Origin of the sequence: Mesorhizobium sp. B2-1-8, assembly GCF_006442545.2 — a bacterium.
Lineage (GTDB): Bacteria > Pseudomonadota > Alphaproteobacteria > Rhizobiales > Rhizobiaceae > Mesorhizobium.
This window is the reverse complement of record NZ_CP083952.1, coordinates 4,798,336-5,021,802: the sequence shown is the minus strand read 5'-3', so window position 1 is coordinate 5,021,802 and position 223,467 is coordinate 4,798,336. Positions and strand designations below refer to the sequence as shown.

The 223,467-nt window shown below is 62.9% G+C and carries 219 protein-coding genes, 1 tRNA gene and 3 pseudogenes (2 of these 223 cut by a window edge); 115 read left to right on the top strand and 108 right to left on the bottom strand.

What is annotated here, in order from left to right; translation table 11 throughout:
* Window positions 1–547: the 5' portion of an NmrA/HSCARG family protein gene (locus tag FJ970_RS24740; protein ID WP_140762821.1), read on the bottom strand. The gene continues 341 nt to the left of window position 1, outside the view; the window shows 547 of its 888 coding nt (coding positions 1–547); its start codon is at window positions 545–547; the stop codon falls past the left edge of the window.
* Window positions 548–660: 113 nt separating this feature from the next.
* Here FJ970_RS24740 and FJ970_RS24735 point away from each other — a divergent pair, with 113 nt between their 5' ends.
* Together FJ970_RS24735 and FJ970_RS24730 are read left to right on the top strand one after the other, a co-directional pair.
* Complete coding sequence (locus tag FJ970_RS24735; RefSeq protein ID WP_140762824.1) at window positions 661–1,560, top strand: LysR family transcriptional regulator; 900 nt, start codon at window positions 661–663, stop codon at window positions 1,558–1,560.
* A 51-nt stretch (window positions 1,561–1,611) separates the two neighbouring features.
* Window positions 1,612–3,846, top strand: a complete 2,235-nt coding sequence (locus FJ970_RS24730; protein ID WP_140762827.1) for a mannose-1-phosphate guanylyltransferase/mannose-6-phosphate isomerase — start codon at window positions 1,612–1,614, stop codon at window positions 3,844–3,846.
* Between the two features lie 6 nt (window positions 3,847–3,852).
* Here FJ970_RS24730 and betB read toward each other — a convergent pair whose 3' ends face one another.
* From betB to betI, 5 genes are all read right to left on the bottom strand, one after another.
* Window positions 3,853–5,316 carry a betaine-aldehyde dehydrogenase gene (gene betB / locus FJ970_RS24725; protein WP_140762830.1) on the bottom strand — a complete coding sequence of 488 codons (1,464 nt, stop codon included), beginning with the start codon at window positions 5,314–5,316 and terminating at the stop codon, window positions 3,853–3,855.
* Window positions 5,317–5,387: 71 nt separating this feature from the next.
* Complete coding sequence (betA, locus tag FJ970_RS24720; RefSeq protein ID WP_140762832.1) at window positions 5,388–7,040, bottom strand: choline dehydrogenase; 1,653 nt, start codon at window positions 7,038–7,040, stop codon at window positions 5,388–5,390.
* A 3-nt stretch (window positions 7,041–7,043) separates the two neighbouring features.
* Window positions 7,044–8,054 (bottom strand): threonine/serine dehydratase, encoded by a 1,011-nt coding sequence (locus tag FJ970_RS24715; protein ID WP_181178755.1) that lies wholly within the window; start codon window positions 8,052–8,054, stop codon window positions 7,044–7,046.
* Window positions 8,051–9,580, bottom strand: coding sequence for a choline-sulfatase (gene betC, locus FJ970_RS24710; RefSeq protein ID WP_140762839.1), 1,530 nt, complete (start codon window positions 9,578–9,580; stop codon window positions 8,051–8,053). Before betC ends, FJ970_RS24715 begins: the two co-directional genes overlap by 4 nt.
* On the bottom strand, window positions 9,577–10,167 hold the full coding sequence (gene betI / locus FJ970_RS24705) for a choline-responsive transcriptional repressor BetI (RefSeq protein WP_140762842.1): 591 nt from the start codon (window positions 10,165–10,167) through the stop codon (window positions 9,577–9,579). Before betI ends, betC begins: the two co-directional genes overlap by 4 nt.
* Window positions 10,168–10,365: 198 nt before the next feature.
* Here betI and FJ970_RS24700 point away from each other — a divergent pair, with 198 nt between their 5' ends.
* Both FJ970_RS24700 and FJ970_RS24695 read left to right on the top strand, forming a co-directional pair.
* A complete protein-coding gene (locus FJ970_RS24700; RefSeq protein ID WP_140762845.1) occupies window positions 10,366–11,532 on the top strand; it encodes an acetyl-CoA acetyltransferase in 1,167 nt (388 codons plus the stop codon).
* Between the two features lie 76 nt (window positions 11,533–11,608).
* Window positions 11,609–12,613 carry an asparaginase gene (locus FJ970_RS24695; protein ID WP_140762848.1) on the top strand — a complete coding sequence of 335 codons (1,005 nt, stop codon included), beginning with the start codon at window positions 11,609–11,611 and terminating at the stop codon, window positions 12,611–12,613.
* 9 nt (window positions 12,614–12,622) lie between these two features.
* Here the strand turns inward: FJ970_RS24695 and FJ970_RS24690 are convergent, their stop codons facing one another.
* Complete coding sequence (locus FJ970_RS24690) at window positions 12,623–13,999, bottom strand: TIGR03808 family TAT-translocated repetitive protein (RefSeq protein WP_140762851.1); 1,377 nt, start codon at window positions 13,997–13,999, stop codon at window positions 12,623–12,625.
* Window positions 14,000–14,116: 117 nt separating this feature from the next.
* Here FJ970_RS24690 and greA point away from each other — a divergent pair, with 117 nt between their 5' ends.
* The gene (greA, locus tag FJ970_RS24685) at window positions 14,117–14,590 is read left to right on the top strand and encodes a transcription elongation factor GreA (RefSeq protein WP_140762856.1); all 474 of its coding nucleotides are present in this window, start codon (window positions 14,117–14,119) and stop codon (window positions 14,588–14,590) included.
* Between the two features lie 16 nt (window positions 14,591–14,606).
* On the opposite strand, the gene FJ970_RS24680 is transcribed toward greA, so the two are convergent.
* From FJ970_RS24680 to FJ970_RS24670, 3 genes are all read right to left on the bottom strand, one after another.
* Window positions 14,607–14,831, bottom strand: a complete 225-nt coding sequence (locus FJ970_RS24680) for an AbrB/MazE/SpoVT family DNA-binding domain-containing protein (RefSeq protein WP_140762859.1) — start codon at window positions 14,829–14,831, stop codon at window positions 14,607–14,609.
* A 63-nt stretch (window positions 14,832–14,894) separates the two neighbouring features.
* The gene (gene scpA, locus FJ970_RS24675) at window positions 14,895–17,015 is read right to left on the bottom strand and encodes a methylmalonyl-CoA mutase (protein ID WP_140762863.1); all 2,121 of its coding nucleotides are present in this window, start codon (window positions 17,013–17,015) and stop codon (window positions 14,895–14,897) included.
* Entirely contained in the window at window positions 17,012–18,454 is a 1,443-nt protein-coding gene (locus FJ970_RS24670; RefSeq protein ID WP_140762866.1) for a methylmalonyl-CoA mutase subunit beta, read from the bottom strand. The genes scpA and FJ970_RS24670 overlap by 4 nt, the downstream gene beginning before the upstream one ends.
* Before the next feature lie 339 nt (window positions 18,455–18,793).
* Between FJ970_RS24670 and FJ970_RS24665 the strand changes: the two genes are divergently transcribed.
* Window positions 18,794–20,341 carry a helicase HerA-like C-terminal domain-containing protein gene (locus FJ970_RS24665; RefSeq protein WP_140762869.1) on the top strand — a complete coding sequence of 516 codons (1,548 nt, stop codon included), beginning with the start codon at window positions 18,794–18,796 and terminating at the stop codon, window positions 20,339–20,341.
* Window positions 20,342–20,430: 89 nt separating this feature from the next.
* Here the strand turns inward: FJ970_RS24665 and FJ970_RS24660 are convergent, their stop codons facing one another.
* Window positions 20,431–21,357, bottom strand: coding sequence for a LysR family transcriptional regulator (locus tag FJ970_RS24660; protein WP_140762872.1), 927 nt, complete (start codon window positions 21,355–21,357; stop codon window positions 20,431–20,433).
* 191 nt (window positions 21,358–21,548) lie between these two features.
* On the opposite strand from FJ970_RS24660, the gene FJ970_RS24655 reads away from it, so the two are divergent.
* Together FJ970_RS24655 and FJ970_RS24650 are read left to right on the top strand one after the other, a co-directional pair.
* Window positions 21,549–23,246 (top strand): GMC family oxidoreductase, encoded by a 1,698-nt coding sequence (locus tag FJ970_RS24655; protein ID WP_140762875.1) that lies wholly within the window; start codon window positions 21,549–21,551, stop codon window positions 23,244–23,246.
* Window positions 23,247–23,262: 16 nt separating this feature from the next.
* Window positions 23,263–25,776 carry a CoA transferase gene (locus tag FJ970_RS24650; protein ID WP_140762878.1) on the top strand — a complete coding sequence of 838 codons (2,514 nt, stop codon included), beginning with the start codon at window positions 23,263–23,265 and terminating at the stop codon, window positions 25,774–25,776.
* 63 nt (window positions 25,777–25,839) lie between these two features.
* On the opposite strand, the gene FJ970_RS24645 is transcribed toward FJ970_RS24650, so the two are convergent.
* Window positions 25,840–26,664: a L,D-transpeptidase gene (locus FJ970_RS24645; protein WP_140506114.1), complete on the bottom strand. Its 825-nt coding sequence runs from the start codon at window positions 26,662–26,664 to the stop codon at window positions 25,840–25,842.
* A gap of 171 nt (window positions 26,665–26,835) precedes the next feature.
* On the bottom strand, window positions 26,836–27,498 hold the full coding sequence (locus tag FJ970_RS24640) for a haloacid dehalogenase type II (RefSeq protein WP_140762882.1): 663 nt from the start codon (window positions 27,496–27,498) through the stop codon (window positions 26,836–26,838).
* 155 nt (window positions 27,499–27,653) lie between these two features.
* Between FJ970_RS24640 and FJ970_RS24635 the strand changes: the two genes are divergently transcribed.
* From FJ970_RS24635 to FJ970_RS24620, 4 genes are all read left to right on the top strand, one after another.
* Entirely contained in the window at window positions 27,654–28,532 is an 879-nt protein-coding gene (locus tag FJ970_RS24635) for a branched-chain amino acid aminotransferase (protein ID WP_140762886.1), read from the top strand.
* A gap of 177 nt (window positions 28,533–28,709) precedes the next feature.
* Window positions 28,710–29,312, top strand: coding sequence for a superoxide dismutase (locus FJ970_RS24630; RefSeq protein WP_140762889.1), 603 nt, complete (start codon window positions 28,710–28,712; stop codon window positions 29,310–29,312).
* A gap of 262 nt (window positions 29,313–29,574) precedes the next feature.
* A complete protein-coding gene (locus FJ970_RS24625) occupies window positions 29,575–30,012 on the top strand; it encodes a c-type cytochrome (protein WP_140762892.1) in 438 nt (145 codons plus the stop codon).
* A gap of 33 nt (window positions 30,013–30,045) precedes the next feature.
* The gene (locus tag FJ970_RS24620) at window positions 30,046–30,996 is read left to right on the top strand and encodes a cytochrome c (protein WP_140762961.1); all 951 of its coding nucleotides are present in this window, start codon (window positions 30,046–30,048) and stop codon (window positions 30,994–30,996) included.
* On the opposite strand, the gene FJ970_RS24615 is transcribed toward FJ970_RS24620, so the two are convergent.
* The 3 genes from FJ970_RS24615 to FJ970_RS24605 form a co-directional block, all read right to left on the bottom strand.
* Window positions 30,993–31,394, bottom strand: a complete 402-nt coding sequence (locus FJ970_RS24615; protein ID WP_140762894.1) for an SET domain-containing protein — start codon at window positions 31,392–31,394, stop codon at window positions 30,993–30,995. The two genes, FJ970_RS24620 and FJ970_RS24615, sit on opposite strands and share 4 nt — an antisense overlap.
* A 151-nt stretch (window positions 31,395–31,545) precedes the next feature.
* The gene (locus FJ970_RS24610) at window positions 31,546–32,172 is read right to left on the bottom strand and encodes a LysE family translocator (protein ID WP_140762897.1); all 627 of its coding nucleotides are present in this window, start codon (window positions 32,170–32,172) and stop codon (window positions 31,546–31,548) included.
* 19 nt (window positions 32,173–32,191) lie between these two features.
* Window positions 32,192–34,291, bottom strand: coding sequence for a S9 family peptidase (locus FJ970_RS24605; RefSeq protein ID WP_140762900.1), 2,100 nt, complete (start codon window positions 34,289–34,291; stop codon window positions 32,192–32,194).
* Between the two features lie 609 nt (window positions 34,292–34,900).
* Between FJ970_RS24605 and FJ970_RS24600 the strand changes: the two genes are divergently transcribed.
* The gene (locus FJ970_RS24600) at window positions 34,901–35,326 is read left to right on the top strand and encodes a MucR family transcriptional regulator (RefSeq protein WP_027143963.1); all 426 of its coding nucleotides are present in this window, start codon (window positions 34,901–34,903) and stop codon (window positions 35,324–35,326) included.
* A 272-nt stretch (window positions 35,327–35,598) separates the two neighbouring features.
* Here FJ970_RS24600 and FJ970_RS24595 read toward each other — a convergent pair whose 3' ends face one another.
* Both FJ970_RS24595 and FJ970_RS24590 read right to left on the bottom strand, forming a co-directional pair.
* On the bottom strand, window positions 35,599–36,027 hold the full coding sequence (locus tag FJ970_RS24595; protein ID WP_140762903.1) for a SufE family protein: 429 nt from the start codon (window positions 36,025–36,027) through the stop codon (window positions 35,599–35,601).
* A 100-nt stretch (window positions 36,028–36,127) separates the two neighbouring features.
* Window positions 36,128–36,478: a DUF5330 domain-containing protein gene (locus FJ970_RS24590; RefSeq protein WP_140762906.1), complete on the bottom strand. Its 351-nt coding sequence runs from the start codon at window positions 36,476–36,478 to the stop codon at window positions 36,128–36,130.
* 30 nt (window positions 36,479–36,508) lie between these two features.
* Between FJ970_RS24590 and FJ970_RS24585 the strand changes: the two genes are divergently transcribed.
* The 4 genes from FJ970_RS24585 (at window position 36,509) to FJ970_RS24570 (ending at window position 39,939) form a co-directional block, all read left to right on the top strand.
* Window positions 36,509–36,766: a hypothetical protein gene (locus FJ970_RS24585; protein WP_140762910.1), complete on the top strand. Its 258-nt coding sequence runs from the start codon at window positions 36,509–36,511 to the stop codon at window positions 36,764–36,766.
* 246 nt (window positions 36,767–37,012) lie between these two features.
* Window positions 37,013–38,764 (top strand): sensor histidine kinase, encoded by a 1,752-nt coding sequence (locus FJ970_RS24580; protein WP_140762914.1) that lies wholly within the window; start codon window positions 37,013–37,015, stop codon window positions 38,762–38,764.
* Complete coding sequence (locus FJ970_RS24575) at window positions 38,739–39,521, top strand: peptidoglycan-binding protein (RefSeq protein ID WP_140762917.1); 783 nt, start codon at window positions 38,739–38,741, stop codon at window positions 39,519–39,521. Before FJ970_RS24580 ends, FJ970_RS24575 begins: the two co-directional genes overlap by 26 nt.
* 70 nt (window positions 39,522–39,591) lie before the next feature.
* The gene (locus FJ970_RS24570) at window positions 39,592–39,939 is read left to right on the top strand and encodes a DUF1491 family protein (RefSeq protein WP_127871331.1); all 348 of its coding nucleotides are present in this window, start codon (window positions 39,592–39,594) and stop codon (window positions 39,937–39,939) included.
* Here the strand turns inward: FJ970_RS24570 and FJ970_RS24565 are convergent.
* From FJ970_RS24565 to FJ970_RS24540, 6 genes are all read right to left on the bottom strand, one after another.
* On the bottom strand, window positions 39,917–40,939 hold the full coding sequence (locus FJ970_RS24565) for a hypothetical protein (RefSeq protein WP_140762920.1): 1,023 nt from the start codon (window positions 40,937–40,939) through the stop codon (window positions 39,917–39,919). The genes FJ970_RS24570 and FJ970_RS24565 overlap by 23 nt on opposite strands.
* A gap of 446 nt (window positions 40,940–41,385) precedes the next feature.
* A complete protein-coding gene (locus tag FJ970_RS24560) occupies window positions 41,386–41,955 on the bottom strand; it encodes a DUF1254 domain-containing protein (protein WP_140762926.1) in 570 nt (189 codons plus the stop codon).
* Window positions 41,948–42,532 (bottom strand): DUF1214 domain-containing protein, encoded by a 585-nt coding sequence (locus FJ970_RS24555; protein WP_140762929.1) that lies wholly within the window; start codon window positions 42,530–42,532, stop codon window positions 41,948–41,950. Before FJ970_RS24555 ends, FJ970_RS24560 begins: the two co-directional genes overlap by 8 nt.
* 109 nt (window positions 42,533–42,641) lie before the next feature.
* Window positions 42,642–44,795: a transglycosylase domain-containing protein gene (locus FJ970_RS24550; RefSeq protein WP_140762932.1), complete on the bottom strand. Its 2,154-nt coding sequence runs from the start codon at window positions 44,793–44,795 to the stop codon at window positions 42,642–42,644.
* A gap of 223 nt (window positions 44,796–45,018) precedes the next feature.
* Window positions 45,019–45,951, bottom strand: coding sequence for a dimethylarginine dimethylaminohydrolase family protein (locus FJ970_RS24545; protein ID WP_140762935.1), 933 nt, complete (start codon window positions 45,949–45,951; stop codon window positions 45,019–45,021).
* 38 nt (window positions 45,952–45,989) lie between these two features.
* Window positions 45,990–47,579: an amidohydrolase gene (locus FJ970_RS24540; protein ID WP_181178756.1), complete on the bottom strand. Its 1,590-nt coding sequence runs from the start codon at window positions 47,577–47,579 to the stop codon at window positions 45,990–45,992.
* Window positions 47,580–47,655: 76 nt separating this feature from the next.
* On the opposite strand from FJ970_RS24540, the gene FJ970_RS24535 reads away from it, so the two are divergent.
* The 5 genes from FJ970_RS24535 (at window position 47,656) to FJ970_RS24515 (ending at window position 52,664) form a co-directional block, all read left to right on the top strand.
* Window positions 47,656–48,552: a LysR substrate-binding domain-containing protein gene (locus FJ970_RS24535; RefSeq protein WP_140762940.1), complete on the top strand. Its 897-nt coding sequence runs from the start codon at window positions 47,656–47,658 to the stop codon at window positions 48,550–48,552.
* A gap of 164 nt (window positions 48,553–48,716) precedes the next feature.
* Window positions 48,717–49,811, top strand: coding sequence for an ABC transporter ATP-binding protein (locus FJ970_RS24530; RefSeq protein WP_140762943.1), 1,095 nt, complete (start codon window positions 48,717–48,719; stop codon window positions 49,809–49,811).
* Window positions 49,812–49,880: 69 nt separating this feature from the next.
* Window positions 49,881–50,993, top strand: coding sequence for an ABC transporter substrate-binding protein (locus tag FJ970_RS24525; RefSeq protein ID WP_140762946.1), 1,113 nt, complete (start codon window positions 49,881–49,883; stop codon window positions 50,991–50,993).
* A gap of 22 nt (window positions 50,994–51,015) precedes the next feature.
* Window positions 51,016–51,849, top strand: a complete 834-nt coding sequence (locus FJ970_RS24520; RefSeq protein WP_140762949.1) for an ABC transporter permease — start codon at window positions 51,016–51,018, stop codon at window positions 51,847–51,849.
* On the top strand, window positions 51,849–52,664 hold the full coding sequence (locus tag FJ970_RS24515) for an ABC transporter permease (RefSeq protein ID WP_140762952.1): 816 nt from the start codon (window positions 51,849–51,851) through the stop codon (window positions 52,662–52,664). Before FJ970_RS24520 ends, FJ970_RS24515 begins: the two co-directional genes overlap by 1 nt.
* Here the strand turns inward: FJ970_RS24515 and FJ970_RS24510 are convergent.
* From FJ970_RS24510 to FJ970_RS24490, 5 genes are all read right to left on the bottom strand, one after another.
* Complete coding sequence (locus tag FJ970_RS24510; RefSeq protein WP_140762955.1) at window positions 52,661–53,449, bottom strand: 2-keto-4-pentenoate hydratase; 789 nt, start codon at window positions 53,447–53,449, stop codon at window positions 52,661–52,663. The two genes, FJ970_RS24515 and FJ970_RS24510, sit on opposite strands and share 4 nt — an antisense overlap.
* A gap of 152 nt (window positions 53,450–53,601) precedes the next feature.
* On the bottom strand, window positions 53,602–54,225 hold the full coding sequence (locus FJ970_RS24505) for an HD domain-containing protein (RefSeq protein WP_140762958.1): 624 nt from the start codon (window positions 54,223–54,225) through the stop codon (window positions 53,602–53,604).
* Window positions 54,226–54,252: 27 nt separating this feature from the next.
* Window positions 54,253–55,196 (bottom strand): IS630 family transposase gene (locus tag FJ970_RS24500; RefSeq protein ID WP_227791897.1). Its coding sequence is split into 2 segments (ribosomal slippage): window positions 54,253–54,860 and window positions 54,860–55,196, totalling 945 coding nucleotides; the frame shifts between segments, so codons are not numbered across the junction.
* A 139-nt stretch (window positions 55,197–55,335) separates the two neighbouring features.
* Window positions 55,336–55,713: a Rieske (2Fe-2S) protein gene (locus FJ970_RS24495; protein ID WP_140759161.1), complete on the bottom strand. Its 378-nt coding sequence runs from the start codon at window positions 55,711–55,713 to the stop codon at window positions 55,336–55,338.
* Entirely contained in the window at window positions 55,710–56,795 is a 1,086-nt protein-coding gene (locus FJ970_RS24490; protein ID WP_140759163.1) for an amidohydrolase family protein, read from the bottom strand. Before FJ970_RS24490 ends, FJ970_RS24495 begins: the two co-directional genes overlap by 4 nt.
* Window positions 56,796–56,964: 169 nt before the next feature.
* Here FJ970_RS24490 and FJ970_RS24485 point away from each other — a divergent pair, with 169 nt between their 5' ends.
* Complete coding sequence (locus FJ970_RS24485; protein ID WP_140759165.1) at window positions 56,965–57,810, top strand: LysR family transcriptional regulator; 846 nt, start codon at window positions 56,965–56,967, stop codon at window positions 57,808–57,810.
* Between the two features lie 18 nt (window positions 57,811–57,828).
* On the opposite strand, the gene FJ970_RS24480 is transcribed toward FJ970_RS24485, so the two are convergent.
* Both FJ970_RS24480 and FJ970_RS24475 read right to left on the bottom strand, forming a co-directional pair.
* Window positions 57,829–58,467, bottom strand: a complete 639-nt coding sequence (locus tag FJ970_RS24480; RefSeq protein WP_265336237.1) for a 2Fe-2S iron-sulfur cluster-binding protein — start codon at window positions 58,465–58,467, stop codon at window positions 57,829–57,831.
* An 88-nt stretch (window positions 58,468–58,555) separates the two neighbouring features.
* Window positions 58,556–58,882 carry a hypothetical protein gene (locus tag FJ970_RS24475; protein WP_227792224.1) on the bottom strand — a complete coding sequence of 109 codons (327 nt, stop codon included), beginning with the start codon at window positions 58,880–58,882 and terminating at the stop codon, window positions 58,556–58,558.
* 234 nt (window positions 58,883–59,116) lie between these two features.
* On the opposite strand from FJ970_RS24475, the gene FJ970_RS24470 reads away from it, so the two are divergent.
* From FJ970_RS24470 to FJ970_RS24425, 10 genes are all read left to right on the top strand, one after another.
* Window positions 59,117–59,524: a DUF3168 domain-containing protein gene (locus tag FJ970_RS24470; RefSeq protein WP_140759167.1), complete on the top strand. Its 408-nt coding sequence runs from the start codon at window positions 59,117–59,119 to the stop codon at window positions 59,522–59,524.
* Between the two features lie 171 nt (window positions 59,525–59,695).
* Window positions 59,696–59,995, top strand: coding sequence for a hypothetical protein (locus FJ970_RS24465; RefSeq protein ID WP_140759169.1), 300 nt, complete (start codon window positions 59,696–59,698; stop codon window positions 59,993–59,995).
* Window positions 59,996–60,086: 91 nt separating this feature from the next.
* A complete protein-coding gene (locus tag FJ970_RS24460) occupies window positions 60,087–60,752 on the top strand; it encodes a response regulator transcription factor (RefSeq protein ID WP_140759171.1) in 666 nt (221 codons plus the stop codon).
* A gap of 28 nt (window positions 60,753–60,780) precedes the next feature.
* Window positions 60,781–62,169, top strand: coding sequence for an ATP-binding protein (locus FJ970_RS24455; protein ID WP_227791896.1), 1,389 nt, complete (start codon window positions 60,781–60,783; stop codon window positions 62,167–62,169).
* A gap of 184 nt (window positions 62,170–62,353) precedes the next feature.
* On the top strand, window positions 62,354–62,794 hold the full coding sequence (locus FJ970_RS24450; RefSeq protein ID WP_140759175.1) for a hypothetical protein: 441 nt from the start codon (window positions 62,354–62,356) through the stop codon (window positions 62,792–62,794).
* A 124-nt stretch (window positions 62,795–62,918) separates the two neighbouring features.
* On the top strand, window positions 62,919–64,058 hold the full coding sequence (gene ccmI, locus FJ970_RS24445; protein ID WP_140759177.1) for a c-type cytochrome biogenesis protein CcmI: 1,140 nt from the start codon (window positions 62,919–62,921) through the stop codon (window positions 64,056–64,058).
* Window positions 64,059–64,066: 8 nt separating this feature from the next.
* Window positions 64,067–64,510 carry a cytochrome c maturation protein CcmE gene (ccmE, locus tag FJ970_RS24440; RefSeq protein ID WP_140759179.1) on the top strand — a complete coding sequence of 148 codons (444 nt, stop codon included), beginning with the start codon at window positions 64,067–64,069 and terminating at the stop codon, window positions 64,508–64,510.
* A 32-nt stretch (window positions 64,511–64,542) separates the two neighbouring features.
* Window positions 64,543–66,528 carry a heme lyase CcmF/NrfE family subunit gene (locus FJ970_RS24435; protein WP_140759181.1) on the top strand — a complete coding sequence of 662 codons (1,986 nt, stop codon included), beginning with the start codon at window positions 64,543–64,545 and terminating at the stop codon, window positions 66,526–66,528.
* Window positions 66,525–66,992 carry a cytochrome c-type biogenesis protein gene (locus tag FJ970_RS24430; RefSeq protein ID WP_140759183.1) on the top strand — a complete coding sequence of 156 codons (468 nt, stop codon included), beginning with the start codon at window positions 66,525–66,527 and terminating at the stop codon, window positions 66,990–66,992. Before FJ970_RS24435 ends, FJ970_RS24430 begins: the two co-directional genes overlap by 4 nt.
* 131 nt (window positions 66,993–67,123) lie before the next feature.
* A complete protein-coding gene (locus tag FJ970_RS24425; RefSeq protein WP_140759185.1) occupies window positions 67,124–68,677 on the top strand; it encodes a Do family serine endopeptidase in 1,554 nt (517 codons plus the stop codon).
* Between the two features lie 74 nt (window positions 68,678–68,751).
* On the opposite strand, the gene FJ970_RS24420 is transcribed toward FJ970_RS24425, so the two are convergent.
* A complete protein-coding gene (locus FJ970_RS24420) occupies window positions 68,752–68,949 on the bottom strand; it encodes a hypothetical protein (RefSeq protein ID WP_140759187.1) in 198 nt (65 codons plus the stop codon).
* An 83-nt stretch (window positions 68,950–69,032) separates the two neighbouring features.
* Between FJ970_RS24420 and FJ970_RS24415 the strand changes: the two genes are divergently transcribed.
* From FJ970_RS24415 to FJ970_RS24400, 4 genes are read left to right on the top strand one after another with little or no spacing between them, the layout of a single operon-like run.
* Window positions 69,033–69,707, top strand: coding sequence for a response regulator transcription factor (locus FJ970_RS24415; RefSeq protein WP_023771592.1), 675 nt, complete (start codon window positions 69,033–69,035; stop codon window positions 69,705–69,707).
* 8 nt (window positions 69,708–69,715) lie between these two features.
* Window positions 69,716–71,191, top strand: coding sequence for an ATP-binding protein (locus tag FJ970_RS24410; RefSeq protein WP_140759189.1), 1,476 nt, complete (start codon window positions 69,716–69,718; stop codon window positions 71,189–71,191).
* Window positions 71,191–74,151 (top strand): bifunctional [glutamine synthetase] adenylyltransferase/[glutamine synthetase]-adenylyl-L-tyrosine phosphorylase, encoded by a 2,961-nt coding sequence (locus FJ970_RS24405; protein ID WP_140759191.1) that lies wholly within the window; start codon window positions 71,191–71,193, stop codon window positions 74,149–74,151. The genes FJ970_RS24410 and FJ970_RS24405 overlap by 1 nt, the downstream gene beginning before the upstream one ends.
* 50 nt (window positions 74,152–74,201) lie before the next feature.
* Window positions 74,202–74,675: a hypothetical protein gene (locus FJ970_RS24400; protein ID WP_140759193.1), complete on the top strand. Its 474-nt coding sequence runs from the start codon at window positions 74,202–74,204 to the stop codon at window positions 74,673–74,675.
* A gap of 45 nt (window positions 74,676–74,720) precedes the next feature.
* Here the strand turns inward: FJ970_RS24400 and FJ970_RS24395 are convergent, their stop codons facing one another.
* Entirely contained in the window at window positions 74,721–77,042 is a 2,322-nt protein-coding gene (locus FJ970_RS24395; RefSeq protein ID WP_140759195.1) for a PAS domain-containing sensor histidine kinase, read from the bottom strand.
* A gap of 203 nt (window positions 77,043–77,245) precedes the next feature.
* Window positions 77,246–79,891: an aminopeptidase N gene (gene pepN / locus FJ970_RS24390; protein WP_140759197.1), complete on the bottom strand. Its 2,646-nt coding sequence runs from the start codon at window positions 79,889–79,891 to the stop codon at window positions 77,246–77,248.
* A gap of 149 nt (window positions 79,892–80,040) precedes the next feature.
* On the opposite strand from pepN, the gene FJ970_RS33690 reads away from it, so the two are divergent.
* Both FJ970_RS33690 and FJ970_RS24385 read left to right on the top strand, forming a co-directional pair.
* Window positions 80,041–80,166: a hypothetical protein gene (locus tag FJ970_RS33690; protein ID WP_265336194.1), complete on the top strand. Its 126-nt coding sequence runs from the start codon at window positions 80,041–80,043 to the stop codon at window positions 80,164–80,166.
* Window positions 80,163–81,128, top strand: a complete 966-nt coding sequence (locus tag FJ970_RS24385; RefSeq protein ID WP_140759199.1) for a DMT family transporter — start codon at window positions 80,163–80,165, stop codon at window positions 81,126–81,128. The genes FJ970_RS33690 and FJ970_RS24385 overlap by 4 nt, the downstream gene beginning before the upstream one ends.
* On the opposite strand, the gene FJ970_RS24380 is transcribed toward FJ970_RS24385, so the two are convergent.
* From FJ970_RS24380 to FJ970_RS24370, 3 genes are all read right to left on the bottom strand, one after another.
* Entirely contained in the window at window positions 81,129–81,941 is an 813-nt protein-coding gene (locus FJ970_RS24380; protein WP_140759201.1) for a helix-turn-helix domain-containing protein, read from the bottom strand.
* A 54-nt stretch (window positions 81,942–81,995) separates the two neighbouring features.
* Complete coding sequence (locus tag FJ970_RS24375) at window positions 81,996–82,865, bottom strand: uracil-DNA glycosylase (protein WP_140759203.1); 870 nt, start codon at window positions 82,863–82,865, stop codon at window positions 81,996–81,998.
* A gap of 80 nt (window positions 82,866–82,945) precedes the next feature.
* Window positions 82,946–83,590, bottom strand: coding sequence for a hypothetical protein (locus FJ970_RS24370; RefSeq protein ID WP_140759205.1), 645 nt, complete (start codon window positions 83,588–83,590; stop codon window positions 82,946–82,948).
* Window positions 83,591–83,811: 221 nt separating this feature from the next.
* On the opposite strand from FJ970_RS24370, the gene FJ970_RS24365 reads away from it, so the two are divergent.
* Window positions 83,812–85,491 (top strand): electron transfer flavoprotein-ubiquinone oxidoreductase, encoded by a 1,680-nt coding sequence (locus tag FJ970_RS24365; protein WP_140759207.1) that lies wholly within the window; start codon window positions 83,812–83,814, stop codon window positions 85,489–85,491.
* A gap of 163 nt (window positions 85,492–85,654) precedes the next feature.
* Window positions 85,655–86,248, top strand: coding sequence for a DUF922 domain-containing protein (locus tag FJ970_RS24360; RefSeq protein ID WP_140759209.1), 594 nt, complete (start codon window positions 85,655–85,657; stop codon window positions 86,246–86,248).
* Window positions 86,249–86,283: 35 nt separating this feature from the next.
* On the opposite strand, the gene FJ970_RS24355 is transcribed toward FJ970_RS24360, so the two are convergent.
* The 5 genes from FJ970_RS24355 to FJ970_RS24335 form a co-directional block, all read right to left on the bottom strand.
* Window positions 86,284–87,294, bottom strand: a complete 1,011-nt coding sequence (locus tag FJ970_RS24355) for an endonuclease/exonuclease/phosphatase family protein (protein ID WP_181178642.1) — start codon at window positions 87,292–87,294, stop codon at window positions 86,284–86,286.
* A gap of 147 nt (window positions 87,295–87,441) precedes the next feature.
* Window positions 87,442–88,902, bottom strand: a complete 1,461-nt coding sequence (locus FJ970_RS24350; RefSeq protein WP_224590567.1) for an AMP nucleosidase — start codon at window positions 88,900–88,902, stop codon at window positions 87,442–87,444.
* Window positions 88,903–89,019: 117 nt separating this feature from the next.
* The gene (locus tag FJ970_RS24345; protein WP_140759215.1) at window positions 89,020–89,214 is read right to left on the bottom strand and encodes a hypothetical protein; all 195 of its coding nucleotides are present in this window, start codon (window positions 89,212–89,214) and stop codon (window positions 89,020–89,022) included.
* 34 nt (window positions 89,215–89,248) lie between these two features.
* Window positions 89,249–89,404: a hypothetical protein gene (locus tag FJ970_RS24340; protein ID WP_181178630.1), complete on the bottom strand. Its 156-nt coding sequence runs from the start codon at window positions 89,402–89,404 to the stop codon at window positions 89,249–89,251.
* Window positions 89,405–89,616: 212 nt separating this feature from the next.
* A complete protein-coding gene (locus FJ970_RS24335; RefSeq protein WP_140759217.1) occupies window positions 89,617–89,958 on the bottom strand; it encodes a DUF2147 domain-containing protein in 342 nt (113 codons plus the stop codon).
* 438 nt (window positions 89,959–90,396) lie between these two features.
* On the opposite strand from FJ970_RS24335, the gene FJ970_RS24330 reads away from it, so the two are divergent.
* Both FJ970_RS24330 and FJ970_RS24325 read left to right on the top strand, forming a co-directional pair.
* The gene (locus tag FJ970_RS24330; RefSeq protein WP_010915070.1) at window positions 90,397–90,663 is read left to right on the top strand and encodes a sel1 repeat family protein; all 267 of its coding nucleotides are present in this window, start codon (window positions 90,397–90,399) and stop codon (window positions 90,661–90,663) included.
* A 432-nt stretch (window positions 90,664–91,095) separates the two neighbouring features.
* The gene (locus FJ970_RS24325) at window positions 91,096–92,217 is read left to right on the top strand and encodes a branched-chain amino acid ABC transporter substrate-binding protein (protein WP_140759218.1); all 1,122 of its coding nucleotides are present in this window, start codon (window positions 91,096–91,098) and stop codon (window positions 92,215–92,217) included.
* An 86-nt stretch (window positions 92,218–92,303) separates the two neighbouring features.
* On the opposite strand, the gene FJ970_RS24320 is transcribed toward FJ970_RS24325, so the two are convergent.
* From FJ970_RS24320 to FJ970_RS24275, 10 genes and pseudogenes are all read right to left on the bottom strand, one after another.
* The gene (locus FJ970_RS24320; RefSeq protein ID WP_140759219.1) at window positions 92,304–94,289 is read right to left on the bottom strand and encodes an acetyl/propionyl/methylcrotonyl-CoA carboxylase subunit alpha; all 1,986 of its coding nucleotides are present in this window, start codon (window positions 94,287–94,289) and stop codon (window positions 92,304–92,306) included.
* A gap of 49 nt (window positions 94,290–94,338) precedes the next feature.
* Window positions 94,339–94,659 carry a hypothetical protein gene (locus FJ970_RS24315; protein WP_227791894.1) on the bottom strand — a complete coding sequence of 107 codons (321 nt, stop codon included), beginning with the start codon at window positions 94,657–94,659 and terminating at the stop codon, window positions 94,339–94,341.
* A 93-nt stretch (window positions 94,660–94,752) separates the two neighbouring features.
* A complete protein-coding gene (locus tag FJ970_RS24310) occupies window positions 94,753–95,130 on the bottom strand; it encodes a hypothetical protein (RefSeq protein WP_140759221.1) in 378 nt (125 codons plus the stop codon).
* Window positions 95,131–95,169: 39 nt separating this feature from the next.
* Window positions 95,170–95,469 (bottom strand): hypothetical protein, encoded by a 300-nt coding sequence (locus FJ970_RS24305; protein ID WP_227791892.1) that lies wholly within the window; start codon window positions 95,467–95,469, stop codon window positions 95,170–95,172.
* 199 nt (window positions 95,470–95,668) lie between these two features.
* Window positions 95,669–96,190 (bottom strand): annotated as a pseudogene (locus FJ970_RS24300) (O-acetyl-ADP-ribose deacetylase); the annotation flags it as partial.
* Window positions 96,191–96,192: 2 nt separating this feature from the next.
* Window positions 96,193–97,800, bottom strand: a complete 1,608-nt coding sequence (locus FJ970_RS24295; RefSeq protein ID WP_140759225.1) for a carboxyl transferase domain-containing protein — start codon at window positions 97,798–97,800, stop codon at window positions 96,193–96,195.
* Window positions 97,801–97,802: 2 nt separating this feature from the next.
* On the bottom strand, window positions 97,803–98,966 hold the full coding sequence (locus FJ970_RS24290) for an isovaleryl-CoA dehydrogenase (RefSeq protein ID WP_140759227.1): 1,164 nt from the start codon (window positions 98,964–98,966) through the stop codon (window positions 97,803–97,805).
* Entirely contained in the window at window positions 98,935–99,585 is a 651-nt protein-coding gene (locus tag FJ970_RS24285; protein ID WP_140759229.1) for a TetR/AcrR family transcriptional regulator, read from the bottom strand. The genes FJ970_RS24290 and FJ970_RS24285 overlap by 32 nt, the downstream gene beginning before the upstream one ends.
* A gap of 66 nt (window positions 99,586–99,651) precedes the next feature.
* Window positions 99,652–99,936 (bottom strand): acylphosphatase, encoded by a 285-nt coding sequence (locus tag FJ970_RS24280; RefSeq protein ID WP_140759231.1) that lies wholly within the window; start codon window positions 99,934–99,936, stop codon window positions 99,652–99,654.
* Window positions 99,937–100,231: 295 nt separating this feature from the next.
* On the bottom strand, window positions 100,232–101,344 hold the full coding sequence (locus FJ970_RS24275) for a pyridoxal phosphate-dependent aminotransferase (protein WP_140759233.1): 1,113 nt from the start codon (window positions 101,342–101,344) through the stop codon (window positions 100,232–100,234).
* Window positions 101,345–101,791: 447 nt separating this feature from the next.
* Between FJ970_RS24275 and FJ970_RS24270 the strand changes: the two genes are divergently transcribed.
* A tRNA-Ser gene (locus FJ970_RS24270) sits at window positions 101,792–101,882 on the top strand.
* A gap of 117 nt (window positions 101,883–101,999) precedes the next feature.
* Here the strand turns inward: FJ970_RS24270 and FJ970_RS24265 are convergent.
* A complete protein-coding gene (locus FJ970_RS24265) occupies window positions 102,000–102,899 on the bottom strand; it encodes an alpha/beta fold hydrolase (protein WP_140759237.1) in 900 nt (299 codons plus the stop codon).
* Window positions 102,900–102,999: 100 nt separating this feature from the next.
* Window positions 103,000–105,030, bottom strand: a complete 2,031-nt coding sequence (locus tag FJ970_RS24260; protein ID WP_140759239.1) for a lytic transglycosylase domain-containing protein — start codon at window positions 105,028–105,030, stop codon at window positions 103,000–103,002.
* Between the two features lie 290 nt (window positions 105,031–105,320).
* Here FJ970_RS24260 and dapA point away from each other — a divergent pair, with 290 nt between their 5' ends.
* From dapA to FJ970_RS24245, 3 genes are all read left to right on the top strand, one after another.
* Window positions 105,321–106,202: a 4-hydroxy-tetrahydrodipicolinate synthase gene (dapA, locus tag FJ970_RS24255; RefSeq protein ID WP_140759348.1), complete on the top strand. Its 882-nt coding sequence runs from the start codon at window positions 105,321–105,323 to the stop codon at window positions 106,200–106,202.
* Between the two features lie 243 nt (window positions 106,203–106,445).
* A complete protein-coding gene (gene smpB, locus FJ970_RS24250; protein ID WP_027144197.1) occupies window positions 106,446–106,925 on the top strand; it encodes an SsrA-binding protein SmpB in 480 nt (159 codons plus the stop codon).
* A 75-nt stretch (window positions 106,926–107,000) separates the two neighbouring features.
* Window positions 107,001–107,711 carry a GH25 family lysozyme gene (locus FJ970_RS24245; protein WP_140759241.1) on the top strand — a complete coding sequence of 237 codons (711 nt, stop codon included), beginning with the start codon at window positions 107,001–107,003 and terminating at the stop codon, window positions 107,709–107,711.
* Between the two features lie 63 nt (window positions 107,712–107,774).
* Here the strand turns inward: FJ970_RS24245 and FJ970_RS24240 are convergent, their stop codons facing one another.
* Entirely contained in the window at window positions 107,775–108,698 is a 924-nt protein-coding gene (locus FJ970_RS24240; protein ID WP_140759243.1) for a DMT family transporter, read from the bottom strand.
* 146 nt (window positions 108,699–108,844) lie between these two features.
* On the opposite strand from FJ970_RS24240, the gene FJ970_RS24235 reads away from it, so the two are divergent.
* Window positions 108,845–109,318 carry an Lrp/AsnC family transcriptional regulator gene (locus FJ970_RS24235; RefSeq protein WP_140759246.1) on the top strand — a complete coding sequence of 158 codons (474 nt, stop codon included), beginning with the start codon at window positions 108,845–108,847 and terminating at the stop codon, window positions 109,316–109,318.
* A gap of 16 nt (window positions 109,319–109,334) precedes the next feature.
* Here the strand turns inward: FJ970_RS24235 and FJ970_RS24230 are convergent, their stop codons facing one another.
* A complete protein-coding gene (locus tag FJ970_RS24230; protein WP_140759248.1) occupies window positions 109,335–109,991 on the bottom strand; it encodes a uracil-DNA glycosylase in 657 nt (218 codons plus the stop codon).
* 11 nt (window positions 109,992–110,002) lie between these two features.
* Window positions 110,003–110,584: an NYN domain-containing protein gene (locus FJ970_RS24225; RefSeq protein WP_027144193.1), complete on the bottom strand. Its 582-nt coding sequence runs from the start codon at window positions 110,582–110,584 to the stop codon at window positions 110,003–110,005.
* A gap of 284 nt (window positions 110,585–110,868) precedes the next feature.
* Here FJ970_RS24225 and rpoZ point away from each other — a divergent pair, with 284 nt between their 5' ends.
* From rpoZ to era, 9 genes and pseudogenes are all read left to right on the top strand, one after another.
* Window positions 110,869–111,270: a DNA-directed RNA polymerase subunit omega gene (rpoZ, locus tag FJ970_RS24220; protein ID WP_127871379.1), complete on the top strand. Its 402-nt coding sequence runs from the start codon at window positions 110,869–110,871 to the stop codon at window positions 111,268–111,270.
* Window positions 111,271–111,499: 229 nt separating this feature from the next.
* On the top strand, window positions 111,500–113,728 hold the full coding sequence (locus FJ970_RS24215) for a RelA/SpoT family protein (protein WP_140759250.1): 2,229 nt from the start codon (window positions 111,500–111,502) through the stop codon (window positions 113,726–113,728).
* Window positions 113,729–113,752: 24 nt separating this feature from the next.
* Window positions 113,753–114,331 (top strand): orotate phosphoribosyltransferase, encoded by a 579-nt coding sequence (pyrE, locus tag FJ970_RS24210; protein ID WP_140759252.1) that lies wholly within the window; start codon window positions 113,753–113,755, stop codon window positions 114,329–114,331.
* Between the two features lie 81 nt (window positions 114,332–114,412).
* Window positions 114,413–114,575 (top strand): annotated as a pseudogene (locus tag FJ970_RS24205) (VOC family protein); the annotation flags it as partial.
* Between the two features lie 254 nt (window positions 114,576–114,829).
* Complete coding sequence (locus FJ970_RS24200) at window positions 114,830–115,429, top strand: DUF2062 domain-containing protein (RefSeq protein ID WP_140759254.1); 600 nt, start codon at window positions 114,830–114,832, stop codon at window positions 115,427–115,429.
* Window positions 115,426–115,839 carry a holo-ACP synthase gene (gene acpS, locus FJ970_RS24195; RefSeq protein WP_140759256.1) on the top strand — a complete coding sequence of 138 codons (414 nt, stop codon included), beginning with the start codon at window positions 115,426–115,428 and terminating at the stop codon, window positions 115,837–115,839. The genes FJ970_RS24200 and acpS overlap by 4 nt, the downstream gene beginning before the upstream one ends.
* Window positions 115,840–115,917: 78 nt before the next feature.
* Window positions 115,918–116,667 (top strand): signal peptidase I, encoded by a 750-nt coding sequence (gene lepB / locus FJ970_RS24190; protein ID WP_027144187.1) that lies wholly within the window; start codon window positions 115,918–115,920, stop codon window positions 116,665–116,667.
* A gap of 4 nt (window positions 116,668–116,671) precedes the next feature.
* Window positions 116,672–117,397, top strand: a complete 726-nt coding sequence (gene rnc, locus FJ970_RS24185; protein ID WP_140759258.1) for a ribonuclease III — start codon at window positions 116,672–116,674, stop codon at window positions 117,395–117,397.
* The gene (era, locus tag FJ970_RS24180) at window positions 117,394–118,314 is read left to right on the top strand and encodes a GTPase Era (RefSeq protein ID WP_140759260.1); all 921 of its coding nucleotides are present in this window, start codon (window positions 117,394–117,396) and stop codon (window positions 118,312–118,314) included. Before rnc ends, era begins: the two co-directional genes overlap by 4 nt.
* 182 nt (window positions 118,315–118,496) lie before the next feature.
* On the opposite strand, the gene FJ970_RS24175 is transcribed toward era, so the two are convergent.
* Window positions 118,497–119,147, bottom strand: a complete 651-nt coding sequence (locus tag FJ970_RS24175) for a hypothetical protein (protein ID WP_140759262.1) — start codon at window positions 119,145–119,147, stop codon at window positions 118,497–118,499.
* 941 nt (window positions 119,148–120,088) lie between these two features.
* Between FJ970_RS24175 and FJ970_RS24170 the strand changes: the two genes are divergently transcribed.
* The 9 genes from FJ970_RS24170 (at window position 120,089) to FJ970_RS24130 (ending at window position 130,043) form a co-directional block, all read left to right on the top strand.
* Window positions 120,089–121,258, top strand: a complete 1,170-nt coding sequence (locus FJ970_RS24170) for a porin (RefSeq protein ID WP_140759264.1) — start codon at window positions 120,089–120,091, stop codon at window positions 121,256–121,258.
* 134 nt (window positions 121,259–121,392) lie between these two features.
* Window positions 121,393–122,169 (top strand): DNA repair protein RecO, encoded by a 777-nt coding sequence (recO, locus tag FJ970_RS24165; RefSeq protein WP_140759266.1) that lies wholly within the window; start codon window positions 121,393–121,395, stop codon window positions 122,167–122,169.
* Window positions 122,166–122,684 (top strand): PaaI family thioesterase, encoded by a 519-nt coding sequence (locus FJ970_RS24160; RefSeq protein WP_140759268.1) that lies wholly within the window; start codon window positions 122,166–122,168, stop codon window positions 122,682–122,684. The genes recO and FJ970_RS24160 overlap by 4 nt, the downstream gene beginning before the upstream one ends.
* 82 nt (window positions 122,685–122,766) lie before the next feature.
* Window positions 122,767–125,505 (top strand): DUF2339 domain-containing protein, encoded by a 2,739-nt coding sequence (locus tag FJ970_RS24155; protein ID WP_140759270.1) that lies wholly within the window; start codon window positions 122,767–122,769, stop codon window positions 125,503–125,505.
* Window positions 125,506–125,679: 174 nt separating this feature from the next.
* On the top strand, window positions 125,680–126,198 hold the full coding sequence (locus FJ970_RS24150; protein WP_140759272.1) for an RNA polymerase sigma factor: 519 nt from the start codon (window positions 125,680–125,682) through the stop codon (window positions 126,196–126,198).
* On the top strand, window positions 126,195–126,986 hold the full coding sequence (locus tag FJ970_RS24145) for an anti-sigma factor family protein (protein WP_140759274.1): 792 nt from the start codon (window positions 126,195–126,197) through the stop codon (window positions 126,984–126,986). The genes FJ970_RS24150 and FJ970_RS24145 overlap by 4 nt, the downstream gene beginning before the upstream one ends.
* A gap of 206 nt (window positions 126,987–127,192) precedes the next feature.
* On the top strand, window positions 127,193–128,290 hold the full coding sequence (locus tag FJ970_RS24140) for a peptidase C39 family protein (RefSeq protein ID WP_140759350.1): 1,098 nt from the start codon (window positions 127,193–127,195) through the stop codon (window positions 128,288–128,290).
* On the top strand, window positions 128,290–129,753 hold the full coding sequence (locus tag FJ970_RS24135; RefSeq protein WP_140759276.1) for a RimK family protein: 1,464 nt from the start codon (window positions 128,290–128,292) through the stop codon (window positions 129,751–129,753). The genes FJ970_RS24140 and FJ970_RS24135 overlap by 1 nt, the downstream gene beginning before the upstream one ends.
* Window positions 129,754–129,770: 17 nt before the next feature.
* Entirely contained in the window at window positions 129,771–130,043 is a 273-nt protein-coding gene (locus tag FJ970_RS24130; RefSeq protein WP_140759278.1) for a DUF3303 domain-containing protein, read from the top strand.
* Between the two features lie 16 nt (window positions 130,044–130,059).
* Here the strand turns inward: FJ970_RS24130 and FJ970_RS24125 are convergent, their stop codons facing one another.
* The gene (locus tag FJ970_RS24125) at window positions 130,060–130,977 is read right to left on the bottom strand and encodes a LysR substrate-binding domain-containing protein (protein WP_140759280.1); all 918 of its coding nucleotides are present in this window, start codon (window positions 130,975–130,977) and stop codon (window positions 130,060–130,062) included.
* A 113-nt stretch (window positions 130,978–131,090) separates the two neighbouring features.
* Here FJ970_RS24125 and FJ970_RS24120 point away from each other — a divergent pair, with 113 nt between their 5' ends.
* Entirely contained in the window at window positions 131,091–131,981 is an 891-nt protein-coding gene (locus FJ970_RS24120; RefSeq protein WP_140759282.1) for a fatty acid desaturase family protein, read from the top strand.
* 16 nt (window positions 131,982–131,997) lie between these two features.
* Here the strand turns inward: FJ970_RS24120 and FJ970_RS24115 are convergent, their stop codons facing one another.
* From FJ970_RS24115 to FJ970_RS24105, 3 genes are read right to left on the bottom strand one after another with little or no spacing between them, the layout of a single operon-like run.
* On the bottom strand, window positions 131,998–134,133 hold the full coding sequence (locus FJ970_RS24115; protein WP_140759284.1) for a putative bifunctional diguanylate cyclase/phosphodiesterase: 2,136 nt from the start codon (window positions 134,131–134,133) through the stop codon (window positions 131,998–132,000).
* Window positions 134,134–134,183: 50 nt separating this feature from the next.
* Window positions 134,184–134,834 carry an HD family hydrolase gene (locus FJ970_RS24110; RefSeq protein WP_140759286.1) on the bottom strand — a complete coding sequence of 217 codons (651 nt, stop codon included), beginning with the start codon at window positions 134,832–134,834 and terminating at the stop codon, window positions 134,184–134,186.
* Window positions 134,834–135,694 (bottom strand): YgfZ/GcvT domain-containing protein, encoded by an 861-nt coding sequence (locus FJ970_RS24105; RefSeq protein ID WP_140759288.1) that lies wholly within the window; start codon window positions 135,692–135,694, stop codon window positions 134,834–134,836. The genes FJ970_RS24110 and FJ970_RS24105 overlap by 1 nt, the downstream gene beginning before the upstream one ends.
* Before the next feature lie 81 nt (window positions 135,695–135,775).
* On the opposite strand from FJ970_RS24105, the gene FJ970_RS24100 reads away from it, so the two are divergent.
* The 3 genes from FJ970_RS24100 (at window position 135,776) to FJ970_RS24090 (ending at window position 138,189) form a co-directional block, all read left to right on the top strand.
* Window positions 135,776–137,101 (top strand): dihydroorotase, encoded by a 1,326-nt coding sequence (locus tag FJ970_RS24100; protein WP_140759290.1) that lies wholly within the window; start codon window positions 135,776–135,778, stop codon window positions 137,099–137,101.
* 63 nt (window positions 137,102–137,164) lie between these two features.
* Window positions 137,165–137,392, top strand: a complete 228-nt coding sequence (locus FJ970_RS24095; protein WP_140759292.1) for a hypothetical protein — start codon at window positions 137,165–137,167, stop codon at window positions 137,390–137,392.
* A gap of 59 nt (window positions 137,393–137,451) precedes the next feature.
* Window positions 137,452–138,189: a nucleotidyl transferase AbiEii/AbiGii toxin family protein gene (locus tag FJ970_RS24090; RefSeq protein WP_140759294.1), complete on the top strand. Its 738-nt coding sequence runs from the start codon at window positions 137,452–137,454 to the stop codon at window positions 138,187–138,189.
* Window positions 138,190–138,239: 50 nt separating this feature from the next.
* Here the strand turns inward: FJ970_RS24090 and FJ970_RS24085 are convergent, their stop codons facing one another.
* From FJ970_RS24085 to FJ970_RS24070, 4 genes are all read right to left on the bottom strand, one after another.
* Window positions 138,240–139,028 (bottom strand): hypothetical protein, encoded by a 789-nt coding sequence (locus FJ970_RS24085; protein WP_181178634.1) that lies wholly within the window; start codon window positions 139,026–139,028, stop codon window positions 138,240–138,242.
* Between the two features lie 69 nt (window positions 139,029–139,097).
* A complete protein-coding gene (locus tag FJ970_RS24080; RefSeq protein ID WP_140759296.1) occupies window positions 139,098–139,355 on the bottom strand; it encodes a hypothetical protein in 258 nt (85 codons plus the stop codon).
* Between the two features lie 352 nt (window positions 139,356–139,707).
* Window positions 139,708–140,085, bottom strand: coding sequence for a TIGR02301 family protein (locus FJ970_RS24075; protein ID WP_140759298.1), 378 nt, complete (start codon window positions 140,083–140,085; stop codon window positions 139,708–139,710).
* Between the two features lie 111 nt (window positions 140,086–140,196).
* A complete protein-coding gene (locus FJ970_RS24070; protein WP_140759299.1) occupies window positions 140,197–140,619 on the bottom strand; it encodes an NUDIX hydrolase in 423 nt (140 codons plus the stop codon).
* A gap of 119 nt (window positions 140,620–140,738) precedes the next feature.
* Between FJ970_RS24070 and FJ970_RS24065 the strand changes: the two genes are divergently transcribed.
* Entirely contained in the window at window positions 140,739–141,500 is a 762-nt protein-coding gene (locus tag FJ970_RS24065; protein ID WP_140759300.1) for an SOS response-associated peptidase, read from the top strand.
* 80 nt (window positions 141,501–141,580) lie between these two features.
* Here the strand turns inward: FJ970_RS24065 and FJ970_RS24060 are convergent, their stop codons facing one another.
* Window positions 141,581–141,736, bottom strand: a complete 156-nt coding sequence (locus FJ970_RS24060; protein WP_015318552.1) for a hypothetical protein — start codon at window positions 141,734–141,736, stop codon at window positions 141,581–141,583.
* A 415-nt stretch (window positions 141,737–142,151) separates the two neighbouring features.
* On the opposite strand from FJ970_RS24060, the gene cysS reads away from it, so the two are divergent.
* From cysS to rarD, 8 genes are all read left to right on the top strand, one after another.
* Entirely contained in the window at window positions 142,152–143,609 is a 1,458-nt protein-coding gene (cysS, locus tag FJ970_RS24055) for a cysteine--tRNA ligase (protein WP_140759302.1), read from the top strand.
* A 259-nt stretch (window positions 143,610–143,868) separates the two neighbouring features.
* Window positions 143,869–144,219 carry an endonuclease domain-containing protein gene (locus tag FJ970_RS24050; RefSeq protein WP_265336193.1) on the top strand — a complete coding sequence of 117 codons (351 nt, stop codon included), beginning with the start codon at window positions 143,869–143,871 and terminating at the stop codon, window positions 144,217–144,219.
* Window positions 144,216–144,602, top strand: coding sequence for a VOC family protein (locus FJ970_RS24045; RefSeq protein WP_140759304.1), 387 nt, complete (start codon window positions 144,216–144,218; stop codon window positions 144,600–144,602). The genes FJ970_RS24050 and FJ970_RS24045 overlap by 4 nt, the downstream gene beginning before the upstream one ends.
* 6 nt (window positions 144,603–144,608) lie before the next feature.
* Entirely contained in the window at window positions 144,609–145,100 is a 492-nt protein-coding gene (locus tag FJ970_RS24040) for a GFA family protein (RefSeq protein WP_140759306.1), read from the top strand.
* Window positions 145,097–145,573, top strand: coding sequence for a GFA family protein (locus tag FJ970_RS24035; protein ID WP_140759309.1), 477 nt, complete (start codon window positions 145,097–145,099; stop codon window positions 145,571–145,573). Before FJ970_RS24040 ends, FJ970_RS24035 begins: the two co-directional genes overlap by 4 nt.
* Window positions 145,570–146,520 (top strand): prolyl aminopeptidase, encoded by a 951-nt coding sequence (gene pip, locus FJ970_RS24030; protein WP_140759311.1) that lies wholly within the window; start codon window positions 145,570–145,572, stop codon window positions 146,518–146,520. Before FJ970_RS24035 ends, pip begins: the two co-directional genes overlap by 4 nt.
* Window positions 146,517–148,139: a citramalate synthase gene (gene cimA / locus FJ970_RS24025; RefSeq protein ID WP_181178636.1), complete on the top strand. Its 1,623-nt coding sequence runs from the start codon at window positions 146,517–146,519 to the stop codon at window positions 148,137–148,139. Before pip ends, cimA begins: the two co-directional genes overlap by 4 nt.
* A gap of 83 nt (window positions 148,140–148,222) precedes the next feature.
* Complete coding sequence (gene rarD, locus FJ970_RS24020) at window positions 148,223–149,149, top strand: EamA family transporter RarD (protein ID WP_140759315.1); 927 nt, start codon at window positions 148,223–148,225, stop codon at window positions 149,147–149,149.
* Here rarD and FJ970_RS24015 read toward each other — a convergent pair.
* The 3 genes and pseudogenes from FJ970_RS24015 to FJ970_RS24005 form a co-directional block, all read right to left on the bottom strand.
* Window positions 149,127–150,123: pseudogene (locus FJ970_RS24015) on the bottom strand (transporter). The gene rarD and the pseudogene FJ970_RS24015 sit on opposite strands and share 23 nt — an antisense overlap.
* Window positions 150,124–150,231: 108 nt before the next feature.
* Window positions 150,232–151,014: a glucose 1-dehydrogenase gene (locus tag FJ970_RS24010; RefSeq protein WP_140759317.1), complete on the bottom strand. Its 783-nt coding sequence runs from the start codon at window positions 151,012–151,014 to the stop codon at window positions 150,232–150,234.
* A 129-nt stretch (window positions 151,015–151,143) separates the two neighbouring features.
* Window positions 151,144–151,434, bottom strand: a complete 291-nt coding sequence (locus FJ970_RS24005; protein WP_140759319.1) for a muconolactone Delta-isomerase family protein — start codon at window positions 151,432–151,434, stop codon at window positions 151,144–151,146.
* Window positions 151,435–151,550: 116 nt separating this feature from the next.
* On the opposite strand from FJ970_RS24005, the gene FJ970_RS24000 reads away from it, so the two are divergent.
* The gene (locus tag FJ970_RS24000) at window positions 151,551–152,450 is read left to right on the top strand and encodes a LysR substrate-binding domain-containing protein (RefSeq protein WP_140759321.1); all 900 of its coding nucleotides are present in this window, start codon (window positions 151,551–151,553) and stop codon (window positions 152,448–152,450) included.
* 61 nt (window positions 152,451–152,511) lie between these two features.
* On the opposite strand, the gene FJ970_RS23995 is transcribed toward FJ970_RS24000, so the two are convergent.
* Window positions 152,512–153,123 carry a TIGR00730 family Rossman fold protein gene (locus FJ970_RS23995; RefSeq protein WP_140759323.1) on the bottom strand — a complete coding sequence of 204 codons (612 nt, stop codon included), beginning with the start codon at window positions 153,121–153,123 and terminating at the stop codon, window positions 152,512–152,514.
* A gap of 128 nt (window positions 153,124–153,251) precedes the next feature.
* Between FJ970_RS23995 and FJ970_RS23990 the strand changes: the two genes are divergently transcribed.
* From FJ970_RS23990 to FJ970_RS23975, 4 genes are all read left to right on the top strand, one after another.
* On the top strand, window positions 153,252–154,667 hold the full coding sequence (locus FJ970_RS23990) for a LysM peptidoglycan-binding domain-containing protein (protein ID WP_140759325.1): 1,416 nt from the start codon (window positions 153,252–153,254) through the stop codon (window positions 154,665–154,667).
* Between the two features lie 79 nt (window positions 154,668–154,746).
* Entirely contained in the window at window positions 154,747–155,094 is a 348-nt protein-coding gene (locus tag FJ970_RS23985; protein WP_181178638.1) for an ArsR/SmtB family transcription factor, read from the top strand.
* Window positions 155,095–155,119: 25 nt separating this feature from the next.
* The gene (locus FJ970_RS23980; RefSeq protein WP_140759327.1) at window positions 155,120–157,003 is read left to right on the top strand and encodes an ABCB family ABC transporter ATP-binding protein/permease; all 1,884 of its coding nucleotides are present in this window, start codon (window positions 155,120–155,122) and stop codon (window positions 157,001–157,003) included.
* A gap of 89 nt (window positions 157,004–157,092) precedes the next feature.
* The gene (locus FJ970_RS23975) at window positions 157,093–157,446 is read left to right on the top strand and encodes an antibiotic biosynthesis monooxygenase (RefSeq protein ID WP_181178640.1); all 354 of its coding nucleotides are present in this window, start codon (window positions 157,093–157,095) and stop codon (window positions 157,444–157,446) included.
* Window positions 157,447–157,568: 122 nt separating this feature from the next.
* On the opposite strand, the gene FJ970_RS23970 is transcribed toward FJ970_RS23975, so the two are convergent.
* The gene (locus FJ970_RS23970; protein WP_140759329.1) at window positions 157,569–158,435 is read right to left on the bottom strand and encodes an SMP-30/gluconolactonase/LRE family protein; all 867 of its coding nucleotides are present in this window, start codon (window positions 158,433–158,435) and stop codon (window positions 157,569–157,571) included.
* 292 nt (window positions 158,436–158,727) lie between these two features.
* Between FJ970_RS23970 and FJ970_RS23965 the strand changes: the two genes are divergently transcribed.
* Window positions 158,728–159,426: a phosphatidylserine decarboxylase gene (locus FJ970_RS23965; RefSeq protein ID WP_140759331.1), complete on the top strand. Its 699-nt coding sequence runs from the start codon at window positions 158,728–158,730 to the stop codon at window positions 159,424–159,426.
* A 2-nt stretch (window positions 159,427–159,428) separates the two neighbouring features.
* Window positions 159,429–160,247, top strand: coding sequence for a CDP-alcohol phosphatidyltransferase family protein (locus FJ970_RS23960; protein ID WP_140759333.1), 819 nt, complete (start codon window positions 159,429–159,431; stop codon window positions 160,245–160,247).
* Here FJ970_RS23960 and FJ970_RS23955 read toward each other — a convergent pair.
* The 4 genes from FJ970_RS23955 to FJ970_RS23940 form a co-directional block, all read right to left on the bottom strand.
* Window positions 160,244–160,837 (bottom strand): TetR/AcrR family transcriptional regulator, encoded by a 594-nt coding sequence (locus FJ970_RS23955; RefSeq protein WP_140759335.1) that lies wholly within the window; start codon window positions 160,835–160,837, stop codon window positions 160,244–160,246. The genes FJ970_RS23960 and FJ970_RS23955 overlap by 4 nt on opposite strands.
* Window positions 160,838–160,917: 80 nt before the next feature.
* Complete coding sequence (locus tag FJ970_RS23950; protein ID WP_140759337.1) at window positions 160,918–161,718, bottom strand: SDR family oxidoreductase; 801 nt, start codon at window positions 161,716–161,718, stop codon at window positions 160,918–160,920.
* Window positions 161,719–161,913: 195 nt separating this feature from the next.
* Window positions 161,914–164,136, bottom strand: coding sequence for an AMP-binding protein (locus FJ970_RS23945; protein ID WP_140759339.1), 2,223 nt, complete (start codon window positions 164,134–164,136; stop codon window positions 161,914–161,916).
* 104 nt (window positions 164,137–164,240) lie between these two features.
* Window positions 164,241–164,648, bottom strand: a complete 408-nt coding sequence (locus FJ970_RS23940; protein ID WP_140759341.1) for a tautomerase family protein — start codon at window positions 164,646–164,648, stop codon at window positions 164,241–164,243.
* A 112-nt stretch (window positions 164,649–164,760) separates the two neighbouring features.
* Here FJ970_RS23940 and FJ970_RS23935 point away from each other — a divergent pair, with 112 nt between their 5' ends.
* Window positions 164,761–165,624, top strand: coding sequence for a LysR substrate-binding domain-containing protein (locus tag FJ970_RS23935; protein WP_140759343.1), 864 nt, complete (start codon window positions 164,761–164,763; stop codon window positions 165,622–165,624).
* Window positions 165,625–165,825: 201 nt separating this feature from the next.
* Here FJ970_RS23935 and FJ970_RS23930 read toward each other — a convergent pair whose 3' ends face one another.
* Together FJ970_RS23930 and FJ970_RS23925 are read right to left on the bottom strand one after the other, a co-directional pair.
* Window positions 165,826–166,734 carry a DMT family transporter gene (locus tag FJ970_RS23930; RefSeq protein WP_140765465.1) on the bottom strand — a complete coding sequence of 303 codons (909 nt, stop codon included), beginning with the start codon at window positions 166,732–166,734 and terminating at the stop codon, window positions 165,826–165,828.
* A 54-nt stretch (window positions 166,735–166,788) separates the two neighbouring features.
* A complete protein-coding gene (locus tag FJ970_RS23925) occupies window positions 166,789–167,676 on the bottom strand; it encodes a DMT family transporter (RefSeq protein WP_140765463.1) in 888 nt (295 codons plus the stop codon).
* Between the two features lie 338 nt (window positions 167,677–168,014).
* Between FJ970_RS23925 and FJ970_RS23920 the strand changes: the two genes are divergently transcribed.
* From FJ970_RS23920 to FJ970_RS23910, 3 genes are all read left to right on the top strand, one after another.
* A complete protein-coding gene (locus tag FJ970_RS23920) occupies window positions 168,015–168,596 on the top strand; it encodes a VOC family protein (protein ID WP_140765461.1) in 582 nt (193 codons plus the stop codon).
* A gap of 27 nt (window positions 168,597–168,623) precedes the next feature.
* Window positions 168,624–169,484, top strand: coding sequence for a glutathione S-transferase family protein (locus FJ970_RS23915; RefSeq protein ID WP_140765459.1), 861 nt, complete (start codon window positions 168,624–168,626; stop codon window positions 169,482–169,484).
* Window positions 169,485–169,648: 164 nt separating this feature from the next.
* Window positions 169,649–170,356: a response regulator transcription factor gene (locus FJ970_RS23910; protein WP_227791890.1), complete on the top strand. Its 708-nt coding sequence runs from the start codon at window positions 169,649–169,651 to the stop codon at window positions 170,354–170,356.
* Between the two features lie 13 nt (window positions 170,357–170,369).
* On the opposite strand, the gene FJ970_RS23905 is transcribed toward FJ970_RS23910, so the two are convergent.
* From FJ970_RS23905 to FJ970_RS23895, 3 genes are all read right to left on the bottom strand, one after another.
* Entirely contained in the window at window positions 170,370–171,473 is a 1,104-nt protein-coding gene (locus FJ970_RS23905; protein WP_140765455.1) for a polyamine ABC transporter substrate-binding protein, read from the bottom strand.
* A gap of 62 nt (window positions 171,474–171,535) precedes the next feature.
* Window positions 171,536–172,642, bottom strand: a complete 1,107-nt coding sequence (aguA, locus tag FJ970_RS23900; RefSeq protein WP_140765453.1) for an agmatine deiminase — start codon at window positions 172,640–172,642, stop codon at window positions 171,536–171,538.
* Window positions 172,643–172,823: 181 nt separating this feature from the next.
* The gene (locus FJ970_RS23895; protein ID WP_140765451.1) at window positions 172,824–174,341 is read right to left on the bottom strand and encodes a S10 family peptidase; all 1,518 of its coding nucleotides are present in this window, start codon (window positions 174,339–174,341) and stop codon (window positions 172,824–172,826) included.
* A 191-nt stretch (window positions 174,342–174,532) separates the two neighbouring features.
* On the opposite strand from FJ970_RS23895, the gene FJ970_RS23890 reads away from it, so the two are divergent.
* The gene (locus FJ970_RS23890; protein ID WP_140765449.1) at window positions 174,533–175,036 is read left to right on the top strand and encodes an OsmC family protein; all 504 of its coding nucleotides are present in this window, start codon (window positions 174,533–174,535) and stop codon (window positions 175,034–175,036) included.
* A gap of 50 nt (window positions 175,037–175,086) precedes the next feature.
* Here FJ970_RS23890 and FJ970_RS23885 read toward each other — a convergent pair whose 3' ends face one another.
* From FJ970_RS23885 to rpsF, 12 genes are all read right to left on the bottom strand, one after another.
* Complete coding sequence (locus FJ970_RS23885; protein WP_140765447.1) at window positions 175,087–175,305, bottom strand: hypothetical protein; 219 nt, start codon at window positions 175,303–175,305, stop codon at window positions 175,087–175,089.
* A gap of 248 nt (window positions 175,306–175,553) precedes the next feature.
* Window positions 175,554–176,294: an SDR family NAD(P)-dependent oxidoreductase gene (locus FJ970_RS23880; protein ID WP_140765445.1), complete on the bottom strand. Its 741-nt coding sequence runs from the start codon at window positions 176,292–176,294 to the stop codon at window positions 175,554–175,556.
* A gap of 48 nt (window positions 176,295–176,342) precedes the next feature.
* Window positions 176,343–177,812, bottom strand: coding sequence for an amidophosphoribosyltransferase (gene purF, locus FJ970_RS23875; RefSeq protein WP_140765443.1), 1,470 nt, complete (start codon window positions 177,810–177,812; stop codon window positions 176,343–176,345).
* A gap of 105 nt (window positions 177,813–177,917) precedes the next feature.
* Complete coding sequence (locus FJ970_RS23870; protein ID WP_140765441.1) at window positions 177,918–178,580, bottom strand: CvpA family protein; 663 nt, start codon at window positions 178,578–178,580, stop codon at window positions 177,918–177,920.
* A gap of 47 nt (window positions 178,581–178,627) precedes the next feature.
* A complete protein-coding gene (radA, locus tag FJ970_RS23865) occupies window positions 178,628–180,031 on the bottom strand; it encodes a DNA repair protein RadA (protein WP_140765439.1) in 1,404 nt (467 codons plus the stop codon).
* Between the two features lie 95 nt (window positions 180,032–180,126).
* Window positions 180,127–181,617 carry a replicative DNA helicase gene (locus tag FJ970_RS23860; protein WP_140765437.1) on the bottom strand — a complete coding sequence of 497 codons (1,491 nt, stop codon included), beginning with the start codon at window positions 181,615–181,617 and terminating at the stop codon, window positions 180,127–180,129.
* A 246-nt stretch (window positions 181,618–181,863) separates the two neighbouring features.
* Window positions 181,864–182,829 (bottom strand): small ribosomal subunit Rsm22 family protein, encoded by a 966-nt coding sequence (locus FJ970_RS23855; protein ID WP_140765435.1) that lies wholly within the window; start codon window positions 182,827–182,829, stop codon window positions 181,864–181,866.
* Between the two features lie 3 nt (window positions 182,830–182,832).
* A complete protein-coding gene (locus tag FJ970_RS23850) occupies window positions 182,833–183,156 on the bottom strand; it encodes a YnfA family protein (protein WP_140765433.1) in 324 nt (107 codons plus the stop codon).
* Window positions 183,157–183,246: 90 nt separating this feature from the next.
* Window positions 183,247–184,557 carry an SAM-dependent methyltransferase gene (locus FJ970_RS23845; protein ID WP_140765431.1) on the bottom strand — a complete coding sequence of 437 codons (1,311 nt, stop codon included), beginning with the start codon at window positions 184,555–184,557 and terminating at the stop codon, window positions 183,247–183,249.
* 152 nt (window positions 184,558–184,709) lie between these two features.
* Window positions 184,710–185,294: a 50S ribosomal protein L9 gene (gene rplI, locus FJ970_RS23840; protein WP_140765429.1), complete on the bottom strand. Its 585-nt coding sequence runs from the start codon at window positions 185,292–185,294 to the stop codon at window positions 184,710–184,712.
* 215 nt (window positions 185,295–185,509) lie between these two features.
* On the bottom strand, window positions 185,510–185,758 hold the full coding sequence (rpsR, locus tag FJ970_RS23835; RefSeq protein WP_006203718.1) for a 30S ribosomal protein S18: 249 nt from the start codon (window positions 185,756–185,758) through the stop codon (window positions 185,510–185,512).
* Window positions 185,758–186,246, bottom strand: a complete 489-nt coding sequence (rpsF, locus tag FJ970_RS23830; RefSeq protein ID WP_015318508.1) for a 30S ribosomal protein S6 — start codon at window positions 186,244–186,246, stop codon at window positions 185,758–185,760. The genes rpsR and rpsF overlap by 1 nt, the downstream gene beginning before the upstream one ends.
* A gap of 465 nt (window positions 186,247–186,711) precedes the next feature.
* Between rpsF and FJ970_RS23825 the strand changes: the two genes are divergently transcribed.
* Window positions 186,712–188,310 carry a pilus assembly protein gene (locus FJ970_RS23825; RefSeq protein WP_140765427.1) on the top strand — a complete coding sequence of 533 codons (1,599 nt, stop codon included), beginning with the start codon at window positions 186,712–186,714 and terminating at the stop codon, window positions 188,308–188,310.
* Window positions 188,311–188,459: 149 nt separating this feature from the next.
* Window positions 188,460–189,806 carry an IS5 family transposase gene (locus FJ970_RS23820; protein ID WP_227791889.1) on the top strand — a complete coding sequence of 449 codons (1,347 nt, stop codon included), beginning with the start codon at window positions 188,460–188,462 and terminating at the stop codon, window positions 189,804–189,806.
* A 151-nt stretch (window positions 189,807–189,957) separates the two neighbouring features.
* Here the strand turns inward: FJ970_RS23820 and FJ970_RS23815 are convergent, their stop codons facing one another.
* Window positions 189,958–191,919, bottom strand: coding sequence for an LTA synthase family protein (locus FJ970_RS23815; protein WP_140762064.1), 1,962 nt, complete (start codon window positions 191,917–191,919; stop codon window positions 189,958–189,960).
* Between the two features lie 243 nt (window positions 191,920–192,162).
* Between FJ970_RS23815 and fabD the strand changes: the two genes are divergently transcribed.
* The 4 genes from fabD (at window position 192,163) to fabF (ending at window position 195,644) form a co-directional block, all read left to right on the top strand.
* A complete protein-coding gene (fabD, locus tag FJ970_RS23810) occupies window positions 192,163–193,104 on the top strand; it encodes an ACP S-malonyltransferase (RefSeq protein WP_140762061.1) in 942 nt (313 codons plus the stop codon).
* Between the two features lie 57 nt (window positions 193,105–193,161).
* Window positions 193,162–193,899 carry a 3-oxoacyl-[acyl-carrier-protein] reductase gene (gene fabG / locus FJ970_RS23805; RefSeq protein WP_140762058.1) on the top strand — a complete coding sequence of 246 codons (738 nt, stop codon included), beginning with the start codon at window positions 193,162–193,164 and terminating at the stop codon, window positions 193,897–193,899.
* Window positions 193,900–194,110: 211 nt separating this feature from the next.
* Window positions 194,111–194,347 carry an acyl carrier protein gene (locus FJ970_RS23800; protein ID WP_006203723.1) on the top strand — a complete coding sequence of 79 codons (237 nt, stop codon included), beginning with the start codon at window positions 194,111–194,113 and terminating at the stop codon, window positions 194,345–194,347.
* A gap of 34 nt (window positions 194,348–194,381) precedes the next feature.
* Window positions 194,382–195,644: a beta-ketoacyl-ACP synthase II gene (gene fabF / locus FJ970_RS23795; RefSeq protein ID WP_140762056.1), complete on the top strand. Its 1,263-nt coding sequence runs from the start codon at window positions 194,382–194,384 to the stop codon at window positions 195,642–195,644.
* A 62-nt stretch (window positions 195,645–195,706) separates the two neighbouring features.
* Here fabF and FJ970_RS23790 read toward each other — a convergent pair whose 3' ends face one another.
* The gene (locus FJ970_RS23790; RefSeq protein WP_227791888.1) at window positions 195,707–195,901 is read right to left on the bottom strand and encodes a hypothetical protein; all 195 of its coding nucleotides are present in this window, start codon (window positions 195,899–195,901) and stop codon (window positions 195,707–195,709) included.
* On the opposite strand from FJ970_RS23790, the gene mltG reads away from it, so the two are divergent.
* From mltG to gmk, 3 genes are all read left to right on the top strand, one after another.
* Entirely contained in the window at window positions 195,900–197,015 is a 1,116-nt protein-coding gene (mltG, locus tag FJ970_RS23785) for an endolytic transglycosylase MltG (protein ID WP_224612030.1), read from the top strand. The two genes, FJ970_RS23790 and mltG, sit on opposite strands and share 2 nt — an antisense overlap.
* Window positions 197,016–197,170: 155 nt before the next feature.
* Window positions 197,171–198,061, top strand: a complete 891-nt coding sequence (locus tag FJ970_RS23780; RefSeq protein ID WP_140762051.1) for a YicC/YloC family endoribonuclease — start codon at window positions 197,171–197,173, stop codon at window positions 198,059–198,061.
* Between the two features lie 21 nt (window positions 198,062–198,082).
* Window positions 198,083–198,739: a guanylate kinase gene (gene gmk / locus FJ970_RS23775; protein ID WP_140762087.1), complete on the top strand. Its 657-nt coding sequence runs from the start codon at window positions 198,083–198,085 to the stop codon at window positions 198,737–198,739.
* A gap of 6 nt (window positions 198,740–198,745) precedes the next feature.
* On the opposite strand, the gene FJ970_RS23770 is transcribed toward gmk, so the two are convergent.
* The 7 genes from FJ970_RS23770 to lptF all read right to left on the bottom strand — a co-directional run bounded on the left by FJ970_RS23770 (window position 198,746) and on the right by lptF (window position 206,727).
* On the bottom strand, window positions 198,746–199,039 hold the full coding sequence (locus FJ970_RS23770; RefSeq protein ID WP_140762048.1) for a DUF1330 domain-containing protein: 294 nt from the start codon (window positions 199,037–199,039) through the stop codon (window positions 198,746–198,748).
* 68 nt (window positions 199,040–199,107) lie between these two features.
* Window positions 199,108–199,968: a 16S rRNA (adenine(1518)-N(6)/adenine(1519)-N(6))-dimethyltransferase RsmA gene (rsmA, locus tag FJ970_RS23765; protein WP_140762045.1), complete on the bottom strand. Its 861-nt coding sequence runs from the start codon at window positions 199,966–199,968 to the stop codon at window positions 199,108–199,110.
* Window positions 199,965–200,993, bottom strand: coding sequence for a 4-hydroxythreonine-4-phosphate dehydrogenase PdxA (pdxA, locus tag FJ970_RS23760; protein ID WP_140762042.1), 1,029 nt, complete (start codon window positions 200,991–200,993; stop codon window positions 199,965–199,967). The genes rsmA and pdxA overlap by 4 nt, the downstream gene beginning before the upstream one ends.
* A 1-nt stretch (window position 200,994) precedes the next feature.
* Window positions 200,995–201,927 (bottom strand): peptidylprolyl isomerase, encoded by a 933-nt coding sequence (locus FJ970_RS23755; protein WP_181178728.1) that lies wholly within the window; start codon window positions 201,925–201,927, stop codon window positions 200,995–200,997.
* An 89-nt stretch (window positions 201,928–202,016) separates the two neighbouring features.
* Window positions 202,017–204,443, bottom strand: coding sequence for an LPS-assembly protein LptD (locus FJ970_RS23750; RefSeq protein WP_181178727.1), 2,427 nt, complete (start codon window positions 204,441–204,443; stop codon window positions 202,017–202,019).
* Complete coding sequence (gene lptG, locus FJ970_RS23745) at window positions 204,443–205,528, bottom strand: LPS export ABC transporter permease LptG (protein ID WP_181178731.1); 1,086 nt, start codon at window positions 205,526–205,528, stop codon at window positions 204,443–204,445. The genes FJ970_RS23750 and lptG overlap by 1 nt, the downstream gene beginning before the upstream one ends.
* Window positions 205,525–206,727: an LPS export ABC transporter permease LptF gene (lptF, locus tag FJ970_RS23740; protein WP_140762032.1), complete on the bottom strand. Its 1,203-nt coding sequence runs from the start codon at window positions 206,725–206,727 to the stop codon at window positions 205,525–205,527. The genes lptG and lptF overlap by 4 nt, the downstream gene beginning before the upstream one ends.
* Before the next feature lie 362 nt (window positions 206,728–207,089).
* Between lptF and FJ970_RS23735 the strand changes: the two genes are divergently transcribed.
* On the top strand, window positions 207,090–208,610 hold the full coding sequence (locus FJ970_RS23735; RefSeq protein ID WP_140762084.1) for a leucyl aminopeptidase: 1,521 nt from the start codon (window positions 207,090–207,092) through the stop codon (window positions 208,608–208,610).
* A gap of 9 nt (window positions 208,611–208,619) precedes the next feature.
* Window positions 208,620–209,069: a DNA polymerase III subunit chi gene (locus FJ970_RS23730; protein ID WP_140762029.1), complete on the top strand. Its 450-nt coding sequence runs from the start codon at window positions 208,620–208,622 to the stop codon at window positions 209,067–209,069.
* A 72-nt stretch (window positions 209,070–209,141) separates the two neighbouring features.
* Here the strand turns inward: FJ970_RS23730 and FJ970_RS23725 are convergent, their stop codons facing one another.
* Window positions 209,142–209,612, bottom strand: a complete 471-nt coding sequence (locus FJ970_RS23725) for a carboxymuconolactone decarboxylase family protein (RefSeq protein ID WP_140762026.1) — start codon at window positions 209,610–209,612, stop codon at window positions 209,142–209,144.
* Window positions 209,613–209,748: 136 nt separating this feature from the next.
* Here FJ970_RS23725 and FJ970_RS23720 point away from each other — a divergent pair, with 136 nt between their 5' ends.
* The 4 genes from FJ970_RS23720 to FJ970_RS23705 all read left to right on the top strand — a co-directional run bounded on the left by FJ970_RS23720 (window position 209,749) and on the right by FJ970_RS23705 (window position 212,521).
* The gene (locus FJ970_RS23720) at window positions 209,749–210,390 is read left to right on the top strand and encodes a TetR/AcrR family transcriptional regulator (protein ID WP_227791887.1); all 642 of its coding nucleotides are present in this window, start codon (window positions 209,749–209,751) and stop codon (window positions 210,388–210,390) included.
* A gap of 19 nt (window positions 210,391–210,409) precedes the next feature.
* Window positions 210,410–211,021 carry a hypothetical protein gene (locus FJ970_RS23715; RefSeq protein ID WP_140762022.1) on the top strand — a complete coding sequence of 204 codons (612 nt, stop codon included), beginning with the start codon at window positions 210,410–210,412 and terminating at the stop codon, window positions 211,019–211,021.
* Entirely contained in the window at window positions 211,018–211,884 is an 867-nt protein-coding gene (locus tag FJ970_RS23710; protein WP_140762019.1) for a 23S rRNA (adenine(2030)-N(6))-methyltransferase RlmJ, read from the top strand. Before FJ970_RS23715 ends, FJ970_RS23710 begins: the two co-directional genes overlap by 4 nt.
* 184 nt (window positions 211,885–212,068) lie before the next feature.
* Window positions 212,069–212,521, top strand: coding sequence for a hypothetical protein (locus tag FJ970_RS23705; RefSeq protein WP_140762016.1), 453 nt, complete (start codon window positions 212,069–212,071; stop codon window positions 212,519–212,521).
* 94 nt (window positions 212,522–212,615) lie between these two features.
* On the opposite strand, the gene FJ970_RS23700 is transcribed toward FJ970_RS23705, so the two are convergent.
* Complete coding sequence (locus tag FJ970_RS23700; protein WP_140762013.1) at window positions 212,616–212,927, bottom strand: transcriptional regulator; 312 nt, start codon at window positions 212,925–212,927, stop codon at window positions 212,616–212,618.
* A gap of 635 nt (window positions 212,928–213,562) precedes the next feature.
* Here FJ970_RS23700 and FJ970_RS23695 point away from each other — a divergent pair.
* The gene (locus tag FJ970_RS23695; protein WP_227791885.1) at window positions 213,563–213,961 is read left to right on the top strand and encodes a hypothetical protein; all 399 of its coding nucleotides are present in this window, start codon (window positions 213,563–213,565) and stop codon (window positions 213,959–213,961) included.
* A 436-nt stretch (window positions 213,962–214,397) separates the two neighbouring features.
* Window positions 214,398–214,994 (top strand): glutathione S-transferase, encoded by a 597-nt coding sequence (locus FJ970_RS23690; RefSeq protein WP_140762007.1) that lies wholly within the window; start codon window positions 214,398–214,400, stop codon window positions 214,992–214,994.
* 89 nt (window positions 214,995–215,083) lie between these two features.
* Here the strand turns inward: FJ970_RS23690 and FJ970_RS23685 are convergent, their stop codons facing one another.
* Entirely contained in the window at window positions 215,084–215,740 is a 657-nt protein-coding gene (locus tag FJ970_RS23685) for an outer membrane protein (RefSeq protein WP_140762004.1), read from the bottom strand.
* A 413-nt stretch (window positions 215,741–216,153) separates the two neighbouring features.
* Here FJ970_RS23685 and FJ970_RS23680 point away from each other — a divergent pair, with 413 nt between their 5' ends.
* The 6 genes from FJ970_RS23680 to FJ970_RS23655 all read left to right on the top strand — a co-directional run bounded on the left by FJ970_RS23680 (window position 216,154) and on the right by FJ970_RS23655 (window position 221,283).
* Window positions 216,154–216,918, top strand: coding sequence for an SDR family oxidoreductase (locus FJ970_RS23680; protein ID WP_140762001.1), 765 nt, complete (start codon window positions 216,154–216,156; stop codon window positions 216,916–216,918).
* Window positions 216,915–218,999: an excinuclease ABC subunit UvrC gene (gene uvrC / locus FJ970_RS23675; RefSeq protein WP_140761999.1), complete on the top strand. Its 2,085-nt coding sequence runs from the start codon at window positions 216,915–216,917 to the stop codon at window positions 218,997–218,999. The genes FJ970_RS23680 and uvrC overlap by 4 nt, the downstream gene beginning before the upstream one ends.
* A gap of 97 nt (window positions 219,000–219,096) precedes the next feature.
* Complete coding sequence (pgsA, locus tag FJ970_RS23670; protein WP_140761997.1) at window positions 219,097–219,693, top strand: CDP-diacylglycerol--glycerol-3-phosphate 3-phosphatidyltransferase; 597 nt, start codon at window positions 219,097–219,099, stop codon at window positions 219,691–219,693.
* A 1-nt stretch (window position 219,694) separates the two neighbouring features.
* The gene (gene moaD / locus FJ970_RS23665) at window positions 219,695–219,952 is read left to right on the top strand and encodes a molybdopterin converting factor subunit 1 (protein WP_140761995.1); all 258 of its coding nucleotides are present in this window, start codon (window positions 219,695–219,697) and stop codon (window positions 219,950–219,952) included.
* 5 nt (window positions 219,953–219,957) lie between these two features.
* Window positions 219,958–220,440, top strand: coding sequence for a molybdenum cofactor biosynthesis protein MoaE (locus FJ970_RS23660; RefSeq protein ID WP_140761993.1), 483 nt, complete (start codon window positions 219,958–219,960; stop codon window positions 220,438–220,440).
* Window positions 220,441–220,518: 78 nt separating this feature from the next.
* Entirely contained in the window at window positions 220,519–221,283 is a 765-nt protein-coding gene (locus tag FJ970_RS23655; RefSeq protein WP_140761990.1) for a YbaY family lipoprotein, read from the top strand.
* A gap of 45 nt (window positions 221,284–221,328) precedes the next feature.
* Here FJ970_RS23655 and FJ970_RS23650 read toward each other — a convergent pair whose 3' ends face one another.
* Both FJ970_RS23650 and ndk read right to left on the bottom strand, forming a co-directional pair.
* On the bottom strand, window positions 221,329–221,955 hold the full coding sequence (locus tag FJ970_RS23650) for a class I SAM-dependent methyltransferase (protein ID WP_140761987.1): 627 nt from the start codon (window positions 221,953–221,955) through the stop codon (window positions 221,329–221,331).
* A gap of 180 nt (window positions 221,956–222,135) precedes the next feature.
* Window positions 222,136–222,558, bottom strand: coding sequence for a nucleoside-diphosphate kinase (gene ndk, locus FJ970_RS23645; RefSeq protein WP_140761984.1), 423 nt, complete (start codon window positions 222,556–222,558; stop codon window positions 222,136–222,138).
* A 294-nt stretch (window positions 222,559–222,852) separates the two neighbouring features.
* Here ndk and FJ970_RS23640 point away from each other — a divergent pair, with 294 nt between their 5' ends.
* Window positions 222,853–223,110 (top strand): DUF2934 domain-containing protein, encoded by a 258-nt coding sequence (locus FJ970_RS23640; RefSeq protein ID WP_140761981.1) that lies wholly within the window; start codon window positions 222,853–222,855, stop codon window positions 223,108–223,110.
* 81 nt (window positions 223,111–223,191) lie between these two features.
* Here FJ970_RS23640 and FJ970_RS23635 read toward each other — a convergent pair whose 3' ends face one another.
* Window positions 223,192–223,467 carry the 3' portion of a glutathione S-transferase family protein gene (locus FJ970_RS23635; protein WP_140761978.1) on the bottom strand. It continues 417 nt past the right edge of the window, so the window shows 276 of its 693 coding nt (coding positions 418–693); the start codon falls outside the window, past its right edge; its stop codon occupies window positions 223,192–223,194.

The window sequence follows — 223,467 nt, the reverse complement described above, 5'->3', positions numbered from 1 at the left end:
CCAGGGCGACCAGTTGAAGCACCCGCTTGGGCGGCATCGCGAAGGCATGGATGCCTTGGTTGAGCGCACCGATCGACCACGGCGCAACGGCATTCTCCATGAAGGCCACCGGCGCGCTGATCGAATAGGGAACGCCGAGCTGCTCGATATACCGCTCGACCAGATATTTGCTTTCGAAATGCGGGATGCCTGTCTTCTTGTCGGCGTCGGCAACGGAGGAATAGATCAGGTGTCCGACGCCGGCGGTCTTCGCAGCATCGGCGGCAAGGATCCCCAGACGGGTCTCCTCCTCGAGGCCGGCTTCATAGCTGTTGCCCATCAGGAACATGGTGTCGACGCCTTTTGCGGCGCTCACGACCGAGCCCGCGTCAGCGAGATCGCCGGCCACCATCTCGGCGCCGGCCGACGCCAGTTGCCGCGCGCCCTCGCTGTCCGGCCTGCGCGTCAGTCCCTTGACGCGATGGCCCCGGGCCAACAGCGCACGCGCAACCGCGCCACCTTGCTGGCCCGTGGCGCCGGTCACAAGAACGCTACGTTTGCTGGTCATTTCGTCTGCTCCTTCTTCTCTGTCTGACTTGTTTGTCCGGAGCAAAATTACGCCCTGTCCGATTGATGCATAATTGCCTATAATTGGAAAACGTTGTTCCACTTGTGAGCACAATGGTTGATCTCAATGATGTCGTCGTGTTTGCTCGCGTCGTCGAAGCCGGCAGCTTCACCGCCGCAGCACGCCTGCTCGCCATGCCGAAGACGACGGTCAGCCGCCGTGTCGCCGCGCTGGAACGCGAGGTCGGCGTGCGCCTGCTGCAGCGCACGACACGCAGCCTCAACCTGACGGATGCCGGGCGGTCCTATTATGAGCAGAGCAGCCAAGGGTTGCGGGCGATAGAGGAGGCGAATCTGCGTCTCGCGGAGGCGAGGGCAGAACCGTCGGGCACCATCCGCGTTTCGGCCCCAGTAGGTTTTGGCAGCTACTTCCTCATCCGCGCCGTGGTCGACTTTCTGGAGTTGTATCCAAAGACCAATGTCGAGCTTCGCCTCACCGACGACAAGCTCAACCTGGTCGAGGACGGCATCGACCTTGCCTTCCGCACCGGCACCCTCCAGGATTCGACGCTGATCGCCCGCAAGCTCGGCGCCACGCGCAGGCTGCTCTGCGCCAGCCCCGACTATCTCACACGATACGGAATGCCGGAAAGTCCGGCGGATCTAGCGCGCCATCGATGCGTCATCGCGGGTCCATCGGCGTCAGTTGCCCACTGGGTGCTGGATGGACCACAAGGCCAGGAGACGGCCGTGGTTGCGGGGCGCTTCGCCGCCAATGAAATGCAGGCGGTGGTTGCGGCCGCGCTCGCGGGCTTCGGCATCGCACAATTGCCCCAGGCGATGGCCGAAGGGTTGATCGATCAGGGGCGCCTGCAGCGCGTTCTCGATGACTACACGACACCGGCCGGCGGACTGCATGTCCTCTATCCGAGCAGCCGCCACCTTTCGCCCTTGGTCAAGGCCTTTATCGAACTGGCGGCCGAGCGGATTTCCAATCGGGCAAATACCGCTTAAAGGGCGTCTGTGCTACCCAATCGACCTCCAATTCCCGAGCGCGAGACCTGAATGACCGAGCGGATCGTCAGTTTTGTCATGAGCGGCGGCGTCGGTTCCCGGCTATGGCCGCTGTCGCGTGAGGACAATCCCAAGCAGTTCCACGATCTGTCGGGCGATGGCTCCATGCTGGCCAAGACCTTGCGCCGCCTGACGGCGAGAGCGGCTGGCGAGACGCCGATCTTCCTGATCGCTTCGGAGCGTCACGCCGATCGTGTCCATGCCGACTTGGCCGGTCTCGATCTTGCCGGTGGCGGTCCCCTGTTCGAGCCGGCGGGACGCAACACCGCCGCCGCCGTCGCGCTGGCGACCTTGCGCACTTTGTCGGAATTCGGAGACAGCCTGGTGCTGGTGGTGCCCTCGGACCATGAAATAGCGACGGCAGGGCAATTCTGGCAAAGTATCGAAGCGGGATCTGAGGCGGCGCGCGCCGGCCGCCTGGTGGTGTTCGGCATCAAGCCGACCCAGCCGGAAACCGGTTATGGCTATATTGAGGTATCGGCCGAGAAGGGCGGTGTGTTCGACGTTTCGCGTTTCGTCGAGAAGCCCGACCTTGCGACGGCCAATGACTATCTCAAGGCGGGAAATTTTTACTGGAACACCGGCATCTTCCTGTTTCGGGCAGGTGCCATGCGCGACGCCTTCGAGGCCTTCCAGCCCGATATCTGGCACGCCACCGAAGCGGCCTACAGGGCGGCGACATCGGACCTGTCCGGCCTCTATATGCCGCTGGAGCTCTACACGGCCATCCCATCGAACTCGATCGACTATGCCATCATGGAGCGGGCAAAAGACATTGCCATGGTGCCGGCCGGCTTTCGCTGGAACGATCTCGGCTCCTGGCAATCGCTCCTCGATGTCGGTCCCGCCGACGGCCAGGGCAATGTCATCGTCGGTGATGTCGTCGCCATCGATTGCGAGAATTCCTATATCCGCAGCGACGGCCGCCTGCTGTCGGCGATCGGCATGAAGGACGTTGCCATCGTCTCGACCTCGGATGCCACTTTCGTCGCCCCGGTCAGTCACAGCCAGCACGTCAAGAAGATCGTCGAACAACTCGAAAAATCGGGACGGCTGGAAACCAGATTCACGCCGGCGCATGACCGCGTCATCGAAAGCGGCGCCTGGCGGCGGCGCGTGCATCACTGGCTGTTTCAGGAGACCTTGCCTCTATGGTCGACATCAGGCGTCGACGAGCGCCACGGCGGCTTCCATGAGGCGCTTGGCTTCGACGGCTCCCCGCTGTTGAAGCCGAAGCGCATGCGTACCCAGGCCAGGCAGGTTTATGCTTTCGCGGTGGCCAAGGGCCACGGCTGGACCGGCCCGGCCGACCGGCTGATCGCGCATGGCATCGACTTCATGGCGGGGCAGGGCCGCACCGAACGAGGCGGTTGGGTGCGCACACTGAATGTCGATGGCTCCGTCGCCGACCCGGTCGAGGACGCCTACGATCATGCCTGCATCCTGCTGGCATTGGCGCATGCGCATATGTCGGGCAATGCCGATGCCTTGCGGCTCGGCGAAGAAACCTTCGCCTTCCTCGATGCGCATCTGGAGGACAGCCGCATGACCGGCTTCCTCGAGACATCGAGCGGGGCTGGCGAGCGGCGCTCCAACCCGCACATGCATCTGCTCGAAGCTTTCCTGGCCTGGTACCAGGCGACCGGCGAGCGCGCGCATCTGCGCCGTGCGGCGCGCATCATCGACCTCTTCCGCAGCCATTTCTTCGACCCTGAGAGCTGGACGCTCGGCGAGTATTTCGATGCCGAATGGAAACCGGTCTTGGGAGAGAAGGGGACCTGGACCGAACCTGGCCACCACTTCGAATGGGCATCGCTGCTGGTCGATTTCGCCGACCGCAGCGGCCAGGCCGAACTGAGTGTCTTTGCCCGAAAACTCTATGCCTCGGCGATCGCCAACGGCCTCAACCGTGCCACCGGCCTTGCCTATGGGGCAGTCTCGCGGCAGGGCCTGCCGCTCGACCTGATATCGCGCAGCTGGCCGCAGGCCGAGGCGCTCAAGGCGGCGATCGCACTGGATGGCTCGGGCGGCCCTGATCTGAAGCCGGAGATCGAGGCGCGCGTCGGCCGGCTGTTCCGCTGGCACATCGACCCGGCGCCGCTCGGTCTGTGGATCGACCGCATCGACGAGCGCGGCCGCTCGCTGGCATCGGACGTGCCGGCGAGCATTTTCTATCACCTGGTCTGTGCGCTGACCCAGTATCTGGATGGCACGACGGAGAAGTAGGCGGGATCAGTACGGACTGGCGACGTCCCCGGTCTCGACATAGATCGACTTCAGCTGCGAATAGAGCGCCAGTGCCGCCAGGGAGTTCTCGCGGCCGATGCCGGATTGCTTGACGCCGCCGAAGGGGATTTCCACCGGCGTCAGATTGTAGGCGTTGATCCAGCAGGTCCCAGCCTGCAACTCGGCGATGACGCGGTGGGCGCGCGGCAGGTCGCGTGTGAAGACGCCGGCGGCAAGGCCGAACTCGGTGTCGTTGGCGCGCTCGATCACCTCGTCCTCGCCATCGAATTTCAGCACGCTCATGACCGGGCCGAAAATCTCCTCGCGGGCGATCCGCATCGTGTCGGTGACGCCGGTGAACACCGTCGGCTCGACGAAGAAGCCGCCCTGGAAGCCCTGCAGCGACGGCACATTGCCGCCACAGGCCAGCGTCGCCCCATCCTGCTTGCCGGCCGCGATATAGCCGACGACCTTCTCGTGCTGTGACTTGGAGACCAATGGCCCCATCTGCGTTTCCGGATCGAGCGGATCGCCAATGCGGATTTTCTTGGTCCGTTCGACCAGCCGCTCGACAAAGCGGTCGTGAATCCCGCTCTGGACGAAGACGCGCGTGCCGTTGGAACAGATCTGGCCGGCCGAATAGAAGTTGCCGAGCATGGCGCCGCCAATGGCATTTTCGAGATCGGCATCGTCGAAGACGATCAGCGGCGACTTGCCGCCGAGTTCCATCGTCGCGTGCTTCATCTTGGACCCCGCCAGCGACAGCACCTTGCGCCCGGTCGGCACCGAGCCGGTCACCGAGACCTTGGCGACGACATCATGGCCGACAAGCCCGGCGCCGACATCGCCATAGCCTTGCACGACGTTGAACAGTCCGTCGGGCAGGCCGGCTTCCGAGTAGATCTCGGCCAGCGCCAGCGCCGAAAGCGGCGTGTTCTCCGATGGCTTGAAGACCATGGCGTTGCCCATGGCGAGCGCCGGCGCCGATTTCCAGCCGGCGATCTGGATCGGATAATTCCACGCGCCGATGCCGACGCAGACGCCAAGCGCCTCGCGGCGCGTGTAGGCGAAGGGCCCGCCGAGGTCGACAGCTTCGCCGTTGAAGACGGCGACCGCGCCGGCGAAATATTCGAGGCAATCGGCTGCCGAAGGGGCGTCCGCCACCAGCGTCTCCTGGATCGCCTTGCCGGTGTCGAGCGTCTCGATGCGGGCAAGATCGGCGTTGCGGGCGCGCAAGATGTCTGCGGCACGGCGTAGGACGCGGCCGCGCTCGACCGGTTTAAGTCGCGCCCAGGCCGGCTGTGCGGCGCGTGCGGCCTCGATGGCGAGTTCCAGCACGTTCGGCGTCGCCGAACGCAACATGGCGATGGTCTCGCCCGTGGCGGGATAGATGACCGGTAGCGGCGCGCCGCCTTCGTCCTCGATATAGCGTCCGTTGACATAGTGCGAAGCCGTGGGCTGGGCGCGCATGGGAAATCTCCAAATCATTTCGCCCCCACGCATCGGCTGTCGGGCGGCTCACTCTATCGGCGGATCATGGCCTATCTGTCAGACGCCTGCCAGCGCGGATTGATCCACGGTTCCTGGTTGGACGGCGCGAGCGGTGTGCGGCCAAGGATGTGATCGGATGCCTTCTCGCCGGTCATGATCGACGGCGCGTTGAGGTTGCCGTTGGTCACGCGCGGGAAGATCGAGGAGTCGGCGACCCGCAATCCGTCGACCCCGATGACCCGGCATTCCGGATCGACCACGCTCGATTGATCATCGGCGCGGCCCATTCGGCAGGTGCCGCAGGGGTGGTAGGCGCTTTCGGCATGGTCGCGAATGAACACATCGAGATCGTCGTCCGACTGGACATGGCTGCCCGGCGAGAGTTCCTGTCCGCGATAGGCATCGAAGGCCGACTGGCCGAAGATTTCGCGGGTCAGGCGGATGCAGTGGCGGAACTCCGCCCAGTCGTCCGGATGCGACATGTAGTTGAAGCGGATGACCGGCTTCGCTTTCGGATCGGGCGAGCGCAGCGTCACCGAGCCGCGCGACTTCGAGCGCATCGGCCCGACATGCGCCTGGAAGCCGTGCGACTTCGCCGCCGCCTTGCCGTCGTAGCGAACCGCCGCCGGGATGAAGTGGTACTGAATGTCGGGATAGTCGACGCCTGCCTGCGAGCGCACGAAGGCGGCGGCCTCGAAATGATTGGTGGCGCCAAGGCCCGATTTGAAGAACAGCCATTGCGCCCCGATCATCGCCTTGGAGAACGGGTTCAGCACTGAATTCAGCGTGATCGGTTTGGTCGCTTCCTGCTGGATGTAGAGCTCCAGATGATCCTGCAGGTTGCCGCCGACGCCGGGCCGGTCGGCCACGACGGCGATGCCGTTTTCGCGCAAATGCCCGCCCGGCCCGATACCGGACAGCATCAGGATCTTTGGCGAATTGATCGACGATGCCGCGACGATCACTTCACGTCGCGCCTTAACGACCTGAATCTGTTTGTGAGCTTCGATCTCGACGCCGATGGCGCGTTGATTCTCGATGATCACCCGGCGCGCAAAGCCTTTGACGAGACTCACGTTTTTGCGCCTGAGCGCCGGCTTCAGATAGGCTGATGCCGCCGACCAGCGGCGGCCACCCAGAATGGTCTGCTCCATCGGGCCGAAGCCTTCCTGCTTGGCGCCATTGTAGTCGTCGGTCAGTTCAAACCCTGCCTGGCGGCCCGCTTCGACGAAGGCGCCATAGAGCGGATTGCGGCGCGAGCCTCGCTGCACATGCAGCGGGCCGCCGTGCCCGCGCCAGCCATCCTCGCCGCCGTTCGAATCCTCCATGCGCTTGAAGTAGGGCAGCACGTCGGCGAAGGCCCAGCCGGCGGCGCCCTGTTCTGCCCAATGGTCGAAGTCGCGGGCGTGGCCGCGCACATAGACCATGCCGTTGATCGAGGATGAGCCGCCGATCACCTTGCCGCGCGGCGTCGCCAGCACGCGGCCGCCCAGATGCGGCTCCGGCTCGCTGGCGAAGCCCCAGTCGTAGAGGCTCATGTTGAGCGGGATCGACAGTGCCGACGGCATCTGGATCAGAGGTCCGAGATCGGTGCCGCCGAATTCGACGACGATGACCGAATGCTTGCCGTCTTCAGACAGGCGATAGGCCATGGCCGAGCCGGCGGAGCCGGAGCCGATGATGACGAAATCCGCTTCAAGCATGGTTCAAATGCGCCCATCGTTCATATGCGTGATGAAATCGGCGAGCGAAACGTTGCCGCCGGTTGCAACCACAAGGACGGTCTTGCCCTTCACATCGACCTTGCCGCCGAGCAGTGCCGCGAGTGATGCCGCGCCAGACGGCTCAAGCACCAGCTTCATCCGCTCGAAGGCGATCCGCATGGCGCCGCGCACCCACTGGTCGTCGACGGTGATGCCGCGAACGCCCGCGGTCTTGACCGCCGCGAACGGCGCGTCGCCCGGCCGTCGTGACATCAGCCCGTCGCAGATCGATTTCGGGCCGATCGGCATGGTCTCGATGCTGCCATGCGCCAGCGAGGAACCCATGCCGTTGAAGCCTTCGGGCTCGACGCCGATGATCTCGGTCGCCGGCGACAGATAATGGAAGGCGAGCGAAACGCCGCCGATCAGCCCACCGCCGCCGACCGAGCAAAACAAAAGATCAGCGCTGGCGTCCTTGGCGGACAATTGATCGAGCGCTTCGAGGCCGGCGCCCGCCTGGCCGGCGACGATCTCCGGATCGTCGAAAGGATGCAGCAGGGCCAGGCCTTCGGTCTCCGCGATCCCGCGCGCCTTGGCGGCGGCGACTTCCTCGCGGGCCCGATCGCCGTGATCGGTCAGCACGACGCGCGCGCCGTAGCCTGCGGTGGCGTCACGCTTGGCGGCCGGCGCATCGATTGGCATGACGATGGTCACCGGAATGCCGAGCGCCTGGCCGGCCGCGGCCAGCCCTTGCGCGAAATTGCCGGAGGAATAGGCGACGACGCCCTTCTTCGCCTCGTCGGGCGAAAGCCGCTTCAGCCGCCAATAGGCGCCGCGAACCTTGAACGATCCGGCCCATTGCAGCGATTCCGGCTTGATGAAGACGCGGGCCGCACCGGTTTCCTTGGCGAGCGCCGCCGATTCCAGCAATGGCGTGACCTGCGTCGCCTGGGAGGTGACGGCATAGGCCTTTCTGAGATGATCGAGGGAAGGGACGAGAAGGTCTGCCATCATTCGCCTCGCGGATACCTTTTGCTCTCTTCGAGATTGTCGAGGTTCATGTGATTGCGCATGTAGCGCTCGGACGCCTTCTGCAGCGGCTGGAAATCCCAGGGATAATAGGCGCCGTTGCGCAGCGCCGGATAGACGACCCAGCGGCGTGCCTGGCTCTCGCGCACGGCGGCGTCGAAGCCGGCCATGTCCCAACGCGACCGCACCTTTTCCATGAATGCCGCCACCAGGCTCGCATTGGCAGGGTCGTCGGCGAGATCGTCCCGCTCGAGCGGATCGGCCTCGAGATCGAACAATTGCGGCGGATCGAGTTCGCAATGGACGAATTTGTATCTGCCGTCACGGATTGCCACCAAGGGTGCATAGGAGCCTTCCGCGGCGTACTCGATCAATACCGGTGCCGTGCGCTGTCCGCCCTGGGTGAGCGGCAGCAGCGACTGGCCGTCGGTCCATGGCGCGATCGCCTCGATATCGATGCCGGCGAGGTCACAAAGCGTTGGTGCCACGTCGAGATTTGAGACCGGCGCCTCGATCAGCCCGGCACGAATGCCCTTGCCGGCAATCATCAACGGCACCCGCGCCGAGCCTTCGAAGAAGCTCATCTTGAACCACAGGCCCCGCTCGCCGAGCATGTCGCCGTGATCCGAACAGAACAGGATTATCGTGTCGTCGAGCATGCGCGTTCGCGTGAGGACGTCCAGGAGTTCGCCGACCTTGTCGTCGACATAGGAGATGTTGGCGAAATAGCCGCGCCGCGAACGACGCACCTGCTGGGGCGTGATGTCGAAAGAGGGATAGTCGCTGGCGTGGTACAGCCGCTGGGAATGGGTGTCCTGATCGTCATGCGCGATGAACCCGGTTTCCGGGTCCAGCGCTTGGCAATGCTCATAGAGATCCCAATACTGCTTTCGCGCGACATAGGGATCGTGCGGATGCGACAGCGAGACGGTAAGGCACCAGGGCCGATGGCTCGCATCATCCTGTTCGCGCGAAAGCTGATAGAGCTTCTGCGACGCGAGGAACACGACTTCGTCGTCATACTCCATCTGGTTGGTGGTTTCGGCGACGCCGGCGCCGGTCACCGAACCCAGATTGTGATACCACCACTCGATGCGCTCGCCGGGTTTGCGGTAGTCCGGCGTCCAGCCGAAATCCGCCGGATAGATGTCGGTGGTCAGCCGCTCCTCGAACCCATGCAACTGATCCGGTCCGACGAAATGCATTTTGCCCGACAGGCATGTGTAGTAGCCGGCGGCACGCAGATGATGGGCGAAGGTCGGGATCGACGAGGTGAATTCCGCCGCATTGTCATAGACACCGGTGCGTGACGGCAACTGGCCGCTCATGAACGAGGCACGGCCCGGTGCGCAGAGGGGCGAGGCGGTGTAGTTGTTGGCGAAGCGCGCCGAACGCGCGGCCAGCGCTTTCAGATGCGGTGTGTGCAGAAATTCCGCCGGGCCGTCCGGGAAAAAGGTCCCGTTGAGCTGGTCGACCATGATAATCAGGAAATTGGGTCGCTTCGCTGTCACTGTTTGTGCCGTCCGCCAAGTTTGGTTTCGAGATAATCCTCGACCAGCGCGATCGCGGTCGCGGCGTCGGGCACGCCATCCTTCAGCGCGCGCCTGATGTAGAGCCCGTCGATCATCGCCGCCGTCGCTTCCGCGGCGCGGTCGGCTTCGGTCCTGGGCAGGATGCCGGTCAATCCGCTCATCAGGTTCGAATGCAGCCGCCTTGCGTAGATTCTGAGCAGCCGGCGCAGCGAGGACGACTGCTGCGCCTCGACATAGAAGGCGAGCCATGCGGCGATGGTCTCCGCCTGGAACTGGATGTCGGAAAAGTTGACGGCGACCACGGCCGAGACGCGCTTGCGCGGGGAAGTGGCGGATTGAAGCGCGCGGCGCATGTCGGTGGTCAGTTCAGCCAGGATGTGCCGCATCGTCGCGAACAGCAGCTCATCCTTGGCGCCGAAATAGTGATGGGCAAGAGCTGAAGACACACCGGCGCGCCCGGCAATCTCGGACATGGTCACGTCAAGCGAGCCACGCTCGCCGATCGCCGAGATCGTCGCGTCGATGAGCGCCTTGCGGCGCAATGGCTCCATTCCGACTTTTGGCATGCTGTTTCCGATTTTGCGGGGAGATTATTTTTTATTGACGCGTCAATCAATAAAAAAATCGACGCTCGCGCGACCTCCACCAAGCGATTGTTGCATTGCGGCCCTTCACGGTCCGGGCAAGAATGTTTATATTTGAACAATAAAGGCGAAGCACGCCACGAGCCACGGGCGAGGCTGGCGCCAAGGATGGAGACCGCCATGACCGCATGCATCGTTGGCTGGGCGCATTCGCGCTTCGGCAAGCTCGAGGGTGAAACGCTCGAAAACCTGATCGTCAAGGTCGCGACGGACGCGCTCGATCATGCCGGCATCGGTCCGGACGAGGTCGACGAGATCGTGCTTGGCCATTTCAACGCCGGCTTTTCGCCGCAGGATTTCACGGCAAGTCTGGTGCTCCAGGCGGACGACCGGTTGCGCTTCAAGCCGGCCACGCGCGTCGAGAACGCCTGCGCCACCGGTTCGGCCGCCGTCCGGCAGGGCATTCGCGCCATCGACGCAAACGCCGCCCGGATCGTGCTGGTGGTCGGAGCCGAGCAGATGACGACGACGCCCGGGCCGGAAATCGGCAAGAACCTGCTCAAGGCGTCCTATCTGCCCGAGGACGGCGAGACGCCGGCCGGCTTTGCCGGCGTCTTCGGCAAGATCGCGCAGGCTTATTTTCAACGCTATGGCGACCAGTCGGATGCGCTCGCCATGATTGCCGCCAAGAACCACAAGAATGGCGTCGACAATCCCTATGCGCAGATGCGCAAGGATTTCGGCTATGAATTCTGCAGGCAGGAGAGCGAAAAGAACCCCTTCGTCGCCGGTCCGCTGAAGCGCACCGACTGCTCGCTGGTTTCCGACGGTGCCGCAGCCCTTATCCTTGCCGACACGGCAACGGCGCTGAAGATGCGCCGTGCCGTCGCCTTCCGCGCCAACGAGCATGTGCAGGATTTCCTGCCGATGTCGAAGCGCGACATCCTGACCTTCGAAGGTTGCGAACAGGCCTGGACCCGCGCGCTGAAGAATGCCGGCGTGACGCTCGATGATCTCTCCTTCGTCGAAACGCATGACTGCTTCACCATCGCCGAATTGATCGAATATGAGGCGATGGGGTTGGCGAAGCCCGGTGAGGGCGCCAAATTGGCGCTGGATGGCACGACGGCAAAGGACGGCCGCCTGCCGGTCAATCCCTCCGGTGGCCTGAAGGCCAAGGGCCATCCGATCGGCGCCACCGGCGTCTCCATGCATGTCTTGACCGCCATGCAGCTTGTCGGCGAAGCCGGCGGCATCCAGGTGCCGGGAGCGAAACTCGGCGGCATCTTCAACATGGGCGGTGCGGCTGTCGCCAACTACGTTTCCATTCTGGACCGGATCAGATAGACCGCCCGCATTACAGCGCCGCGCGCCGTTGGGCGGGCGAAGGACGCTGTAACATTTTGATTTTGCGGGAGGTGACATGACAAATCCGGTTCTGATCGAGGTTTTGCGCGGCGCCATTGTCGAGAGCGCCCATCGCGGTGCCGTCGCCGTCTTCGATGCCGACGGCAAGCCGGTCCTGGAGATCGGCGACACTTCGAAGCCGGTCTTTCCCCGTTCCGCCGTCAAGGCGATCCAGGCCCTGCCGCTTGTCGAAACGGGTGCTGCCGATGCGTACGGCTTCGGCAACCGCGAACTGGCGCTGGCCTGTGCCTCCCATTCCGGCGAGCCTGCGCATGTCGAACTGGCGCGGTCCATGCTGGCCAGGGCTGGGTTGGACGGGTCGGCACTCGAATGCGGGACCCACTGGCCCTCGAACCATGGCGCGGAGATTGCGCTCGCGCGTGCCGGCGGTTCGCCAAATGCGCTGCATAACAATTGTTCCGGCAAGCATTCCGGATTCTTATGCACCTGCGTCCATTCAGGCATCGCGCATCGCGGTTATGTGAGACCGGATCACGCTCTGCAGGAAATGGTGCGCGACGCCATGCAGGCAGTCACCGGCGCTGTCCACGGTGCCGACGAACGCGCGATCGACGGCTGCTCGATCCCGACCTATGCGGTGCCGCTGAGGAGTTTCGCGCTCGGCTTTGCCCGCATGGCCACGGCACAGGGCTTTGGCCCGGAGCGGGCAAAGGCTGCGAAGCGCCTGCTCTCCGCCTGTATGGCGGAGCCGTTCTTCGTCGCCGGCACCGGCCGTGCCGATCTTGCCTTGATGGAGGCAGCACCTGGCCGAATCTTTGCGAAAGGCGGAGCCGAGGGCGTCCATTGTGCCGCAATTCCGGAACTCGGCCTCGGTATCGCCGTCAAATGCGATGACGGTGCCGGGCGCGCCGGCGACGCCATCGCCGCCGCCGTGCTCGCCAGGCTGCTGCGGGCGGACGAGGCCTTGGCGGCGAAGCTGCTCGAACTGGCGAACGCGCCGATCGAAAGCCGGATTGGCGCCAAGGTCGGGGCACTGAGGCCGACGCCGGCCTTGAATTGAAAGCAGCGATCAGCTGACGCGGTTGCGCTCGACGGACAGATGCGCATAACCGCTGCTGCTGGTCTGGGTGAGGTCAGCTGTTACCGGCTCCGCCCAGCGCTGCCCGACGACGGCCCCGTTCAGCGCACCATCGATGACATTGTCGGAAATGACGGCAGTGCCGGCACCCTCGACCACGCTGACGACGATGCCGGTGCCTGCCTTGCGGATGATGTTGCCGGTGGCCACGACATTGCGCAGATACGGCCCCCAGCCGATCGACATGCCATAGAGCGGCGCGTTCTCGATGACGTTGTTGGAAGCGATGGTGTCGGCTTCGACGGCAATGCCGACACCGAACCCTGGCGGGTCCGCTGTGTAGGGGACGCTGGTCGACAAATTGCGCACGATGTTGCCGGAGCAGACACCCATGCGGCCGCCTTCGTTGAAGTTGACGATCGAGATGCCGTTGGCCGCACCATCGACGATATTGTTGCTGATGACGGCGCCCTCGAACGAGAATTCGGAATAGACCGCGGTCTCGCCCGAGCGTGAGCAGGTGTTGCCCGATATCTGCAAATTGCTGGAACTGTTGGCCCGGATCGCCGAAAAAGCGCAGTCCGAAACCACATTGCCCGAGATGACGACATTTCCGGCGCGGAAGGCATTGATGCCGTTGCCGTTCTGGCCGGTACCCCCGCTGCGCGCGCCAATGTGTTCGACGCGGTTGCCGGTGACCATGGTGCCGTCTTCCGCCGCTTGCCAGCGATGCACCAGGATGCCGCCATTGGCGCAATCGGAGACGGTGTTGCCTGAAATTGCCAGGCCTCCGGCTTCGACTGAATAGATGCCGGCATCGGCGGCCCCGGATATGTCCGAGCGCTCGATCCGGCCCACCGCATGTTCCAGCGCCAGCCCGTTCTTGCCGCTGCCTGTGATCTGGCAGTTATCCACCATCAGGTGCGCGACCCGGCGCAAATCGAGCAGCCCCTGTGCGTAGTCGCCCATCGAGCGGTTCGAGCCGTCGAAGACCAGCCCGCTGAGTTCGATATGGTCGGCCTGTTCGGTCATGAACAGATGGCCGTCGCCGCCGTAGACGATCCGCGTGGCACCCGGCACGCCGGAAAGACGCACGCGGCCGGGCAGCGAGAGATTGGACACCACATAGGTGCCGGGCGGCAGGAAGACCGGCATGTCGCGGCCGTTCGCGTCGCGCAGCAGCTTGGCGAAGGCCTTGCTCTGGTCGTCAAACGTACCCGGCTGCACGCCAAGTTCGGTGGCGTTGATCGAGCCGCGCATCGAGGCTTTCTCGATGCCCGTCAGGCTGGCGGCTGTCGCCTTGCCGAGCGCAAGGCCCATGACGGCAAAGCCGGCGGTTTGCGTCAGCAACGTTCGTCTGTTCAACATCGGCACAGAATCCCAGTGTTCAGCCCCGACACCGCAGGAATCATGCCAGACGTCCGGCGCGCCTCTTCTCAGCGGCAATGGCTTGCCGAGCAGCTACTCGGCGCCTAAGTTCAGGGAATGAGCAGAGCTTTTACCCGCGAAGAAGACAGCGAGAATGCCATCGCCGGCGTTGGCGAGCGGCCGATCAGCACGCACCGTAACCTTGTGACGGAGCGCGGCCTGGCGCAGATCGAGGACAATCTGGCCGATCTGCGCGATATCATGGCGAAAGCGGAGCGGAAAGCCGACCGCGAGCGCATCGCGGTCGTGTCGCGCGATCTTCGCTATTGGACCGCGCGGCGCGAGAGTGCCGAGCTTTCCGTGCCTGAGCCCGGCAGCGATGTCGTCCGCTTCGGCATGGGAGTCACGCTGGAAAGTGATGATGGCAAGAAGGTGCACTGGAAGATCGTCGGCGAGGACGAAGCCAATCCAGCCAAGGGCAGCATTTCGCATGTCTCGCCGATGGCGGTCGCGCTGTTTGGCAAGAAGCTCGGCGACGTCGCCAGCGTCAACGGCAAGGAGTGGGAGATCGTCAAGCTCTCGGAGAGTTGACGCAAGCTAGGTCCGTCTACTTGGCCATACTTTGCAATGCGGCCTCATACTGGTCCATGACATCACGAGCAGCGCGCATCTGCCGTTCGACGTCACTTCTCACCGGTCTTAGAATGCCGCAGTCATCGGTTTCGATGATCTGGAATTGATCGCCTACTCGCATGTTCAGGTTGTCCAGCATTTCCTGCGGCAAGATCACGACACCTGATCCGTCGTCGAGCTTGCGGACAATAGTCTTCACGGCTGTTACCCTTGGTTGCATTCGTCATTGTGACACAACCTTTCCAGCGCTACAATGTTTCGCTCAACGCGCCAGCAGCCGATCCAGCAGCCGATCCGCCGCTTCCGGAATGACCGTGCCCGGCGGGAAGATTTCCGCAGCACCCGCTCGTAGCACCGCATCGTAGTCCTGCGGCGGGATAACGCCGCCGGCCACGATCAGCATGTCGCCTCGGCCGAGCTTCTTCAGCGTGTCGCGCAATTCGGGGATCAGCGTCAGGTGGCCGGCTGCCAGTGATGAGGCGCCGATGATGTGGACGTCATGCTGGACAGCCAGCCTGGCGATCTCTTCCGGCGTCTGGAACATGGCGCCGACGGTGACGTCGAAGCCGAGATCGGCGAAGGCGGTGGCGATCACCTTCTGCCCGCGGTCGTGGCCGTCCTGTCCCATCTTGGCGACGAGAATGCGCGGCTTGCCGCCGTTTTTCTTTTCGAAGGCATCAAGCTTGTCCTGCAGCCGATCGACCACAGGATTGTCGCCAAGCGCCTTGCGGTAGACACCGGAAATGGTCTGCACCGTGGCCACATGGCGCCCATAGGCTCTTTCCAAGGCGAACGAGATTTCGCCGACAGTGGCATTGGCGCGCGCGGCGCGGATGGCGAACTCCAGGAGGTTGTCCTGGCCTTGTGCGGCACGGGTCAGCGCATCCAGCGCGCTTTCGACGGAGGCGACGTCGCGCGTGCCTTTCAGCCGTTGCAGCTTCGAGAGTTGCCTGGCCCTGACCTCGGCATTGTCGATCTTCAGAACGTCGACTTCGATATCGGTTCCGGGGCGATGCGCATTGACGCCGACCAGCATCTGCTCGCCGGAATCGATGCGCGCCTGCGTGCGGGCCGCGGCTTCCTCGATGCGCAGCTTGGGTATGCCCTTTTCGATCGCCGCCGCCATGCCGCCGAGAGCCTCGACCTCCTCGATATGGGCAAGCGCACGCGCCGCCAGATCGTGCGTCAGCCGCTCGAGATAGGCCGAACCGCCCCACGGATCGATGATGCGCGTGGTACCGGATTCCTTCTGCAGGATGAGTTGCGTGTTGCGGGCGATGCGCGCCGAATGGTCGGTCGGCAGCGCCATTGCTTCGTCGAAGGAATTGGTGTGCAGCGACTGTGTATGCCCCTGGGTCGCGGCCATCGCCTCGATCATGGTGCGGATGATGTTGTTGTAGGGATCCTGCGCCGTCAGCGACCAGCCGGAGGTCTGGCAATGGGTACGCAGGGACAGCGACCGCTCGTCCTTCGGCGCGAAGTTCTTTTTCATCAGCGTCGCCCACAATAGGCGTGCGGCCCTGAGCTTTGCCACTTCCATGAAGAAGTTCATGCCGATCGCCCAGAAGAAGGACAGGCGCGGCGCGAAGCGGTCGATATCGAGCCCTGCCGCGACGCCGGCGCGGGCATATTCGATGCCGTCGGCGATCGTATAGGCGAGTTCCAGGTCGGCGGTCGCGCCTGCCTCCTGCATGTGATAGCCGGAGATCGATATCGAATTGAACTTCGGCATGTTCTTCGAGGTGTAGGAGAAGATGTCGGAGACGATCCGCATCGAGGGCTTCGGCGGATAGATGTAGGTGTTGCGGACCATGAACTCCTTCAGAATGTCGTTCTGAATGGTCCCCGCCAAATCCTTCTGCGCGACGCCTTGTTCTTCGGCCGCCACGATGTAGAGCGCCATGATCGGCAGAACCGCGCCGTTCATAGTCATCGACACGGTCATGTCGCCGAGCGGAATGCCGTCGAACAACTGCCGCATGTCGAGGATGGAATCGATGGCCACGCCCGCCATGCCGACATCGCCGGCGACACGCGGATGGTCTGAATCATAGCCGCGATGCGTGGCGAGATCGAAGGCAACCGAAAGACCTTTCTGGCCGGCGGCAAGGTTGCGCCGGTAAAAGGCGTTGGACTCCTCGGCGGTCGAAAAACCTGCATATTGCCGGATCGTCCAGGGCTGCTGGACATACATGGTCGGGTAGGGGCCGCGCACGAAGGGCGCCAGGCCCGGATAGGTGTCGAGATGCGGCAACCCCTTGAGGTCGCCCTGGCTGTACAACTGCTTGACGACAAGACCTTCCGGCGTCGTCCGCTGTCCCTTGACCTCGACCGGTGCGCGGCGGGGTGGCACCCAGCCGATCTGACTGAAATCCGGAATCAAGAAGCGGCCCCGATGGATTGATCGATGCGGACCGGCGACAGCGCTTCGCACAGGACGACACCCTCGGTGAAGGCAGGTCGCCGCTCTGCGTTCAGCGTCTCGATCGGACGCTCGCTCTTCAAGGGGTGAAGCGTGGCGCCGATGATGGCCCGCTCGCCTGACTTGAAGGCAATGCCGCGCTGGGCGGCGGCAGTGCGGACGCGCTGCTGGATATGTCCGTCCCGAAGGCTGGACAACACGCCCCCCTCTGCCTCGATCGTCTGCAATTCCGCCCACGCTGCTTCGCAAAGGTCTGACGTAACCGCTTCGACGGCGCCGGAGCCATAGGCGGGATCGGCGACATGATCGACATGGCTTTCATTGGCCATGATCAGCTGCGCGTTGCGCGCGACGCGGCGGGCAAAAGCAGCCGGCAGGCCATGCGCGATCGTATGCGGCAGGATGGAGATCGAATCGGCGCCTCCCGCCGCTGCGGCGAAGCAGCCGATCGTCGTGCGCAGGATGTTGTTTTCGGGGTCCAATGCCGTCATCATGCGAAATGATGTCTCGGCATGGATGTTGGCCGTGGAATTGGGGATCGAGCAGGCCTCCTGGGCTCGTGCCCACAGCCTGCGCAAGGCCCTAACCTTGGCCATTGACAGGAACTGGTCCTGGTCGACGCTGAGCGCGAAACCGATATGAGGCGCGGCATAGACGAGCGGCTGCCGCGCCTTCTCGAACATTCTGAGATACGAGACCGCCGAAGCCAGCATGATGCCGAGTTCCTGCGCTTCCGTGGCGCCGGCATTGTGAAAGACGCGACCGTCCGCCTCCAGAAGCACACCGGGGACGCCCATCGAGAAGAAATGCGCCAGCGATTGCGGCATCGATTCCTGCAGCGCCTCGATCGACATGCGCAGCCGGCCGGTGCCGGCGAGGATGGCCGCCGGATCGATGCCGAAGGAAAGGTTGAGCTTTGCCGGATCGGAGCGGCGCTTGCTCAGGAACGCCACCAGCCAGTCGGCCATGGGGCGGCTCCAGGGGTGGGTGTCGATGCGGATCTGGATCCTGTTGAGGGGCACGCCCTCCAGCACCGTTTCCAGTGCCTGCGCCGTCCTCGGCAGGCCGTAGCCGAACGCGTTCGGGGCACCCTCGAAGACAAGCGACAGTCCCGTCGCGCCCTGCGCGATGTCTTCCAGGGCCTGGCCCTTGGCGCGATCGACATTGGGGTCGTCGACACGCTGGCTGACGATCCAGGGCGATTGAGGATTGGCGCGCACGATCGGTTCGGCTCCGGTCGCGCGGTCATAGAGCGGCTCGACGCGGATGTTGTCGTCGGTATGCGAGACCAGCTTTGCCTCGAAGGATGCGCCGGCCAACGCCTTTTCCGCCAAGGCCAGCCATCGCTGACGCTGCGCATCCGTTGGCTCAACATCCCTGGTCAAGGCTCCGGCGCCCATTCATCGTCCTCGTTCTATGTGGCCGCACCAGCCCGGGCAGCCCAGTCTACGGTCCCCGGTCGGTTATCGCAATGCGCGTCCAAGGCCCTTATCCCACTCACCTGATATTCGATCCACCTGATATAGGGCGGCTTGCGTAGGCGGACCATGAACGATTGCCAAACACCATCGAAATTCGCAAGTTCCAAAATCCGCTCCTGGCGATTACCCCATTGGACGATTACCCGATTGGATGATTGGCCCGCGTTGGACAATTGTCATTGTCGCTGTGCAACGGCCTCACTATACGTTTCGGGCAAAGGCTGGCTTTAGACACATCAGTTTGCGGAGACCGGACATATGGCTGACGATACCAGTATTTTCATCGGCGCCAGCCGCAAGCCCGACGACAGTTATCAGCGCGCCGAAAATCTGCTGCTGCAATATGGCAACCGCCACGGTCTGGTGACCGGCGCCACCGGTACCGGCAAGACCGTCACCTTGCAGATCCTGGCTGAAGGTTTTTCCAACGCCGGCGTGCCGGTCTTCTGCGCCGACATCAAGGGCGACCTTTCCGGTATCGCCATGATGGGCGCCGCCCAGGATTTCCTGGTCAAGCGGGCACAACAGGTCAAACTCGACCCTTATGATTTTCAGGAATTCCCGGTCATCTTCTGGGACCTGTTCGGTGAGCAGGGCCACCCCATCCGCGCGACCATTTCGGAAATGGGACCGCTGCTCCTGTCGCGGCTGATGAACCTGACGGACGCACAGGAAGGCATCATGAACATTGCCTTCCGCATTGCCGATGAAGAGGGCCTGCTTCTCCTCGACCTCAAGGACCTGCAGGCGCTTCTCGCCAACATTGCGGAGCGCGCCGAAGAGATCAGCGCCCGCTATGGCAATGTAACGAAACCCTCTGTCGGCGCCATTCAGCGCACGCTGCTGGTGCTGGAGCAGCAGGGCGCGGCGAACTTCTTCGGTGAGCCGGCCTTGCGGATTTCCGACATCATGCGCACGACCCGTGACGGTCGCGGTGCCATCAGCGTGCTGGCCGCCGACAAGTTGATGATGAATCCGCGCCTCTACGCGACGTTCCTGCTCTGGCTGATGTCGGAGCTGTTCGAGGAACTGCCCGAAGTCGGCGACCCCGACAAGCCGAAGCTGGTGTTCTTCTTCGACGAGGCGCACCTCTTGTTCGACGAGGCGCCGAAGGTGCTGATCGACCGGGTCGAGCAAGTGGTCCGCCTGATCCGCTCCAAGGGCGTCGGCGTCTATTTCGTCACTCAGAATCCTCTGGATATTCCCGAAAAGGTCCTAGCCCAACTTGGCAACCGCGTGCAGCACGCGCTGCGCGCCTACACGCCGCGCGAGCAGCAGGCGGTGAGGACGGCGGCCGAAACCTTCCGGCCCAATCCCGACTTCGACTGCGCCACCGCCATCACCCAGCTCGCCACCGGCGAGGCGCTGGTCTCGACGCTGGAGGCCAAGGGCATTCCGTCGATGGTCCAGCGCACGCTGATCCGTCCGCCGTCATCGAGGCTTGGACCCATCACTCCCGCCGAGCGGCAGAAGCTGATCGGGGAAAGCCCAGTCACCGGCCAGTATGACCAGGTCATCGACCGCGAATCGGCCTTCGAGATGCTGCAGAAAAAAGCCAAGGAGACGCAGGACGCAGAGGCGCAGGCGCAGCAGGCAGGCACTGGCGGCTCGCGCTGGACCATTCCAGGCTTCGGCAATGACGATCCAGCGCCGCAGTCCGGCGGCCGGCGCGCGCCGGCCCCGCGCCCTTCCAACCGCCAGACGGTGGCGGAAGCCGCGATCAAGTCGGTGGTACGCTCGGTTGGCTCGTCGGTCGGACGTGCGATCGTGCGCGGGATTCTGGGGAGCCTTTCGCGGGGACGTTAAGCCGCTCCGGACCGTGGATGCCTTCGCAGGCGACCTTGACCGACGGCTTCAAAGCCCTCGGCAGCTTCGGAGCCGAGCTGAAGGTGTGTCTAATGTTCACCGCGCCAGATTCGCTCGATGACGTCGAAGGCCAGAGAGACATTTGGATCGGATCGCCGCGCGAACAGGCAGGCAAAACCCAGGCTGGTCTCCAGCTTGACCCTGTCCGCGATAACCAGGCCGTTTGCCTGTCGTTCATTGAGCGCGATCGATTCCCGGCAGAGGCTTAGCCCGAGGCCGGTACGAACCATCGCCAGCATCGAGGTTTCCTGGTCGACCAGGGCGACGATGTTCTGCTTGAGGCCGCCAAATTGCCTCGCAAGCAGCCTGTTATGGACCGATTCCGATGGAGTGCCGATCCAGGGAAGCTCGGCAAGCTCCTTCCAGTCCCGCCCTGCCACCATGCCGGCAAAGCCAGGCGGCGCCACGACGCGATAGGTCATGCGTGACAATGGCTTGATGAAGAACTGGGCCTCGGATTGCGTGTCGGCGGCATCGGTGCTGGTGCCGAAATCGTCGAGATCGCCGAGAAAAAAGCCGACATCCAGTTCGTTGCGCTTCAGCCGGATGGCGACCTCGCCACTCATGCCTTGCCGAAGTTCCGTGTCCATGCCCGGGCCACTTTCGGCGAGGGCCTGCAGAAATGCGCCCAGGCGGGTGAATTCAGGGTCGATGATCGTACCGATCCTGAGTTTGCCGCGCAGCTTCGTGCTGAGATGCCTGGCGGTCTGTCTGAACTCCGCCGCCTGGGCCAGCACCTGCTGGCCTTTGGCCGCAAGCAGCGCGCCGTCGCGCGTCAATTCAAGTCCGCCGGCGGTCCGATGGAACAATGTCACTCCGACGTCCTGGGAGAGCCGTTTGAGCTGAAGGCTGACGGCAGGCTGGGTGAGATTCAGCAATTCGGCCGCCTTGGTGACGTTGCCTTCCTGCGCCACGGTAACGAACGCCTTCACCAACCTGAAATCCAGATGGTCCATATAAATTTCCGTTATAATCGTTTCTTCAATTTATCATTGGATTCAGCAAGCGGATAGCCGCATTGTGGCATGGGAGGCATGTCGATGATGGTCGCGGGCGATGGGAATTATAAGAAACACCCGGCTTGCAGTGCCCTTGTGAACGCGGCGCGGCGCTGCTGTTCATCGCATTTCGCGGAGGATTGACGGGAATGAAGGCGCGGGGCGTTCGCTCGGATATTGACGTTTTCGATTACATAGTGGTCGGCGCCGGGTCGGCGGGTTGCCTGCTTGCCAGCCGTCTCAGCAGCGATCCCGCCAGGCGGGTTCTGTTGATCGAGGCTGGCCGGAACGACAGCTACCCCTGGATTCACATTCCCGTGGGTTATCTTTACTGCATCGGCAATTCGCGCACCGACTGGCTTTACAACACCGAGCCCGAGGCGGGTCTAAACGGCCGCTCCCTGCGTTATCCCCGGGGCAAGGTCCTGGGTGGCTGCTCCTCGATCAATGGCATGATCTACATGCGCGGCCAGTCTCGCGACTACGATCAATGGGCGGCAGTCACCGGCGATGGCGAGTGGTCATGGGAAAAATCGCTGCCGGACTTCATGGCGCATGAGGATCACTATCGCCTCGACAACGGCGCCGACCCCGCCACCGGCGGCAACAGCCGGTTCTCGGACATGCATGGACACGGCGGCGAGTGGCGCATCGAAAAGCAGCGTCTCAAATGGGACATTCTCGAATCCTTCACCGACGCCGCTGTTCAGGCGGGCATCCCCCGATCATCCGATTTCAACGGCGGCGACAACGAAGGTGTCGGCTACTTCGAGGTCAACCAGAAATCCGGCTGGCGGTGGAACACGTCGAAAGCCTTTCTGCGGCCGATCCGCCATCGCCGCAACCTGGTGATCTGGACCGAGGCCGAAGTCGACAGGCTGTGCATCGAAACCGCGCCGGATGGGCGCAAGCGGTGCACGGGGCTGTTCCTCCACAGGCGCAACCAGCAGGTGTCGGCCCAGGCGAAATGTGAGGTCATTCTGTCGGCCGGGGCGATTGGCTCTCCGCACGTACTGCAGCTCTCGGGCATCGGCCCGGCGGCGCTTCTCAAGGGGGCCGGCATCGACGTCGAGCTTGATCTCCCGGGCGTTGGAGAAAATTTGCAGGATCATTTGCAGATCCGCGCCGTCTTCAAGGTCACCAATGCCAGGACACTCAACACGCTTGCCAACAGTCTTGTCGGCAAGGCAATGATCGGACTGGAATACGCTTTGAAGCGCTCCGGGCCGATGAGCATGTCGCCATCGCAGCTCGGCGCGTTCACACGCTCCGATCCAGGCCAGGCGCATGCCAATCTCGAATATCATGTGCAGCCGCTTAGTCTCGACGCGTTCGGCGAACCTCTGCACACCATCCCGGCCTTCACCGCCAGTGTCTGCAACCTCAATCCGACCAGTCGCGGCAGTGTGCGGGTCCGCTCCGCTCAGCGCGGGGAAGCGCCCGCCATAGCCCCCAATTATTTGAGCACCGAGGAAGATCGCAAGATTGCCGCCGACAGCATCAGGCAGATTAGGTCGATCGTCGGCCAGCCGGCGCTTGCAAGATATAATCCCGTCGAATGGAAGCCCGGCGTGGAATTCCAGAGCGATGAAGATCTCGCGAAACTCGCGGGCGACATAGCAAACACCATCTTCCATCCCGTGGGAACCGTCAGGATGGGGCACAACGACGACGGGATGGCCGTTCTCGACAGTCGGCTGCGTGTCCGCGGCATCGAGGGATTGCGGGTTGTCGACGCCAGCGTGATGCCGACGATCACCAGCGGCAACACCAGTGCTCCCACGATGATGATCGCCGAAAAGGCGGCGCGCTGGATCATCGACGACGCGCAGCGACACGGACACTGAGCAAGAGATCACCGCCATGACATCGATTTCGCGTTCGGCACTGCCGCTGTCCGGCATCAAGATCATCGATTTCGGGCAGTACATCGCCGGTCCTGCGGTGGCGATGATCCTCGGCGATCTCGGCGCGAGCGTCGTTCACGTCGATCCCCCCTCGGGTCCGCTCTGGGACAATCCGGCCAATGCAATTCTCAACCGCAACAAGTTGAGCGTCACGATCGACCTGAAAACCGCAGCAGGCTTGAACGAGGCGAACGCGCTGGTCGCCCAAGCCGACATCGTCATCGAGAATTTCAGGCCCAAAGTCTTGGCCCGGCTCGGCATCGACTTCGAAGCGCTGCGAAAAGTCCGTCCCGAGTTGATCACGGTATCGATCCCCGGCTTCGCCTCGAACGATCAACTGCGCAGCGACTGGCGCGCCTTCGAGACCGTTATCGCGGCCTCGTCCGGCGTCTTCACGGACATGGGGCTCAACCGGGTGCTGATGGGGATCAATCCGTCCTTTTCGCCGCTGCCCCTGGCCTCCGCCTATGGCACCATGCTCGCTGCTTCCGCAACCGTTCTGGCTCTTCAAAGTCGCCAGCGGACCGGACACGGTGATCATATCGAAGTGCCGCTCGCCAGCGCGGTGATGGAGGGCTTGTCCTACAACTCCATCAGGATCGAAGACTATCCGCTTCGCTATCGGACGCAGCGCGAGCGGGAGATCGAACGGCGCCGCAAGGAAGGCCTGCCGATGGACATGTCCTATGGCGACTTGCAGGAATTCCTCGATCCCTTCTATCGCAGCTACATGTGCGGCGACGGTCGGATGTTCTACGTCGTCTGCCCAAGCCACAAGAACCACGCCAAACGTTGCCTGCAGACGCTGGGCCTTTACGATGAACTCGTGAGTGAAGGGCTCCGCGAGGAAGACGACACCTATCTTCCCGTCTCGGAATGGTCGTCGGACGCGTCGCTCGGCGTCTATCCCTTGCCGAAATTCTGGGCCGACAAGATTGCCGCAAGGATGAAAGCGGTTTTCCTGACCCGCACTGCGGCGCAATGGGAGCGCATTTTCGGCGAGGGGCTGTTTCCGGGAGCACCGCAGCGTTGGCTGCAGGAATGGATCGCCGACGATCATGCCAGGGCAACTGGCCTGATGATCGAGGTCGACGATCCCATACTGGGCCGCATGATCCAGCCGGGGCCGATGGTATGGCTGCAGGAAAGTGCGCAAGCCATGCTGAACCCGGTGCCGCGTAGCTGGGTAACCGTGGCCGAGGCCCAGGCAAGGCTGGCTGAAGTGAAACGGCAGCTCCCGCCTGTTCCAACCGCCAATGCTTCGGTCGGCTGGCTCGACGGCATCAAGATACTCGACCTCTGCAACGTCATCGCGGGCCCGCACTCGGTCGCGTACCTCGCCCGCTTCGGCGCGGAGGTGATCAAGATCGATCCGGCAAAACCGTTCTACGACTGCTGGAACACGGTGATTTTTGGCATGTCCCACATGCGCGGCAAAAAATCCGCGCTGCTGGATATCGCAACCGTTGACGGGCGCGAGGCATTCGAGAGATTGGTCAAGTCCGTGGATGTCGTCGTCTGGAACGCCACCGACCGTCAGGTCGAAGTCATGGGACTCGACCTCGAAGGGATGAGAGCCCTCAACCCCGACGCAATTTTCTGTCAGCTCGATTGCTTCAGTGGCGTCCGCGTCGGACCGCGCACCAACTATCTTGGCTATGACGATCTGGTTCAGGCGGCGACCGGCATCATGCTTCGGTTTGGGGGATCGATGCAGACGCCGGAAGAACATGCCCATGTCGGCACCATCGACGTCATGTGCGGCTTTGGCGCCGCTGTCGGCGTGGCTGCCGCGCTTTTCCAGAAATCCACAACCGGCGTTGTCGGCCGGCCACGCACGTCGCTGTCGGCGCTGACAGGGCTGGCGCAGATCCCCTTCTGCTACGACTATGAGGGCCGCCGACCATTCGACGAACCGGCGGGCCGCGAGACAAAAGGGTTCGACCCATTGTCCCGGCTTTATGAAACGGCGTCCGGTGATTCGATCCTGCTATGTGCGTCGGACGCCGACTTACCACGCTTCGAGACAGTAGAGGGATTGACAGGGCTGGCTTCGATACCGGAGCCCGACCGGGAGACCCATCTGGCCAAGATATTCATGACCGAACCGGCCGAGATTTGGCAACAGCGCCTTGTCGAGGCTGATATCGGTGCATCGCCTTGCGAGAACATCGAGACGATCCGGGGCCGGAACGCAAGGATGGCGGACGGCAGGCCTGGTACCGAATATGGCAGTTACTCATTCTCCGTCTTCCCGGATCACCCGAGCGGCCACATGGTGACCCAACTTGATCCTTTCGCCGTCCGGCCCAGCGAGGGAAAGGTCTATGCTCTTGCGTCGGCAGAGAAATACGGCGCCTCGACACGCACCGTTCTCGCCGCCGTCGGCTATGACGATGCTGAAATCGACAGAATGCTGAAGTCGGGTGCCGCCAGTGTTTCCTGGAGCAGCGCCTATTTGCCAGGCTGAGAACAGACACCAATGGCTCAAACTCCAAGGCGGCGTGGTTCGCCGCCTTGGATATCGATCAACTCAGAAAATCGCGTCCGTCACCGCTTTGACCGGTCCGAGCAGGACCGATCCGTCCGGCACGCCGGCGTCGATCGGGATGGCCTTGTGATTGGCCGTCGCCACCATCGGTTGGCGAGCGTCGCTGGTGACGATGACCGGCGTTTTCGACGGCACGCGATCATAAAGGTCGATGATGTCCTGGTTCATCAGGCGCACGCAGCCCGACGACACCGATTTGCCGATCGAACGCCATTCCGGCGAGCCGTGCAGGCGATAGAGCGTGTCCACATTGCCCTGGAAGAGATAGAGCGCGCGCGCCCCGAGCGGGTTCTTCAAGCCTCCGGGCATGCCGCCATTGTCGGCACTGTACTGCTTCAATTCCGGCTGGCGAGCGACCATCTCGTCCGGCGGCGTCCATTTCGGCCATTTCTGCTTCCACTGGACGACCGCGTCGCCCGACCATTCGAAGCCAGCGCGCCCGAGGCCGACGCCATAGCGGATGGCCTGGCCGCCCGGGCGAACCAGATAGAGGAAATGGCCCGTCGTATCGACGACGATGGTCCCCGGCTTCTGTCCGGTCGGATCGGGCACAATCTGGCGCAGGAACTGCGGATCGATCCTGTCGACGGGGATGGCCGGCAGATCGAAGCCGCCATCGCTGACAGCCGCGTACATCGACGCATAGTCGGCGAGCGGAGGCTCGACATAGGTTGGCGGCGGCGGCTCGGCTGGCCCCGGTCCCGTGGTGGCGCATGCCGAAACCGCGATCGAGGCGGCGCCCAGGGCTGCGGCGTTGAGAAAGCCGCGACGGCTCAGGCGATAAGATTCGATTTCGGTTATGGACATGGCTGCCTTCTTTAAGACTCAGATCGCAACAAAGCGTCAACACGTCGACGTCCGCTACGGGTGCCTGACAACACCTGAGGCGATAGACGGTTCCGATTCTGGCTCGAACGTGGACAAACAAAGGCGAAGCTGTGACTGCGCCGCCCCTGTGGCGTTGGAGCCACAGGTCTATCAGGCGCCGGATACGAGTGCCTCCAGTGACGGCAGGATCAGGGCCGGCGGCAAGTCCCGATATTCCTCCGGCTGGTTGGAGCGGTTGATCCAAACCGTGCGGAAGCCGAATTTGGTGGCGCCCGCGATGTCCCAGCGATTGGAGGACTGGAAGGAGATCGCGCCGGGATAAAGCCGCCAGCCGGTGGCGACCATGTCGTAGACCGCTGGATCGGTCTTGAAACGACGCACCGCATCGACCGAATAGATGTCGTCCAGGACCTGGTCGAGTGCCGCGGACTTGACCGCCGCCTCCAGCATTTCGGGCGAGCCATTGGAGAGGATCGCCAGCCTGGCGCCCGAAGCCTTGAGCGCTTTCAGCACGGCCGGCACTTCGGGGTAACAGTCCAGCCTCCAATAGGCTTCCAGCAGTTTCGCCTTGAGGCTCGGATCGGCCGAAGGGACCTTGCGCAAGGCGAAGTCCAGCGCCTGTTCCGTCAACTGCCAGAAATCGGCATAGGCGCTCATCAGCGTGCGCACCCAGGAGTATTCGAGTTGCTTGGCGCGCCAGACTTCGGACAGGAGCTGGCCGTCCGGTCCGATCGCGTCTGCATGGCGGCGCACGGCCGCGTGTACGTCGAACAGCGTGCCATAGGCGTCGAAAACATAGGCGGCGTATTGCATGGCAACAGTTTTGAGGCGAGGCGGGACAAGGTGCAAGCCCTGATTGCCTCGCACCCGTCGCTGGCCTCAACAAAACTCCCCGATGCTGGTTGACGGCAGCGACCAAAGCATCATCCAATGTTGTCACACAAGATTGACCGGAACAGGAAAACGCGATGACACTGGCTGCGGCGGCGCAATCCGCGACATGGACTTTCGTCGATGGCGATTGGTATGAAGGCAATGTCGCCATTCTGGGACCGCGCAGCCACGCCATGTGGCTCGGCACCAGCGTGTTCGACGGAGCTCGCTGGTTCGAGGGCGTCGCGCCCGATCTCGAACTTCATGCCGCACGCGTCAATGCCTCGGCGACCGCGCTCGGCCTGGCGCCGAACATGACGCCCGAGCGGATCGTCGGGCTGACCTGGGACGGATTGAAGAAGTTCGACGGCAAGACGGCGGTCTACATCAGGCCGATGTACTGGGCCGAGCATGGCGGCTACATGGGCGTGCCGGCCGATCCCGCCTCGACCCGTTTCTGCCTGTGCCTCTATGAATCGCCGATGATTTCGCCGACAGGCTTTTCCGTGACCGTGTCGCCGTTTCGGCGCCCGACCATCGAAACCATGCCGACCAACGCCAAAGCCGGCTGCCTCTATCCCAACAACGGCCGCGCCATCCTTGAGGCCAAGGCGCGCGGCTTCGACAATGCGCTTGTGCTCGACATGCTGGGCAATGTCGCGGAGACCGGAAGTTCGAACATCTTCCTGGTCAAGGACGGCCATGTGCTGACGCCGGCGCCCAACGGAACCTTCCTGTCCGGCATCACCCGCTCGCGCACGATGGCGCTGCTCGGCGATTATGGGTTCAGGACCACCGAAAAGACGCTGTCGGTGCGGGATTTCCTCGAAGCGGACGAAATCTTCTCGACCGGCAATCACTCCAAGGTGGTGCCGATCACCCGCATCGAGGACCGCGACCTGCAACCTGGCCCGGTGGCCAAGAAGGCACGCGAACTCTATTGGGATTGGGCGCATTCGACCTCGGCTGGCTGAGGCGCCCAGTCCGGCCTTTTTGTCGCTGCGCGGTTGGCCGCGGGAAAAGCGTGTGACAGTTCTCGGGAACCCGCTTAGAAAGGGAACCGACGCTCCACTTCCGGAGTTGTTCCAGCTCAACCCCGACCTATCTTACTCCGGTATCCACACCGGATTTTCCACGAGGGAGTACTACCCATGGCTTTCGAATTGCCCGCTCTGCCCTACGACTATGAGGCCCTGCAGCCCTATATGTCGAAAGAGACGCTGGAGTATCACCACGACAAGCATCACAAGGCCTATGTCGACAACGGCAACAAGCTCGCCGCCGAAGCCGGCCTTGGCGATCTTTCCGTCGAAGAAGTGGTCAAGCAGTCGTTCGGCAAGAATGCCGGTCTCTTCAACAATGCCGCGCAGCACTACAACCACATCCATTTCTGGAAGTGGATGAAGAAGGGCGGCGGCGGCAACAAGCTGCCTGGCGCGCTGCAGAAGGCTTTCGACAGCGATCTCGGCGGCTACGACAAGTTCAAGGCTGATTTCATCGCCGCCGGCACGACGCAGTTCGGTTCGGGCTGGGCCTGGGTTTCGGTCAAGGACGGCAAGCTGGCGATCTCGAAGACGCCGAACGGCGAAAACCCGCTCGTTCACGGCGCCTCGCCGATCCTCGGCGTCGACGTCTGGGAGCACTCCTATTACATCGACTACCGCAACGCTCGCCCGAAATATCTCGAGGCCTTCGTAGACAGCCTGATCAACTGGGATCACGTGCTCGAACTCTACCAAAAGGCAAATGCCTGATCGATCTTCCGAAAGGCCCGGCACCCCCGGGCCTTTTCTTCTATGTCGAAGCCCCACCGCAGCTAATGCATGTCGCCCGGAAGTGTCGTCGGTTCCGGGACAACGACATGCATAAAATCAGAAGCTTACAGCAGGTCGTGCGAATCCTATTCGCCGCGACATGCTGTAGGGTCGTCCAAATCCATGCGGAGAGAAGGGAATATTCCTCCTCCTGCATCCGTTAACGACCTGTCCTGAAATACCTTCTCACGGAGCCAAATGAATGAGAAAGCTTGTCATCGCCATCTCCATGCTCGCGCTCGCCGCGTCGGCCGCCTTTGCCGATCCGATCCTCGACCGGCAGGCTCTGATGAAGGAACGCGGAAAGATCGTCGGCGGCCTGTCGAAAGTGGCCAAAGGCGAGGAGCCCTTCGATGCCGCCGCGGTGCTGACGCAGTTGCAGGCGTTGCAGGTAAATGCCGAGAAATTCGACGTAGAGGCCTTGTTCCCGAAGGGCAGCGATGCCGGCGACACCACGGCGGCGCCAAAGATCTGGGAAGACATGGCCGGCTTCAAGGCGACCGAGGATAGGTATCTCGCCAACGTCAAGGCCACGGTCGCAACCGCTCCGGCCGACGTCGACGCGCTGAAGACGCAGATCGGAACCATCGGCTCGGACTGTGGCACCTGCCATCAGGGCTACAGGGTTAAGAAGGGCTGATCGCCTGACATGGCATGGCTTAAATCGCCAGCCATGGCATGGCTGAGGAAGCTCGTCGGCGCAGCCCTCGTTCTTGGCATCGCCGGCGCGGCCGCCGGGTGGCTGCTGTCGGCGCCGGTCAGGCTGGAAGCAACGGCCCTGGCCCAACTCGGCCCCGGCGATGTTGCCCGCGGCAAGCGCATCTTCTATGCTGGCGGCTGCACCTCCTGCCACGCGAAACCCGGGTCGCAGGGCGATGCACGGCTTCAACTCGTGGGCGGGCTTGAACTCAAGACGCCGTTCGGCACCTTTGTTCCGCCCAACATTTCGCAAGATCCCAAGGATGGCATCGGCGCATGGTCGGTCGAGGATCTCGCCAATGCCATGCTGAAGGGTGTTTCGCCCACGGGTGAGCATTTCTATCCGGCATTCCCCTATGCCTCTTACGCGCGCATGAAACCATCTGATGTCGCCGACCTCTACGCTTTCCTGAAGACGCTTCCCGCCGTCGCCGGCAAGGCGCCGGGCAATTCGTTGGCGTTCCCGTTCAACATCCGGCGAGGCATCGGCCTGTGGAAGCGCCTCTATCTCAGCGACCAGCCTGTCATTCCCCTGCCTGATGGCACGCCGGAACCCGTGATGGCAGGCCGCTACCTGGTCGAAGGGCCGGGTCATTGCGGCGAATGCCATACGCCGCGCGACTTGGCTGGCGGCATCAGGAAGGGCCAATGGCTGGCCGGTGCCGTGGCCGCCGAGGGCTCGGGCGTCGTGGCGAACGTCACTTCGGGCGAGGGGGGTATCGGCAGCTGGTCCGCGTCCGACATCGCAAACTACCTCGAAACCGGGTTCACGCCAGATTTCGATTCCGTCGGCGGAGCCATGGTCGACGTGCAGCGCAACATGGCCGAACTGACGGCGGACGACCGTGCGGCGATTGCCGCCTATCTCAAAGCGGTGCCGCCGCACCCCAACGGCTATCCGGCCCGCAAGAAAAGCACGAACTAATCTTCGGATTCCAGGTGGCGATCGCCGAGGAAATCGAAGCCCGTTTCGAAGAAATGGTGGTAGTTGCAGGTCAATTCCTCACCCGGGGTGATGTCGCGCAAGGCGTAGGTTTCCTCGGGCGACGAGACATCGCAATTCGGCTCGTCGTCATGGTTCATGTAGCGGGCGTCGTCGGCTTCGAAGACGATATAGGCCGGATCGCGCCGGTCGGGGTAGGAATAGCGGTCGAGATAGTTCTTCACCGGCCCGGTCTCGCTCTCATAGGTCTCGACGTCGATGATCCGGTCGAACCGGGGGTCGAGCCTCCAGACCAGCGTGCCCTTGGCAATGTGGTTCTTGGCAAACACGCCGATGCCCTGGATCGGCGATTTGTCGAGATAGACGTCGACGAGCAGCATAATGGACCCTTGTGCGAGTTCGGGCTTCGTTGCCCGGGAAAATCGTGCTTTGGGTAGCGCGCGACCGTCGCAATTGCGAGCGAAAATCAGCCGGGCGGAACTCAAAAAATCATGATCATCATGCCTGCCGGCAAACCTGGGCCGCCTGGCCTCAGCGCTGTTGCAAGGCCAGGCGGACACCCAAGGCGCAATAGATGCCGCCGACAACCTTGCCCTGCCATTTCAGCATCGTCGGATTTCGGCGCAGGAAACTGCCGAGCCGCCCTGCGCTCACGGCAAACACCACTGTGCTGAATAGACCCAGCACGACGAAGATGATCCCCAATGCGGCCAACTGAACCATCGCCGATCCGTTTTCGGGCCGCACGAACTGAGGCAGGAACGCTAGGAAGAAAAGCGCGGTCTTGGGGTTGAGCACCTCGGTCAGGACGGCCTGTCGAAACGCCTTGCCGGCGGAGATTGCAAGCGCGCCGGCGGTCGGATTGGTCGGCGCTTTCTCGATGATGGCGCGAATGCCGAGGTAAACGAGGTAGGCCGCGCCGATATACTTTACGATGCTGAACAGCGTCGCCGATGTGGCGATGATCGCCGAGATGCCGACCATCGCCATGACGGTATGAAACACGTCGCCGGCCGCGATCCCGGCGCCGGTGGCGATCCCGACCCTCGTTCCCGAACTTGTCGCGCGCGCGATCGTCAACAGCGTGGCAGGACCCGGAATGAAGACAAAGCCGAACACAACCGCGATGTAGGCTATCAATGTGGACAGATCGATCACCGCGGCGTTCCTCCGTAAGCTATGCCTTGTCCGTCACCTTCAGCGTGAAGGCATAAGTATAGGCGATCTCCTCCAGCCGGGAAAAGCGGCCGGACGCACCGGCATGGCCGGAATCCATGTTGATCTTGAACAGCACCGGATTGTCGCCGCTCTTGCGGTCACGCAGCCGCGCCACCCACTTGGCCGGCTCCCAATAGGTGACGCGTGGATCGGTCAAACCGGCGAGCGCCAGGATCGGCGGATAGTCGAGCGCGGCGACGTTGTCGTAGGGCGAATAGGCGGCGATCGTCCGGTAATCATCGGCCGACGCGATCGGATTGCCCCATTCCGGCCATTCCGGCGGGGTCAGCGGCAGCGTCGCGTCGAGCATGGTGGTAAGCACATCGACGAACGGAACCTCGGCCACGATGCCCCCGAAGCAATCCGGCGCCATATTGGCGACGGCGCCCATCAGCATGCCGCCGGCCGAGCCGCCTTGCGCGACGATGCGGTCATGCGTGGTATAGCGTTCGGCAACGAGGTGGCGGGCGCAGGCGATGAAATCGGTGAAGGTGTTCATCTTGTGCGCCCGCTTGCCGTCATCGTACCAGCCATAACCCTTGTCCTTGCCGCCGCGGACATGGGCAATGGCAAATACCACGCCGAGGTCGACCAGCGAGAACCAGTTGGTATTGAAGGCGGCCGGCACGGCAATGCCGTAGGAGCCGTAGCCGTAGAGCAGGCAAGGCGCGGAGCCGTCCAGCGGCGTGTCGCGGTGATGCAAAAGCGAGATCGGCACCAGTTCGCCATCGGGCGCGGGCGCCATCAGCCGCCTCGTGACGTAGTGATGGGGGTCGTGGCCGGACGGCACTTCCTGGGTCTTGAGCAGAACGCGCTCACGGGTACGCATGTTGTAGTCGAACATCTGCGACGGCGTCGTCATCGACGAGTAGGAGAAGCACATCATCTCGGTGTCGTATTCCAGGGACCCTGAAAGGCCGAGCGAGAAGGCTTCCTCATCGAAGAAAATCAGATGCTCTTCGCCGCTGGCACGGTCACGCACGACGATACGCGGCAGGCCTTCCTTGCGCTCGAGCCGGACCATGTGGTCCTTGAAGCCGATCACCGACAGGATCAGCCGGCCCGGTTCATGTGGCACCAGTTCCTGCCAGTTGGCGCGGACCGGATCGCTCGCCGGCGCCGTCATGATCTTGAAGTCCTTGGCACCGTCCGCATTGGTCAGGACGAAGAAGATGTCGCCGCCTTCCTCCAGCTCATATTGAAGGCCGGTCTCGCGCGCCGAAACCAGCTTAGGCTCGGCAAACGGATCGCTGGCGCTCAGCAGGCGGTATTCCGAAGTCTCATGGTCATTGATGCCGATCATGATCCATTGATTGTTGCGGGTCCCGTCGACGTTCATGAAGAAGCCGGGGTCGGTTTCCTCGTAGATCAGGCGGTCGTTTTCAGGGGCCCGCCCCAGTGCGTGGAACAGCACCTTCGACGGCCGGTGGTTTGGATCGAGACGCGTATAGAAGAACCCGTCATTGCCCGCGTCCCACACGCCCGAACCGCCGGTGGCGGGAATCTGGTCCGCCAGTTCCTTGCCATCGGCAAGGTCGCGCACACGCAGCGTGTAGAATTCGGAACCCTTGTCATCGAAGGCCCACAGGAGCTTGCGATGATCGGCCGAATGTTCGACGCCGCCGAGCCGGAAATAGGCCTTGCCCTCGGCCTCGGCGTCGCCGTCGAGCAGAATCTGCTCGGGTCCGCCATCGCGCGGCATGCGGAAATAGCGCGGCTGCTCGCCGCCAAGCTTGAAGGAAGACCCGTAGGCGTAAGGCCCGTCCTTCATGGGAACGGAAGAATCGTCTTCCTTGATGCGGCCCTTCATTTCCTTGAAAAGCTGCTTTTGCAGATCCGATGTGTCGGCCATCAGCGTCGATTGGTAGGCATTCTCGGCTTCGAGTTCGGCGCGGATCCCAGGATCGAGCAACGATGGATCCCTGAACATCTCCTGCCAATTATCCGCCCTGAGCCAGGCATATTCGTCAGTTCGCGTGATGCCGTGATGTGTGTCGGAGACCGGCCTTTTTTCGGGGGCAGGCGGGTTGACGATTGGAAATCGGGAAGTCCTGGTCATTGAGTCTCGCTCTGGAAATATCTTGAACGACGAATGAACACGCCGATCAGGGCGGTTCAAGAGCCGTGGCGTAGAGGTGGTGACGGCCCATGAGATGGCCGGGAGGAGAGAAGATGACCATTCGGTCTCGTATTACTGCGGCCTTCGCCGTTGTTTTGCTAACTCTGGTCTTTGCCGGCCAGTCTCATGCGACCGTATTCGCGGCTTGGCAAGTGGCCAGTGCGCAATGGGTTGGCAACCTGTGGTTTTGTGAACAGATATGAACAACCAAGCTTGTCGGTTTGGCCGCCAAGAAAACCGGAGCATTGAAACTTGCTTTGTGAGTTATCGCGAATGTAACGGTTAGCTGACCCAACGTCAGCCTTTGTCGGTTTGGCGACCGAAATATCGAAAAATTACATGGCGCACGAAAGATTGAAGCTGATCCCGGAATAGTTGATCATCATTCCTAAATATAATGCGCGGAGCGAATTGACTTACTTGACGTGTGGTCGCATTGATGTCCCCGTGACACGAATCGTCGCAGCTCTATCTGCGCAAAATTCGTGCAATGCCCTGATTGTAAAAAAGGGCACAGACCGACGTAACTCTTGTTGGGGCCTGAAGACCATGGATATTGTCGAAACACCTTCCCGAAACAATGATGCGCTGATCGAGCTAACCGCCGATGTGGTGGCTGCCTATGTCAGCAACAATCCCGTGCCGGTCGGCGAACTGCCGAACCTGATATCCGATGTCCATGCCGCTCTCGGGCGTGTGGGCGGAACCGTCGAACAGCCGCCTGCCGACAAGCAGAAGCCGGCTGTCAACCCGAAGCGCTCGGTTCATGACGACTACATTGTCTGTCTTGAGGACGGCAAGAAGTTCAAGTCGCTCAAGCGTCACCTGATGACCCACTACGATTTGACGCCCGATCAGTATCGCGAAAAGTGGAACCTGGACCCAAGCTATCCGATGGTTGCCCCGAACTACGCGGCGGCCCGTTCGCAGCTTGCCAAGAAGATGGGCCTTGGCCGCAAGCGCAAGGCGCGGTAGTCGCGGCTTGCCGGATTAGAACTGAAATCAAACGGCGCCTTCGGGCGCCGTTTGATTTTGCGGGCGAGAGTAATTCCATGAAAGTGTGAACCGGTTTTCCCGGGCAAAGCGCGTTGCGCTTTCCCTAATGCATGTCGCCCAAAAGTGACCTCGGTTTTGGGAAGACGACATGCACAAAAACAAAGACCAAAAGCGCGTCGCCTGAATCCGTTTCGACGCGAAACGCTTTTGGAATTGCGTCAAAACAAAGAAGATCGCAGGCAGAAAGCCTGTCAGGCAGTCTGCGCGAGCGCCATCTCGGCGTCGCGTTTGATGCGCTTGACCATCGAGCGAAGGCCATTGGCGCGCTGGGGTGACAGGTGCTCGTCGAGGCCGAGTGCCTTCAGCGTCGTTTCAGCATCGGTTTTCTGGATTTCGCTGGCCGACTTTCCGGAAAACAGCGCCAGCATGATCGCTACCAGTCCGCGCACGATATGGGCGTCCGAATCGCCTGTAAAGGTGATGACGGGATCGGCGCCCGGACCCCGTTCGGTGGTAAGCCAGACCTGGCTGACGCAACCTGGCACCTTGTTGACGGCGTTACGCTCCGCATCGGGGAAGGGAGGCAGCGCTTCGCCAAGCTCGATGACGTAACGATAGCGGTCCTCCCATTCCTCGAGGAATGAGAAGTCGTCTCGGATCGTCTGGATCGTGGTCGTCATGACCCGGATATAGTGACGCGACGGCGCCGCGTCACGGAAAAAACAAGGACACCGCGGGCGTCGAGAGGGCCGACGGTCCGCGGTGCGCCGTCGAGACGGCTTAATTCTCTATCGGCAGATTGACCGTTTCGGGCAGGACGATTTCTTCCGGCACGCTGCCCGTCATTGTCGATGTGTCGGGGCCGGCGGACTTGTCGTCCAGCATGGCGGCCGCGATCTTGGCGGTCTCCTTGGCTCGTGCGGTGATGGTGTGCATCGCCGATTTGCCCGTCTCGCAGACTTCGGGCTTGCGTTCGCATATCCCGGCGATGTCGCCGACAGCGTCGCGCGCCGCGAACAGGGCCTGGATGGGCCCGACGCTTTCCTGGCCCGTTTCATCGGACCCGACACCCAGCGGCAGCGCCAGCAGCACCAGTGAAAACCAGAAAGCCATTCTTATCAGGAAGAACATGCCTCGCCTCTCGTCGTGACCGGATCATGCATGACATGGCATGACCTCTTTTATGGGCAGGATGTTGGCACGCAGGCACGAAGGACGGCTTGCACGATCGCCGAGAATTTTCCTCAAATTTTAGGCAAACTCGAAACGAAGCGTTTTTGCTGTCGATTTGTTTCGTATCGGAACGATTCTCGTTACCATCCGATAACCATCTATGTAATTGTTTATACGATATTTTTCGCAAACGACGGCGATCCCGTTCCTGCTTCTGGGCCGCTGATGGCGGGCGTTCGCGAATAACCCTCCGTTTACTATGGCTGCATTTGCCCGGGTTTTTGGCCGCCGTCATCCCGATATTTGCCGCAGGGCCGGCCTTGGTCGGCCCTGCCTTATCCATTCCTTAAACGCTGAATGCGAGTTTCAAAGCCAACCAAGACAATCTGCGAAAGCAGAGCTGTTCACGACGAGTGCGAGTGCGTTGAGTTGATGCCGATCGAGGCCAGATACGCTGAATTGCCTGGCGCAATGGCGGCCGGTTGTGAACGCATGGTTCATCCCGGCGTTCTCGGGCGGAGCGACCGCGAGCGCCAGCGCCGTTTCATCGGCGTCATGCTGGCCGCGCCATTCTTTGCAGCGGGTGCCGCGGTCACGCTGGTTACATCGGGCATGGGGGCGGCCGTGACCATGGCCGCCATTTTCGCGGCCTTTGGACTGTGCTGGTTCGTCGCGCTGCTGCTAGCAGCGACCGGCAAGATGGCCGCCGCGGGACCCATCGCCCTGGCGATGGCGGCGATTGCCCTTGGCGGTCTTATCGGTGCCGCCGGCGGATTGAGTTCACCTGTCGCCATGCTTGCGCTTGCGCTGCCATTCGAAGCCTGGTGGATCGGCGCCTCGCGGCGTGCGGCATTGTGGGGAGGCGCCTCGGCCGTCATCGCCATCGCCCTTCAGTCCCTGTCGGCCGCCTTCCTTCCATTCGCGGACGCGCACATCGCCGCCTGGCACTGGCTGGTGCCGTTGGCCTGGGCGCTGACCCTCATCCCGCGCATATCGGCGTTTCGCGGCGCCGCCGGCGCGGCCGATACGGTCGATGCCGGTGACCGACTGGAAGACATCATCGACGCGGTGGTCTTGCGGGTTGCCCGCCACGGCGAAGTCATGGATGTGTCCGCCAAAGCGCGCACGCTTCTGAAATTGCCGCCTGAGCTGTTGTCCGGAACGGGCCTCTTCGATCGCGTCCACCTGTCGGACCGTGTCTCCTATCTCAGCGCCCTGGCCGACATGCGTGACGGCGCACTGTCGCGCCGCCTCGAATTGCGCATCAGGCTGCCCCAGACTGGCAACGGCGCTCACGCCGGAAATGGTTTTGTGGCTGACAACTATCAGCCATTCGCGCTCGAACTGCTGCGCGGCGAGGAACAAAGCGACGTCTTCACGCTTGTCCTGCGCGAGAATGACGAGACAGCGCGCCTGCGTGAAGAACTGGCGCAAGCCAATGAGGCGGCGGCCGCCGCCGAAGTGGCCAAGGGCCGCTTCCTTGCAGTGGTGAGCCATGAACTGCGCACGCCCTTGAATGCCATTATCGGCTTCTCCGACATGCTGCTGCACGAGATGTTCGGCGCCTTCAAGGACCCGCGCCAGAAGGAATATGTCGGCCTCGTGCGCGATTCGGGCCAGCATTTGCTGGCGGTCGTGACATCCATACTCGACGTATCGAGGATCGAATCGGGCGCCTATGCCACCGAACCGGAGCCGTTCCGGTTCATGGAAGCCGTCGACATGTGCCAGTCGATGATGCGGCTGCAGGCGCAGGCCAAGAACATCGACCTGCAGACTCAGATCGCCCCCGACGCAGGCGATATCAATGCGGATCGCCGCGCAGTACAGCAGATGCTCATCAACCTCGTTTCCAACGCGATCAAGTTCACGCCCGACGGCGGCGATGTCGTCGTCGGCGCCAAGCGGATCGGCTCACGTCTGCATTTCTGGGTCAGGGACACCGGCATCGGCATTGCCGAGGAGGATTTCGCCAATCTCGGCAAACCCTTTATGCAGATCCAGAACGACTATACCCGCCGTTTCGAGGGGACGGGTCTTGGCCTTTCCCTGGTGAAGGGGCTGGTGGCCTTGCACGAAGGGACCATGTCGATCGAAAGCATGCCGGGCGAGGGTACCACGGTGACCATCAGCCTGCCGGTCAGCGGGCCGAAGGGACGCCCCGCCAACCCGACCGGAGTGCTGACGATGCCGGTGACGAGGGCGAAAGGGGACGCAAATGGCTCGCTCCGCAAAACAGGCTAAGGCGGTCAAACGCCGCAGCAACGCCTTTCAGGACGGCGCCATCGCCGTCGGCGGCATGATTTCGCGCAATCCCGTCCTGGTGGGAGGATCGACCGCATTCCTGGTGACGCTGTTCTACGTCTCGGCGAACGCGCTGTGGTATCAGCCTTTCCCGCACGCCGGGGCGTTTTTCGCCACGCGTCATTTCCAGGGCTTTCCGCACGCCGCCGCCGACGAGCCGGAGACGACGATCAACATCGTGCGGTCCAATGCCGCGCCCGCCCCGATCAAGGGCGATCCCGTGGTCGAGCAGGTGCAAGGCATTTTGAAGGATCTCGATTTCTATTCCGGCACCGTCGACGGCATTTCCGGCCCCAACACGCGCAAGGCCATACAGGCCTATCAGCAGAAGGTCGGATTGAACGCCTCGGGCGAGATCGACGCGCTGCTGCTGGACCAGCTGGGCGCAACGCCTAAGACCGCCGCCGTGCCCAAGCCGCGGCCTCGTCCCGATGTGGCGCCGGCCGCCGTTCCCGTCTCCTTGCAGACGAATGAGGCACAGACGAATACCGCTTCGCAGGGGCCTGATCCCCGCATCGTCAAGATCCAGGCCGGGCTCAAGGCCTTCGGCAATGACGACATGCAACTGGATGGTGTCGTCGGTGCGCGCACCAAGGCGGCGATCAAGGAATTCCAGTCGCTGTTCGGGTTGCCGCAGACCGGCGAGCCCGACGAGATCGTCTATGTCAAGATGCGCGAGATCGGCTTGACCAACTGACCGCCGAAACGACGGCTCGCTCTGCTTACGAAATTTCGATAGAGAGCCCGCATGTCGTCGGGAGTCTTCCATGCGCGTAACCGCTGATCTGTGGGTTTCGGCCCTGTTGCGCCGGGTTTTCGGCGCCGGCGGATTTGCCGCCGTGGTCAATCGCGGTGCGACCGAGGCCGGGGCTGTCTTCATCCTGGCCCGGGGCAGGATGGGTGAAACGGCTCTCTACGGGCCGGCGCCGCAGACAAGCTACGATTCGGCCAAGCCAGAGGACCGTTTTTTCAGCCTTCTCGCCACCGGCGATGATGCCGCCGTGCTGGACGCCAGACTTGAGCGCGAGAAAAAATTCGATCCCGACATCTGGGTGGTCGAGATAGAGGCCGGGAGCGTTCCCGTCGAGGAGCTTATTTCCGTGAAGACGCCCTGAGGCCGGGAGCGTCGGCTTCGTCGCTGTTGGAGGCCTTGCGGCTGTCGACGTTTGTCGGCGAAGCGTCGCGAGCCGTCCTGGAAAGGGTTTCGGCTTTCCATCCCCGCACTTTGTCCAGGGCCGTATCGCGGTGCAGCAGGCGGTAACGGTCGAGATAGGTCCGGATGGCCTGCGGATGCGGGAACAGGCCGGGATAGACGGCAACCGTGATCAGGAATGCCCGGTCCTCGCTGAAGTCGAGCGAACGCAGCGCCGCAAGCAGCGGCGCATAATTCTGGTTGGCGGTCAGCGATTGCGCGACCGAGAAATCAATGTCGAGGGCGTCCGCTAGCGCGGTCTGGAAGAACGCGGCGTTTCCCGTCAGTGCGGTCTCGCGCAGTTTGACGTAGGTATCCGCACCTGGGAACGCATCGACCTTCGCCGCCAAGGTTTCGTCGCCGGTGTGCATCATGGAGCGCAGCCTGCGCCGTGCGTTCTCGGCGGCAACGCCGGGCGTCTGCTGAGTTTCCGCGCTGTTCGCCGTCGCTTGCGTCTTCACAAGGCTTTGCGCCGGGGCCGCTTCCGGATCCCGCACCCGCACCAGGGTCGGTCGTTCGAGCGCCCTGATCAGATCGGCGATGGTCGGGTTCAGGTCCTTGCGCCGCGATATGGCGCGTGCATGCGGCAGCCCGTGCCGGCCAATCAGCGCGATCAGGTCGATATCGCTGACCGCGCGTGAGCGGATGAGCAGCGGAGCGGCAATGTCGACCGGTTCCTCGCAGAGGCGCCGCACCAGGGCCGCGGGCGCATATTCGCATTCGGAAAGGGCGGCTGCCACGTAGCGCCGCGATTCGACGGGCACATCGTCGAACAGCGGCAGCGTCAGGTCTTCGAGCTGCCCGATCTCGCGGCGCGACGGGCGGGTCAGCGAGCAGAATGCCGATACGGCGGCGCGGAACAACCTTTCGGCTTTTCCCGATTCCGTCCTTATCGCGATTTGCCTGAAATCCGAGGATGACACGAAGGATACGCCTGACAACAGATACACACTTGGCCTCGCGCCACCGGGACCGTGTCGGTTTCGCGATTGCCTCGGTCAGAACGTTCTGACCTGGGAACAAAGATCAAGTTAGCGACGATCCGTTAGCGGTCCGTTAACCCTCTGCCGGCCTTAATGATATTTGGAGGCGTTGCGTTGTGCTCCGGGGAAACCGAGAGGAATGCGCGAACCATGGGCATGGTACTGTCTTTCGTGCCGCGTGCGGCACCGACCAATCGAGCCAAGCAAACCACCGAAATACCGGCGGCCGTGATCATATTTCCCGGCATCCGCTATGAGCGGTCCAACACCGGCGAAGTGCGGCCTGCGGGGCCAGACAAGCCGGGATCGCCACGGACGCCCGTGCCTCACCACTGAGCCTTGGCCTTGTCCGTCCGGCCTTCGACTCCGGACCTCCGGTCAGCGGGTTAGAAATCCTGCAGTTCGCAGGAACTCTGATCGAGAAAGCGCGACACGATCGGCTTCCAGCTCTCGTCCGGCACGAAGCTGCGGATGACGAAGATACCCTCGTCGATGGGCGCCTCGACGAAAATCGCTCCCTGCAGGTCTTCGGGCAGGTCCTTGCGCACGTCGATCATCTGCGCCGGCGTCAGCACGACCGCATCCAGCTTGCCGCCCGTCGCCGTGTGGTCGTTGAAGGAATAGATGTTGTGACCGCTGCGGTCATAGACCGACACCGACCAGAAGGGGACGTCTCCCGGCGCCCTGATCCGGACCATTCCTTCCTCGAGGTCGAAGCGGCAGGCCGTGGCATAGAACAGCGGGTCGACCGATTTCACCACCGGCGCGCCGCCGGCTTCGGCATCCAGCCGGTTCATCCTGTAGAGATCCGAGGCCATGGAGAGACGCGACCAGGCGTCACGTTCCGAAAATTCCGGCACCAGAAGCAGGACGATAATGTGGACGATGCCGGCGCCGACGAGGCCGAGCAGGATGGCATGCAGAAGCCTGCGCAAGGCGGCTCGCAAACTACGCATCGCAGCCCGCCCTCACGATCCTGGGCAGCGAAACGTCCGACAGGCCGGTGCTGCTGGCGATTGGCGTGTCGTAGAAAGTCAGGACGAAATACATTCTCCCGGAACCGTCGGTCAGAAGCCAGTTGCCCGGCATCGGGTGATGGCCGACGGAGATGATCACGGAATTGTCCGGTTGGCGCAGCACGGCGTAGGACTGAAGTGCTGCAAGCCGCGATTTGCCGGTCTCGACGACGCCGAGCGATTGATCGGCCGCATAAAGCGTCCAGAACCGGGCTGTGGGAAATCCACCCTCGATCCTGTAGGTGCATTCCCGCTTGAGTTGGTCGCCGGCGGCATCGTTTTCCGCCACGAAGGACAGGCCTTCGGCGCGGCCGAGCGCCAGCACGCCCTCACGCGCCACTCGCGCCTTGGAATAGGGATCTGCCGCCGGTGTGCCGATATCGGGGAAGGCGGTCCACTGGCCGATCCTGATCGCGCCGACGCCGTCCTGGATCTTCAGCGCGTACCAGACGCTGGCGCCGCCCCCGCCAACGGCTATGGCAAGCGAAATCAGCATCAGGAAGGCGTTCTTGAGCATGAAGGGCCGGGTGCGCGAAGGATTGCCGTTCGGGGATATCGCGGCGCGGGGCCTTGTGGCAAGCCGGTGTGATGGTTTTGCCTGTCGGTCTTGTCTTACCCGGCGGATGTCACAGGGCCGAAAGCGTCTCGGGTGGAGTGGGGGCGTCGAGTTTGGGCGCCGTCTGGAACAGTTGGCTCATGTCCCGCAGCGTCTGCGTGGTTCGGCTGGACAGCACCGGCGGCCGTTCGGCGGCGGCGTCGGCTGCGGCCTGCTCCTCGGTCTTCTTCTGCGCCTCCGCGGCCTTGGCCGCGATCTCCTCGTCGACGAAGGGCTTGTCGATGCCGGGGATCGGCTTGAGATCGATGTTCTGGTGCGCGTAGACCATCAGTCGCTGCCACACCATCGCCGGCAGCGAGCCGCCCGTCATGTTCTTGGTCGGCGAGAAATCGTCATTGCCCATCCAAACGGCAGCCGTGTAGTTGCCGGTGAAGCCGACGAACCAGGCATCGCGGTAGGATTGTGTCGTGCCGGTCTTGCCGGCGACGACGATGTTGGGAATTTGCGCCCGCCGCGCCGTGCCCATCACCGGTACTGCCGTCAGCATGGTGTTCATCGACTTCAGCGCCTGCTCGGACAGCACGCGATGCGGCGGCGGCGCATCCTTGGTCCAGTCATAAACCACGTCGCCGGTGCGTGTGACCAGCTGGGTGATGCCGTGCCGGGAGCCGACGAAGCCGTTTTGGGCAAAGACGCTGTAGCCCGTCGCCTGGTCCATCACGGTCATGCCCGAGGTGCCGAGCACCATCGTCTTGTGCCCTTCGAGCGGCGATTCCACGCCAAACGATTCCGCCAATGCCTTGATCGGCGCGATTCCGAGATGATCCTTGGCCAGCCGCACCGGCACGGTGTTGATCGACTTGGCCATCGCCATGATCAGCGTGACATTGCCCGCCGACTCGCCGCTGTAATTGTGTGGCGACCAGTTGCCCCAACTGATCGGCCCGCCTGATATGATCGAATTCGGCGTGAAGCCGTGTTCCATCGCCGTGGCATAGACATAGGGCTTGAACGACGAGCCGGTCTGGCGCAGCGCCTTGGTGGCGCGATTGAACTGGCTGGCGCCATAGTCGCGGCCGCCGACGATCGCCCGCACCGCGCCATTGGTCTCGATGACCACCACGGCACCTTCGGCGACGTTGTACTCCTTGCCGAACTGACGCAGATGGAACTCGAGGGACTCCTCCGCAGCCTTCTGGATGTTGGCGTCGAATGTGGTGTGGGCAACCAGGGAGTGCTGGCCGGGCTTGGCGATCTTCTTGACCTCGTCGAAGGCCCAGTCGAGGAAATAATCCGGGCTTTTCTGCTCGCCGCGATCGACGACGTCGGCCGGATGCAGCCTTGCCTGCAGCACCTGGCCTTCGGTCATGAAGCCGGAATCGACGAGGTTGGACAGCACTACGTTGGCACGTGCGCGCGCCGCCGGCAGGTTGATGTGCGGCGCGTACTTCGTCGGCGCCTTGAACAGGCCGGCCAGCATCGCCGCCTCGGCAAGGTTCAGGTCCTTGACGCTCTTGCCGAAATAGAAGTCCGCCGCCGCCTCGATGCCGAACGTGCCGCCGCCCATATAGGCGCGGTCGAGATAGAGCTGCAGGATTTCCTTCTTCGACAGATTGGCCTCCAGCCACAGCGACAGGAAGGCTTCCTTGATCTTACGCTCGAACGTGCGCTCGTTGGTCAGGAACAGGTTCTTGGCCAGCTGCTGGGTGATGCTGGAACCGCCTTGGACGACCGAGTTTGCCCGCACATTCTCGAAGATCGCGCGCGACAGGCCGAGCACGTCGATGCCGTAATGCTCGAAGAAACGCCGATCCTCGGTGGCAAGCACCGCCTTGATGACGTGGTCCGGCATCTCGTCGACCGGCACGGAATCGCGCTGGATGATGCCGCGCTGGCCGATCTCGTTGCCGTAACGGTCGAGGAAGGTGACGGCGAAGTCGCCTTGGGCGCGCCAGTCGCCGGTAGTGTCCTGGAAAGCGGGTATCGCCAGCGCCAGCATCACCACAATGCCGCCGGCGCCGAGTGTAAACCCTTCGCTCAATAGTTCGATGACGCCACGGCGCCAGCCCTTGAGGCGGAAGCGCCGCGAGAAGATCGTCGCCGCTTCCCAGAACTGACGCGCCTTGAAGCCGATCTCATAGAGCGAGGAATCGAGCCACGCGTCCAGCGCCAGAAGGCGGGAGGCGATCGGACCTCTTCTCTTGCGCGGTTCAGGGCTGACCATTCAAAAACCCGGCTCGGCTCTGGCGCGACCTGAAAAACCGCAAGCGGGCAATTTCAGGGCGGCGCCCTGTTCCGACTATTCATCCATTTTGCCGGCACCCACAAGGGCGGCGAGGACACAGCCGCAAGGTTTGTCGATGGAAGAGCCAGGTAGCCGGCGGGCCGGTTCCTCGCCCGCCAGATTCTGGGTCTGGCGGGCGAGGGGGATTTGCCTCCCCGAACTATCAGGCCGCTTCGCGCTTCAGCGCCTGCGCCATGCAATGGATACCGCCGCCGGTCTTGGAGATTTCGCTCATGTCGACGGCCGCGACCTCGAAGCCGCGCGCCTTGAGCTTTTCGATCAGCGTCTTGCTGGAAGTCGGCGCGATCACCCGGTCCTTGCCCAGCGACATGAAGTTGCAGCCGAGCGCCATCGTGTCCTGGAAGGGAACGTCGATGATTTCGTGACCCTTGCCCTTCAGCCAGTCGACGATGCCGGGCTCGGTGCAGGCGAGGCAGACGGCGGTGAGCTTTTCGGCGATCGGCACCACCATCAGGTCGATATGGACGTAATATTCGTCGATGAAGGCGATACGTGTTTCCCAGCCTTCTTTCTCGAACCATGCCTGCACCTGGCGGGCGCCTTCCTCCTGCGTGCGGGCGCCGCCGCAGCCGATCAGCACCACGCCGTCCTCGATGACATTGAAGTCACCGCCCTCGAAGGTGCCAGCCGTGACCATGTCGTAGATCGGGATGCCGAGCTTTTCATAGGTGCGAATGGCCGCGTAATTCTCGCCGCGCCGCCACCAGTTGGCCATGGCGGTGATAACAGCGCCATAAGGCGTCATGACGCTGGAATCACGGGAATAGACCTGCATCGGCAGTTCCGGCGTCGGCTCGTGCCAATGGATGTTGACGCCGAAATGCTCGTAGGCCGCGACAAGATCCTTGTGCTGCGCCTGCGCGATCTGGACGTTGCAGGGTGCCTCGCGCAGATGTTTTCGCGAGAGCGAGCTGGTCGAGAGGTGACGCAGGAAGTTCGGCGATCCGAGCAGCACGTCCGTCAAGACGTCGGTCTCGTTGGCGAAGCCCCAGACGGTCAGCGGCTTGGTGCCGCCGGCCGGGTTGCGGCGCTGCAGCGAAAACGGCTCGGCGATGATGCGGTCATGAACGGTCATGCGGTTCTCCTCGTAGCTTGTTCTCAAGGGTTGGTCGGTCATGCGTTGCTTGGGATCCACCAGTCGCGCCCGCGCGCGGTGGTGGCATATTCCGGCCAGCGGAAATTGATCGGCGGCTCGTAGTCGCAGAGCGGCGCGATCCAGGTGGAGCCGCCGATGCCGCCGCCGGTACGGGCGATGAACTCGTTCATCGCCTCCTCACGGGCGGTTTTGTCCTCGAGCAGGCGCAGCGCCGCCAGCGCTACCGTCTTGGCGGCGCAGATGACCATCGGGTCGATCGTCGCGGGAATGCCGCCCAGCGCATTCATCACCCAGGAGGGATAGGCACTGCCATTCGCCGAACGGAGCGCCGGGCGGGCGACATAGAAGCGCGCGGTCGGCGCGTGCCAGCTCATGTCGGTGTAGTCGTCGGAAGTCGAATTGACCTGGGAGGGCGGCAGGTCGAGGCGCAGGATCGCCTCGGCCTCTTGTGGGGCAATCAGCCGCTCCAGCTCGTCGATAAAGGGGTTGTCGGTCGCGGTGCCGCCGGCATTGACCTGGATTTCGCGCGCGACCGTCCTGGCGGCCTCGTCCCAGTGCGGCGGTCCGACCGTCGACAGGGCTTCGTAGGCAATCCCGGCCATGGCGTGGTTGGCCAGCCCCGGCCGCGACTTCGACACCCAGTGCCGCTCGTAGCGGCAGCCGCTGATCGCGGCCGCGGCCGCGGCGTTGCGGTCGAGCACCGCCGTCACCTGCTTGGCCATACCAATGGTCGGCACGCGGATCATGTACTGGATCTCGGCCAGGCCCGCCGGCAGATTGTCGGCCGTGGCCTGGCCCGCCGTCAGGATCGCCTCGCTGATCGACCAGCCGCCCTGATGCGGCAGCATGGAATCGCGCAACGCCTTGGAGGCCATGTACATGGTCATCAGCGCATCGTTGGCTCCCGGTGCCCTGACCGCCGAATGCGCCTGCGGGATCGGTGCGCCGTCGCCCGCCGCCCGCGTCCAATTTTCGGGTTCGTCGCAGACGAACCGGTAGATCATCGCGTAGGCCGCACCGCAATGCGTGTCCCAGCGCGCGGTGTTGCAGAGCGGCAGCATGTAGAAGGGATGGAAGGAGATCATGCCGGCAAGACCGTCATAATAGCCTTTTGCCGCATGGATCGGCTTCGAACCGCGCACCTTTTCGGCCGGCTCGCCGGTGAAGCGCAGCGTGCCTTGAATGCCGTCGCGCTGCATGGCGGCCTTGGTCGCGAGCAGGCCGCCGAGGCTCGCTATGCCGAGCCCCGAATGCGGATCGGTATGCCCGCCGGCCTCGACGCCAAGGCCAGGGCGCGGCTGTCTCACCGTCACTGCCTCCTGGCAATTGCCGGGCACGGCATCATATTCGGCATACATGCCGACGGTCGGTCCGGCGCCATTCGTCCAGTGGGCGCAGAAGGCGGTCGGCATGCCGCCCGAGCCTTCCTCGACCGTAAATCCCTCGCGCGTGAGCCGATCAACATACCAGGCGGCCGATTGGTACTCGCGCCACGCGGTCTCGCCGAACTCGAAGATGGTGCGTGTCCAGGCCGACAGCAGGGGCTGAATGCCGTCGAGGCAGGCAAGCGCTGTCTCTTGCGCCGATGTCGTCACCGGTTTGTCCATGCTCTAGAAGAAAGCAGTGAAGCGGCTCGCCAAAAAGTGATATGTTTTCCCGGTTCGTGCAAATTCGGTTCACCTCTTGAGAATTCCATCCACACAGGCGCTACGAGCCCTCGACAGTTTCGCCAGGCATGGCAGCGTCTGGCGCGCCGCCGACGAACTGCACCTGACCCGCAGCGCGGTGAGCCATCAGTTGCGCTTGCTGGAGCGCGACCTCGGCTTCGATCTCCTGCAACGCATCGGCAAGGGCGTGGCGTTGACGCCGCGCGGCCAGCGCTACGCGGCCAATGTCAGGAAAGCGCTGACGGTGCTCGGCGACGCGGGAACGCACAACAGTGGTGCCGGGGTTGGCGGCTCCTTCGCCGTCTCCTGCCCGCCGGGCTTCGCCTCGATGTTCCTGTGCACCCATATCGGCGAGTTCCAGCAGATGTATCCGGATGTGGCGCTCTCGGTGCTTACGCCGCGGCGGCTCGACGATGTCAGCAATCCGGAGGCCGACGCCTTTATCGCCTTTGGCGTCGGCAACTGGCCTAACCGCGCGGTGGAGTTGCTCTGTGAGGTCTCGTTCACGCCGCTTTGCAGCCCGACACTGCTCAACAAGGTCGGTGGATTTTCCAAACCCGCCGACGTTCTGCGCGCCAATCTGCTCCATCTTGGCGACACCGAGGACTGGGCACGCTGGCTGGCGCTGTCCAAGGTGGAAAATCCTGACACCGAGGGCGGTATCTTCTTTTCCGACATGAACCTCGTCTTTTCGGCGGCGGTCGCCGGGCAGGGGATTGCGATGGGCGACGAACTGACCGGCCGCCGGGCGCTGAGCGAAGGCCGTCTCGTCAAGCCGTTCGAGGCGTCGGTCCCCTCGCCACGCTCGTATTTCCTGGTTTTCGAGCATGCAAAGGCGGGGCATCCGGTGCTCAATGCCTTCAGCGGTTGGTTGAGAGCGAAGCTGTTGGAAAACAGGCTGGCGACGTATTGAGGTCGGCCGATCCCGCCACGAGCGAAATTTGACGGCTCCGCCGTCCCGCTATCTCGTAAAACCCGCCAGACGTGAATCAAATTTGCCGATCAGGCGAAAACTATTCGGTTGCGGTGAGCTTCGGCCCTGCCTACGATTTGGCTCAACGGAAGGATAGAGGCAGGATGCAGCAACCCGGCCGGGCCGCAGAGATCAAGGCAATTGGGATCGGCAAGAGCTTTGGCTCGTTCCGTGCGCTGGACAATCTGACGCTCGATATAGGCCGCGGCGAGTTCCTGACATTGCTCGGCCCCTCCGGCTCCGGCAAAACCACCTTCCTGATGATCCTGGCCGGCTTCGTGCAGCCGAGCGAGGGCAGGCTTTTCAGCGACGGCGCCGACATCACCGACCGCCCGGCAGAGCAGCGCGCCGCCGGCATGGTGTTCCAGGGCTATGCGCTGTTCCCGCATATGAGCGTCGAGGCAAACATCGCCTTCCCGCTCAAGGTCCGCAAGAAACCGGCCGTCGAGATCAAGAAACGCGTCGGCGAGATGATCGAGCGCGTCGGTCTGATCGGCCACGAGAAGAAATTGCCGTCGCAGCTTTCCGGCGGCCAGCAGCAGCGCGTGGCGCTTGCCCGCGCGCTGGTGTTCGAGCCGGGCGTGCTCCTGCTCGACGAGCCGTTTTCGGCGCTGGACAAGAGCCTGCGCGGCCAGATGCAGGCCGAGATGAAACGGCTGCATCAGGAGACCGGCACCACATTCGTCTTCGTCACCCACGACCAGAGCGAGGCGCTGGCGCTGTCCTCTCGCGTCGCCATCTTCAACCATGGCAAATTGCTGCAGGTCGGGGCGCCGGACGAGGTCTACGACCGGCCGGACAATCGCTTCGTCGCCGAATTCCTGGGCGAGATCAACATGCTGCCGCTGAAAGGCGTGCGCAGTGCCGATGATGGCGCCACCGGCCTGTGCGAGGACCGCGCCGTCAGCCTGCGTGGCAATCCGGCCACTGTCGGTGCCAACGCCATCCTGGCGATCCGCCCCGAACACATGTCGATAGCGCGCGAGGCCGCCGCCGGACAGAACGGTATCGCCGCGACGGCGATCGCATCGACCTATCTGGGGGCGGCAACCAAGCTCGACCTCACAACGCGCCAGGGTGCAAAAGTGACCGTCTCGGTGCCCAACGAGGTCGCGGCGGCTGCTCTCAGCAAGGGCAATTCCGTCTGGCTGACATGGCCGGCTGAAAAGGGTTTCCTCCTTCCGGACGGAGGACAATGACCGCCGGCGCGGCCTGATCCGCCGCACCGGCTTCCGGATTAAAATCAACGAAAACAAAGGGGAACTGACATGAACGACACCAAGAAACAGGCCATCGAAACGCTGTCCGAAAGGACGATACGTGGTGAGATCTCGCGCCGGCAGTTCACGCAGTTGGCGGCGCTCGTGCTCGCCGGCACGCCGTTGCTGCTGCGTTCGAGCGGCGCATTCGCCGCTGCGAAGGAACTGGTTCTGGTCAACTGGGGTGGCGACGCCATCACGGCCTATGACGCGGCCTATGGCCAGGCTTTCACCAAGGACACCGGCATCACCGTCAAGATGGACGGCTCGGGCCCGACCGAAGGCGCGATCGCCGCGCAGTTCAAAAGCGGCGCTCCGACCTGGGACCTGGTCGATGTCGACCCGTTCTCGGCCATCACGCTCGGCGCGCAAGGCATGCTCGAGCCGATCGACTACAACATCGTCGACAAGAAAAAGATGCGGCCGGGCTTCGGCTGGGACTATGCCGCCTCGACCTATTTCTTCTCCTATGTCATCGCCTACGATTCCGAGAAATACGGCAAGGATGCACCGACCGGCATGGCCGATTTCTTCGATGTGAAGAAATTCCCGGGCAAGCGTTCCCTCTACAAATGGGGCGTGTCGAGCTGGGAAGCGGCCCTTTTGGCCGACGGCATCGCGCCGGCGTCGCTCTACCCGCTCGACTTGAAGCGGGCGCATGACAAAATCGCCGCCTTCAAGGAAAATGTCGTCGCTTATTGGGGCGGCGGCGCCGAGAGCCAGAGCGTGCTGCTCAATGGCGAAGCCTCGATGGCGATCGTCTGGTCGACGCGCGCCTCGCTGATCGAGCAGGATTCCGGCGGCAAGATCAAGTTCATCTGGGACCAGGGCCTGATCTCGCCCGGCGCGCTTGCCGTGCTCAAGAACAACCCTGGCGGCAAGGACGCCGCGATGAAGTTCATCGCCAGCGCCCAGGATCCCCAAAAGCAGCTCGTCATGTTCGACAAGCTCGGCCAGGGTCCGGCCAATCCGGCCGCCGACGCGCTGATCCGCGCCGACAAGAAGCGCATCAACCCCGTCGATCCCGAGAACATGAAGAAGCAGATCCCGCTCGACATGGATTGGTACGCCAAGAACTACGGTGCGGCACTCGACGAATACACCAAGATCATCTCCGCCTGACCCGCGGGGATGCTGAACTGACATGAGAGGCGTCCTCTCCGACAGGATGGGCGCGGCGCTGTTGATGGCGCCGCTGCTCCTGTTTCTCGGCCTTGCCTATGCCTGGCCGTTTCTCGGCGTGGTGAAGTGGAGCTTCACCTTGCCGACGCCTGGGCTTGGCCAGTACGGGGCATTGCTCACCGACGATCTGGTGCAGTCGGTGTTCATCCGCACGCTGCGTATCGCCGCCATCGTCACCATTGTGTCGGTCGCCGCCGCCTATGCCATCACGGTCGTCTGGGTCCGCGGCAGCCCGGCGCAGCGCCTCGTCGCCGAATTCTGCATCCTGGTGCCGTTCTGGATCTCGGTGCTGACGCGAGCCTTCGGCTGGGTGGCGCTTCTGTCCAATCGCGGCCTGATCAACACCTGGCTGCAGTCGATCGGTTTCATCTCCGAGCCGCTGACTTTGGTGCGCAACGAGTTCGGCGTCATTGTCGGCATGACCCATTTCCTCATTCCGTTCGCGGTCTTTCCGCTGGCCTCGGCCATGCGCAGCCTGGACGAGCGCGTGCTGCTCGCCGCACGCGGCCTCGGCTCCAGCCGCATGCGCACCTTCTGGACGGTGTTCGTGCCGATGACGCGCTCCGGCATCATCGGCTCCGCGATGATCGTCTTCGTCTTCTCGCTTGGCTTCTTCGTCACACCGGCGATCCTCGGTGGCGGCCGCAGCGTGATGATCGCCGAGCTGATCTATCTCAGGATATTCCAGAGCCCGGACTGGGGGCTGGGGGCTGCGATCAGCGTCGTGCTGGTACTGTTCGTCGGTGCGCTGATGGCGCTCCTGTTCCGTTATGTCAGACCGAAGCAGCTGATCTGATGCCGACCTATCGCCCTGGACCCGTCTCGCTGATCCTCGCCGTGCTGGTGGCGCTGTTCCTGCTCATGCCGCTGCTCGCAGTCATTCCGGTATCGCTGACGCCCAGCCGCATGCTGGCGATGCCGACGGGCGAATTGTCGCTGCGCCACTACCGCTCGCTGATCGAGGATCCGCGCTGGCTCCAGTCGATCCTGCTTTCAATCCGGGTCGGAATCGTCAGCAGCGTCCTTTCAACCGTGCTGGCGCTTTGTTTCAGTCTCGGCGTCTGGATGTTCCAGCCGCGCTTCACCGCGACCCTTGTCGGCTTCGTGCTGTTGCCGATGGTGGTGCCGCCGGTGGTCTCGGCGGTGACGCTTTACTTCCTGCTCACCTCGATCTCGGGCGTCAGCTCCTTCTTCGGCTACGACACCTGGCTCGGCGTCGCCATGGCGCATTCGGTGATGACGGTGCCGTTCGCGACCGTGCTGATCCTGGTTTCGCTCAGCCAGCTCGACAGGCGCATCGACCTTGCCGCGCGGGGTCTTGGCGCAAGTGTCTGGGAGCGCGCCACCCGCGTCATCATGCCCAACATCAAGTTCGGCATCGTCACCGCGGCACTGCTCTCCTTCGTGCTCTCCTGGGAAGAGATCGGCGTCACCCTGTTCATCACCTCGGTCAACGCCATCACGCTGCCGCGTCTGATGTGGATGGGCCTGCGCGACAACATCGACCCGGCGATCGCGGCGCTTTCCGTGATATTGATCGTCATCACGGTGCTGGTTCTGACGGTGAGGAGCCTCGTGGTCCGGCTGAACCGAGGGAGCAAGCCGGTCTAGACGAACCGCACCGAGACTTTGCCAAACCTGCCCAAATCGCCGATCACCTCGTCTCCGGCCTCGACCACGATCGGTGTCACACAGGTCCCGGTTATCACAATCTGTCCCGGCTGAAGCGCTATGCCGAGGCCCGACAGCTCATTGACCAGCCATGTCAGCGCGATGCGGGGGTCGCCAAGGACTGCCGCGCCGGTTCCGCCGTGTCGCGACTTGCCCGAAGCAATTCCGATCACCGGGTGTTCCGCGAGATTAACGTCGCGCCATTCGTCTTGCGTGGGCTGGCCGATGACAAACAGATTGGCGCAGGCATTGTCCGCGATGAGCTGTGGCGCTCCGACGGCGCAGAAATCGTCGTAGCGCGAGTCCGGTATTTCGATCGCCGGATGCAAGCTCGCCACGGCATCCATCACTTCTGCGATTTCATAAGGTGCCGGGCGAGGTGGGAGCTGGCGGCCGAAACGGAAGGCGAATTCGATCTCGGCGACACGCATCTTGCTCGTCGCGAGCGAAACGGTCCCGCCAATCTCGACCGCTTTCTCTGCCAGCAGGCGCCCGGCCATCGGGCCGTCGACATTGATATGCCTTTGACCGGCAAGACTGGTTGCCGCGATCTTCCAGCCGAAAAGCGGGGCCGCCGAACGATCCATGACATGGGCCTGGATGGCATAGCCTTCGGTCCGCGTCTTCGGCCGCAGCTTCTCGGGTATAGCGGCGAGATGGGTGCCGTTGTCCCAATGACTTACCAGCAGATGCGACGCGGCCCTGGCCTTTTCTGGATCGAGCATGGTCAGCTCCGGGAATCGAAGAAATAGCTCGCTGCCGATCAAAGCCGGCAGGGAACATTCCGTTATGTTGGCCATGCCATGGTGGTTAGCCTACATGACCAGGCAAGCACGAGTCCATCCATGCTTCGCTTGTCGAGTGTGGTGAGCAGAAACTACGTCCCGGACCGGGCGGCAGCGGCGCGCTCATCCGACAGGGGCGCGCGGACCGCGGCCCTTGTCACCGCCGGGTCGTAGCTCTTGCGCGCGAACACCTCTTTCACTAGCGGGGCAAAGAACGCCAGCGGCAGGGTCGGATAATCCGGATCGAAGCTCGACTGGTCCCATTTCTCGCAGAATTCGGCGCAGTCGTCGAAGTATGGGCTGCCCCGGAAAGTTTCCCGCTTGTTCGGATTGGCCCCGACATGTTCGCCATAGTACAGCAGCTGGAAATCGCCGTGCTTCTCCACCACCCAAGTGCACTGTTCGCGCACGAATGGCCGGATGATGGCCGCGGCATATTCGTCATGATTGTAGGGGGCATAGATGTCACCGACGTCGTGGAGCAGGGCCGATACCACCCAGTCGGTGTCCGCTCCGGCATTCCAGGCCCTGGTTGCTGCCTGTAGGGAGTGGCCGAGCCGCGTTACCTTGTATCCCGACAGGGATCTGTCGAGCTCGACCATGGCGGCGAGCAGCCGATCGGCAGTGCCATCGGCATATTCGATCTCGTGTTCGGTGAGAAACGCGTAGTCCTCGCGGTCCCCATCCTTCATCTGCGTGAATTTTACGGTTTCCATGGTCGGTGCCTCTAGAGCGGGATGAGATTAGTTTCGGTCATATCCGGAGTTTTCGAAGTAGTGTGAGCATTCTGTCGGTGTGATGCGGTTGAGAATTTGGCCGATCGCGTCGCAAACGGTTTGGACGGTGCGGCTTGCTGCCTTTCTCAGCCAGTGCTTGAGTTTTGAAAAGAGCTGTTCGATCGGATTAAGATCGGGCGAGTATTTCGGCAGGAAGAAGAGCCTGGCGCCGGCGGCGCGTATGGCGCGGCGCACCGCCTTGCCTTTGTGCGAGCCGAGATTGTCCATGATGACGATGTCGCCCGGCTGGAGGGTCGGAGCGAGAACCTTCTCGACATAGAGAAGAAATCTCTCGCCGTTGATAGGTCCGTCGATCAGCCAGGGCGCCTCGACGCGATCGTGGCGCAGCGCGGCCAGGAAGGTCATGGTCTTCCAGTGGCCATGCGGCACTTTGGCCTTGATGCGCTGTCCAACCGGCGCCCAGCCCCTTAGCGGCGACATGTTGGTCTTGGTCCAGGTCTCGTCGATGAAGACCAGTCGCGTCGGATCAATCCGGTCCCGATACTTCGTCCACTGCATGCGCCGTCGCGCGATATCGGGACGATCCTGTTCGACGGCGATCAGCGTCTTTTTTTGTGACTGAGCTTCTCGGCATGCACGAACTCCCACACCGAACGGTAGTCGACCCTCAGGCCACGCTCGCCAAGTTCGGCCACAAGCCCGCGCAAGGTGAAGTCCCTGTCGTGACAGCGTTCGATCAGCCAGTCGCGCCACGCTCCCGAGAGCTTCTTCGGTTTGTAGCCGCCGACCTGGCGAGGCGCAGCACTGCCAGTCTCTTCGACGCGCTTAAGCCACGCGATGGCCGCGCTGTAGCTGACGCCAAATCGAGCCGCCGCCGCGCGTCGCGAGAGCCCTTCCGTCTTGACCGCGGCTACAACCCGCTCGCGAAGGTCCATCGAATAGGCTGCCATCCATGCTGGCCTCCTCCCAGCATGCATGTTGAATCAGAACTGCGATGATTTGGGAATCTCACGACTCTTATAAATCTCATCCCGCTCTAATCAGTCGCCGCGTTGCATTGTTTTCGATCCGCCGAACACCTCATCCGGCTTATCGACCGAGTTCGACATAAAGATCTTCGCCGTCCCGGTGGACGGGGAAGGTTCGTGCCTTGAGCCGGTCGTCGACGAGGCACTTTCCGGACCGGATCTCGAACTCCCATCCATGCCAGGCACAGCGAACGAGTTCGCCGGCCCGCTCATAGACGAACTCGGTCTTGTTGGTTTGTCTGGTGGTTCCGCAGACAGGCCCTTCGCAAAGCTGTCCAGCGCGATGCGGGCATATGTTCAGCAGGGCGGCATAGCCGTCGTGGAGTTCGAAGATGCCGACGCTTATACGGCCGAAGGTGACGATCTTCGGCCGCTCGGTCGTTACCTCGGCGACCTTGCAGGCAAAAGTCCGGGAGGGGGCTACAGCTGCCTCCATCATGCGACCCTCGCGGTTGCCGCCGGTGCCTCGATACGCTTGTAGACTTCAAGCGCGTTTAGCCCCATCACCTTGTCGCGCCATGCCGGCGGGATGTGGAGATTGGTCGGTGCGTCGAAGTCCCAGTGGGGATAGTCGGACGCGAAGAGCAGCGTGTTCTGACCGTCCATATGCTCGAGCGTCTCCCAGAGGTGCTTCACATTCTGCGGCTGCTCGAGCGGCTGGGTGCTGAAGCGGATGTTGCGGCGGCAATATTCCGACGGCAGCATCCTCAGCCATGGCGTCTCCTTGCGTAGGGCCTTGAAGTTGGCATCGAGCCGCCACATCAACGAAGGCACCCAAGAGACGCCGCATTCGATGACGACGAAATAGAGGTCGGGATATTTCTCGAACACGCCGTTGGAGATCATGCTGACCACATGGGTCATCGCCGGCTGGCTGAGCAGCGCATGCGTCTCCCAGTAGTAAGCGGTCGGGCCGCTGGCGACGGCATTGTGATTGACGCCTCCCTGGCCGCCAAAATGAATGGCGAAGGGCAGGCCGACCTCCGCGCAAGCCTCGAAGATAGGATGGTAGAACGGATCGCCGTAGGGGCGCTGCGAGCCGTGGCTTGCAAGGACCTGGACGATGTCCTTGTGTCCGCCCAGGCGCCTTATCTCGGCCGCCGCCCCATGTGGATCGGTCGGAGAGATGATGATCGATCCCTTGAAGCGTCTGTCCTTGGGCAGCCACCAATCGATCATGTAGTCGTTATAGGCGCTGACCAGCGCATTGGCGTAGTGGTAGTTGGCCAGTGTCGAGGCTTCCAGCGGTTCGTCGGCCGTGAGGATAGCAACGTCGATGTCGTACAGATCGAGGTGCTTCTCCTTCATGATCAGGTAGTTGTCGTCCTCGGTCTGCGGCTTGATGTCATGCCGGGAAAATCCTTCGGGATGGAGCCACGGGCGATGTCCATGCGGGAAGCTGCCCGCCGGGCCGGGCTTTTCGCCGCGGACCATGAAATCGCGCCAGTAGGGCTCGAGATAGGGCAGGAGGACTTCAGCACTGGACCAGTAGTTGTGCACGTCCGTGTCGACGATAAACATTGATGCATCACCTGCCGAGGAGGGTTGGATGCACGAACAGTGGACTTCGGCGCAGTCGGCCGCAACGCAGTCGCCGGCCGAAGTTTAATCGAAGAATCCGATTACCCATTGCCTGCCAGGGCAGAAAGGCGCTAGCCGATTGGGATCGCCTCGTTCGCTGATGGCCGGAATGCAGATAGAATTGCTCGATACCTTCCTCGATCTCATCGAGACCCGGAATTTCAACAGGACCGCGGAGCGGCTTGGCATCACCCAGTCCACCGTCTCGAGCCGCATTCGCACGCTCGAGACGCTGCTGGAAAAACAGCTCTTCATTCGCAACAAGAGCGGGACGGAGCCCACCGCCGCCGGTGTACGCTTCGAGCAGCATGCGCGCGCGGTAAAGCTCAGATGGCTGGATGCGCGCCGCGAAATCCAGTCGGTCGGCAAGTTCGACCGTCTCATCCGCATCGGCATTCAGTTCGAGCTTTACGAGCGCGTCCTGCAGGAATGGCTGGTCTGGGTGAGGGCGACGATGCCCAAGCTGGCAATCTATGTCGAGATCGACTACTCGAACCAGATGATCCTGGACCTCACGACCGGCAGCCTCGATCTCGCCGTCCTTTATTCGCCGCAGCATCTTCCCGACATTCACTATGAGCAGATCGCCGAGGAGAGCTTCGTGATGGTCTCCACGCGCGGCGTGGCGTTCAGTGACATCACGCCGGCGGACTACATTCGCGCCAACTACTCCGCATCCTTCGATCGCGCGCACAAACAGATGCTGCCCGAACTGGAAAGCAGCCCGGTTTCGACCGGAAACGGCGGCGCTGTCGCCCATCTGCTGAGAAGCCAGGGCGGTACGGCCTTCGTCACCGCGGCGGTCGCGACGAAATTGCTTCAGGAGAAGGTGGCGGAGCTCGTCGCCGACGCGCCAAGAATCTCCCATCCGATCTATTCCGCCGTGCACGTGCGGCATCATCATTCACACACCCATGCCCGCTTGCTGAAGGCGCTCAAGCTAATGACGGTATAGGCGCCGCGACGCAGGTGGTTACAGGTCGACAGCGATGTCGCTGGTCGGTGTGCTGCAGCAAGCAAGGACAAAGCCTGCCTCGCGCTCGGCATCCGAAAGGCCCCCCATCTGGTTCATGTCCACCGCGCCGCTTGCCAGCATGACCTTGCATGTTCCGCACAGGCCCATTCGGCAGGACGTCTCGACATGGATGCCGGCGGCCTCGGCAATATCCAAAATGGTCTCACCGGCGCCGGCCACGCGATTGATGCTGCAACGCTGGAAAAGAATGCTCCTTGCCTCGCCGCCTTGTCCCCTGTCAGCTGCAGATTTGGCGCCCGACGGCGTTGGGCCGAAGGCTTCTTCGAAAATCTCGCGTGCCGGTACCCCAAGCTCAAGAAGGTCGCGGCGCATCGCTTCCATGAACGCCGAAGGCCCGCATAGAAAGGCGCTACGTTCTGCCGTATCCGGCACGAGTTCGGCCAGCTTCGTCATGTCAAGCCGGCCGCCCGCGCCAAAGGCGCCGGACGCCTGGCTGCAAACGGTCTCCACACGCAGCCCAGGCAGTTGGGCAAAGCTTCGCAGTTCGTCCTCGAAAAGAAGATCGCCTGGCGTTCGCGCGCATTGGATGAGGCAGATATCGAGATCGCTGCCGGCATCGCTGAGCGACCGCAGCATTGACATGAACGGGGTGATGCCGCTGCCCGCGCAAAGGAAAAGTGCCTTTTGGAAGGCACGGCCCTCAAGCGTGAACATGCCACCGGCTTCACCGATCTCGGCCGTCGCGCCTGCGCCGAAATGATCGTGGAGGATACGAGTTGCCTTGCCGTCCTTGGCGGCCTTGATCGTCAAAGCGACACGCTGCGGGCGGCTTGGTGGCGAGGCTATTTAAGACGCGGGAAAACTGTTCACCGTTCCAGCCGAAGCGGATGGTGGTGGACTGGCCGGCACGGAAGTCGAAACCCCTGCCGTCGACGCGCTCGAAGACCAGCGTGACGACGTCGCTCGTCTCCTGGATGCGGTCCGTGCAGACACACAGGCGCGACGTATCGAGGAGGGCGCCATTGCCGGCGCTAGTGGGTGCGACATTCATGGGCCGTCTCCAAAGACAGGTGATCTGGCTTGCGATAGCAGATCGGAGCGTGCCCATGCCGCATCTCGTTAATCGGAAAAAGCGTTCACATTTTACACCGGGACTCATGCCATGGCTGGCGTTGTCGATAGGATCAGCTGATCCAGAGCTTGCCGTTACTCCAACTCTGGCGGAATCCGTTCATGGCGACTAGGTTGCGATAGGTGCAGCCGCGACAGGCGAGGGGAATGACATATGACGGCGCCCGGTGATTTGCAGCAGGCCCTGTTCCTCAGGTTGAAAAGCGATGCGTCGCTGTCGGCGCTGCTGGGCGGCGCCGGACTGCTCGAGCGGCCAACCGATAACGCCGCCTTTCCCTATGTGACTTCAGGCCAGACCTCTGCCTTCGACTGGGATACCGGCGCCGAGAACAATGACGACCAGCTGATCACGCTGCATGTCTGGTCGAAGGCCCATGGCGAAGCCGAAACGCTTGCCATCATGGCCGCCATCGAAGCACGCCTTGCTGACGCGGTACTGGTGATCGGTCCGCGTGGCCAGACGCGGCTGTCGCTGGAATTCAGCGAGGCGCGTTATGATGAGGAACTGCTTGTCCATCACGGTCTGCTGCGATTCCGTGCGCTGACGCAGGAAAACGCCTGACGCGCTTTCAATATCATCGAAACGGCGTCTAAACTGCGCTTTCGCGGGTTTCACTGGTGGGGCGGTGAAATCCGGATTGTCTGTCTCGCGTTGCAGGGGTGTGGCGAGCATGGTTTCAGGGCCGTTCACCGTTCATTTCACGTTCAGCACCGATGCGTTACAACGCCGGTCATGAAAACGCTTCGCTCCCATTTCCGAACCGCGACCCTGGCGCTTAGTGCCGCCGGGCTGTTTGCGTCGCAGGCAATGGCGATACCGGTGATCGCGCCCGACCAGCCCAGCCCGATCGTCTTGGCCGCATCCGACTGCTATGCGATCGGTCAGCAGGTGGCCCAGCAGAATGGCGGGACGCTCGCCAAGGCCTCGGCGTCGACGCGTGGCGGCCAGCCGGTCTGCGTCATCGTCGTGCTCGTGCCCGGCAAGGACGGGCAGCGTCCGCGCCGCTCCGAAATCGTCGTTCCACAGAACTGACGCAGTCTTCCCTTCCTACAGGGCTCCGTTTCCCAGGCCGGCGGAATCGGCCTATATCTGCAACTTCAGTCCAACAGGCATTGGTCCCCGCATGCGCGTACTCGTCGTCGAGGATGACAAGGATCTCAACCGGCAGATTTCGGATGCGCTGGTCGATGCCGGCTATGTCGTCGACCGTGCCTTCGATGGCGAGGAGGGTCATTTCCTCGGCGACACCGAGCCTTACGATGCCGTCGTGCTCGACATCGGCCTGCCGCAGATGGACGGCATCAGCGTGGTCGAGCGCTGGCGTCGCGGCGGCCGCAAGATGCCGGTGCTGATCCTGACGGCGCGTGACCGCTGGAGTGACAAGGTGTCCGGCATCGACGCCGGTGCCGACGATTACGTCGCCAAGCCGTTCCACATCGAGGAAGTGTTGGCGCGGGTCAGGGCCTTGATCCGCCGCGCCGCCGGCCACGCCTCGTCGGAACTGACCTGCGGGCCGCTGCGTCTCGACACCAAGGCTTCGAAGGCCGATGTCGCCGGCGTGCCGCTGAAATTGACCTCGCATGAATTCCGGCTGCTTGCCTATCTGATGCACCACATGGGCGAGGTCGTTTCGCGCACGGAACTGGTGGAACATCTCTACGACCAGGATTTCGATCGCGATTCCAACACGATCGAGGTCTTTGTCGGGCGGCTGCGCAAGAAGATGGGCATCGACATGATCGAAACCGTGCGCGGCATGGGCTACCGCATGCGTGAGCCGGAGGCGTAAGGCGGAACCGCTCCCTACCAACCCAACCGTGAGCAGACGGCTTTCGCTGCGCGCATGGCCGCGCTCGCTGACGTTCCGCGTCATCGCCTTCTCCACGGTGTGGGCGATCCTCACCCTGGTCGTCATCTTCACCCTGATCACCACGCTTTACCGCCAGGCCAGCGAGCGAGGCTTCGACAGCCTGCTGTCGGCGCATTTGTTCAACCTGATCGGCTCCATCGGCATTTCCGACAGCGGTGCGCTGACCGGTTCCCCCGATCTTGGCGACCTCCGTTTCTCGGAACCGAATTCGGGCTGGTACTGGTCCGTCGAACCCGCCTCGGAAGGCGTGCATGGCGATCTTCATTCTTCGTCCATGACCCGGACCATCCCGTCGCCCGACGTGGCGGATGTTCCCTTCAACGCCAATTTCCAGCGCAGCTATGCCGCGCAAGGCATCAATGGCGAAGAACTGGTCGTGTTCGAGAGCGAATTCGTTCTCGATGCGAAGAACCGCGCCGCGCGCTTCCGCGTGATGGGCAACAAGACCGAGCTGGAGCAGGAAATAGAGACCTTCCAGCGCCGCTTGCTGACCTATCTCGGCCTGTTCGGCATCGGCATGATCGCCATCAACGCCATCGCCATCCTGCTCGGGCTGCAGCCTCTGCGCAGGGTCCGCAACGCGCTTGCCATGGTGCGCGAGGGCACCGCGCAGAGGCTCGACGGCCGCTTCCCGGCCGAGATCGAACCCTTAGCCAACGAAACCAACGCGTTGATTGAAAACAACAAACGCATTGTCGAACGCTCGCGGACGCAGGTCGGCAATCTTGCCCATTCACTGAAGACGCCGCTCGCCGTTCTGCTCAACGAGGGCCGGGCGCTTGGCGGAGCCAAGGGACAATTGATCGCCGAGCAGGCCGCCTCCATGCAAAAGCAGATCGACCACTATTTGCAGCGCGCCCGCGTCGCGGCGCAGCGCGACAGCGTCGTCTACCGCACGCCGGTGGCGCCGCTGGTGCAGCGCATGGTGCGCGTCTTGCAGAAGCTCAACCCGCGGACCAACCTGTCGCTGTCGCTGCCGGCCACGGAGATCGTCTTTGCCGGCGAACGCGAAGACCTCGAGGAACTGCTTGGCAACCTTCTCGAAAATGCGATGAAATGGTCAAAGAGCGTGGTGTCGGTTGCGGTTGCGCCGTTGACCGGCAGCGGTGACAACCTGTTTGAGATCAGCATCGAGGACGACGGCCCTGGCATTCCCGAGGACAAGGCGCGCGAAGCCATGAAGCGCGGACGGCGCCTGGACGAGACAAAACCGGGAACGGGTCTCGGCCTCGCCATCGTCGCCGACCTCGTCAACGAATATGGCGGCGGCCTGGTGCTGGAACGCTCCGGCATGGGCGGATTGAAGGCGGTGGTGCGATTGCGGAGCCTTCCGTGACGTTTCCCCAGGCCAATCGACACCGATGGGCGGCGCATGCTATGGCGGCATATCGATTGACCCCGTACTGGCCGGCAGCGGCCAAATTTCCGACAAATATCAACACTATGGCCACGCCCACTTCTCAGATGATGCTCCCCGCGCATCCATGGCAGGCTCCAGCTCAGGAATACCGGTTGTTGGCATGAAGATTCGCGTCGCGCTTGTTTCCGCCTTGCTGGCCATATCGGGCTGCACCACCTTGAGCGGCAAGGGTCCGACCGTGGCGCCGACACCGGCGTCGACGCCCCCGGCGGGTGGCAAGGTCGTCACCAAGTCGATCATTTCCGCCATGGGTGGCGGCCTCATTGGCGGGTCGATCGGCAATGGCCTGAGCGACACGGAGAAGCGCAGCGCGCTCGAGGCCGAATACAAGGCGCTCGAATACAACACCAGCGGCCAGAAGGTGACGTGGAAAGGCGATCAGGCCTCGCGCCATGGCGAGGTCGTTCCAGCCCAACCTTACCGCGTCGGTTCGCAGGACTGCCGCCAGTACACGCAGACGGTATTCACCGGCAGCGCCAGTGTCACGGCGCACGGAACGGCCTGCCGCAATGCCGACGGCAGTTGGACACCACTGACCTAGCTGGCCGGGTCCGGTTGCGATCCGGCCAGTTGATGTCGATCAAGGACATTCGGCGCGCCTGCCGTCAAAGCGTCGCAGGATGCCTGTGTTGGCAGGGCAAGGCTCTGCCTTTATTGGAAGAACCATGCTGTTCTGGGTCATAGCCGCAATTCTCACGCTGGGCGCCAGCCTGGCGGTGCTTTTGCCGCTGGCTGGGGCCTCCAAGGACGCGTCATCGAGCGGCGATCACGATCTGGAAGTCTATCGCGATCAATTGGACGAACTCGACCGCGACGCCGCACGCGGCCTGATCGGGCCCGCTGAAGCGGCCGAGGCGCGCGCCGAGATCGCCCGCCGCATCCTTCGCCTGGGCAACGCGGATATGGCGGACAAGACATCTGGCAGATCAGCATCGGTCACGGCACGGCTCGTCGCGACCGCCGCCGTGCTGGTGGTACCGTTGGTCAGCTGGGGGCTCTATAGCCAGATCGGCTCGCCTGACCTGCCGTCGCAGCCGCTCAGCGAGCGGCTGGCCAAGAACCCGGCCGACAGCTCGGTCGATGAGCTGGTGGCGCGCGCAGAAGCCCATCTTGCTGCCAATCCTTCCGATGGGCGGGGCTGGGATGTGCTGGCGCCGGTCTATCTGCGCATGCAGCGCTTTGCCGACGCCGCGGCGGCCTACCGCAACGCCATACGCCTGGACGGCGACAATGCCGCCCGCCAGGCCGGCCTCGGCGAGGCCATAGCCGGTGCAGCGGGCGGTATCGTTTCGGCCGATGCCCAGGATGCCTTCGAGGCGGCCTTGAAGCTCGATCCGGCCAACGCGAAAGCCAGTTTCTATCTGGCCATGGCGTTGGCACAGGAGGGCCGCGGCAAGGAAGCGGCCGCCGCGTGGCAAGCGATGCTTGGCAGGCTGCCGCCGAATTCACCGTGGCGGGGCGCCGTCGAACAGGCATTGGCCAAATCCGGCGGCCCCGAATTCGCTTCCGGCGTGGCCGCGAAAAGCCCCGATGCCGCCGATGTCGACGCGGCATCCTCCATGTCGCCGCAGGACAGGGAAGCCATGATCAACACCATGGTCGCCGGGCTCGACGACAAACTTCGTCAAAATCCGCGCGACCCGGAAGGATGGATGCGGCTGGTTCGTTCCTATGTCGTGCTGGGCAAGACCGATCAGGCACGCGATGCGCTGGGCCGCGCCATTGCGGTCTTTGGAGCCGACAGTGACGAAGCCAGGAAATTCACCGCCTTTGCCGCCTCGCTCGGCCTGACGGCGACGGAGTAGAACTTGACATGACGCGCAAGCAGAAACGATTGTCGGTGATTGTGGGCGGCTTGGCTTTCCTCGCCGCCGCCACCGGCCTGACCTTCTACGCGCTTGGCCAGAAAGCGTCCTATTTCTACATGCCGGCCGATCTGACCACTGCCAGCGTGCAGCCCGGCCAGCGCATCAGGCTCGGCGGTTTGGTCGAAAAAGGCACCATCCAGCGCGGCCAGGGCGCGACCGTCGCCTTTTCCGTCACCGACACCCACAAATCGGTCAAGGTGACCTATACCGGCATCCTGCCCGATCTTTTTCGCGAAGGGCAGGGCGTCATCACCGAGGGCACCTTCGGCGCCGACGGCGTCTTTGTCGCCGACAGCGTGCTGGCCAAGCACGATGAGCGTTACATGCCCAAGGAAGTTGCCGACGGGCTGAAGGCCAAGGGTGTCTGGCAGGAGAGCAAGAGTGAGTAACCCCGGCGGGAGAGCAAGCGTGAGTCGCGGGAATGGTTGAGACCGGACATTTCGCCCTGGTTCTGGCGTTCGCGCTTTCACTGGTGCAGACCATCGTGCCGCTGTTTGGCGCGCGGCTGAACAACCAGCGCCTGATGGCAGTCGGCGGTCCGGTCGCGGTGACTGGTTTTGCGTTGACCGCGCTGTCCTTCGCAGCCCTTGCCAGCGCCTATGCAAGCTCCGATTTTTCGCTGGCGAACGTTTGGGAGAACTCGCATTCGCTTCAGCCGCTGATCTACAAGATCACCGGGACCTGGGGCAATCACGAAGGCTCGATGCTGCTCTGGGTGCTGATCCTGACCTTCTTCGGCGCGCTTGTCGCCGCTTTCGGCTCCAACCTGCCGGCGACGCTGCGCGCCAACGTGCTTGCGGTGCAGGGCGCCATTGGCGCTGCCTTCTTCCTGTTCATCCTGGTGACGTCCAATCCTTTCATCCGCCTCAACCCGGCGCCCATCGAAGGCCGCGATCTCAACCCGATCCTGCAGGATCTTGGCCTCGCCATTCATCCGCCGCTGCTCTATCTCGGCTATGTCGGCTTCTCGATCTGCTTTTCCTTCTCGGTCGCGGCCCTCATCGAGGGGCGCATCGATGCCTCCTGGGCGCGCTGGGTGCGGCCATGGACACTGGTCGCCTGGATGTTCCTGACCGGCGGCATCGCCATGGGATCGTACTGGGCCTATTACGAGCTCGGCTGGGGCGGCTTCTGGTTCTGGGACCCGGTCGAAAACGCTTCCTTCATGCCGTGGCTGGCGGGCACCGCGCTGTTGCATTCGGCCATCGTCATGGAAAAGCGCTCGGCTTTGAAGATCTGGACGCTGCTGCTCGCCATTTTGACCTTCTCGCTGTCGCTGCTCGGCACCTTCCTGGTGCGTTCGGGCGTCCTGACTTCCGTCCACGCCTTTGCCACCGATCCGACGCGCGGCGTCTTCATCCTGTGCATCCTGACGCTGTTCATCGGCGGCTCGCTGTCACTGTTTGCGCTGCGCGCATCGAAGTTGACGGCAGGCGGCTTGTTCCATCCGATTTCGCGCGAAGGCGCACTCGTCCTCAACAATCTGTTCCTGACCACGGCGACCGCCACCGTGCTGGTCGGCACGCTCTATCCGCTGGCGGTCGAGGCTTTTTCGGCCGACAAGATTTCGGTCGGAGCGCCGTTCTTCAACCTTACCTTCGCACCGCTGATGGTGCCGCTGCTGGTGATGGTTCCCTTTGGGCCGCTGCTGGCCTGGAAGCGCGGCGATGTGTTTGGCGTCGCGCAGCGTCTGATGGTGGCGTTCGCGGCCGCCCTTCTGGCAACGCTGGTCACCGCCTTGTTCATCGACGGCGCTTCGGTGCTTGCTGCGCTTGGCGTCGGCCTTGCCGTCTGGCTGATCCTCGGTGCGCTAACCGACATCGCCGTCAAAGCCGGGGTCGGCAATGTCGCCGCGCCGGTCCTGGTCAGACGCCTGGTTGGTCTGCCACGCTCGGTGTTCGGGACCGCTTTCGCGCATCTTGGCCTCGGCCTGACGGTGCTCGGCATTGTCGGCACGCTCTGCTTTGGCACGGAGAAGATCCTGTCCATGCATGCTGGTGAAACCGTCGAAATCTCCGGCCGCACGGTTCGTTTCGTCGGCCTCTATCCTGCCCAGGGACCGAACTACAGCGAGGATCGCGGCCGTTTCGAGCTGATCGGCGTCAGCGGCAGCGCTGTCGGCGAAATCAGCTCCGCCAAGCGTTTCTATCCCGTGCGGCAGATGACGACGACGGAGTCCGGCATCAAGACGATCGGCCTCTCCCAGCTCTACATTTCGCTCGGCGACGAGGGCAAGGACGGCTCGGTCGTGGTGCGCCTGTGGTGGAAGCCGCTGGTGACGCTGATCTGGGGCGGCGGCCTGGTGATGATGGTGGGTGCGGCCATGTCGCTGATGGACAGACGCCTGCGTGTCGGCGCGCCATCGCGCCGTCGCAAGCAGGCGGTGGTGCCGGCGGGCCTGTCATGAAGGCAAGGTTTTCACTGATGTCGATTGTCCTGCTGCTGGCATTGCTCTTCGCCGGCACGGCAATGGCGGTGAAGCCTGACGAGATGCTGGCGGACCCGGCACTCGAGGCGAGAGCCCGGGCGCTGTCGGAAGGCTTGCGATGCATGGTCTGCCAGAACCAGTCGATCGACGAATCCGACGCCGACCTTGCTCGCGACCTGCGGATCCTGGTGCGCCAGCGCCTCGTCGCCGGCGATACCGACCAGCAGGTGATGGACTATGTCGTTTCCCGCTACGGCGAGTTCGTGCTTCTGAAGCCACGTTTTGATCTCAGGAATGCCCTGCTTTGGGGCACGCCGGTGCTGCTGCTGCTGGTGGGAGGTGTGTTCATTGCTCTAAGCGCGCGATCGCGCCGGACGCTGGCGACGAAATCCCTGTCAGCCGACGAGCAGGCGGCATTGGACGCGATCCTGCACCGCGACTGACAGCCCAGTCGCCCGCTAACATTACCAAAGTTTCATGTGTCGGAAATGGCGCTGTAATGTCCGCCGTTCTAATTCTCGTTTCCTGAGGATGCCGATCAAGGCGCGTCCGCTTGAAAGAGGATAAGAGATCCATGAATATTGCCCCCAATTCATATTCCCGCACCCGCAAGCGTCTTCTGGCTGCCGTCGCGTCCGTCGCTGTCGCCGGTGCGATCGGCGTTGGCGCGCTGACCAGTGGAACCAGCCCCGTTCTGGCTGACGCCGTGCGTGTCGAGGCTCCGCAGGTTCCGAGCTTCGCCGATGTCGTGGAGCGGGTTTCGCCAGCCGTGGTCAGCGTCAAGGTCAAGGCCAAGCTGCAACCGACAGCCGATGACGGTTCCGGCGATCAGGGCGGTTTCGACAATCTTCCCAACAATCCGCAGCTGCGCCGCTTCTTCAAGGAATTCCGCGGCTTTGGTGACCAGGGTGGCCAGAACGACGAAGGTCACCGCCGCTTCGGTCACCGCGATCGCAACAACGACCAGCCGCGCCCCGTCGCGCAGGGCTCGGGCTTCTTCATTTCCGAAGACGGTTATCTCGTAACCAACAACCACGTCGTCGACGAGGGCACCGCTTTCACCGTGGTGACCAATGACGGCAAGGAACTCGACGCCAAGCTGGTCGGCACCGATCCGCGCACCGACCTCGCCGTGCTCAAGGTCGATGGCGGCGGCAAGTTCACCTATGTCGACTTCGCCGACGATTCCAAGGTTCGCGTCGGCGACTGGGTCGTGGCTGTCGGCAACCCGTTCGGCCTCGGTGGCACCGTCACCGCCGGAATCATCTCGGCGCGCGGCCGCGATATCGGCGCTGGCCCTTATGACGATTTCCTCCAGATCGACGCCTCGGTCAACCGCGGCAATTCGGGTGGCCCGACCTTCAATCTCAACGGCCAGGTGGTCGGCATCAACACCGCCATCTTCTCGCCCTCGGGCGGCAGCGTCGGCATCGCCTTCGACATTCCCGCCACAACCGCCAAGCAGGTCGTCGCAGACTTGATGAAGAACGGCGCGGTCCAGCGCGGCTGGCTCGGCGTCGAAATCCAGCCGGTCACTTCCGACATCGCCGAATCGCTCGGTCTGAAGTCCAACAATGGCGCGTTGGTTTCGAGCGCCCAGGACGATGGCCCCGGCAAGAAGGCCGGCATCACGGCAGGTGATGTCATCACCCAGGTCGATGGCAAGGATGTTGCCTCGCCGAAGGAACTCGCCCGTCTGATCGGCGCCTATTCGCCGGGCAAATCGGTTGACGTCACCGTGTGGCGTGACGGCAAGAGCCAGACGGTCAAGGTCGATCTCGGCAAGCTGCCCGCCAGCGACAAGCAGGCGTCGGGCGATCAGCAGCAGCAGCAACCCGCCGCTCCGGCAAAGCCGGACACGCTGGCTGATCTCGGCCTCACCGTCACCAAGTCCGAAAACGGTAAGGGTCTGGTGGTGACCGACGTCGACCCCGACAGCGCCGCCGCCGACCGCGGCATCCAGCCGGGCGACGTCATCACCGCGGTCAACTCGGCGGAGGTCAACGGCACCGAAGACGTCACCAAGGCCATGGCCGATGCGGTCAAATCCGGACGCAAGGCGGTGCTGATGCAGATCACCCGTGACGACAACAACCGCTTCGTCGCGGTGCCGGTGGCCAAGGGCTGAGACGACCTTTCCAATGCGGCGGTTTCAACACCCCCGAGTCGCCGCATGGGAAAGCAAGAAGGAGAGCCCGTTAGTCAGTCATCGCGCTCTTCTTCAGCGGCAGCGGGCTTCCCATCGCCCGCTGCCGCGCCCTGCATATGGCTGCCCATCACGCCCTCGTGCCCGAAGCCGGTCGGTTCGGTGGTTGCGGGATGACGACATGACCGGGAACTGGCATGTCCGGCGTAACGACGCCACGGAACAAAGATTTTATCGCGTACGCTCTCGATCATCCTGATCGCGATGCGTTTTGGCAAAGGCTAAAATGCAGATGCCGGCTACTCAACCTTCCAGCGAAATCGCGTATAACGGCCCTATGAAGATTCTCGTCATAGAAGACGATCGCGAGGCTGCGGATTATCTGCAGAAAGCCTTCACGGAAGCGGGTCATACCGCGCATGTCGCGGGTGACGGTGAGACCGGCTTCGCGCTTGCCGATGCGGGTGATTATGACGTGATGGTCATCGATCGGATGATGCCGCGCCGCGACGGCCTGTCGGTCATTGCCGCTCTCCGTTCCAGGGGCAACACGACGCCAGTGCTCATCCTGTCTGCGCTGGGCGAGGTCGATGACCGTGTCACCGGGCTGCGCGCCGGCGGCGACGACTATCTGACCAAGCCCTATGCCTTTTCCGAACTTCTGGCGCGTGTCGAGGTGCTGAACCGACGCGCCAGCGCCAAGGAGGCCGAGACCGTCTACCGGGTTGGCGACCTTGAACTCGACAGGCTGTCGCATTCTGTCCGCCGGGCGGCACGCGAGATCACGCTGCAGCCGCGCGAATTCCGCTTGCTCGAATATCTCATGCGCCATGCCGGCCAGGTTGTGACGCGCACCATGCTTCTCGAAAATGTCTGGGACTATCATTTCGATCCGCAGACCAATGTCATAGATGTCCACGTCTCGCGGCTGCGCGGCAAGATCGAAAAGGGCTTCGACAAGCCGATCCTGCATACGGTTCGCGGCGCCGGATACATGCTGAAGGGCGGCTAGGCGGCAGCATGGCGCTTTCCGTGCCCGCCATCATGAAGACGACGGCCGCACGGCTTTCGGCGCTTTATCTCCTGCTCTTCGCACTCTGCGCGGTGCTGCTCGTCCTCTACATGACTTCGCTCTCGGCGCGCATGTTAACCGCGCAGACGCAGGAGACCATCAACGACGAAGTGCTCGGCCTTGCGCGCGCCTATCAGCGCGGTGGCTTGCCGGTATTGGTCCGCGTGGTCGAGGCCCGCTCGCGCCAACCCGGCGCCAACCTCTATCTGATCGCCGATGCCAACGGCCAGATCCTGACCGGTAACGTGCAGAGTCTGGAGCCGGGCGTTCTCGAAAACGAAGGCTGGACCACCAGCCCTTTTTCGTATCAGCGCTTTGGCGAGGGAGAACTCGAACGTCTACGCAATTTGCCTGCCGACAAGGGGACCGCACAGCCCGACCAGAGCGACACGCAGGCGCAGGGCGAGAAGGGCCACAACGCCATTGCCCTGGTGCTGCGGCTGCCCAACCAGATGATCATGCTGGTCGGCCGCGATCTCGGCGAACCGGAGCGGTTCCGTGCCGTCATCCGCCGTTCGCTGGTGCTGGCGCTCGGCATGATGGGGGTGGGCGGCATCCTGATCTGGTTCTTTGTTGGCCGCGCGGCATTGAAGCGTATCGACGGGGTTTCCGAGGCAAGCCGGCGCATTATGGGCGGTGATCTCAGTGGCCGGTTGCCGGTGACCGACGCCGGTGACGAGTTCGACCGGCTATCGGAAAATCTCAATGTCATGCTGGCCAGGATCTCCACGCTCAACGAAGGCCTGAAACAGGTATCCGACAACATCGCGCATGACCTGAAGACGCCGCTGACCCGGCTGCGCAACAGGGCCGAAGCGACGCTTTCCGGCAAGCAGAAAACATCGGATTATCGGCAGGCGCTGGAAGGCACCATCGCCGAGTCCGACCAGCTGATAAAAACCTTCAACGCCATCCTGATGATCTCCCGGCTGGAGGCTGGGTATTCTTCCGAGCACACCAGCCGCGTCGATCTGGCGGAGGCCGTGCGTGATGTGGTCGAACTTTACGAGCCGGTGGCCGAGGAGGCTGGCGTTTCGCTGGACGCCGAGGTGAACGGTGCTTTTGTCGTCGACGGCAACCGCGAACTGATCGGTCAGGCGCTTTCCAACATCGTCGACAATGCGATCAAGTATTCGACCGATTCGACGTCCAAACCGGCGGTCCGTGTGGCGCTCGAACGCACGCATGGCGAGATCAGGCTTTCCGTCGCCGACAACGGCCAGGGCATTCCCGACGATGCCGATCGCGCCCGAGCGACGGAACGCTTCGTGCGGCTTGAGAAGAGCCGTTCGCAGCCTGGTTCGGGCCTTGGCCTCAGTCTCGCCAAGGCGGTCATGACATTCCATTACGGCCGGCTTGACCTGTTGTCTGGCAATCCGGGACTATCCGTGGTCATGAGTTTCCCCGCGCGGGAGGACCGCTGATGGCGGCCGTTGCAAAGCGGAGCAATACAGGCTGGCTGCTGAGCCTGGAAACCCCGCTTGCTCCGCTCGACGAGGGCCGGGCACGGCAGGAACTGTCCGAAATCGCCGACGCAGCGCGCGAAGAAGGGTTGACACGGGCGGCCAAATTCCTGGCCGGCAAGGGGACGGCGCAGGATTTCCTGGCCGCCGTCTTCGACCTTTCGCCGTTCCTGCGCGATACCGCGCGCCGCCGGCCGCAAATCCTGGACGGCCTCTTCGACCTGCCGATCGAGGCCCGCCTGAAGGCGATCACCGCCGCGATCGACCAGGCGCCGCTGGCCGAAACGGTCTCGGAATCCGGCCTGATGATGGAACTGCGCCAGCACAAGGCCGAGGCGCATTTCCTGATCGCGCTCGCCGATCTCTCGGGCGAGGCCGAAACCTCGCTGACTGTAAGGCGGTTGAGCGATCTCGCCGACGCCTGCGCCCGCGCGGCCGTCGATTTCCTGCTGCGTGACGCGCATGGCCAGGGCAAGCTCAAACTGCCCGACCTGGACCGCCCGTCGCATCAATCGGGCTGGATCCTGCTCGGCATGGGCAAGCTCGGCGCGCATGAGCTGAATTTCTCCTCCGATATCGACCTCGTCGTGTTCTTCGATCCGGAAGCGCCCGCCGTGGTCGATCCACTCGACGCCACCGATCTGTTTTCACGCCTGACGCGCCGGCTGGTGCGCATCCTGCAGGATCGCACCGAGCACGGCTATGTCTTCCGCACCGATCTGCGGCTGCGTCCCGATCCCGGCTCGACGCCGCTGGCAATTCCGGTTGAAGCCGCGCTTCGCTACTACGAGGCGCGCGGCCAGAACTGGGAGCGTGCCGCGATGATCAAGGCGCGCCCGGTGGCTGGCGATCTCGAGGCGGGCGATGCCTTTCTCAAGGAGCTCCAGCCCTATATCTGGCGCAAATACATGGACTACGCGGCTATTGCCGACGTCCATTCGATCAAGCGCCAGATTCATGCCCACAAGGGCCATGGCGAGATCGCCGTGAAAGGGCACAACGTCAAGCTTGGGCGCGGCGGCATCCGCGAGATCGAGTTCTTCGTCCAGACCCAGCAGCTCATCGCCGGCGGCCGCTTCCCGGAGCTGCGCGGCCGCGAAACCGTGCCGATGCTCGGCCAGCTCGCCGCCCGAGGCTGGATTACATCAGACGCGCGTGACGCGCTCGCCCGCCAGTACTGGTTCCTGCGCCGGGTCGAACACGCCATCCAGATGGTTGCCGACGAGCAGACGCACACGCTGCCGGAAGACAATGAAGGGCTGGAGCGCATCGCCCGCATGCTGGGCTTTGCCGACGCGGCCGCGTTTGCCGGGGTGTTCCGTGCCTCGCTACAGCAGGTCGAGCGCCACTATGCCGCGCTGTTCGAAACCGCGCCCGAGCTTTCGGCCGGCATCGGCAACCTGGTCTTCACCGGTGACGTCGACGACCCGGACACGCTGCGGACCCTGCACGGTCTCGGCTTTCAGCGGCCAAGCGATATCTGCCGTGTCATCCGCGGCTGGCATTTCGGCCGCTATCGCGTCACCCGGTCGGCGGAGGCGCGCGAGCGGCTGACGGAACTGACGCCGGCACTGCTCAAGGCTTTTGGCCAGACGCGCCGGGCCGATGAGGCGCTGGTCCGTTTCGACGAGTTCCTTGCTGGCCTGCCGGCCGGCATCCAGCTGTTCTCATTGCTGCAGTCGAACCCCGCACTGCTCAGGCTGATGGCGACGATCATGGGCGCGGCGCCCCGGCTGGCGGCGATCATCACCCGCCGGCCGCATGTCTTCGACGGCTTGCTCGACCCGGCATTGCTGACCGAGCTTCCCGACCGCGCCTATCTCTCGTCACGGCTTTCCGCCTTCCTCGAAGGTGAAAGGGCCTATGAGGAGGTGCTCGACAGGCTGCGCATATTTGCTTCCGAACAGAAATTCCTGATCGGTGTGCGGCTGCTCGCGGGCTCGATCGATCCGGCTCGCGCCGGCCGCGCTTTCTCCGATCTGGCGGACCTGACCATCGCGGCTGCGCTGCAAGCGGTGACCGCCGAATTCGCGGTGCGCCATGGCACGATCGCCGGCGGCGTGGTTTCGCTGCTCGGCATGGGCAAGCTCGGCAGCCGCGAATTGACCGCCGGATCGGATGTCGATCTCATTCTGCTCTACGACCACGATGCGGATGCCGAGGACTCCGACGGCGACAAGCCGCTGGCGCCGTCGCACTATTATTCCCGCATGACGCAGCGGCTGATATCGGCCGTGTCGGCGCCGACGGCGGAAGGAGTGCTCTACGAACTCGACCTGCGGCTGCGGCCTTCCGGCAACAAGGGACCGGTCGCCACCCACATCGATGCCTTCAAGAAATACCAGCGCCAGGAGGCCTGGACGTGGGAACACATGGCCCTGTCGCGGGCGCGGCCGATTGCTGGTGACGCCAGCCTGTGCGGCGAGGTCGAGGCGGAAGTTGCCGCGGTGCTGAGCCAATCGCGCGATGCGGCAAAGGTGAGGGCCGAGGCGTGGGACATGCGTGCCATGATCGAGCAGGAAAAGCCGCCCCGCGACCTGTGGGACATCAAGCTGATTCCCGGCGGTCTGATCGATCTCGAATTCATAGCACAGGTGGCTGTCATCACCGGACAGGTCGAGGCCGGGCCGCGCGTCACCGGCACGGCCGAGATCCTGTCTCGCCTGACGCCCCGTTTCGCCAATGCCGGGATCAGGCAGGACCTTGGCCATGCTTACGCCCTGTATCTGGCGCTGACCCAGATGACGCGGCTGTGCCTTACCGGACCCTTCGAACGTGACGACGTTCCGCCGGGGCTTTCGGATCTGCTTCTAGCGGTCACCGACCTGCCGGATTTCGGTGTGCTGGAGGCACACCTCAAGGAGACGTCGCAAAAGGTCAGGAAGGATTTCGACCTTTTGCTTCGTGCCGGGGGTTCGTGATCAACGAGCGTTCGGCCGCATCGGGGGTGACGATGCAACAGGAGAAAACCATGAGAAAGACAACCAAGCTCGCACTTGCCTTCATCGCCCTGGCCGGAGCCGTTGGCGGCGGTGCCTATGCCGAGAATGTCGACAGCGCGAACATGCGTGAGCGCACCATGATGCGGCTCGACAAGGCAATGAAGGACAATGGCGGGACCATCACGTTCGACCAGTTCTACAATGTCGTGGACGCGCGGCTCAAGAAGCTTGTCGCCGACAATGGCGGCAAGCTGACTGTCGCCCAACTCGCCGACGCACTGGAGAAGGCGCGCTTCGAACGCATGGCCAGGCGCATCATCGCCCGGTACGACAGCAAGGGCGACGGCACGTTGACATCAGACGACATCACGGGCCGCGAAAAGAAGCTTTTCGCGATACTCGACAAGAACAACGACGGAAAGATCGAGAACCGCGAGCTGCCGAAGAGCGGGCGCTTTGGCCGCCATCGTCAAGGAGGCGACGACGAAAACGGCATGCAGTGAGGCTGGCTGACGCAGGCTCCGGCGCCGTCAGCCGAGGCCTGCCGCTCAGGCCGCAGCCTTGATCGTCGATGTTGCCTTTTTCACCGGAATGCGCACCGACACGATCGTGCCGACGCCTTCGGTGGAACGGATCTTCAGTGCGCCTCCTTGCAACTCGGCCAGCGAGCGCGAAATGGCAAGGCCGAGGCCGGAGCCGGCATGGTTCTTGGAGAACTGGTTCTGCACCTGCTCGAAGGGACGCCCGAGCTTGCCGAGCGCTTCCTTCGGGATACCGCAGCCATTGTCCTCGATCGTCAGCACCAGCGCGCCCGACGTGTTGCGGGCTCTGACCGATATGTGGCCGCCCTGACCGGTGAATTTCACAGCGTTGGACAGAAGGTTGATGACGATCTGCTTGATCGCCCGGCGATCGGCGAACAGCGTCAGCGCGTCGGCGATACGCGTTTCCACGGTGATCGCCTTTTGCGCCGCCTGCAGCGAGACGACACGCACCGTCTCACTGATCAGCGGACCGAGGTCGATCTGCTCCTGGTCCAGCGAGAACTGGCCGGCCTCGATCTTGGACATGTCGAGAATGTCGTTGATGACGCCGAGCAGGTATTTGCCGCTGCTGTTGATGTCGGTGGCGTACTCCTCGTAGCGCTCCGAGCCCAGAGGGCCGAACAGCCCCTGTTCCATCAGTTCGGAGAAGCCGATGATGGCATTCAGCGGCGTGCGCAATTCATGCGACATGTTGGCCAGGAATTCCGATTTGGCCCGGTTCGCCGCTTCGGCGCGCTCGGTTTCCTTCATGTATTTGCGGTTGAGGTCGACCAGTTCGCGCGACCGTTCCTCTTCGGCCCGCCGTGCGAGGCTGAGATCATGGATCGTCGCCATCAGCCGGCGCTCGCTGTCGACCAGCTTTTCCTGGTGCAGCTTGATCTGGGTGATGTCGGATCCGACCGAGACGGTGCCGCCATCCCTGGTCCTGAGTTCGTTGACCTGCAGCCAGCGGCCGTCCGACAGCTGCCGTTCGAACGTGGCGCCGCCCTGGGGACCATTGCTGTTGGCGAGCCGGCGCTCCGAAGCAAAGGCCAGCATCCGCTCTTCCAGGGACGCGCGCGTCACACCTGGCATCACGTCGCGATCCGAGAGCCCGTTGTCCTGCTGGTATTTGGAATTGCACATGATCAGGTGCTGAGCCGAATCCCACAGCACGAAAGATTCATTGATGTTCTCGATCGCGGTCCTGAGGCGAAGATCGGCCGCTTCGGAGCGCAGCGCCAGATGCCGTTGCTCGGTGACGTCAACCGCGATGCCGATCAGCTGGATCTCCGGCGCTTCCGGATCCATGACCTGTGCCCGGGCGCGCATCCACACCCATTGGCCATCGGCATGCCGCATCCGGAACACCTGGTCGATGTGGTCGATCTCACGCGCTACGATCCTGTTGGCGAGCTCGAACAGGTCGCCGTCCTCGGGATGGATGATCTCGTCGACCTCGCCGAAGGACAGCATCGTCTCGCAGGGTTCGTAGCCGAGCATGTCGTACATCGAGCGCGACCAGTACATCTTGCCGCGCACCATGTCCCAGTCCCACAGGCCGCAACGGCCGCGAACCAGCGCCATGTCGATACGCTGATGTGCTTCGAGATAGATGCGGTCGGCTGCCTGCGCGCGCGCCGCCTGCCCGAAATAGGCATAGAGGATGATGATCAGCACGCCGCCCGTCAGCACGAACAGCGTGACATTCAACGAGACGGTCTTGCGCCACGTGTCGAAGACCGCTTCCTGCGGCACAAGCGCCGCGGCGGCTCCCTTCCTGTCCCTGGACAGGCTGACCGCCGCATACCAGTCCTGCCCGCCGATGTTGACCTCCATGACACCGGCGCGATCGCCGAACATGAACAGCGGTTGGCCGCCCTGGACGAGGCTGTCGAGCGAATGGCCTTGCCAGGGCACCGAACGCGGCGTCACCGCGGTGATCCTGAAGGCGCTGTCGGTGATGACAAGCACATGGCTGCGGCCCATCGCTCCTTGGCGGCTGGTGGTCTCCAGCAGGTCCTGGGTGGCGCCCGGCACCGTGTCCGACGTGGTGGCGAGCGAACTGGCGAGCTGCGCGGCGGCCAGCGTCAGGACCGCCTTGGCGTCGCGCTCGACATCGTCACGCTCGTTCATCAGCGAGAGCACACGCAGCGCCGCGATGACGATCAGGAAGATGATGATGAGGGCCGGTATCGACCGGCGCAGGAGCGGTTCGGCCGCCAGAAGCCGCTTGTAGGCCGGTTCGGCAATGAGCCGCGTATTCCCGGCAAGGCCGTCGCCGCGCGTCTCACGACGCGCAAAAGCTATCCCTCCGGGCGCGCCCCACGCGTCCGCCTTCGCCATAAATGGCACTCCCCGATTTCCAGTATGCCGCATTTCTATGTGCTGGTGATCCGGCAACACCGCACGTCCGAATCGCCATTAAAGAATCAAAGGTGATTCGCCTTGTCCAGTGGTCCGGCGAAAAAAGATTAAAAATCGACTAAAATAGCGGGCTTTTGGAAGTGCGGCGGCTCGGCCTTGCCCCGCCGGGAAGGAAAGGGCGCCTATGCCAGCGTGCGCTCGACGATGTCGCGCAGGTCCGCCGACAGGTCTTCGGCATTGGCGATCGAAACCAGCGCTTCCCTGGCCTTGGCTTGCCGGCCCGGTTCGAGCGAACGCCAGGACCTGAGCGCGGTCGCCAGCCTTGCCGCCACTTGCGGGTTGCGCTTTTCGACCTCGAGCACAGTCTGCGTGAAGAAACGGTAGCCTTCTCCGTCGGCGCGGTGAAAGCCGGTCTGGTTGGCGCTGGAGAATGTGCCGATCAGCGAGCGCACACGGTTCGGGTTGCCCATCGAGAAACCCGGATGAGCGGTCAGGGCGCGAACGGTGTCCACCGCCTGTGGCCCCGGCACGCTGGCCTGGATCTGGAACCATTTGTCCATGACCAGCGGGTCGGACGCATATGTCTTTTCGAAAGCCGCCAGCGCTTTTTTCGCCTCCGGCGATCCGTGGTGACGATGCGCGAGCACGGCCAATGCGGCCGCGCGGTCGGTCATGTTCGTCGCGGACTGGAAATGCCCGGCCGCCAATGCCGCTCCACCGGGCAGCAGCGAGAGATAATCCAGCAGAATGTTGCGCAAGGCGCGTCGTCCGGCGCTTGCCGCGTCGGGGCTGAAGGCGGTCTGGTCGGCAAGGCTGTCGTAGAGGCGGGAAAATGCCTCGCCATTGACCGTGCCGATCGCCAGCGCAAGCGCCTGGCGAGCCGAATGGATGGCGTCCGGATCGATGTTCTTGCCGATGTCACGCGCGATGTCGGCGTCGCCCGGCAGCGCCAGAGCCAGAGCTCGATAGGCTGGCTCGAGTGTCTCGTCGCTGGCGATGCTGCCGGCAAGCTCCGTCAGCCGCGGGGCGAAGTCCGGCTGTTTGCCGCCAAGGATCTGGCGGAAGGCAGCGATCAGCGCATCGGTGAGCAGCGTGTTGAAGGCCTGCCAGCGCGAGAAGGCGTCGCTGTCATGGCGGGCGAGGAAAAACTGGTCGGCCGCCTTCTGCTCGACCGACAGCGTCACCGGCGCCGAAAAGCCGCGGTTGAGTGACACCGCCGGTCGTTCGGCAACGCCGGAAAAGCGCACCATGTGACGGCGCTTGCGAATATGGATGACGCCGTCCTCGACGCTGGCGCCCTCGACGCCGCTGTATCGAACCGGCTCGCCGCCGGCGCCGATCAGGCCGAAGGCGAGCGGGATGTGCATCAGCCGCTTGCGGCTTTCCGACGGTGTCGGCGGCACCGACTGCTCGATCTCGAGCGTGAATTCCTGTGCGGCCGGATTGTGCGTCGAACTCACGGTCAGGTTGGGTGTGCCCGCCTGATGGTACCAGAGCGCGAACTGCGAAAGATCACGGCCGGACGCCTCTTCGAACACCTTGATGAAGTCCTCGATGGTCGCGGCTTCGCCGTCGTGGCGTTCGAAATAAAGGTCCATGCCGGCGCGAAAGGCCTCAGCCCCGAGAATGGTGCGGATCATACGCACCACTTCGGAGCCTTTTTCGTACACCGTAGCCGTGTAGAAATTGTTGATCTCGCGGTAGCGGCGCGGTCGCACCGGATGCGCCAGCGGCCCTTGGTCCTCGGGAAACTGATGGGCACGCAGCGTGCGCACTTCGGCGATGCGCTTGACCGCGCGCGAGCGCTGGTCGGCGGAGAATTCATGATCGCGGAAAACCGTCAGCCCTTCCTTCAGGCAAAGCTGGAACCAGTCGCGGCAAGTGATTCTGTTGCCTGTCCAATTGTGGAAGTACTCATGCGCGATGATCGCCTCGATATTGGCGAAATCGGCGTCCGTCGCCGTCTCCTGGTCGGCCAGCACGTATTTGTCGTTGAAGATGTTGAGGCCCTTGTTCTCCATCGCGCCCATGTTGAAATCCGACACGGCGACGATGTTGAAGACTTCGAGGTCGTACTCGCGGCCAAAGGCCTCCTCGTCCCATTGCATCGACCGCTTCAGCGCGTCCATCGCGTAACCGGCGAGCGCCTCCTTGCCGGGCTCGACATAGATGCCGAGCTCGACCTTGCGGCCGGACATGGTCACGAAACTGTCGGCGATCCGGCCGAGATTGCCGGCCACCAGTGCGAACAGGTAGGACGGCTTGGGGAAGGGGTCGTGCCAGCTGGCGTAGTGCCAGCCATCGGCGAGATCGCCGTTCTCGACCGGATTGCCGTTGGACAGGAGCAGCGGCGCCTCGTCGCGCCGCGCCTCGATCCGCACCGTGTAGACGGACAGGATATCGGGGCGATCAAGAAAATAGGTGATGCGGCGAAAGCCCTCCGCCTCGCACTGCGTGCAGTAGACGTTGTTCGAACGGTAAAGGCCCATCAGGGCTTCATTGCCGGCCGGCGCCAGTTCGGTTTCGATGAGCAGTTGGAAACGACGTGCGGCCGGCGGCTTGAGCAGGGTCAGTTGGTCGGGGCTCGCCAGCAGATCGGCCGGTCTCACCGTCTTGCGGTCGATCTCGACGCGCTTGAGCGTCAATCCATCGCCGTCGAGCACCAGCGGAGCCGACGTGGATATGCCCTCGCGGCGCTCGACGGTCAGTATCGCGGTGACGACCGTGGTCCGCGGCGAAAGACGGAAGTCAAGATTGGTTTCCGGAATGAGGTAGTCGCTGGGGCGATAGTCCTCGAGTTTGAAGACCTGGCCTGTGTCGGTGCGCATTCCCTGGCTCTTCCTGTCTTTTCCGGGGACCGGACATGTTTTGACTGGTCCAAAAAATTCAAAGTCCGCGCTCTTTACACGAAACACACCCTCGACAAAACTGCGGCAGAGCCTAATTCAGGCCATCCTTTCACCGTCGCGAGGCAGTCATGACCGCCGTCACACCGAAATTCGGGATGGGCGCTTTCGTTCGGCGCGCCGACAATTTCCCGTTCTGCCATTTCGAGACCCGCAACGCGCCCTCGACGGCGGGTAGAAACGCATTGCCAAAGTGACATCAGGGGCGGAGGCGCAACCAGAAACCACCGGCGGCCACGGCACGCTGAGAGGCATCGTGCTGAAGATCGTCTCCGTGGCGGTTTTTGTCGGCATGCAAACCTGTATCAAGGCGGCAGGCGATGTGCCTGCCGGGCAGATCGTCTTCTTCCGTTCCTTCTTCGCCATCTTCCCGATCATTGCCTTCCTGGCATTTAAAGGACATCTGGCCACCGCATTCGCCACGAAACGTCCTTTCAACCACGTCGCGCGTGGCGTCGTCGGCGTCGGCGCCATGGGGCTTGGCTTTTTCGCGCTGACCAGGCTGCCGCTGCCCGAGGCGATCACCCTGAACTATGCACAGCCGCTGCTGGTCGTGGTGTTCTCCTCGGTGTTCCTTGGCGAGACGATCCGCGTCTATCGCTGGAGCGCTGTCGCGTTCGGCCTCATTGGCGTGCTCATCATTTCCTGGCCGGAACTGACGCTGCTCAGTTCGGATCGAGGGCTGGACGACCAGGAGGTCCTGGGCGTCATGGCCGCGCTGGCGGCCGCGGCAATCTCGGCTGTCGCCATGCTGCTGGTGCGCAATCTCGTGCAGACGGAGAAGACGGCCACCATCGTGCTGTGGTTCTCCTCGACCGCGAGCGTGCTCTCGCTGCTGACGCTGCCCTTCGGCTGGCAATCGCTGACGCCGGCGCAAGCAGCACTGCTCATCATGGCCGGCTTTTGTGGCGGCCTCGGCCAGATCCTGATGACCGCGGCCTATCGCCATGCCGAAGCCTCGGTCGTGGCGCCTTTCGAATATACCTCGATGATCCTCGGTGTCGTCGTCGGCTATTTCGTTTTCGGCGACGTGACCTCGTCCGGCACGCTGGTCGGTGGTGCGATCGTGGTGGCAGCCGGCATTTTCATCATCTGGCGCGAACGGCAGCTGGGTCTGGAACGCACGAGGACCCGCAAGGCGGCCCTGCCACAGGGGTGATCACGACCGTTCCGTCCGTTCTTTCGCCAACCGCACCAACACCGCCCGTGTCTGTTCGTCGGCCGGGAAGAACGACTCGATCGCCAGTTCCGACAGCGTGACATCCAGCGGCGTGCCAAACACGGTAATGGTGCTGATGAAGGAAAGCACCGTGTCGCCATGGGCAAGCCGGAGCGGGTGCACGATGGCATTCGGCTCGACCGGCGCCGGCCGGCCGCTCTTCAGGCCGGAGGGGTAGCCGCGAAGCTCTTGCTCCAATGCGACCAGCACCGGGTCGCCGGCGGCATCGTTCTGATGCTTCAGCCGTTCGAGCAGGTGAGTGCGCCATTCCTGGAGGTTGACGATACGCGGCGCGACACCACCCGGGTGCAGGCTGAGCCGCAGCACATTGACGGGTGGCTGGAGCAATGAGGGCTCGGAAATATCGGCCAGGAATGGCCCGATTGCCGCGTTGGCCTTAACCAGGTTCCAGTGCCGGTCCACCGCCAATGCCGGAAACGGCTCATGTCCCTTGAGCACCATCTCGACCGCCTCCATCGCCGGTGCCAGCGTCGTGTCGGTGAGCGGCCGTTCGCTGAAGCTGGGCGCAAAGCCCGCGGCCAGCAGCAATTGATTGCGTTGCCGCAGCGGGATCGCAAGCTGCTCGGCCAGATGCAGCACCATGTCGCGCGAAGGTGCGGCGCGACCGCTTTCGACGAAGGAGAGATGCCGCTGCGAAATTTCCGCTTCCATGGCGAGATCGAGCTGGCTCATGCGGCGGCGCGTACGCCATTCGCGGATGAGACTGCCGGCGGAGGTTTGAGGCGTTGTCATGGGAGAATGGTTAGGCTGCGGGCCAAAGCATTTCAATTACCTGCGAAGTCATCGCTAGGAGAGCGCCCGCAGCTTCGCCTTCACCTCGAGAAAATCCCGCCATGCGAGCTTCTTGTGCGCGGGCGTCCGCAAGAGATAGGCCGGGTGCAATGTCGGCATGGCCGGAATGGCGATGCCGGACGCCGTGGTGTGGACGCGCCAGTTGCCGCGCAGGCGCAGGATACCTTCCGAGGTGTTGAGCAAGGTCTTGGCCGACGGACCGCCGAGATTGATCAGCACCTTGGGATTGACCAGCTCGATCTGACGCTCGATGAACGGCCGGCAAATCTCGGTCTCGTGCGGCGTCGGCGTGCGGTTGCCGGGTGGCCGCCAGGGAATGACATTGGCTATGTAGACCGAGCCTCGGTCGAGGCCGATCGCAGCCAGCATGCGGTCGAGCAGGCGGCCCGAGCGGCCGACGAAGGGCAGGCCTTCAATGTCCTCGTCACGGCCGGGGGCTTCACCGACCAGCATGACAGTGGCTTGCGGGTTGCCGTCGGCGAATACGAGGTTCTTGGCGGTGGCCTTGAGATTGCAGCCCTCGAAAGCGGCCATGTGCTGGCGCAGCTCGTCGAGGGACACTGCCGCGGTCGCCAACTGGCGCGCCAGCGCCGCCTGCGCCTCGTCGGGCACGGCCGAGGTCGACGGGCGCGGGGCCGGAGCATCCGGTACCGCGCGCCTATCGAGGCGCGGCGGAGCCACGGGCGACTCCGGTGCGCCGCTTTCGCGTGGCGTCGCCGTCGGCATGCGTTCCGCCGGTTTCGGCGCGGCCTCCGCGAACCGGTCGACCGGCGCATCCTCCAAAGCCTCGTCCACGCCGGCGCTGGCATAGAAGGCGAGCAGATCGGTGAAATCGACCGGATTGTTGGGAGAGGCGGCAGTCATGGCCGCACCATTGTCCGGGCGGCGTCGATTTGCAACCTCGGAAGGCGTGGCGACAGCCAATCCCAAGGCGAGGCCGCGGCTTAGCCGGTGGGTATGCGTGGATCCTGCACGAGATAGAAGGTCCATCGCGGCGTGTAGTCGGTCATCAGGAACTCGAAGCTGGCGGTCCTCATAGGATCGACCTTGCCGTTCTTGAACAGCAGCCGGTCATAGGGTTCGAACTCGCGATCGAAATCGGCGAAATTGCTCGACCAGATATTGTCGGGCGTCTTGTTGCGCTGGTCGAACGAAAGCCCGTCTCCGAACACGCTCGGCTGGTCCAGTATTTCCTGCAGCTCGAACTGGAATTCGATCCAAGCCTGGCCGCTGTTGTTGAGCACGTCAAGGCGCATGTACATGATACCGTTGGCGAACTCACCCGCCTTGCCGAATGTCTGGATCGGCTTTGTGGTGCGGATGGTCAGCGTCACGGGTGTCGCCGAATTCAGCTCTTCGGTGATCACCAGCGGATCGTCCTTGGTTCCGATGCCGGAGGCTCCGGTGATGCGGAAACCGCCAAGCTCGTCGGAGAACGAGTACGCGCCTGTCGCCCAGACCTTCACTTCATCCGCGACGGCATGACCCGGCGCCAAAGCCAGAAGGGCCAAAGTAATCGCCCGGCAGGCCCGGCCGGGCGTTGATGGAAAGCGCGTCGAAGAGAAGCCGCCTGGCCCGGGAATGCGCATGGCGGGAAGTATGGCCGATAAGCAAGCCGTCGAACAATAGAAAACGCAAGCTTGGGCGTGCCACGCCGCACGGAAACGGCTTGGGTGCCGCGGAATGCGCGACTTTTTGGCCAAATCCGCATTGTCACGTATGCGCCGGTTTCCTGTCGCCAATTGATGCGCTATGCAGCGCGGGAGCCAGCAAGATACGCCAACTGCGGCAAGCCAGTGCGGAGGGGTTGATGAGCGATATCGAACGCGAGAGCATGGAATTCGACGTGGTCATCGTCGGTGCCGGTCCGGCCGGCCTTGCCGCGGCCATCCGCCTCAAGCAGGTCAATCCCGAGCTTTCCGTCGTCGTGCTGGAAAAGGGCGGCGAGGTCGGCGCCCATATCCTGTCGGGTGCCGTCGTCGATCCGATCGGCATCGACCGGCTGCTGCCCGGCTGGCGCGAGGAGGATGGTCATCCCTTCAAGACGCCGGTCACGGCGGACCATTTCCTGGTGCTCGGCCCCGCCGGCTCGTTCCGCCTGCCCAACATCCTGATGCCGCCACTGATGAACAACCACGGCAACTACATCGTCTCGCTGGGTAACGTCTGCCGCTGGCTGGCCGGCAAGGCCGAGGCGCTTGGCGTCGAGATCTATCCAGGCTTCGCCGCGACCGGCCTGCTCTACAACGAGGCGGGCGCCGTCACCGGCGTCGTCACCGGCGACATGGGCGTCGAGAAGGACGGCACGCACGGTCCGGGCTTCGCACCGGGCATGGCGCTGATGGGCAAGTATGTGCTCATCGGCGAGGGCGCGCGCGGTTCGCTCGCCAAGCAGCTGATCGCCAAATACAAACTCTCCGATGGCCGCGAGCCGGGCAAATACGGCATCGGCCTCAAGGAACTCTGGCAGGTCAAGCCGGAGAACCATCGGCCGGGTCTGGTGCAGCATTCCTTCGGCTGGCCGCTCGACATGAAGACCGGCGGCGGATCTTTCCTCTACCACCTCGAGGACAATCAGGTGGCGGTCGGTTTCGTCGTCCACCTCAACTACAAGAACCCGTATCTATCGCCTTTCGAGGAGTTCCAGCGTTTCAAGACGCATCCAGCGATCAAGGGTACCTTCGAAGGCGCCAAGCGGTTGGGCTATGGCGCGCGCGCCATAACCGAGGGTGGCTGGCAGTCGGTGCCGAAATTGTCGTTCCCGGGCGGCGCGCTGATGGGATGCGCGGCGGGTTTCGTCAACGTGCCGCGCATCAAGGGCTCCCACAATGCGGTGCTGTCGGGGATGCTGGCGGCCGATCATGTTGCCGAGGCGATTGGCGCCGGCCGTGCCAATGACGAGCTTTCCGCCTACGAGGAAGCCTGGCGGGCGACCGACATCGGCAAGGACCTGAAGAAGGTGCGCAACGTCAAGCCGCTCTGGTCGCGCTTCGGCACCATCATCGGCGTCGGCCTCGGCGGCCTCGATATGTGGCTGAACCCGCTGTTCGGCGTCTCGCCCTTCGGCACGCTGAAGCATGGCAAGGCCGATTATGCCACGCTCGAGCCTGCCGCCCAGCACAAGAAGATCGCCTATCCGAAGCCGGATGGCGTGCTCACCTTCGACCGGCTCTCCTCGGTGTTCCTGTCCAACACCAATCACGAGGAAAACGAGCCGGTGCACCTGATCGTCGGCGACATGGCTCTGCAGCAACGCTCCGAGCACGATGTCTTCGCCGGACCTTCCACGCGCTATTGCCCGGCGGGCGTCTATGAGTGGGTGGACAAGGATGGCAACGCCGCCGCCGATCCGCAAGCCAAGGACGTGCGCTTCGTCATCAACGCGCAGAATTGCGTCCACTGCAAGACCTGCGATATCAAGGACCCGAACCAGAACATCGACTGGGTGCCGCCGCAAGGCGGTGAAGGACCGGTCTACCAAGGTATGTGAGCCGAGCGCCGGCAGGCCGTCTCGACCCGGCGGAAGAAATACCGGCCATGCGAGCGGCAGCGGATCTGTTTCTCGCCGTTGCGAAACGGGCGGCTTCGCTCAAGCCCGTTGAAGCGCAGCGCCGAGTGTGGTCTGCTTGGCCACTGACAAAGGGGAGGCGGACATGCGCCTGACCAGCCTGACGATGCTCACCGCGGCCTGTGTGCTGTCCTGTGTGTCAGCCGCATCGGCGGGCACAAGGCTCGTCGTTCACGTGCGTAGCTATGATGTTGCCGGAAAGACCGGGGCCGACCTTATCGAGGCCATGGATCGGCAGGGACCCAAGCACGGCTATATGACGCGCGCTATCGCCGAAACCGGCTACACCGTACATTGGGATCTCGACATCAGCCGCCAGGATGGGGCCTGTCATTTGCGACAGGCCAACGGCACACTCGACCTGACCTACACCTTCCCGCGGCTCTCGCCGACAAGCCAAGGTCTGCGCAAGCGCTGGGACCGTTTCATGGCCGGCGTCCGCAAGCACGAGCACACCCATGGCCGGATTGCGAAAGGCATGATGCGGGCCACCGAGACTGCGCTTGCCGGCCTGGAGCGTCCGGACAACTGGTTCTGCACGGGCACACACCTCGAGGCGAGGCGGCGCATCAACACCATCTATGCCGAATACGAAGCCAAGCAGAACGCTTTCGACGCGCGCGAGCATCGTGGCGGCGGCCATGTCGAGCACCTTGTCGACGCGCTGACCAAGCCTTGACTGGTGCGCACTGCGAGCGTTGGCTCCGTTTCGGATCAGCCGCGCGGCCTGTTTGGAACGTCGCGTGCCGCGAGCGCGCTCTCATGCTCGTCATGGGGTTGCTTGTCGCTCGTGCGGACGGAGAACTCGACCAGCACCGGCAGATGATCCGAGCCGGTATCCTCCAGCCGCGTCGAAGACAGGATGGTCAGCCCGCCCTTGCTGAACACCTGGTCGATCGGCAGGCCTGCATAGCGGCGCAGGAAGTCGGGCAGTGTCCGGTGGATCCAGGTCGGACCGGCTGAAGGCATGAGTTTCAGCCCGCCGAGAGCCGCGACCCGCCGCACCGCCGCACTCCATGGCACGGCGTTGCAATCCCCGGCCATGATCGCGGTCTCGCCGAGCGCCGCCAGTGGCTGCGCCAGTTCGCCGATTTGCCAGTATTGCTCCTTCGGCCAGGGCCAGCTCAAATGGATCGCGGCGACATCGACATCGCTCCCGCCAAAGTCGATGGTGGCGGTCGCCATCGCGCCGCGCGGCTCGCAACGCGGCGCGGTATTGGCGGCAAACGGCCGGCGCGACAGCAGCGCCACGCCGAACATGCCGTTCGGGTAGGGGCAGAGGATCCGATAGGGGTAGGCGCTGGCGATGTAGCCAAGCTCGGTCGACCACATCGCCGACACTTCGTCGAGCGTGATCACGTCCGGATTGGTGCGGCCGATCAGCGACAGCACTTTCTTCGGCGTTGGGTTGTTGAAGCGCAGGTTCATCTGCAGCAGGCTGTAGACGATCTGGTCGGCGGGCTTGGCAACCGCCGGCTGCGGCCACGGCCTGGGCAACGCGCTTGCCGTCGTGGCCAGGCCGCCGATGGCGAAGAGCAGTGCCGCGGCCGCCTGCAGCCGGTAGGAACTCGCAAGCAGGGGCAGCGCCAAAAGCGCCATCAGCACGCTGAGGTGAATGCGGAAATGCGAGAAGGAATCGAAAGCGGGGTGCAGCGCGCCGAAGAACCCGGCCAACAAAGCCGCCGACAATGCCGTCATCGCCAGGAATGCCAGCCCAGCCGTCATGTTCAAGCGCGCGCCTGTTGTCATTGAGGTCGTGTCTGCGAGGTCGTGTCCGCTGAATGCCACCTGTCGATCCGTTCGATTTGCTTATCGGCCAAATTGCGGCCTGAGCAAGACGACGAATTGCCTCGCCGAGGCTTCGCGCGACGCCTACTGGAATGCTGTCTCCGAAAAGCTCCGGAGCTTGCGTGAATGCAGCCGCTCCATCGGCATCTCGGCCAGCTTCTCCATCGCCCTGATGCCGATGGTCAGGTGCTGCGCCACCTGGCGTTTGTAGAACTCGGTCGCCATCCCAGGCAATTTCAGTTCGCCATGCAGCGGCTTGTCGGAAACGCACAGCAGCGTGCCGTAGGGGACGCGAAAGCGGAAGCCATTGGCCGCGATCGTCGCCGATTCCATATCGAGCGCGATCGCGCGCGACTGCGACAGGCGCTGCACCGGTCCGCGCTGGTCGCGCAGTTCCCAGTTGCGGTTGTCGATAGTGGCGACGGTGCCGGTGCGCATGATGCGCTTCAAATCATAGCCCGACAGGCCGGTGACCTCGGCGACCGCTTCCTGCAGCGCAACCTGGATCTCGGCCAGCGGCGGAATCGGCACCCAGACCGGCAGATCGTCGTCCAGCACGTGGTCCTCGCGCACATAGGCATGCGCCAGCACATAGTCACCCAGCGCCTGGGTGTTGCGCAGGCCGGCGCAGTGACCAAGCATCACCCAGGCATGCGGCCGAAGCACCGCGATATGGTCGGTGATGGTCTTGGCGTTGGAAGGGCCCACGCCGATATTGACCATGGTGATGCCGCCATGGTTCGGCTTCTTCAGATGATAGGCCGGCATCTGCGGCAGGCGCTGCGGCGCTACGCCCTCGCTGGGCGCGCGCTGCCCGGCCCGGGTGATAACGTTGCCAGGTTCGACAAATTCCGCGTAGCCGTCACCACCTTTTTCCATCAGGTCGCGGGCGCGGGCGACGAACTCGTCGATGTAGAACTGATAGTTGGTGAACAACACGAAGTTCTGGAAATGCTGCGGGCTGGTTGCGGTGTAATGCGTCATGCGGTGCAGTGAATAATCGATGCGCTGCGCCGTGAACGGCGCCAGCGGCCGGGGCTCGCCGAAGGCGGCCTCGAACGTACCGTTGGCGATCTGGTCGTCGGTGCCGTCGAGGTCCGGCACGTCGAACAGGTCGCGGATCGGCCGCTCGATACGTTCGGCAGCGGCGCCGTCGACATAGGTGCCTTCCAGGAAAGCAAAATGCAGCGGGATCGGCGTGGTCGATTCAGAGACCGTCACCGACACCCCGTGATTGCGCATGATCAGCCGAAGTTGCTCGGTGAGATAGGCTTCGAACAGGATCGGCTGGGTGACCGTGGTAGCGAAATGACCTGGTGTCGGCATGTGGCCATAGGCCTGGCGCGAGTCGACCTGGGTGAACGAACTCGTGGTGACGCCGATCTGAGGATAGAAGGCCCGGTAACGTTTGCTGCTGTCGCCGCCCGCGGCAAGTGCCGCAAAGGAGTCGCGCAGGAACTTGGTGTTGCGGTCGTAGAGCACCTCGAGCGCGGCAACGGCCTTTTTGGCGTTGTCGAAGCTTTGCCGGCCAAAAGGCTCGGGCATGACAACCGATTCGATGGCTTGGGGGTAGATTCGCTTTTCCATGGCTCAATATAGAGACTTGGACGGGCGGTTGGGAGGGGGCTCGCCGCCGAAGGCGCTCAAAGCGCCATTTTTTCTTTATCCGCGCTGCAGGCTGACCAGCAGCACGAACCCGACGCCGGACTTTCTGAGCGCCGGCGCCTCGATCGTCGAGCCGGCATCGGCGCGCATCATCGGCACTGCCAGGACCGGAGCGGCCAGGAGCATCAGGATAAGCGCCGCCCGCGGCAGCAGCCGGAGGATCCTGGAGAGATTGGCGGCGATGCGGTTCATGATGTCTGTGCTTTTCTTTTCGAGGTTCTCTGTTTCAGTGGCGAAGGTTGGTCGGGCAGGCGAGGCGGCACATTCTGGTGGCTTCGTCCCACGAGCGGGGGGAACGGCCCGCTTCGGCGACGAGGATGGCGAAGAACATTCCAAACAGGCTCATCAGCAGGCAGACGATGGTGAAGCGGCGAGCAAGCATTGGGTCCGTGTCTCCTTCAACACGCCGGAGAATGCGCTGACGCCTCTGAACCGGCCCTGATGCCGGCGTTCATCTGCGGTTCAAATTGATTGACGGGATATTGGCTGGCTTGCCGGCTACCCGAATGCCGATCGAGCGCCACTGCCTGCGCCTCGATAAAACGAAAACGGGGCCCGCCAGGCCCCGTTTTGAGATCACAAGGGGATTGACGATCAGAGCTTGTGCCAGATCTGGCTCTTGCAGATCAGTCCGCCGAGCACGCAACCGCTCATCTTGAGCGAGGCACCCGATAATGTCGCCTTGCCGGAATAGGTCTTGTCGTTTGCCGGATCGGTGATGTTGCCGGTATATTTGTTATCGCCGGCTGCCGTGAGCGAGCCGATGGTCTTGCCGGCATATTTACCGGACTTGAGCGTGATGGAAAATGAACCGCCGCCTGAAATGGCCGCGGTGTCGCCCGCCTGCGTTTTCCAGTTGCCCTCGATCGGATCGGCCCATGCCGCGCCGCCCAGCATCAAAGTGGCCGCCAGGGCCAGGCTCACTTTTCGAAACATGTCTTCCTCCCTTTGGATAGCCGGCCGGATGCTCGGCCTCGCCGGTCTGCCGCTTACGCAAACGTAAGCTAATTCAGCTTCCGTCAAAACAAAAGCGGTGCCGCGACGGAAGACTTCGGCATTTTGAAAGCGCCTGAATTCGCCTGGTCGGCGCGGAAATGAAAACGATCGGCGCGTCGCGTTTGTTTCCCGTGGTTAGCGGAGTGTTGATTGCGGCCCCAAAAATTTTCGTCAAATTTGACGAAAACCAGCCGAATTGCTGGCTTCGTATCCTTAACGAATTTCCGCGTTTACCTCTTGTTTTAGCTTTGTTTTCCTCAAATTAAGCACGCCATTTAACGACGGGTTCAAGCCTGCGCGGCATTCTCGAAAGCATCGAAAGAGCGGCCCGGACAAGACAAACGGAGGCAGCTCTCGGGAGCCAGACAGGGGACTAAAATGGCACGTTTTGAAATGCTTGAAGCAGGCTTCGGCGCCATGGGGGCAACTGCCCAGGCCGACATTCTTTTCGAACTGGGCATGATGTATGCGACCGGTCGCGATTGCGAGACCGACGTCGTTGCCGCCCACAAATGGTTCAACATCGCCGCCATCAAGGGTTCGGCCCGCGCCGCGGAGTTGCGCTCGGAACTGTCGGCGGCGATGTCGAAGGTCGAGATCGCCAAGGCCCTGCGCGAAGCCCGCGAATGGATGACCATGCACTGAGATCCGTCAGGCGGGGACGCTCCGGCCAAGACCGCTGAAAGACGGTCGGGCCAACAGGGAGAAGGCTGCGCAGATAGCGAGGCCACAGGCCATCAATAAAGAGAATGCGGCAGGCCGACAGGTCCAAGCCGCGCGACGGACCATGATCCCGAAAAGTGGAATCGGGGTTTCGGCAAGATCATGGCCAACAGGAAGACGGGGAAGGTGGGTTGGGTTCACAGCGCGGGGGCGCCGGGGAAACAGCCTGACAGGCAAAAAAGCCACGACCAGCCGAAACAAGGCTGGCGTGGCTTTTTGCGTGGATGAGGCCGCGCAGGCCCAATCGAGCGGCGGCAATGCGCCTAGACAGGCCCTATGAAGGATGAAATTGTCCCGCTTCTCTGGAAGAAGCGCGGCCGGGCGGCCGCGCGTGAGTGGAGGAGTTCTATTGTCATGAAAAAAATGAGGATTTTGAGCGCGGCCATTTTCGGCCTGATGATGAGTGGGCCGGTCGCATTCGCCGACGACATCACCGTCTCGGTGGTCGGCCCGATGACCGGACAGCTCGCGACCATCGGCGATCAGTTCAAGCAAGGCGCACAGGCCGCGGCCGATGCCATCAACGCCGCGGGCGGCGTCAACGGCTCGATGATCAAGCTCGACATTGAGGACGACCAGTGCGATCCCAAGCAAGCCGTGTCGGTCGCCAACCGCATCGTTGCCAACGGCGTCAAGTTCATCGACGGCCATGCCTGCTCGGGTTCGAGCATTCCGGCCTCGGCGGTCTATGCCGAAGCCGGGGCGCTGATGATGAGCCCGGCGTCCTCGAACCCGGTGCTGACCGATGCGGCGGCCAAGAACGGCTGGTCGACGATCATGCGTCTTTATACGCGTGACGACGCGCAGGGCGCCTTCATCGGTCCGTGGATCGCCAAGAAGTATGCCGGCAAGAATGTCGTGATCCTGCACGACAAGAGCGCCTACGGTCAGGGCGTGGCGGACGCCGTCAGGGCGACCATGAACGCTGGCGGCCTCAAGGAAGTCTACTATGATGCCATCAACCCCGGCGAGAAGGACTATTCGGCACTTGTCACCAAGCTGAAGGATCTCAAGGCCGATGTCGTCTATTTCGGTGGCTACCATCCTGAGGCCGGCCTGATCCTGCGTCAGGCTGCGGAGCAGAACCTGAAGTTCCAGCTGATCATGCCGGATTCGATCGCCTCGCCGGAGTTCTGGCAGGTTGCCGGCCCGGCCGGCGAGGGAACCATGTTCGTGTTCCCGTCGGATCCGCAGGCTAAGCCGGAAGCCAAGGCGGCCGTCGAGAAGATCAAGGCCGGCGGCTTCGTCCCGGAAGGCTTCACGCTGTTCTCCTACGCCGTGGTCCAGGCTTTCGCCGAAGGCATCAAGCGTGCCGGCAGCGACGATCCGGCCAAGGTTGCCGAAGCGTTGAAGAACGGCACGCCGATCAGCACCGTTGTCGGCGACGTCACCTTCGACGAGAAGGGCGACCTCAAGAATGCCAGCTACGACATCAACCAGTGGCACAACGGCAAATACGCACCGATCGCGCAGTAACCGCTCTGGCGATCAGATAATCTAAGGAACTGGCCGGGTTCGTCCCGGCCATTTCTGTTTGCGGCTCGCGATGCGCTCCTTCTATCCTATCGGCCGGTTGCGGTGGTCGATGCGCCCTGTTCCTCGACGAACCGCACCAGCACCGTGCCGTCGTTGACCTGTGACCCTTCCCCGGCGATCTCGGCAATCACCCCGTCATGCGGGGCGGCGATGGTGTGCTCCATCTTCATCGCCTCGAGGATCAGCAGAATTTGCCCTTTGATCACAGCGTCGCCTTTCGCCACGCGCACAAGCTTGACGAGACCTGGCATCGGCGCGCGCAGGCTGCCGGAGGCGGCAGCCGCATCATCGCTCCTCGCCAGGGAATCCGGCACGGTGAAAGTATAGCCGACGGCGCCTTCGTACACCGTGATGTGGCCAGGCCAGCGGGCAAGGCGGGGAACGGCGCGAAGGTCATGCGAATTGATGCTGTCGTAAGGCGCATCGAGCGCCACCTGAAAGCGTCCGTCCGGCCGCATTGAAACCTTTGCCTGAATTGCCTCGTCGCCGAACTTCAGCCGCATGCGCCGCACCAGGGCCTGAAAATGCGCATAGCCGGCAAGCGACGACCACGGATCGTCCGACCATGGCAATGCTCCGGCACCCGAGGCCGCCAGGGCGGCGGCCGAGATGATTTCGCCGGTCGGCGGCGCTATAGCCGTCAGCGCTTCCTGGTGCCGGCCGATCAGGCCGGTATCGACGTCGCCTGCTGCAAAATCCGGATCGGCGGCAAGAGCGGCAAGAAAAGCGGTGTTGACGGTGGACCCGGCAATCTCCGTTTGCGCGAGCGCTGCGCGGAGCGCTTCCAGCGCCGCCTGTCTGTCCCCGGCATGGACGACCAGCTTCGCGATCATGGGGTCGTAATAGGGCGAGATGGCATCGCCGGCCCGCACGCCGGTCTCGATGCGCATCGCCGCACCTTCGGGGGCGACGCCCGGAAATTTCAAATGGTGCAGCGTGCCCGTCGCCGGCAGAAACCCCTTGGCCGCGTCCTCGGCATAGATGCGCGCTTCGAAAGCATGGCCGGAAAGCGCGATCTCGCTTTGTGTCTTCGGCAGTTTTTCGCCGCTGGCGACCCGCAATTGCCACTCGACCAGATCGGTGCCGGTGACCATCTCTGTGACCGGATGCTCGACCTGCAGGCGGGTATTCATTTCCATGAACCAGAAGCGGTCGGGCTTGAGGCCTTGCGAGGCGTCGACGATGAATTCGATGGTGCCGGCGCCGGAATAGTTGATTGCCTTGGCGGCCTTTACCGCCGCCTCCGTCATCGCCTTGCGCAAAGCCGGCGTCATGCCGGGGGCGGGGGCCTCCTCGATCACCTTCTGGTGGCGGCGTTGCGCCGAGCAGTCGCGCTCATAGAGATGCACGGCATTGCCGAAATTGTCGCCGAATACCTGCACCTCGATGTGCCGTGGCTTGTCGACATATTTCTCGACCAGGACGCGGTCGTCGCCGAAGGCGGCCTTGGCCTCGCGCCTGGCGCTGGACAGCGCCTCGGAAAAATCATCGGGATGCTCGACGCGCCGCATGCCCTTGCCGCCGCCGCCGGCACGCGCCTTGATCAGCACGGGATAGCCGATCTCGCGGGCCTTTGAGGCAAGCAGCACGATCTCCTGCGCCTCGCCATGATAGCCCGGAACCACCGGAACGCCGGCCTTCTCCATCAACCGCTTGGCAGCGTCCTTCAGCCCCATGGCGCGGATCGAGGCCGCCGACGGGCCGATGAAAATGAGGCCCGCCGCCACCACCTGGTCGACGAAATCGGGGTTCTCCGACAGGAATCCGTAACCGGGATGAATAGCTTGCGACCCCGTTCCCAGCGCCGCCGCGACAATCCTGTCGCCGCGCAGATAGCTCTCGCCGACAGGCGAGGGACCGATATGGACCGCCTCGTCGGCCATCTCGGCATGCAGGGATCTCGCATCGGCATCCGAATAGACGGCGACGGTGTGCACGCCAAGCTTGCGGGCGGTGCGGATGACGCGGCAAGCGATCTCGCCCCGATTGGCGATCAGGATTTTCGTGAACATGGAGCCTCCCGGATTTGCGTCGGGCGGCGCCATTCCGGCAGGCGCCTGCTTATTTGGACGCGGCGATCTCGCAGGCGCCGCCGTTTGTCACTTTGTAGTGAGCGCGCGTGCCCAGACAGGATTTCATGGCCAGTTCCTCCGCCATCTTTTGCGACGGCGCGTTCAGCCGCGCGCCGCAGAGGATGTAGAGAGAAACCACCCTGGAGTACGGCGTGGTGGCATAGGCGGAATGGCCGGTGGCCGCGACATAGGCCTTGTAGGCCTTTGTGCACGGCGACTTCGGATCGCCATTCAAAGACGGCGGGAAACGCTTGTCTCCCTCGCTTCCCGCCAGTGATCCGGCCACGCCGAAACCGGACGAAGTGATCATTAACAACCCGGCCAGTATCGCCGTAGCTGTCCGTCCGGAATTCGTGGATCTCATGTTGCTCCCCCCCCTCGGAAAAAAATCTCGTCTGGTTGCCTACTTCGACGCCGAGATAGCGCAGCCGCCGCTCGCGGTCTTGACCTTCCACCGCGTCAAGCCGGCCTGGCAGCTGCGCAGCGCCATATCTTCCGCCGCCTTCTGCGACGGCGCATTGAGCTTCGTCCCGCAGATGATGTAGAGGTCGACAACGCGCGAATAAAAAGTCGTGGCGTAGGCCGAATGGCCGCTCGCCGCGATATAAGCCTTGTAGGCAACGTTGCATTCGCTCTTCGGATCCGAGCCCATGGTTGGCGGAAAATGCACGTCTCCCTTGCTCCCCGCCAGTGATCCCGCCGTCGCGGCGCCGACTGTCATCACGACAAGCAGGCCGGCCAGCATCGATGCGGCTGCCCGTTTGATGATCATGGATTTCATTCTGCTCCCCCCAGGAAAAAAGTGTTTGCGGCCGATGGCCTATTTTGACGCGGCGAGGCCGCAGGCACCGGCTGTGGAGACCTTCCATTGTTTGCGGGCCGCCTGGCAGGACTGCATTGCCTTGGACTCGGCCGCCTGTTGTGACGGCGCGTTGAGAGAGATGCCGCAGATCGTGAACTCGGTCGCCCAGTTGAATGGCGTCATTGCATAGGCGGAATGGCCGCGTGCCGCGACGTATTCGCGGTAATGCTTGCCGCAGCCGCCGGTGGAACCTGGTGCCAAATAGACCGGGAAACGAATGTGGCCTTTGCTGCCTGCAAGCGATTCGGCCATGCTCATGCCGGTCGCCGAGAACATTAGTATTCCTGCAAGTATCGACGCAGCCGACTTGCGACAATATTTCGGAACCATTTTCACCCCACGCCAATTGCCCAACCCGGTGTGAGCAATAGCGAATATTCGGTGCCGCCGCTAGTTCGCCGGTGGAAATTTTCATTTGGCTATGGTGATGAATCGATTGGTCCATACAGTTCAGCTTCCCCAGAGTAGCAATGGCTCTTCGGTATAGTTCTGAAGTCGGGTCATCGAAGCAGCAGAAAGTAACGGTTTCCGGCGATGTGTTCCGTGCGAGGAAGCTGTCGACCGTGCGGACCGCGATCGCAGTCGCTTCAGCCTTCGGATACCGGTAGACACCAGTCGAGATTGCTGGAAAGGCAATTGTCCGGCAGTCATTGGCAAAAGCGATTTCGAGCGAGCGCCGGTAGCAGGAGGCGAGCAGTTCTGCCTCGCCCTTGCCGCCGCCCTGCCAAACCGGCCCGACCGTATGGATGATATGGCGGGCCGGCAGCCGGTAACCCTTGGTCAGCTTTGCATCGCCGGTCTTGCAGCCATTGAGCATGCGACATTCGAATTCGAGCTCCGGCCCGGCGGCGCGGTGAATGGCTCCGTCGACCCCGCCGCCACCGAGCAGCGAGGAGTTGGCTGCGTTGACGATGGCATCGACAGCCAGCTTGGTGATGTCGCCGGTGTGAACGCTGATCCGGTCGCCCGTGGCGCTCATCATCACATCCTGAACACACCGAAGCGTGTTCCCTCGATCTCGGCGTTGAGCGCGGCCGACAGGCTGAGCGCCAGCACCTCGCGTGTCCTGGCCGGATCGATGATGCCGTCGTCCCAGAGCCTTGCCGAGGAATAGAGCGGATGACCCTCATGCTCGTATTTCATCAGGATCGGCTTCTTGAATTTCGCCTCCTCCTCGGCGCTCCATTCCCCGCCCTTGCGCTCGATGCCCTCGCGCTTGACCATGGCAAGTACGGTTGCCGCCTGCTCGCCGCCCATCACCGAGATGCGGGCGTTGGGCCACATCCAAAGGAAGCGCGGTGAGTAGGCGCGGCCGCACATGCCGTAATTGCCGGCCCCGAACGAACCGCCGATGATCACGGTCACTTTCGGCACCCTGGCGGTCGCCACCGCCATCACCAACTTGGCGCCGTCCTTGGCGATGCCGCCCGCCTCGTATTTCCTGCCGACCATGAAGCCGGTGATGTTCTGCAGGAAAACCAGCGGAATCTTGCGCTGACAGCACAATTCGATGAAGTGCGCGCCCTTCAGCGCGCTCTCGGAAAACAGCACGCCATTGTTCGCGATGATGCCCACCGGCATGCCGTGGAGGTGGGCAAAGCCGGTGATCAGCGTCGTGCCGTAGTTCTGCTTGAACTCATCGAATTCGGAGCCGTCGACGACGCGCGCGATGACTTCGCGCGCGTCATAGGGCTGGCGCAGATCGGTCGGGACGATGCCATAAAGCTCATCCGCAGGATGAAGCGGCGGAATCGATTTCTGTAAGCTCAGGCTTACAGCCTTGTTCCGATTCAGATTCTTGATGATGCGCCGGCAAATGGCGAGCGCGTGTTCGTCGTCCAGCGCGTAGTGATCGGCGACGCCGGAAAGCCTGGTATGCACATCCGCGCCGCCCAACTCCTCGGCGCTGACATCCTCGCCGGTGGCCGCTTTCACCAGCGGCGGTCCGCCGAGGAAGATGGTCGCCTGGTTGCGCACCATGATCGTCTCGTCCGACATCGCCGGCACATAGGCGCCGCCAGCGGTGCAGGAACCCATGACGCAGGCGATCTGCGGAATGCCGGCAGCCGACATGTTGGCCTGGTTGTAGAAGATGCGCCCGAAATGCTCGCGGTCGGGAAAGACCTCGTCCTGGTTGGGCAGATTGGCGCCGCCGCTGTCGACCAGATAGACGCAAGGCAGGTTGTTCTGCAGCGCGATCTCCTGTGCGCGCAGATGCTTCTTCACTGTCAGCGGATAGTAGGTGCCGCCCTTCACCGTGGCGTCGTTGACGACGACCATCACCTCGGTGCCCTCGACGCGGCCGATGCCGGCGATCAGGCCGGCCGACGAAATCTCCTCGCCATACATGGACCACGCCGCGAACTGGCCGATCTCGAGGAAGGGCGAACCGATGTCCAGCAATTGCGCCAGGCGTTCGCGCGGCAACAGCTTGCCGCGACCGACATGGCGCTCACGTGCCTCATCCGAGCCGCCGCGCTCGACGGCCGCGGCTTTTTCAGCGATGTCGGCAACCAGAGCCCGCATGCGCTCGGCATTGGCGCGGAAGGTTTCGGAGGAGGGCGAGATCTGGGTTTGCAGCGTGGCCATGCTCACACCCCCTCCGCCATGATTTCCCGCCCAATCAGCCAGCGGCGGATTTCGCTGGTGCCGGCGCCGATCTCGTAGAGCTTGGCGTCGCGCAAAAGCCGGCCGGTCGGATAGTCGTTGATATAGCCGTTGCCGCCAAGCAACTGGATGGCGTCGAGCGCCATCTGTGTCGCTCTCTCGGCGGCAAACAGCACGCAGCCGGCGGCATCCTTGCGGGTGGTCTGGCCGCGGTCGCAGGCGGCGGCGACGGCGTAGACGTAGGCGCGCGCGGCGCTCATCGCCGTATACATGTCGGCAAGCTTGCCTTGTACCAGCTGGAATTCCCCGATCGGCTGGCCGAACTGCTTACGCTCGTGAACATAGGGGATCGCCACGTCGAGGCATGCCGCCATCAGGCCGATCGGGCCGCCGGCAAGCACGGTGCGCTCATAGTCGAGCCCGGACATCAGCACCTCGACGCCGCGTCCTTCTTCGTGCAGCAGATTGTCGAACGGCACCTCGACATCGCAGAAAACCAGTTCGCCGGTGTTGGATCCCCGCATGCCGAGCTTGTCGAGTTTCTGCGCCACCGAAAATCCCGGCATCGCCTTTTCGACGATGAAGGCGGTGATGCCGCGCGATTCCCGTTCCGGGTCGGTCCTGGCGTAGACGACCAGCGTTTCGGCGTCCGGGCCGTTGGTGATCCACATCTTGGTGCCGTTGAGCACATAGCGGTCATTGCGTTTTTCGGCGCGCAGCTTGAGCGAGACCACGTCGGAGCCGGCTCCCGGCTCCGACATGGCGAGTGCGCCGACGTGCTCGCCCGAACACAGCGGCGGCAGGTATTTTTCCTTCTGTGCCGGCGTAGCCCACCGGTTGATCTGGTTGACGCAGAGATTGGAGTGGGCGCCATAGGAGAGGCCGACCGATGCGGAGGCGCGCGAAATCTCCTCGACCGCGATCACGTGGGCGAGATAGCCCATGCCGCTGCCGCCGAAATCGGGATCGGCGGTTATGCCGAGCAGGCCGAGCGCGCCGAGTTCGCGCCACAGATGCGCCGGGAATTCGTTGTCGCGATCGATGTCGGCGGCGATCGGCGCGATCCTGTCCTGCGCGAAGCGCCTGACCATGTCGCGCAGCGCCTCGATATCCTCGTCATGCCCGAAGCCGAGCGTGTTCGTGTACATGCCGTTCCTCCCCGGTACCAATGCCGACGTTCGCGCCGACCAGGCGCATTGTCATCGAGAGATATGTCGCCGTGACCTCGGCGATCGACAATCGCTCGCCTGGCCGGAACCAGACGATGACGCCGGTCATCATCTGGATCAGCGCCATGGCCGTCAGGCCGGTGTCCTCGATGTGAAAGACTCCGGCCTCGGCGCCATCGCGCAGGATGGAACGCAGTTCCTTTTCGTAAGCCGTGCGCATGCGCAGGATCTGTGTCAGCCTGTCGGGCGACAGGCTGCGCAATTCCATGTTCGAGACATGCGTGGCGTGGCGGCGTTCGATATGAAAGGCGATGTGGTTGCGCACATAGGCGGCAAGCTGCCACGCCGGATCCGCGCCGGCTGGCCTAGTCTGCTCCCAGGCCTCGCGAAGCCCTTGCATATGCTCGCGCATCAGCGTGAACAGCAGGTCTTCCTTGGTCGGGAAATAGCGGTAGAGCGCGGCTGCCTGCACGCCGACCTCGGCGGCCAACTGGCGCATCGACATCGCTTCATAGCCGTGGCGCGCTATCAGGGTGACCGCCGCGTCGCGGACTGCCGCTTCGGTTCGCTCGCCGTCTGATCCTGTGGTTCGTGCCATCGTCGCCTCGTTGGACGGCAATAATAAAACGAACGTTCAATTAATTCAAGAGGAGGTGGGACCTGCCTATGCTATGATCCTGAAATCTTCAGGCGTGATCGAGGTCTCCATCTCCTCTAGATCGATCCGCGAGACAGCCGCGCCGGGCGGGCCTTGCCGAAGCCGTTCGATCATGGCCGCGATGGCTGCGTCGGCGCCGGTAAGCCATGCCGTAACCGAGCCGTCTCGTTCGTTACGCACCCAGCCCAGCAGCCCGAACCTCGTCGCTTCGCCTCGCGCCCAGATCCGATAGCCGACACCTTGGACCGTGCCGTATATGCGCGCCTGCACTGCCCTTTTCCGATCACTCATGGCTCGCTCCCTTGCATAGAGTCTGGCGCAGCACCGAACGAAGGCAATTGGCTTGAGGCGCTATCCAGCCCGAAAAGCTTGGGATTCCTGCGGAAGATGGATAATTTCATCCAATTTCGAACCGGCGGCTTACGCGGTCGGAGAATCCTTCGCAAATTCTCCGCGCCACTAATCGTGATCTCGGGCGCCTGACCGCGGGCCTGAACGACAGGCAAGCCGCGGAGTTGTCGGATGTGCTGACGCGTGTCAGGCATCTGCTCGGCGCAGCGACGACTCCCGAGCGCCGCGAACTACCCTAGTTTCCGCGCGCCGCTGCCAACGCGCCGGGCAATTCCTCGGCGAAGATATCCAGTTCATGGTCGAGACCGACACTGACGCGGATGCAGCGGTCGAGCCCTGGCGCCATCGGCTTGCGGATGAAGACGTCGCGCGACAAAAGTCCCTGAAGCACTTTCAGAGCGAAAGCACCGTCATGGCCGCAGTCGATGGTGACGAAATTGGTCGCCGAGGCGAGCGGCTTCAACCCGTTCTGTTCGGCGATATTGGTGATGCGCCGCCGTCCGGCGGCCACCCGGGCCACCACCGTCTCGAGATAGGCCTGGTCGGCGAGCGCCTCGACGCCGGCGATCTGCGCCATGCGGCTGACGCCGTAATGGTTGCGGATCTTCTCGAAGTCGCTGATCACCTGCGTCTCGGCCAACGCATAGCCGCACCGTATGCCGGCAAGTCCGTAGGCCTTCGAAAAGGTTCGCATGCGGATGACGTTTGGCCGCGAGATATCGATCGGCGGCAGGGCCGAGGCCGGCCCCAATTCGCCATAGGCCTCGTCGAGCACCAGCATGGTGGTTTCCGGCAAGGCTTGCATGAAGCGGATGACCTCGTCGGCTTCCCACCAGCTGCCCATCGGATTGTCCGGATTGGACAGATAGACCAGCGGCGCCTTCTCCCTGACGACCGCCGCGAGCAGACCGTCCAGGCTTTCCCTGTTGTTCTCGTAAGGGACGGTCACCAGTCGGCCGCCGACACCGGCAATGTGGAAGTTGAAGGTCGGATAGGCGCCGAGCGAGGTGACCACCGCATCGCCTGGCGCCACATACATGCGCGCCACCAGGCTGAGCAGGCCGTCGATGCCTTCGCCGACAACGACGTTCTCGACAGCCACGTTGTGATGCGCAGCGGCCGCGACTTTCAGGTCGAAATTGTCGGGATCGCAATACATCCACTGGTCGCGCGCGACGCTCTCCATGCGGGCGATGACGCGCGGCGAGGGGCCAAAGCTGCTCTCATTGGCGCCGATGCGGGCACGGAAAGCGCGCCCGCGCTCACGCTCCTGCGCTTCGGGGCCGACAAACGGCACGGTAGACGGAAGCGCGGCGATGACGGGTGTGAGGAGAGGGCGCTGACGCATGTCGGAAGCTCGCTTGCAAGGGGCTTTCTTGCTAACGTGACCGGATGGTTGGCGCAAGTTGCTCCCAGCCAGCAATTTGTCATGCTGGATTCGGCCACCTCTTTTTGCTAGCCGGACATGATGAGCAGTCGATTCCCACCCGCTTGGTCCAAGCATCTTAAAACTTCATCCGGGCCGAAAATCCCGCAGCCAAAAATCGCGCAACCGAAAGCGAATCCGCTATCGCAGGCGCAAGCTGACGACGCGCTGCCCTCCGCAGCCGCTTATTTCCAGCAGAACCCGGTATTGGCAGACGGAATCATGGCGAGGCCGTGAGGCACGAGCCAGGGAATTGCCGCAGAAACGCCGCATCGCGCAAAGCCGCGATCCGATACGCTCCTATTTTTCCATATTAATGATGCGGGCTTGTTGATTGTGCCGCCGCTTTTCTTTATCCAGCGGCTCAACGGAGAGGTGGCCGAGTGGTCGAAGGCGCTCCCCTGCTAAGGGAGTAGAGGTCAAAAGCTTCTCGTGGGTTCGAATCCCATCCTCTCCGCCATCCTGCTTCGCGCTGCCGTGCTAGCTCACAATGGGCGGCGTCGACGCGGAGAAGATGGCGCCGAAGGCGCCTCGGAATAACCTCAAAAGCCAAGTGGGCCGACGGTTGGTCTTGGGCTTATCTCTGGTTTTTCCGCGCCTCTGCTTGATCCAGAAAGAGGGCGATGTCGGTAGGCAGGTTGCCGGTCTCCAGGAAGGGGGCGTGCCCCTGGTCTGGAACGGTGATTGTCCTGGTGCTGGGATGACGCTTTCGCATCTCCTCCAGCGTTTCAGGCGACAATAGCCTCGAATTGGCACCGCGTATGACGAGCAGTGGAATGGTCGCCAACGCATTGAACTGCTGCCATAGATCCGGCAATGGCTGTGACAGGTCGAGATTGGCAACCGTATCGACCAGCTTCGAATCGAAATCGGGCTGCAGCCCTTGATTCGTCTCGCGATAGATCGCACGCACCATTCGCTCCCAGTCGCTCTCGGCAAGCGCCGGAAAATCCTGGCTATGAACGTTGCGCTGGGCATCCACCGCCTCGGCGAGGGTTTTCGGCTTTGGCGTGCGTTCGAGATAGGACTGGATGTGGGCGAGACCCGCGGGTTCGATCACTGGCCCGATGTCGTTGAGCACGATGGCTTTCAGCGCCGCCGGATGCATCGCGCCAAGTACATGGATGATCAGCCCGCCGCGCGAGGTGCCGATGAAGGCCGCGTGTTCGATGCCGAGCGCCGTCAGCCCGGCAAGGACGTCGCCGGCTTCGATGCCGACATTATAGTGGCCGACATCGGGATCGTAGGCCGACTGCCCGCGTCCGCGGTAGTCGAAGGCGACGACCTTGCGCGCAAGGGCGGATCGCGTTGAGAGATGGAGCGCAAGCTCGTGAAAATCCCGCGCGTTACGCGTCAAGCCGGGCAGACAGACGACCGGCCAATGCGCGGAATTCGCTTCGCCATAGACGCGCGCATGAAGTCTCAGCCCATCTGGCGCGGCATAGAAGAAGTCGGAGAATCCGCCGTCGCTCGCCATCTGAGTGCCAGTCCTTGTTTAAGTGACCGACTGCTACAGGCGAGGGTGGAGATCGTCAAACACTCTTCCCTTCTCCCACGATGGAGGAGGAAAAGTGCCCTCAACTGCGCCCGTTCACGAGATCGCCGACGATGTCGTACTTGCCGGAAATACGCATCTTGTAGACCTCGTAATTCTCCATCACGCGCTGCACGTAACTTCTTGTTTCGGTGTAGGGAATCCGCTCGATCCAGTCCACAACCGCATCGATGTCCTTGCCGCGCGGGTCACCGTATTTCGCCACCCACTGGCTGGCCCGGGTCGGGCCGGCATTATAGCCCGCGAAGGTCAATACGTACGAGCCGTTGAAGCGATCGAGCTGTTCGCCGAGGAACGCCGAACCAAGCGTTGCATTGTAGCCGGCGTCGGTTGTCAGCCTGGTCTGCGAAAACTGCAATCCGGCCTTCTTCGCCAATTGCTTGGCGGTTCCCGGCATCAGCTGCAGCAGCCCACGCGCGCCGGCACTGGAAACGGCGCCGATATTAAATTCGCTTTCCTGGCGGGCGATCGCATAGGCCAGCGCCTTGCCCGAACCTGAAATATTGGCCGAATCGGGGATGACGCCGAGCGGATGCGACAGCGCGCCGACATCGATGCCGCGCGCCCCGGCGATCTTGCCGATTTTCAGCGCCATGAAATGGTTGTCCTGCTTTTCGGCAAGGACAGCGAGCAGCGCCAGTTCACCCGGGCTGGTCAGCTGCCCGGCAAGGTCGCGATAGAGCGTTTCGGCATAACGGTCGTAGCCTGCCTCCTGCAGGCGCTTGATGGCGGAGACGGCCTCGCGGCCGGCAAAGTTCTGCCGGTCGGCGGCACTCGGCTGGGGATAGACGATGTTGAGCGCCTGCCGGCCGACGCGTTCTGCGGCCAACTGGCCGTAAAACGTCGTGCCGTAGGTCGCCGCACGTCCAAAATAGTTCTTGGCATTGCCGGGGCCGCCGACTTCCGCCGCGCGGCCGAGCCAGTAATAGGCGCGCGACAGGGTCATCGGCCCTTGGGCAAGGTCGGCGATGCGCGCGAAATGCGTCGCCGCGAGCTTGGGATCGTTCAGGCCGCGCAGCGCGTACCAGCCGGCGTGGAATTCGGCTTCCGCCGCATTGGCCGCGCTTTCGGCGGCATGCGTGGCGACTATCTTGTAGGCGGTCTTCATGTCGCCCTGGTCGACCAGTTCGCGCGACAGCACCCGACGTTCGACCCACCAGGCATCCGGATCGACCAGGGATTCACGGTCCGCCGGCGCTTTCATGACAATAGCCGCGGCGCCCGCGAAATCCTTCTGCTTGCGCAGATATTCGGCCTGCGCGAAGAAATAGCCGGCCGAGCGCTGCGCCGCCGGCACGGCCTTCAGCAGTTTGGCCGTGTTCTTGTCGCCTCTGTCAGCCGCCGCCCAGACGTCGGCAAGCGGCTGGGCGCCGGCGAGGCCGGCGACACGCAAGGCGGAATTCACCCGGTCGGCATAGAACATGCGCTCCATGCGAAAACGGTGATCGGCGGCGGGAACGAGGCTGCCGAACTCCTTTATCAGAGCCGTCTCGTCCTTGGCGTCCAGGATCGCGGTGCGCCAGAACGGCGACAGCACCGATCGCGCCGCCTTGGCGTTGCCGGACGACACATAGGCGCGCGCGAGAACCATCACGCCTTCGAATGTCTGCGGCTGGCTGCCGCCGAATGCCTTGACGACGATGTCCGCCGCCGGATTCTCGCGATAGAGTGCGCGCTCGCTGTTCTTGCGCAATGCAACGGTGCCCGGCCAGTTGGGCAGCATCTTCGTGGCTGCTGCGATGTCGCCGCTCGGCACCTTGTCGCCCCCGTAGAGCGCGATCGCCCAGGCCAATATGTGCTGGTCGAGCGATTGTGCGGGCAGCGCGTCGCGCACACCGCGCGCGCCGGGAATATCGCCGGCCGCCAGCGCATCCAGACCGCTTTTCAAGAGCGTGACGCCGGGTGAGGGCGCCGGTTGCGCCTTGTCCTCTACACCAGGCATCGGAATGGCCGAGGTGACCCGCACATCGACGCTGCCGCTGATCGCCACGCCGGGCACCAGCGCGGCGATGGCGCCAAGAAGCGCGAACAGATGGGGCCGACCCCTCGGCATGATCTCGTATCTCTCCTTAATCCAGCATTTTACCAGCAGGCGAAGAAGCCTAGAAGCCTAAACTTAGGTCGTGAAGGGCTCGTAAACAAAGGGTTATCGAGGCCGTTCGAATTACGTTTGCTGGCACCATGGCAATGCTTGCCGCGCAACAATGTCGAGACTATGGTGCGCGGCTTCGCTTTCGGTTAGAAGGCGCGCACGACAAAACACCGATGCATGTCGCCCAAAAGTGGATACCGGTTTGGGGCCACGACATGCATGAACCAAGAAGTCCCAAGGAGTTGGACGACATGCTGAGAGGCTCGCTTACCGCGCTCGTGACACCGTTCGAAAAGAGCGGGCGTTTCGACGAGAAAGCCTTTCGCGCGTTCATCGAATGGCAGCTTGGCGAAGGCACCACGGGCCTCGTCCCGGTAGGCACCACCGGCGAGTCGCCGACGCTGTCGCATGACGAGCATCGCCATGTCGTCAAGGTTTGCATCGAGGTGGCCAAGGGTCGCGCCCCGGTAGTTGCCGGCGCCGGTTCCAACAATACCGAGGAAGCTGTTGGGCTTGTGCAATATGCCGAGAAGGCCGGTGCCGATGCCGCCCTGGTCGTCACGCCCTACTACAACAAGCCGACGCAGCGCGGCCTCTACGAGCATTTCGCCGCTGTCGCCAGGGCGACCAAGCTGCCGATCATCATCTACAACATCCCGCCGCGCTCGGTGATCGACATGATGCCGGAAACGATGGGCCGGCTGGCGCACGACTTCAAGAACATCGTCGGCGTCAAGGATGCGACCGGCAAGGTCGAGCGCGTGTCCGAGCAGCGCATGACCTGCGGCAAGGATTTCATCCAGCTTTCCGGCGAGGATGCCTCCGCGCTCGGCTTCAACGCGCATGGTGGTGTCGGCTGTATTTCGGTGACCTCGAACGTCGCGCCAAGGCTGTGCGCCGAATTCCAGGAAGCGACGCTCTCCGGCGACAGCGCCAAGGCGCTCGAGCTGCAGGACCGTCTCTTGCCGCTGCACAAGGCCATCTTCATAGAGCCCGGCGTCTCCGGCGCCAAATACGCGCTCTCCAAGCTGGGCAAGGTCGAGAACGTGCTGCGTTCGCCGCTGGTCACCATCGAGCAGTCCACGGCCGAAAAGATCGATGCGGCCATGAAGCATGCCGGCTTGATTAATTAACGAGCCCGTTTGGAAACTCTACTCCTGCGGCCATCTGAAGGCGCCACCTGCGCTTCCGGTGCTCGCGTACTATATGTACGCTCCGCTCCGGTTCCGCGCATGGCCCCGAAAGCACTTCGCTTTCGGGGCCATGCGCAAAGTCGGATTTCTAGAGCGTCCTTTGCGCGTTAAAAAACGCGCGGCGCTCTAGTAGCACCATCATCTGACTCGCAGGAGCGAGTTTCGAAACGGATTCTGGACGTTATGAACCAAGTCAGAAAAGCCGACCCCAACAACAAGACCGTTGCGGAAAACCGCAAGGCGCGGTTTTCCTATGAGGTGCTCGATACGATCGAGACCGGCTTGGTGCTGACCGGCACCGAGGTGAAATCGCTGCGCCAGGGCCAGGCCAACATCCAGGACAGCTATGCCTCGGTCGAAGGCGGCGAGATCTGGTTGATCAATTCCTATCTGCCGGAATACCTGCAGGCCAATCGCTTCAACCACGAGCCGCGCCGGCGCCGCAAACTGCTGCTCAACAAGCGCGAGATGGCAAAACTGTCGCAGAGCGTCGACCGCGAAGGCATGACGCTGGTGCCGCTGAAAATCTATTTCAACGACCAAGGACGCGCCAAGCTGCTGCTTGCCGTTGGCCGCGGCAAGAAGCTGCATGACAAGCGCGAGACCGAGAAGCAGCGCGACTGGTCGCGCGAAAAGGGCCGGCTGCTCAAGGAACGTGGGTGATCAGGTGACAGCCTGATAGAGCCAACAGTCGGGCTTCAAGATCGAACAATCGGCAAGTCCAGCAGGGGGATGGTCTTGAAGAAGCGGATTGTTCTCTGGGGCTTGGCCAGTCTTACCCTGGCGTGTGTCGTTGTGGTGGGCGCCGTGGTCTATTTCCACACCTACTCCCCCGACCGCGGCAGATATCCGGTCCGGGGCATCGACGTCTCCCATCATCAGGGCAAGATCGACTGGCGGCGTGTTGCCGCCGATGATGTGGCTTTCGCCGTCATCAAGGCGACTGAAGGCGGCGACCATGTCGACGATGCTTTCGCCGGCAATCTGCGCGAGGCCCGCGCCGCCGGGCTCGCCGTCGGCGCCTATCATTTCTTCACCTTCTGCCGGCCGGGCGCCGACCAGGCCAGGAATTTTATCTCGGTGGTGCCGCACGATCAGCCATTGCTGCCGCCGGTCGTCGACATCGAGTTCGGCGGCAACTGTCCGCAGCGCCCGTCACCCGAGCAACTAAACGCCGAACTCGAGGCTTTCCTCGGACCCGTCGAGGCGGCGTTCGGCAAGCCGGCGATCGTCTATCTGACGGATGAAGCCGAGGCGGCCTATGCCGGGCAAATCGCCGCTCGCCCACTCTGGCTGCGCTCACTGCTCAAGGAGCCGGACCGCCGTGACTGGATCTACTGGCAGTACCACAACCGGGGGCGCGTGGACGGCATCGAGGGGGATGTCGACCTGAACGTCTTGCAGGGCGGGCCGGAGAAGCTGGCGGCGCTGCTTGCCTCCAAACCTTGATGAACAGCCCCGATCCGATGTCGGTCCGTTTCTTCAAAAGCCTTTGCCATGCTGCTGAACCATTCACGATCCAGCTGATGTCGGGACAGCCAGATTTTCCCTGGTGATGCGTCGACCCATCGCCGAATAACCCATCCCGGCGGCCATGATGGCGATGGCCACGCATTGGATCGCCAGCGGGGTCTCGCCAAGCACGATCATGCCGACCATCACGGTGGCGATCGGCACACCCGGCAGGAACAGCGATGCCGCCTGCGAGCCCAATCGGTCGACAATGTAAGTGTAGAGGAACATTGCGGCAGCGCCCGCGAGAAAACCTTGAATGACGATCTGGCTGACGATCTCGGCGCCTGCGGCCGCATGAAGGCCGCTTGGTGCAAAGAGGTAGAGAAGTGGCAGCGGCAGGCAGGACAAAAGCACGACGCTCGCGGTCGCCGTGACCGGTTCGACGCGCCATCGCTGCACAAGAGCCGCATAGGCGGAAAACATCGCACCCGATCCGATAAACAGCAGATCCCCGAACAGGACATTATTGGCACCGGTGCGCGCCGGCGCTATGAACAGCAACAAGCCGGCGATGATCGTGACGACGCCAATGATCCGCCGGCGCGACGCACTTTCCCTGAACAGCGACAACAGGAACGAGAAGAAGACGATCGACGCGGGGCAGAGCGCCGCGGCATGGGCGGCGGGAGCATGGGTCAAGCCCCAGTTGATGATCAGCGGATAGGGCAATCCGGCCAGCGCCGCCAATGTCGATCCACGCCGCCAGCCCAGCGCCGTCATGGTCGCCAGGCCGCGCCTCCAGACGATCGGCAGGAACACCGCGCCGGCACCGGCAAAGCGCAAGCCGGCCATGTCGGTGGCCGTCAGATGCTCCCTGAGGCTGAAGCGGGCGGCCACGAACTGCGCGGCATAGATGGCGATCATGGCGAGGCCGGCGATCACCGCCGGTCTTGTGTTTCCCGTGTCTCGTCCGTCCGCCATGTCAGTTCTGCCGCCATATTCATGTCGCCAGGCGGAGACAGCTCCGGCTCTGCGATGAAGCGCAGCCTATTGCCGAAATGGCTGCGACAAAATACTCTGGTTTTCGCGATCTGAAGTGTAATTCACGCAAATGAGGTGGCTTGAACGTGAATCCTGAATCAGGCGACCTGGACGCCGTCGACCGTACTCTTCTGCGGCTGCTGCAGGAAGACGGACGCCGCACGACGCTCGATCTGGCAACGCGGGTCGGCCTGTCGCCGACCGGCGCCAGTCAGCGCGTGAAGCGCCTGTTTCGCGACGGCTTCATCACCGCCATCAGGGCGGTGCTCAATCCGGCAAAGATTGGCCGCGGCATGCTTGTCTTCATCGAGGTACGGCTCGATCACACGGCCCCGCATATCTTTGACCGCTTCGCCGAGGCGGTCGCAAAGGCGCCCGAGGTTCTGGAATGCCACATGGTCGTCGGCGGCTTCGACTATCTTGTGAAGGCGCGCATTGCCGAGATGGCCGACTATCAGGACTTTCTCAAACGCGTCATCCTGCCGCTGCCGGGAGTGAAGGAAACACATACCTATGCGTCCATCGGCGACGTGAAACCGGATGCCCTGCTGCCGGTGTGAGCAGGCATCGGAGACCTCAATTCTTCAGAAATGCCGCGATCTCGCTGAACACCTTGACGAACATGTCTTCGGTCAACACACCGGTATTGGTGTTGTAGCGCGAGCAATGATAGCTCGAAAACAGCGTAATGCCGCCGGCCGGCACTTGCCCGCCATGTTTGAACGGATAGGTGGCGACGCGCTCGCCCAGTGCCCGCACCGTCGACTGGTGCGCGATCGATCCCAGCGCCAGCACGGCGCGCAGGTTGGGAAAGCGAGCGATTGTCGGCACCAAAAATGTCCGGCAGGTGGCGATCTCGGCACCCACCGGCTTGTTCTCCGGCGGCACGCAGCGCACCGCGTTGGTGACCGCCGTGCCGACGAGCTCCAGCCCGTCATCGGGCCGTGCCTTGAATTCGCCTCGTGCAAAACCGTGGGCAATCAGCGTCGAATAGAGCAGGTCGCCGGCATAGTCGCCGGTGAACGGGCGCCCGGTGCGGTTGGCCCCGCGCAGGCCGGGCGCCAGACCGACGATCAGAAGCTGGACGGTATCTTCGCCGCCCGGTGGCAGGAAGGTCGGCACCGGCGCGTTGAACCAGGACGGCTCGCGCTGCCGCCATTCGGCGATGAAGTCATGCAACCGCGGGCAGAGTGGGCAGTCGCGGCTGGGTTCGGAAGCGGAGAGGGCGGTCAAGTCGACCGGCCTCAGTAGTCGTCCTCGTCGACTTCAGCCGGTTCGGGCCGCCGTACGGGCCGCTCGGAGGGATCGCGGCCGACTTCGTTCTTCAGTGTCGCGAGGTCGATGAAATGGTCGGCCTGGCGGCGCAGGTCATCCGAGATCATCGGCGGCTGCGAGGCCATGGTCGAGACGATCGACACCTTGCGGCCACGCCGTTGCAGCGCCTCGACCAGCGTGCGGAAATCGCCGTCTCCGGAGAATATGACATAGTGGTCGACGACGTCAGCGAGTTCCAGCGCATCGACGGTCAGCTCGATGTCCATATTGCCCTTGATCTTGCGGCGGCCGGTCGAGTCGGTGAATTCCTTGGCCGGCTTGGTCACCACCTTGAAGCCGTTATAGTCGAGCCAGTCGATCAGCGGCCGGATCGAGGAGTATTCCTGGTCCTCGACCAGCGCGGTGTAATAATAGGCGCGCAGCAGGTAACCACGCTTGTGGAAGCTCGCCAAAAGCTTGCGATAGTCGATGTCGAACCCGAGCGCGCGCGAGGTGGCGTAGAGATTGGCTCCGTCGATGAACAGGGCGATTTTTTCACGGGGATCGAACATGGAAATAGTCCTTTTCGAAATAAACGGCCGTCTAAACGAAATGCGGTAGCGACTGGCGGTCAGGCTCATAATAAACCGGCTGACCTTCGACCAACCGAGATAACGCCAGTTTGGTGGCAATCCAAGGGCACGTGGCGCACTGCAAGCAATTGTGATCGTGGCGCCGAACCGTGGACACGGACTGCCCTGTGGGCCCGCATTGCCATGATGCTTGTATTTTGGCGCCGTTCGGGTTATGGACCGCGCCTGTTTTCCATTACATCCAGGCATGAAAGGGGCAATCCATGGCCCGCGTAACCGTTGAAGATTGCATCGACAAGGTCGACAACCGCTTCGAGCTGGTGCTTCTGGCCGGCCACCGTGCCCGTCAGATCAGCCAGGGCGCGCAGATCACCGTGCCGCGCGACAACGACAAGAACCCGGTCATCGCGCTGCGCGAGATTGCCGACGAGACGCTGTCGCCCGACGACCTCAAGGAAGATCTGATCCATTCGCTGCAGAAGCATGTCGAGGTCGACGAGCCCGAAGCCGATGGCGAAGTGATCGCCGACCAGACTGGCGGTGCCGTTGCCGCCGCCGACACCGACGACGCCGAGGACAACATCACCTTCGATCGCATGACCGAGGAAGACCTGCTGGCCGGCATCGAGGGCCTGGTTCCCCCGGAAAAGAGCGACGACTACTAAGAGCTTTTGATGGTTCTACTCAGCCGGTCGCCTAGCGCAGTTTTCTGCGCTTCCGGTGCCTCTCGAAAATTACGCTATCCGACTCGGCTGAGCGAATTCTGAAAAGCCCTTTGGAATTGGCTGGAACACTCTTCCGGCACTTCCGTCCCGGCGGTTTCGTGGCTATCTATGACATGCGCCGTACGGTAGTGCGGCGCATGATTCATTTCATCGCCGAGAGATTCCGCCCATGATGCGTCAGTATGAGCTTGTCGAGCGCGTCCAGCGCTACAAGCCTGACGTCAACGAGGCATTGCTCAACAAGGCCTATGTCTACGCCATGCAGAAGCATGGCCACCAGAAGCGCGCTTCCGGCGATCCCTATTTCTCGCATCCGCTCGAAGTTGCCGCCATCCTTACCGAAATGCATATGGATGAGGCGACGATCGCCGTCGCCCTGCTGCATGACACCATCGAGGACACCACGGCGACCAGGGCCGAGATCGATGAGCTGTTCGGACCCGAAATGGGCAAGCTGGTCGAAGGGCTGACCAAGCTTAAGAAGCTCGATCTCGTATCGAAGAAGGCGGAGCAGGCGGAAAACCTGCGCAAGCTTCTGCTCGCGATCTCGGAAGATGTCCGCGTGCTCCTGGTCAAGCTCGCCGACCGCCTGCACAACATGCGCACCCTCGACCATATGCCGGAGGCCAAGCGCCTGCGCATCGCCGAGGAGACGATGGACATCTACGCGCCGCTGGCCGGGCGCATGGGCATGCAGGGCATGCGCGAGGAACTGGAGGAGATCGCCTTCCGCTTCATCAATCCGGAAGCCCATCGCGCCGTTACCGCTCGGCTCGCCGAAATCTTCGAGCGCAATAAGGATGTGTTGTCCGAGATCGAGAAGGCTCTTTCGGGCCTGTTCGAGAAACACGCCATCAAGGCCGGTGTGAAGAGCCGCCAGAAGAAGCCGTGGTCGGTATTCCGCAAGATGGAGGCCAAGGCGCTGTCCTTCGAGCAATTGTCCGACATTTTCGGCTTTCGCGTCGTCGTCGACAGTGTCGAGGACTGCTATCGCGCGCTGGGTGCAATCCACACCACCTGGTCGATGGTGCCCGGCCGTTTCAAGGATTACATCTCGACGCCGAAACAGAACGACTACCGTTCGATCCACACCACCATCGTCGGCCCTTCGCGCCAGCGCGTCGAGCTGCAGATCCGCACCCGCGAGATGAACAAGATCGCCGAATACGGTGTCGCCGCCCATTCGATCTACAAGGACACTGGCGGCAAGACGAATGGAGCCGTGCACGCGATCTCGAAGGAGACCAATGCCTATGCCTGGCTGCGGCGCACCATCGAGCAGCTGGCCGAAGGCGACAACCCGGAAGATTTCCTCGAGAACACCAAGCTGGAGCTGTTCCAGGACCAGGTGTTCTGCTTCACGCCGAAGGGCATGCTGATTGCCCTGCCGCGCGGCGCCACGCCGATCGATTTCGCCTATGCCGTCCACACCGATGTCGGCGACACCTGCGTCGGCGCCAAGGTCAATGGCCGCATCATGCCGCTGATGACGGAACTGAAGAATGGCGACGAGGTCGAGATCATCCGCTCCAAGGCGCAGGTGCCGCCAGCGGCGTGGGAATCGGTCGTCGTCACCGGCAAGGCGCGCGCCGCCATCCGCCGCGCCACCAAGAATGCGATCCGCAAGCAGTATTCCGGCCTTGGCGCGCGTATCCTGGAGCGTGCCTTCGAACGAGCCGGCAAGACCTTCACCAAGGAAAGCCTGAAGCCCGTCCTACACCGGTTGGCGCGCAAGGACATCGAGGATGTACTGGCCTCCGTCGGTCGTGGCGAACTGGCTTCCACCGATGTCATGAAGGCGGTCTTCCCCGACTACAAGGACGAGCGCGTCACCCCCGCGGCTCCCAAGCAGCGCGAGGAGGGCTGGTCGAAGATCCGCAACGCCGCCGGCATGCTGTTCCAGATTCCGGGCCGGGCCGCGCGCAAGGACAAGGACCAGCCAGGCGCCGGCGCCGTGCCGATCCGCGGCGTGCGCGGCGACCTGCCGGTGCGCTTCGCGCCGGAAGGGGCCGTGCCTGGCGACCGTATCGTCGGCATCGTCCAGCCGGGTACCGGCATCACTATCTATCCGATCCAGTCGCCGGCGCTGCAGGCTTTCGACGACCAGCCGGAGCGCTGGATCGACGTGCGTTGGGACATCGACGAACGCACCAAGGAACGGTTTCCCGCGCGGGTCTCGGTCACCGCCATCAACGCGCCGGGCTCGCTTGCCGATATAGCCCAGGTCGTTGCCTCCAACGACGCCAACATCCATACGCTGTCGATGGTGCGCACCGCGCCCGATTTCACCGAAATGCTTATCGATCTCGAAGTATGGGACCTGAAGCATCTCAACCGGCTGCTGTCGCAGCTCAAGGACAATTCGAGCGTCAGCGATGCGCGGCGCGTCAATGGCTAGCGATAGCCGACCATGGGGGACGAGATGAACACCGACGAAGTGCTGGGCATATTCCGCGAGGCTGGCGCTGTTCTGGAGGGGCATTTCATCCTGACGTCGGGCCTGCGCAGTCCAATCTTCCTGCAGAAGGCACGGGTGTTCATGCATGCCGACAAGACCGAGCGGCTGTGCAAGGCGCTGGCGCAGAAGATCCGCGCCGCGGTGCCAGGCAAGATCGACTATGTCGTCGGGCCGGCGATCGGCGGGCTGATCCCTGCCTACGAAACCTCGCGCCACCTTGGCGTGCCGGCGATCTGGGTGGAGCGGGAAGGGGGCGAGTTCCGCTTGCGGCGCTTCGAGATCGACCGAGGCGCCCGCGTCGTCATCGTAGAGGACATCGTCACCACCGGATTGTCGATCCGCGAAACCATCGATTGCCTGCGCGACCTTGGCGCGGAGGTGGTCGCGGCCGCCTGCATCATCGACCGTTCGGCCGGCAAGACCCATGTCGGCGTGCCGCTGATCGCGCTTGCCGAATATGAGGTTCCAGCCTACCCGCCGGACAGGTTGCCGCCGGAGCTTGCCGCCATCCCGGCCGTCAAGCCCGGCAGCCGCAACATCTGACGAGGAGGTCGCATTGATCGTCGGCATCGATCATTTCGTGCTGACGGTGGCGTCGCTCGAGGCGACCTGATCAGCCGCACCTTCGAGCCGAAGGCGAAGTCGCCGACGCCAGGATCCGGTGACTTCTGCCTGATCACCGACCGGCCGCTCGATGAATTCCTTGCCGGCCTCGAAGCCAATCACGTCGGTCTATTTCCGAGACCCGGATGGCAACCTTGTCGAAGTCAGCCAGTACCTGCGGTAGATATCGATTATTTGGCTGCGACAATTAGCCGAAACCACTTCTCAAATTCGCCGTGATTGTCCGGTGTGGAGAAACGAACCTTACCAAAAATTATGGCCGCTGTGCAGGTGGACCTCGGTTGTTGTGGAGGTTGCGGATGGCTATATCAAAGTCGCGATTGCCTTCTGGCGACCGTAAAGCGCAAGATATGGTGGTCGAAGCCCGGCTGGAAACAGCGGGCGTGTAAGCTGTGAATTGTCGGGAATAGGAAGAGAGTGCTTTTTCGTCGCCGCAAACCTGATGGTCTTTTCGAGCGGGTGCGCATCTATCTGTGGCCGCGCCGTTCGTTTTCGCGCTCGCTTCAATATTTCTCCAAGCGCATTCTGCGGCTGAAGGCCACCCCGCACGCTGTGGCGGCAGGCGTCGCCGCGGGTGTCTTTGCTTCGTTCTTCCCCGTCGGTTTCCACTTCATCATTGCCGCCGTTCTGTGTTGGGTGATCGCCGGCAATCTGGTGGCAGCGGCTCTCGGAGCCGTGTTTTTCGGCAATCCGCTGACCTTTCCGCTCTTGTGGGGCGCATCCTGGGAAACCGGCAAGCTCATCCTGCACGATCGCCTTCCGTCGCATGGCCCGCCCGCGCATCTGGGCGAGATGATGCACACGCTTTCCTTCGCCAAACTATGGCATCCAGTCCTGGAGCCGATGTTGATCGGCGCCGTGCCGCTCGGGCTGGGGTTCGGCCTGGTGTTCTACGGCGTCACGCGCTGGGGCATGAATGTCTTTCGCGAACAGAGGCGCAAGCGGCTGGCCGAGCGCGCGAGACGCCATGAGCATTCGCCTCATCCCGGCGGAAGCGTCGGTTCCGCCACCCAATGATCATCGGCATCGGCAGCGACCTGATCGACATCACACGCATTGAGAAATCGCTTGAGCGTCACGGCCAGCGCTTCATCCAGAGGATCTATACCGAGGTGGAGCAGGCGCGTTCGGAGAACCGGCGCGCCCGCGCGGCTTCCTACGCCAAGCGCTTTGCCGCCAAGGAGGCTTGCGCCAAGGCATTGGGCACCGGTCTGGCGCAGGGGGTCTTCTGGCGCGACATGGGTGTCGTCAACCTGCCCAGCGGTGCGCCGACGGTGGCGCTGACCGGCGGAGCGCTGGCGCGGCTGGAGAAGATCCTGCCTCGAGGTCATCGGGCAGCGATTCACCTCACCATCACGGATGATTTCCCGCTCGCTCAAGCCTTTGTGATCATAGAAGCGTTACCGGTCGAAGAAGCGCCACATTGATTGCATCTGACGACCGGCATTGACGTTGCCCAGCGCGCGCCGAGACTCTATACCATCCAACGCACAATCGAGGACGACATGAGCGTGGCTGAAAAATCCCAGAAGAAATCCGGCGGGCTTGGCGAAACCGTCAGCGTCATCGTCCAGGCGCTTTTGCTCGCCCTGGTCATTCGCACGCTGCTGTTCCAGCCGTTCTCGATCCCGTCGGGCTCGATGCGGCCGACGCTTTTGGAAGGCGACTATCTGTTCGTCACCAAATGGTCCTACGGCTATTCACGCTATTCGCTGCCTTTTGGACCGGACATTTTCTCGGGCCGCATCTGGGGCTCCGAGCCAAAGCGTGGCGACGTGGTGGTGTTCAAGTTTCCGCCGGATCCGTCCGTCGACTACATCAAGCGCGTCATTGGCCTGCCCGGCGACAAGATCCAGATGAAGGATGGCCAGGTCTTCATCAACGGCGTCGGCGTGCCGCGCGTCAAGACCGGCCAGATCGACAATCCCGACATCACGGAAAAGGATTATCCGATCGATGTCTATCGCGAGACGCTGCCCGATGGCGTCAGCTATGATACACTCGACCTGTCGCCGAACTCGATCGGCGACAACACGCGCGAATTCGACGTGCCCCCCGGCCACTATTTCATGATGGGCGACAACAGGGACAATTCCGCCGACAGCCGCTTCACCGTCGGCTATGTTCCGGCCGAGAACCTTGTCGGCCGCGCCAACCTTGTCTTCTTCTCGATCGCCGGCAAGGCAAGCCCGCTCGAAATCTGGAAATGGCCGTCGCTGATGCGCGCTTCGCGCCTCTTCCATTTCGTCAACTAGGGTCATGGCGGCACCAAAAAGGTTGACCGCCGATGCGCTCGCCGAAGCGCTTGCGGAACTCACGGGTCATGCCTTTGCCGACCGCCAGCGCCTGCAGCGAGCGCTTACCCATGCCAGCGCGCGGGGCGCCAATGCGGGCGCCGATTATGAGCGGTTCGAGTTTCTCGGCGACCGGGTTCTTGGCCTTGTTGTCGCCGATATGCTGTTGGCTGCCTTTCCCGATGCCGCGGAAGGGGAGTTGTCGCTGCGGCTCAATGCGTTGGTCAATGCCGAGGCGCTGTCTGACATCGCCGAGCATATCGGGCTGCCGGACCTGATCCGTGCCGGGTCGGACGTGCGCGGGCTCGATGGCCGCAAGCGCGTCAACCTGCGCGCCGACGCATTGGAATCGCTGATCGCAGTGCTTTATCTCGACGGTGGCTTGGAAGCAGCCCGCGCGTTCATCCACAAATACTGGCAGCCGCGTTCGCTCGCATCGGGTGCCGCGCGCCGCGACGCCAAGACCGAATTGCAGGAATGGGCGCATCAGGCGGCGAGTGCTGTTCCAGCCTATCAGATCGACGGCCGGGAAGGCCCCGATCACGATCCGCTGTTTACCGTCACCGTCAAGGTCGGCGCGTTTCAGCCGGCGACCGGCAGCGGCCGCTCCAAGCGCGAGGCCGAACAGGCCGCCGCTGCTGCCCTTCTGGTTCGCGAGGGCGTCTGGGTTCATGAAGGGAGTGCGGCATGACCGTCGAAGACACCGCAGCGGCTCCTGTCACGCATTCCGGCTTCGTCGCGCTGATCGGCGCGCCCAATGCCGGCAAATCGACGCTGGTCAACCAACTGGTCGGCGCCAAGGTCTCGATCGTCACCCATAAGGTGCAGACGACACGCGCCATCGTGCGCGGCATCGCCACCCACGACAACGCGCAGATCGTCTTTGTCGACACACCGGGCATCTTCAAGCCCAAGCGGCGGCTGGACACGGCAATGGTGACCACCGCCTGGGGTGGCGCCAAGGACGCCGATATCGTTTTGCTGCTGATCGACGCCGAACGCGGCATCAGGGGCGACGCCGATGCCATCCTCGAACGGCTGAAGGATGTGCGCCAGCCGATGGCGCTGATCCTCAACAAGGTCGACCGCGTCAAGCCGGAAGCGTTGCTGGCTCTGTCCGCGGCGGCGAACGAGAAAGTGCCGTTCCAGCGCACCTTCATGATCTCGGCGTTGACCGGCTCCGGCTGCAAGGACCTGCTCGATTATCTGGCGCAGGCACTGCCGGCCGGCCCGTGGTACTATCCGGAAGACCAGATCTCGGACCTGCCGATGCGCCAGCTGGCGGCCGAGATCACCCGCGAGAAGCTTTATCTCCGGCTGCATCAGGAGCTGCCCTATTCCTCGCATATCGAGACCGAGAAATGGGAAGAGAAACCGGATGGCTCGGTGCGCATCGACCAGACCATCTTTGTCGAGCGCGACAGCCAGAAAAAGATCGTGCTCGGCCACAAGGGCGAGACCATCCGCGCCATCGGGCAGGCCGCGCGGATGGAAATTTCAGGCATATTGGAGCAGAAAGTGCATCTGTTCCTGTTCGTGAAGGTGCGCGAGAACTGGGGCGACGACCCCGAGCGCTACCGCGAGATGGGGCTGGAGTTTCCCAGCTGACGCACGGAGGCTTCTGTCGTCAGAGCATCGGTGAGCAACGAGTTACTTGCCTATTGCGATATCGGCGGGCTTGATCCCCACGCCTTTCAAAACAAAGGTGACGAGGTCTGGATGAGGGATACGGTAGATATCTTGAGTTGCCGGATTCCGGCAATCGCTCATCGTACGGCGAAACGCGATCACTAGACGGTCAAAGAGTGTTCGCCGCAGAGGCGAATTCGTTTCGCAATAGGCGAGCAAGCGCGTGCCGAATTGCGTTTGCTCGGACAGTTGGAGGGCTCTTTGCCGATCAGCCCATCGCGATCGTTGCAAAAGCGGAGCTGGATCAGCCCACAAGACCAGATGCTCGGGCGGGAGCGCGCCAGACGCAGAGATGAGGCGGCCACAACGCTTAAAACCGGTTGCGTAAACTGGACAAAGCTTGTGCGGCGCGTCATGCATTTGTCCGACTCTTCGACCACGATCTTTTGGCTGAATCTCGTTGGGTTCATCTGGGCTGAGATTGTGACGTCGAACAGCCCCGATTCCGCAAGCGCAAGTAGGGCCGACTCATCCGACGGAGCATCGAATACCGTCAGATGATAGGGTGGGGCCGACGTAGGACTGTCGGTTTGCAATGATGCAATTTGATACGAGCGAATGCCTCGGAGAACGTCATCCCACTCAGGTCTGAAGACGATGATCAGCATGAGCACAAGGACAATGAAAGCGATCCAACGGCCGCCCCTTCTCTGTGACTGGATCAGGACGACCGCATAAATCAGCGACCCGAACAAAAATAGCCACATTGCGCCGAATGGGACGAGAACGAAGATGAAAACGAGTGGATGCAAATTGCTTCATCTTTCTGCATACAGCATGCAGCTTGGTATGCCGTTTGAGTATTTCTGTTCGATCTCACAGTTTTAGTTAAAATTTCGAATAACCAAGGGCTTCCGCTCGCGTCGTCATCGCTTCTGGGACGCAGTTATGTTTTTTGATCGGGACCGATGGTTGGTAGAGCAAATATTGATACCGGTCTCGCGCGCCGGCTGATCGACGCGCAATTCCCGTGCTGGCGGCACCTGCCAGTTAGTCCGGTCGCGCCCGAAGGCTCGCGCCTGCCTCGCGGCAGATGAAGCGACCTGGGTGCGCGGGCGTGGCTGGGCGCTGTGGAAGGCACTCATCACAGCCGCCGGCCACATAGACGTCGCCCCGGCCGAGATCGAAGAATCGTGGCGAGTGATCGATGCGGTGATCGGTCACGAACGTCAGGCGTGAGGCGAAACACTTGGCGCCGTCATCGGACGGCGCTGATGGATCAAAAAAGCCGCTGCCGCCGGCAGCCCTTCGCATGGCCCTCTATCGTCGGCTGAATGCACGAGAAATTGGCCAGGTTTGACTTGATGATCTGATGTTTTAATAAGTAGGTTATTCGATATTTGTTAGACGACGTAACGTTGTCGATTTGAAAACAATATAATATGATGGCAAAGTAGAGCTTATTATAAAATATACGTGAAATTATTACATAAAAATGACGATGTGCCATTTGTGCCAGTCCGAAAATCGGTCTGACACGGTTAGTGTTATTTGTGCAACACTGATTTAATCTGTGGCGTAAATCCGGCATATTCGTGGAATTGTCATTGAAGGCGGAAGGTTGGTGGGTATGTTCGCCGCGAAAAGGGGACGCGGTGCGAGCCCGTTTTCATTGTGGGGGTGAGGCGGGAAAACATATCCGCCAGCCACAATTCAGAAGCCATCTTATTAACTTGACTGGAGAGGTCAGAAAATGAACATCAAGAGCCTCCTTCTCGGCTCAGCCGCGGCACTGATCGCGGTGTCCGGCGCTCGCGCCGCGGACGCGGTCGTCGTCGCCGAACCGGAACCGGCCGAATACGTCAAGATCTGCGACGTCTATGGCGCCGGCTACTTCTACATCCCGGGCACCGAAACCTGCCTGCGCATCGGCGGCTATGTCCGTTATGACATCGGCGTCGGCGATGCCGGCTCGCTCGATGGTGTCAACCACGTTCCGGATCACCAGGACGCCGGCACGACACATTCGACGTACTATAAGAACACCCGCTTCACGCTGAAGACCTGGACCGGTCAGGAGACCGAACTCGGTACCCTGAAGACCTACACCGAGACTCGCTTCAACTACGGCAACAGCTCCGGGGACTACCTTGATCAGGGCGCCTCCAATGCGGACGATTGGCAGGGCCGTAACAAGTCGCTCTCACTGCGTTTCGCCTGGATTCAGCTCGGCGGTCTGCGCGTCGGCAAGGACGACACGGCCTTCGATACGTTCATCGGCTATGCCGGTAGCGTCATCCAGGACACGCTGGTGCCCTATGGCGGACAGGAGAGCAATGTCGTTCAATACTACTTCGACGCGGGCAACGGCTTCTCCGGGCTGGTCTCGCTCGAAGAAGGTGCTGGCAAAACCGGCACTATCGACAGCTACGTCCCCCATGTCGTCGGCGGCTTGAAGTACAAGGCCGACTGGGGCGCGATCACCGGCGTTGTCGCCTATGACAGCAATTATGAGGAAGTGGCCGGCAAGGTTCGTCTGGACGTCAACGTCACCAAGGAACTGTCGCTGTTCGTCATGGGCGGCTATGGCACCGATGACAACCTCACCGATCCGACCAACTTCATCAATGCCAAAGGTCGCGGCTTCTACAAGCAGTGGGGCGGCAACTGGGCTGTGTGGGGCGGCGGCACCTACAAGTTCAACGCCAAGACTTCGTTCAACGCCCAGGTCTCCTATGACGACTGGAAGAATCTCGGCATCGCCGCCAACATCGCCTATACCGTTGTGCCTGGCTTCACGGTCACGGCTGAAGTCGATTACCTGAACGCTGGAAAGTTCGGCGACTCCGACTTCAACAACTGGACCAAGGCCACCAAGAAGAGCAACGTCGGCGGCATTCTCCGCTTCCAGCGCTCGTTCTAAGGCATGGACTGACCTTACCAGGCCGCCCGCAGCGTATCGCTGCGGGCGGTTTTTGTTTGGCGGTAAGGTGCTGTTTTGCCAGCCACCTGGGCTTCATCTTGATTTCGCCACCCGATCGGTGAAAAAGCTTGGGCATGGAATGGCGCGACGAGGGAATCATTCTCGGCACCCGCAAGCATGGCGAAACCAGCGCCATTCTCGAGGTGATGACACGTGCCCATGGCCGGCATCTTGGCCTCGTGCGCGGCGGCCGCTCCCGCAAGCAGCAGCCCGTTCTCCAGCCCGGCAATCGCGTCGATCTCTTGTGGCGTGCGCGCCTCGACGAGCATCTGGGTACCTTCCAGGCCGAAGCGATCGAAATGAATGCCGCCCGGCTGATGGACAGTGCCATCGCCGTCTACGGTCTTCAGACGATGGCGGCGCACCTGCGCCTGCTGCCCGAGCGTGATGCCCATGGCGGCCTCTACGAGGCGCTTTCGGTGATGATCGTCCACCTGGACGATGCCGACGCCGCCGGCGAACTGGTGGCGCGTTTCGAGCTTCTGATCCTCGATGAACTCGGCTTTGGCCTCGATCTCAGTCAATGCGCCGCCACCGGCACCAAACAGGATCTTGCCTATGTCTCGCCGAAATCGGGACGCGCGGTGTCGCGTGAAGCCGGGGCGCCATGGCACGACAAGATGCTGGTATTGCCCGCATTTCTGCAGCGCGGCTCCGGCATGCGTGCGAATCAGGCGGCGATCGCGGACGCCTTCCGCTTGACCGGTTTCTTCTTCGCTCGCCATGTCTACGAGCCGCGCGGCATCGATCAGCCCGACGCGCGCGCCGGCTTTCTTGCAGCGCTGCGCAAGCACCACGCAGCGCACAAGCCCATCGCCGGAGAGAGCGCGGCCAGAGAAATCATCAGATGAGCGAAGTCGAACTCTATCCGGGCCGGGTCTCGCCGCTCGGCCTTGGCACCATTCCTCATGCCGACATCCTGAAATACACCGGCCTCGAATTGCTTCAGCGAATCATCGACGGCAAATATCCGGCACCGCCGATCTCCTTCCAGCTCAGCTTCGCGTTGACCGAAGTATCGGAAGGTCGCGCCGTATTTCGCGGCGTACCGAACGAACGCCACCTCAACCCGCTGGGTGGCGTTCATGGCGGCTGGGCGGCGACGCTGCTCGATTCGGCCTTGGCTTGCGCCGTGCAGACGTTGCTCGACAAGGGCGAGGGCTACACGACGGCGGAGTTCAAGGTGAACCTCACGCGGCCGATCACGCCCAGGACCGGCGAGGTGATCTGTGAGGGCAAGGTGGTTCACAAGGGCCGCACGCTTGCCGTTTCGGAAGCGACGCTGAAGGATGCCAGCGGCAAACTGCTGGCTTTTGGCACCGAGACATGTTCGATATTTCCGGCTGCCAATCTGGCGGCACGTTGAGTTTTCAGCGGTCTGGCCGCCGTATTTGAGTGTCAGTGAGACGAAACGTCAGTGAAAACTGGCCTGGTTTGGGGGAACCGCCATGTTTGAAAGCCTGATCGGCCTTGTCGCCATCATCGCCTTGTTCGTCATCATTTCGCGCCAGCAGAGCCGCATCGGTCTGATCGAGCGCGAACTTGGCGCGCTGCGCAGTCTCGTGCTTTCGGGCGCGGTGCCGCCCGCGGCCAGGCCATCGGAACAGGAAGCGGCCGAGGGCAAGGCCGACACGGCTCCGGCAGCCGTGCCCGCGGCCGATATCGCCCCGGCAGCAATCAGCGAGCCCGCGCTGGTACAGGCCACGGAGGCGGAAATCCCGGCTACGGAGAGAGTGCCCGGTCCTTGGAGCACACCCGAGGCAACACCGAAAACGCCAGGGGCCGCACCGGCCGCGGCCGCCAAAGCCGCTGGCCAGTCCGACGTCGAAACCGCGCTCGGCACGCGTTGGGCGGTCTGGGTCGGCGGCATTGCGCTGGCTCTGGGCGGCTTGTTCCTGATCCGCTACACCATCGAGGCCGGCATTTTCGGCCCCGGCGTGCGGCTCACCATGGCGGCGGTGCTCGGGTTGGTGCTGGTCGCCGGCGGCGAGTTCATTCGCCGCACCGGCTTCAGGGTGCCGGTGCAAGGTGTTGCCGGCGCCTATATTCCGGCGATCCTGACCGCGGCCGGTGCCTTCATCCTGTTCGGCACCGTCTATGCCGCCCATGGCGTTTACGGCTTCATCGGTCCGGCGCTTGCCTTCACGCTGCTCGGTGCGATCGGCATTGCGACCATCGCCGCCGCTCTCGTCCACGGCCAGGCGCTGGCTGGCATCGGTCTCGTCGGCGCCATGGTGACGCCGGTGCTGATCGCTTCGCAGGCGCCCAATCCCTGGGCGTTGTTCGGCTACCTCGCCATCGTGCTCGCCGCCACCGGCGTCATCGCCCGCATGCGCGACTGGAAAGCGCTGATGGCGGCCGCCTTTTTCGGCACCGGCATCTGGACCATCCTCTACATGACCGACGCACCGGGCGCGAACCTCTCCGCGATGTTGTTCATCGACACTGTGACGCTGGCCGTGCTGGCTTTTGTCTGGCTGAGCAGTCGTGGCGGCGAGACCGGACCAGCAAGAACCTTTGACTGGCCGTCCATCGTGCCTGGACTGTTCGTCGCCTTCTCGGCGCTGGGCCTCTCGGTTGACCCGGTCTTCGCAGCTGCCGGTGACGCCTTGCCGGGCGCGGTGCTGCTTATGGTGATGGTGGCAGTGGCGCTCTACCGCCCGCTGGCGCTGCCACTGCTTTATGCCGCCGGACTGGCGACGGTGCTGATCTATCTCGGCATCATCCCGCCGACCTCTATCGGTTCCGATTTTTCGAGCGGCGCTTTGGGTGTTGACGGGGTGCCTTTGGTCACTGCTAACGCGCTGAGCTTGCGCCTCGGCATTGGTCTCGGCCTTGTCTTCATTGCCGCCGGTCTCTGGGCCGCGCGAAGGTTTGCCGCCACGACACAGAGCCGAGCAGCCTCGTGGGCTGCATGGGGTGTCATCGCGCCTCTGGTCATCCTGCTGGCGCTCTGGCTCACCTTCGGCAATCTCGACCGTGACTTTGCCTACGCCGCCGCTGCGGCCCTGCTGGTCGTGGTTTTCGCCGCCGGTGGCGAGTGGATCGCGCGGGCTGAGGAACCGCCGCTCAAGGGCGGCGTGGCAGTGTCGTTTGTCTTGGGCGGCGCGGCAGTCGCGGGTCTCCTGATGCTGCATATGGCTTTTGATTCCGGCTGGACCACCGTCCTGCTCGGTGCAGCGGCGATCGTACCGGCGCTCGCTACGCGCTGGCGCTCTTATCCTGTGCTCGGCTGGATTTCAGTCGCCGCCGTCATCGCGGTGCTTGGCCGCGTCGCCTTCGACCCGACGATCGTGGGGGCCGAGTTCCTGTCGACGACACCGGTCTTCAACTGGTTGCTGCCGGGCTATGGCGTGCCGGCGCTCGCCTTCGGCTTCGCGGCCTGGCAACTCGCCCACACCACCGATGGCCGACCGCGCCTCGCCATGGAAGCCGCGGCGGCACTGTTTGCGCTGCTGACGCTCGCCATGCTGGTGCGCCACGCCATGCACGGCGGCGTCATCGACAGCGCCGCGCCGACGCTCACCGAACAGGCGATCTACACGCTGATCGCCATCGGTGCCGGCGCCATCCTGATCGCCATCGACAGGCGCTCGCCAAGCTCGGTGCTGCGCTATGGTTCGATGGCGGTGGGCGTGGTCTCGGTCGCCTTCGTCGCCGTCCAGCATTTCCTGGTACTCAATCCGTTGTTCACCGACGAATCGACCGGTCGGATTCCGGTCTTCAATCTTTTGTTCCTGGCCTATCTCCTGCCGGCCACCGCCGCCGGCGGCCTGGCGCTCTATAGCAGGGGCAAGCGGCCGAAATGGTATTCGGCCATGCTGGCGCTGGTGGCGGCGCTGCTTGCCTTCGCCTATGCCACGCTCTCGGTGAGGCGTCTGTTCAAGGGCGAGTTCATCGGCTTGTGGAGCGGCCTTGGCCAGTTGGAGACCTACACCTATTCGGCACTCTGGCTGGTGATCGGCGTGGCGCTGCTCACGGCTGGCGTCTGGCTGAAATCGCAGGTGCTGCGCATTGCTTCGGCCGGGCTGATCGCGGTTGCCGTCCTGAAAGTCTTCCTCTTCGACATGTCCGAACTGGAAGGTGTGCTCAGGGCGCTGTCCTTCATCGGCCTGGGTGCGGTGCTGATCGGCATTGGTCTGTTTTACCAGCGGCTTTTGACGCGGGCGGCGAAGGAAAAAGGATAGTCGCCTGCGAATCATTGGTTTTCTTTGTCGGGTCGGGAATAAACCGGCACCCGCCGGCGTTATCTCTTTGCTTGGGTGACCGGAGCGGTGGACCGCTTCGCGCTGGCCGCTTGCGCCGTGCCGGGAAGGCGCGTTCAATCGAGATCAACAAGGGCGACCTCAGAACCAGCGGTCATGAACGAAAAGAAGGCAGCAATCCTTGGCGAGATACCGCGCCTGCGCCGCTATGCACGCTCGCTTTTGCGCGACCGCGATGCTGCCGACGATCTCGTTCAGGACTGCCTCGAGCGTGCGCTGTTGCGGCTCGACAACTGGCAGACAGGGGAGAGCCCTCGGAGGTGGCTGTTTACGATCATGCATCATTTGTTCATCGACCAGATGCGCAAGGTGAACCGCCGCGGCGAAGCGGCGATGCTGCCGCTGGAGGCGGGCGAGGCGGTTGCCCAGCCGCCCGAACAGTTGGAAGGCATTGCTTCGCGCGAGATCATCGACGCATTGCAGGCGATCAGCCCCGATCGCCGCGCTGCGCTGGTCATGGTTGCCATCGAGGGCTTTTCCTATGCCGAGGCCGCCAACATTCTGGGTGTGCCCGCGGGCACGCTGATGTCGCGAATCGCGCGTGGACGTGAGGAACTGCGCGGGTTGCTGGACGACACAGCGCGCCGCCGTGCCATAAGGATCGTCGAGAAATGATCCGCCGCGATTTTTCCGAACGGGACATCCACATGGTGCTCGACGGCGAACTGCCGGCAGATGAACGTGCCGCCTACGATGCCTGGCTCGACTCCAATCCCGAGATGAGGGCCAGAAGCGCCCGCTTCACGGCCGACCGGGAGGCATTGCGCTCAGCCTTTGCCGGCGTGCTGGATGAGCCGGTTCCTGCGCGTTTGCGCAAGGTGGTACTCGGCGAAGCGCCTGTTAAGGTTGCGGTGCCACGCTCGCGCTGGTGGCTTGCCGCCGCTGCGGCCGTGCTTTTGGCTACGGGCGGATTTGGCGGCTACTTTGCCGGCATCGACGGCCTCGGGCAGGAGGATCAGGCGAAGGATCAACTCGCTGAACAGGCGATCGCCGCCCATGTAATCTATGCCGCCGAGAAGCGGCATGCGGTGGAAGTGCCGGCCAGCGACAAGGATCATCTGCAGACCTGGCTGTCCAACCAGATCGGCTTGAAGCTGGTGGCGCCGGACTTGAGTGCGAACGGCTTTCAACTGGTCGGTGGCCGGTTGCTGCCGGCCGGTGAAAGCAAGGCGGCAATGCTGCTCTACGAAGATGACAAGGGCGAGCGCATATCCCTCTTCGTGACTGCGGAATCGACCGAGAATGCCAAGGGCACCTACGCTTCGGCGCAGAACGGTCCGCAGGCCGTCTACTGGCTGGACAAGGGCTATGGCTGTGCCGTCGTCGGTTCGCTGCCGCGCGAGCAATTGGCGGTCGTGGCCAAGAGTGCATATGGCCAGCTTCTGGCCGGTCTCGCCAGCTGAGCCGGTTGCGATCTTGCGCGGCCGGCTGGCTTGAAACAGCGATTCCGTTCAAAGCTTGCCAGCTTCCCTGCCGAGGCGGAAACTGTCACAATTCGGCCCTAATCAAGGAGCGATAGCGCTTGATAAATACCGGCGCTTCGGCCGGTGTTCGCGACGCTTTTGACCGGGGCCGTTTCCGCAACGCAATCGAGGTTTTCTCAAGCCGCATGCCTGCCGAGATCCGCAAGGCCCGTGCGTCCGACGTCGATGACCTCGCCGCCATCGAGAAAGCTGTGTTCTCGAGCGACCGCATTTCCCGTCGTTCCTTCCGACTGTTCATCGAGCGCGAGACCGCCGAGACGCTGGTCGCCGAAATCGATGGCCGCGTCGGCGGTTATGCGATCGTGCTGTTTCGCAAGGGCAGTGGGGTGGCACGGCTCTATTCCATAGCCGTCGGCCCGTTTTTCGGCGGACTCGGCATGGGACGCCAATTACTGTCCGCGGCCGAAGAGGCGGCCTTCGAACACGACCGCATGATGCTGCGTCTCGAAGTGCGTGAGGACAATGGCCGTGCCATCGGTATCTACGAGCAGGCCGGCTACCGCAAGATCGGCCGCGAGCCGGGGTACTACGAGGACGGCGCGACGGCGCTGCGTTACGAAAAAACCTTGCGCGGCGACCTACCGGTCGCCACCAGGGTGCCATTCTATCAGCAGACCTGCGAGTTCACCTGCGGTCCGTGCTGCCTGATGATGGCCATGGCCAATTTCGATGGCGGCTTCGTGCCCGATCCGGTGATGGAAATCCGACTCTGGCGCGAGGCGACGACCGTCTTCATGATGTCTGGGCCGGGAGGTTGCGAGCCATTCGGTCTGGCCGTTTCGGCATACGAAAGCGGGCTTGCGGCGGAGATCTACGTTTCCTTCTACGGCGCATTGTTCCTGCAATCGGTGCGTAGCGAGGACAAGCGCCGGATCATGGAATTGGCACAGGTCGACTTTCGCCGCCGCGCGGAACTTTACGGCATCCCGGTGAATTACCGTTCGTTCACCATCGACGATATCAGGGCGGCTCTCGCCGCGGGCAAACTGGTGCTGGTGCTGATCAGCGGCTTCCTGATGTTTGGCAAGAAGGTGCCGCACTGGGTGCTGGCCATCGGCGATGATGGCGATCATATTCTGATCCACGATCCGTGGGTCGAGGATGAAAGGCAGGAAACCATCCTTGATGCCGCCAACATTCCCGTGCCTTACGGCATCTTCATGAACATGGCGCAGTTCGGCCGCGACGGACTGCGTGCCGCCATCACTTTGGGAAAGAGATAATGACCTGGGTCATTCTTACCGGCAGGCAGAACGATCTCGACCAGGTGGCGACACCGCACAAGATCATCACCAATCGTGACTATCTCGCGCATCCCTCGCTGTTTCGCGGCCAGCGGCCGAAGGTCATCAACCTGTCGAACAATTACGGCTACCAGAGCCGCGGCTATTATGCGTCGCTGCTGGCAGGTTCGCGCGGCCACAAGGTCATCCCGACCGTCGAGACGATGATCGACCTGTCGGAACGCAAGCTCTACGAGCATGCGTTGCCGGAACTGGAACTGGCGCTCAACAAATGCCGCAAGGATCTCGGCGGCGTATTCCCGGCGAAGGTCTGCATCTTCTTCGGCATCGGCCCATCCAAGGTCTGGGACCGTTTCGCAAAGCTGTTGTTCGACTGGTTCCGCGCGCCGGCGCTTGAGGTCCACCTCAAGGACAGCGCCGAATGGGCTTCGATCCGCAAGATCGGCCTCCACCCGCTGGCGCGCATGACCGAGGACGAGGAAAAAAGCTTCATCCAGTGCCTGGAGACTTACACCAATCGCGAGTGGCGCGACACCAAGGGCCGCACCCCGGCGCGCTACACCTTCGCCACGCTGGTCGATCCGCATGAGGAATTGCCGCCGTCGGAGATATCGTCGCTGCGCTACTGGGCAAAGATCGCCGAGAAGATGGGGGTCGAAATCGAGCCCATCACCAGGAAAGATCTCGCCAAGCTCGCGAATTACGATGCGCTGTTCATCCGCGAGACCACCTCGATTTCCAATCACACCTATCGTTTCGCCCGCCGCGCCCAGCAGGAAGGCATGCCTGTCATCGACGACCCGCTGTCGATGATCCGCTGCACCAACAAGGTCTATCTCAACGAACTGATGGCCTACAACAAGGTGCCGGTGCCGCCGACGGTGATGATCGCCGGCCCCTCTGATCTCGAACTCGCGGCGCAGACGCTGGGTTTTCCCCTGGTGTTGAAGATCCCGGATTCGTCATTCTCGCGTGGTGTCAAGAAATGCGCCAATTTCGAGGAGCTGAAGACGCTTGCCACCGAATGGCTAGAGGATTCCGATCTTCTGATCGCGCAGAAATTCATCCCGACCGAATATGACTGGCGTGTCGGCGTGCTCGGTGGCCAGCCGCTGTTTGCCGTGCACTATCTGATGGCCAAGAAGCACTGGCAGATCGTCAACCACAAGGCCAATGGCAAGCCCGACCAGGGCGGCATCAAGACCTTCACGCTGAAGGAGACACCGCCTCATGTCGTCGAAACGGCGGTGAAGGCGGCGCGCTGTATCGGCGACGGCCTCTATGGCGTCGACCTCAAGGAGACGAAGGACGGCGTCTTCGTCATCGAGGTCAACGACAATCCCAATCTCGACCATGGCTGGGAGGATTCCGGCGAGAAGGACGAGGTCTGGGTGCGGCTGACGCAGTGGTTCCTGGAGCGACTCGACCGGCCGGGACGGTAATTCTACCGAGGCAAAAGATGCTGTTCATCGTCATCGAGGATTTCACCGGCTGCGACCGCAAGGAAATCTATCGCCGGTTCCGCGACCGTGGCCGCCTGAAGCCGGAGGAGCTTGTCGTGCACCATAGCTGGATCGCGGCCGATATGAGCCGCTGTTTCCTGCTGGTGGAGACTGATGACGTCACGCTGCTGCAGCGCTGGGTCATCGAATGGTCTGACCTGGTCGAGTTCGAGATCGTGCCCGTGGCGCCCAACAAGGACATGGCGGCGACCTTGAGCGGGCACCTCTGATCATCGCCCCTCCAGTTCAGCGCAGCGCCCGCGAGCCGACGGCGCGCTGGCATTCGTCGATCAGCCAATCGCGGAACGCGGCCACGACATCGCGCTTTGCGCTCCGCTCCGGGATGGTCAGGCAATAGGGCTGGCGCAATGCTATCGCGCTCGCGGCGGGCCGGACCAGCCGGCCATCCTCCACCGCCTCGGCACAGTAGATCCCTTGCGCCAGTGCCACGCCCAGCCCCGAAATGGCGAGGTCGAGGGCCGCGCGCGACGAATTGGCCGACAGGCCGCGCCGCACCGCTCGGCCAGGTTGGGCACCCGTCGCCTCGAACCAGTTGCGCCAGGACGGAAACGATGCGCCGGTCGGTCCCCAATCCGTGTGGATGAGCGGCGGCCCGGCGAGCGGCTCGCCGCCCGCGTTGGCCATGCCGGCAAGCTTTGGCGCGCAGACGGGGTAGACCGCATCCCTGGCAATGTCCTCGGTCGGATGCTCGCGATAGTGCGGGCCGTAGGAGAGCCTGATGTCGATCAGCTCGCGGTCGAACGGCACCGGGTCGTCATCGCCCCGCAGCGATATGTCGGCGGCGCCTTGGCTTGCGACGAAGCCAGCCAGACGCTGCGAAAGCCAGCCCATGGCCATGGATGGCGGCACCGAGACCACCAGGCGCGGGCGGAATGCATCGCCGCCCAGTTCGCGCGAGACGCTGCCGATCTCCTGGAAGGCCACTGTCAGCCGCGGCAGCATTTCCGCACCGGCCTCGGTGAGGACAACGCGCCGGTTGACCCGCTGAAACAGCTTGCGGCCCATCTGCTCCTCCAAGGTGCGGATAAGCTGGCTGACGGCGGCGGCCGAGACCGAAAGCTCTTCCGCCGCCGCGGCAAAGCTGCCGGTACGTGCCGCGGCCTCGAAAGCTTGAAGCCCTTTCAGGGATGGAGATGTGACCATGGCCGCCCGATAGATAAGCTTGCCTTATCCAAATCGCAGGAATCGTCGTTTTTGGAAAGCTTTTTCGCCAACTAGAATGGTCGTCGTCAATCTCCAGCCTGGATCGAAGCCTAGTGGACCATCGCGACATCATCGCGTCACTGACACCGGAAGAGCGCAATCGGCTGACGGCCAAATCCGATGTCGCGGGCCTGTTCCAGCTCGGCGCTCATTTGGGTGCGATTGTCATCATTGGATCGTTGATCGCGGCGAGGGCGCCGTTCTGGCCATTGCTGATGCTGCCCCAAGGCATCCTGATCGTGTTCCTGTTCACGCTGTTGCACGAGACGGTTCACCGCACGGCTTTTGAAACACAGCGGCTGAACGATGGCGTGGCGCGGCTATGCAGCCTGGCGATCGCGCTGCCGGCCGACTGGTTCCGCTACTTCCATTTCGCTCACCACCGATACACGCAAGATCCGGAAAACGATCCCGAGCTCGCCTTCCCGAAACCGGAGACCTTGCGGCAATACATTGTCCACGTCTCGGGCCTGCCGGTGTGGTTGGGGCATTTCAAGACGCTGTACACCAATGCGCGTGGGAGCTGCCGCGACGATTATGTGCCGCCAAAGGGCCTGCCCAAAGTGCGTGCCGAGGCACGTGCGATGATCGGGTTTTATATCGTGGTCCTCGCGCTTGCCGTCTGGTTCAAGGCGACGGTGCTGCTCTATGTCTGGATCATTCCCGCTCTGCTCGGGCAGCCGTTCCTGCGCCTCTATCTGCTGGCCGAGCACGGCCGCTGTCCATTCGTCGCCAACATGCTGGAAAACACCAGGACGACGCTGACCAACTGGGCGGTGCGCAGGCTGACCTGGAACATGCCGTTCCATGCCGAGCATCATGCCTATCCCGGCGTGCCGTTTCACCAATTGCCGCGGTTTCACGCGCTGATCGAGCGGCATCTGAACGTGGTCGAGCCCGGCTACGTCAGCTTCCACGAGAAATACCTGGAAACACTGAGCTGAGCTTGTCCCGATGCCGTCAGCCGGTCTGGCTGCGCCGCGCGCGTGATTGCAACAGACGCTGGATGTCGGCCGCCTTCGACGGCACGCCGATCAGATAGCCTTGCGCCTCGACACAACCATTGTCGCGCAGCATGTCGAGTTGCCTCCCGGTTTCGACGCCCTCGGCCGTGACGACGATGCCAAGCTCGGTGCCGAGACCGATGATGGTGCGAACGATCGCCGCCGTGTCGCGATTGCCCATGTCGTGAATGAATGATCGGTCGATCTTGATCTTGTCGACCGGAAAACGCCTGAGGTAGCCCAGCGAGGAATAGCCGGTGCCGAAATCGTCCAGCGCGATGCGGATACCGAGCTCACGCAGCTGGCGCAGCGTTTTCAGCACGGCTTTGCTCTCGTCCATCAGCACGGTTTCGGTGATTTCCAGTTCGAGCTGTCCGGCCGGCACGCCGGAAAAGGCCAGAGCCGAGATGACGATGCGGGCAAACCCGCTGCTTTTGAGCTGCACCGCCGAGACATTGACCGCAATGCGCAAACCCGGCGGCCAGCCAGCCGCCACCGCGCAGGCTTTCCTCAGCGCCCACTCGCCAAGTGGCACGATCAGTCCGGTCTCTTCGGCGACCGGGATGAATTGATCCGGCTCCACCCCGCCGCGCGCTGGTGAATGCCAGCGCATCAAGGCTTCCGCGCCGATGATCTCGCCCGAGGCGATGTTCATGATGGGCTGGAAATCGAGATCGAATTCCTGGCGCGACAGCGCCGCCTCCAGGTCGACTTCAAGCGCCCGGCGGGCCTGCACCACGGCGTCCATTCCAGGTTCGAAGAAGCGATAGAGGTTTCGCCCATCGTTCTTTGCCCGATAGAGCGCCGTATCGGCGTTCTTCAGCAGCGTGTCGGCGTCGCGGCCATCGGCGGGGAAAACGGCGATGCCCAGGCTGACGCCGACATGCATGTCCCGGCCCCTGTCGCGAAACGGTTTTGCGATTGCCTCGACGATGCGTTTCGCCAGTTTCTCGGCATCGGCAATGCCCACCGAGTTGGATTGGATGACGACGAACTCATCACCGCCGAAGCGGGCGACCATATCTGCATCATTGCGCAGGCAACGCTGCAGTCTTTCGGCCACACTCTTCAACAGCCAGTCACCGGCGGGATGCCCCCAGGTGTCGTTGACCGCCTTGAAACGGTCGAGGTCGAGCGAGAAGATCGCGAGCGGCGTAGCGGCTGCATCCTCCAGCGCAAAATCGAGCCGCTCGCGAAACATCGATCGGTTGGGCAGTCCGGTCAGCATGTCGTGATGCGCAAGATGGGTCATGCGCTCTTCGGCCAGACGGCGTTCCGTGACGTCGTCGAACGTCGCCACCCAACCGCCGCCACTCATCGGCTGGCGCACCACCAGAAACGTCCTGCCGTCGGCAAGATGGCGATACGTCGAATGCATTTTTCCCGCCCGCCGGCAGGCTTCGGTCTTGGCGACTTCGCTGTCGACGTCGATCTTCGTGTAGATGCCGAGTTCCAGCAGTCGCTCGAGCGCGTCGCGATGCGTCGTTCCAAGCGGGAAGTCGGCCGCCGTGACGTTGTACAATTCCAGAAAGCGCCCGTTGCGCACGATCATCTTGCCGTCGGCGTCGTACATCAGCAGGCCTTGCGACATGTTGGCGAGCGCTGCGTCGAAGCGGCGATGCTGCTCCTTGAGGTCCTGCTCGGCGCGCCGCTGTTCGGTGATGTCCTCGTAGATCGAGACCCAGCCGCCCGAAGCCAGCGGCCGGTGCGAGATAAGGATGATACGGCCGTCCGACAGGATTTCTTCGTAGGTCGAAGGCTTCGCCTGGTCGATATAGGGCTTGCGGATCGCATAGAGCTCGTCGGCGCTTTGCGAGGCGACGCCGAGCTCGACGCTGTGCCGCAGGATGTCGATGAAGCGGATGCCTGGCAGCACCACCTTGGCGTCGAGGTGGAAGATGTCGATGTAGTTGCTGTTGCAGATGATCATGCGTTCATCGGCGTCGAACATGCACAGGCCATGCGACATGTTTTCGACAGCGGCTGAAAAGCGTTCGTTCTGCTCGCGCAGCTCATCTTGCATGCGGCGCGACCCCTCCACGTCTCCGGCCACCCGTTCCGGAACGATCGAACCATCCTTGACGACGGGCATGAGGCGCCCCTGCGGTGCTTGATCGAACACCACACTGTTGACGCTTTCGGTTAATTTAGCGTTTTCTGGCCTAGCGCGGATGTCGCAACTTGATGTCTTGATGTCTCGATCGCCGAAAACCGCTTCAGGAACGCAGTCTGTGCCCAGGTAACCGAGCGTGGCGCGAAGTCGAAGCGCTCAGCGGAAAAACCGCGCGGGCGGCCGAAGAACTCGGTCGCCTCGGCGGTCGAAAACCCGGCGAGCAGTGTTGCCTCGAAATAGGCGGCGATCTGGTCGGCGCGTTTGATCTCCTTGCGCAGTAAGGCGGCCGGTTCGGGAGGCAGCGAGAAACGCAGATGGATGGCGCGTTGCAGGCGCAATTCGCAGTCCTTGTAGCTGCCGCCCATCACCGACTTGAATGGCGAGATCATGTCGCCGATGACATATTCGGGCGCATCGTGCAGCAGCGCCGCCAATTGGTCGTCGGCCGAAGCCTGCGGCACCAGTTCGTTGAACAGCGCCTCGACCAGCAGTGAATGCTGGGCCACCGAAAAAGCGTGCTCACCGCTGGTCTGGCCGTTCCAGCGCGCGACGCGGGCGAGCCCATGCGCGATGTCCGAAATCTCGATGTCGAGCGGCGAGGGATCGAGCAGGTCGAGCCGGCGGCCGGACAGCATGCGCTGCCAGGCGCGTGGCGGCGCACCGGCGCGGTCCGCCGCCATCAGGCTTCCTCCGCGCCGGCGGTTTCCTGCGGGAAACTGAATTTGGCCCAGGCGGGGATGGTGAGCGTTACTGGCACATCGCCCGCCAGGATCGGTTGGCCGACGTCCAACGCCGTCTTGACCCTGTCGATGCGGGCAATGGCAAGCCCTGATGTGCCGGCACTCGAGCCGAGCGTGCCGACCGACCGCCCCTCGACAGTCAGTTCGGTGCCGACAGCGGGCAGCGGAAGCCTGGCCTCGACAATCAGCACGCGCCGCCGGGCCGTGCCCCGATGCTGCATGCGCGACACGACCTCCTGGCCGACATAGCAGCCCTTCTTGAAGCCGACACCGCCCATCTCGTCGAGCAGCACGTCATGAGGAAACGCATCGCCGAGTGCATAATCGGCACCGCTCTCGGCAATGCCGCGGGCGATGCGGAAGGCCTGCCACGCGGCGATGTCGCCGGTATCCCCGGTACCGGCATAGACGCGCGTGACGCCTCCGTCGCCAAAGCGCCTGTCGGCGACCGAGGTTGAATCACTTTCTGAGGCGATTGATTCCTTTCCCCACGCGACAGTGACAAGCGTTTGTTCCGACTTGGCAATATCGACCTTGGCGCGAAGCTTGTAGAGCATCAGCCGGCGAATGAAATCATCTGAAACGTCGGCACGGCATTCGATGCGGAAGGCATTTTCTCCTGCCCGTGAGATCAGGAAGTCGAACAGGATCTTGCCTTGCGGCGTCAACAGCGCGCCCGGCTTTGCCTCACCATTGCCAAGCGTATCGAGATCGGTGGTCAGGATGTTTTGCAGAAAGTGTTCGGCATCCGGGCCGGAGACGGAGATGAGCGCGCGGTCTTTCAGCGGGGCAAAGGACATGGGGCGGATAAAAGCCTGATCTTGCAAAACGGTTGGCCATTACGTAAGCCGCTGACACTCCCCCCGCAAGAGAGCATCACCATGACCTACGACCTCATCCTGACAGGCGGCACAGTGGTCAATCATGACGGCGAGGGGCTGCGCGATATCGGCGTGAAGGGCGGGCGCATCGCCTTGATCGGCGATCTACGCCAGGCCTCGGCTGGCGAGACGATCGACTGCCGGGGCCTGCATATCCTGCCCGGTGTCGTCGACAGCCAGGTGCATTTCCGCGAGCCGGGACTGGAGCACAAGGAAGATCTGGAAACGGGATCGCGGGCTGCCGTGCTCGGCGGTGTCACCGCCGTCTTCGAGATGCCCAACACCAACCCGCTGACCACCAGCGAGGCCGCGCTTGCCGACAAGGTCCGGCGCGGCAGCGGCCGCATGCATTGCGATTTCGCTTTCTGGGTTGGCGGCACCCGCGACAACGCCAGGGACGTCGGCGACCTCGAGCGCTTGCCGGGGGCTGCGGGAATAAAGGTCTTCATGGGATCGTCCACCGGCGACCTGCTGGTCGAGGACGATGAAGGTGTCGCCTCGATCCTGCGAAACACGCGCCGCCGCGCCGCTTTTCATTCGGAGGACGAGTTCCGGCTGCGCGAGCGCCTGGGCGAGCGCATCGAGGGCGACCCGTCATCGCATCCGGTCTGGCGTGACGAGATCGCCGCCTTGCGCTGCACCGAACGGCTGGTCCGCATCGCGCGCGACGTTCGCGCCCGCATCCATGTCCTGCACATCTCGACCGCCGAGGAGATCCTGTTCCTCGAGCATCATAAGGACGTCGCGACTTGCGAGGCTACGCCGCACCATCTGACGCTGAGCGCCGACGACTATGCGCGGCTCGGTACGCTGATCCAGATGAACCCGCCGGTGCGGGACAAGCGCCATCGCGACGGCGTCTGGCACGGCATTGCGCAGGGCGTTGTCGACGTGCTCGGCTCCGACCACGCACCGCACACATTGGCCGAGAAGGCAAAGTCCTATCCGGCTTCGCCCTCGGGCATGACCGGCGTGCAGACGCTGGTGCCGATCATGCTCGACCACGTCAATGCCGGCCGGCTGACCCTGCAGCGTTTCGTCGATCTCTCCAGCCATGGCCCGCAGCGCATCTTCGGCATGGCGAGGAAAGGCCGCATCGCCGCCGGGTATGATGCCGACTTCACCATTGTCGACATGAAGCGGCGCGAAACCATCACCAACGCGCAGGCCGGCTCGAAAGCCGGCTGGACCCCTTATGACGGCAAGCAGGTGACCGGGTGGCCGATCGGCGCCGTCATTCGCGGCACTCGCGTCATGTGGGAGGGCGAGATCGCTACACCTAGCCAGGGCAGGGCGGTGGAGTTCTCCGAGGCGCTGCCCGGTTAGACGGCCATTGCCGACGCGTCACGTCTTTGATTTTTAAGCGCTCTGCACTATGTTCAGAGCACCATGAAGGCACAACTCGAGCCTATGATTGACCCCGCCGAGTTTCCAGAGCTGCAAGCGCTCTTGTGGAATCGCGATGTCGCACGACTGATCCCCGCCAACGAAGCATTTGCGTTGTACGAGCGCAATTGGCGCTTTGTCGATCAAACACGGCTTACGGCGCGCGAAAAGCTGCTTATCCAGAATCTTGCCAGCGAATTCGGTCACGGCATCCTTCTGACCACCGGCTAAATCTCTTCCTATCTTCGTGTCGCATCTGCAACATCAACCGGACACGGTGAGCGAAAGTCATGAAGAAATTCAGGAAGCCCGAGCACATGATTATCTCGGAAGCCCTCGCGCTTATGGACCGTGACTTCCTGACGGCAACCCAATGCTGGTTCGGTGGCGGGACGGCGATTGTGTTGAAATTGGGCGAGTATCGGCGGTCGTTGGATGTCGATTTTCTGTGCGCGGATGCCGACGGCTATCGCCAATTGCGAACGTCGGCGGTCGAACGCGGGGTAAGGGCATTCTTTCCCGAACCAGTCGAAGCTGCTCGAGATTTTCGGATTGATCAGTATGGCCTGAGGACCGTGGTGCGGTTGAAGGGACAATTGATCAAGTTTGAAATCGTTCGTGAAGCCCGCATCCCATTGCAAGGTCGTTTCGATGACGATCTAAACGTTCCTTCTTTGATCCCCTCGGACATGTTCGCCGAGAAGTTATTGGCGAATGCCGACCGATGCCAAGACCGTGCTGTCGGCTATCGCGATGCTATTGACCTTGGAATGTTGGTCAGCGCCTATCAGGAGATCCCGAGCGACGCCGTAGCGAAGGCCCAGGGTGCATATGGACAGGATGTCCGGCACAAGGTTGCGTGGGTGGTCAACAAGCTTCGGGATACGGTAGAGCTGAGTTACGCAGCCGAGATACTGCAGATGGAGGCTGACAAGGCTAGCGGTGCCATTTCGGTTCTTCGAAACGAGAGCATTCGCATTTGGCCGGATGCTGGCATCGGTGCAGAATCCGCCAGCCCGCTCAAATAGCAACATTGTCTACGATGCTGCTCGCATCCTGCCGCAAGCAGGCTGCACCTTCAATCGCCGGCGACGAAGAAGGTCCATTGCCCGGCGGGCGTGATGCCGACGCGGTAGAAGATGTAGGCGCCGAACTGCTTCATGTCATCGAAATCGCCGGCGGTGACGATCTTGAACAGCTCGACCCGCTGCTTGGCGTCGAGCTTGTCGAGCGGCAGCGCGAAGAAATACGGCCAGACATAGAGTTCCTGTGGCGTGCCCGCATCGACATGGACGTAGCCGGCGCTGAGCACCTCCTCCAGAATGGCCAGGATCTCCTGGCCGTCAGGGTCGCCCGACAGCCCCTTGAGAAAGGCGATGGCGTCGCCATCGATGTCGGCCAACGACAACTGGGTCATGCTGTCGCCCTTGCCGATCAAGGGCCTGAGCTTCTCGATGTCGCCGCTCTTGCAGCCTTCGATGATCAGGTCATGCATGCGCCGCACGGGCTCGGGTAGCTTGCCGAGGTCGTAGACGACTTCCGGCAGGGGCGCCTCGGGATCGACACGCGGCCTGTTGCTGCCGCCATCCGATGGGCTGTCCGGCTCCGCGGCGTCCGGGGCGGCCGGCTGGCTGCTCGAAGGCGCCGTTCCCACCGGGGCAGGCATGGGAACCGTGCTTCCGGGCGTCGAACTATCGCCATCCGTTGCCGGCGTGACCGGGGAGGGGAGTTCTTCATTTTTGATCTCGCTCAGCGCATGGGCAGGGCTGCTGGCCAGGCACGTCACCAAGGCAATCGCACCGCAGCAAGCGGCGAGGCGGATGTAGAGGACGAGGCCCTTCGACCTGCCCGACATCGGAAAATTCACTGCCCGTATCTCCCTGCTCCGGGCATGGTGCCCGGTCGGCATCCAATCGTCAAAGAACCTGATATTGGTTCAGTGCCGCAGCCGATCGGGTTCGAAGGCGCCACCAATCACCTTTTCACGCATACGGTCCAGCAGGGCAAGGGCCGAGGTCTCGCCATTGGCGCGCAGCATTTCGCCGAATGCCGTTTCGAGCGCCGCCTCGGCAATGATCTCGGGCTCGATGCCGGCCGAAAGGCCTTCCGCCCAGGCTTCGCTGTGGCTCTCAACCGCCGTCAGGCGCTTCTCTTCCCTGACCAGCGCGTCGATATCGTTGGCAGCATGTTCCATAAGCGATGTCCACCCTTTCAAGCGGCAACCCATCAGTGTGGATCAGGCTTGATCTGTTCCATTCATAGGCAACTTCAAGTAAGTATCTGTAAATACGACATTTTTTTGATCGTCTTTTACAGGGGCCAACTGTGTTCGGCGAAGCTGCGTTTCAACCCGGATCAAACTTAGCCGATTAGGCCGGCCTGCGGGGCGAAAACCTTCAGTTTGAGTTAATTCTGCATCCGCGTGGTAACGTTTGATTAATGCTGTTGCAGAAGTGCAACATCAGGATTGCACCAAGATATAGACAGGCACAAGCCGGATATATGGATGATCCCCTGGCTACTGGCCTATATCTCTTGATGGATGCTCAGTTGCCATAGCGCGAAGCGATGTCGCGCGACAGCGTCTCACCTTCCTTCATATAACGGCTGATGGCTTCGGTGGCCGAAGCGGTACACCGGCTGTAGGTGCCGCCGAAGGAGCGGTAGCCGCGATTGAAGCTGGCGATGAAGCGGGCGCGGCGTTCTGGATCGGGATTTTCCGAATCGAGCAGTTTTTCCATCTCGCCCCGCCACCGGTCGCCCTTCTCCCCGCACAAATTGCGCAGGAAATGCAGCGATCCCAGAACCTCCGCCAACCGCATCAGCCCCGGCTCGAACGGCGACTCGGCACTGAACGCGGGCCGTACCGGGACGGCCGCGCTGACGGCAAGGCAAATGGCGAGGAGTATCGACGGACGGTTCATAAGCCCAAAGCCGTTTTGGCCTGCCGAACGGCCCAAGTCGTGGCTGGCGAGACAACATGAGCCTTGTGGCGAAACAATTTGTCGCCTGCAAGGCGATTTTTGAGTGCGGCGTCAGCGTGTTTGAATGTGACCGAGGAGTTCCTCGGCGACCGCCAACACCGAGCCGGCAAGCGGCAACAGGGTCATCTCTTTGAGTGTATAGAAGGCCGCTGTCTCGGCGTCGTCGCTGGCCACGGCCTCGCCACCGGCATAGGCGGCGCCGAAGACCGTGAGGAGATAATCGACAGGGTGGCTGTCGTCCCTGCCGTCGATGTGGATTTCCCGAAGCGGGCGAAACCCGGTAGCGCGCAAGCCGGTCTCTTCCATCAGTTCACGCCGTGCCGCGTCCTCCAGTGTCTCGTCGCCTTCGACCTTGCCGCCGGGAAGGGCGTAGAGCCCTTGCGAAGGCGGCTTTGCCCGTTTCACGAGGAGCACGCTGTCCCCCCGCACGACGGCGACCGAGACGGCGGGGAGTGTCTTGCGCGCTTCGTTCATGATCAGGCTCATTCGAGGACCGGTCTGTTGTGGATCGCCCGGTAGAAGGAAGCATTACCGGTTGCGCGCCCCCCATTCCATAGCCACTTTCAAAGCCGAACCATTCGAAAGGCTCCATCATGTGCGGACGCTTTGCCTTGACCGCCACGCCGGGCCAGACCGCTGCCTTTCTGGGCCTTGCCGAGTTGGAGGAATTTCCGGCGCGTTACAATATCGCGCCGACGCAGCCTGTGTTGATGGCGATCGCCGGCGCCCCCCGCGCGCCCGGCTCCAACCTGCCGGACCGGCAGCCGATGCTGGTGCGCTGGGGCCTACTTCCCGCCTGGGTCAAGGACACCAGGGAGTTTCCGCTACTGTTCAACGCGCGCTCGGAAGGTGCGATCGAAAAGGCCTCGTTCAAGGCCGCCATGCGCCACCGCCGCGCGCTGGTGCCGGCATCCGGCTTTTACGAGTGGCGGCAGACCGGAGGCAAGAAGGGGCAGCCCTATTGGATACGGCCGCGGCATGGCGGGCTGGTCGCCTTTGCCGGCCTGATCGAAACCTATGCCGAGCCGGGCGGATCGGAGATGGATACCGGCGCCATCCTGACCGTCAACGCCAACGCCGATATCGCCCATATCCATGACCGGATGCCGGTGGTGATCGATATCCCCGACTTTGCCAGCTGGCTGGATTGCCGCACGCGCGAACCGCGCGATGTCGCTGATCTGCTGCGACCGGCGCAGCCCGATTTCTTCGAGGCCATTCCTGTCTCCGACCTCGTCAACAAAGTCGCCAACACCGGACCCGAGATTCAGGAGAGGGGCGAGATCGGGCCGGAACCCGAGAAAGTCAGGCGCCAGAAGCCCAGCGCGGACAATAGTCAGCTGACGCTGTTCTAGCGAAGCCCGTCTAGGTCTTCATGTCCAGGGCGCCTGTTCGCGCCCTCAGTGCCGGCGATTGCGTCGGCTGGAGCGCCGCTTCAGGCGGCGCGGGGCGATACGATCTTCTGCGCCGGCTTCTTCTTCTTCGCTGTGTGAAGAAGGGCGGCGACAATGGCTGCCGGTCCGATGGCACGATAGTGGTTGGCCAGCGCCGGTTGCTTGGCGCGGTTGGCTTCCTGCTTGCTTCGAGGCATGTTTCTCTTCCCAGATAACGTTTTCGTGTATGCGATCTGGTTGCTGAATCAGACCAAATCGTGACGCTTGGTGATCTAGCCGGCGAATGTTTCATGACTGTGCCGACATGTTTAATAAAATGTTTCATTGGCTGATTCCGTGTGATCGGGCGATACGTTTGCCGGCACTCGCGATGTTTTTCCCGGGATCAGCGACTTGACGGCAACACTGGTCAAGGCGATAAAGCCGCGCATGAAAACGTCTTTCGCCATTTGTGGCATTTGCATTATTGGCTAGCCTCGCGCTGGTCCGGACGTTTTCGCCTCATCTTCCCCAGATTGGACAAACGCCCCGGCCAGCAGGCTGGAGCCTGATTTGCGCCTCAGCGCTGGACCAGCTCCATCCAGACAAGAAGTTCTGAACGGGAAGCATGGAATGTCTGACGCATCACAGGGCCTGCGCCTCTACAACACGCTGACGCGCACGAAAGAGGACTTCGTGCCGATCGATCCGAGAAATGTGCGCATGTATGTCTGCGGCCCCACCGTCTACGACTTCGCCCATATCGGCAACGCCAGGCCGGTGATCGTCTTCGACGTGCTGTTCCGTCTGCTGCGCCATCTCTATGGCGAGACGCACGTCACCTATGTGCGCAACATCACCGATGTCGACGACAAGATCAACGCGCGCGCGCTGCGTGATTTCGGCGGCGAGATATCAGCCGGCACACTGTCGCTCAACGAAGCGATCCGGCGGGTTACCGAAAAAACGGCCGATCAGTTCCACAGGGATGTCGCCACGCTTGGCTGCCTGGAGCCGACGGTCGAGCCGCGCGCGACCGAATTCGTCGAGCCACGCGCCGACGGCAAGGCCGACATGATCACCTTGATTCAAAGCCTGATCGGACGCGGCCATGCCTATGTCGCGGCAGGCGAAGTTCTGTTCGATACGGCGTCGATGCCGGACTATGGGCAATTGTCGAAACGCAATCTCGACGAGCAGCAGGCCGGTGCCCGCATCGCCGTCGACGCGCACAAGAAGAATCCCGGCGATTTCGTGCTGTGGAAACTGTCGTCGCCCGAGGAGCCCGGCTGGCAAAGTCCATGGGGCAGGGGCCGGCCCGGCTGGCATATCGAATGCTCGGCCATGTCGGCCGCCTATCTCGGCGAGGTCTTCGACATCCATGGCGGCGGCCTCGACCTGATCTTCCCGCACCATGAGAACGAGATCGCCCAGTCGCGCTGCGCCCACGGCACGTCGGTCATGGCCAATGTGTGGATGCACAACGGCTTCCTGCAGGTCGAGGGCCAGAAGATGTCGAAGAGCCTCGGCAATTTCTACTCGATCCACGAATTGCTGGAGACCGACACTTTTGGTGGTCGCAAATGGCCCGGCGATGTGCTGCGGCTGGCGATGCTGATGACGCATTACCGCGAGCCGATCGACTTTTCCGTGCGCAAGCTGGAGGAGGCGGAAAACACGCTGCGCAAATGGAAACGCGCGGCGGACCTTGCGCCGGCGGCGGGAAGTCAGTTGCCGGTGGAGGTCGTGGAGGCGCTGTCGGATGATCTCGCGACCTACGCGGCCTTCCAGCAGCTCACCCAGCTTGCCGGCGAGGCGACCGACTTTGATGGCAGCGGCGCTGGCGAGAATGGCGCTGCGGCTTCCTTGAAAACCTCGCTCGCATTCCTCGGTTTCGACGTGGGCGCGGCCAAGGTCGACGAGGCCGCGATTGCTGCAGCCATCGCCAGGCGCTTACAGTTCATCGCCGCCAAGAATTGGGCCGAGGCCGACCGCATCCGGGATGAACTTCTGGCGCAAGGTGTACAGTTGAAGGACGGCAAGGACCCGGTCACCGGCGAGCGCGTAACGACATGGGAGATCAAGCGGTGAGGATGATGGCGGGAATGGAGAGGTCTTCGCGAGGCGCCCCCCTCTGTCCTGCCGGACATCTCCCCCTCAAGGGGGGAGATTGGATGCCGCTTCAGCTTTCGCCAATCGTCGACGTTGAAGGTTCGGCGCTATCGGTGAAGCTGCCGATCTCCCCCCTTGAGGGGGAGATGCCCGGCAGGGCAGAGGGGGGCGAACTGCCGTGACGCATTATCCAGTGTCCGCCATCAATCGCGGCAAGGCGCGCAAGATGCGCAAGGCAATGACCGATGCCGAACTCAAACTTTGGAATGAGATTAGAGCGCATCGCCTTATGGGCTTGGCTTTCAGGCGCCAGATGCCGATCGGTGGCTACATCGTCGACTTTGCTTGCCCGACCAAAAAACTGATCGTCGAGATTGACGGCTCCCAACACGCAACGGCCAAAGCCTCGGAAATGGATGCGGCGCGTACCGCGAAGCTTAAAGCGCTGGGCTGGACCATCCTGCGCTTCTGGAACGACGACATCATTCGCGATATCGACAATGTCTGCCAGCACATCGTCATCTCGGCCGGCCTGACCAATGCCGAAATGTCGCCGGGCGAACCAGCAACGGAGGAGCTCGTTCCATGATCGACCATCTTGGCATCGCCGTTTCCGATTTCGATGCGTCCAAGGCCTTCTACGACAAGGCGATGGCGCCGCTGGGCGCCTCGCTGCTTTACATGGTCCCGCAGGAATATACCGGTGGCGCCAAGGTCGGTGGCTATGGCCGCGACCGGCCGGTGTTCTGGCTGAGCGCGGCCAGGGAAAAGCCCCGGGATCACCAGCACGTCGCCTTCACCGCGCGCAGCCGCGCCGAGGTCGACGCCTTCCATGCCGCCGCCCTTGCAGCCGGCGGCATGGACAATGGTGGGCCGGGCCTGCGTCCGCACTATCACCCTAACTACTACGGCGCCTTCGTCTTCGATCCCGATGGCAACAATGTCGAGGCGGTCTGCCATGATCCGGAGTGAAAACCGATGAGCCTCGACAACCGGCCGGTCTACACCGGCGGCTGCCAATGCGGCGCTGTGCGCTTCCGCGTCGAAGGCGCGCTTGGCGACGCCTCGGTCTGCCACTGCCGCATGTGCCAGAAGGCGAGCGGCAATTTCTACCTGCCGCTGGTCTCGGTGCGCGGCGCCAAGCTCGACTGGACGCGCGGCGAGCCCAAGCGGTTCCGGTCCTCCAATGCCGCCTGGCGCGGCTTCTGCGCCGACTGCGGCACGCCGCTGACCTTCGAGGCGCCGGACGGCATGTCGCTGGCGATCGCCGCCTTCGACGATCCGGCTGGTATCGCGCCGACCATCCAATGGGGCACGGAAGCAAAACTGCCCTATGTGGATTCCATTCCACGATTGCCGGGCGAGGACACGATGGCGGATATGGGCTCGGCCCCCTATCTCGCCGAACTCGTCTCCTATCAGCACCCTGACCACGACACCGACCAATGGCCGCCGGAGGAAAGACCATGACCGAGACCGTCCGAACCGGCGGCTGCCAATGCGGCGCCGTGCGCTTCCGCATAAAGGGGGCGCTGGGACGCCCGTCCATCTGCCATTGCCGCATGTGCCAGAAACAGTTCGGCTCCTTCTTCGGCGCGCTGGTGACGGTGCCCAAGGATGGTGTCGAATGGACCCATGAGGAGCCGAGCTATTTCCAGTCGTCGGTCAACATCGATCGCGGCTTCTGCGCCCGGTGCGGCACGCCGCTGACCTACCGCCAGCCCGGCGGGCTCGAGATCGCCATCGGCGCCTTCGACGACCGCTCCGATCTGGCGCCGCGGATCCAGGTCAACTATGCGGCACGGCTACCTTGGGTGGAGACGATCTTCGACCAGCCCGTCCACCAGGATCCCGACTATTACGCGCGGCAGGAGCAGATCATCTCCTTCCAGCATCCCGATCACGAAACGGCCAACTGGCCGCAACAGGGCCTGAAACTATGAGCTTGCGCACCCTCTATCCGGAAATCGAACCGTTCGACTCGGGCATGCTTGATGTCGGTGACGGCCATAGGGTCTATTGGGAGCGGTCCGGCACCAAGGGCGCCAAGCCGGCCGTGTTCCTGCATGGCGGGCCGGGCGGCACCATCTCGCCAAAACACCGGCGGCTGTTCGATCCCAAGCTTTACGATGTCATCCTGTTCGATCAGCGCGGCTGCGGAAAGTCGACGCCGAACGCCTCGCTGGAGGCCAACACGACTTGGCATCTCGTCGCCGACATCGAACGCCTGCGCGAAATGGCCGGCTTCGATAAATGGCTGGTGTTCGGCGGCTCCTGGGGCTCGACACTGGCGCTCGCTTATGCCGAGACACATCCTGATCGCGTCAGCGAACTGGTGGTGCGCGGCATCTACACGCTGACCCGCGCCGAGCTCGAATGGTACTATCAGTTCGGCGTCTCGGAGATGTTCCCCGACAAATGGGAGCGCTTCCTGGCGCCGATCCCGCAGGCCGAGCGCGGCGACATGATGGCCGCCTACCGCAAGCGGCTGGTCGGGTCCGACCGCAAGGCGCGGATCGAGGCCGCTCGCGCCTGGAGCCTCTGGGAAGGCGAGACGATCACCCTGCTGCCGGAGCCTGAAACCAGCGGTCCGTTTGGCGAGGACGACTACGCCGTCGCCTTCGCCCGCATCGAAAACCACTATTTCGTCCATGCCGGCTGGCTGGAGGAGGGCCAGTTGCTGCGCGATGCGGGGAAGCTCAAGGACATCCCCGGCACCATCGTCCACGGCCGTTACGACATGCCGTGCCCGGCGCGCTACGCCTGGGCGCTGCACAAGGCGTGGCCGAAGGCGGACTTTCATCTGATCGAAGGCGCTGGCCACGCCTATTCCGAGCCCGGCATCCTCGACCAACTGATCCGGGCTACGGACAAGTTTGCGGGAAAATGACGATGACCCGTGAGCGCCTGTTCCTCTTCGACACCACGCTCCGCGATGGCCAGCAGACGCCGGGCATCGACTTTTCGGTCGAGGACAAGATCGCGATTGCCAAACTGCTCGACGAGTTCGGCTTCGACTATGTCGAAGGCGGTTATCCCGGCGCCAATCCGACCGATACCGCCTTCTTCCAGCAGAAACGCACGGCACGCGCGAAATTCGTCGCCTTCGGCATGACCAAGCGGGCTGGGGTTTCTGCCTCCAACGATCCGGGGCTGGCGGCACTCGTCCAGTCGAAGTCGGACGCCATCTGCTTTGTCGCCAAGAGCTGGGACTATCATGTCCGTGTGGCGCTCGGCTGCACCAACGAGGAGAACCTCGAGTCTATAAAGGCTTCCGTCGAGGCATCCGTCGCTTCGGGCAAGGAAGCAATGGTCGACTGCGAGCATTTCTTCGACGGCTTCAAGGCCAACCCGGACTATGCGGTGGCCTGCGCCAAGACCGCCTATGATGCGGGCGCGCGCTGGGTTGTGCTTTGCGACACGAATGGCGGCACGCAGCCCTCGGAAGTGCGGGCAGTTGTTGAAAAGGTCATCGCCGCGGGCATTCCGGGCGGGCATCTCGGCATCCACGCCCATGATGACACCGGCCAGGCGGTGGCCAATTCCCTTGCCGCCGTCGAGGCTGGCGTACGCCAGATCCAGGGCACGCTGAACGGCATCGGCGAACGTTGCGGCAACGCCAATCTGATCTCGATCGTGCCGACACTGGCGCTGAAGCCGGCTTTCGCCGACCGCTTCGAGACTGGAATTTCAGCCGAAGTGCTAACCGGCATCTCCAGGCTGTCCCGCGCCTTCGACGAATTGCTGAACCGCGCCCCGGAAGCGCAGGCGCCCTATGTCGGTTCTTCCGCCTTTGCCACCAAGGCCGGCATCCATGCTTCGGCGCTGGCCAAGGAGCCGGCGACCTATGAGCACGTGCCGCCGGAATCGGTCGGCAATCGCCGCCGCGTCATGGTCTCCGACCAGGGCGGCAAGGCCAATTTCCTCGCCGAGTTGAAGCGGCGCGGCATCGATGTGCCGAAAGACGACCACCGGCTCGATGCCCTGATATCCGTGGTCAAGGAGCGCGAGGCGTCGGGCTATGCCTATGAGGGCGCCGACGCCTCCTTCGAACTCCTGGCGCGCAAGATGTTGCATGGCTTGCCCGAGTTCTTCCACGTCACCTCGTTCCGCTGCATGATCGAGCGCCGCTTCGATGCCAATGGCCAGTTGAAGACGGTGTCGGAAGCGGTGGTCAAGGTGCTGGTCGAGGGCGAGGAGAAGATGTCGGTGGCCGAGGGCCATGGCCCCGTCAACGCGCTCGACATCGCGCTGCGCAAGGATCTCGGCAGATACCAGAACGAGATCTCCGATCTCGAACTCGCCGACTTCAAGGTGCGGATCCTCAATGGCGGTACCGAGGCGATCACCCGCGTTCTCATCGAATCGCATGACGGTACCGGCGCCCGCTGGTGGACGGTCGGCGTCTCCGAAAACATCATCGACGCCTCGTTTCAGGCGCTGATGGATTCGATCATCTACAAGCTGATGAAGAATCGCGAGATGGCGGGGCTGGTGGCGGCGGAGTAAGCTTGAACCATCAGCGAAAGTCCATTGATCCATCAGAACTTTGCGATGGTCTTGCCAAGGTTACTGGGCCATAGCGTTGGGCCATGGCCGCTGAAGCAATTATCTCCGATGCAGATTCCAAAGCCCGCCGCGGCTTCCTGCTGGCGCTGGGTGCCTATCTCTTGTGGGGGTTGCTGCCCTTCTACATGAAGGCGGTGGCGCATCTGCCGCTCGCCGAGGTCATCGCACATCGCATCGTCTGGTCGGTGCCGATTGCCGCGGCGGTCCTGATCTGGGCCGGCCGCACGGCGGACTTCAAGGCGGCAATCCGTTCGCCCCGCACCATCGCCATGGCGGCGCTGACGGCGGCGCTGATCTCGGTCAACTGGGGCATCTATGTCTGGGCGATCGCCGTCGATCGCACGGTCGAGACCGCGCTGGGCTATTACATCAACCCGCTGGTCAGCGTCGTCGTCGGCGCGCTGCTGCTCGGCGAGCGGCTCGACCGGCTGCAGATCGCGGCGGTGGCACTTGCTGCGGTCGCCGTCGCCGTGCTGACGATCGAGGGCGGCAAGCTGCCCTGGGTGTCGCTGGCATTGGCATTTTCCTTCGCCGCCTACGGTTTCTTCCGCAAGACGCTGCCGATCGGTCCCAGCCAGGGTTTCCTGCTCGAAGTGCTTTTGCTGTCGGTGCCGGCGCTGGGCTACATCATCTTCCTGATCGCCACCGGGCAAGATCATTTCGTCTCCAGCAACGGCAGCGACACCGCGCTGCTCATCGGCTGCGGGCCGGTGACCGCCGTGCCGCTGCTGCTGTTCGCCTTCGGCGCCAAGCTGCTGCGCCTCTCGACCATCGGCATCATGCAGTACATAGCGCCGACCATGGTGTTCCTGATTGCCGTACTGATCTTCGACGAGCCGTTCGGCACCACGCAGGCCATCGCTTTTGCCTTGATCTGGGCGGCGCTTGCGGTCTATTCCTGGTCCATGCTGGCGACGGCGCGCCGGGCTACATCTGTCCGATCCGCCTGACGAAAAGATAGGTCACGCCCGCGATCAGCAGCGATACGGCGGTGACCACCCAGAAGCCCAAAGGGGCGTTGACCAGCGGCAATCCGCCGACATTCATGCCGAACAGGCCCGAGATGATGGTCATCGGCAACAGCACCGCCGTCATCACCGACAGCACGTAAAGCAGCCGGTTCGACTGCGTCGTCAGCTTGGCCATCAGCTCGTCCTGCAGCAGCCGCGTGCGCGCCTGCAACTGCTCGCCATCATAGTGCAGCGTCTGGGCGCGGTGTGACAGCCGCGCCGCCATGTCGTTGATCGAATCCGGCAAGTCGTTGCGGTGTGAATGGTCGAGATGGCGAAACAGATTGGTCAGCGTCGCCATCTGCCGATGGATGACCACCAGGTGCCGGCGTGCATCGACCAGCGCCTGCCGCTCATTGTGCCATGCGTCGCAGACGATACGGTCCTCGATGCCGTCGAGACTGTCGCTGAGTGTCGCGAGTTCCGCCGCCATTCCGTCGAACGACTGGCCGACGACAGCCTCGATCAGTTCGGCCGGAGAGCGGAATTTGCGCGATCCGTTCTCGATCGCCTTGCGGATGTTGTCGACCGATTGCAGCGGTTGCTTGCGGGCGCCGACCAGCATCGTATCGTTGAGGGCGAAGCGGAAATGACCAAGCCCGCCTGCTTCCGCCGAATAGTCGTGGCGCAGGTCCGGCAGATCGCCATAGAGCCAGTCATCCTCGAGGTCGATATGGCAGCCATGGCTGGCGCTCAGGAAAGCTTCGCGCACCTGCGCCGGCAAGGCCTGATCGGCGCCGATCTCGTGGCGGGCGCGCATGTCGGAAAGCTGGTAGCTGCGCCATGTCCAGTGCGCGGCGGCGGCATCCCTGGTGCGCGCGCCCTCGGTGGTAAAGTTTGGTGAAGAACAGCCCGTGCTCATCGGGCAGGTAAGGCGACAGGTCGGTGCCTTCGGAGGGGATGGCGATGTTCATGGCGGCTTCGCCGGTCACTGATGCAGTGGGGGTCGCGGGAGCGGCCAAGCGCGATTTCTAGCATGGCATCCCCGATTTAGTGTGACTGTTTCGTGACGGCACGCCTTCCTAAAGGACGCTGGTGATCCCGCCATCCACCAGCAGTGTCTGTCCGCTCACGAAACTGGCGGCGTCGGACGCCAGGAACACGGCGGCGCCCGCGAGCTCCCGCACCTCGCCCCAGCGCCGCATCGGCGTGCGGCCGGTCAGCCAGGCGGAGAATGTCTCGTCGGCGACCAGCGCAGAGTTGAGTTCGGTCTTGAAATAGCCCGGCGCGATGGCGTTGACGCGCACGCCGTGCTGGCCCCATTCGCCGGCCATCGACTTGGTCAGCATGGTGATGGCGCCCTTGCTCGCCGCGTAAGGCGCGATCGAGGGCCGCGCGAGCACGCTCTGCACCGAGGAGACATTGATGATCGCCCCCCTTTGGCGAGCGATCATACCCTTCACGACGGCCCGGCTCACCTTGAACACGCCGTCCAGGTTGGTGGCCATAAGCGTGTCCCAGTCGGCGTCACTGAAGGTCTCCAGCGGTGCTCGTCGCTGGACGCCGGCATTGTTGACCAGGATGTCGATCGGTGCGGTGCCGGTTTCCGCCGCCGCGATCGCGCTGTCGACCGACCTTGTGTCGGTCACGTCGATCACCGCTTCCGCAATCGAATGGCCCGCGGCGCGCAGCCTGTCTGCGGCCGCTTTCAGATCGTCGGCCTTGCGGCCGCCGATCGTGACGCGCGCGCCGGCGCTCGCAAGCGCCTCCGCGAAGGCCACGCCCAGGCCGCGGCTGGCGCCGGTGATGAAGGCATGCTTGCCCTCGAGGCCGAACAGGCGGCCGAGATAGTCAGTCGAATGCAATTTGCACCTTCATCGATTGCGATTTGTCGCTCGCCAGCCTGAAGGCTCGTCTGGCCTCGGCAAAGCGGCAGCATCAGCGTGCCGCGTGGCTTGATGACATGCAAGGCGCTTTTGTCGCGGCCGTCAGTCTCAGCGCTTCGGCCCAAAGCCGGGATAGGGGTTGAGCGGCACGACCGCGGCAATGTCCATCATGCCGGCCTTGACCAGCGGCAAGGTGGCGAGGTGGCCGCGCACATCGGCGTCGCTGCCGGCTTCGAACATCATGCCGCTGCCGGGAATGTCGCCGCGGTTCCAGATCTGACGCACGGCGCCTTCGGCATAGAGGGTGCGGCGCTGCTCGGCTTCGCCAGGCAGAAGGGGCGTGAAGTCGGCGTCGGTGAACTTTTCGGTGTTGCGGGTGAGAAGGGCAAGGAACTGCATTTCGGTCTCCTGTCGTGGGGGGATGACAGGAGGTATCGCGCCGACTGGTAAGACTGTCCAAGACTGATTAGGCTAAAGTTGAGACCTGAGAGGACTTGGGTGTCGAGGAGCTAAAAATGTTCGACCTACGCCAGATCAGATATTTCGTCACTGTCGCCGAAACCGGCAATGTCGGTCGAGCCGCCGAACTGCTGCATATCTCGCAATCGCCGCTCAGCCGGCAGATCATGCAACTGGAGCAACAGCTTGGTGTCCCTCTGTTCGAGCGGGCAAAGCAGCGTGTTCATCTCAATGCCGAGGGTCGCGCCTTCCTGACCGAAGCCCGTGCCTTGCTGTCGAATGCGCGCCGGCTGGAGGAACTTGGCCGCAATCTGGCCAGCGGTGCCACGGGGCGTCTTGCCGTCGGCTATGTCGAGGGTGCGGTCCATGCCGGGCTTGTCGCCGGCATGCTGCGTCAGTTCCGCCGTGACCGGCCGGATTTTCATCTGCAGTTGATAAGCATGCGCTCGGCGGCGCAGATGGAGGGGCTTCGGCAGCGGTCGCTGGATCTCGGTTTGGTGTACGCCCCCGCGACGGCCGACGATCCTGATATCGCCAGCACGCCGCTACGCCACGAGCCGCTGGTGCTGGCCATTCCCGAAGGCGATCCGCTCGCCGATGTGGCCGATATCCAGCCACGTCATCTCGACGGCCGCGTCTGGATCACCGTGGTGCGCCAGCCCGACGATACCAATCGTGGCCAGTTCCTAGCAGCCTGCGCAGAGGCTGGCTTTACGCCCGATATCGCTTACGAGACGGCGGACCCGCTGACCTCGCTCGGGCTTGTCAGCGCCGGCCTTGGTCTCGCCACCGTGCAGGCAAGCCTGCGCACTGCCGCGCCGCCTTCGATCCTGTTCCGCGACATGCCATGGTTTGGGCGCATGGTTTCCATCCACCTCGCCTGGCGGCGACAGGACCGGCGCGCGGTGATCGCCGACCTGCGGGAGGCTGCCCGGAGGGAGGGAGTAGGGGAGTAGGGGAGTAGGGGAAAAGTGTACACGCCGGAGACTGCAAACCTACTACCATACTCCCGTAACTCTACATCTTGTCGATCACCGACTGGACGCCTTCCGTCGGCGCGTCGACCGAGGACCCGGCCACCATGATGGCGGCGACGATTGCCTCCGGATCGTTGACGACCAGCGGCTTGACCCGTTGCGCCGTGTGAATGAAGCCCTCCGCCGCCATGTGGTCAAGCATCGCCGTCATCGGGTCCCAGAATCCGTTGATATTGCCGAAGACGATCGGCTTGCGGTGATGGCCGAGTTGCGCCCAGGTCATGATCTCGACGATCTCCTCGACTGTGCCGATGCCACCGGGCAGCGCCACAAAGGCGTCGGATTTCTCGAACATCTTGTGTTTGCGCTCGTGCATGTTGTCGGTGATCAGCAACTCGTCGAGCCGGTCAAGCGCGGTTTCGGTTGCTTCCTTGTTGATGAGGAAGCGCGGGATGATGCCCGTCACCTTGCCGCCGGCCTTGAGCGCGCCTTCGGCGACGGCGCCCATGATGCCTTTGGTGCCGCCGCCATAGACCAGCCGCAGTCCTGACTTGGCAATTGAGCGTCCAAGCAGGTGACCGGCCTTGACATAGATTTCATCGCGGCCCGGAGACGAGCCGCAATAGACGCAGACGGATCGAATCGTGTTCATACCGATGATTGGTGATTGGGTCTGAAAGCGCGGTCAAGCCCCAAGGGCTGAGAAGGCCGGGCTTTTTCTTGTCGGTCATGGCAAAACACGCTAGACCGGCGTTAGGTGGCTAAGGGGCAGGGAAGTACATGGCGATCAATCCATTGAAGGCGTTCTTGTTCGCGGCGGGTGGGATCGTCGCGGCAGCGGGAACCGCCTATGTATCGGGCGCACTCGACCCGTATCTTCATCGCACGCCGCCGGCGGAAGTCGCGGCGTTGACGCCGCCCGCGACGCCGAAGCCGGCCGATCCGGGCACGGAAGGGCGCCTGCCGGCTCCGGCGGTGCCGGCCGCTCCGGCCACGGCACCCCAGGCAACAGCCCCGGCAGCGCCCGCAACCGATGCGGCGGCGCCTGCGGCGCCCGCGACGGCGGGTCCGATCGCCCCGACTTTCGACGTCGTGCGCGTCGAGGGCAACGGCTCGATCGTCATTGCCGGCAACGCGGCGCCCAACTCGAAGGTCGAAATCCTCAACGGCACGACGGTGATCGGCTCCACGGTGGCTGGTCCCGATGGCGCCTTTGTCATCGTGCTCGACGATCCGCTGAAGCCCGGCGACTATACAATCGCCTTGCGTTCGACGGTCGGCACGGTCGTGACCGCCTCGGCGCAGACCGCCGTGGTCTCGGTGCCGGCGAATGCGGCTGGCCAGGTGCTGGCCATGGTCGAGGAGCCAGGCAAACCGGCCGAACTGCTGACGGTCCCGGCGCCCGAGACAAAGCCTGCGCCGGCAACCGGCGACCAGGCTGCCGCTCCAGCGCCCGCCGTGCCGGCGGCGACCGCGCCAGGCGTGGTTGAAGCAAAGCCAGCTCCGGCGGCACCGGCCGCGCCCGCTGTGACCGAACCCAAGATCGTCGTCGAGGCGGTCGAGATCGAAGGCAACAAGATCTTTGTCGCCGGCCTCGCCGATCCGGGCCGCAAGGTGCGCGCCTATGCCAACGACATTCCGCTCGGTGACGCACAGACGTCGTCGGACGGCCATTTCCTGGTCGAGGCGACGCGCGACATTCCGGTCGGCAGCTACACCATCCACGTCGACGGCCTCGATGCCGACGGCGTGAAGGTGGTGGCTCGTGCCGCAGTGCCCTTCGAGCGCGAGGCGGGCGAGGCGGTCGCCGCCGTTGCACCCGCCGGGACCAAGCCGGCCGAGACCAAGCCTGCGGCCGCCGCTGCTCCGGCGGGGACCGCACCGGCCGCCGATGCCTCGGCCGTCGTCGCGGCAGCCACGCCGCCAAGCGACGTGCCTGAAATCGTGTCGCCCAAGCTCGAACATGCCGACGGCGCGGTCATTATTCGTCGCAATGATACGTTGTGGCGGATTTCACGGCGCGTCTATGGTCACGGCACGCGCTACTCCACCATATACCTCGCCAACCAGGACCAGATCAGGAATCCGAACCGCATCTGGCCGGGGCAGGTGTTCAAAGTCCCGGAAAAGTCGAAGGAAGGCGAAGCCGCCGACTTCAAGGCGATGGGTGAACACGCGACCACGAAGACGGAATAGAGAGAGACCGGCAATTCCGGCGATCTACCCATCGGCCTAGCTTGCCCTGTCATCGGTCATCGTCTATCGCCGATGAACGATGACAGAGTGCATCCCCATACCAGACCACGCCGTCTCGGCACTGTCCGTCTGCATGCCGGACAGCCGCGCTGTCGCGGCGCGGTTCGCAGCACTTTCGCATCCGGCGCGGATCGAGATACTGAAGCATCTGTCCGCCAGCAATTCCTGCTGCTGCCGTGAGGTCGTCGACCATTTCGATCTGGCGCAGTCGACCATCTCCCAGCATCTGAAGATATTGGTCGAGGCCGGCCTGGTTCGGTTCGAGCCCGATCGTCAACGATCGCGCTATGCTGTCGATCGCGCGGCACTTGCCGATGTATCGGCATCACTGAGCGCACTCATCAATTCCTGCTGCTCCGGCCGCTGACCCTCTCATCCAAAAGGCAAGAAAAGTGGCCGAAAAAACCGTATCCGCCGACACCTCGACACTCACGACATTGCGCAATCTCTGGCCCTATATGTGGCCGGCCGACCGCGCCGACCTGAGGGCACGGGTGACCTGGGCGACGCTGCTGCTGGTCGTGGCCAAGGTGACGCTGGTCGCCGGTCCCTATTTCTTCAAATGGGCAACCGATGCGCTGGCGGGAGGTTTCAAAACGCCTCCGCCGCTGCCGTCGTTCATGCTTGCCCCGGTGATGCTGGTCATTGCCTATAATGTACTGAGGCTCGTCCAGCTCGGCTTCAACCAGCTGCGCGACGCGCTGTTTGCCCGCGTCGGCCAGCATGCGGTGCGTCAGCTTGCCTTCCGCACGTTCGTGCACATGCATCAGCTGTCGTTGCGCTTCCACCTGGAGCGCCGCACCGGCGGCCTGTCGCGCATCATTGAGCGCGGCACCAAGGGCATCGAGACGATCGTGCGCTTCATCATGCTCAACACGGCGCCGACGATCCTCGAATTCGCGCTGACCGCCGGCATATTCGGCTTCACCTATGGCTGGAAATATGTGGCCGTGGTGGCGATCACCGTCTGCGTCTACGTCTGGTTCACCGTCAAGGCGAGCGACTGGCGCATCTCGATCCGCCGCGACATGAACGACAGCGACACCGACGCCAACACCAAGGCGATCGACTCGCTGCTCAATTTCGAGACGGTCAAATATTTCACCAATGAGCGCATGGAGGCCGAGCGCTTCGACCGCTCTATGGCGCGTTACGAGATCGCCGCCACGAAGACCTGGACCTCGCTCGGCTGGCTGAACTTTGGCCAGGGCTTCATCTTCGGTGTCGGCACGGTCGTCGTCATGTGCATGTCGGCGCTGGAGGTGCAGGCCGGCACCCAGAGCGTCGGCGATTTCGTTTTCATCAATGCCATGCTGGTGCAGCTTTCCGTGCCGCTCAACTTCATCGGCTTCATCTATCGCGAAATCCGGCAAGGGTTGACCGACATCGAGCACATGTTCGACCTGCTCGACGTGCCGCAGGAGATCATCGACAAGCCCAGCGCTAAGCCGCTGTCCGTCGGTGCCGGCAAGGTCGAGTTCCGAGACGTCCACTTTTCCTATGATCCGAACCGCAAGATCCTGAAGGGCGTCTCCTTCGAAGTGCCGGCCGGCAAGACGGTTGCCATTGTCGGGCCGTCGGGCGCGGGCAAGTCGACCATCTCGCGGCTGCTGTTCCGCTTCTACGACGTACAGGGTGGTCAGGTGCTGATCGACGGCCAGGATATCAGGGATGTGACGCAGGACAGCCTGCGCGCGGTGCTCGGCATGGTGCCGCAGGACACCGTGCTGTTCAACGACACCATCGCCTACAACATCCGCTACGGCCGTGTCAGCGCCGGCGAGGAAGAGGTGCGCAAGGCCGCCGAACTCGCCCAGATCGGACCGTTCATCGAGAAGCTGCCCGACGGCTACAAGTCGATGGTCGGCGAGCGCGGGCTGAAGCTCTCCGGTGGCGAGAAGCAACGCGTGGCGATCGCCCGCACCATCCTGAAGGCGCCGCCGATCCTGATGCTCGACGAAGCCACTTCGGCGCTCGACAGCCACACCGAGCAGGAGATCCAGGCCGCGCTCGACCTGGTCAGCAAGGGCCGCACCACCATCGTCATCGCCCACCGCCTGTCGACGGTGATTTCGGCCGACGAGATCATCGTGCTCAAGGATGGTCAGATCGCCGAGCGCGGCACCCATGTCGAGCTGATGCGAAAGCACGGCCTCTACGCCTCGATGTGGGACCGCCAGCGCGAGGCGACCGAAGCCGAGGAGCGGCTGCGCATTGCCCGCGAAAGCGACGAACTGGGTGTCGTCGTGCGCCGGCGCACGTCGGAGATGTCGTAGCTCATAAAAAGCCACTTGACCTCAACTTAAGTTGAGATTGTAGACCGTGCCCGAGAGCCGAAAAACAGCATCCTCGAGGACGGAATCAAATGGATATCAGCGTTACGGATCAAAGTGTTAATGGCGGAAGCGTGTTTAGGGTCGACAAGTTCGTCGTGCCCGCCAATGCTCGCGATGAGATCCTCGCAAAGGTGAAGATGACGCATGAGTTGCTGCGTCTGCAGCAAGGCTTCGTCCAGGATTTCCTGCTCGAGCAATTCTCCGGACCGGGGGAATTCAACCTCGTCACCATCGTCGAATGGGAAAGCCAGGCCGCCGTCGACAATGTGGTGCCGATCGTCAAGGCGGCGCACGAGCGCATAGCCTTCAACCCGCAGGAGACGATCGCCCGGCTCGGAGTGCGGGCTGATATCGCCAACTATCAGCGCGTGCCTGGACTCTAGAGCGGTTCAGTGTCTGATAGAGTCGCCGAACCGCTCTAGCTCTTTGTTTTCACGCAATTCCCTAGGGAAAGCGCTACGCGCTTTTCCCGGGAAAACCGCTGCGCACTTTTCCTGGAATTGCCCTAGCCAGGCCAGCCCACGCCCAGTGCCGGCGCTTCAATGGCGAGCACCTGGCCGGTGCGGGCGTCGCTTGTCATATGCTCGAAGCCGCGCCACTCGGCGGCGGTGATGAACAGCGTTTTCCTGCCCGCACCGCCCAGCATGCAGGCAAAGCAGCCGCGATCGGCGATGACGGTCTGCAAGACGTCACCGCCTTCGCGCACCCGCACGCAGTGCTTGTTGGGAACATCCGCGTACCAGACAGTCCCTTCGGCATCGAGGCAGATGCCGTCGGGATATCCGTCGAGTTCAGCCCAGATGCGTCGGTTGGACAAGGAGCCGTCGGCGGCGATGTCGAAAGCGGTCAGCCTGTTGGCGTGGGATTCGGCGATGATCAGCGTCTTGTTGTCAGGGGTCACCGCCATGCCGTTGGCGAAGGCGATGGTGTCCGCCACTTGCCTGACCTTTCCATCCGGTGTGACCAAGACGATGGTGCCGGGGCCGAAATGCTGGCCGGCCGCCGGAGCCGGCCCGCCGCCATTGACATAGATGTTGCCCCGCCCATCGACGACGATCTCGTTCCATGGGCTCTTGGACAGGCCGCGCAGATCGGCGTGGGTGACGAGCGAGCCATCGGCTTCCCGCCGCAACAGCAGGCCCTCGCGGCCTGAGACAACCAGCAGACGACCATCCGGCAGCCAGTCGATGGAGTAGGGCAGCACAGCCGGAACCCTGAGCATGATCTCGCTGTTGCCGTGCGCATCGACGGCAATGATCTCGCCGGTGCCCCAGTTGCAGACCCACAGGCGTCCATCATGCCAACGCGGCGATTCGCCGAAGGCGAGACCTTCCATGACGATATGCGCTTTGTTGCCGGATGATATTCGCATGATCAGGAACCTCCGTTGCGCGCGTCATCAGCCCTGTGATGAGGCGCTTCTCACCAAGGACGGGCGAGAAGACGATTTGCCGACAGCGGGCTTAATGTTTTTCGCTCACGAAGAAACACTCCATCGGCGTGACCGTTGGCGCCGCATGATGGCGGGTCTCAATTGCCATCCTTGTTGACAAGCGCCTCGCCATCGCGGCGGAAGCTGAAGACAAACCCGCGCCGCCCATTGTCGCGTTGCGGGCAGGGGGTGTTTCGGCTATTGAGGCCGGACCTGAAACAGGGACCGCCCCATGAGCCTTGTCGACACGGTCAAGAACGCGTTCGTACCGATCCATCGCGAAGGTTATCCCTTCATCGCCGCCTTTGGCGCGGCGACGCCGTTCCTCGGCTATTTCTCCTCGATCCTCTTCTGGATCGGCCTGATCCTGACCGCCTGGTGCGTCTATTTCTTCCGCGATCCCGAGCGCGTCACGCCCGTCGATGATCGTCTCGTGGTGAGCCCCGCCGATGGCATCATCTCGGCGGTGGGACCTGCCGTGCCACCGCGCGAGCTTAGCCTCGGCAATGTCGAGATGACCCGCATCTCCGTGTTCATGAACGTCTTTTCCTGCCACGTGAACCGCTCTCCGGTGCGCGGCCGCATTGCCAAGATCGAGCATCGCCCCGGAAAGTTCCTCAATGCCGAGCTGGACAAGGCGAGCACCGAAAATGAGCGCAACGGCCTTGTCATCGAGAGCCCCAACGGCACGGTGGCGGCAGTCCAGATCGCCGGACTGGTGGCGCGCCGCATTGTCTGCTGGACCGAGGCCGGCGCTTCGATCGGCACAGGCGAGCGTTTCGGCCTGATCCGTTTCGGCTCGCGCGTCGACGTATTCCTGCCTTTGACCGCCACGCCGCGCGTTGCCGTTGGCCAGACCGCGGTCGGCGGCGAAACGGTGCTGGCCGAATTCGGCGGGATCGCCGGCACGCCCCTCGTGCGGATTTCCTGACGGTGGGCACGCAGTATAAAAAATTCGAAGCCCATGCCAGCGGCGGTCCGCGCATCCGCGAGATCCCGATGCGCATGGTGCTGCCTAATCTCGTCACCGTGCTTGCCATCTGCGCCGGCTTGTCGGGTATCCGTTTCGCTTTCGAAAATCGCTTTGAAACTGCGGTGGTGATGGTGCTGCTGGCCGCTTTTCTCGACGGCATCGATGGCCGCCTGGCTCGCATGCTGAAGGCGACCTCCAAATTCGGCGCGCAGATGGATTCGCTGGCCGACATCGTCAATTTCGGTGTCGCGCCGGCCCTGGTGCTCTATGCCTTCCTGCTCGACCGTGCCGGCTCGCCGGGCTGGATCGCGGCACTGCTGTTTGCGATTGCCTGCGGGCTTAGGCTCGCGCGCTTCAACGTGCTCGACGACGAGAAGACCGAACGCCCGATATGGCAGTCCGAATATTTCGTCGGTGTGCCGGCGCCGGCGGGCGCCGTGCTGGTGATGCTGCCGCTCTATCTCTATTTCCTGCGCCTTGGAGTGGAGCCCAGCCGGCCGGCCGCCTTCGTCGCCACCGGCTTCACCATCCTGGTCGCTTTCCTGCTGGTCAGCCGGTTGCCGGTCTATTCCGGCAAGAGCATCAAGATCCCGGGCGACAGGGTGCTGCCGGTCATCCTCGCCGTCGTGCTCTACATCTTACTGCTGATGACCTACCCCTGGTACACGCTGACGGCATCGGTGGCGGGCTACCTGATCTTCCTGCCGTTTTCCGTGCGCGCCTATTCCAAGCGCGCCAGGCTGGAGGGCGAGAAGGTGCCGCCTTCGGATATAGGTTAGGGCCGCAGGCCCCGGATCAGCAAATCGGTCCAGGCGGACGCGAAGCGTTCGTCGCTGACCTCGATCGAGCGCTCGGTCCAGATCGCTTCGAAGACGCGGAACATGCCGACGCTGCCGACGATGACGGCGGCGACCGCGTCGCTGTCATGGGGACGCAGTTCGCCCTGTCGCTGACGCTCCCGCAGCCATTCGGCGACTGCGTGGTAGGTGCTCTGCATGATCTCGCCACGCGCCGAGGCCTTCAATTCCGGGAAGTGCTCGAGATCGCGCCACAGGATTCTGAGCATCTCGCGATTCGCGCCGAGTTTTTCCAGCATGCCCTCCACGACCCGGCGCGCCCCCTGATCGACAGCAAGCGCCTGTTCGCCAAGCTCGGCCCGTCCCTCCCGTGCCGTTCCGACAAACCGGTCGATAGCCGCGGCAAGCAGCGCTTCCTTCGAGGGAAAGTGCTTGTAGAGCGCACCCGAGCCACGCGACAGGCCGGCGGCCTCCTGAATTTCGGGAACGCTGGTTCGGTCATAACCGCGCTCGGCGAACAGGCGGATGGCTTCGCGTAGAATGCGCTCGCGTCCTGCGGATGGCGGCTTCATGGCTGTTCCTGTTCACTCCGATCCTGGTGGCGGGGATTCGGCGTCCGACAATAACATCCCCGTGCGAAATCAAGGATCGCTCACGGCGCGCTTCCGCCCTGCTCGGAAAGCCATGCCTTCCATGTTCTTTCTCCCAGCCGCTCGCTGGTTTCTACAAGGCCCAGGGCAAGGCTTATCTTTCGACTGACCGGAAACGGCAGAATGAGACGCCGCAGCCCGAGCACATCGCGGTATTGTCGAGCGAATGTCGAAAACGGCATCACTTCGGGTCCGCCAATCTGCGGGCGGACGCCGCGTTCCCCATCGCTGACAGCCTGGGCCAGATAGCTGGCGACGTCGCGCGTATCGACGGGATTTGAGGGCGAGGTCGGCAGCGGCCAGACCGGCAGCCATCTCAGCCCGGCCAGCATCTGCGCCAGAAGGTAAAAGAATGGGGTCGCGCGGATGACCGACCACGAGAGCGGCGACGTCCGCACAAGCTGCTCGCCCGCCAGCTTCACGCGGCTATAGGGCAGGGTGCTGAAGTCGAGGCCGACGATCGACACGAAGATGAAATGCGAGACATCGGCGCGCTGCGATGCGGCAAGCAGCCGCCGCGTGCCCTCGACGTCGACATCCGACGGACTGGATAAGAAATCGATCGGCCGCATACCGCGCCTTGCGATCGGCGACAGCGTCGCTGCATGGATGACCGTATCGATGCCACCAAGGGCCTCTTCGACGCCTTCGCCCGTTGCGAGATCGCCGAGCGCCCATTCCACGGAGCGGTCCGGCCCGGCTTTCCTGGCCAGCAACCTGACGGCGTGCCCGGACGCGGTCAGTGCCGGCACGAGATCGCGTCCGAGATGTCCGGTGCCGCCGGTGACGAGGACTTTTGCCATTCGGGATCTCCTTGCCGTGCAAAGGAGGTGTCATGTCGCGCTGGCTGAAACAGGCATGCCCAGCGTCTCTTGGCTCGGTGAGTGAGTAATCCCTCACCGGTGATTTGTCCATCTGAATCGCTGCGTCACGACGGCGCAGTCTCGGTCAGGCGATCCCGAAAGGGGGCGTTTATACGAGTCTGGCGTGGGTGATCACTAAGCTGCCACGCCAAACCCCAGCCGGTCGATCGCAAGCTTCCTGGTCGACACATAATCCGTCTTGCCCGAGCCGAGCACCGGGATTTCTTCGACCTTGACGATGTCGTTTGGCACCATCAGTTCGGCCGCTCCGGCCTTTTTGCCGAACTGTCGCAACTCCTCTGCGCTCGCATCGTCAGCGGTGGTGACCAGCACGATGCGCTCGCCGCGCCTCTTGTCCGGCACCGCCACCGCCGCGTGGCGTTCTTCCGGCCAAAGCGACTGCACCAGCATCTCGACCGCGCCCAGCGACACCATCTCGCCGGCGATCTTGGCGAAGCGCTTAGCGCGTCCGCGAATGCTGATGAAGCCTTCGCGGTCGACGGCGACGATGTCGCCCGTGTCGTGCCAGCCGGTCAGGGGCTGTAGCTCGCCGGGGCGATCCGCGGTCATGTAGCCCATCATCATGTTCGGTCCTTCGAGCCACAACTGGCCGGCATCATTGATGCCTTCGACCGGCTCCAGCTTCATGCGGATGGCCGGCAGCAACCGCCCGACCGTGCCGTCGCGCCCATGGATCGCGGTGTTGACGGCAACCACGGGTGCGGCCTCGGTCAGTCCGAAGCCTTCGATGATCTCGGCCTGGAAGCGTTCGCGATAGACGCGGCGGGTATCCGGCTTCACCGCCTCGGCGCCGGCGACGACGAAGCGCAGGCTGGAGAAATCCCCGTCCTTGGCGGTGCGCGCATAGTTGGCGAGGAACGTGTCGGTGCCGAACATGATGGTCGGTTTCACCTTGCGCGCGATCTCGGGGATGATCTTGTAATGGAGAGGCGAGGGATAGAGGAACAGTTTTACCCCGGTGACCAGCGGCAGGATGGTGCCGCCCGTCAGGCCGAACGAATGGAACACCGGCAGCACGTTGAGCAGGGTGTCCGCTGGCGAGATGGTGATGCGCGCCTCGGCCTGCATGGCATTGGCGAGAAGGTTCTTTTGCGACAGGACGACCGCCTTCGGCGTGCCCTCGGAGCCCGAGGTGAACAGGATCACGCCCGGCTTGGCCGCATCCTGCCGCTGCAGCGGCAGGCGCCACAGCAAGGCGGCCGCAAGCTTGTCCAGCGTGGTGACGCTGGTCCGCAGATCCTCCAGCCACAGCAGCCTGGCGCCGCCCTTTTCGACCGCCGCGACGACATCGGCGAGATCGGCCTTCTCGACGAAGGCGCGTGAAGAGACGACGGTGCGGATGACGGCCGTGCGGACCGCCGCGGTGACGCTCGCCGGCCCGGCCGTGTAGTTGATCATCGCGGCCACTCGGCCCGCCGACAGAAGGCCGACGAACGACAATACGACGCCGTTGGCGTTGGGCAGCATCACTCCCACCGCTTCGCCCGGCGCCGTCACCGCCTCGAAGCGCCTGCCAAGCACGCGAGCGCCGATGAACATCTTGCGGTAGCTCAAGGCCCCCGAGATAACATCTTCGATGATGGTGTGCGAGGCGCCGACACGGTCAGCGGCATCGCGCATGGCCAGGAACAGGCCGCGATCGAGGTCGGTGCCGAAAAGCCGGGCCTCGGCGACGCGGTCGAACAGCGCATTGGTATTCGAGGCCTGGTCCGGGTTGCGCGCCACCAGTTCGGCGATCGTCATCGGCTCCAGAACACTGATCGACAGCCGTGGAAACCAGCGACGCGGTGCCTTGTCCCTAGGTGTCAGCGAGACCGGCAGGCTGCGTGCGCTGGCGACGAAAATCGGCACGATGCGGGCATCGGCCTGCATGGCTATGCGGGTGACGGCGCGAAACAGCCGAAACGTCTTGACGTCGGGCTCGACCGCGTCCGGCAGGTAGACGGCCAGCCGGCCCTTGCCCTTCAGCACGCGCACCAGCCGGCGGCTGACGAAGACATGTTCGGCGTTGAAGGCAATGGTGCGGCCAAGTTCGCGCCAGGGTTCGAGCCAAGGCGAGCGCGCCGAAACCTCGTCGAGTATATGCAGCGTGTCGTCGGGCAGCAGCGACAGCATCAGCGCCGGCTCGAAGCGCGACTGGTGCGAGATGACATAGATGACCGGCACCTGCGCCTTGCGGGCGACCCTGATGCGATTGTCGCTGATCCGGTAGGCGAGCTTGAACGGCACGTAGAGCAGCGCCTGGGTGAAGCGCAGGCCGAGGCGGAATTTCTCAACCGCCCCGATCAGCAGCAAGGCCACAACCAGACCCGCAAGCAGCGCCAGTGTCAGGATCATACCGCGTCTCTCCCAACGATTTTGTCATTGCGGCTCTTGTACGGCCGCTTCCGGGGGCAGAGCCTAGCGGAAGTCGAGGCAAGGTCAATGCGGAAGGGGCGCCCTCACGCCGCCTTCAGCCGCCCGCTGATGAAACGGAACTCCTGCGTCTTGCCGCCATAGCCATAGGCGGCTGCCGGGACCTCGTGCACGAAAGCATAGCTTTCCTGGTGCACGCCGCCCAGCAGGCGGCCAAAGGCGTCGAAGATCGTCTTGAGATAGGCCTCCAGTTCGAGCTTGGTGTTGGTGCCGTCGACCACCTTGATGTCGAGCCAGAATGTGTTGGTGCCGTGCTCGGCGAGCGACTTGCCGCCAGCGAACCAGTGCTGTGGGTCGAGATAGGAAACGGCAACCGCGGTGAGCGTCGGGTCCTTGCGCAGATGCGCGGCGGTGATCTCGGTTATTTCTCTGGCGATCTCGGCGGACAGGGTGGCGTCCGGCTTGCCGGTGACGCTGACATTGATGATGGGCATTTTTCTTCTCCTTTGTTTGACCGGCGTCGGTCGCCGTTGGAGAGACCGTGCCATCATTCCAGAATCAAAAAAATCGAATTGTTTTCAACTTGAGATTCGATAATATCGAATTATGGAAACGCTCGATCCCGACCTGCTCAGAACCTTCCTTGCGTTCGTCGACAGCGGTTCGCTGGCGCAGGCGGCGGCCAATGTCGGCCGCTCACCGTCGGCGGTAACGGCCCAGATGCAGCGTCTGGAGGAGATTGTCGGCGAGCCGCTGCTGGCGCCGCAGGGCAGGGGGCGCGGCCTGACGCCCGCAGGCGAGGACCTCATAGGCCACGCCAGGCGCATTCTTGCGGTACATCGCGAGGCTTGGCTCGCGCTGAAAGGCGCACGCGCTGCCGGGCGCGTCGCCATCGGCACGACACAGGATTTCGCCGATAGCGGCCTGCCGGACCTGTTGCGTGCATTCGCCACCAGCCATCCGCGCGTCAGGCTCGAACTGCGTGTCGGCCGCTCCGCCGAACTGGCGCAGGCGCTGGAGGCCGGTAGCCTCGATCTGGCGATCGTCATGCGGCGGACGGCGGCGCCGGACGAGGTCGGCGTGCTGCGCGAGCCGATGATATGGCTGTGTTCGAGCAAGGGGCTGGCCTCGCGGCAGGAAGAATTGCCGCTGGCGCTGCTCGATCCCTATTGCGGGTTTCGCGAGGCGGCACTCGCCGCGCTCGATGCCGCGGGCCGCCGCTATCGCATCGCCGCCGGCAGTGCCAGCCTGGCCGGCCTGCGCACCGCGGTGAATGCCGGCGTGGCGCTGACCTTGCGAACCCCCCGCTTTGCCCATTCCGGCATTGTCGAGGCGCCCCGCGAACTTGGCCTGCCGCCTGTTCCGATGGCTGAGTTCGCGATCCGGCTGCGCGTCGGCGCCGATGCGTCCGCGAACGATCTGGCGGCGTTGCTGGCTGCCAACCTGGCTCTCTCCGGATCGCCTGGTTGATTTCAGCGAGGCCGCATTCCGCTATCAGCCTGTTGGCAAGGAAAAGCCGACCTGCGGTCGAGCCGGTCTACGCAAAGAAAAAGCCGACCTTGCGGTCGGCTTGGAGGTAGGACGGGCCGAGGGGTTTGGGGGACTTGGGGGGTGGCCCGTCGCACCAACAATGTCCGGGCAAGGTGATGGTTCCGTGACTTCCGAAATTTTTTAAGAAATATCTGACGACGCTTGCCGGGAGCGTGCCATCAGCCAGTCGCGGCCGGCGTGGGCAAAGACCGCGCAGAGCACGATCGCGCCGCCGACCATGCTGGCCATCGGCGGTATTTCGGCCAGGAACAGAAACGCAAACAAGATCGCGAACGGAACTTCCGCCGAGCCGAGCAGGCCGGATTCAGGCGCCGGGATAAGCCGCGAGCCTTCCGTCCACAGGATGGAAGCCAGCGCGAAGGACGCGCCGAACGTGGCAAGCAGAACCGAGTCCCTTGCTGAGACCGCCAGGGGATCGGTGACGAACCAGCCGAGTATGAACAACAGGAAGGCCGAAACCGCGCCGGCCCACACCACGGGCGTGTCGCGGAAGGCGCGCACCATGATCATGTAGAGCGCACTGCCGGCCGTCATCAGCAGCGCCAGCCCGTCGCCGAACAGGTTGCCGGTGCCGAAACCCGACCACACCATGATGGCGACCCCGCACAGCGACACGGCCGCGGCCACCATCGTTTGCAGGCGGAAAGGCTCGCGCACCAGCATCCAGGCCAGTACAGCGGCAATGAAGGGCGAGGTCGCGTAGATCACCGCGACATTGGCGACGAAAGTAAACTTGAAAGCCGAAATGAAGGCGATGCTGGCCAGCGCGCCTTCTACCGCCAGCAGCCAGCCGCGCCAGCCAAGCCGCAGCGGTTCGCGGTTGCCGGCACGGCGGCGGCGCCACAGCACGTAGAGGCTGATCAGGATCGCGCCGACAAAGCCGCGCCAGCAGGTGATCGTCAGCGGATCGGCATGGATCGACTTGGTCAGCACGCCGGTCAGGCCGAATACAGCCGCCGAGGATGACACGAGAATGATGCCCAGCGTGCGCTCGGCGACAGTGTCGGTGGTGGCTGTCAGATCAGTCATGCCGCAAGACTACGCCACTCCATCCTGACATCGTAGCGTCAGCAATAATGAACATCAAAGCCGCTTGCGGAAATGCTCGCCGCCGACGATCAGCAGGCCGGCGGCGACGATTAGGGCAGCACCCAGAAAGACCTCGCGGCGCGGCACGTCGCCCCAGATCGCGAAGCCGAGCGCGAACGCCCACAGCAGTGAAGTGTATTCGAGTGGCGCCAGGATCGATGCCGGCGTGCGCTTCATGCCCTCGAAAAGAAGATATTGCGCCATGCCGCCGAGTGCACCGACGCCGGCAAGAAGCAGCAATTGCGTCGGGTCCGGCGTATGCCACCACAACAAAGCCGGCACCGCCGAAAACACCAGGAAATAGAAATTGTTGAGGAGCAGCTGGATCATCGAGCGCTCGGCTAGCGCGGTCTTGCGCAGGAGCACGATGGCGATGCCCCACAGGAAGGCCGCCGTCAGCACAAGCACCACCGGCACGGACAGGCCGAGATGGGTGGGGTCGCAGGCGACGAAGACGCCGGCAAAGCCGATCAGAACCGCCAGCCAGCGCAGAATAGGCACCTTTTCGCCGAGCAGGACCACCGAAAGCACGGTGACGATGATCGGAGCCGCGTAATAGACGGTGGTCAGTTCGGCGAGCTGCAGGCTGCGGGCGGCATTGTAATAGCAAAGCCAGGCGGCAAGCGTGAACGCGCTGCGCACCAGCATCGGCCGCACGATCGGCGAGCGCACCGTTTCGGCGAACAGCGCCCGTCCGCCGATGGTCGCGCAGGCACCAAGAATGGTGATGCTGCGAAAGAACATGATCTGCCAGACGCTCATGCCGGTGACCAGCAGCTTGATCGAGGCATCCTGCGTCGAAAACAACAAGTAGGCGGCGCCGGTCAAAGAGATGCCGGCGAGAACCCTTTCGCGTGTATCGAGAATGGCGATATCGGCCATAAGGCGTGCGCCTGCTTGAATGAAGGCGGTTCCAGCCCCAGTCGGCTCCGCTCCTGCCAGCTATACGGGCGAAATCCCGCACTGCGCTGCTCCAGTACCGTGCTTGCGTTTGGGGCACGGGACGGCGGCGCGAAATACAGCCTGTCCCGGATGCGGCTTCTGGCGCGGCACGGCTGATTGGTTTAGCATCGTCTCATAAAGCGGAAACCGAAGGGCAGGCGCGCAGACGCCGGGGAACGGACAGGGAGTTGGCGCTCAGCTCATGCCAGATGTAGCATGTGCAGGCGCGGCCTGACCGGCCGCCTCTGCCAGAGCGGATATTTCGGGGGAGAAGGCCGATGCAGAAACTGCAGTCGCAAGGCGTCCATCACATCACGCTGGTCGGTGCCGGCCGCCAGACCTCGATCAATTTCTGGGAAGGTGTGCTGGGCATGCCTTTCATCTTCGAGCAGCCCAACCTCGACAAGCCGACCGAAAGCCATCTGTATTTCGATCCGGGCGACGGCCGCCTGATCACCATCTTCACCGACGAGACCCGCACGGCCGAGAAGCGTCGCACCCCGACCGACCCGGGCTGCGTTCATCACATCGCCTTTGCGGTGTCGCGCGTCACCTTCCTGCAGGCGGTCGCCCGGCTCGACGAGCGCGCCATCAAGCACAGCGGCGTCAAGGATCGCGGCTTCATGGATTCGATCTATTTCGAGGATCCGCTCGGCTTGCTGATCGAGCTTGCCTCCTACCGTTTCGAGCCGCCTGCCGGCTTCACCCATGCCGACGTCCTGATGGAGGCGCATAAGCTTCGCGTCGCGCGAGGCGACTACAACATCGCCGAAGTGCATCTGGCTGACGCCATCCAGGCGCTGGTGGAACGCGCGCGCGCGACATTGTCGGCCGACCGGGCACCCAAAAATCCATATTGAAGACTGAACAGGCAAGGGGAGGAACACGTGGCAAAGGCAGTGACGAAGAGCGCAAGGAAACCGGTAGCCAAACCAGCGTCAAAAGCCGCCGCGAAGCCGGCAGCGAAAGCAGCGACCAAACCAGCGGCCAAGACGGCGTCGAAGGCAGCCGCCGGCAAGACCGCGGCCAAGGCCAAGGCGAAACCGGCAAAGAAACCGGCACTGACCATCAGCATGCTGAAGCCGAGCGTCAACAACATGACCGTTCGCGTCTTTGCCCGCGCCGCCGGGCTCGACCATGCCGAGACCGATGCGTGGGGACACACGCGCTCGCCGGAATACATGGCGCGCAATCCGGCCCATCTGACGCCGATGATCGAGGACAAGGGCCTGCCGCGCGGCGTGCTTTGGGAGAGCTGCGCCATCATGCAATATCTTTCCAACAAACATGGGTTGGAGAAATTCTACCCCAAGGCGCCAGCCAAGCGGGCGATGATAGACAGCGCCATGTTCTATCTGATCGGCACGCTCTATCCCTATGTGGCGCGCGCCACCTATCCGGCGCTCGGCTTCCCGCAATATGCAGGCGAGGTCGGTCACAGTGATGCCCATCCGGACAGGAAATCGGAGGCGCAGAAGGCGGCGGTCGCCGCCATTGCCGAACCGCTCGAGGTCTTCCATTCCTTCTTCCGCGACGGAAAGCCGTTCATCGGCGGCAAGACCCCGTCGATCGCCGACATCCGCCTGGCGGCGACCCTCGAATTCCTCGCCGTCATCGACTATGCGTTGCCCAAATGGGCGAGCGAATACATGGCGGCAATGGAGAAGAAGCTCGGAAAGGCCTATGCCGGCCCTGCCGGCGACGTGCGCGGTTACATCGCCCATGTGAGGTCGCAGGCCAAGGCGTGATTCCAACCATCGATGGGCCATCAGCCGCGGAGGCGGCCGCAGGACTGATTTCACCGGTGGCGTCGCGGTTCCCCGCCAGCTTGAAGTTGGCGGGGCTTGCGTTAGTCTGGGCGCGGATGCAGTCGAATTTTTCTCTCGACCGGCTTGAACGTTGGAGCGGTGGCGTGGCCGCCGCGGCCCTGGCGGCAACGCCCGAAGGCTTGTCCGCCCGCTTCAGCGCGGCGGCAAGCATGCTGCTTGGCTCGGATCGTGTCTATGTTGGATTCTATCGTCGCGATATAACGTCCCTGACCATCGACGATGCCGGACCCGATCGCTGGAACCGCGACTATGATGCACGCATCTATCGCCAGGATCCCTTCTTTCAGAGGTTCGCCAGCACCAGACAGGATTTCCTGCTGCCGTTGTCGGCTCTCAGCCACGCCGATTTCCAGGGCACCCCGTATTATCGCGAATTCTATGGGCCTTCCGGCAGCTTCGATGAAATAACCGGCGTGTTCAACCTCGACGGACTGACCGCCGGCTATGTGACCTTTCTGCGACGCGACGGCGCGCCGCGTTTTGGCGAGCATGATCTGGCGGTGGCCGGCGCGGCGAGCAGCGCGACAAAGCTCATTCTGCAAAGGCTGCTTCATTTGTGCCGTCTTCGGGACAAGGGATCCGCAATCGAAGCCGCAGGGTCGCAACTCAGCGCCAGGGAAAGGCAGATCGCAAGGCTCTTGATCGAGGGCGGCAGCGCCAAGACGATTTCGCGAAACCTGTCGATTTCACCCGGCACCGTGCGCAACCACATCAAGCAGGTCTACCGCAAGCTCGGCGTGCACTCCCAGGTCGAGTTGCTGGCCGCCAGCTGGGAGGCTCCGCGCGACTGACGTTTCGCCAGCTTCACTGTCCCGTCACCACGCGTGTCCACATGCGGTTTTGCAATCGCAGCAGCTTTGCGTCGTTGTTCTCGACCACGAACAGCTTGGCCTTTACGTCATCGGGCGGGAAAACGCCGGGATCCTTGGCGACGGCCTGATCCATCAGCGGCTGGGATTCCGGGATCGCGTTGGCATAGGAAACATAACTGGAATTGGCCGCTGCGATATCGGGCCGCAAGTTGAAATCGATCCAGGCCTGGGCATTCTCCGGATGCGGCGCATCCTTCGGCACCGCCATCGTATCGAAGTTTATCAGCGTGCCTTCCCTGGGAATGGAATAGGCAATCTCCAGCTTCTTCGCGGATTCCGCCGCACGGGTCTTGGCCTGCAATATGTCGCCCGACCACCCCAGCACGACACAGATGTCGCCATTCGCCAGGTCGTTGATGTATTTCGACGAGTGGAAGTAACGGATATAGGGCCGCACCTTGCCCATCAAGTCCTCGACCTTGGCGAGGTCGTCCGGACTGGTCGACCTGGGATCGATGTGGAGATAGTTCATAGCCATTGGAATGATCTCCGCCGGAGCATCGATCATGGCGACGCCGCAATCGGAGAATTTCTTGACGACGTCGACGTCGAAGACCATGGCGAAGGAATCTGTCGGCGCGTCCGGCATCCGTTGCTTGACGGCAGCGACATTGTAGCCGATGCCGTCTGTGACGGCCATGTAAGGCACGGCGTGCAGGTTCTGCGGGTCCGCGCCCGCGATCAGCGACAGGGCTTGCGGATCGATTTTCGAGTGGTTTGAAAGCTTCGATCTGTCGAGCTGCAGGAAAACGCCCGCCTTCACCTGGTTCTTCAGGAACGGGAAGGCCGAGGGATAGACCACGTCATATCCCGAGCCGCCGGTGAGCAGCTTCGTTTCAAGGACCTCGTTGCCGTCATAGACATCGTAGCGGACCTTGATACCTGTCTCCTTCTCGAATTTCTCGGCCGTGTCCGGCGCGATATAGTCGGACCAGTTGTAGACGTTGACCACCTTCTCATCGTCCGCCCGAGCGACGCCGAAGCAGATGTCGCAGGCAAGCGCGACAGTCAGGATTGGGAAGAGCAGAGAGCGCATGGGTATCCTCCTTTCGCAGGTGCGGCGCACCGTTCCAATTTCAACTTCGGCACGCTTGCCGCTCAACGCCGTTGCGGCGCATAAACGGGTAAGGTGATACAGGCGACGTTGCCGCCGCCGAGCAGGATTTCGCGGGAGTTCTCGATGCCGACCACCTTGTGGTCGGGGAACAGCGTGGCCAACTGCTGTTTTGCCTGCCGGTCGAGATCGCAGCCGAACTCCGGCACGACCACGACGCTGTTGCCTGGATAGTAGTTGATGTAACTCGCCGCGATCCTGTTGCCGGCTGGCCGCGCCCAGGTCGAATCGACCCGGTCCACGCTCTCGCTCTCTTCCATCGTCGTCTCGATCGGGAGGGGATGATGCAGCCGATGCACCTCCAGGCTGCGGCCCCGCGCATCACGGGCCGAGCGCAGCACCTCTTCAGCTTCGCGCACGATCTCATATTGCGGGTCGTCCCGGTCTTCGGTCCAGCTCAGCGCGACCACGCCAGGGCGCACGAAGCAGCAGAGGTCGTCGACATGGCCATCCGTCTCGTCGAAGGCAAAACCACGCGGCAGCCAGATGACGTGATCGACGCCGAGATAGTCGCCAAGCCGGCTTTCCACCTCAGCCTTGCCGAGATGGGCATTACGATTGCGATTGAGCAGGCACTGCTCGGTCGTGATGAGCGTACCTTGGCCATCGCATTGCAAACCACCACCTTCGGCGATCAGCGGCGCGCGGTAGCGATCCATTCTCTCGACCTCGAGTACTTTTTGTGCAGCGAGGTCGTCCAGATCCCAGGGCGAATAGAGGCCGCCGTCGAAACCGCCATAAGCGTTGAAGATCCAATCGACGCCGCGCACTTCGCCTCGATCATTGACGACGAAATTGGGGCCACTGTCGCGGAGCCAGGAATCGTTGGTGGACATCTCCACGACGCGCACATGGCTGGGCAATCGCGCTCTTGCGTTCTGCCACTGGCGGCTGGATGCCGCCACCGTCACCGGCTCGCTTTGTGCGATCGCGGCGGCGACGTTGGCGAATAGCTTCTGCGCCGGCTTGGCGCCCAGACGCCAGGTGTCCGGCCGTTCCGGCCAGATCAGCCAACAGCCTGATTTGGGTTCGAATTCGCCAGGGGCGCGAAACCCATCCTGTCTCGGTGTGGTCGAGAGCGTATGTGACATTGTGAACTGCCGGAAAAATGGAACGACGAAACTTTCCCGGATCAGACGGTTTTGGGGCCTTGTCCGTCAATGTCCCATTTGGGATAGCTTGATCCCTGCGCCAGCCACTGGACCTGCGTTCGGCTGGGGCGAGCACCATTGGCGCCTGCCTTGGTTGCCCGCAAGTGCGATGCGCTATCGTTTACTGCGTCGCCTGATAAAGCTCCGAAGCGGCCTCTTTCAGCGCGCGCCGTCCGTCCGGCCTCAGATACATCATGTGCCCACCTTCAACGACGTCGAGGCGGATCGGCCTGGCGCCGGCGAGCGAGGGGATCTGGCTGACCAGATAACGCGACGCCAGGTAGGGAGTGACGAGATCGGTGTAGCCGTTGACGATGACGACGCCCAGCGCAGGATTCAAGGAGCGCGCCCGCTGCAAATCGTCCATCACGCCGGCATAGCCTTGGCGCGAGCCGCTCGTGCCATAGTCCCAGTTGTGGCTGATATCGCCGTTCAGCAAGCGGTAGCTGACGTCGGTGCGAAAGTTCAGCTCATCGCGCGCGTAGCCGACAAAGGCCGAGGTCAGCGCCGGCACACTGCGGTCCAGTACCGGATCGGGACCGGCGATGCGGGGGCTCTGGGGAGCGATGTCCGCCGTCGCGATCATGCCGTCATAGGGGCTGAGCACCTTGCCCGTGGCACGGGCAAACTCCCTTGCGAAGAGCGAGGTCGGGACGCGGGCGAAGTTGCGGTGAACGAGGTCGGGCGGCAGGCCGGTGATCTCGGCGACGCGATCGCTCGCCAGCCGCCCCCCTTGCTCCAGCCCACTGCTGAGCGCGGTGAGGTACTCGCCAAGTGCATAATGCTCGATCCCGGCGAGCTTTTCCCGCAGTATATCGCCGCTGACACCCTCGCTGCGCAGGCGGACCGCCGCGAGCGAGGGGAGTTCGAGAGCCCAATGAAGCGGCTCGAATTCGTCGGGCTGGACGAGGGTGAATTCCAGCGCCGGGGAGATCAGCACGATGCCGCTCGGGCTGATGCCGATATCTTCCTGCAGCGTCCTGGCAAGCAGCGCGGCCCGGAACCCGCCATAGCTCTCACCGGCGAGGAACAGCGGAGATCCCGTGCGGCCGTTTTGGGCGAGATAGAGCCGGATGAAGGCGCCGATCGAACTGGCGTCCTGGCTGACGCCCCAGAAGTCGTGCGTATCTTGGCCAGGCGCCTCGCGACTGTAGCCAGTTCCCACCGGGTCAACGAAGACGAGATCGGTCATGTCGAGCCAGCTGTCGGGATTGTCGATGAGCTTTTGCGGCGACGGGAGGAATTCCCCGTCAGCTCCGGTCGCCACGATGCGCGGTCCGAGCGCGCCGAGATGCAGATAGGCTGAAGCGGCACCCGGGCCGCCGTTGAACACGAAGGTGATTGGCCGCGGTGCTTCCGTCGCGACGCTCTCCCGCGGTTTCTGCGTATAGGCAACATAGAAGATCTCCGCCGTGATCTCGCCCTTGCCGGAGAGCAGCGGGACCGTGCCGGCCTTTGCCTGGTACTGCAGACTGCGCCCGCCAATGCTGATCGAATGGTCGGTGATCGCGGGCGGCGGCAGCAGCGACAGCACGCCGCCCGCGGGCGCCGGCCGCTCTGGCGTTTCGGCCAAGAGAGGCTGCGCGAAGCCGGCAAGCAGGAAGAGGACTAGGGGGACGAGTTTCAGCTTGGAATGCATGAGGCCTCCGCGGGAACGACTCCCGCATAGGTATGGCCGAGGCGAATGAAGTCAAAGAGAATAGGGATGGCGAGCCCTCTGCTGTCCCGCCGACACCAGTTACTGATAGCTCGGGTCGTCCTGCTCGGATTGGCTCACACGTCTTGCACGACCGTGCTATCAAGGCAGAAAGCCGTTCGAAAGGAACGAAAATGGGCGCAACCGAGCTCAAGGCCATCCAGGCGCCGCTGAAGCAGGCCTACCGCGACGACGCCGCGCAAGCACTGATCACGCTGAGGGCGAAGGGCTCGATCGACGAACAGTCGGTGGCCTGCAAGGTCGAGACGGGCAGGGCGTTGGCAATCGCCGGCCTGCATCCGGCAACAGGCGGTTCGGGGCTCGAACTGTGCTCCGGCGATATGCTGCTCGAGGCGTTGGTGGCGTGCGCCGGGGTGACGTTGAAAGCGGTGGCGACGGCACTCGAATTCAAGCTCGGCGCCGCGACCGTTGAGGCCGAAGGCGACCTTGATTTTCGCGGCACGCTCGGCGTCGCCAGGGACGCGCCGGTAGGCTTTCGCGCCATCCGGCTCAATTTCGATCTCGACACGGATGAGCCGCAGGAGCGGATCGATTCGCTGCTGAAGCTGACCGAGCGCTATTGCGTGGTGTTCCAGACCATCAACCAGAAGCCTGACCTGACGGTGAGCGCGCGGTGATGAATCACACGGCCCGCGGCGGAGGCCGCGGGCCTTGTGATTCCTGATGCTTACTGAGCTGACGGTGCTTCGGCGTCGCCTTCGTCGGTGAAGGGCGAGGCGCTCGGCACGCACTGCACGGACCAGCCGGCGGGTGTCGGCTGCTTCTGATACTCGGTGATGGCGGCGGTGCATTGTTCGCGCTTGTCGAAGGTGCTGGGCAGCACGACCATGCCGCCCTGCGGGCCGGCGATTACCAGATACCAGACCAATGCTGCGGTCGTAGCCATGGAGTTTTCCTTGTCTGCCCAGCAGGGCGCTTGGTGTGGGAGTCGTCCAATGCTAACAACTCCTCGGAAATGACGAAAGCATGACCACCGCCTTAGATCACAGGCGCGTCATGATTCGGCAGGTTTTCGGGCTGGGCGTGTTGCAACCGCCACAATTCAATCGGTCGCAAAGCAATGGAGCATCGAGAACTGTGCGGTCGTGATGACCCGTCATGGCCGCCTCTTCGGCACCGTCAAAGGCTCGAGTTTTATTCCGGTTGCCGGTAGGCGACGAAGCGGTTGTGCTTGGCCTGGAAGATCAGCCCGGTCTCTTTGAGGTCCGGGCTGGCCAGCGGCACGATGCGTTTGGCGATCTCGGAGGGGTGCGGCAATGTCTCGGGATCTTCACCGGGCACGGCTTGCGCGCGCATCGCGGTGCGGGTGGCGCCGGGGTCGGCGGCATTGACGCGCAGCGGCAGGTTTTGCGTCTCATGCGCCCAGGAGCGCATCATGGTCTCCACTGCCGCCTTCGATGCAGCGTAAGGCCCCCAGAAGGCGCGCGCCGAATGCGCGACGTTCGAAGACAGAATAATCGCCCGGCCGGCATCCGAAAGCCGCAGCAGCGGGTCGACGGAGCGGATCAGCCGCCAGGTCGAGGTGACGTTGATGGTCATCACCTTTTCGAAGGTCTTGGCCTCGACATGGCCGATCGGCGAGATGACGCCGAGCACGCCGGCATTGGCGACGAGGATGTCGAGCTTGCCCCAGCGCTCATGGATGGCGCCGCCCAGCCGGTCGATGCCGGCCATGTCTGCGAGATCGAGCGGGACCAGCGTCGCCTGGCCGCCGGCCGCCTTGATCTGGTCGTCGAGCTCTTCCAGTCCACCGACGGTGCGGGCAACCGCGATGACGTGCGCACCGGCGGCCGCCAGTTCCCTGGCGATGAAATAGCCGATGCCGCGCGAGGCGCCGGTGACGACCGCAACGCGGCCGGTAAGATCGAGGGTCATGCGATGGCTTCCGGAAATCTAACTAGCGCTGGTGACGGTCCGGCAATCCTACGCCCCGCTCGTCGCCAGCAGCGACAGCGTGCGCACATTGTCGTGGCCTTCGAAGTCGAGCAGGCGGGTCGGGTACTGGCCGGTGAAGCACGCATCGCAGAACTGCGGCTGTTCGTCGTCGCGGCTGGCCTCGCCGACGGCTCGGTAGAGCCCGTTGATCGACAGGAAGCCGAGCGAATCGACGCGGATGAACTCGGCCATTTCTTCCACCGACATGCGCGATGCCAGCAGCTTCGACTTCTCCGGCGTGTCGACGCCGTAGAAGCACGACGCGCTGGTCGGCGGCGAGGCGATGCGCATGTGCACTTCCTTGGCGCCGGCGTCGCGCACCATCTGCACGATCTTCTGGCTGGTGGTGCCGCGCACGATGGAATCGTCGACCAGCACCACGCGCTTGCCCTCGATCATGCGGCGATTGGCGTTGTGCTTGAGCTTGACGCCCATGTGGCGGATCGAATCGCCGGGCTGGATGAAGGTGCGGCCGACATAGTGGTTGCGGATGATGCCGAGTTCGAAGGGAATGCCCGCCGCCTGGCTGAAGCCGATTGCCGCCGGCGTGCCCGAGTCCGGCACCGGCACGACGATGTCGGCCTCGACCGGATTCTCCTGCGCCAGTTCGGCGCCGATGCGCTTGCGCACCTCATAGACATTGCGGCCCTCGACCGAAGAGTCGGGCCGGGCAAAATAGACATATTCGAAAATGCAGAATCGGGTCTTCTGTGGTTCGAATGGGAACAGGCTCTCGATGCCCTTGGAAGTGACGACGACCATCTCGCCGGGCTTCAGGTCGCGCACGAAGCGGGCGCCGATGATGTCGAGCGCGCAGGTCTCGGAGGCCAGGATCCAGGCGCCGTCGAGATCGCCCAGCACCAGCGGACGGATGCCGAGCGGGTCGCGGCAGCCGATCATCTTCTTGGCCGTCATCGCCACCAGCGAGAAGGCGCCCTCGACCTGGCGCACCGCGTCGATGAAGCGCGAATTGAGGTCGCGCTCCTTGCTGGTCGCGACCAGATGCAAAAGCGTCTCGGTGTCGGAGGTGGAGGAGAAGATCGCGCCCTGCTTCTGCAAGGCCCGTTGCACGGTCATCGCGTTGGTGAGGTTGCCGTTGTGGGCCACAGCGAAGCCGCCATCGGCCAATTCGGCGAAGAAGGGCTGGATGTTGCGCATGCCGGCGCCGCCAGTGGTGGCGTAACGCGTGTGGCCGATCGCGCGGTTGCCTTGCAGGCTATCGATGACGCGTTGCTTGGTGAAGGTGTCGCCGATCAGGCCGACATGGCGTTCGACATGGAACTGGGTGCCGTCGTAGGAGACGATGCCGGCCGCTTCCTGGCCGCGATGCTGCAGCGCATGCAGGCCGAGTGTGACGATGGCTGCCGCATCCTGCCGGCCAAAGATGCCGAAGACTCCGCATTCGTCATGGAAATGATCGTCAGCCTCGGCGGAAAGCACGTCGTCTGCGTCTGCCATTTTAAGCTCCGCTAAAATCGCCATATAAGGCTGTCGCCCGTCGAAAGCAACGCACTGCGTGCGATCGTTCACATGGATCGATCGTCCGACGCCCAGTTTGCTGCCTCAGTTCGCCGGCGCCGGCGTCGGATTGGCTGGAGCCGGGGCGTTGTCGGCCGGCGCCGTTTCGTTGTCGTCAGGCGCCGGCGCATTGGCATCGTCACCCGTTGCCGGCGCATCCGCCGCTGGCGCATCCGGGGCAGCCGGGGTTTCGGCTGTTTTCGGGCTGAGCTTCTTGAGGATTGCGTTCTCGGTGTCGGCGGGCAGCAGACTCTCAATCTTGGCGCCGATCTGTTCCAGCAGCGGCCGCGACTTGGCTTCCGTCACCCAGGCCGGGGCCTTGGCGCCGGCCAGCCAGTTGAAGAACAGCAGCGCCACCGCGACGACCAGGATGCCGCGCGCGGCGCCGTAGAGGAAGCCGAGCGTGCGGTCGAGCGCGCCGATGCGCGAATCGATGATCCAATCGGCGAGCTTCATGGTGATGACCGAGACGACGATCAGCGCGATGATGAAGACCACGCCGGCGGCAGCCGCCATGGCGATCTTCTCGTTGTCGATATAGGGCTTCAGGTAGGGCAGGACCGGTTTGTAGAAGAAGAAGGCCGCCGCCGCTGCCGCCGCCCACGAAACAACCGAAAGCACCTCGCGCGAAAAGCCACGAACCATGGCGAGCATCGCCGAGACCAGGGTGAAGCCGACGAGAATTCCGTCAAGCAGCGTAATCGGCATGTCTTTGGCCCCACTCCGATCTCATTTTCACGGCTCGGCGAGCCGCGTCATTCTTCATCGTCGACACGGCTGCGCCGTGAGCCGGCTATGCGCGCCACGAGGTCGGCAAGCTCGGTGGGCTGGAAAGCGCCGGCCCCGATCCCCCCAGCAAGTTCCTCGCTGCCCAAGGGCAGAACCGCGCTACCAAAACCCAGTTTTTCGGCTTCCTTGAGGCGCTGCTGCGCATGCGCAACCGGCCTCACCGCGCCCGAAAGGCTGATTTCGCCGAAATAGACGCAATCGGCGGGAAGGGCAAGACCGGTGAGAGAGGAAACCAGTGCGGCGGCAACCGCGAGATCGGCCGCCGGTTCGCTGATGCGATAGCCGCCGGCGACGTTGAGATAGACGTCATGCTGCCCGAAACGGACACCGCAATGCGCCTCCAGCACCGCCAGCACCATAGACAGCCGCGCGCCGTCCCAGCCGACCACCGCCCGGCGCGGCGTGCCGAGCGAGGAGGGTGCGACCAGCGCCTGGATCTCGACCAGAACAGGCCTTGTGCCTTCCATGCCGGCGAAAACCGCCGCTCCCGGCGATTTCGCATGCCGTTCGCCAAGGAAAAGCTCGGACGGATTGGCGACCTCGCGCAGACCCTTGTCCGACATTTCGAAGACGCCGATTTCGTCCGTCGGTCCGAAGCGGTTCTTCACCGTGCGCAGGATGCGGAAGTGGTGGCCGCCTTCGCCCTCGAAATAGAGCACGCCGTCGACCATGTGCTCGACCACGCGCGGACCCGCGATCTGGCCTTCCTTGGTGACGTGGCCGACCAGCACGATCGCGGCACCCGTGGATTTCGCATAGCGGATCATCGCCTGGGCGGCGGCGCGTACCTGGGTCACCGTGCCCGGCGCCGAATCGGCAAGATCCGTCCACAGCGTCTGGATCGAATCGAGGATGACCAGATCCGGCCGCTTGCCGTCGGCAATCGTGGCGAGGATATCCTCGACATTGGTCTCGGCCGCCAGTTCCACGGGCGACGACGCGACGCCGAGCCTCTGCGCACGCAACCTGATCTGGGCAACCGCCTCTTCGCCCGAGACATAGACGATGCGATGGCCCTTGGAGGCAAGAGCGGCCGCCGCCTGTGTGAGCAGCGTCGACTTGCCGATGCCGGGATCGCCGCCGACCAGAAGTGCAGAGCCGCGCACGAAACCGCCACCGGTGGCGCGGTCGAGTTCGCCGATGCCCGAGACGATGCGCGGTGCGTCCTCGATGTCGCCCGAAAGCGTGGTCAGCACCACGGCTCGGCCCTTGCGGGCATTGCGAGTGTTGGCCGGCCCCGAACCGATGCCTCCTGATGTGCCTTCCTCGACCAGCGTGTTCCACTCGCCGCAGGCGTCGCATTTGCCGGCCCAGCGCTGATGCACCGAACCGCAATTCTGGCAGATGAACTGGACGCGGGATTTGGCCACGCTTCTACCTTCCAGTCCGCTTGCGGGCGCCGCGATCCTTCGCGCGCCATAGAGCGCCTTGCTTCCATATTTCTGTTGCGACCGCTGGCAAGAGGCTACTCAAACCTCTCCGCGATGTGATGCTCTTCCGCGAGATCCGAGAAGCGGGTGAACTCGCCGTGGAAGGCGAGCGTGACCGTGCCCGTCGGCCCGTGGCGTTGCTTGGCCACGATCACCTCGGCCTTGCCGCGCATCTCGTTCATCTCGTTTTCCCACTTGACGTATTCCTCGGTGCCGAGCTTCGGCTCGCGGTTCTTGAGGTAATATTCCTCGCGGTAAACGAAGATGACGACGTCGGCATCCTGCTCGATCGAACCGGATTCGCGCAGATCGGAGAGCTGCGGGCGCTTGTCGTCGCGGCTTTCGACCTGGCGCGAGAGCTGCGACAGCGCGATGATCGGCACGGTCAGTTCCTTGGCCAGTGCTTTCAGGCCCGTGGTGATCTCGGTGATTTCCTGCACGCGGTTCTGCGAGGATTTGGCGGATGAGCCCTGCATCAGCTGGATATAGTCGATGACGATCAGGTCGAGGCCACGCTGGCGCTTCAGGCGACGCGCGCGGGCAGACAACTGAGCAATGGAAATACCGCCGGTCTGGTCGATGAACAGCGGGATCTTCTGCATGGTCTGCGAACAGGCGACCAGCTTTTCGAAATCCATTTCGCTGATTTCGCCGCGGCGGATCTTCGATGAGGAGATTTCCGTCTGTTCGGAAATGATACGGGTCGCGAGCTGTTCGGACGACATTTCGAGCGAGAAAAACCCAACGACGCCGCCATTGGCCGCCTTGAACGAGCCGTCGGCTTGTTGTGCCGGCACATAGGCCTCGGCGACGTTGAAGGCGATGTTGGTGGCGAGCGAGGTTTTGCCCATGCCCGGACGGCCGGCAAGCACGATCAGATCGGAGGGCTGCAGGCCGCCCATGCGGCGGTCGAGATCGCGCATGCCGGTGGCGAGGCCCGACAGACCGCCGTCGCGCATATAGGCGGCATTGGCCATGTCGACCGCGGTCTTGACCGCGTCGGTGAAGCTCTCGAAGCCGCCGTCATAGCGCCCGGTTTCGGCCAGTTCGAACAGGCGGCGCTCGGCATCCTCGATCTGTTCGGAAGGCGACATGTCGACAGGTGCGTCATAGGCGATGTTGACCATGTCCTCGCCGACCGTGATCAATGCCCGGCGCGTCGCCAGGTCATAGATGGCGCGACCGTAGTCGGTGGCGTTGACGACGGTGACGGCTTCCACCGCCAGCCGTACGACATATTGCGCCACCGTCATGTCGCCGACCTTTTCGTCGGCCGGCAGGAAGGTCTTCAGCGTGATCGGCGTCGCCGCCTTGCCCATGCGGATCAACTCGGCCGCGACGTCGAAGATCTTGCGGTGCAGGGGTTCGTAAAAATGGCCGGACTTCAGGAAGTCGGACACTCGGTAGAAGGCATCGTTGTTGACGAGGATGGCGCCAAGCAGCGCCTGCTCGGCCTCGATGTTGTTGGGCGATTCGCGATAGAGCGGTTGCTCCGCGACGCCGAATTTTCGCGCTGCCTCTGCCATGATGTCCCCGATTTAAATCCCGGCCTTTGGATATCAGAACTGGACAAGTCGGTGCTGACTTATCTGCAACAGCCCGTGTCGAAGCGACTTTGATACTCGCGATTCACAGCCAAAATTTTTCCGTGGAAAGAATCGCAATTGACTCGAATCGAGGGTTGCGAGTTTAGCGTTTCTCGAAAGAGAACAAAACAGGAAACTGGAGCTACGGTGGACACCGGTTTGCAGAGCGAGGGTATTAGTTTCATCTCACGCCAGCGTATCGCCCCAGTCCAGCCGCCGCGCCACCTTGAAGGCCTCGCCGTCGCGTTTGGTGAAGAGCTTTTCGTCGGCGCTGCCGTCTGCCTCGCAGAGTTTCAGCGCAATCTTGCCGGAGCCTGACTTCGGCGGCGCGATCACCCGTGCGGCGCGGGAGGCTGCCGGCTGGCGCGAAGCGGCGACATAGATGAATTTCTCGTCCTCCCACGGTACCTCCGCCTCTTTGGCTAGCCGGTGCAGGCGCGAGCGGGCGACGCGGCGGGAAAAGTGGCACCAGTCGGGCGGATTGAGCGGGCAGGGTGCTTCGTGCGGACAAGGCGCCAGCACATGCGCGCCGGCATCGATCAACTGCTGGCGCACCGCCAGAATTCGCAGCCAGCCCGCCGGCGTGCCCGGCTCGACGACCAGCAACGTGTCGGTCGTGAGTTGCCACAGCCGGTCGACCATTTTGGGCAGGGATGCCGGCACGATCTCGTCCAGCACATAGGCACATGTGACGAGATCGGCCGGTTGCAGGTCGCCAAGGTCTGTCGTGACATCGCCGGCCCGCCAGACGGTCCGGGCCGCGATTGCATTGGCGGCAAGCGTCTCGCCGATCTTGCGCACCGCGGCACTCGCCTCCAGCAATGTGGCCAATTCCAGTTCGGGCCAGAGGTCGCTGGTGGCCCAAAGTACCGTACCAGGGCCGGCGCCAACGTCGAGCAAGGTCGCGGGCGTGAAATCCGGCCGGGCTTCGGCGAGCGCATCGAGGCTGGCGCGGACCGCCGCATAGGTCGCAGGCATCCGTGTCGTCAGATAGGCTTTGACCGCCATGTCCTGCGCCATGTGCAGGCGGCCGTCGCGCAGTTCGGCGCGGTAGCGGTCGGACAGGATTTTCGCGGCCTGCTTCAGGTCCAGCAGCGGCACCCTTTCCAAAATACGATCGACAGCCTGTCGAAGTGTGGCCGGCAGTTCCACGGCCTATGCCCCTCTCGGCGCAAGCAGGATGATCGAGGCGCCGGCCATGCAGAGCGCCGCGCCGGCAAGGTCCCAGCGATCGGGCCGCACACCCTCAACCAGCCACAACCAGGCGAGCGCGGCAGCGATGTAGATACCGCCATAAGCGGCATAGACGCGGCCGGCCGCACTGATGTCGACCAATGCCAGAAGCCAGGCGAACACAAGCAGCGAGGCAAAGCCCGGCAGCAGCCAGAGCGGCGACTTCTCCAGCCGCCACCACGCCCACACCGAAAAGCAGCCGGCGATCTCGGCCAGCGCCGCGGCTGTGTAGAGGAGATAGGTCATGAAAAAAGCCTCGCGACGATTCACGAGGCCTTTTTCGGGGCAGGAGCCTGCAATGGCAAGCGCCAATAATGCGTCCTGACAGCGCCGTTCCTATTCCGCCACCTTGCGTCGGCGGGCGGCCTTGGCGGGCTTCTCGACCGGAGCCGCCTCGCGATGGCCCATATCTTCACGGTGCGCCATGTCGCGCATTTCCAGCGCCTTTTCGCATTTGGCCATATAGTCGCGCGCCACCGGCAGCGTGTCGTTCTTCTTGGCGATCTGAAACTGGAAAATCACCAGGTCCTGCCAACGGAAGGCGGCTTCCGAGGCGGCCAGATAGAACTCCCACATGCGGCAGAAGCGTTCGTCATAGATAGCCTTGGCCTTGTCGCGGTTGGCGGCGAAGCGCTGGCCCCAGTGCTTCAGCGTGTCGGCATAGTGGAGCCTCAGGATCTCGACGTCGGTGACAACGAGGCCGGATTTCTCGATCGCCGGCAGCACCTCTGACATCGCCGGGATGTAGCCGCCCGGGAAAATATACTTGCGGATGAAGGCGCTGGTCGCCCACGGCACGCCGGAACGGCCGATCGTGTGCAGAAGCATGACGCCGCCAGGTTTGAGCAATGTCGCCGCCTTGTCGAAGAAGGTGCGGTAATGGTTGACGCCGACATGCTCGAACATGCCGACCGAGACGATGCGGTCGAAGCGTTCGTTGAGTTCGCGATAATCCTTCAGTTCGAAATGGACGTGGTTTTCCAGCCCTTGCGCGTGCGCCCGGTCGGTGGCGACGCCATGCTGTTCGGTCGACAGCGTCACGCCCTGCACGTCGACGTCGAAAGCCTTGGCGAGATACAGGCCGAGCCCGCCCCAGCCGGAGCCGATGTCGAGCACCGTCTGGCCGGCCTTCAGCCGGAGCTTGGCGGCGATATGGCGCTTCTTGGCTGCCTGAGCCTCGTCCAGCGTCATGTCCGGTTGCTCGAAATAGGCGCAGGAATACTGCATGTCCTCATCGAGGAAGAGCCGGTAGAGTTCGCCCGATAGATCGTAGTGACGCTGCACGTTGCGGCGCGAGCGCGAGGCGGTGTTGATCTGCTGCAGGCGGCGGAAGGCATGGCGCAGGCCCTCGATCGCCTTCGACCAGGTGGCGTCGATACCGCCGCTGCCCATGTTCTGGAAGGCAATGCGCATCAGTCCGAGCACGCCGCCTTCAAGAATGTCGAGCTCGCCGTCCATGTAGGATTCTGGCACCGCCAGCATCGGATCGAAGGCGATGGCGCGCTCGGCATGCCGGGTCTTGATGTGCATATGCACCGGCTCGCCGCTGCCGTCGCCGAAGACGAATGTCGAGCCTTTCGGCCCGGTTACACTGAGACTGCCCGTGCGCACCAGGCGGTCGAGAACGCGCTTCAACAGAATATTCATGGTCCGATGTCCCCTCACGGTCAGACAGACTGTCCTACTCTGCATCAATATATAGGGTTTCGAAAAGTTCCTTTTGGCACAAAAATGCCCGGGCGAGAGGCCCGGGCATTGGTCCAGAAATGGCTGGAGAGCGGGTCCGAGGACCTGTGCGATCAGGCGTTTTCTTCGCCGCCTTCGAACTCGGCGTTCGGATCGAAGAAGTTTTCCGGCCGCGCATTGTCGTTGATGTCTTCGCCGTAAATGGCTTCGGCGGTGGTCAGCGTCTCGCCCTTGGCCTGGCGTTCGGCCTCGTCGGCCGTTCGGGCGATGTTGAGCGTGATGGTGACTTCGACTTCCGGATGCAGCGCGATCGCCACATTGGTGAGGCCGATGGTCTTGATCGGCTGGTTGAGCTGGATCTGGTTGCGGTTGACCGTGAAGCCTTCCGCGATCAGCAGGTCGGCGATGTCGCGGGTCGACACCGAACCGTAGAGCTGGCCGGTCTCACCGGCCGAACGCACCGCGATGAAGCTCTTGCCGTCGAGCTTTTCGGCGACCTGGGTCGCTTCCGACTTGCGCTCGAGGTTGCGGGCCTCGAGCTGGGCGCGCTGGCCTTCGAACTTCTTCTTGTTGGCTTCGTTGGCGCGCAACGCCTTGCCTTGCGGCAGCAGGAAGTTGCGGGCAAAACCGTCCTTGACCTTGACGGTGTCGCCCATCTGGCCGAGGCGGGAAACGCGTTCGAGAAGAATGACGTCCATGGCTATGTTCCTTTTGGTTGGGCGTCCGTCCACAAGGCCGACGCCGAATTCTCTGGAACAGGTCAGGAAGCAAAGGGCGTTGCCGCCGGTGTCGCTGTCCTGCCTGTCGCGGCAGTTAGAGGTTTTTGACCTCAACTCGGGATTTGATGCCTAACCGGTCATGCCCGTCATGGCCGGTGACAACGAACGGGCGGCGAACCGCCCGTTCGGAAGAATTAGCGAACCACGTAGGGCAGCAGGCCGAGGAAACGGGCGCGCTTGATCGCCTTGGCGAGCTCGCGCTGCTTCTTCTGGCTGACGGCGGTGATGCGCGACGGCACGATCTTGCCGCGCTCGGAAATGTAGCGCTGCAGCAGACGCACGTCCTTGTAGTCGATCTTCGGTGCGTTGGCGCCGGAGAACGGGCAGGTCTTGCGGCGGCGATGGAAAGGGCGCCGGGTGGGGATCTGGTTGATGTCGACCATTATTCTGCACCCCCTTCAAAACCTTCGCGCGGACGGCGCGGACCACGGTCGCCGCCTTCGCGATCGCCGAACGAACGCGGGCCACGATCGCCGCGGTCGCCGAAGCTGCGCGCCGGACGATCGCCACGGTCGCGATCGCCGAAGCCACCGCGCTCGGAGCGCTCTTCGCGCTTCTGCATCATGGCCGAAGGGCCTTCCTCATGCGCCTCGACCTTGATGGTCAGGAAACGCAGCACGTCCTCGGACAGGCCCATCTGGCGCTCCATCTCGTTGAGCGCTGCCGGCGGGCAGGTGAGGTCCATCAGCGTGTAGTATGCCTTCCGGTTCTTGTTGACCCGGTAGGTGAGGGACTTCAGTCCCCAGTTCTCGACCCGGCCGACGGACCCGCCATTTGCTGAGATGACGCCCTTGTACTGTTCGACAAGCGCATCGACCTGCTGCTGCGAGAGGTCCTGCCGGGCAAGAAACACATGTTCGTAAAGAGCCATTATGTATCAGTGCCTTTCTTCGTTTCTCTCCCGGTTCCCGGCGGCAAAAGCCTCTGCAACTTCTCTGACCCGCATGTGCCTCGAAAGGTGCGGGGAAGAAAGGAGCATGACGAGACGGTCGAGAGCGGAGACACGGGAGGCGGAAGCGCTTCTGGCTTCACACGAAAGGTTCTAGAAAAAACCTCCGGCCCTCCGTTCAGCCCCCAGCTGGGACCGGCAGATTGGCCGCGTCTTTACAGCAATCCGCTGATAAAGCAAGGGCAAGCGGCGTCCCCGATGTCGCAGCCACCGGAAAATCGAGTAGCGGCGCCGGCAAGGCCTGGCGATTTTCCCGGCAACCGGCGCTTAACCACAATATCAGCTTGCGCCGTGTTGAGTCCGGCCGTCAACGGTCGATTCATCATGCAACATGCAAAAGACCGGGCAACCGCGCATATCAAGCGGCAAGCATTTCCGGGGGTAAGGATGCTTCTCAACAGATTCTGGCGCTCGAAGAGCGGCAATTTCGCGCTTCTGATGGGGTTGGGGCTGCCAGCCATTCTGTCGGCCGTGGCCTTCGCGACCGATGTCTCGACCATGATGCGGGCGAAGAGCAACCTGCAGAATGCGCTCGATGCGGCAAATCTTGCCTCGTCGCATCTTGGCGATCTGGACATTACCCGCACCGACGCCTTCAACCGCTATTTCCAGGCCAACATCGTTGGCCATGGCGAACTCGTCAACGCGCAGGCGACGCTGACCGTCGACAAGGGCGTCAATTTCATCAAGACCAAGGCGGTCGCCTCGGCCGACGTCAATCTGAACTTCGCTTTCCTGTTCGGCCAGAGCAAGCACATCGTGGTCGATGCGTCGGCGGTCGAATCGAACAACCAGCTCGAAGTCGTGCTGGTGCTGGACAATACCGGCTCGATGGCCGGCGCCCGCATGACGGCGCTCAGGGCCGCGACCAAATCATTGCTCGACACTCTCGAATCGACAAAATCGCCGACGCGCCAGGTCCGTGCTTCGCTGGTTCCCTTCGTCACGGCCGTGAACGTCAACGGCGACGGGTTCGACCCGTCCTGGATCGACATGGACGGCAAATCCTCGACCAACGGCATCAATTTCCCCGTCATCGACGGCAAGCGCCCGAACCACATGGCGCTGTTCAAGCAGCTGAAGGACACCGGATGGGCCGAGTCCGGATGGAACGGCACGGGATGGAAGGGCTGCGTGGAGGCGCGGGCCGGCGCCTATAACATTTCCGACACGCCGCCCGACCCGGCCAAGCCCGACACGCTGTTCGTTCCCTATTTCGCGCCGGATGATCCGGGAGATGCGCAGATGCCGTCCAGCTCCTACGGCAATCAGGCAAAATACTACAACAATTCTTATCTCGCCGACACCGGCGACACGGTCAAGCTGGACAAACAGAAAGGCAACAACCGGCTCGGCATCGACTTCAGTGGCCTCGACAGCGATCCCGACAAATCCACCAAGGAAGAGGTCGCGAAATATGTAGCGCCCGTTAAGGAACTCATAACCGAGACCGGTTCCGCGATCACCGTTGGTCCCAACCGTTCCTGCCCTACCCCTGTCGTTCCCTTGACCGACGATTTCGACAAGCTGCGCAAGGCGGCAAGCCAGATGACCGAGTGGAATGGTTCGGGCACCAATGTGTCGGAAGGGCTGTCCTGGGGCATGCGGGTGCTCTCGCCCGGCGCGCCCTATACCGGCGGTGCGCCGTTCAAGACGCCTGGCATCAGCAAGATCGTGCTGTTGCTCACCGACGGTGAGAATGTCGTCTATGGCGCCAGTGATGAACAGCCGACGAAGTCCGACTACACATCCTATGGCTATCTGGCGGGTGGCCGCTTCGGGTCGGATAACCAGGCGACGGCGGCCGGCAATGTCGACGGCTGGACCAAGAGCGTCTGCACGCAGTTGAAGAACGAGGGAGTGCAAATCTACACTCTGGTGCTGCAATCCGACACCCCCGCCAACCGCACGCTTTACAGCGCCTGCGCTTCCGACCCGAGCGATTATTATGCCGTCGTCGTCGGTGAACTATCCGCAAGGCTTTGATCTGGTTTCCTAATCGGCGAGGAATGCGGGAATAGCGTTGCAACATTTGCGGTGTCTGGTTGCCGTTTTCTTGCAATTCGATTTGACGATTCCCTTGTGCGCCGATGCGTGATTCACTCGTTTTGGCGGGCGAATCGAGGGGACGGCGAATGTCCAGGCCACGCGAGAAGCGCGAGACGGGAGAGCAGGACCTGTTCCGCTCCAGGCTCGATCAGATCATCAACATGAAGCACGAGTTGGTGCGGCTGGCGCAGGCGATCGACTGGCCGGTGCTGGAGGAGCGTTTCGGCGCGGTCTATTCGGACGGTCCTGGCATGCCGCCCTTGCCGACGCGACTGATGGCGGGCCTTGCGATCCTGAAGCACACTTTCGACTTGTCGGACGAGGAGCTGTGCGCCCGCTGGGTGGAGAACCCCTACTTCCAGTATCTGTGCGGTGAAGAGTTCTTCCGCCACGAGCTCTCCTTCGAGCGCTCATCGATGACGCGCTGGCGCCAGCGCATGGGCGAGGAGCCGATCACGGCGCTCCTGCAAGAAAGCCTGGCGGTGGCGGTCAAGAGCGGAGCGATGAAGCCGGCCGATACGCGCCGGGTGATCGTCGACACGACCGTGCAGCCGAAGAACGTGATGTTCCCCACCGACGCCAAGCTCGTCAATCGGGCGCGCGAGCGGCTGGTGCGGCTGGCCAAGAAGGCGGGGCTCGATTTGCGCCAGACCTACGTGCGGGTCGGCAAGCTGGCGCTGATCAAGCACCAGCGCTACGCGCACGCCAAGCAGTTCAAGCGGGCCAACAAGGCGCTGCGCAAGCTCAAGACCTATCTCGGCCGCACCATTCGCGACATCTCCCGCCGGATCACCGGCCAAACGGACCTCGAGGCGAGCTTCAAGTGGCCGCTCTACCAGGCCTCGGCGGTTCTGGAGCAACGTCAGCGCCAGCGCGGCCGCAAAATCTACAGCCTGCACGCCCATGAGGTCGAGTGCATCGGCAAGGGCAAGGCGCATGCCCCTTACGAGTTCGGCGTCAAGGTCTCGATCGCCACGACGCTCGAACGCTCGAAGGGCGGCCAGTTCGCCCTGCACGCTAAGGCACTGCCCGGCAATCCCTATGACGGCCATACGCTCGCGACCGTTATCCCCGACATGGAAAAGACCATCGGCAACGAAATCGGCCGCATCCTCGCCGACGCCGGATATCGCGGCCACAACGCACCTGAAAGCCACAAGCTCAGGGTCTTCACCGCCGGCCAGAAGCGCCGCGTCACACCTGCCATCAAGCGTCAGATGCGCAGGCGATCGGCAGTCGAACCCGTCATCGGCCACATCAAGGCCGAGCACCGCATGGGCCGCAACTACCTCGCCGGCGAACAGGGCGACGCCATCAACGCCATCCTCGCCGCCGCCGGCTACAACTTCTCGCTCCTGATCAAATGGTTCAGGCTGCTTTTGTGGCTTCTCATCACAGCACTCCAAAGCCGCCCCAGATCCAGCGCAGCCTGACCCACTTCATTGTTCACGGACGACGCCGTCAACGACCCGGCCAAGCTGCCGAACGTCTTTCAGCAGATCGCCAACAAGTTCTCGAAACTGCAACTGACGAATTGAGCGCCGACACCGAGGGGCGCGCGCATTACTGAGGGGATCGAGACCCTCAGCTCGTATGGGCGACAACCTTGCCGACCGTCTCGGGGAAGAAGTCGGGCGCCGCATGGCGCTTGCCGAACATCATGTCGTACTGGATCAGCCGGAAATCGCGGATCGCCGGGTCGATCTCCTGCTGTCGCGCCCAGTCGGACGTGGCCTCACCCGTCGGCGTGAGCAGCAGGTTGCGGTCGACAACGCGATAGCGCTCCCGCATCTCGCCCAGGAAGCCGGTGTAGTAAGGGTGGGTGATGCCCGCCGCGGTGAGGATATGATAGGGGAGGAAGGCAGGGCTCACCGTCCCCAGATTCTCGACCGGGCCTGAGCGGTTCGACCAGATGATCAGCGGTGTCGCGTGATGTTCGAGAGCCGCCTCCGGTGTCGGTTCCCTGCGGGGCGCGACGTTGTCCTTCAGGAAGCCGGTCTCGACATAGACCGGTCCAAGTGGCGGCAGATGGTCGCCGAAAAAGACGACAATCGTCGGCCGCTCGCGCGTCTTGGCCCATTCGACCAGCCGTTCGAGGCCGTGGTCCGCGTCGGCTGAACCCTCGGCATAGGAGAGCAGCGACTCACGCGCCCACTGGCTGATCGGGGCTTGCACCGAGTGGGTCGGGTTGGAATAACGTCTCGGTTCATAGGGGCCGTGGTTCTGCAGGCTGACCGCGAAGAAAAACACGGGGTCGTCGCTGGCATCGGCTTCGCGGATGATTTCGTCGGTCATCGCGGCGTCGGATGCCAGCGGTCCGCGCTTTTGCATGGGCGGCAGCGTCTCTTCCGATTTGAAGTCGTTGAAACCGAAATCGGCATAGACCGCGCCGCGATTCCAGAACCAGTTGGTGCCTGGATGGATGGCGCGCGCCTTATAGCCTTCGCTCTTCAGGAAGGTCGCCATCGACGGTGTCGGGGTGCGCACATATTGCTGGTAGGGGATGCTGCCGGCCGGCAGGAAGGCGTTCGAGAACCCGGTCAGCGCCTCGAATTCGATATTGGCGGTCATGCCGCCGAATTCAGGCGAGAACATCGAACCCGAGCGAAGCGCCCGCACATTGGGCATCGGATCGGGGGTGATGGTGACGCCGGGCAGCTTGGTCGGATCCCAGAAGGATTCGCTCATGACGACGATGATGTCTGGCTTCTGGGCCGGCACCGAGGCGGTCACATTGGTTCGGTCAATGGCCGCAATAGCCTTGTCGGAATAGCCTGGCGGGGCCGAGACGTGCGCCATCGGCACGTTGAGCGCGAAGGCGAGCGCAAAGCCATTGGAGGCGTAGTTTTCCTTCTGGTCCCACATGATCGGGATGATCTGCAGCCGGTCCCGCGTCCACGAGAAGGTGGCATAGTCCATGATCGAGACGAAGAAGGCGAGCAGCGGCACCGCCAGCGTCAGCCGGGCAAGGCGGCCCTTGTGGCTGAGGGCCGGAACCTTGCGGCGCCAAAGCCGCCAGCCGTAGACCAGCAGGGACAGGCCGGCGACGATGCCCACGACCATGGCGAGCGCGGTCATAGGCCGGTCGCGCACAAGGAGCGGCAGCAGGGCGAAGATCTGGCGGGCATAGAGAAAATCGGTCGGGTAGAGCGGATCGCCGAGATAATGCGATTTCTGGTGGCCGACAAAGGCCAGCGACAGGGTCAGCGGCGCCACGATCATCAGGCTTTGATGACTGCGGCCGAGCACCGCGTCGAGGCCGATCAGGATCAGCGCGAACACGACGATGGTGGTCCAGCCGGGCTTGAGCGGCTGCAGGAAGAAGGAAACGGTGCCGGCGACATCACCCCGCACGATCAGTTCGATGGCGAACACCAGGACAGCCGAGATCGCCAGGCTGATCAGTCCGTAGCGGACGACCGGCCATTTCCGGCCCGGCAGATAGCCCGTGGACGGATCGTCTTCCAGGAATTGCGGCGCGGCGTTGCCGGTACGTTTGAAACTCTTTGCCACTTTAACTTCCCACCCAAAGACGACCCACGTCATTCGATTGTCATATAATTGTCACGCAAGGCTAGCGCCTGTGGCGGAAATAAGAAGAGCCAGCAAACGATTCGTGAGCGGTTTTCATCAGGTGTGATCGCCAAAAAGCCTTTTGGAACAGGCACGCGCGCGCGGATACGGCGTTCGGCATGGGCTGAAGTGGCTTGACTTGGCAGGCTGCCTTGCGCCACAGGCAGGGAAAATTCGTAGTATCAGGCAAGCAAAACCAGTCTGGGGAGCCCTCGCATGGCCGTTGCATTCACCTTTCCGGGACAAGGCAGCCAGGCTGTCGGCATGGGCAAGGATCTCGCCGATGCTTTTCCCGAGGCACGTAGGATTTTCCAGGAAGTCGACGACGCGCTCGGCGAAAACCTGTCGAAGCTGATCTGGGAAGGTCCCGAAGAGACCTTGACGCTGACGGCCAACGCGCAGCCGGCGCTGATGGCGGTGTCGTTGGCGGCGATCAGGGCGCTGGAAGCGCGCGGTTTCTCGCTGAACGACAAGGTCGCCTATGTCGCCGGCCACTCGCTGGGCGAATATTCGGCACTCGCCGCCGCCGGCTTCGTTTCTGTTGGCGATGCCGCCCGTCTGCTGCGCATTCGCGGCAACGCCATGCAGGCAGCGGTGCCGGCCGGCGAAGGCGCCATGGCGGCGATCATCGGGTTGGAGCAGGCCGATGTCGAAGCTGCCTGTGCCGAGGCCGCAAAGGGCTCGATTTGCCAGATCGCCAACGACAATGGCGGCGGCCAGCTGGTCATCTCAGGTGCGAAGGCCGCGGTTGAGCTGGCAGCGAAACTGTGCACCGAAAAGGGCGCCAAACGGGCGCTGATGCTGCAGGTGTCGGCGCCCTTCCATTCTGCGCTGATGGCACCTGCGGCCAACGTCATGCGCGAGGCTCTTGCCGGCGTGGCAAAGACTGCGCCAGTCGTTCCCGTCCTTTCCAACGTATCGGTACAGCCGTCGACCGATCCCGACGAAATCGCCCGGCGTCTGGTCGAGCAGGTGACCGGTCGCGTGCGTTGGCGCGAAACTGTGGAATGGTTCGGCGCCAACGGTGTCTCGACGCTTTACGAGATCGGCGCCGGCAAGGTGCTTTCGGGACTGGCTCGTCGCATCAACCGCGACATCGCCACCGCCTCTGTAGGTTCCGCGGCCGAGGTCGAGGCGGCATTGGCGGCGCTTGCATAAAACGCCATTTGATACCATCCCTATATGGGGTGCCCTCTTCTCAACCTGGAGACAAAAATGTTCGAATTGACCGGCCGCAAGGCGCTTGTCACCGGCGCATCGGGGGGCATCGGCGAGGCGATCGCCAGGGTGCTGCATGCACAGGGCGCGATCGTCGGCCTGCACGGCACGCGCGTCGAGAAACTGGAGACGCTGGCCTCCGAACTGGGCGACCGGGTCAAGCTGTTCCCGGCCAACCTGTCGAACCGCGACGAGGTCAAGGCACTCGGCCAGAAGGCGGAGGCCGATCTCGAGGGCGTCGACATCCTGGTCAACAATGCCGGCATCACCAAGGACGGCCTGTTCGTGCGCATGTCGGACGCCGACTGGGATACGGTGCTGGAGGTCAATCTCGCCGCCGTTTTCCGGCTGACCCGTGAACTGACCCACCCGATGATGCGCCGCCGCCATGGCCGCATCATCAACATCACTTCGGTGGTCGGGGTGACCGGCAATCCTGGCCAGGCGAACTACTGCGCCTCCAAGGCCGGAATGATCGGCTTGTCCAAATCGCTGGCGCAGGAGATCGCCACCCGCAACATCACCGTCAACTGCGTCGCTCCGGGCTTCATCGAATCGGCGATGACCGACAAGCTCAACGACAAGCAGAAAGAGGCGATCATGGCGGCGATCCCCACCAAGCGCATGGGCACCAGTGCCGAAGTGGCGTCCGCCGTTGCCTATCTGGCTTCGAACGAGGCCGCCTACGTAACCGGGCAGACCATTCACGTGAATGGCGGCATGGCGATGATCTGAGCGAGGTTCGGCAGCATTATCGCCGTGCTGTGAAAACCCACCATTTCGGCTTGGACCTCGGCTATTTTTCGTGTAATGCGGCCCGCAACCCGGCGGTTCGGGCAAAACCGGTCCGTGGCCGTTGCGTTACCGGCAGGACCATCTTTCAGCTTGATTAGCGGCATTCCGCCCGCTAACGAAGACAGACAAACAAAAGACGAGGATGCCCCAAATGAGTGACACCGCAGAGCGCGTCAAGAAGATCGTCATCGAACACCTTGGCGTCGATGCCGACAAAGTGACGGAGCAGGCGAGCTTCATCGATGATCTGGGCGCTGACAGCCTCGACACGGTTGAACTTGTCATGGCGTTCGAAGAAGAATTCGGCGTCGAGATCCCCGACGACGCAGCCGAGACCATTCTGACGGTCGGCGATGCGGTGAAGTACATCGACAAGGCTTCGGCCTGACGCTTTCCGCAGTCATCACCGGGGAGGACCTGCGATGAGGCGTGTCGTCGTAACGGGCCTTGGCTTGGTTTCGCCGTTCGGTATGGGCTTCGAGCACGGCTGGAAGGAACTGCTGACCGGCCGCAGCGCCGCCAAGCGCGTCACCGAGTTCGAGGTGGACGATCTTGCTTGCAAGATCGCCCACGTCATTCCGCGTGGCGACGGCTCCAACGGCACGCTCAATCCCGAAGCCATTCTTGAGCCGAAGGAACTTCGCAAGATCGGCGACTTCATCCTGTACGGGATCGCGGCCGCCGATGAAGCACTGAAGGATTCCGGCTGGAAGCCTTCAACCGAAGAGGAGCGTTGCGCCACCGGTGTGCTGATCGGCTCCGGCATCGGCGGTCTTGAGGGCATCGCCGAGAACGCGATCATCCTCAAGGAACGCGGCCCGCGCCGCATCAGCCCGTTCTTCATTCCCGGAAACATCATCAATCTCGTGTCGGGCCAGGTTTCGATCCGGCACGGATTGAAAGGTCCCAACCACGCTGTCGTCACCGCTTGCTCGACCGGCGCGCACGCTATTGGCGACGCCGCCCGGCTGATCATCTTCGGCGATGCCGACATCATGCTGGCTGGCGGCGCCGAATCGCCGGTGACGCGGCTGTCGCTCGCCGGCTTCGCGGCCTGCCGGGCACTCTCGACCGAACGCAACGACGCCCCGCAAACCGCCTCGCGGCCCTACGACCGCGACCGCGACGGCTTCGTCATGGGCGAGGGCGCCGGTGTCGTCGTGCTGGAGGAGCTCGAGCACGCCAAGGCGCGCGGCGCCAAGATCTATGCCGAGGTGATCGGCTACGGTCTGACCGGCGACGCTTATCACATCACCGCACCGGCCGAAGATGGCGACGGGGCGTTCCGTTGCATGACGGCGGCGCTGAACCGGGCAAAGCTTACGCCAGCCGACGTCGATTACATCAATGCGCACGGCACCTCGACCATGGCCGACACGATCGAACTCGGCGCCGTCGAGCGGCTGGTCGGCAATGCGGCGTCCAAGATTTCGATGTCGTCGACCAAGTCGTCGATCGGCCATCTGCTGGGAGCGGCGGGCGCGGCCGAAGCGATCTTTTCGATCCTCGCCATCCGCGACAATATCGCACCGGCAACCATCAACCTGGACAATCCCGAGCGCGAAACCGCGATCGACCTGGTGCCGAACAAGCCACGCGCCCGCCAGATCGACGTGGCCCTGTCCAATTCCTTCGGCTTCGGCGGCACCAACGCTTCGCTCGTCTTTCAGCGTTATAATGGCTGACCGAACTGCCGGGCGACGCTTTGGCGTGTCGTCAATTTTGCCATATTCGCCCCTACTCTGCCTCAGGGGATTCGTTGAGAGATCGAACGGTAGGGCGAAATGAACACAAATCCGTCAGGCAACGGAGAATTCGGGCAAAGGCCGGCGAACACCGGGCCGATCATGCCGAAGACTGCCAGCGAGGCGCTGCGGCCGGAGGCCGGAACGCCGCCGCCGAAACGGTCGCGCGCTTCGCGCAGCCAGATCGTCGTGTTCATGAACTTCGTCATCTCCTTGGTGGTGCTGATGGTTCTGGCGGCGGGCATGGCTCTCTATTTCGGCAAGCAGGAGTTTACCGAACCCGGCCCTTCCGCCAATGGCGACACCTTCCTCGTCAAGCCCAGCACCGGCGTCCAGGACATCGCCGACCAGCTTGAGCGCCGCGGACTGATCAGCGACGCCCGCGTATTCCGCCTCGGCGTGCGTGCCTTCGGCAACGATTCCGCGCTCAAGGCCGGCGAATATGAGATCAAGCCCAGGGCATCCATGCGCGACATCATGGAACTCCTGAAGAGTGGCAAGTCGGTGATGTACTCGCTGACGGTTCCGGAAGGGCTGACCGTCGAGCAGGCCTTGCAGCGTATCGCCGACGAACCCGCCCTGAGCGGCGACATGCCGGCGAAGACGCCCCCCGAGGGCAGCCTTGCCACCGACACGCTGCGCTTCACGCGTGGCGCGACGCGTCAGCAGATGGTCGACAAGCTGCTCGCCGATCAGAAGAAACTGGTCGATGAGGTTTGGCAGCGGCGCGCGCCGGATCTGCCCCTGGCCAACGTCGAGGACTTTGTCACCCTGGCCTCTATCGTCGAGAAGGAAACCGGCAAGGGCGATGAACGCTCACGCGTGGCCGCCGTCTTCCTGAACCGGTTGGCCAAGGGCATGCGCCTGCAGTCCGATCCGACCATCATCTATGGTTTGTTTGGCGGCAAGGGCAAGCCGGCGGACCGCCCCATCTACCAGTCCGACATCCAGAAGCAGACGCCTTACAATACTTATGTGATCAGCGGCCTGCCGCCGACGCCTATCGCCAATCCCGGCCGCGCGGCCCTCGAGGCCGTGGCCAATCCGTCGAAGACCGACGATCTCTATTTCGTCGCCGACGGCACGGGTGGTCACGTCTTTGCCTCGACCCTGAACGAGCACAATGAAAACGTCGCCCGCTATCGCGCGCTGCAGAAGAAGCAGGCCGATGAAGCAGCCAAGGCAGCCGCTGCCGCCGGTACCAGCGGCAGTGCCGACAAGCCTGCAGTAGCAGATAAGCCTGTCGACGGCAGCGATGGTACCGGTGGCGACAATGGCGATGCCGGCGGTGATGCCGGCGCGGCCCAGTAAGGTGAAGAAAGGCGTTGCCTGGAAGGCGACAGCCTGACATTTGAAAGAACGCCAGGCGTCCGATTTCGACGCATTCGCGGCGTGGTCATTTTAAGCCGCGCTTGCCCCTCCGGAAAACCGGTTTCGGGGTGAGGCTTCAGGGATGTGCAGGCGACATGAATTTGCAGAGCATGACCGGTTTTGCGCGGGCCGTCGCCGAGCATGACGGCACCTCGATTGCCTGGGAGGTCAAATCCGTCAATGGCAAGAGCGTCGAGGTGCGGCTGCGGCTGCCGCAGGGGTTCGAGCGGTTGGAGCCTGTAGTCAGGCAAACGCTGCAGAAGCGTTTCGCGCGCGGCAATTTCCAGGCGACGCTGACCATCGGCCGCGCCGCCGGCGCGCAGGCGCAACCCATCGTCAACGAGGCGTTTCTGAAAGATCTCGCCGGCCTGGCCAAGCGGCTGCAGGAACAGTTCGGCGTTGCGCCCGCGACGGCTGATGGATTGCTGTCGCTGCGTGGTGTGCTCGACGTTGCCGAAACCATCGAAACCGAAGAGGTGCGGGCCGTGCTCGACACCGCCATCATAGGCGCGCTCGACGCGGCGCTGAACGGTCTGGAACAGGCCCGCCAAGGCGAGGGCGCCGCGCTGGCCCTGCTTTTGTCCGGCCATATCGACACCATCGAGACACTGACCCTGCGCGCGGAAGCCGACCCGTCACGCGACACGGCGGCGATCCGCGAACGCATCGCCGAGCAGGTCAGGCTGCTGATGGACGCATCCGCCAATCTGGATGCAAGCCGGCTGCACATGGAGGCGGCGTTCCTTGCCACCAAGGCCGATATTCGCGAAGAGATAGACCGGCTGAAGACGCATGTCGCGTCTGGCCGGACCTTGCTCGTGGGTGGCGGCGCCGTCGGCCGCAAACTCGATTTTCTGGCACAGGAATTTAACCGCGAATCAAATACGCTGTGCTCCAAGTCGAATGCCGCGGCGGTCACAGCGATTGGGCTGGAATTGAAGGCTGTGGTCGACCAGTTCCGTGAACAGGTCCAGAATCTGGAGTAGCCGATGGTTGCCAAGGAACCGATGGTTCCCAGGGATTTGGGGTCCCGCATCCGCCGCCGAGGGCTGATGCTCGTCCTGTCGTCACCATCGGGTGCCGGCAAGTCGACGATCGCGCGCAACCTGCTGGAGAGCGATTCAAGCCTCGAACTGTCGGTCTCGGTCACCACGAGGCCGCGCCGCGGCTCGGAAATCGAGGGCGTTCACTACCATTTCCGCACGATGCGCGAATTCGAGCGGTTGCGCGATTCCGACTCGCTGCTCGAATGGGCGGAGGTGCATGGCAATTGCTATGCGACACCGCGCGAGCCGGCCGAACTGGCGCTGGCCCAGGGGCGCGACATGCTGTTCGACATCGACTGGCAGGGCGCTCAGCAGCTCAAGGAGAAGATGCGCGCCGACATCGTCTCGATCTTCATCCTGCCTCCGTCCATGAAGGAATTGAAGGCGCGGCTGAAGCGCCGCGCCGAGGACCAGGAGGCGGTGATCGAGACGCGGCTGAAGAACGCCCGCAATGAGATCGAGCACTGGAAGGAATATGATTTCGTCATCGTCAATGACGATCTCGACCGCGCCTTCGCCGAGGTGCGCGGTATCGTCGTCGCCGAGCGGCTGCGGCGCGACCGCCGGCCCGGTCTGTTCGATTTCGTGTCGGGATTGTTGGACGAAAAAACCGTCTGACTGGCGTCAGGGCGCCATGCCGTCGACCAGGATCAGACGTCGGTGGAGCGCGGCATCGCGCACCTCCAGCGCCGCCGCATATTCGGCGGATGCGTACCAGCGCCGTGCTTGCTCGATGTCAGGAAATTCGACAACGATCAGCGGCTCCGGATGCCACTCACCTTCCAGCGTCTGCACCTGACCGCCGCGCACCAGATAGCGCCCGCCATACCGGGCGATCGAGGCCGCGGCGCGGGAGCGGTATGTCCGCAACGCCTCTTCGTCGCGGACCGTGACATCGGAAATGACATAGGCGGGCATTCTTGGTTCTCCGGCATGTTCGCCAGACTACCTATGTCTTGATCGTGGCAATTCCAGACTTGCCGGCGCTAGACCGCATTCGTCAGCCGCACGAACTCCTCGACGCTGAGTGTTTCCGCCCTGCGCGTCGGGTCGATCCCCGCTCGTTCGAGCAAGGCCTCGCCGCCGAGGCTTTTCACGCTCTGCCGCAGCATCTTCCGGCGTTGGCCGAAGGCGGCTTCCGTGACCCGGCCGAGTTTCTTCACATCGGCGGGCAGCGGTGTCGTGCGCGGCTCCAGGTGCACCACCGAAGAGGTGACCTTGGGTGGTGGCGTGAAGGCCTGGGGCGGGACGTCGAAGGCGATTCTGGCCTGCGTGCGCCAGCCGGCGAGCACACCCAGCCTGCCATAGGCATCGCTGTCGGGTGCCGCGACGATGCGCTGGGCGACCTCACGCTGGAACATCAGCGTCATCGAGGCGTAGAAGGGCGGCCAGTCCGGAACCGTCAGCCATCGGACCAGCAGTTCGGTGCCGATGTTGTAGGGCAGATTGGCTACGATCCGGACAGGACCGTGGTCGGCCCCCGAGGCGAGGGCGGCGAAGTCGGTCTTCAGCGCGTCGCCCGAAATCACCTCCAGCCGACCGGGGTAATGAGCCGAGACTTCGGCGAGCGCTGCCAGGCAGCGTTCGTCGCGCTCGATGGCGACGACCCGGCGGGCGCCGTTCGATAGCAGCGCCCTTGTCAGCCCTCCAGGCCCAGGCCCGACCTCGATCACCGTGGCATTTGTCAGGTCGCCGGCGCTGCGTGCGATCTTGCCGGTCAAATTGAGATCGAGCAGGAAGTTCTGGCCGAGCGCCTTCTTCGCCTGCAGCCCATGGCGCTCGATGACGTCGCGCAGTGGCGGCAGCCCATCGATGCTCGCGCGAAGACCGGAAGCGGAAGCGCTCATGCGGTGCCGGCCTTTGCGTCGATGTCGGCGAGTCTTCTGGCAAGTTTCAGTGCTGCGATCAGGCTGTCGGGTCGCGCCACGCCCTTGCCGGCGATGTCGAAGGCGGTGCCGTGGTCGGGCGAGGTGCGGATGAAGGGCAGGCCCAGCGTGACGTTGACCGCCTCGTCGAAGGCCAGCGCCTTGGCCGGGATCAATGCCTGGTCGTGATACATGCAAAGTGCCACATCGTAGCCCGCCCGCGCCCGGGCATGGAACAAGGTGTCGGCGGGCAGGGGGCCGAAAGCATCGATGCCTTGAGCGCGCAGGATGTCGACCGCCGGGCGCACGATATGCTCGTCTTCCAGGCCCATGGAGCCGCTTTCGCCGGCATGCGGATTGAGGCCGGCAATGGCGAGCCGCGGCTTGGCGATGCCGAAGCGGTTGGCAAGGTCGGCCGCGGTGATGCGCGCGGTCGCGACGATCAATTCGGTGCTCAGGGCCTTCGGCACCTCGGCCAGAGCGATGTGGATGGTGACGGGAACCGTGCGCAAGTCGGGACCTGCCAGCATCATCACCGGCATCGCCTCGAGGCCGCTGTGCCGAGCCGCCAGATGCGCCAGATATTCGGTATGGCCGGGAAAACGGAAGCCGGCATTGTAGAGCGGTTTCTTGGCTATCGGGCAGGTCACCACGGCAGCCGCCTCGCCGGCAAGGCAGGCCGCGACTGCGCGGTCGATCGCTTCGATGGTGCCGGCTGCGTTGGCCGGGTCGGGTCGGCCGGGGCTGTCGATGAAGCGCGCCGTCAGGGGAACGATCGGCAAGGCGCGGCCAAAGACCTCGATCGCCTGCACCGGCATCACTTCCTCGATAGGCAGCGAGACGCCAAGGTGGCGTGCGCGAGAGGCGACCACGGCCGGGTCGGCCAGCAGGTAGAAGGAGGGCAAGCCGACGGCGTTGCGCGCAAGGAAGGCGGCGATGGCGATTTCAGGGCCGATACCGGACGGATCGCCGACGCTCAACGCCAGCGCGGTCATCGCGCTGCCCACGTCAGCGCTTGACGATGCGGGCTTTCGCCTTCAGCTCGTCGACATATTTCTTGCTGAGATCGTCGGCGGCCTTGTCGTTGGAGCCTTCGCTCTGGAACACCATCTGGGCCGTCTTGTCGTCGGACACTTCGCGCGACGAGCAGATGCCGATGAATTCGACGCCGCGTTCGGTCTCGCGCGTGACGGTGGCGCCACCGACCTTGGTCGCTTTGATCTGCTCGGCCCAGTCCGGCGGCAGTTGCGGCGCCAGCACCCGGCCGAGGTCGCGAACGGTGACGTCGATCAGGCCCTTGGCGAACTCGCGCGTCGTGTTGCAGCCGTTGAAGCGGGCACGCATGGCGTCGGCCTCGCGCTTGCGTTTGGCCAGCGTCGCGCTGCGTTCTGCCGCTGGCACGACGAAGATGACCTGCTGCAGCATGTATTCCATGGCGCTCGGCTTGGCTCCGCCCTTGTCGAGCATGCGCCGCACCGCGTCCTGTTCGGTCACGCTGCCACCTTCGCCGGACCGGTAACGTGCGCTCAGGGCCTGGTTCCATGCCATCTGGGCACGGATGAATTCCTTGAAATGATCCTTGCCGACGCCGGATTTTTCCATGACGCCATCGAGCTGAGCGAGTTCCATTTTGTTGTTGGTGGCAAAGCGCTGGTAGGCGGCCGCGACCTGTGCATCGCTGATACGGATGCCGAGCCGTCTGGCCTCGGCGACGCGCAGTGTTTGGTCGATCATTTCCTGGGCAGCGTCGCCCTTCTTGCGCTGCAGCTTCAGGAAGGCGGCACGATGGGCGATATCGCCACTGGTGATTGCTATGTCGTTGACGACGTATTTGATCGCGCTGGCGAAAGCCGGCAGCGTCATCACGGTCATCGACACGGATGTCGCCGCCACGAACAGCGCGAACCCTGCTGAAAAGAGGTATTTCCTCATCGTTGGCATCCCAATTCTATCCCGGCTCCGCCCAATTCCGTCCCTCTTCCGGATACGCGAATCCGTGCCAGCCCTATGCGGCGAAACGATGTCGCCACTTATTGGATGGTGTCGATTGCGTTGGTAGACGAGCCGAAGTCGCCGAGGGTGCGGAACGACAGGTTGAATCCGATGCTCTGCGTCACTTCCCTGGTGTTCAGGTCACGCGACTGCGCATACGTCATCAGATAGGTGAAGCAGGAATCGTTGTAGGCGAAGCCGACCCCGTCCTTGACCAGCAGGCCCTCCTGCAAGTCGTAGGTTCCTGTCCCGAACACGCGCCAGTTCTCGGCAAGATGCGTCGATGCGCCGAGCGTGACCTCGTGACGGTCGGTCGTGAAACCATAGAGCGGTTGGGCCTGGATGAAGGCGTACTTGGCGCTCAACGACACCGGCAGGCCGGAATAGGCAGCTTTCAGCTCGGCGCGGCGGATCTCGAAGCTCTGTTCGTCGAAACGACCGCTGACCGAGGCGGCGAAGCCATTGGGGCTGGTTATGCCAAACAGGCCGACATAGTCGGACTTGGTGGTTTCAAGCCCTGAATTTGCGCCGACATTGACCAGATCGGGTGCCGCGAAGGAGTTTTCGCCGCCGATCTGATAGGACTGGCCGAAGATCGCATTGGTGCCCCAGCCATTGATGTAGGAGCCGGAATAGCGCAGCCCGACATTGGCACGCGAGCCGCCCTCGATGCGGTCATAACCGGAGAACTTGTCGCGTTCGAACAGCGTGGTCGCGTCGAAAACCATGCTTTGAGCATCTTCGTTCGGAATGGAGAGACCGCCGACATATTGTTCGTTCGGACGCAGGAACACCTGTGCCATCGGCTCGACAACGTGGCTCGACCCGCTGGCCAGGGAGAACAACAGCGGCCAGCTCATCTCGAGCCCGGCGGTCGCCATGTAACGGGCAAAGGACGAGCGCATGTCTTCGCTGGTATTTATCACAGGGTTGGCGGCCATCTCCTGAATGGCCGCCAGCGAAGCCGATGAAGCGCGGACGTAGTCAACATCGCCCTGGAGTGCCAGCAGCGGTGTCAGTACCAGCCCATCATCGGTAACGAATGTCCGCTTCCATTCGGCTTCGGTGGTGAGTCGGCCAGACTCGCCTTCTATGCCACGGACACGCTGTGCCAGCGTGGCAGGGTCGTATGGCTTGTTGAAAGCCTCGTCGAGATCTTCGCGACGGATGACGCGCGTATTGACGTTGAGCGACAACTGGCCGCCGGCGACCGATGTGTCGGGGATATAGGCATAGTCGAGCGAGGGCAGCACCCACGGCTGCTGGCCGCTTCGCGCTGCTGGATTGCTGTTGAGCGTGTTTTCCTGGACTTCGAAATGCATGGCGCGCACGTCGAAATAGTTACGGTCATTGAGACCGGTCAGGTAGACCGACGACTGGTGAACGTATTCGTTGTACTTGGCGATGTTGTAGGTGTGCGAGAAATCCTTGTCGGTCTGCAACAGCACGTCCCAGCCGAAATTCCAGCGTTCATTGATGGCGAACTGCCCCTGCGTGCCCATCATGCCGCGGAACTTGTTGGAATCGCCCACTGCGCCCGAATCGATATTGCGGCCGGCGCTGTCGATGAAGGCGTCGGGATTCTGCTGCTGGATGCCGGCGACCTTAAAAGTGTATTGGCCGTTGTTGAAGCGCTGGCGCCATTCGGCTTCGCCGAGGAAGCCCTGCTTGGTGTAGCCGCTTCCGGTCACCGTCAGATCATATGTCGGCGAAAGGGCGAAATAGTAGGGAACCTTGACGCTGTACCCCAGATGGCTGTTGTAGCCGATGCTGGGGATCAGGAAGCCGCTCTTGCGCTTCACCGTCGGGTCGGCGATCTCGAACGCCGGCAGGTAGGCCAGCGGAAAGCCGAAGAACTCGAAATTCGCGTTCTCGAAACGAACCGTCTTCTTCTCGCCGTTCCAGATGATCTTCCTGGCTTTGACGCGCCATGTCGGTGCCTTGTCGGGCTTGTCCTCGCACGGTTCGCAGGCGGTGTAGACACCATTGTGGAAGGTGGTCAGCACGCCGCCCATGCGTTCGGCGCTTTCGGCGGCGAAATAGGCCTTGTCGACGGTTTCAACGCGTAGCGCGTTGACGAAACCGTCGGCGAAATCGTCGGTGATGTCGATGTGCTGCGAATTGATCTTGGTGCCGTCGCTGTTGACGATCTCGACATTGCCACTGGCGACCATCCGCTTGGTGTTGCGGTTGTAGACGACCTTCTGGGCGACGAGGCGGTTGCCGCCATAGTCGATCTGCACGCCGCCGATGGCGGTCACCGTCTGGTTGTCGTTGTTGTATTCCAGCGTGTCGGCGGCCAGCAGCATCTGCGAGCCGGACGGCACCGTGGCCGCCATGTTGCCGACATCCTGCGCGAACGCCGGCAGCGGGACGCCGCAGGCAAGCAGGCACGCCAAGGCGCTCGCCGCATAGAGGCGCGCCAAACGGGCCTGCCTGTCGCTGGGCAAAAACGCCTCCCTCACTAGCCGTCTTCCTTGTATAGCAGGAAAGTCACCCCGAAGAACATAGCTACCACGACCGGCACCCAGGCGGCTATCGCAGTCGGCACGAACCCCGCCACGCCGAACGCCTTCACCAGCACAGAAACGACATAAAGCAGAAACCCGGCAACGACGCCACCTAGAATCATCGTTGCCGACTGCCCCATTCGCGCAAATCGCATTGAAACTGTTGCCGCAATCAGCGTCATGGCGACGAGGAGGAACGGCAACGCCACCAGCGAATCAAACTGCATGGCAAAGGCATTTGCCTTGAGGCCGAAGGAACGGGCAACCTCGATTTTTCCGGGCAGGTCATAGAAGGGAATCGTCTCCGGGCGCGCCAGCCGCTCCTGCACGAATTCCGGCTTCAGATTGGTCGGCACACGATCGTTCGCGACGGTCTGGATGGTGCCGTTCCTGAAGGTCTTCACATCCTGCAATTCCCAATAGCCGTCGCGCAGGTAAGCACGCGCCGCATCCTTGCGCTCGACGATATTGCCCTGCTGGTCGAGGATGAAAAAGACCGCGTCGGCCATCTCCAGACCCTGGCCGAGGATGGCGCGCGCGCCGATGATCGTGTCGCCGGAACTGGTTTTCTGGCGAATCCATGGAGCGGCATCAGCCGAAACCGTGTTGGATTTGCCGGAGCGCAGCTCGGTCTCGATCTGTTCGGACAAGGAGAAGGCGTGCGCGGCGAGCGGGTTGATGATCCCGACCGACACGGCGCCAAACAGCAGTGCGCCGATGCAGCATGGCAAAAGGAACTGCCAGGCGGAAACGCCCGCGGACCGTGCGATGACGAGTTCGTAACGTCGGTTGAGCGAAACCAGCGTCGCCATCGCCGAGAACAAGCCGACAAACGGCACCGTCTGCAGCATGATCATCGGCATTCGAAGGCCTGAAATGGCCATCGCCGTGCCATAGGTGAACCCCGGCAGGCCGGTGGTGCGGCCCGACAGTTCGGTGAAATCGATCAGGAATACCAGCGCCAGAAGGCCGAGGAAGAACCAGATCGTGATCGCCACGTAGCGGAAGAAGAAGTAACGGCCCAGAGTCCAGCCCATCAGCCGGCTCCCTGGCCCGAGGTGTCACGCCTGGATAGACGCAGCTTGAGGGCATTCCAGCCGTCACCGATGCGGCTGGCCAGGTTTGTCATCCAGTCCGCCCAGGCGACCGGCAATTCCATGGTCCGGTTCGACACGATGAACCAGATCGCCACCGCGGAAGCCACGATCGGTACGCCATAGACCATATAGGAATATTGCGGGACCTCGTCGGCCTTGCTGGCGGCGAAGAAGCCCAGCCAGCGCACGAACAGCGATATCGCGATGGCCGTGATCAGCGGATTGACGCGCGCCTCGCGATGCGAACGCGCGTCTCCCGCGACCGCGAGCGCGATCAGCGCGAAAACCATGGAGTACGTCCATTCCGTAAATCGCTGGTCGACCTCGGCCCGGTATTCCTGGGGATTTTGCTGATAGTTCTTGTCGTTGGGGCTTGGATTGAGAAGGTACTGCGTCGTCTGGTCCTTTGGAAGGAGCGTCACCTGGTTGGCCGCCGACATGAAGGCCGACATGTCGAAGGCATAGGACGTGAACCGGATGACACTGAGGTCGCCCGTCAGCGTTTTGCGATGGATGACGCCGTCATTCATCATCAGCACCTTTTCGCCGCCGCGCTCGATGATGCTGCCGGTCTTGGCATAGTAGACGAGATTGACGCCTTCCTCGCGCGAATCGGCGACGAAGATGCCACCCAGCCGGTTGTCGGGAAGCCGCTCGCCAATCTGCAGGAACAGTCCGTCCTCGATCTTCCGGAACGTGCCTTCCTGGATGATCAGCGACAAAAGATCGGCGCGCGACTCCGCCACGAGCGCGCGGTTCTTCTGTCGTGCATAGGGGTCGATGCCGTTGTCCACGGCGAACGAAAAGACGCTGGCGGCCAGCGCCAGCAGCATGATCGGCCGCACGATGGTCCAGCGCGAGGCCCCCGATGCGTTGACCACCGCGAGTTCCGAATCCGAATTCATCACACTGAGCGTCTGGGCGACGGCCACCACGAGCGCGAAAGGCACGACGATCGGAACGATGGAGGGGAGAATAAGAGACGCGACCTCGAAGAAGGTCAAGGCTGACTGACCGCTGTCGGTGACCAGGTTGATCTTGGCCAGTACTTGCGTCGTCCACACGATGGCCAGCGTCCAGACCAGTGCTGCCAGGAAGACCACGAAAGCGCGGCGCATGATGTAGCGTTCAACGACCTTCATGAAGGCTTTACTCGATTTTCTCGAACGGCATCATGCCACCACGCCAAGGGTAGCTGTCCGGCGACGCCCGCACAACTGGCTCCGTTGGGCTGCATTGGCAGGCGAGCCGGTTCCCGTCCCACGTCGCGTGCCGCGGTAGGCCGGAGTGTCGGCGGCAATGGATAAGAAAGGACGAACATCGATGGTTAACAACAGGTTGCGGCTTGAAGCGGGCCGTGCCGCGACGAATCGCCATCGATTCCGTGTCTCATATGGGTAGCCATTTTGGCAAAGTCTTGCCAAATGCCGGAAAACGACCAAATGTCGCGGATCGCTTCAAACCGCTTCGCGCATCATCGCGCAATCCCCGAAAGCAGGACATGATGAACCCGAGACCGTCGATCGCCTTTGCAAAATTCGCCGCGCCCCAGTCGGCAGCGAACAGAAAGGGCACGGTCTTCGTGCTGTCGGCGGATGATGGCTTGAGCGATGCGGCCAGGGCTTACGATCCGGGCAAGACGCTGGATCGGGCTTTCCCGGTCGCCGAGTTTGCCGGCAAGTTCGCCAGCACTGTCGAAATCCTGGCGCCGGAAGCAACATCGCTCGACAGGTTGGTCGCGGTCGGCGCCGGCAGGGTGTCGGGGCTCGACGAGTATGCCTGGCTGAAGCTCGGCGGCACCATTGCGGCATCGCTGCGCAAGGCAACCGACGTCGCCGTGGTCCTCGACGTGGCCGGTGCCTCGCCCGATGGCAAGGACGCCGCGAACCTCGCCGCGGGCATTCTTTTGCGCGGCTATTCCTTCGACAAGTACAAGACCAGGAAGGATAAGGACGACGGCCAGGGGGGCGGTAAAGCCGACCCGAAAAAGCCGGTCAAGGTGACCATCCATACCGCCGACCCGGCAGGCGCCAAGAAAGCCTTCGCCGATGCCGAGGCGGTGATCGACGGTGTGCTTCTGGCGCGCGATCTCGTCAACGAACCGGCAAACGTGCTGGGACCGGTCGAGTTCGCCGCCCGCGCCAAGGACCTCGAGGCGCTCGGCGTCAAGGTCGAGATCCTGACCGAGAAGGAAATGAAGAAGCTCGGCATGGGCTCGCTGCTCGGTGTCGCGCAAGGCTCGCCCCGGGGCGCCCGCATGGCGGTCATGCAATGGAACGGCGGCAAGCCCAAGGACAGCCCGGTCGCCTTCATCGGCAAGGGCGTCACGTTCGATACCGGCGGCAATTCGATCAAGCCGGCGTCGGGCATGGAGGACATGAAAGGCGACATGGGCGGCGCTGCCGCCGTGACCGGGTTGATGCATGCGCTCGCCGCGCGCAAGGCCAAGGCCAATGTTGTCGGCATCATCGGTCTTGTCGAAAACGCGGTCGATGGTCATGCCCAGCGCCCGGGCGACATCGTCACCTCGATGTCGGGACAGACCATCGAGGTGCTCAACACCGACGCGGAGGGACGCCTCGTTCTGGCCGACGCGCTGTGGTACTGCAACGACCGCTTCCAGCCGAAATTCATGGTCAACTTGGCGACGCTGACCGGCGCCATCATGGTTGCGCTCGGCCTGCATCATGCCGGCCTGTTCTCAAACAACGACGAACTGGCGCAAAGGCTGACCGCGGCCGGACAGTCAACGCAGGAACGGCTGTGGCGCATGCCGCTCGGCGCCGAATACGACAAGCTGATCGATTCCAAGAATGCCGACATGAAGAACATCGGTGGCCGCTATGGCGGCGCGATCATCGCCGCGCAGTTCCTGCAGCGCTTCGTCAAGGACACGCCCTGGGCGCATCTCGACATCGCCGGTACCGCGATGGGCTCGCCATTGAACGAGATCAACCAGTCATGGGCTTCGGGTTTCGGCGTGCGGCTGCTGGATCGGCTGGTGCGTGATCACTACGAGAGCTGACGTCGATCCATGGCCGATGTGCTGTTCTACCATCTGACCGAATCGACGCTGGAAGATGCGCTGCCAGGCCTGCTCGAGCGCAGCCTCGATCGCGGCTGGCGCGCCGTGGTGCAGACCGGCACCGAGGAGCGGCGCGACGCGCTGGACCAGCATCTGTGGACTTTCCGCGATGATTCCTTTCTGGCACACGCGACCGATCGCGAAGCTTATCCAGATGAACAACCAATCCTGTTGACCACCGGCGACGGCAATCCCAACGGAGCCAAGATCAGGTTCCTGGTCGACGGCGCGGCGGCGCCCGACCTTGCCGGCTACGAGCGTGCGGTGTTCCTGTTTGATGGCCATGACGCGGCCCAGGTCGAGATGGCCCGGGCGCATTGGAAGACGATGAAGGACGCGGGCCACGCCGTGACGTACTGGCAGCAGACCGCGGACCGCCGCTGGGAGCGCAAGGCTTAGGCAGCACCCGAAGCCGAGATGCAGACCAGAGACGACCCGCGCACCGAGTCATCTCTGTAGAGCACTTGAGACTTACTGCCCGCCCATTTCCTTCTTGAATGTATCGAAATCGACCTGCATGCCGTTGAAGACAGTGCTCCAGTGGCGGGTCAGCGCCGCCATCGCCACGGCTTCCTGTATTTCCTCATCGGTTGCGCCGGCGCGCTTGGCGTCCTGCGTGTCCGACCAGATGCAGTAGGTGCAAGGGATCTGTGCCGCCACGGCCAGGGAGATCAGCGACTTGACCTTGGGCGGCAGCGCCGTCTTGTCGCTGAGTTCGATGGCCTTGACCTCCGCCCAGGCACCGGGCAGACCGGTTTTGGGAAACTGTTTCACAAAGCTTGGTACACCGCCCATGGTCGACTGTATGTCCTTGAGGGTTGCATCATAGTCGTCGGCATGGGCCGCCGCGGTGCCGAGCGACAGCACGCAGGCCGCGGCGGCGAACAGGAACGCACGTTGGGATGAAGACTGCACGGATTTGACGATGCGATGATACGACATGGTTTTCTCCTCTGGTCTTTGTTAGCCTTACGATGTAAGGTGACGGCGAAGATGAACCTTACACTGTAAGTTGTCAAGCAGCGCGATGGATCAATCAATCAAGAAAAAGAGAGCGCGCGGACGTCTGTCGCGCGAAATGATCGAGGACGCGGCTTTCGAGGTGATCGAGAGGGAGGGCCTTTCCGGCTTTTCGATGCGCAAGCTGGCGGCAGCACTTGGTTGCGAGGCAATGAGCATCTACCATCACTTCCCGTCGCAGGCGCATCTCTTTGAGGCGCTGGTCGACAGGCTGATTGGTCCGTTGAAGATGCCTGATCCGGATCTGCCATGGCGCCAGAGGATGCGCATGGCGGTATTGGATTATCGGCGTATCGGTCGCGAGCATCCGGCCTTCGCGAGCTATTTTCTCAGCTACCGCATGAATTCGCCCATTTGCCTTGGCTATATCAACAACATCGTGGGCTTGTTCAATGACGGCGGCTTCGATCAGGAAATGGCCGCAAGGCTGTTCCGTGCGGTCGGGTACTATCTAGCGGGGGCGGTGCTCGACGAGACCGCCGGTTACTCAAAGGGTCCGTCGGCGGTCACAACGGTCGGCAGTGAGCAGCTTGAGCGCGATTTCCCCAACATCGCCGCCGCGGGACGTTACTTCGGCACCGCTGAATTCGACAAAACCTTCGATCTTGGCCTGGAGATGCTTCTGGACGAGATGGAGCGGATCCGCACTGCTACCCTGGACAGGTCCGCGCAGGGCGGCAGCCATAGCGAGCAGAAGTAGAAATAGCCAAGGTTTTTCGATGCGCTTTCTCTGTATCCTGCTTCTGATCGCCGGCGCCGCCATCGGCATTTTCTCTCCGTGGGCGGTGAGCAATTTCTCGGGCAGGGCGGTCGGCACATACCGCGTTTATGAGGGCGGCCAATTCCGACCGGTGACGGTTCAACTTGCCCCGGGCGATGCGCCGGTGCGGGTGCTGGTGGACCTGACCGCGAGGGCCGAACGCATCGTTTCGCAGCAGCGTACGGTGCTGACGCTGACCGCGGCCACCAACGGCCGCACGGTGCTTGCCTCGACGCTGCAGTTCAACCATGCGGACAATCCACGCCAGGCCAGCCCGCAACTGCCCGACAAGATCTTTCGCGACGAAGCCGGCCTGATTGCCACCGTCAGCCCAGGCGCTTACCTCTTCACCGTCGGCCCGGGCGATGCCGACGACATACCGATGCGGGCGGTCGACCTTGTCTTGCGCTCCGGCGTCGGCGAAATCGACGACCGCGCGCGGCCGATAGGCTTCTCGCTGATGGCGGTCGGCTTGATCGGATTCCTGCTGTCTTTGCGTTCTGGTGGCGGGCGACCGGAAAATCCGAACTCGCAGCCGCCGCCGCCACGATGGGGCAGGGGTCCCACATGAACTATCGCCACGCCTATCATGCCGGAAATTTTGCCGATGTCGTCAAGCATGTCGTGCTGACGCGCCTGCTCGACTATCTCAAACAGAAGGACAAGGCGTTTCGTGTCGTGGACACCCATGCCGGCATTGGCCGCTACGACCTGTCGTCACTCGAAGCGCAAAAGACCGGTGAGTGGCAGGGCGGCATCGGCAGGCTGATCGATGCCTCGTTCGACGCGAAGGCGGCGGCGCTGCTGGCGCCCTATCTGGCGGCGGTGCGCTCGCTCAATCCCGAGGGCGGTGTGAAGAAGTATCCGGGGTCGCCGCTGCTCGCACGCAATCTCCTGCGCAAGCAGGACCGGTTGTCGGCGATCGAGCTGCACCCGAAAGACGCCGCGAAGCTGAAGACGGAGTTCGCCGGCGATTTCCAGACAAGGGTGATGGAACTTGACGGCTGGCTTGCGCTCGGCGCGCACCTGCCGCCCAAGGAAAAGCGCGGCATGGTGCTCATCGACCCACCCTTCGAGGAAGAGGGTGAGTTCGGCCGCCTCGTCGAGGGGCTGGCGAAAGCGCACAGGCGCTGGCCCAGCGGCATCTACGCGCTGTGGTATCCGATCAAGAACCGCAAGGCGATCATCGCCTTCAGGAAAGCGCTGAAGCAATCCGGCATCCCGAAAGTCCTCGACATAGAATTCGAGATCAGGCCGGCCTCTTCGGAACCCAGCCTCGATGGCACCGGCATGGTGGTGGTCAATCCGCCCTTCATGCTGGAAGGCGAACTGCGAACCCTATTACCGGCACTGCACAAATTGCTTGCCGTGGAAAAGCCGGCGCATTGGTCGATGGAATGGCTGGCCGGCGAGCAGGCCCCGCCGCAGGTCTAGCCGCCTTCGACCGCCTGCTCCGTACGACCGCACGATCCGCCCGCAGGGAACTTCGCCGTTGTCTGCGGGTTGCTGCTTACAGCAACTGCCCGGCGCCGGCTTCTGGAAACCATTGTTTCGGCAACCGCTTGACCGCCGCCGAGCGAATCCGCACAGTGCGCGCAATCGACCTTGAGAGGCTGCCATGACTCGCTTCGCCAAATCCGCACTTGCTGCCCTGATTTCGCTCTGCACGCCCCTTGCCGCGCCTCTCGGTATCACCCAGGCGGTCCATGCGGCCGACCTCGCCGTCTATTCCGAGAACGATGGCAGCGTCTGTGGCGAGACATGGGTGCTGAGCAAGATCACGCATCGGTTCTCCTACCAGGTGCATCACGTGCCGCATCTGCCCGATGTCGCCATCACCGATTTTCGCGACATTCGCCAGCACCGCTATGAGCAGGCGAGCGAGGAATGGCCGATCGGCCGTCACTATTGCCGGGCAACCGTCAGCCTGTCGGATGGCCGGGACCGGTCGATCTTCTATCTGATCGAGGAAGGCCAGGGTTTTGCCTCGATCGGCGACAATGTCGAGTTCTGCGTCTCGGGCTTCGATCGCTGGATGGTCTACAACGGCCGTTGCCGCGTCCTGCGCTGAACGCGTCTTTCCCGACCTTTTTTCGCGCCTGCTGCCCGAAGCGGTTGCAGGCGCTTTGGCGCCGGCGTTGCCAGGTGTTCGTCCAATTGCAGGGCTATTTTCCGCGCCGCGTTGCCTCTGCCTGATCGATGATCTTGCGAAGAAAGGCAATGTGGCCGCGAAAGGCCCGGCGCCCGGCCGTCGTGGCTCTGACCCGTGTCTGCGGCCGACGCCCGACAAAAAGCTTTTCAATGTCGACATAGCCAGCTCTGGCCAGCGTATCGAGATGTCCCCCGAGATTGCCGTCGGTGGCTTCGATCATGGCCTTCAACTGGGTGAACTCCAAGGCCTCGCGCCTTTCCAGCGTGTTCAGGACGGCCATGATCCTGAGCCGCGTACTCTGGTGGATAATGTCGTTGGCGCTCATCAATAGGCTCCAATGCGGCAAGCTCGCTGTCGCCGTGTGACTCGGCAATCTCTGCCACCTTGGCGTCACTGCCTTTATATGGCCGAAATCCAAGGCACGATCACTGACCGACAGAATACTCTGCATTACAGAGTATTCTGTCAATCAGAAAGCTGGTGCTCGAAACATGCTTGACAAGGTGATCTTCAGATCGGGCGTCGCATCGCGCTCGTGATCCGCACGGACCGCTCGCTTGCAAAAGATGATCGTCTCGATGAGGCGGCGAGTCATGATATTCACGGCCGAAGATCATGCGTGAAGTTGCTCGCTAGTCTTGGGAGCTTGATGGCGAGCTCGCATCGGGAATGCCGGTATCAAATTGCTGGCGACGTCAGAAGATCAACAGTGGATTTTTCCGATGATGAGTGTGATTGTGTGTCGATCGCAACCAAAAGTTAAGTTGAGAAAATCATATCATTGCTTCGCTGGCTAGCGAGACGCGAGTCAGATATGCATTGCGCGCCGGGGTCATTCACGGCCATCGGCATAACGTGAAGGGGCATGACATGGCTAAGCAGTCATCTAAAGCGCCGGCATCCAAGACACCGGCAAAGAAAGCACCCGCAAAAGCAGTCGCGGCGAAGGCCGCAACGGCAGTGAAGAAAGCAGCGCCTGCCGCCAAGCCGAAGGCAGCCGCGGCCAAGGCACCGGCGAAGAAACCCGCGGTAGCGGCAAAGGCCGTCGCGAAGCCGGCAGCGAAGAAGGCAGCGCCCGCGAAGGCCGCGGCGAAGCCCGCAGCGAAAGCGGCACCGGCCAAGAAGCCGGCAGCCAAGGCGGCCGCCAAACCCGCGGCGAAGCCGGCAGCGAAGAAGGCAGCGCCCGCGAAAGCCGCGGTTAAGCCGGCAGCGAAAGCGGCACCGGCCAAGAAGCCGGCGGCCAAGCCAGCTATGAAAGCAGCCGCGGCCGCGACCAAGCCGGCGGTGAAGAAAGCCGCGGCGCCGAAGGCAAAGGCAGCGCCTGCGAAGGCGAAAGCGAAAGCTCCGGCCAAGAAGTAGACGGATCGTTGGAGCGTCACCTGTCCTTCGGGATCCGGCAAGGACGCTCAGACGCTCTGGATCGGAGCATGTTCGGCAGCGGGTTCAGCCCTCTGGGCTGAACGTCGGAAAGGGGCCGAGGGGCAAGCAAAGCGAGGCGCCGGTTGGCTGCCTCGCTCGCCCGTTCTTTCGCTCCTCGCCGTGGTTGGCGAAGATCTCGGCCCGATGCCTGGCGCCTGCGAAGTATGGGCGCCTGTGAAGTGTGAATGCAGGTTCGAATCCCCGCAGTTCGCTGTCGAGGCCTGCTAATACTTTTCCAGCATACCGGCTTCAGGCTGTGATGATGCCAGGATGGAAAACCGCGGCCGGTTTCTGGTCGTTGGTATTTTGCACTCTGGCGATTGATCGCAAGAGTGTGTCCGGCCAACACTGGACGGTCGCAAACAGGAAACCGATCATGCCGAAGCTGCTCTACGCGTCCGCCTCGCCCTACAGCTCCAAGGTAAGGATGGCCGCAGCCTATGCCGGGATCGCAATCGATGAGGTGCCGGTCAAGACCGAGGACAGGCCGGCCGAACTGATCGGCGCCAATCCGCTCGGCAAAATCCCGGTGCTGGTGCTCGACGATGGCCGTTCGATTCACGACAGCCGAGCCATCACCCAGCACCTCAACCGGATTTCGAAGAACGCGTTGTTTCCACGCAACCCCGACAAGCGTCTGGAAGCGGAAGTGCTGGAGGCGCTGGCTGACGGTATCTGCGATTGCGCGCTGTCGATGGTCTATGAGCGCCGCACCCGGCCCGAAGAGATGGTCTATCAGCCCTGGCTCGACCGCCAGTGGGCGAAGATCACGGCAGCACTCGATCTGCTCAACGCCAATCCGCCCAAGCTGCCGAAGAAGATCACGGCCGGTCAGTTGGCGTTGCGTGCCTGCCTCGGCTATCTCTCGCTGCGCTTTGGCGGTCAGTGGGAGAAAGGGCGTAGCCGGTTGACCCGCTGGGCGGCGCGCTTCGACGAAAAGTTCCCGGAGCTCAAGTCCGCGGTTCCGGCCTGAGCGATCAAATCTGCTGTTCCGGCCTGAGCGACCGGATATAAAAAAAGCCGGGCGCGAGGCCCGGCTTTTCGTGTCGTGGCTTGAACGTCTTAGAACTTCATGCCGAGGCCGAAGGTGACGCGGTTGTCCGTCGCCTTGACCTTGCCGATGCCGTCGAAGCTCTTGCTGCCGAAGTCGGTGTAGCGATACTCGACGCGGCCGAACACATTGTCGGTCAGCTTGATGTCGGTGCCGACGCCGGCCGTCCAGCCGAGCATGGTGGCGGTGTCGCTGGCAGGAATGACGGAGTCTTCCACCTTCAGGCTTCTGCCGGCGAGACCGCCGGTGCCATAGAGCAGGATTTCCGGGGTCACGGCGTAACCGAGACGGGCGCGCAGCGAGCCTTCGAAGCCGCCCTTGGAGTTTATGCCGTTGTCGTCACCCTTCACGCCGTTGTAGCCGAGTTCGGCTTCACCGCCGTACACGAAGTTCTCCTGCTGCCACTGATAGCCGCCGAAGACACTGCCGACAAAACCCTTGGTATCGGTCGAAACGCCGAAATCCTTTTCCTTGGTCTTGCCGCTGAAGCCGTAGCCAACGTTGATACCGGCATAGGGGCCGGCCCACGAGGCGACCGGAAGTTCGGCAACCGGAGCGGGTGCCGGCGGCTCTTCCTGGACGACGTCCGCAGCATAAGCGGTACCGCCGAGGGCGAAGAGCCCGAGCGCGACAGCCAGCGGCCGTGCGAATTTGAGATTGGCTTGCATTGTTCTTTACTCCTTAAGCCACAGGACACAGGCTTGTTTCTCACGATCGCCATCGACCCGCCCGGGGGGTGAAACGGATCTGGCGTTCGTCGGTTCCGAATGTCGTGTCAAAATGCGGCTGAACCGAACCTGAACTTGGGTCATTACCCGGCACGAATGAGGCAGAAGCTTGACGTTGCATCTTCGCAACAGCGAAATGTCAGCAGCAAGTTCATGCTGCGCTGCACGCGGCTTGGTGCAAGGACTCCAGCGACCTATATTGCGGTCCGGCGGTTCCGAGTCCAAGAGGGCCCGGCATGCCGAACCGGGCACTTCGCCACAATGTTGCCCCAGGTGCGAACGCCGTTTAACGCATGCCGGGCCATATTTCGTCGGCGTCGCGTTTTCGGGCCGAAATTGAGGATTGACAGCAGATGAGCAAAGCCACTGCCGTGGCGCTGGTGACCGGTGGGGCGAAACGGATCGGCAAGGCGATCGTCGAGGACCTCGCCAGCCATGGTTTTGCGGTCGCCATCCATTCCAATCGCTCGCACGATAAGGCGGATGCATTGGCCGCGGCGATCAACCGGTCGGGCGGCCGCGCCGCCGCGGTTGCGGCTGATCTGACCGATATGGACGTTGTCAGCGACCTCGTCGGTCAGGCGGAAGCCGCGTTGGGTCCAATCTCGCTGCTGGTCAACAATGCGTCGCTCTTCGTCGATGATTCCGTCGAGGATTTCGACTGGCATGCCTGGGACCGCCATTTTGCCATTCACGTGAAAACCCCGGCGCTTTTGGCGCAGAACTTCGCCCGTTCCTTGCCGGAAGGGCAGGAGGGGCTGATCGTCAACATCATCGACCAGCGTGTCTGGCGGCCGACACCGCGTTATTTTTCCTATGCGCTGTCGAAATCGGCACTCTGGACCCAGACGCAGATGTTGGCGCAGGCGCTCGGCCCCCGCATCCGCGTCAATGCGATCGGGCCAGGCCCGACGCTGAAGAACGCGCGCCAGGACGATTCGGATTTTGACGCGCAGGTCGCCGGCCTCATTCTGAGACGCGGCCCGGAATTGCCGGAATTTGGCGCCACCATCCGTTATCTCTGGCAGGCGCGCTCGGTCACCGGCCAGATGATCGCGCTCGATGGCGGCCAGCATCTTGCATGGCAGACGCCCGATGTGACAGGCATGGCGGAATGAGTCCTTTGGATCACAAGAACAGGGCGCGCGGCGGCGCTGATGATCTTCCTCCCGAAATCGACCTCGAGGACGAGGCGCTGGAGGAGATCGTCGAACCGGTTGGCCCGGATGTCGCGTTCACGGCCATCGACTGGACGCCGCATGCGGGCGACGCCGAAGGCATGGTCGGAGCCGAGGTGATCCAGATGCTGGTCAAGCGGCTGCCCAATGCGCCCGGCGTCTACCGGATGATGAACGCCGCGGGCGACGTGCTCTATGTCGGCAAGGCGCGCAGCCTGAAGAAGCGTGTCACCAACTACGCGCAAGGCAGATTCCACACCAACCGCATCGGCCGCATGGTGCGCGAGACGTCGACGATGGAGTTCGTCGTCACCCGCACCGAGATCGAGGCGCTGCTGCTCGAAGCAAATCTTATCAAGCGCTTGCGGCCGCGATTCAATGTGCTGATGCGGGACGACAAGTCGTTTCCGTATATCCTTTTGACCGGCGACCATGTCTCGCCCGGCATCTACAAGCACCGCGGGGCACGCTCGCGTAAAGGCGACTATTTCGGCCCCTTTGCCTCGGCCGGCGCCGTCGGCCGCACCATCAATTCCCTGCAGCGCGCCTTCCTGCTCAGAAGCTGCACCAATTCCTTCTACGAGAACCGCACGCGGCCATGCCTGCTCTACCAGATCAAACGCTGCGCCGGTCCGTGCACCGGCGAAATCTCGCATCAGGGTTACGCCGATCTGGTCGCCGAGGCGAAGGACTTTCTCTCGGGTCGCAGCCAGAAGGTGAAGACCGAGATTTCGGCTGCCATGCAGCAGGCTTCGCAAGACCTCGATTTCGAGCGCGCCGCCATCTATCGCGACCGGCTGGCCGCCTTGTCGCACGTGCAGAGCCATCAGGGCATCAACCCGGCGACCGTCGACGAGGCCGATGTGTTCGCCATCCACCAGGAAGGCGGCCAGGTCTGCATCCAGGTGTTTTTCTTCCGCACCGGTCAGAACTGGGGCAACCGCGCCTATTTCCCGAAGGCCGATCCGGCGCTGGAGGGATCGGAAGTACTGGGCTCGTTCCTGGCGCAGTTCTATGACGACAAGCCGACGCCGCGTGCCATTCTCCTGTCGCAGGCCGTCGACGACCAGGAACTGCTGGCCGAGGCGCTCTCGACCCGCGCCGGCCGCAAGGTGGCGATCTCGGTGCCGCAGCGCGGCGAGAAAAAGGACCTGACCGACAACGCCTTGCAGAATGCGCGTGAGGCGCTCGGCCGCCGGCTGGCCGAAACCTCGACGCAAGCGCGGCTGCTTGCCGGTTTCGCCGAGACCTTCGGCCTGGCCAAGCCGCCAGTGCGCATCGAGGTCTACGACAACTCGCACATCATGGGCACCAACGCCGTCGGCGCCATGGTCGTCGCGGGGCCGGAAGGCTTTGTGAAGAACCAGTACCGGAAATTCAACATACGCTCGACCGAGATCACGCCGGGCGACGATTTCGGCATGATGCGCGAAGTGATGGAGCGGCGTTTTTCGCGATTGCTCAAGGAGCATGGCGATGTTGTCCTGGCCGACGATGCGGCAGCGGGCGAGGTGATGGCAGCCGAGGCGGGCGACGATATCGAGGAGGATCTCTCCGGAAGCTTCCCTGCCTGGCCCGATGTCATCCTGATCGATGGCGGTCAGGGCCAGATGACGGCGGTGCGCAAGATCCTGTCGGATCTCGGCATCGAGGACCGGGTCGTCGCCATCGGCATCGCCAAGGGGCAGGACCGCGATGCAGGCCGCGAACGCTTCTTCGTCAAGGGCAGGGACTCGTTTTCGCTGCCCGTTCGCGATCCAGTACTCTATTTCGTCCAGCGGCTGCGTGACGAGGTCCACCGCTTCGCCATCGGGTCACACCGGGCCCGTCGCAAGAAGGAAATGGTCAAGAGCCCGCTCGACGAAATCGCCGGCATCGGCCCCGGCCGCAAGCGCGCGCTTCTCTTGCATTTCGGCACCGCCAAGGCGGTCAGCCGTGCCGCAATCGAGGATCTGAGGAAAGTCGACGGCATTTCCGAGCAGGTCGCGAAACTGGTCTACAATCATTTCCACGAGAGCTGAAAAAATCGCCACTTTCAGCTGGCCAGTCGAATCTGGCCTGTTGACCCCCTACATCCGCTTCTGATTTGAGTACGCAGGCAGAAAGAGTCCACCAGACATGGCCCAGCGCGCGTTCAACTTGCCCAACATGCTGACCTACGCCCGCATCATCGCGGTGCCGCTGGTCGTGCTGTGCTTTTTTCTGGAGGGCCATCTGAAATCGAGCGACTTCGCCCGCTGGTCGGCGTTGGTCATTTTCCTGCTGGCATCGGTCACCGACTACTTCGACGGCTATTTTGCGCGCGCCTGGCAGCAGACCTCCAACATCGGCAAGATGCTCGATCCGATCGCCGACAAGCTGCTGGTCGCCACCTGCCTCTTGCTGCTGGCGGCCGACACCGATCGTCACGCCGGTATCGCCGGCTGGTCGCTGTGGGCGGCGATCATCATCCTGTGTCGCGAAATCTTGGTTTCGGGCCTGCGCGAATATCTGGCGGCGCTCAAGGTCTCGGTGCCGGTGACGCAGCTTGCCAAGTGGAAGACCACCATCCAGATGGTCGCCATCGCCTTCCTGCTGGCGGGACCTGCCGGTGACAAGATCTTTCCGCTGACCACCCAAACCGGCCTCGTGCTGCTGTGGGTCGCGGCCCTCGTGACGCTCTACACCGGCTACGATTATTTCCGCGCCGGCCTCAAGCACATCATGGACGAGTGAGATGACGACCCGTCTCATCTATTTCGCCTGGGTTCGCGAACGGATCGGCACATCGCAAGAAGATGTCGAACTGCCCGCCGGCATCGAGACGGTCGCCGACCTTTTGCGCTGGCTGCAGTCGCGCGGCGAAGGTTACCAACAGGCGCTGCAATATCCCGATGTGATCCGCGTCGCCATCAACCAGGAACATGTCGATCACCGCGAGAAGATATCGGGCGCACGCGAGATCGCACTGTTCCCGCCGATGACCGGGGGCTGACACTCATGTCGGCCGTCCTGGTGCCGAATGTGCGCATCCAGCGCCAGGATTTCGACGTTGCCGCCGAGATCGCCGCGCTGACGCAGGGCCGTGCCGACATTGGCGCGGTGGTCACCTTCTCCGGCCTGTGCCGCGACGAGCAGGGCGCACTCTCGGCACTTGAGCTCGAGCACTATCCGGGCATGGCTGAAGCCGAGATCGGCCGCATCGCAACCGAAGCCACCGAGCGTTGGCCGCTGCAAGGCCTCACCGTCATACATCGCCATGGCAAGATCGCGCCGGGGGCGAACATCGTGCTGGTGGTGGCCGCTTCGGGGCACCGCCAGGCGGCGTTCGAGGCGGCGAACTTCCTCATGGACTACCTCAAGTCACGTGCACCCTTCTGGAAGAAGGAACATCGCACCGACGGCTCCGAGGGCGGCTGGGTCGACGCCAAGGAAACCGACGCTGAGGCAGCCCGGCGCTGGAAGCAGCCGCCGTCCGAATAATGCCGTGCAGACGTCACGGAACGACCGCAATCCTTCTGCCAACTGGTCGCGTGACTGATTTGGGCAAGGGAGACGGTCATGCTGGACAGGATCGCCGAATTCTTCGTCTTCGGCTTGGTGCCCCTGATCGTCGGCATCCTGGCGGTGCCGGAGCTGTCCGCTGCCGCGGAAAAGGCGGTGAGGGGCGAGGTGATCTATCGCGAGCGCATCGCATTGCCACCCAGCGCCGTGCTTTCCGTCGAGCTTGCCGACGTCTCGTTGGCCGACGCGCCGGCCAAGATCATCGGGCAACAGAAGATCGAGCCCGCCGGCCAGGTGCCGATCAGCTTCGAGATAAAATTCGACCCCTCAGTCATCCGGCCGCGGATGACCTACGCGCTGCAGGCCCGGATCACTGTGGACGGAAGGCTGATGTTCATCTCAGATGTGCGCCATCAGCTCGATCCACTGACCGACGCGCCGCAGACCATCGTGCTGAAGATGGTCGCACCCAGCAAGGAGCCAGCGGCTTCCGTCTTTGATCAGCTCTGGGTGGTCGACTATGTCGATGGCATTGGCGCCATCACCGCGCCGCAGGCGACGTTCAGGGTCAGCGAGGCCGGCAAGGCCGGTGGCAGCGGTCCCTGCAACACCTATTTTGCCACGACGAAGGTCGAGGGCCAGGCGATCGCGATCAGCGATATCGGTTCGACCTACAAAGCCTGCCCGCCCGATCTGATGGCCGAGGAAAAAGCCTTGTTCGATGCATTGGCCAAGGCGGCGTCGTACACTGTCGATGCCGGCAAGCTCGCCATATCAGATAAGGGCGGCCGCGAAATCCTGCGCTTCAGCGCCGCGAGCTGAGCAATTCCGGGGAAATTGCTACTCGCTTTCCCCGGGAAAACCGTTTCACACTTTTCCTGGAACTGCCGCGGACGATGGGACGAGGATGACGCCGTAGTGGTAAGGCGGCACGTCAACCATTTCAGCCAGCTTGAAACCGGCCGGCTCGACGGCGGCGATGGTCTGTTCCGGCGACAGTCTCAACTCGGTCTTCGGTCCGCGAGGCTCGCCCAGCACCACCGTCCGCTCGCGCGGCGTCCGATGCCAGTTCACTATGGCAAAATGGCCTGACGGGCCAAGCGTTGCATGGATCGCGCGGGCCAGGCGGAGCTGATCCGGAACACCATGAAAGGCGTTTGCCATGAAGACGAAATCGGCGGGTCGGGCTGCCAGGCTGGCAATCTCATAGGCGTCGCCCGCCACGAAGTCGCAATTCGACAGGCCATTTTCAGTCAGGCGCCGGCGCGCGACTTCGAGCAAGTCGGCGTCGATATCGATGGCGGTGACATGACGCGCGACCCTGGCAATCTGCAATGTGAACCAGCCATCGCCGGAGCAGAGATCGATCACGTCCATACCCGGCTTGATCCCGGTGGCCGCAAGCACTGCCGCCGGGTCGGGCCACAGCGCCTCCCACCATCCGCTGGTCGGCATATCGGTGCCCTGGAAGAACCCTGGAATGGCGCTGGTCATGGTCGGGTCGACTCCATCGCGACGGTGCTCGGCGCCCGGTCTATTCACGCATCTCGTACTTGCCGGACTTTGCGGCGGCTCGCTTCATGTGAGATGCCGCAGAGCCTGAGACCATGTCCTATACGAAAAAAGGCCGACATTTCGCCGGCCTTTCTTGCATGTGAGATATGGACTGTCGGCTCAGCCGACGATCTCGGTGTCCGAGAACCAGTACTTGATCTCCTGCGCGGCCGTTTCCGGCGCGTCGGAGCCGTGCACCGAGTTCTCGCCGATCGACAGCGCATGCACCTTGCGGATGGTGCCTTCGGCGGCGTTGGCCGGGTTGGTAGCGCCCATCACGTCGCGGTTCTTGATAATGGCGCTCTCGCCTTCCAGCACCTGCACGATGGTCGGGCCCGAGGACATGGATTCCACCAGCTCGCCGAAGAACGGCCGCTCCTTGTGGACGGCGTAGAAGCCTTCGGCCTCACGGCGGCTCATCCACACCCGGCGCGAGGCGATGACGCGCAGGCCGGCGTCTTCCAGCATCTTGGTGATGGCGCCGGTGAGGTTGCGCCGCGTTGCGTCCGGCTTGATCATGGAAAAAGTGCGTTCGAGCGCCATGGGTCGTCCTTGTCTGAATTCGAATTGAGAGTGGCGGGCTCTATACAAGCCGCCCGGCTGATTGCCAAGAGGGATGAGGAGCGGGGTGAGGAGCACTCCGCGCAGCGGGCGGGAAGCCAATTGCTTGGCTTTTCGAGCGATGAATGTCCGGAGCGATAGCGAGGGGTCAGAAGGTGCGTGCTTCCGTGGCTGGTCGGCGCCGGGGAAGCGAGATCAGACGGCTGTAAAACAACGGTTTGCTTGCTATAGTCGCTCGGTCGGCGCCGCGCTGAAGTCGGGCCGAATGGAGACAAAATGACCATGGCAGACGATCGTCAGGAGCGCATTCGCAACCGTGCACATCAGATCTGGCAGGAGGAAGGGCAACCGGCCGGTCACCACGAACGCCACTGGCACCAGGCGGCGGCCGACGTCGATCGGGAGGACGCGGGGAAGCCATCGGCGGACAAGAAGCCAGCCAAGAAGGCATCTGGCGCCGGCAAGGCAAAGGCCGCCCCCAAGGAAGAAAAGACCGCCACGAAAGCCAGCAAGCCAAAGAAGGCCGCCAAATAGGCCCAACTGTTCCACCGCTGATTCTCGCAACAGGTTGACGGCGCTCGAACTGCCTTGCCGGCAGGCAGGTCGCTGCGCCCGTCACGCTGCCGCGGAAACCTTTCGTCCCAGCCCGCCATGCAGGTCGAGGCAGCGGGTGAACCACTGCGCCACCGCGTCGCTGTCTTCGAGCAACTTGTATGGCGATGCGATGCGTGCCCATTGCAGTGCGCCGAAAACGATATAGTCGGCAAACAGCGGCGAGGCGCCGCCGATGAACGGCTGGTAGCTCAACATGGAGCGCAGCGGCTCCAGCGCTGCCCGGAAGGTTGCCAGGCCGGCGTCGCGTGCGGCGACGACGTCCTCCAGCCGCTTGCC

Excerpts from the sequence above, each read along its gene's own strand:
- FJ970_RS24735 (WP_140762824.1), top strand. The coding sequence starts at position 661 with ATGGTTGATCTCAATGATGTCGTCGTGTTTGCTCGCGTCGTCGAAGCC.
- FJ970_RS24730 (WP_140762827.1), top strand. The coding sequence starts at position 1,612 with ATGACCGAGCGGATCGTCAGTTTTGTCATGAGCGGCGGCGTCGGTTCC.
- betB (WP_140762830.1), bottom strand. The coding sequence starts at position 5,316 with ATGCGCGCCCAGCCCACGGCTTCGCACTATGTCAACGGACGCTATATC.
- betA (WP_140762832.1), bottom strand. The coding sequence starts at position 7,040 with ATGCTTGAAGCGGATTTCGTCATCATCGGCTCCGGCTCCGCCGGCTCG.
- FJ970_RS24715 (WP_181178755.1), bottom strand. The coding sequence starts at position 8,054 with ATGATGGCAGACCTTCTCGTCCCTTCCCTCGATCATCTCAGAAAGGCC.
- betI (WP_140762842.1), bottom strand. The coding sequence starts at position 10,167 with ATGCCAAAAGTCGGAATGGAGCCATTGCGCCGCAAGGCGCTCATCGAC.
- FJ970_RS24700 (WP_140762845.1), top strand. The coding sequence starts at position 10,366 with ATGACCGCATGCATCGTTGGCTGGGCGCATTCGCGCTTCGGCAAGCTC.
- FJ970_RS24695 (WP_140762848.1), top strand. The coding sequence starts at position 11,609 with ATGACAAATCCGGTTCTGATCGAGGTTTTGCGCGGCGCCATTGTCGAG.
- FJ970_RS24690 (WP_140762851.1), bottom strand. The coding sequence starts at position 13,999 with ATGTTGAACAGACGAACGTTGCTGACGCAAACCGCCGGCTTTGCCGTC.
- greA (WP_140762856.1), top strand. The coding sequence starts at position 14,117 with ATGAGCAGAGCTTTTACCCGCGAAGAAGACAGCGAGAATGCCATCGCC.
- FJ970_RS24670 (WP_140762866.1), bottom strand. The coding sequence starts at position 18,454 with ATGGGCGCCGGAGCCTTGACCAGGGATGTTGAGCCAACGGATGCGCAG.
- FJ970_RS24665 (WP_140762869.1), top strand. The coding sequence starts at position 18,794 with ATGGCTGACGATACCAGTATTTTCATCGGCGCCAGCCGCAAGCCCGAC.
- FJ970_RS24660 (WP_140762872.1), bottom strand. The coding sequence starts at position 21,357 with ATGGACCATCTGGATTTCAGGTTGGTGAAGGCGTTCGTTACCGTGGCG.
- FJ970_RS24655 (WP_140762875.1), top strand. The coding sequence starts at position 21,549 with ATGAAGGCGCGGGGCGTTCGCTCGGATATTGACGTTTTCGATTACATA.
- FJ970_RS24650 (WP_140762878.1), top strand. The coding sequence starts at position 23,263 with ATGACATCGATTTCGCGTTCGGCACTGCCGCTGTCCGGCATCAAGATC.
- FJ970_RS24645 (WP_140506114.1), bottom strand. The coding sequence starts at position 26,664 with ATGTCCATAACCGAAATCGAATCTTATCGCCTGAGCCGTCGCGGCTTT.
- FJ970_RS24640 (WP_140762882.1), bottom strand. The coding sequence starts at position 27,498 with ATGCAATACGCCGCCTATGTTTTCGACGCCTATGGCACGCTGTTCGAC.
- FJ970_RS24635 (WP_140762886.1), top strand. The coding sequence starts at position 27,654 with ATGACACTGGCTGCGGCGGCGCAATCCGCGACATGGACTTTCGTCGAT.
- FJ970_RS24630 (WP_140762889.1), top strand. The coding sequence starts at position 28,710 with ATGGCTTTCGAATTGCCCGCTCTGCCCTACGACTATGAGGCCCTGCAG.
- FJ970_RS24625 (WP_140762892.1), top strand. The coding sequence starts at position 29,575 with ATGAGAAAGCTTGTCATCGCCATCTCCATGCTCGCGCTCGCCGCGTCG.
- FJ970_RS24620 (WP_140762961.1), top strand. The coding sequence starts at position 30,046 with ATGGCATGGCTGAGGAAGCTCGTCGGCGCAGCCCTCGTTCTTGGCATC.
- FJ970_RS24615 (WP_140762894.1), bottom strand. The coding sequence starts at position 31,394 with ATGCTGCTCGTCGACGTCTATCTCGACAAATCGCCGATCCAGGGCATC.
- FJ970_RS24605 (WP_140762900.1), bottom strand. The coding sequence starts at position 34,291 with ATGACCAGGACTTCCCGATTTCCAATCGTCAACCCGCCTGCCCCCGAA.
- FJ970_RS24600 (WP_027143963.1), top strand. The coding sequence starts at position 34,901 with ATGGATATTGTCGAAACACCTTCCCGAAACAATGATGCGCTGATCGAG.
- FJ970_RS24595 (WP_140762903.1), bottom strand. The coding sequence starts at position 36,027 with ATGACGACCACGATCCAGACGATCCGAGACGACTTCTCATTCCTCGAG.
- FJ970_RS24590 (WP_140762906.1), bottom strand. The coding sequence starts at position 36,478 with ATGTTCTTCCTGATAAGAATGGCTTTCTGGTTTTCACTGGTGCTGCTG.
- FJ970_RS24585 (WP_140762910.1), top strand. The coding sequence starts at position 36,509 with ATGACATGGCATGACCTCTTTTATGGGCAGGATGTTGGCACGCAGGCA.
- FJ970_RS24580 (WP_140762914.1), top strand. The coding sequence starts at position 37,013 with ATGGTTCATCCCGGCGTTCTCGGGCGGAGCGACCGCGAGCGCCAGCGC.
- FJ970_RS24575 (WP_140762917.1), top strand. The coding sequence starts at position 38,739 with ATGGCTCGCTCCGCAAAACAGGCTAAGGCGGTCAAACGCCGCAGCAAC.
- FJ970_RS24570 (WP_127871331.1), top strand. The coding sequence starts at position 39,592 with ATGCGCGTAACCGCTGATCTGTGGGTTTCGGCCCTGTTGCGCCGGGTT.
- FJ970_RS24560 (WP_140762926.1), bottom strand. The coding sequence starts at position 41,955 with ATGCGTAGTTTGCGAGCCGCCTTGCGCAGGCTTCTGCATGCCATCCTG.
- FJ970_RS24555 (WP_140762929.1), bottom strand. The coding sequence starts at position 42,532 with ATGCTCAAGAACGCCTTCCTGATGCTGATTTCGCTTGCCATAGCCGTT.
- FJ970_RS24550 (WP_140762932.1), bottom strand. The coding sequence starts at position 44,795 with ATGGTCAGCCCTGAACCGCGCAAGAGAAGAGGTCCGATCGCCTCCCGC.
- FJ970_RS24545 (WP_140762935.1), bottom strand. The coding sequence starts at position 45,951 with ATGACCGTTCATGACCGCATCATCGCCGAGCCGTTTTCGCTGCAGCGC.
- FJ970_RS24540 (WP_181178756.1), bottom strand. The coding sequence starts at position 47,579 with ATGGACAAACCGGTGACGACATCGGCGCAAGAGACAGCGCTTGCCTGC.
- FJ970_RS24530 (WP_140762943.1), top strand. The coding sequence starts at position 48,717 with ATGCAGCAACCCGGCCGGGCCGCAGAGATCAAGGCAATTGGGATCGGC.
- FJ970_RS24525 (WP_140762946.1), top strand. The coding sequence starts at position 49,881 with ATGAACGACACCAAGAAACAGGCCATCGAAACGCTGTCCGAAAGGACG.
- FJ970_RS24520 (WP_140762949.1), top strand. The coding sequence starts at position 51,016 with ATGAGAGGCGTCCTCTCCGACAGGATGGGCGCGGCGCTGTTGATGGCG.
- FJ970_RS24515 (WP_140762952.1), top strand. The coding sequence starts at position 51,849 with ATGCCGACCTATCGCCCTGGACCCGTCTCGCTGATCCTCGCCGTGCTG.
- FJ970_RS24510 (WP_140762955.1), bottom strand. The coding sequence starts at position 53,449 with ATGCTCGATCCAGAAAAGGCCAGGGCCGCGTCGCATCTGCTGGTAAGT.
- FJ970_RS24505 (WP_140762958.1), bottom strand. The coding sequence starts at position 54,225 with ATGGAAACCGTAAAATTCACGCAGATGAAGGATGGGGACCGCGAGGAC.
- FJ970_RS24495 (WP_140759161.1), bottom strand. The coding sequence starts at position 55,713 with ATGATGGAGGCAGCTGTAGCCCCCTCCCGGACTTTTGCCTGCAAGGTC.
- FJ970_RS24490 (WP_140759163.1), bottom strand. The coding sequence starts at position 56,795 with ATGTTTATCGTCGACACGGACGTGCACAACTACTGGTCCAGTGCTGAA.
- FJ970_RS24485 (WP_140759165.1), top strand. The coding sequence starts at position 56,965 with ATGCAGATAGAATTGCTCGATACCTTCCTCGATCTCATCGAGACCCGG.
- FJ970_RS24480 (WP_265336237.1), bottom strand. The coding sequence starts at position 58,467 with ATGCTGCGGTCGCTCAGCGATGCCGGCAGCGATCTCGATATCTGCCTC.
- FJ970_RS24475 (WP_227792224.1), bottom strand. The coding sequence starts at position 58,882 with ATGAATGTCGCACCCACTAGCGCCGGCAATGGCGCCCTCCTCGATACG.
- FJ970_RS24470 (WP_140759167.1), top strand. The coding sequence starts at position 59,117 with ATGACGGCGCCCGGTGATTTGCAGCAGGCCCTGTTCCTCAGGTTGAAA.
- FJ970_RS24465 (WP_140759169.1), top strand. The coding sequence starts at position 59,696 with ATGAAAACGCTTCGCTCCCATTTCCGAACCGCGACCCTGGCGCTTAGT.
- FJ970_RS24460 (WP_140759171.1), top strand. The coding sequence starts at position 60,087 with ATGCGCGTACTCGTCGTCGAGGATGACAAGGATCTCAACCGGCAGATT.
- FJ970_RS24450 (WP_140759175.1), top strand. The coding sequence starts at position 62,354 with ATGAAGATTCGCGTCGCGCTTGTTTCCGCCTTGCTGGCCATATCGGGC.
- ccmI (WP_140759177.1), top strand. The coding sequence starts at position 62,919 with ATGCTGTTCTGGGTCATAGCCGCAATTCTCACGCTGGGCGCCAGCCTG.
- ccmE (WP_140759179.1), top strand. The coding sequence starts at position 64,067 with ATGACGCGCAAGCAGAAACGATTGTCGGTGATTGTGGGCGGCTTGGCT.
- FJ970_RS24435 (WP_140759181.1), top strand. The coding sequence starts at position 64,543 with ATGGTTGAGACCGGACATTTCGCCCTGGTTCTGGCGTTCGCGCTTTCA.
- FJ970_RS24430 (WP_140759183.1), top strand. The coding sequence starts at position 66,525 with ATGAAGGCAAGGTTTTCACTGATGTCGATTGTCCTGCTGCTGGCATTG.
- FJ970_RS24425 (WP_140759185.1), top strand. The coding sequence starts at position 67,124 with ATGAATATTGCCCCCAATTCATATTCCCGCACCCGCAAGCGTCTTCTG.
- FJ970_RS24420 (WP_140759187.1), bottom strand. The coding sequence starts at position 68,949 with ATGATCGAGAGCGTACGCGATAAAATCTTTGTTCCGTGGCGTCGTTAC.
- FJ970_RS24415 (WP_023771592.1), top strand. The coding sequence starts at position 69,033 with ATGAAGATTCTCGTCATAGAAGACGATCGCGAGGCTGCGGATTATCTG.
- FJ970_RS24410 (WP_140759189.1), top strand. The coding sequence starts at position 69,716 with ATGGCGCTTTCCGTGCCCGCCATCATGAAGACGACGGCCGCACGGCTT.
- FJ970_RS24405 (WP_140759191.1), top strand. The coding sequence starts at position 71,191 with ATGGCGGCCGTTGCAAAGCGGAGCAATACAGGCTGGCTGCTGAGCCTG.
- FJ970_RS24400 (WP_140759193.1), top strand. The coding sequence starts at position 74,202 with ATGAGAAAGACAACCAAGCTCGCACTTGCCTTCATCGCCCTGGCCGGA.
- FJ970_RS24395 (WP_140759195.1), bottom strand. The coding sequence starts at position 77,042 with ATGGCGAAGGCGGACGCGTGGGGCGCGCCCGGAGGGATAGCTTTTGCG.
- pepN (WP_140759197.1), bottom strand. The coding sequence starts at position 79,891 with ATGCGCACCGACACAGGCCAGGTCTTCAAACTCGAGGACTATCGCCCC.
- FJ970_RS33690 (WP_265336194.1), top strand. The coding sequence starts at position 80,041 with ATGACCGCCGTCACACCGAAATTCGGGATGGGCGCTTTCGTTCGGCGC.
- FJ970_RS24380 (WP_140759201.1), bottom strand. The coding sequence starts at position 81,941 with ATGACAACGCCTCAAACCTCCGCCGGCAGTCTCATCCGCGAATGGCGT.
- FJ970_RS24375 (WP_140759203.1), bottom strand. The coding sequence starts at position 82,865 with ATGACTGCCGCCTCTCCCAACAATCCGGTCGATTTCACCGATCTGCTC.
- FJ970_RS24370 (WP_140759205.1), bottom strand. The coding sequence starts at position 83,590 with ATGCGCATTCCCGGGCCAGGCGGCTTCTCTTCGACGCGCTTTCCATCA.
- FJ970_RS24365 (WP_140759207.1), top strand. The coding sequence starts at position 83,812 with ATGAGCGATATCGAACGCGAGAGCATGGAATTCGACGTGGTCATCGTC.
- FJ970_RS24360 (WP_140759209.1), top strand. The coding sequence starts at position 85,655 with ATGCGCCTGACCAGCCTGACGATGCTCACCGCGGCCTGTGTGCTGTCC.
- FJ970_RS24355 (WP_181178642.1), bottom strand. The coding sequence starts at position 87,294 with ATGACGGCTGGGCTGGCATTCCTGGCGATGACGGCATTGTCGGCGGCT.
- FJ970_RS24350 (WP_224590567.1), bottom strand. The coding sequence starts at position 88,902 with ATGCCCGAGCCTTTTGGCCGGCAAAGCTTCGACAACGCCAAAAAGGCC.
- FJ970_RS24345 (WP_140759215.1), bottom strand. The coding sequence starts at position 89,214 with ATGAACCGCATCGCCGCCAATCTCTCCAGGATCCTCCGGCTGCTGCCG.
- FJ970_RS24340 (WP_181178630.1), bottom strand. The coding sequence starts at position 89,404 with ATGCTTGCTCGCCGCTTCACCATCGTCTGCCTGCTGATGAGCCTGTTT.
- FJ970_RS24335 (WP_140759217.1), bottom strand. The coding sequence starts at position 89,958 with ATGTTTCGAAAAGTGAGCCTGGCCCTGGCGGCCACTTTGATGCTGGGC.
- FJ970_RS24330 (WP_010915070.1), top strand. The coding sequence starts at position 90,397 with ATGGCACGTTTTGAAATGCTTGAAGCAGGCTTCGGCGCCATGGGGGCA.
- FJ970_RS24325 (WP_140759218.1), top strand. The coding sequence starts at position 91,096 with ATGAAAAAAATGAGGATTTTGAGCGCGGCCATTTTCGGCCTGATGATG.
- FJ970_RS24320 (WP_140759219.1), bottom strand. The coding sequence starts at position 94,289 with ATGTTCACGAAAATCCTGATCGCCAATCGGGGCGAGATCGCTTGCCGC.
- FJ970_RS24315 (WP_227791894.1), bottom strand. The coding sequence starts at position 94,659 with ATGATCACTTCGTCCGGTTTCGGCGTGGCCGGATCACTGGCGGGAAGC.
- FJ970_RS24310 (WP_140759221.1), bottom strand. The coding sequence starts at position 95,130 with ATGAAATCCATGATCATCAAACGGGCAGCCGCATCGATGCTGGCCGGC.
- FJ970_RS24305 (WP_227791892.1), bottom strand. The coding sequence starts at position 95,469 with ATGAGCATGGCCGAATCGCTTGCAGGCAGCAAAGGCCACATTCGTTTC.
- FJ970_RS24295 (WP_140759225.1), bottom strand. The coding sequence starts at position 97,800 with ATGGCCACGCTGCAAACCCAGATCTCGCCCTCCTCCGAAACCTTCCGC.
- FJ970_RS24290 (WP_140759227.1), bottom strand. The coding sequence starts at position 98,966 with ATGTACACGAACACGCTCGGCTTCGGGCATGACGAGGATATCGAGGCG.
- FJ970_RS24285 (WP_140759229.1), bottom strand. The coding sequence starts at position 99,585 with ATGGCACGAACCACAGGATCAGACGGCGAGCGAACCGAAGCGGCAGTC.
- FJ970_RS24280 (WP_140759231.1), bottom strand. The coding sequence starts at position 99,936 with ATGAGTGATCGGAAAAGGGCAGTGCAGGCGCGCATATACGGCACGGTC.
- FJ970_RS24275 (WP_140759233.1), bottom strand. The coding sequence starts at position 101,344 with ATGCGTCAGCGCCCTCTCCTCACACCCGTCATCGCCGCGCTTCCGTCT.
- FJ970_RS24265 (WP_140759237.1), bottom strand. The coding sequence starts at position 102,899 with ATGGCGAGCGACGGCGGATTCTCCGACTTCTTCTATGCCGCGCCAGAT.
- FJ970_RS24260 (WP_140759239.1), bottom strand. The coding sequence starts at position 105,030 with ATGCCGAGGGGTCGGCCCCATCTGTTCGCGCTTCTTGGCGCCATCGCC.
- dapA (WP_140759348.1), top strand. The coding sequence starts at position 105,321 with ATGCTGAGAGGCTCGCTTACCGCGCTCGTGACACCGTTCGAAAAGAGC.
- smpB (WP_027144197.1), top strand. The coding sequence starts at position 106,446 with ATGAACCAAGTCAGAAAAGCCGACCCCAACAACAAGACCGTTGCGGAA.
- FJ970_RS24240 (WP_140759243.1), bottom strand. The coding sequence starts at position 108,698 with ATGGCGGACGGACGAGACACGGGAAACACAAGACCGGCGGTGATCGCC.
- FJ970_RS24225 (WP_027144193.1), bottom strand. The coding sequence starts at position 110,584 with ATGTTCGATCCCCGTGAAAAAATCGCCCTGTTCATCGACGGAGCCAAT.
- rpoZ (WP_127871379.1), top strand. The coding sequence starts at position 110,869 with ATGGCCCGCGTAACCGTTGAAGATTGCATCGACAAGGTCGACAACCGC.
- FJ970_RS24215 (WP_140759250.1), top strand. The coding sequence starts at position 111,500 with ATGATGCGTCAGTATGAGCTTGTCGAGCGCGTCCAGCGCTACAAGCCT.
- pyrE (WP_140759252.1), top strand. The coding sequence starts at position 113,753 with ATGAACACCGACGAAGTGCTGGGCATATTCCGCGAGGCTGGCGCTGTT.
- acpS (WP_140759256.1), top strand. The coding sequence starts at position 115,426 with ATGATCATCGGCATCGGCAGCGACCTGATCGACATCACACGCATTGAG.
- lepB (WP_027144187.1), top strand. The coding sequence starts at position 115,918 with ATGAGCGTGGCTGAAAAATCCCAGAAGAAATCCGGCGGGCTTGGCGAA.
- rnc (WP_140759258.1), top strand. The coding sequence starts at position 116,672 with ATGGCGGCACCAAAAAGGTTGACCGCCGATGCGCTCGCCGAAGCGCTT.
- era (WP_140759260.1), top strand. The coding sequence starts at position 117,394 with ATGACCGTCGAAGACACCGCAGCGGCTCCTGTCACGCATTCCGGCTTC.
- FJ970_RS24170 (WP_140759264.1), top strand. The coding sequence starts at position 120,089 with ATGAACATCAAGAGCCTCCTTCTCGGCTCAGCCGCGGCACTGATCGCG.
- recO (WP_140759266.1), top strand. The coding sequence starts at position 121,393 with ATGGAATGGCGCGACGAGGGAATCATTCTCGGCACCCGCAAGCATGGC.
- FJ970_RS24160 (WP_140759268.1), top strand. The coding sequence starts at position 122,166 with ATGAGCGAAGTCGAACTCTATCCGGGCCGGGTCTCGCCGCTCGGCCTT.
- FJ970_RS24155 (WP_140759270.1), top strand. The coding sequence starts at position 122,767 with ATGTTTGAAAGCCTGATCGGCCTTGTCGCCATCATCGCCTTGTTCGTC.
- FJ970_RS24150 (WP_140759272.1), top strand. The coding sequence starts at position 125,680 with ATGAACGAAAAGAAGGCAGCAATCCTTGGCGAGATACCGCGCCTGCGC.
- FJ970_RS24145 (WP_140759274.1), top strand. The coding sequence starts at position 126,195 with ATGATCCGCCGCGATTTTTCCGAACGGGACATCCACATGGTGCTCGAC.
- FJ970_RS24140 (WP_140759350.1), top strand. The coding sequence starts at position 127,193 with ATGCCTGCCGAGATCCGCAAGGCCCGTGCGTCCGACGTCGATGACCTC.
- FJ970_RS24135 (WP_140759276.1), top strand. The coding sequence starts at position 128,290 with ATGACCTGGGTCATTCTTACCGGCAGGCAGAACGATCTCGACCAGGTG.
- FJ970_RS24130 (WP_140759278.1), top strand. The coding sequence starts at position 129,771 with ATGCTGTTCATCGTCATCGAGGATTTCACCGGCTGCGACCGCAAGGAA.
- FJ970_RS24125 (WP_140759280.1), bottom strand. The coding sequence starts at position 130,977 with ATGGTCACATCTCCATCCCTGAAAGGGCTTCAAGCTTTCGAGGCCGCG.
- FJ970_RS24115 (WP_140759284.1), bottom strand. The coding sequence starts at position 134,133 with ATGCCCGTCGTCAAGGATGGTTCGATCGTTCCGGAACGGGTGGCCGGA.
- FJ970_RS24110 (WP_140759286.1), bottom strand. The coding sequence starts at position 134,834 with ATGGCGGCGGACCGCGCCGGTGCGCCGCCACGCGCCTGGCAGCGCATG.
- FJ970_RS24105 (WP_140759288.1), bottom strand. The coding sequence starts at position 135,694 with ATGTCCTTTGCCCCGCTGAAAGACCGCGCGCTCATCTCCGTCTCCGGC.
- FJ970_RS24100 (WP_140759290.1), top strand. The coding sequence starts at position 135,776 with ATGACCTACGACCTCATCCTGACAGGCGGCACAGTGGTCAATCATGAC.
- FJ970_RS24095 (WP_140759292.1), top strand. The coding sequence starts at position 137,165 with ATGAAGGCACAACTCGAGCCTATGATTGACCCCGCCGAGTTTCCAGAG.
- FJ970_RS24090 (WP_140759294.1), top strand. The coding sequence starts at position 137,452 with ATGAAGAAATTCAGGAAGCCCGAGCACATGATTATCTCGGAAGCCCTC.
- FJ970_RS24080 (WP_140759296.1), bottom strand. The coding sequence starts at position 139,355 with ATGGAACATGCTGCCAACGATATCGACGCGCTGGTCAGGGAAGAGAAG.
- FJ970_RS24075 (WP_140759298.1), bottom strand. The coding sequence starts at position 140,085 with ATGAACCGTCCGTCGATACTCCTCGCCATTTGCCTTGCCGTCAGCGCG.
- FJ970_RS24070 (WP_140759299.1), bottom strand. The coding sequence starts at position 140,619 with ATGAACGAAGCGCGCAAGACACTCCCCGCCGTCTCGGTCGCCGTCGTG.
- FJ970_RS24065 (WP_140759300.1), top strand. The coding sequence starts at position 140,739 with ATGTGCGGACGCTTTGCCTTGACCGCCACGCCGGGCCAGACCGCTGCC.
- FJ970_RS24060 (WP_015318552.1), bottom strand. The coding sequence starts at position 141,736 with ATGCCTCGAAGCAAGCAGGAAGCCAACCGCGCCAAGCAACCGGCGCTG.
- cysS (WP_140759302.1), top strand. The coding sequence starts at position 142,152 with ATGTCTGACGCATCACAGGGCCTGCGCCTCTACAACACGCTGACGCGC.
- FJ970_RS24050 (WP_265336193.1), top strand. The coding sequence starts at position 143,869 with ATGACCGATGCCGAACTCAAACTTTGGAATGAGATTAGAGCGCATCGC.
- FJ970_RS24045 (WP_140759304.1), top strand. The coding sequence starts at position 144,216 with ATGATCGACCATCTTGGCATCGCCGTTTCCGATTTCGATGCGTCCAAG.
- FJ970_RS24040 (WP_140759306.1), top strand. The coding sequence starts at position 144,609 with ATGAGCCTCGACAACCGGCCGGTCTACACCGGCGGCTGCCAATGCGGC.
- FJ970_RS24035 (WP_140759309.1), top strand. The coding sequence starts at position 145,097 with ATGACCGAGACCGTCCGAACCGGCGGCTGCCAATGCGGCGCCGTGCGC.
- pip (WP_140759311.1), top strand. The coding sequence starts at position 145,570 with ATGAGCTTGCGCACCCTCTATCCGGAAATCGAACCGTTCGACTCGGGC.
- cimA (WP_181178636.1), top strand. The coding sequence starts at position 146,517 with ATGACGATGACCCGTGAGCGCCTGTTCCTCTTCGACACCACGCTCCGC.
- rarD (WP_140759315.1), top strand. The coding sequence starts at position 148,223 with ATGGCCGCTGAAGCAATTATCTCCGATGCAGATTCCAAAGCCCGCCGC.
- FJ970_RS24005 (WP_140759319.1), bottom strand. The coding sequence starts at position 151,434 with ATGCAGTTCCTTGCCCTTCTCACCCGCAACACCGAAAAGTTCACCGAC.
- FJ970_RS24000 (WP_140759321.1), top strand. The coding sequence starts at position 151,551 with ATGTTCGACCTACGCCAGATCAGATATTTCGTCACTGTCGCCGAAACC.
- FJ970_RS23995 (WP_140759323.1), bottom strand. The coding sequence starts at position 153,123 with ATGAACACGATTCGATCCGTCTGCGTCTATTGCGGCTCGTCTCCGGGC.
- FJ970_RS23990 (WP_140759325.1), top strand. The coding sequence starts at position 153,252 with ATGGCGATCAATCCATTGAAGGCGTTCTTGTTCGCGGCGGGTGGGATC.
- FJ970_RS23985 (WP_181178638.1), top strand. The coding sequence starts at position 154,747 with ATGACAGAGTGCATCCCCATACCAGACCACGCCGTCTCGGCACTGTCC.
- FJ970_RS23975 (WP_181178640.1), top strand. The coding sequence starts at position 157,093 with ATGGATATCAGCGTTACGGATCAAAGTGTTAATGGCGGAAGCGTGTTT.
- FJ970_RS23970 (WP_140759329.1), bottom strand. The coding sequence starts at position 158,435 with ATGCGAATATCATCCGGCAACAAAGCGCATATCGTCATGGAAGGTCTC.
- FJ970_RS23965 (WP_140759331.1), top strand. The coding sequence starts at position 158,728 with ATGAGCCTTGTCGACACGGTCAAGAACGCGTTCGTACCGATCCATCGC.
- FJ970_RS23955 (WP_140759335.1), bottom strand. The coding sequence starts at position 160,837 with ATGAAGCCGCCATCCGCAGGACGCGAGCGCATTCTACGCGAAGCCATC.
- FJ970_RS23950 (WP_140759337.1), bottom strand. The coding sequence starts at position 161,718 with ATGGCAAAAGTCCTCGTCACCGGCGGCACCGGACATCTCGGACGCGAT.
- FJ970_RS23945 (WP_140759339.1), bottom strand. The coding sequence starts at position 164,136 with ATGATCCTGACACTGGCGCTGCTTGCGGGTCTGGTTGTGGCCTTGCTG.
- FJ970_RS23940 (WP_140759341.1), bottom strand. The coding sequence starts at position 164,648 with ATGCCCATCATCAATGTCAGCGTCACCGGCAAGCCGGACGCCACCCTG.
- FJ970_RS23935 (WP_140759343.1), top strand. The coding sequence starts at position 164,761 with ATGGAAACGCTCGATCCCGACCTGCTCAGAACCTTCCTTGCGTTCGTC.
- FJ970_RS23930 (WP_140765465.1), bottom strand. The coding sequence starts at position 166,734 with ATGACTGATCTGACAGCCACCACCGACACTGTCGCCGAGCGCACGCTG.
- FJ970_RS23925 (WP_140765463.1), bottom strand. The coding sequence starts at position 167,676 with ATGGCCGATATCGCCATTCTCGATACACGCGAAAGGGTTCTCGCCGGC.
- FJ970_RS23920 (WP_140765461.1), top strand. The coding sequence starts at position 168,015 with ATGCAGAAACTGCAGTCGCAAGGCGTCCATCACATCACGCTGGTCGGT.
- FJ970_RS23905 (WP_140765455.1), bottom strand. The coding sequence starts at position 171,473 with ATGCGCTCTCTGCTCTTCCCAATCCTGACTGTCGCGCTTGCCTGCGAC.
- aguA (WP_140765453.1), bottom strand. The coding sequence starts at position 172,642 with ATGTCACATACGCTCTCGACCACACCGAGACAGGATGGGTTTCGCGCC.
- FJ970_RS23895 (WP_140765451.1), bottom strand. The coding sequence starts at position 174,341 with ATGCATTCCAAGCTGAAACTCGTCCCCCTAGTCCTCTTCCTGCTTGCC.
- FJ970_RS23890 (WP_140765449.1), top strand. The coding sequence starts at position 174,533 with ATGGGCGCAACCGAGCTCAAGGCCATCCAGGCGCCGCTGAAGCAGGCC.
- FJ970_RS23885 (WP_140765447.1), bottom strand. The coding sequence starts at position 175,305 with ATGGCTACGACCGCAGCATTGGTCTGGTATCTGGTAATCGCCGGCCCG.
- FJ970_RS23880 (WP_140765445.1), bottom strand. The coding sequence starts at position 176,294 with ATGACCCTCGATCTTACCGGCCGCGTTGCGGTCGTCACCGGCGCCTCG.
- purF (WP_140765443.1), bottom strand. The coding sequence starts at position 177,812 with ATGGCAGACGCAGACGACGTGCTTTCCGCCGAGGCTGACGATCATTTC.
- FJ970_RS23870 (WP_140765441.1), bottom strand. The coding sequence starts at position 178,580 with ATGCCGATTACGCTGCTTGACGGAATTCTCGTCGGCTTCACCCTGGTC.
- FJ970_RS23860 (WP_140765437.1), bottom strand. The coding sequence starts at position 181,617 with ATGGCAGAGGCAGCGCGAAAATTCGGCGTCGCGGAGCAACCGCTCTAT.
- FJ970_RS23850 (WP_140765433.1), bottom strand. The coding sequence starts at position 183,156 with ATGACCTATCTCCTCTACACAGCCGCGGCGCTGGCCGAGATCGCCGGC.
- FJ970_RS23845 (WP_140765431.1), bottom strand. The coding sequence starts at position 184,557 with ATGAATATTCTGTTGAAGCGCGTTCTCGACCGCCTGGTGCGCACGGGC.
- rplI (WP_140765429.1), bottom strand. The coding sequence starts at position 185,294 with ATGGACGTCATTCTTCTCGAACGCGTTTCCCGCCTCGGCCAGATGGGC.
- rpsR (WP_006203718.1), bottom strand. The coding sequence starts at position 185,758 with ATGGTCGACATCAACCAGATCCCCACCCGGCGCCCTTTCCATCGCCGC.
- rpsF (WP_015318508.1), bottom strand. The coding sequence starts at position 186,246 with ATGGCTCTTTACGAACATGTGTTTCTTGCCCGGCAGGACCTCTCGCAG.
- FJ970_RS23825 (WP_140765427.1), top strand. The coding sequence starts at position 186,712 with ATGCTTCTCAACAGATTCTGGCGCTCGAAGAGCGGCAATTTCGCGCTT.
- FJ970_RS23820 (WP_227791889.1), top strand. The coding sequence starts at position 188,460 with ATGTCCAGGCCACGCGAGAAGCGCGAGACGGGAGAGCAGGACCTGTTC.
- FJ970_RS23815 (WP_140762064.1), bottom strand. The coding sequence starts at position 191,919 with ATGACGTGGGTCGTCTTTGGGTGGGAAGTTAAAGTGGCAAAGAGTTTC.
- fabD (WP_140762061.1), top strand. The coding sequence starts at position 192,163 with ATGGCCGTTGCATTCACCTTTCCGGGACAAGGCAGCCAGGCTGTCGGC.
- fabG (WP_140762058.1), top strand. The coding sequence starts at position 193,162 with ATGTTCGAATTGACCGGCCGCAAGGCGCTTGTCACCGGCGCATCGGGG.
- FJ970_RS23800 (WP_006203723.1), top strand. The coding sequence starts at position 194,111 with ATGAGTGACACCGCAGAGCGCGTCAAGAAGATCGTCATCGAACACCTT.
- fabF (WP_140762056.1), top strand. The coding sequence starts at position 194,382 with ATGAGGCGTGTCGTCGTAACGGGCCTTGGCTTGGTTTCGCCGTTCGGT.
- mltG (WP_224612030.1), top strand. The coding sequence starts at position 195,900 with ATGAACTTCGTCATCTCCTTGGTGGTGCTGATGGTTCTGGCGGCGGGC.
- FJ970_RS23790 (WP_227791888.1), bottom strand. The coding sequence starts at position 195,901 with ATGAACACGACGATCTGGCTGCGCGAAGCGCGCGACCGTTTCGGCGGC.
- FJ970_RS23780 (WP_140762051.1), top strand. The coding sequence starts at position 197,171 with ATGAATTTGCAGAGCATGACCGGTTTTGCGCGGGCCGTCGCCGAGCAT.
- gmk (WP_140762087.1), top strand. The coding sequence starts at position 198,083 with ATGGTTCCCAGGGATTTGGGGTCCCGCATCCGCCGCCGAGGGCTGATG.
- FJ970_RS23770 (WP_140762048.1), bottom strand. The coding sequence starts at position 199,039 with ATGCCCGCCTATGTCATTTCCGATGTCACGGTCCGCGACGAAGAGGCG.
- rsmA (WP_140762045.1), bottom strand. The coding sequence starts at position 199,968 with ATGAGCGCTTCCGCTTCCGGTCTTCGCGCGAGCATCGATGGGCTGCCG.
- FJ970_RS23755 (WP_181178728.1), bottom strand. The coding sequence starts at position 201,927 with ATGCCAACGATGAGGAAATACCTCTTTTCAGCAGGGTTCGCGCTGTTC.
- lptF (WP_140762032.1), bottom strand. The coding sequence starts at position 206,727 with ATGAAGGTCGTTGAACGCTACATCATGCGCCGCGCTTTCGTGGTCTTC.
- FJ970_RS23735 (WP_140762084.1), top strand. The coding sequence starts at position 207,090 with ATGAACCCGAGACCGTCGATCGCCTTTGCAAAATTCGCCGCGCCCCAG.
- FJ970_RS23730 (WP_140762029.1), top strand. The coding sequence starts at position 208,620 with ATGGCCGATGTGCTGTTCTACCATCTGACCGAATCGACGCTGGAAGAT.
- FJ970_RS23725 (WP_140762026.1), bottom strand. The coding sequence starts at position 209,612 with ATGTCGTATCATCGCATCGTCAAATCCGTGCAGTCTTCATCCCAACGT.
- FJ970_RS23720 (WP_227791887.1), top strand. The coding sequence starts at position 209,749 with ATGATCGAGGACGCGGCTTTCGAGGTGATCGAGAGGGAGGGCCTTTCC.
- FJ970_RS23715 (WP_140762022.1), top strand. The coding sequence starts at position 210,410 with ATGCGCTTTCTCTGTATCCTGCTTCTGATCGCCGGCGCCGCCATCGGC.
- FJ970_RS23710 (WP_140762019.1), top strand. The coding sequence starts at position 211,018 with ATGAACTATCGCCACGCCTATCATGCCGGAAATTTTGCCGATGTCGTC.
- FJ970_RS23705 (WP_140762016.1), top strand. The coding sequence starts at position 212,069 with ATGACTCGCTTCGCCAAATCCGCACTTGCTGCCCTGATTTCGCTCTGC.
- FJ970_RS23700 (WP_140762013.1), bottom strand. The coding sequence starts at position 212,927 with ATGAGCGCCAACGACATTATCCACCAGAGTACGCGGCTCAGGATCATG.
- FJ970_RS23690 (WP_140762007.1), top strand. The coding sequence starts at position 214,398 with ATGCCGAAGCTGCTCTACGCGTCCGCCTCGCCCTACAGCTCCAAGGTA.
- FJ970_RS23685 (WP_140762004.1), bottom strand. The coding sequence starts at position 215,740 with ATGCAAGCCAATCTCAAATTCGCACGGCCGCTGGCTGTCGCGCTCGGG.
- FJ970_RS23680 (WP_140762001.1), top strand. The coding sequence starts at position 216,154 with ATGAGCAAAGCCACTGCCGTGGCGCTGGTGACCGGTGGGGCGAAACGG.
- uvrC (WP_140761999.1), top strand. The coding sequence starts at position 216,915 with ATGAGTCCTTTGGATCACAAGAACAGGGCGCGCGGCGGCGCTGATGAT.
- pgsA (WP_140761997.1), top strand. The coding sequence starts at position 219,097 with ATGGCCCAGCGCGCGTTCAACTTGCCCAACATGCTGACCTACGCCCGC.
- moaD (WP_140761995.1), top strand. The coding sequence starts at position 219,695 with ATGACGACCCGTCTCATCTATTTCGCCTGGGTTCGCGAACGGATCGGC.
- FJ970_RS23660 (WP_140761993.1), top strand. The coding sequence starts at position 219,958 with ATGTCGGCCGTCCTGGTGCCGAATGTGCGCATCCAGCGCCAGGATTTC.
- FJ970_RS23655 (WP_140761990.1), top strand. The coding sequence starts at position 220,519 with ATGCTGGACAGGATCGCCGAATTCTTCGTCTTCGGCTTGGTGCCCCTG.
- FJ970_RS23650 (WP_140761987.1), bottom strand. The coding sequence starts at position 221,955 with ATGACCAGCGCCATTCCAGGGTTCTTCCAGGGCACCGATATGCCGACC.
- ndk (WP_140761984.1), bottom strand. The coding sequence starts at position 222,558 with ATGGCGCTCGAACGCACTTTTTCCATGATCAAGCCGGACGCAACGCGG.
- FJ970_RS23640 (WP_140761981.1), top strand. The coding sequence starts at position 222,853 with ATGACCATGGCAGACGATCGTCAGGAGCGCATTCGCAACCGTGCACAT.